Raw genomic sequence first — 230686 nt, forward strand, 5'->3', positions numbered from 1 at the left:
GAAGGCCAAGGAAATGCTGGACCTCGGGCTGATTACACAGAGTGATTACGACGCCGCCAAGGCCAAGGCGCTGGGCTTGTAAGTCGCAGGCCCGCCCATGTCCAGCTCCAGCATTCCGCCGCCGCTGCCACCGTTGCAGCCACCGCCGCTACCGCCTGCAGCGCACGGCCCAGGGTCGCCGCAGGGCGTGCCGCCGTTACCGGGACAGATGGCCATCGACCCGGCCACCCTGCCCGCGCCGATCCGCGCCGAACTGCAGATGCCCGACCCGCTCGCCATCGACACCGCCGCGGCCGAATTAAAAGATGGCCTCAACCGGTGTCCCAAATGTGGCGCCACCGATATCCGCCCCAAGCTCGGCACTGACCTGCTGGTGTGCCAGTACTGCCGCCACACCTGGGATGGCGCGCGGGTCGAGGAAGCGTATGGATTCGGCGCCGGCCTGGCCGAGTTGCGCGGGACGGTCATCGCCTCGGGTGCGCGCAACATCCAGGCCGATGCCAATAGCCTGATGAGCTTCAAATGCAGCGGCTGCGGCGCGGAAGTCACCATCAATACCGATAGCGCGATGACCGCGCGATGCCACTGGTGCCGACACGTGTTCGGCGTCAACGAACAGGTGGCCAATGGCGCGGTGCCCGATGCCGTGCTGCCCTTTCATATCGACAAGCAGGACGCGGTGGCGCGTATCCGCCAGTTCGTCGGCAAGCGCCGCCTGTTTGCGCTGAAGGCTTTCAAGCAGCAGTTCACCCCGGAGAACGTGGTGGGCGTCTATCTGCCTTACATGATCGTCGATGGCAACGTGAGCGCCAGCGTGACCGGCGTGGGCGAAATCACCACGCGCACGTACACCCAGGGCACCGAGAAGAACAAGAAGACCTATTACGACGCCGACATCTATGCGGTGAAACGGCAGGTGCAATTCACCGTGGACGATCTGCCACTGGAATCGTCTTCCGAGCGTGGCAATCTCGATAGCCGGGTCACGACCAACAACATCATCAACACCATCCTGCCGTTCGACACCAAGAATGCGGTGCAGTGGAACGCGTCGTATCTGTCAGGCTTCAGTTCGGAGCGGCGCGACAGCAATATCGAGCAGCTACGGCCACGGCTGGAAGACCAGTTGCTGTCGATCGCGCGCGCACAGGTGGAACGCTCGGTCAGCCGCTACGACCGCGGTGTGCGCTGGGAGCGGGAACAGCTCGAAGTGCACGGTACACGCTGGGTGTCGATGTATCTGCCGGTCTGGCTGTATTCCTATCATCAGCCTGGCCGCAACGGCGGTCTGCTGCACTACATCGCAGTGAATGGCCGCACCGGTGAAACCATGGGCAGCGTGCCGGTGCAGCAATGGAAATTGCTGCTTGCCGCGCTGGTCACCGGTACCGTGATCGAAGCGGCCGCACTGTGGTTTTTGGCGGTGATCGCATGAGCGACAATGTAGGGCTGCTGGTGTTGCTGGCCGGGCCGATCGGTGCAAGCACGCTGTACTGGGTCTTGTATCAGTACTACCGCAACACCGGGCAATCACATGCCTTCGAGCGCGAGACGCTGGTTGATGCCGAACCGGTGACGTGTTCGGACACCAGGATCGACACCATCACCGGAACACAGCGCAAGCAGATCGATGGCGACAATGTGGCGGCGTATCGCACGCGTGTGCGGCGCGATACGTCGCAATAACGCCTTGACTTGGAATGCCGAATGCATCGGCCTGCGCCCGAGCTTGAATGCGTTATGGCGCCGTGCGGTCGGCCGGGACTGGGCGCGGCACGCACACGGCGCTTAGAGCGGCTAACAAAACGTAGCGAGCAGTCGTCAGGCGGGTGCGGACGGCGCGGAGGAACCGGAGTGTACGTGGGTACATGCCGATTCCGAGCACCGGCCGCGCCCGCCTGGCGGCTGCGCAGTCGTTTTGATAGCTGCGCTTAGTCCTGCTCCGGGTCGGAGCCTTTGCTCAGCGGGCAACCGCCGGCGATCTCGCGCAGAGTAAGCGCAACACCGGCCTGCGGTGGTTCTACCAGAGTCTCGGGCGGTGGCAGCGATTCGCCCCAGACGCGCATGGCGTCGAACACCGCACGCAGCTCCTCGCCCCGCGGCGTCAGTGCGTAGACCACGCGCGGTGGCGTCTCCGCGTAAGCGGTGCGGACCACCAGGCCGGCCGTTTCGAATTGCCGTAAGCGATGGGTCAGCGTGTGTGCGCTGATGCCGAGCAGGGCACTCCTGAGTTCAGTGAACCTGCGCGGCCCGGCGAGCAGTTCGCGCACGATCAACGACGCCCACGGCCCCTCCAGCAACAGCAGGAACCGCGCAACCCCGCAGCAGGGTTCTTTCGCAGTGCTCATGTGCGCCGTCCATCGGTGCAGTTGACTGGACCAAGGGCGCTCGCCCATCGTGCAGCGGCAGCAGGTGTGCCCTGCCCGCTCGCAGCACCTGCGTTGCGCGCAGGCTGCAGCAGGTGCACGGTGTAGATGTTGCTGCACCGCGTGCCTGCACGGCTGGCGGTGTGGTGTTGTTCCGGACATCCACGCGCAGCGCGCCGGCCGCACTGACAGCCTGCAGCACGCGCCCACGCACGAGGCCTTGCATGATTCGCGCAACCCAGGACCATCCCGCAGGATCGAAGCACGCACTGGTGGTGATCATCCTGGCGCAATTGCTGGGCACCTCGCTGTGGTTTTCGGTCAATAGCGCGGCCGAGGATCTGATGCGGCAATGGGCCAGTGGCCAGGCCAGCATCGGTGTGCTCACCATCGCCACGCAGCTCGGTCTCATTATCGGCACCTTGAGCTTTGCGTTGAGCGGGCTGGCCGACCGCTTTGCGGCCCACCGGATCTTTGCCAGCTGCGCGATCGCCGGCGCGGCCTGCAACCTGGGCTTTGCCGTGTTCGCCGATGGGGTGGCGAGTGGCCTGGTGTGGCGCTTCCTGGTGGGGCTCAGCCTTGCAGGCATCTACCCCATCGGCATGAAGCTGGTGGTGCGCTGGGCGCCCCAGCACGCTGGCAAGGCACTGGCATGGCTGGTCGGCATGCTGACCCTGGGCACCGCGCTGCCGCAAGGCATCAAGGCACTGGGCGCCGCGCTGCCCTGGCAGATGCCGATCCTGGTGGCCTCCGGCCTGGCTTGCATTGCCGCATGCATGATCCTGCGGCTGGGGCCCGGCGCGCAACGCCCAGGCGGTGCGCCAACCAGGCTGGCGGTGGGTGCGGTCTGGCAGGCGTTTGCGGTCAAGGATTTCCGCGCGGCCACGCTGGGGTACTTCGGCCACATGTGGGAGCTGTATGCGATGTGGACGCTGACGCCGTTGCTGATCGCACAGGCGGGGCTGGCGCAGGCGCTCGGGATGCACCCGGCGGCACTGGCGTTCTGCGTCATTGCCGCCGGTGCAGTCGGCTGCGTGGCGGGCGGGCAGCTCAGCAGCCGGCTCGGCAGTGCGCGTGTTGCCGCGGTTGCGTTGCTGCTCTCGGCGCTGTGCTGTGCGGCATTTCCGTTGGTTGGCGCATGGTCCGCTCCAGCCACTGTCGCATTGATGCTGCTCTGGGGCGCCAGCGTTGTGGCCGATTCGCCGCAGTTCTCCGCACTGGCCGCGCGCGCCTGCCCGCCGGGGCTGGTGGGCAGCGCCCTCTCCATGCAGAACGCGATCGGCTTTGCGATCACCGTGGTCGCCATCGGGCTTACCACTCAGCTGGTGGAGACGCTTGGCCTGCGGATTGCCTGGGTGCTGCTGCCAGGCCCATTGCTGGGCCTGGTCGGGCTGTGGCCGCTGTGGCGCACAGCCCGCGCGGGCTCCGGCTAGCACTGCCGGCCGGTGCTGCCGATCGCGCCGCGGCACACGCAGCAGCCCGGCATCACTGCATGTGTCCGGCATGGTGGTGATCGTCGTCCGGCGCCGCAGCGCCCATTGCACGCACATCGAACTGCAGTTCCACCCGTGGCGCATGTTCAAAGACGAGGGTCGCCATGACCGGCTTGCCGACTTCGAACGGCGCATGCGGCCCGATGAACATCAGGTGGGTGCCACCTGGCCCGAGCACGACCGTTTCGCCCGGTGGCAGCGCCAGCCCGTCATCGAGGCGCCGCATCTTCATGACGCCACCGTCCATGCGCATGTCATGCAACTCCACTTGCGCGCTGGCCGGCGACTCCACCGCGACCAGCCGGTCCGGCGTGCTGGATTGATTGCGCAAGGTGACGTAGCCGCCAGCCACCGGCGCGCCAGGCGGCGTTGCGCGCGACCAGGCGTTTTCTGCCACCACCGATGCAGCGGCGGAGGTGGGGGCCGTTGCCGGGGCTGACGCAGGTGCCGGCGCATCGGCGGTGGCAGCTGGGGTTGCCGGCGACTGTGCAGCATCCGGTGCTTGCGTGCCCTTGCAGGCGGCCAGCGTCAATGCACTGATCGCAACCAGCAGTAATAAACGTGTGCTCATCGGTGTTCTCCGTCTACGTCGTGTGGCGATGCGTGGCGGCGTGTGTGCCGGCACGGGATGGGATGGAGCGGTGTCGCACGATGGCGCCACTTACTGCAGTGCCAGCACCTGGCGAATATCGGCAGCAACGGTTTCAACCGTCTGCTCATGGGTGAGGCCAACGCGTAATTTGCCTTCGCGATCGAACACAAAACTGCGGGTGGAATGGTCGATGGTATAGGTCTTGCCCATCGGCACCTTGGCATACACCACTTTCAGATTATCTGCCGCCACCCGAATCTCCCCTTCGCTGCCGGTGAGGCCGATGAAGTCAGGATCGAAGGCTTTGACGTAGGTGCGCAGCACGTTGGGAACATCGCGTTGCGGATCCAGCGTGGCGAAGGCGAATTGCACCTGCGCCGCATCTGCGCCCAACGCGCGTTTCACTTGCGCGGCACGCGCCAGGGTAGTCGGGCAGACATCCGGGCAATTAGTGAAGCCGAAGAACAGCACCAACGCCTTGCCGCGAAAGCTGCGCAATGGCCGTGGAGTGCCTTCGGTATCTTTCAGATAGAAGTCCACGCCCCGCCCCATGCTGCTGAGGTCCGTGCCGGTGGGTGAGAACGAGCTCGCCCATTGTCCGCACCCAGCGATGGCACACGCCATGCCCAGCACGATGCCCCGTATTCCCAGCCGTTTCAGCTGGCTTACAACACCCCGCATGTGTAACTCCTTTCGTTGTCTGCAGACGGCATCGCCGCCCTGCGTACGCTGACCCTGAGGGTGAGCGCGTGGATAGGTTGCCGAATGCGACGCCCTAGGCGGCATCCGGTTCGATCGCGTTGTCGGATTCGCACGCTTGGCCTGGGCACCGCGGTTGGTTGGCGCGCGCGCTCGGAGATTGGCGCGGGTTGACGCTGCGCTGGGACACACGCCTGATATCTGCCTCGGTGACCAGCGCCAAGGTTGGGAGCAAGGTCACCAAGACAACGCAGGGCGTTGCCGCCGCAGGTGGCGGCAGAGAAAAATACGACATACGAAACGCTCCAAAGTACGTAAAACGCAGCCAGCCGTGGGCAACGCCCAGCGCTGACACACTCACTCAGCGTATTCAGGCCTGCAGCGGTGGCCCACGTGGCGTATGCGCGCGCCATCGCGCCTTCAAGGACCCAGGCGCTACGGTTCCTTCGCCGGGAACGGCCGCGCGCAGTAACGGGAACACCAGCAAGACGACCAACAACCACGGCAATAGCCTTGCCGAGAGCACGCAGTAGTCGCAGGCCAATGCTCCATGCGCTGCTCCATGATCTTCGTGGTGCATGCTGCCCGGCCAGGCATCCGGTGCTGCACTGTTGATGCTCGCCGGACTTTCACCGCCAGCGATCTTGGCAAGCAACAGCACCGAGCGCGTGGCATTGCCAGCCTGATCGGGTTGGCTCTGGCACAGCGGCGCATCCAGAAAACGCTGTGCGCCATTGAGTGTTCGGCTCACCAACGGCGCGCACACCAACAACACCACGGCCAGGCAGGCCAGGTGCTGCATCAATCGGCGCAAAGGGGGAAGTGGCGTGGACACCGGCGAAGTGTAATGAAAAAACAGCGGCCGGGCTGCGACGCATTGTCGCAGCGCCAGCCCAGCTCAGTGTCGGCGCGTTGCAGGGTAATGAGGGGGCGTCGTGGACCAGTGCTGCGTTGACAGATGGCAGCACAGCCGCCTGCATCGCTTCGACATGCAGCGCCTCTGCACGATGCGCGAAGCATTCAGCCAGTTTCCATTAGTGCAGTTGAAGTAACCGATGGACGCCTCCCATGCTCCGGCGCCATCCCTCCAACCGCTCACACAGGAGCATGCAATGACCTACATCATCCACGGTGCCACCGGCGCTCAGGGCGCCCCGGTCCTCACACAGCTGCTGGCTGCCGGAAAGCATGCCGTTGCAGCAGTGCGCGACCCCGATGCGCATGCAGGCACGGCCGCCATCCGGGTCGACAACACCTCCGTGAAGTCGCTCACCGAGGCGTATCGCGGTGCTGCGGGTGTATTTATCCATTTGCCGGTCGCCCCGGAAGAGGCGCGCCTTGCACAGGCGAATGCCATCGTCGCAGCGGTCGCTGCGGCCAGGCCGGCACGGGTGGTGATCTCCACCAGCGGCAGCATCGTTGATGCCCCCGGCAACGCGCTGCAGGCGCCGGCAAGTGCGGCAATCACCGTGCTGATCGAAGGTGTGCAGGCCACTGGCGTCTCCACCGCGATAGTGGCGCCGCGGCTGTTCCTGGAGAACCTGCTGCTGCCCATGGTGATTGGCGGCGCGCGTGCCGAGGGCGTTCTCGGCTACCCGATTCGTGAGGATTTCGCGGTCTCCTGGAGTTCGCATCTGGATGTTGCCGAGGTAGTTGTGCGGTTGTTCGAGATGCCGGATTTACGCGGTGTGGTTGGCGTGGGTCACCTCCCCGGCCTGCTCGGGAGCGATCTCGCGGCCGGCATGGCGAAGCAGCTGCAGCGCAGCGTGGCTTTCCGCGCTGTATTACCGGCTGACTTCGGCAAACTTCTCGAGCCGATGCTGGGGCCGGCTGCCGCGGGGATCGCCGGTTTCTATCAGGCGCTCTGGCAGGCTTCGGCAAACACCATCGATCCGGCCAGCAGTGCCCAGCACTTGCTTGGGCTGAGCCCGCGCTCGGTGGCGCAGTGGTTGCGTGACGTTTCGGCATCGGCTGCAACACCCAGCTGACAACGGCCTGCATGCGGACGCAGCGCCCGTACGTGGCTGCGTTACCGCAGTTGGCAGCATGCCGCGTAGCCCATCACGGGCTCGTAGTGACCCAGCGGATGTGAATCCAAAACGTACGCAATGCTCAACATTCTTCACTCAAGCCCCCGGGGTGCAAGGCAAGCGTGTACGTTGCGGCTCCCTCCTCCCCTGCGATGGCGCCATGACTCTTTCCAGGAACACATTGCTCGCCGTTGCCACCGTGATGGCGCTGAGCGCCTGCAAGCGCGATCCGGCCACAGCGCCAGGCCCAACCGCAACACCGGCAGCCGCACCGCAACACGCTCCACAGCGCGCAGCGTTTGACCCGCAGGAACTGCAGCCCACCATCAGCGCCTGCCAGGACCTCAACGGCTTCGTCAATTCCAAGTGGCTTGCCAAGACAACCATTCCTCCCGACGAAACGGAAGTCGGCAGCTACCCAACGCTGCAGGACGAAAGCGATGCTGCCCAGCGCGAGATCGTGGAGGCGCTGGGCCGATCGAAACCTGTGGAGGGTTCCGTTGAGCAACTGGTGGGCACGTTCTACGCGTCCGGTATGGACGAAGCCACGATCCAGCGCCTGGGCGATGCACCCATTCGCCCGCGGCTCGCGCAGATTGAAGCGCTGAAAACGCCGCAGGACGTTGCCAATTTCATTGCTGCACGCAATACCCAAGGTGCCGGGCTGGTCTTCAAGTTCGGCGCCTACCCGGATTTCCAGGATGCGTCGAAGGTGATCGCTTATGCCGAAGAGAACGGCATGACGCTGCCATCGAAGGCGTATTACACCGACTCGCGCTATGCCGACATTCGCAAAGCGTATCTGGATTACATCACCCAGTCCTTCGTCCTGGCCGGCGCGACGCCCGAGGCTGCAACAGTGCAGGCCAAGCAGGTCTTGCAGGTTGAAACGGCGCTCGCAGCGGCATCGCTGAGTCCGGTCGAAGCGCGCGACCCAAAGACCCAATACCATCTGGTCAGCGTTGCACAGGCCGACGCAGTGACGCCGCATTTCTCGTGGAAGGCGTATCTGGCCGCGCAGGGGTTGAGCACGGATCAGCGTTTCTCGCTCTCGCAGCCGCGCTTCTTTGCAGGCTTCGATCACTTGTTGAAGACCTTGCCCGTCTCGCAATGGCAGGCCTATTTACGCTTTCGTGCGATTGACGATGCGGCGTTCGCCCTGAGCAAGCCGTTTGTCGATAACCGCTTCGCGTTCCGCTACAAGACCATGGACGGGCAGCAGGCGCAGCGGCCGCGCTGGAAGCGCGTGCTGTTTGCGACCAATGAAGCCATCGGCGAGGGTCTTGGCCAGCTGTATGTGGCAAAGATGTTCACCCCCGAAGCCAAGCAGCGCGCAACAGAGCTGATCGAAAACATCCGCCAGGCACTCAAGCTGCGGATCCAGCAGGCAGACTGGATGACAGCGGAGACCAAGTCCGCTGCATTGAAAAAATGGGCAGGATTCGTCGTCAAGGTTGGCTACCCGGATCACTGGCGCAGCTGGTCGGGCCTGCACTTCGAGCGCGACGCCTATTTACGCAATGTGGAAACAGCCGCGGCGTTCAACTATCGCTATGAGCTTGCCAAGGTCGGCAAGCCAGCGGACCGGACCGCGTGGTTCACCACGCCGCAAACCGTCAACGCGTTCTATTTTTCGCTGGACAACAGCATCAATTTCCCGGCGGCGGTCTTGCGTCCTCCCTTCTTTGATGTGACCGCGGACGACGCGCTGAATTACGGCGCCATTGGTGCCGTGATGGGACACGAGGCGACCCACGGCTTCGACGATCAAGGCAGCAAGTTCAATGCGGTTGGCACCAACGTCAACTGGTGGGCACCGGCCGATCGGGCCGCCTTCACTGCGCGCGCCAGCAAGCTGGTCACCCAGTTCAACGCCTACACCCCGCTGCCGAACAAGCCGGACGTGCACGTCAACGGCGAACTGACGCTGGGAGAGAACATTGCCGACCTCGGTGGCATCAATATTGCGTTCGATGCGTTGCAGGCCAATCTACAGCGGCATCCAAAGCGTGGTGCGGATATCGATGGATTTACGCCGCAACAGCGGTTCTTCCTCGGCTGGGCAAGACTGTGGCGCGGCACCATGCGCGAGGAGAAGCAGCTCAGCTTGCTCAGCTCGGATGGTCATGCGCCCTACGCGGTCCGCACGAATGCATCGCCGTCGAATATGCCGCAGTTCGCCACCGCGTTTGGATGCAAGCCGGGCGACGCGATGGTCCGATCGGAACAGGACCGCGTCGTGATCTGGTAAGACCATACCTGCGCCTGCGGGAGGACGCAGACACGGGTTCGCTGCATTGGCGGGCCCGTGCAGCGCTATACGCGCCTACGGGTTTTGATCGGCGAATGCGCTGCAGATCAACGCTGCGCCGGGCGCCAGCCCGCATCCAGTGCTTCCCTGACGCTGCAGAACATCCGCTCGCCATGGGCCGGGGCGATGCGTGTCTTTGCGTAGTCGCGCTGTCCGGGCAAATGGAAGATCTTGGCGCCCTTCGCCGAGACATTGCCCTTGATGGTGCAGCGGGCATTGCTCGGTGCGGACGTGCCTGCCGCAGGCTTGGCAGACGCACTGCGTTTGGCGCGCCGGTACTCCGATGGGGTCTGGAAGCTGCCGCTCCACAGCTGGCTCGCCTGCTGGCGGGCAATGGCTTCGTCAGCGACAAATGCCGTGGCATATTGCCGATACGCCACGGCCCAGCCCGAACGCACCATCCACGCGTTGATCGACTGGCCTTGCACGAAGCACTCGGCCACGATGCGCCCGTAGCGATCTGTATCCTTGGGCTGGCAGCGCACCGTCTTGTCCTGCACGTATGCGTCCAGTGCAGCCGCGGCGCGCCGGCCGCACGGCCATGCCTGGCCATTGCGGGCGGTGCATTGCTGCGCGCTCTCCGGCGCGTCGATCCCCCACAGACGAATGCGCTGCTGCGCCACGGTGAGGGTATCGCCATCGGTGACGGTGGCGCGACCGATCAGGTCTGCCGCCAAGGCGGGTGAAACGGTGAGCACACCAATAACGCACAACCAAGCTCTGAACCACATCAACAACAACATCCTTCTACATCAGGCAGCGCAGGACATCCGTGCGCGCTGGCCTTGGTGCAACGTTGCGGTTGCGTGTGACGTCGAGCAATCCATCGGGCTCGACACCAGGGCAGACACCACCGTCTGCCCTGCCTTGGGGCAGGCACTTTAGCGGTTACCGGCAGGGATTGGCAGTGCGGTGTTAAGAGCAGCTATCAAAACGACTGCGCAGCCGCCAGGCGGGCGCGGCCGGTGCTCGGAATCGGCATGTACCCACGTACATTCCGGTTCCTCCGCGCCATCCGCACCCACCTGACGACTGCTCGCTACGTTTTGTTAGCCGCTCTAAATGGTGCGCCCAACCCGGCGGCGATATGGGCACTGTGCACGCACGTCGCTGCTGCGCCCCTAACTGCGCATGCCCAGCTGCGCGCGTGCGGTGTCCAGTGTGGTCATGATCTGCACCACTTCGTCGAGTGGATGCAGCGGCGATTCGGTGCGACCTTCGCCGATGAAACGCGCGGCAGCGGTCGCTTGCCAGCAGAGCCCGTCATAGCCGCGGATGCCGGTCGGGTCCTGCCACAGCGCTGCGGCAGTGGCATCGCTGTTGCCTGCCAGCTGCAGCGTGGTGGGATTGTGGAACGAGGCGCCCAGGTCGACGCGCGCCTCGGTGCCGCTCACGTAAGCCGTGGACGTACTGCGGCCAACGATCGAGCTGATCAAGGTGGACTGCGCGTGTTGGCGGTGCGAGAGCACCAATGTGGAAAATGCATCCACGCCGGTGTCAGTGAGTGCGCCGGTTGCGGTGATGGCCGTCGGTGTGCCGAGCAGCATCGACGACAGCTGCACGGTGTACACACCCAGGTCGAGCAAGGCGCCGCCACCCAGCGCCGGATTGCGCTGCCGATGCGCAGGATCGCTGGGCCCCAACTGACTCAGGTCCGCAAAGACGTGGCGCACGCTGCCAAGCGCGCCGCTCTCGGACAGGGCCCTGAGCACCAGCGCATGCGGCAGGTAACGGCTCCACATCGCCTCCATCAGAAACAACCCACGTGCGCGGGCTTCCTGCACCAGCACACGTGCGTCCGCCGCGCAGGTGGTGATGGGTTTTTCGATCAGCACATGCTTGCCAGCGCGCAATGCGAGCAAGCCCTGCGCCAGATGTTCGCTGTGCGGCGTGGCGATGTAGACGATGTCGACCTGGGGGGCGTCCACCAGTGCCTGGTAACTGTCGTACGCTCGCGGGATGGACCATGCCTGTGCAAACGCCTCCGCACGTGCCCGCGAGCGCGAGGCCACCGCGAACGGCTGTTGCCGGGTATGGCCGCGCATGGCCTTGACGAAAGCTGTGGCGATGACGCCGGGGCCCAGAATGCCCCAGCGCAGCGATGGCTCGCCCTGGTTGGCAACAAATAGCGCGGGTTCGGGAAATGTCAGCGATGGCATGCATGGCCCTTTCTATGACTGGCGCGATGGTAACAAAGCGCCGTTCCATCATCGTGCGTGTGCCTCGTTCGAACGTTGGCCACGACACCTCATGCCATGCCAGCGCGTTTTTCGAACAGCACGCCTACTCCACACACCGACCATGCCAACGCGCATCGGCCGTGTGCCCGCCTCCTTCGAAGCGGGCACACCGATTCAACGCCGTTGAATGCCGATCAGGGAGCGGCCGGCTTCGCAGCCGGAGTCACACGCCAGATGGTGTTGGCCAGATCGTCGGCCACGATCAGCGCGCCACGCGGATCCACGGTGACGCCGACCGGGCGGCCACGGGTCAGCCCGTCGTCGCCGTAGAAACCGGAGAGGAAGTCGATCGGGTCGCCTGCCGGGCGGCCGTCGCGGAACGGCACGAACACCACCTTGTAGCCCGCCGGCGGATCGCGGTTCCAGCTGCCGTGCTCGCCAACGAAGACACCGTCTGCGAATTTTTCGCCCATGGCCGCCGACGAGAACGCAACGCCGAGTGCAGCCACATGCGAGCCCAATGCGTAATCCGGTGCAATGGCGGAGGCCACTTTTTGCGGATCCTGCGGCATCACGCGCGTATCCACATTCTTGCCCCAATAGCTGTAAGGCCAGCCATAGAAGCCACCTTCGCGCACGGAGGTCAGATAATCGGGCACCAGATTCGGACCGATCTCGTCGCGCTCGTTGACCACGGCCCACAGCGCGCCGCTCCCCGGCTGGATCGCCAGCGCGGTGGGGTTGCGCAGGCCGGTGGCATAGGCCTTATGTGCGCCGGTGGCGGCATCCACCCGCCAGATGCGTGCGCGATCGACTTCGGCGGGCATGCCGCGTTCGGTGATGTTGCTGTTGGAGCCGATGGCGACATACAGATAGCGCCCGTCGGCGCTGGCGGTGAGCGCCTTGGTCCAGTGATGGTTGATGGCAGACGGCAGCTCGGTCACCACCGTTGGCGCGCCGCTGGCCTTGGTCTGGCCTTCGCTGTAATCGAAGCGCACCAGCGCGTCCTGGTTGGCTACGTACAAGGCGTTGCCGATCAGCGCCAACCCGTAGGGCGCATTGAGCTTGTCGGCAAACACGGTCTTGAGTTCGTAGGTGCCGTCGCCGTCGGCGTCGCGCAACAACGTCAGCCGGTTGCCGCTCTTTACCGAACTGGTGCCTTTGGCCTTGATCTTGCCGGCGATCACGTCCTTGGGCTTGAGATTGGGCGCACCGCCGCCGCGTCCTTCGGCCACCAGGATGTCGCCATTGGGCAGCACCAGGGTCTGGCGCGGAATGCCCAGGCCGGTCGCAATTGCAGACACGCTGTAGCCAGCCGGCACGGTGGGACGGCGGTCGTTCCATGCGGCGGGTTTGGCAATCAACATGTCGGGCATCAAGCCACGGTACGGTGACGGCAACTCCGGCGCAGCGCCGTGCTGCTTGGCATCCGGTGCCTGGCCGCAGGCGGCCAGTGCAGTGGCCAATGCGGACACCGCCAACACAGCGAATGGACGGCGGCTCATCGTGCACCTCCGGTGCGCAGACTGGCGAAGCCCGCCCAGGTGGCCAGCAGCGCCAACAGCGTGACGATGACCGACAACACCAGTGCCATCGGCATGATCGCCCAGGCGTCGCGCGCATGATGCAACGCGTTCCAGAAACCGATCACCCAGGTGGCCACCAACGCAACGACATACAGCACATGCCGGCTACCGCGCACGAGCCCGACGATGCCGCAGAGCAAGGCGATGCTGGTGAATACCATCGCGCCGACCAGCAGCCAGGAGGCGAAGTTGCTCCACTGAATCTGGTAGCTGCTCCAGTACGCGTAGTCGCTCAGCAACGCGCCCAGGAACAGCGGCAACACGCCCCCCAGCACGGCTGCATGAAACGGGTGGATGGCCCATGTTCGTGGCGGGACAGCAATCGACTGCATGGCGGGCTCCTCTATAACGGTGTTTGGAATGCGCCGATGCTGCCACTGCGGTGTGCTAAGGCTTGTGATGTTTGCGGATGCAGCGGCGCGCGTCGTCGCGTGATCGCACGCGTCAGGCGGTTGGTCATGTGTGTACGCGCGTTGCCGGTGCGCGCACGCGACGCGCCAGGCAATAGTCCTTGGTGCATGCCCACAGGAACAACGACGCCACCGATGCACAAGACGGCGCTCGACATGTTCGTCATCGGCATCGGCATCATCTGAAAGCACCAAGCGCACGCAACCACCATGCGTTGTTGAACAGACTGGGCTGCCGAACCGACTTGCTGATCGAAGTCGCCTGCTGTGCTCCTGCCCCTACCCATTCCCCACTCTCGATTCCCGATTCCCCATCTCAGCGACGAATGCGGTCCGCCGATGCCGGGCATCGTGATCCAGCACCCACTGTCTGGATCGCTCTGTCCTCTTGATGCAAGCAATGCAGTCCAGGCCATCACAACGCCCCGGCCGCAGGCCCCACCGCCTGCTCCGTCCATCTGGCAGCTCTGTTCGTTTGCCTGCCACTGCTCAGCTTGCAGGCAATTGGCACTAGACTGGCGCCACTTTGCGCCGCGCGGACTGATCAGCCCGCTTCTGCGCCCTTCCGGCCCGCGAGACGCACCATGCGCCCTTCCTCCGCTCCATCCGCGCTGAATGCCATCGCCGAGATCGAAAGAATCTCCGCCGTGCCGCAGATCCTGGAAACCGTTGCCCACATCACCGGCTCGCGGTTCACCGCCGTGGCCCGCGTCACTGACACCAGCTGGGTGGCCTGCGCCACCTACGACACGCTGGGGTTTGGCCTGAAGCCCGGCGGCCAGCTGGAAGTGGAATCGACCATCTGCCACGAGATCCGGCTGTCGCCCAAGCCGGTCATCTTCAGCCATGCCAGCCAGCATCCTGTCTACGCGCACCACCACACGCCCAAGTTGTACGGGCTGGAGAGCTATGTGTCGGTGCCGATCTTCCGGCGCGATGGCGGCTTTTTCGGCACGCTGTGCGCGATCGATTCCGCACCGGCCAACTTCGACGAAGCACATATCCTGAAGTCGCTGGAGTTGTTCGCCCTGCTCATCGGCAACTCGCTGGAAACCGAAGAAAAGCTGCAGCAGGCGGCAACGGCGCTGTCTGCGGCCAACGATGCAGGCGAGCTACGCGACCAGTTCATCGCCGTGCTGGGCCACGATCTGCGCAGCCCGCTGCAGTCGATCAGCATGGCCACCGAAATGCTGCAGCTGGAGCCGCAATCGCCACGTGGTGCGTCGCTGCTTGGGCATATCCGCACCAGCCTCACCCGCATCGGCGGGCTGGTGGATGACGTGCTCGACTTCGCGCGCGGCCGCCTGGGTGGCGGCATTCCGGTCACCTTGCGGGTGGAAGATGCGCTGGAGCGTCGACTGCTGGAGGTGGTGCAGGAAGTCTGCTCCGCCACCGGCCGCACCGACCTGCATGCCGACATCCACATTGGCGGCGAGATCGTCTGCGACGCGCCGCGGTTGTCACAGCTGTTCGCCAACCTGCTCAGCAATGCGGCCGTGCACGGCACGCCCAGCATTCCGGTCACCCTGCGCGCCTGGCAGGCTGCCGGCATACTGCACCTGAGCGTGCACAACGGCGGCGTGATTGCGCCGGAAAAGCGCGCCAAGTTGTTCAGCCCGTTCTCGCGCGACGACGACGACGCGCCGCAACCAGGTCTGGGGCTCGGGCTGTATATCGCGGCGGAAATCGCCAAGGCGCACGAGGGCCGCTTGTCGGTGAGCTCGGACCTGTTGGCCGGCACCACCTTTACCTTCGAGATGCCGGTCGCACCGGCGCAGCCACAGCACAGCGTGCATGCCGGCGACGAAGACGCGCTGGCCCGCGACGACGCACGCCCGCGCGCGATGCAGGGCTAACACCTGCGTTGTACTGACACGCGCAACGTCATCGCCCACGCCGATCGGCACGGTGACTTCCGGGCGGCGCGTCGCGCAGGCGCGATGGCCTAGCCTCGCTGATCGATGCACCCGCATCAGGAGTGACGCATGCCGCTGAGATCGGTCCGGACCACGCTCGCGGCCTTCGTGCTGGTCGCCCTGGCACCTGTCGCCACCGCCGCCACGCAGGATGAAGAAGCGGCCGTACGCGCCGCCGATGCCGCTTTCTGGAAGGCCTATAACGCGTGCGACCTGCCTGCCGCCGGCAAGCTGTTGAGCGCAGATGTGGAGTTCTATCACGACAGAACCGGGCTGACCCGGACACGCGACGGGTTGATCGAATCGTTGCGCAAAGGCCCCTGCGCCGATCCCAACATGCGGTTGCGCCGCGAAGCGATCGACACCAGCCTGGCGTTCCACCCGCTCAGCGGCGGCTTTGCACTGTTATCCGGCCAGCATCGCTTTTACGTGCAGCGGGCCGGCGCGCCAGAGTCGCTGGATGGCCAGGCATCCTTCACTACCGTGTGGATCGCCGATGGCGGGCAATGGCGCATGCATCGCGTGCTCAGCTACGCACATGGCCCGGCACCGTACATGCCGCCAGCGCGCACCCTCACCCTCCCCGCTGCGACGCTGGCGCGCTACGCCGGCCAGTATCGGTCCGCACGCATCGGCAGCATCGTGGTCGTGGCCGATGGGGACCATCTGCGGCTCACCGCCGGCAGCTTTGTCGCCACCTTGTATCCAGAATCGACCACCCGCTTCTTCGCGATGGAACGCGACCTGCGCTTTGACTTCGAAGCCGATGCCGCCGGCGCAATCGTCGCGCTGGCTGCCTACGAGCACGGCGAGGTCAGCGACCGTGCAGTGCGCGAGCCCTAGCCCTAGCCGCGGCGGTGCAGCCACCCCGCGCAGTGGCAACCCCACCCATTCCGCTCATCCTCACCACGACCATTCGGCCGCCCCGGCGACTGCAGGTCATGGATCGCTTCGAGCCCCGTCCCTGCACGTCTAGCCCCTCATCTACTGAGGTAGCAGGCATCTGATGATGGTTCGGGTAGCACTGTTGATCACCACCTTGAGCGCGACCGTGATCGGCCTTGCACAGGCCGCGCCCGCCGCTGAGGCGCAACGCCAGGCTGCCAAGCAGCCCGCAGATGCTCATCGCGACCACGCCGGCCAACTGCAGCAACTCCGGCACGCTGTCTTCGCTGGGCCGGGCCACATATGCGATCGCCAGGAACAGCGCCCACCCCAGGGCCTGCAGCAAGACAAACATCGGTTTTACGCGAACCATCGTGGCTCTTCCCTGGCAAGCATCGTGCCGCGCCCATCCCGTCATGGGGACCTGCACCGGCACACGGCGCCGGGCGGGAGCGAAGCATAGGACCGCATTCGGTCAACTGCATCGTTTAATGCCGGCCAGCGCACCAAGCGTTGCGGTGGCCGGCCGGGCGCGCCGGCAGGGCTGCGCAGCGTCGCGCGCGCCGGTCGTGCGTGGTTGCCGCCCCACTAAAGCCATGCCTCGACTTGCCCTGCATTGGTAGATACCATCCAAGATAAATCAAATACCAATTTGGCATGGAGATCTTTGATGCGACACCGCCGATCGTTTCGTATTGAAGCCGTGCTGACCGCCGCAGCGCTGGCCGCTGCCGTGCTCCCGGGCGCCGCTGCTGCCGAGTCCGCCACGCCGGCGACTGCGCCGGCGGTGTTTCCGGCGCCAACATCGCTGCGCTTGCTCGGGCCGGAGCTGAGCTTGGGCACGTCGGTCGTGCTGGTGCGCCCCAAAGGCACCGACGCGGCCTCCGAAGCCTTGGTACGCAAGGTGCTTACCACCGCCGGTGTGCGCAAGATCCGTGTCGCCACCACACCCGCCAGCGCGCCAGGCATCGTGCAGGTGGTGCTGGGCCTGAGCGAGACCGCCAGCGTGCGCAGCGCACTGGAACAGACCGGCGCTGCGCTGCCCGAGCGTGACGAAGCCTATGCACTGGGCAGCCGCGCCAGCGGCAGCGGCGTCACCATCGTGCTGGCCGGCAAGGACAGCGATGGCCTGTACCACGCGGCGCAGACCTTTCGGCAATTGGTGACCGCCGGGCAGATGCCGTCGGTGGCCATCACCGATGCGCCGGCCATGCCGGTGCGCGGCTCGATCGAAGGCTTCTACGGCAAGCCCTGGAGCATGGCCGAGCGTGAGGATCACCTCGCCTTCCTCGCCCGCTTCAAGGCCAACACCTATATCTACAGCCCCAAGGACGACGTGTTCGCCCGGGAGCGCTGGCGCGAGCCCTACCCCGCAGCCACGCTCAAGGCACTGGGCAGGGTGGTGGAGGTTGCCAATCGCGAGCACATCAACTTCGTCTACGCGCTCTCGCCGGGCCCGTCGGTCTGCTACAGCGATCCGGCCGAGCTGGACGCCATCCGCCGCAAGTTCAGCGCATTGCGCAAGCGCGGCGTGCGCAGTTTCTATGTCGCCTTCGACGATATCGAATACACCAAATGGAACTGCAAGGCCGACGAAGCCGCCTTCGGCCCGTCTGGCGAACAGGCCGCGGCCACCGCGCAAGCCACGTTGCTCAACGCCGTGCAGGCAGATATCGCCGCGGCCGGCCACGGCTCGCTGATCATGGTGCCCACCGAATACTTCAACGCCACCGTGTCGCCGTACAAGACCACGCTGCACAAGGCGCTGGATCCGCGCGTGGTGATTCAATGGACCGGCACCGACGTGGTGCCCGCCTCCATCTCGGTAACCGACGCGCGCAACGCGACCAAGGCCTTCGGCCGCAAGACGCTGCTCTGGGACAACTACCCGGTCAACGATTTCGCCGAAACCACCGGGCGTCTGCTACTCGCCCCGTACGACCGCCGCCAGGCAGGGCTGTCGGCGGAGCTGAGCGGTATCGTCTCCAACCCGATGAATCAGGAAGTGGCCAGCCGGCCGGCGGTAGCAGGCTTGCTCGCCTTCGCCTGGAACGATGTTGGTTATGACGCGCAACGCACCTGGCGTTACGCGGCGCGCGATCTGGCCGGAAACGATCCGGTGGTGACTCAAGCCCTACTGACCTTTTTCGACACCCAGCACGTCGCGCCGACCTTTGGCCACCTGCCCTGGCAACCGCAGGCGCCGCGGCTCAAGGCACTGGTCGATGATGCACGTGATGCGCTGGCTAGCGGCGATCAGGCGGCCATCACCCCGGCACTGCACGCACTCGGCAACGCTGCCGATGCATTGGCGGCCGCACCGGCGCAGATCCGCGCCGGCAGCACCACTCAGGCCTTCGTGCGCGAGGCCGACCCGTGGCTCACCGCAGCGCAGTTGCGGGGCCAGTCATTGCGCCGCAGTGTCGACGGCGTCTCAGCTGCGCTCGCTGCCAACCCGCAAGCAGCCACCCAGCAGTTCGATGCGGCCAAACAACTCGCCGAACAGGCGGCCGCCATCCAGTCCATCCCCGGCGCCACCCGTTTCGCCGGCCCGGTAAAGGTGGCAGACGGCGTGCTGGACAGCTTCGTCAAGGACGCCCCTGGCTTGGTGTACGTGCCAGCTGCGCAGGAGTAATCGCACGGTGGCGCGCTGCAGGCGCTGCGGTGATGGCAGCGCCTGTCGTGCTTGCATCCGCGTTTGCGCGTGATGGGCGATCGCCGTCGCGCTGCTTGATCGGTGCCTGCACGCCTGAGGCCTTCCGTTCGGCTTTACCTGTCGTGGCGCGCAATCAACGCGTGCGCGGTTGCAGTGGCGGCCGCGCCGAGACACCGCAGCGCGCCCTTCACTGATCCAAAAACGCCAGCACGCTCGCGACGAACGCGGCGTGGTACTGGAATGCCGCGCCGTGGCCGGCGTCCTGGTAGACGATCAGCTGCGCGTGGGGAATGCGCCTGGCCAGCGCTTCGCTGTGCACGGGCGGCACCAGGCGGTCGTGATCGCCGGCGGTGATGAGCACCGGCATGGTGAAGCGGGTGAGGTCTTGCGCGGGTTGCCGCGCCCATGCCTTGATCGCCTGCAGTTGCCGCCAGAACGCGCGGGGGCTGAGCGGTTTGTCGCGGTGCTGGGTGCGCTCGGCGAGGCGATCCAGGAACGCGGTTGCGGCGTGCCGCCCGCGCTGGCTGGCGGTGAAAAACAGGAAGTACTTCGGGTCGCGGCGCGTCAACGCACCTTTGAGAATCTGCGGCAGGCTGATTGCGCCCACCTTGTCGATCCCCGCGCCGCCGGCCGGGCCGCTGCTGGCCAGGATGAGCTTGCGCACGCATTGCGGCGCCTGCCGCACGATGTCCTGCGCCACGAAACCGCCGAACGAGGTGCCGAGCAGATCCACTTGTGCGATGCCCAGGCTGCCCATCAGCGCGATCATGTCGTGCGCCATGGCGGCGATCGTCAGCGGCGCGGTGCCGCCCGAGCCGCCGATGCCGCGGGCACATATCGTCGAGACCGCGGCTGCGCTGTTTCGCGAGCGCGGCTACGACGGCGTGGGCGTGGCCGAACTGATGGCCGCGGCCGGCTTCACCCATGGCGGCTTCTACAAGCACTTCCGCTCCAAGGCGGACCTGATGGCCGAGACCGCCGCACTGGGTTTTTCCAAGACCGCTGCCGCCTCCGATGCGGTGGATGTGGCCGAATTCCTCAGCGATTACGTCTCGCGCAAGCATCGCGATGGCCGTGCACGCGGCTGCACCATGGCCGCGCTCTGTGGCGACGCCGCGCGGCAACCTGAAGCCATCAAGGCCGAATTCGCCAGCGGCATCAGCACGTTGCTGGACACGCTGGCCAACGCCGATGACGCGCGCAACGCTGCGCAACGGCAGCAGGTGCGCGCCGACACCATCGACCGGTTGGCCCACGCGATCGGCGCGGTGGTGCTCTCGCGCGCCTGCCCCGACGATTCACCACTGGCAGACGAGATCCTGGAGGTCTGCCGCGGGAAGATCCTGGCTGCCCTGCCCGGGCAGCCAGCCAGGTAACGGGCGCGCTTAGCGACAGTGACACGGTCGGGCCCGGCTGAGACGCCGCGATCCGCTGCGACGGCCGTGCTGATGACCGAGATCGCCATGCATGTGGCCTGCCTGCGTCAGCGGCGCCCCTCGCCCGCTGCCTTTGGTGAACCGACGTCACCCCGCCACTTGGCTGCCGCAGCACTGAGATGCAGACAGCGTGGACCTTGCACCTGGCTGGATAGCTGGCTTGCGTCCGTCTGCACGTGGTGCGCGCCGCTCAGGCAGCGGGAATCAGCTGAACGGCGCTGAACGGACCTGTGTTCGGACGGAAGCTCCGCCGAGAGCCCCGCTGAGCGGGAATCCGAGGCCTGCCGGCGCTGCTGCCCGTCACTGCCTGGGCGAATGGAGCTGCTGGTTCGGCGTAACGCAGACGCCACCAGGCAGACGCCGCTCCGGACTCCAGTAAAGGCCGCTATGCATCGCGGGAACCAAACTGAAGTAGCCCGGGTCCTGGCATCTACATCGCGCGATGCGTGCCGCAGAAGGACACGTCGGTGGACGCTTTATTCAAATGGCGTACTCAGCCAGAGAATGGTGACGGTCGAGGGCGTCTGCAATCGTCGTCATTCGAACGCTCATTTGCTAGGCTGCGGCGCGTTGGCATGCGTACGGCATCCAAGCTCGAAATCCGCAGAAATCCGCAGAAATCCTGCTGAAAAACCGGATCGTCCTGTGCGTGGAGCACATTTCCCGAATTGTCAGCGCCAGGCATTTTCACTAGATCGCGATGGATAACGGCGCTGATTAAATTGGTGAGTCAGCGTCTTCGGCCAAGCGCACCTCGGGCAGCTCGATATAACCGTCTTCCAAATGCTTTAAACCAACCCATATAACAAGGCACCTTATCGACCTCTAATTTCGATAGATCGATGCGCATGAGTGCGGCCAGTTTATTCCTGAAAATAAACTGCGAGCAGCCCTGCATGTGCGAACGCGCAGAGCCACACTCGATTCGGATAGTGCGCAAGCTAGAGTCCGCTAACTACAGTAGTGTCCGTCTTTACTGGTTGAGTTCGTTATCTACCGCTACGTGGTAGGTGAATTGCCTACATCTACGATCGTCTTCCCTGATGCCATGCGACTTTGATCGCATTTAGGATGCTCGCCGTTTCACCGCAAAGAATAAACGGACGCAAGCGTACAGCTTGTAAGGAATAGCCTTAAACCATTTCGGCTATTGCTCGAATCAATAAATCCTATTGAAGAGTTTCTTCTGAATACTGGCTGTCCAATCCTGTTTTAGAAGTTCCACCCATCGCCGTTAAACCATCAGGCAATTGAGGCGGCGCTACAAAACAGCCCTCTCGGCTGCGGTTCGCGACGACATCCATGGGGATGGATTCGCCAGCAACTTAAATGTCAATAACACGTGAATAAACTCTTGCGCCGGTCTGGGTCGGCGCAGGTCCACTGCGCCAGACGTTGATGTGAAGCGGCTAAGCGGCGCGCCATGACAGGAATCAGACCACCAATGAAACGCTCGCTCCTCGCAACGACGATCTCCTCCTGCCTTGTCCTGACTGCCTGTGGCGGCGGCGGTGGTGGCGGCAATGTCCGCAACGACCCGCCACCGACCACCACGGTGGTGCCGGCGCCGATCACCGATCCGACCCCCGCACCGGCCCCGACGCCTGCGCCAACGCCTGCTCCAACGCCTTCTCCGGCTCCCGCTCCCGCCCCCACCCCGACTGCCGATCCGCTGCCGAAAACTGCACAGGTGCCGGTCGCCCCCCCGCGCTACCAGGGCCTGGCCAGCAATCTGCTGGTGCCCACCAATGCGGATCTGGCCCAGCAGGCCGGCGCCAGAGGCCAAGGCGTCAAGATCGGCGTGATGGACGACAACCTGGTGCAGACCTACGCGCCGGTCGCTGGCAAGGTCGACGCGTTTACCGATTACACCGCCGTCCCCGGCGCAGCGGAATCCACGTCCAATCGGTTGCGGGGCCACGGCAGCGTGGTGTCTGCACTGGTGCTGGGTTCGGCGCAGGACGGCTTCGCTGGCGGTGTCGCGCCAGATGCCGACCTGATCTACGGCCGCATCTGCGCCGAGAATTCCTGTGGCACCCAGCAGGCGCGTCGCGCCGCAGTGGACATGGCTGCGGCCGGTGTCCGGATCGCCAACCTGTCGATCGGCGCCTCGTACGCCGATGCGGCCAGCAGCGCCAATGCGGCACTGGCTTGGCGCTTCGCGCTGACCCCGCTAGTGCAGGCAGATGCCTTGATCGTGGCCTCCACCGGCAACGATGGCGCCGCTGAAGCCTCCTACCCGGCCGCAGCGCCGGTGCAGGAAGCCAGCCTGCGCAACAACTGGCTGGCCGTGGGCGCGGTGGAGATCGACAGCGCCGGCAACCCGGCCGGGCTGAGCAGCTATTCCAATCATTGCGGGTCCGCTGCGCAGTGGTGCCTGGTGGCACCGGGCATGTACGCCGCCCCGGCCCTGGCCGGCACCGAGTTGCAGGGCCAGATCGCCGGCACCTCGTTCTCCACTGCCGCTGTCAGCGGCGTGGCCGCGCAGGTACTCGGCGTGTATCCCTGGATGAGCGCTTCCAACCTGCAGCAGACCCTGCTGACCACCGCCACCGACCTGGGCGATCCCGGCGTCGACGCGTTGTACGGTTGGGGCATGGTCAATGCCGCCAAGGCGATCAAGGGCCCGGGCCAGTTCGCCAGCAACTGGGCGGCAAACGTGACCTCCGGCTACGACAGCACCTTCAGCAACGACATCTCCGGCAGCGGCAACCTGACCAAGAACGGCGCCGGCAGACTCACCCTGAGCGGCAACAACAGCTACGCCGGCGGCACCAGCATCAGCGACGGCGTGCTGGCCTTGTCGGGCAGCGTGCGCTCCGACGTGCTGGTGCTCAATTCGGCCACGTTTGAATCGCGCGGCGGCACCATCAACGGCAACTACAGCCTGGTCAACAGCACCGGCACCACCGCGATCGAACTGGGCAAGGGCCTGACCGTGACCGGCCAGGCCAGCCTGAAAGGCAACCTGTTGTTGCTGCCGGAAGCGGCGGGCTACACGGTTGCCGGCAGCGAGCGCATCGTTCGTGCCGGCGCCCTGCAGGGCACCTTCGACCGCGTGCAGTACGCCAACAACTTCTTCTGGACCGCCGCGCTGGCCTATGACCCCACCAGCGTCACCGCCACGCTCACCCGCAATGCCGCTGCCGCCAGCGCACAGGCTGCCGGTGCGTCGCAGTCGGTGGTGGCCGGCGCCCGTCAGGCCGACAGCCTGGTCAAAGCCCTGGATACCCGCGTGGCGTCCGGCGACACCGCAAACCTGGGCGGCGTCATCACCGCGACCGGCGCGCTGCTACTGGCCACCGATGCGCAGGTCGCCAGCTCGCTGCCGACGCTGGTGGGCCAGGTCCACGGCATCGAACGCACGCTCGGGTTCCAGTCCGCGCTCAACGATGCACGTGTGGCGGCAGATCGCCTGCCGCTGCTGGCCAGCACCACCACGCTGACCACCTGGATGCAGGGCAGCTACCTCGACGGTGACCTGAGCCGCGCCGGCTACGCGTCGGCCGATTACACCCAGCGCGCAACCACCGTGGGCTTCGACATGCCGCTGGGCGGCGCCGGCACCATCGCGGGTGCAGCGCTCACCTCGGGCGAAGACCGCGGCACCATCAGCGCCTCGGCCAGCCGCCTGCGCGCCGACCGCTACGCGATGACCGCCTACCTGTACCAGCCGGTCGGCATGGCATATCTCTCGGCGATTGGCTCATACGGCATGGGCAGCGTGGAAACCGAACGCAGCGTGCAGGCCGGCAGCATCGGCGAGCGCCTGCAGGATCGTCGCCACGACACCAACTGGTCGCTGCGCACCGAACTGGGCTTGTTGCCGCGCGCCGGGCTGTCACCGTTCGTGGCCGCCGGTGTGGTCAGCCAGACCCAGGACGCCTTCAGCGAAGCATCGGTCACCGGCCTGGGCCTGAGCGCAGCCAGCGACACGCTGCGCGCCGGTTACGGCGAAGTGGGCGTGCGCGGTCACCTGGCGCATGGCAAGTGGGGCTTCGACGGCCTGGTTGCCTATCGCTCGCTGTTTGGCGACAACCGCGCCGACTTCACCGCCTGGTTCACCGGCCTGCCCGAGGCGCGGTTCACCGTTGCCGGTGAGCCGCTGTCCAAGGAAGCGCTGCGTGCGTCGGTCGGCGTGCGCTACAGCGTCAGCGACACGTTCTCGCTGTACGGCAATGTGGGTGCCGAGCGTGGCAGTTCCGATGCCAGCAGCGTCAACGCCAATGTCGGCCTGCGCTGGCAGTTCTGAGGCACGCCGGATCACTGGTGACAAACAAAAGGCCCCGGCATTGCCTGGGCCTTTGCTGTTTCAACACTGCAACCGCGGCAGGATCAGAAGCTCCAGCCCCAGGTCACCTGCCCGCCATACGCGGTCTGGCCATCGCCATTGAGGCCTTGCAGCGACAACGCCATGCGGCTGCTCGGCGAGGTGATCAGACTCACGCCCACTTCGCCCACCACCGCATTCTTGGCCAGGGTCACGCTGTGCACCGAGAAGCTGGTGCCTGCGCCGATGAAGCCCGCCGAGCGCTGCACCTGGCGGTCGCCATAGGCATGCCGCCAACCCACCGATGCGTAAAGGCCGGCCTGTTGGCCCAGCTCCCAACGGCCGCGCACACCCACCGTGCTGGTGGTGTACTCGTCCCTGGCGCTGTCCACCGACAGCCCGGCAATGCCGCCACGCTCGCTGAAACCGTCGGTCTTCAGATGCGTGTAGGCCGCCGCGACGAACGGGCTGTACACCGCGGTGCCCGCCTGCAGGTTCCAGGCCGCTTCCAGCGAGACCGTGGTGGCCGTGGCGTCGTAATCGCTGCTCAGACGTTCTTCCATCACGCCGGGCAGAATCACGCGGCGGGTACTGTCGACACGATAGTCCACATAGTCCACCCCACCCTGCAGGGTGAAAGCGGACCAGTCGGCCTGCGCGTACACGCCGACATGCGTGGCATCGATATCGGCACGATCATCGTTGGCACGCGACCAGCTTTCCAGGTCCTGGGCACCCACCGCGACGCCGATCAGACTGCGCTCGCCGATGCGACGTTCGGCACCGGCCATCACGCCATCGTCTTCGCGCCGCACCGAGTTGGCATTGCTGTCGCCGTCGATCCGGTTCGGACGGCTGCGGCCGGCGATCCAGACCGTGGTGTCGCCCACGCGGGTGTCCTGGCTGTCGCCACGCAGATGGCTGCCGATGCCGCTCATCAGGAAACGGCTATCGAGCATTGCCGTCGCGGTAGTGGCGTGGCTTTCGCCGGACAGCGAGGCGAACGCGGTGCGCACGGCCTGCGGGTCGTCCGGCAAACGCAGCACTGCCTGCAAGATAGGGCTGGTGGTGGGCAGGCCATCTACACCTGCGGCACTGGCCTGCTCGTTCGGCGTCACCGCAATGTCGACCATCGACACCGTGTTGCGCCCAAACGACACCGACAGCCCGCCGGCACTCACGCTGACATTCGGGTCAATGAACGCGTAGTCGGAGGTGATGTTGGTGAACTGGCCGCTCAGGCCACCACCGGCATTGATCAGCGGGATGTCCACGAACAGGGGCATGTCCGGCGTGCGTATCAATTGCAGGGTGCTGCCCGGCGCGACCACCGCCGTGCCGCCCACCGTGACCGGTGTGACCGTGCCGGTACTTCCCGGGGTTACTTGCCAGGTGGAACCTGGATTGATGGTGGCATTGCCGCCAACCGTGATCGAGCCGCTGTCGCCGCCACTGAGCAGGGTGCCCGACAGGTTCAGCCCGCCGATGGTGCCGCTGCCGATGAGCGTGCCGCCCGGGCCCACCGTCACCGGCCCGCCCAGGGCCGCGCCCGGATTGGCCGGGTTGCCCACGCTCAAGGTGCCGCCACTCACCGTGGTCGGCCCGGTGAAGCCACCGCTGTTGGCGGTCACCAGCAAGGTGCCGGTGCCGTCCTTGACCAGGGTGCCGGTGCCCGACAGGGTGCCTGCATAGGTGCCGTTGGCGTCCTGCAGGAACACCAGCGCTGCGTTGTTGAGGATGTTGCCTTGCAGGCTGTCGGTGTCGCCGATCAGGGTGCCGGCATTGATGGTGGTACCGCCGAGATAGCTGTTGACGCCAGCCAGCGTGACCGCACCGGTGCCGTTCTTGATCAGCGTGCCGCTGCCGGTGATGTTGCCGGCAAAGGTGCCGTCACCGGCCTGGTCGAACACCAGCACGGCGTTGTCCAGGATGTTGCCCTGCAGGCTGCTGGTGGTGCCCTGCAAGGTGCCATCGGCAATTGTGGTGCCGCCGCTATAGCTGTTGGTGCCACTCAGCGTGAGCACGCCATCGCCTTGCTTGACCACATTGCCGGTGCCGCTGATGGCGCCGGCGAAGGTGCCGTCGGTTGCCTGGTCGAACACCAACGTGGCGTTGTCGACCACGTTGCCCTGCAGGCTGGTGGTGTTGCCGATCAGGCTGCCGGCGCTGACCAGGGTGCCGCCGGTGTAGCTGTTGGCGCCGGTCAACACCAATGCACCGGCGCCGGTCTTTTCGACACTGCCGGTGCCGCTGATCACACCGGCATACACGCCGCCACCGGCCTGGTCGAAGACCAGCGCCGCGTTGTCGAGGATGTTGCCTTGCAGGCTGGTGGTATCGCCGATCAAGGTGCCCGCGGTGATGGTGGTGCCGCCGGTGTAGGCATTGGCGCCATTCAAACGAAGATCGCCCGCGCCGTCCTTGGTCACCGAGCCGGTGCCAGTGATCGAACCGGTGAACACGCCATCGGTGGTCTGGTTGAACACCAGCACCGCGTTGTCGACGATCGCACCTTGCAGGCTGGCGCTGTCGCCCACCGTGGTACCGGCATTGAGCGTGGTGCCGCCGGTGTAGCTGTTGGTGCCATCCAGCGTCAGCGTGCCGGTACCGGACTTGACCAGCGCACCATTGCCGCTGATGTCGCCGGCCAGGGTCAGATCTGCCGCATTGGCGACATCGAGCGTGGCGCCGAGGGTGACCGCGTTGCCCAGCGCCACCGCCACAGCATTGCTCAACGTCGCATTGCCCAGCACCGAGAGGCTGCCGGTGCCCAGCGCCGTGTTGCTGCCCACTCCGAGCGTGCCGGTATTCAAGACGGTGCCGCCGGTGTAGCTGTTGGCACCATCCAGGGTAAGCGTCGCGGTGCCGTTCTTGATCAGCCCACCGGCCCCGCTGACCGGTCCACTCAGGGTCAGGTCGTTGCTACCGCCCACTGTCAGCGCGCCGGTGAGGTCCACGGCATTGGCGATGGCAAGCGCCTGATCGGTATCCAGTGTGGTGCCGCCAGCAGCAGTGAGCGTGCCGGTGCCCAGTGCCTGGGCATCGCCCAGCACCAGGGTGCCGCCTCCCAGCGCGGTGCCGCCGGTGTAGGTGTTGGCTGCGCCCAGAATCAACGTGCCGGTGTCGAGCTTTTGCAAAGTGCCCGTGCCGCCAATGGTGACGTCGATGGTGCCGGTGACGCCCGGATCCACGCGCACGATGGTGGTGGCGGCATTGGCGCTGAGCGCGCCAGCGCCGGCATCGGTGAGCACATAGCCATCGGCGGCGAACTGCATGCCGGTGATGCCTTGCGTGCCCTGCACGCCGACGTTGCCGGCAGTGCCGGCGAATACGGCAAAGCTGTTCTGCCAATCGGTATTCGTGAGGCCATCGATGCCGGTCCAGTTGGTGGCGCCCGCCGTCCAGGTGCCGGTGCCGCCTTCGATCTGCGCGTTGCCCACCGTCTGTGCGCCATCCCAGAACTGCACGTTGCTGCCCGGCGCGGACACCACCACGTTGACCTGCTGCGCCAACGCGGTCTGCAAGGCCAATTGTGTGGGATCAACAGAACCAGGAATGGTGCCGAAGGCCAGGCCGTTGTCGGTCAGCCCGCCGGTGTAATCGATCAGGCGATACACACCATTACCGAAGCCACCGATGTCGGTGATGTTGAGCGTGCCGTCCAGGGTGAGGTCGCCGTTGACCGCGAGCACGCGTGTATCGCTGGGCACTCCAAGCAATGCGTCGAGGCTGGCGCCAGATGCCAGCGTCAATGAACCGGTGGAGAGTGTGGAACCACTGGTCACCCCCAGGCGGCCGCCATCGGCGACGCCGACCGCGCCAACCACATTGCCACTGCCGGTAAGCGTCGCACCCGTCGCGACGGTAAGACCACCGGCGCTACCAAACGTGCCATCCACATCCAGCGTGCCGCCGCTGATCTGCGTCGTTCCGCCAAGTGCGCTGGTACCGGTGAGCTGCAGCGTGCCGGTGCCTACTTTCTGCAGGTTGCCGGCGTCGTTCAACGTACCGCCAAAGCTGCCGCTGGCGTCATTGGCACCCAACTGCAAGGTGTTGCCGCCGGTAATGGCGACAGTACCGGCCCCGGTCAAGGTGGCCAGCGCGGCATTGCCGCCCAGCGACAAACTGGCCCCTGCGGCGACATCGGCAGTGCTCGTCGTGCCTAACGTGCCGGCGGCTGTCGTGGCGAGCACACCGGCCTGCACCGCCAGTGGCCCGCTGAAGCTGTTGGCGCCGGACAAGGTCAGCGTTCCGGTGCCGCTCTTGGTCAGCCCACCTGCCCCGCTGATCGCGCCGCTAAGCGACAGATCGGCCGCATTGGCAACAGCGAGATTGGCGTTGAGCGTGACCGCGTTGCCCAGTGCCACCGCTACGGCATTGCTCAAGGTGGAGGTGCCGATCACGTCCAGGCTGCCGCCACCCAGTGCCGTGTTGTTGCCCACCGCCAAGGTGCCGGCGTTCAACACGGTGCCGCCCGCGTACGTGTTGGCGCCGTCGAGCGTCAGCGTGGTCGTGCCGTTCTTGACCAGGCTGCCGGCGCCGGTGATAGCACCGCTTGACGCCAGATCATTGCTGCCGGCCACTGTCAGCGCGCCGGTGAGGTCCACGGCATTGGCGATGGCAAGCGCCTGATCGGTATCCAATGTGGTGCCGGTGGCAGCAGTGAGCGTGCCGGTGCCCAGTGCCTGGGCATCGCCCAGCACCAGGGTGCCGCCACCCAGCGCGGTGCCGCCGGTGTAGGTGTTGGCTGCGCCCAGAATCAGCGTGCCGGTGTCGAGCTTTTGCAAGGTGCCCGTGCCGCCAATGGTGACGTCGATGGTGCCGGTAACGCCCGGATCCACGCGCACGATGGTGGTGGCGGCATTGGCGCTCAGGGCGCCAGCGCCGGCATCGGTGAGCACGTAGCCATCGGTGGCGAACTGCATGCCGGTGATGCCTTGCGTGCCCTGCACGCCGACGTTGCCGGCAGTGCCGGCGAATACGGCAAAGCTGTTCTGCCAATCGGTATTCGTGAGGCCGTCGATGCCGGTCCAGTTGGTGGCACCCGCCGTCCAGGTGCCGGTGCCGCCTTCGATCTGCGCGTTGCCCACCGTCTGTGCGCCATCCCAGAACTGCACGTTGCTGCCCGGCGCGGACACCACCACGTTGACCTGCTGCGCCAACGCGGTCTGCAAGGCCAATTGTGTGGGATCAACAGAGCCAGGAATGGTGCCGAAGGCCAGGCCGTTGTCGGTCAGCCCGCCGGTGTAATCGATCAGGCGATACACACCATTACCGAAGCCACCGATGTCGGTGATGTTGAGCGTGCCGTCCAGGGTGAGGTCGCCGTTGACCGCGAGCACGCCGGTCTGGCTGGGAATGCCGAGAAACGCATCGATGGTTGCATTCGGTGCCAGGCCCAGCGTGCCGGTGGTCAGCAGCGCGCCGCTGCTCACCACCAGGCGGCCACCGTCGGCTACCGTGACCGCCGCATCCACCACGCCGCTGCCGCTCAAGGCGCCGCCGTTGGCGACCGTGAGCCCACCTGCGCTGGCCAGCGTGCCGTCCACATCCAACGTGCCCGCACTCACCAGGGTGGTGCCACCAATGCTGCTGGTCCCTGTGAGCTGGAACGCGCCGGTGCCGACCTTTTCCAGATTGCCCGCATCGCTCAGGCTGCCACCGAAGGTTCCGGTGACATTGGTGTTGCCCACCTGCAACGTGCTGCCGCCCAGGATGGCGACATTGCCCAGCCCGGTCAGTGCACCTAGTGCGGTGTTGCTGCCCAGCTGCAAGCCCGCGCCTGCGGCCACGTCCACTGCGCCCACGCCCGTGAGTGCACCCGGCGCGGTGGTCGCCACCACGCCGGTCTGCACCGACAAGGGACCGCTGAGGCTGTTGCTGCCCGCCAGCGTCAGCGCGCCCAGGCCGGTCTTGGTCAACCCGCCTGCGCCGGTGAGCACGCCGCTGAGCGAAAGATCGGCCGCCGTGTCTACGGTGAGCCCTGCACCGAGCGTGAGGTTGTTGGTCAATGCCAACGCGATCGCGTTGCTCAAGGTGGAGTTACCAATCACCGACAGGCTGCCGGTGCCCAACGCCGTATTGCTGCCCAGCGCCAGCGTGCCGGCATTCAACACCGTGCCACCGGCGTAGCTGTTGGCGCCGTCGAGCGTCAGCGTGGTGGTGCCGTTCTTGACCAGGCTGCCCGCGCCGGTGATGGCGCCGTTCAAGGCCAGATCGTTGCTGCCGGCAAGATTCAGCGCGCCGTTGAGCACGACCGCATTGCCAACGGCAAGGGCCTGGTTGGTATCCAGCGTGGTGCCGTTGGCGGTGGTGAGTGCACCACTGCCGAGCGCCTGCGCATCGCCAAGCACCAGCGTGCCGCCGCTGAGCGTGGTGCCGCCGGTGTAGCTATTGGCCGCATCCAGCACCAGCGTGCCGGTGTCCACTTTCTCCAGGCCACCTGCACCGCTGATGCCGACATCGAGCGTGGCGGTGGCATTGGGGTCCACGCGGACCGCCGTCAATGGCGTTGTGATGCTCAAGCTGCCCGCGCCGGCATCGGTCAACTGATACCCGTCGGCGACAAATTGCAGCCCGCCCACCGCTTGGGCGCCCTGCACACCCACGGTGCCGGCCGTGCCAGAGAACACCGCAAAATCGCCCTGCCAGGTGCTGTTGGCGGTGCCGTCCTGACCGGTCCAGTTGCTGGCGGCGCCCCATATTCCACTGCCGCCGTCCACGCTGCCGTTGGCAACCGTCTGCGCACCATCCCAGAACTGCACGATGCTGCCGGGTGCCGTGACCACCAGGTTGATCTGCTGGCCGATCGCGGTCTGCAGTGCCAACTGGCTGATGTCCACGCTGCCGGGAATGGTGCCGAGCAACAGGGCATTGTTGGTGAGCAGGCCGGTGTAGTCCATCAGCCGGTAAACGCCGGTGCCGAAGCCACCGATGTCGGTGATGTTGAGCGTGCCATCGAGTGTGAGGTTGCCGTTGACCGCAAGCAGCCGGGTGGCACTTGGCGCTGCCAGCGAGGCATCGATGAAGGCACCGGATGCAAGGGACAACCCGCCCACGCTGAGCGTGGAACCACTGGTGATCGCCAGACGCCCGCCGTCGGCGATGGTCACCGGGCCGGTCACCGCGCCGGCGCCGCGCAAGGTGCCGCCGAGCGCCACATTCAGCGTGCTGCTGGTCAGGCTGCCCGCCACATCCAGGGTGCCGCCACTGACCGAGGTGCTGCCGGCCACTCCATTGTCGCCGAGCAGGCTCAAGGTACCGGTGCCGATCTTGTCCAGGTTGCCATTGCCGATCAGGCTGCCGGCGAAGCTGCCCGCGCCCACCTGCAAGGTACTGCCCGCACCCACATCCACATTGCCGGCGCCGCCCAGGCTGTTGATCAGGCCACCGCCGGTCAGGCTCAGCAAGGCACCGGCGCCGACATCCACCGTACTCGCGTTGCCAAGTGCCGCAGCGGTGTTGGCCACCAGTGCACCGGCCTGCACTGCCAGCGGGCCGGTGTAGCTGTTACTGCCGTCGAGGGTAAGAATGCCCGCGCCGGTCTTGGTCAGCCCGCCGGTGCCGCTGATGTTGCCGGTGGCCAGCAGGTCGCCCACCGTATCGACGGTCAACGCCGCGTCCAGGGTGATGTCGTTGCCCAGTGCCACGGCAATCGCATTGCTCAGCACTGCATCGCCCACCACCGACAGGCTGCCGGTGCCGAGTGCGCCATCCGCACCCACGGCCAGTGTGCCGCCGGTCAGCGTGGTGCCGCCGCTATAGCTGTTGGTGGTGGTGAGTGACAACGTACCGGTGCCATTCTTGAGCAGGCCGCCGGTGCCAGTAATGGCACCGTTCAAGCTCAGGTCGTTGCTGCCGGCCAAGGTGAGCTGTGCATTCAACTGCACGGCATTGGCGAGGTTTGTCGCTGCAGCGGTATCCAGTTCGGCGACGCCGGCGATGGTCAGTTGCCCCGTGCCCAATGCGGCTTCGTTGCCAAGCACCAGGCGGCCAGCGCCCAGCGTCGTCCCACCGGTAAACGTGTTCGCAGTACCCAGCGTCAACGTGGCAGTGCCCTGCTTGTCCAGACTGCCGGCGCCACTGACCACCCCATTCAAGGTGAGATCCTGCGTGCCACCGATGGTGAGCGCGCCATCCACTGCGACTGCATTGCCCAAGGTTGCCGCGGTGGTGGCATCCAGCGTGGTGCCGGCGGCAGCGGTGAGGGTGCCCAGGCCAAGCGCGGTATCGCTGCCCACCAGTACCGAGCCGGCCTGCAGTTGCAACCCGCCGGCCCAGGTGTTGTTGCCGTTGAGCGTGAGCGCATTGGTGCCGTTCTTGATCAAACTGCCCGCGCCACTGACCACGCCATTGAGCGTGAGCGGTTGCCCATCGATGCTGAGCGCACCGCCCAGCGCGATGCCGTTCTGCAGCGTGACTGCAGTGCTTGCGCTGAGCGCGGTGCCATCGGCGGTGGTCAACGCGCCGGTGCCAAGCGCAGCATCCGCGCCAACCACCAGGCTGCCTGCGGTGAGTTGCGTCCCACCGCTGTAAACGTTGTTGCTGGTGAGCGTGAGTGCGCCGACACCCTCCTTGATCAGGCTGCCGGTGCCGCTGACGGTGCCGGTCAGATCCAGCGCGTTGCTGCCGCCTACCGTGAGTGCGCCAAGCAGGGCCACGTTATTGCCGACGCTGGCAGCGGCGGTTGTGTCCAGACGCGTGGCATCGGCTGCGGTGAGTACACCGGTTCCCAGTGCTGCGCCGCTGTTGATCAGCAACGTGCCTGCGTTGAGAGTGACACCACCGGTGAAGTTATTGGTGCCAGTCAAACTCAGCGCCGCATTGCCGTTCTTGATCAGTGCACCCGTCCCGCTGACGCTGCCGCCGAGTGCAAGATCCTGATTGCCACTCAGCGCCAGATTCTGCTCCAGCACCACTGCATTGCTCAGCGACACGGGCGCGGTGTTGTCCAACACACCGCCGGCGGCAGTCAGTGCACCGGTGCCCAGCGCCGTATCGCTGCCCACCAGCAAGCTGCCCGCGCTCAGGCGCGTGCCGCCGGTATAGGTGTTGTTGCCGGTCAGGCTCAGACTCGCCGTGCCAACCTTGTTCAAACTGCTCACGCCACTGATGTCGCCGCTCAGCGTGAGCGCGTTGGCACCGCCCACATTGACAGCGCCCACGCCGGTCAGCGCGATCGCGTTGGCGAGTGTGCTCACCACTGCAGAATCGAGCGTACTACCGGCTGCTGCCGTCAACGTGCCGCTGCCCAATGCGGTATTGCTGCCCACCGTCAACCGACCAGCGCTGAGCGTGGTGCCGCCGGTGAACACATTGTTGCCACTCAAGCTGAGATCACCGGTGCCGGATTTGACCAGGCTGCCGGTGCCGCTGACCGTGCCGGTCAGGCTGAGCGCTTGCGTCCCATCGAACGTCAGCGCGCCAGCAGACAGGTTCACGGCGTTGCCCAGCGTGGTGGCCGCCGTGCTTTGCAGCGCGGCATTGCCGGTGACGTTCAACGCCCCGCCGCCCAATGCCGTGGCACTGCCCACCTGCAAGGTGCCGCTTCCCAGCGTGGTGCCGCCGGTATATGTATTCAAACCACCCAGTGTCAGCGTGCCGGTGCCCAGCTTGTTGACACTGCCGGTGCCGCTGACGGTACCGGACAGCGTCAGCGCCGTGCCATTGCCGCCCACACCGAGCGCACCCGTGAGCGCGACCGCATTGGTCAGCGTGGTGGGTGCCGTGGCAGCAAGTTCGCCACCACTGGCGGTGAGCGTGCCGGTGCCCAACGCACTGCCCGTCCCCACCAGCAGACGGCCACTGCTCAACGTGGTGCCACCGGTGTAGCTGTTGGTGCCAGTCAGGGTGAGGTCGCCGGTACCGCTTTTAAGCAGGCTGCCGGTGCCACCGATGGCGCCGCCCAACGTCAGCGCCTGGGCACCGCTCACCGTCAATGGACCTGCAAGCGAAACCGCATTGCCCAGTGCCAGCGCAATGCTGCTCGACAAGGTGGACGCAGCCGTGACATTGAGCGTGCTGCCACCCAATGCCGCCGCATTGCCTACCTGCAAGGTGCCGCCGGCCAGCGTGGTCGCGCCGGTATAGGTATTGGCATTGGTGAGCGCCAACGTGCCGGTGCCGGTCTTGGTAATGCCGCCGGTGCCCGACAGCACGCCGGTCAGGCTCAGCGCGTTCCCGCTGGCACCCACGCCTAGTGTGCTGTTGAGAAGCACACTGTTCGCAAGCGACAACGGTGCGATGGTGTCCAGCGCTCCGCCGCCTGCGGTCACCACGCCGGTGCCCAGAGCGGCGGCATTTTCCAGCACCACTGTGCCGGCATTGAGCGTGGTGCCGCCGGTATAGGTATTGGTCCCGCCCAGGGTCAAGGTGTTGGTACCCGTCTTGACGAAACCACCGCCGCCGCTGACGGCGCCACCGAGCCGCACCGCATTGGTGCCGCCGATGGTCAGGCTATCGGTCAACGTAAAGGCGTTTGCGAGGTTGAGTGCGGTGGTGCCCGACAGGGTGCCACCTGCCGCAGTCACCGTGCCGGTTCCCAGCGCGGTGTTATTGCCCAGCGTCAGGCTGCCGGCTGCCAGCGTGGTGCCGCCGCTATAGGTATTGGCGCCGGTCAGGGTGACGGCACCTATACCGGTTTTGGTGAGCGCGCCGGTCCCGGTCAGCGCACTGCCGATGGTCAATGCATTGGCGCCCTGTACCGTCAGGCCGGTGCCGGTGAGTGCAATGCCACCGGTGGGGCTCAAGGTCAGATTGGCGGCGGTGGCCTCGATCGCGCCACCGTTGGCGGTGATGTTGGTGCCGAACAGGGCCGGGTTGGCGAATTGCGCCACGCCGCCATTGAGCGCGGTGTTACTGAAATTGGTCGCGCCGCCCAGCGTCCAGGTACCGCTGTTGACGCGCAGGCTACCGAAGTTGATGTATTGCGAGGTGCTCAGCGCCGCCGTGCCGGCGGTGCCGCTGCCAGTGCCCGTGGCGGAATTCTGCAGGATCAAGGTGTTGGTGCCGCCCGCCCCGCCATCCACGGTGCCGGTTGCCGCAAAGCTCAACAACCCGCCTGGCCCAAGCAGCGCGACCCCAATGCCACCTGCGCTGTTGACGCTACTACCGGTGACCGCCGTGAAGCTGTTGATGCTGTTGGCGCCCATCGACACGCTGCCGTTGATGGCGCCGGAATTGATGAAGGTGTTACCGGTGGCCGAGCTCTGGAAACCCACCCGCCCTTCGATGGTGCCGGAGTTCACTGCGTTGACCGTGGCGCCACCGCTGACCGCGATGACCGGCGTATCCGAGCCAAGCACCGAGAGATTCAACAGGGGGCGACTACTGATGGTGCCGGCGTTGTTGATCTGCACCACGCCGGCAGGTGCGGCTGTGATGCCCAGCGCCATGCCATCGAGGTTGAGCAGGTTGGCACCGAGCAGGCCGCCGCTTCCGTAGATCGTGCCGGTCGCGAGGTTATTGACGGTGACCTGCGTCGAGCTGGCGTTGCCCATCGTCACGCCAGTGCTGAGCACTGACAGCAGGCCAAGCACGGAAGGATCGATGGTGCCGCTGTTATTGAGCGTGGAATTGGTACCGCCGAGTGCAATGGCGGTGCCGCCAAGCAGCCCCGCCGTCATCTGCGTTCCGGAGGCGACGTTGACGGTCAGATTGTTCGCGTTGCTGGAGAACGCATTACTGGTGATCGGCAATCCAGTGCAGGTCACCGTTTGCCCAGCGGCAGGTAGCGCCGGCGTGCACGCTCCCCAGGCCAGCGTGGGTGCAGCCGCTCCCAGGGCGAGGATCACCATGCTCGGCAGATTGCGCCGGGTCGCTCCCGATTTACGCCGCCGCCGCACCAACTCGTGCGTGACGACCCAATTACCGACAGCCGCGTTCCAGACCAGCGCAAACGCACGATTCATATGTTTCTCCTGAGTTACAAGCAAAGATCGGCGCGCACGCAAGTGCGCGCCTGGATGACGTTTCAAAAAAATGTTTGGATCAAACGCCGGTCCTATGGCAGCGCTCGATTAATCCCTGGATGAGTACGATGAATACCAATCCAACTGGATGTGCTGAGCGATTAATAAACGAATCGTTATGCGCAAAGTGTGCGAAGTATCACTAACCATAAATACTTGCATGACAGAACTGGAAAATGTCGATTGGTATGCTCGCGGTCGTTTTCATCATTAAATTCAACGTGCGATGCAGCTGCGGCAAGCACTGCGGATGCGCCTGGCTACTGCGAACGACACAGTGCCCGATTTAAAAGTAACTCCAGCGGATGGGTTTGGCTGATGCTGCAAGCCACACAATGGTCCGTGTCAAATTTCCTGCACTGCACACACGCATCAGCTTTGCGGCACCGCATCAAGTTAATGCGCCAATTCCGAGATGAGCGAATGAAATGAAATCAGATGAGATTTCATATACAAAATCCGGTGCACCAATTAAACGAACTCTGCCGCCAAGACCACTGATTGGATAAGCAGCCTTTTTTCGTCGCGCGGAAAAAATGCCTCATCGTGTCTCGAGACAATGGAATGCACGCCTCGCTACAGAACCCCAAAGGCTGAATCAGCACTTCCCTTTGATGTCGATCACGCGATAGTGTGATCTTCACCACGGAGCTCAATAGCATGACGCGTTCGTCAGACGAACAGGGACAGCAGCGGCATCTGGAGTGGCGCGATACACCGACCGATCTGGCCGGCATGGAGCCTCTCGATCAAATTGCACGTTTGGTGTGCCATTCGCTGGGTGCTGCCGCTGCCGCGCTGACGATTACCGAATCCGGGCGGCGGCGTGTGTTGGCGGCGCATGGCATTGCACCGGACCAGGCCATGCAGACCGTGGCGGCCTTTGAAGACAACGGCGCGCACGACGCTGAGCATGAGGGACTTGCCGTGGCGGTGCTGCCTGCAGTCCGGCTCGGTGAGACAGCGACCGCCGAGCCCGCACGCTTTGCTGCCTGTGTTCCCATTGGTGCACCGCAGACAGGCGTCTACGGCACCTTGTGCGTTCTGGATGCCTACGAACGGCGCCTGGACGTGCAGGAGCGCCAGCAACTGCGCATGTTCGCCAATGTGGCGGCCGCACAACTGGAGCTGCAGTTCGGTGCCGGCCGCCGCGAGCCGCATAGCGGCCTGCATAACGCCCGCCAATTGCAGGCCGACCTGGACACGCTCGCCTACGGCAACCACGCCATGCCAGTGCTGGCGGCCTTCATCGAGATCTACGACACGCATGCGGCCAACGAGGCGCGGCAGGCGCTGGGCATGCAGCCCATTGAAGAGCTCGTTCGCCATGCCAGTTATGTGCTGACGCGCGCACTGCGCGGCAAGGCCACCGTGTATCACGTGGCACCGATGCGGTTTGCCTTCTTCCTGCTGAATTCTGCCGCCGATGAAATGGAAGACCTGCTGCTGGATCTGCGCGACATGCTGCACGCGCCAGTGGATGCGGCTGGCATCCCTATGTCGCTGACCTTCCATGCCGGCGTGGTGAAGTTCCTGCCGCGTCAGCCCGACACCGGCGATGTGATGCGCAAAGGGCTCGTTGCTTTGGGCGATGCGGTGAGCCATCACGCGATCCTGTGCTGGTATAGCGCGGCGCACGACGACGCCATCCAGCGCTCGTATCGTCTGGCACTGGATGCAGAAGCGGCATTGGAGGCGGGCGATTTTCGCCTGGTGTTCCAGCCACGTATCAACCTGCTGGACCTGTCGGTGACCGGCTTCGAGGCCCTGCTGCGCTGGAAGCACGCAACGTTGGGCGCGATCGGGCCCGATGAATTCATTCCCTTGTTCGAAAAAACCGCGCTGATGTGCACGGTCACCGAATGGGTGATCGACCATGCACTCCGGCAACTGTCCGCGTGGCGCGCTGGCGGCCTGGATTTCTCGCTATCGATCAATCTGTCTTCGCGCGACTTCGGCAACGTCAATCTGGCCTCGGACGTGATCGACCGCTGCCAGGCCCTGGGCATTCCTACCGAACGGATCGAGCTGGAAATCACCGAAGGCCGCTGGTTGCGCAGCAATGTGCAGGCCTTGCCACGCTTGCGTGCCCTGCGCGACGCCGGCGTCAGCGTCGCGATCGATGATTTTGGCACCGGCTACAGCAACTTCGGCTACCTGACCGAGCTCCCCGTCAATGTGCTCAAGCTCGATCGCTCGCTGGTGACCGGCATCGCCGATCAATCCGGCATGCAGCTGCGTGCAGAAGCCGTCGTGCGGCTGGCCAGCGCACTCGGCTATCGCACCGTGGCCGAAGGCATCGAGCACGCCGACGAAATTGCGCTGCTACGGAGTTGGGGCTGCGACGAGGCGCAAGGCTTTCTGTTGGCCAGGCCGATGGAAGCCGGGTTGGTGCCAGCCTACGTGGCGCAGGCGAGCACCGCGGCAGGCCTGCCGTAACCGCTGTGCATCAGCGCCGCGCGCATATTCCGTTGGCCGCGCAATGTGCACGGCCTGGTGATGCCGCATCAGGTGTTGGCCAACGCACAATCCAGCGCGGCGCAGATCGCCACCACCTGGGCCAGGTTGCACTGCGCCGGCGTCGTACGCGGGCTGTCCGGGTACACCTCGGTGGTGGTGCGATAGCGCGCCTCGGTGACACCGGCGCACAAGCCGAGCCGGCGCACCGGGTAGTTGATCACGCCCTCGCCCACCACCGGCGCGCCGATGATCTCGCCCTGTGCATCGGCTGGCGCGATATGGGTCACCTGTGCCACCGCTGCAATCACCGCCTGCTGAAATGCCGGCTGCGGGTCGTCGCTGTCACCCACCAGATAGAAGCCGTCCGGGATGCTGCCGGGCACGAACGGCACGCCATCGCGCGCGGCCAACGCCGGGCGGAACTCGGTCTCGTCACTGTCGGTGGTTTCGTGCAGATCGATGTGCAGCAACGTCGTACCGGTGACGGTGGTCACCAGCTGCATGAGCGCTGCCGATTCCGCCGCAGGGCTGTTGGGCCGGAAGGCGCGATTGGGATCGATCGCCTCGGCATTCCAGCGCTGGATGCGCTCATAGCCCCACGGGTTGACGCAGGGAGCGACCAGCAGATTGATGCGCCCTGCATACGCTGCTGCGCGCTCCTGCAGGAATTGCAGTGCGCCCAGTACGCCACTGGTTTCATAGCCATGCACGCCACCGGTGACCAGCGCCCATGGCAAGGTGGCATCCCAGTGCGGGGTACGCAGTGCCATCAGTGGATACGTGTCCGCGCCCTGCCCGATAACGCCGTACTGCGTGCACTCGAATGCACCGGCGAGTGCGGCGACCGGCTGCAGCACGTCATCTGCATAGACCCGGCGGCGGACTTGCCGCGCACGCCACTGCGCACGTTCTGTCTCGCCCCAGGCCTGGCCGGGGCTGCCGATGGGATACCGCGTTTGCTCTGTCATTGCCGGGTCCAGTGCAGGAAGACCGACAAGCGTAAGCGCTCGCATGTCTCTGCGGAACCCACCGGCGCGGGTGGACCAATAGTGAGGCGAAGGCCAAGGTGACGGCTGGCCGCGCCTGTTGGCATGACTCGCGTTGCTTAATGCTGATCTTCCTGCGTCAGCAACGCGCCGTCTTCGACAAGCGCGCCGTGTTCGACCGGGCGCTGCAGTGAGGTCAATAAGGCGCTGCGCAACACATCCGCATAGCCGCGGTATTCCTTAGCACGCGCGGCATACAGCGAGGCAACCGATGGCTGGTGAACGCGGTCGTCCCCGGCCATCCGGCTCACCAATTCGGCGCGTTCTTCGATCACGCGCAAGGCCACGCGCAGCGCCTCATCCACCGAGCCTCCCTTTGCGGACATCAGTGCGGGCGCGGTGTAGCCATGACCGACCTGGCAACGAAAACGCAGCGTCCCCGGTGTATGCAGCTTGGTCAGCACCCCGCCACACGCCGGGCAGCTGAGCGCCACCGGCTCCCCCAGCTGCGTCATCACCTCGGTGGTGGACGGCTGCCCGCGCGCGATCGCGACCTCCAGCTTGAGCGCATCCGACGGCGCAATCGGCCAGGCCGCCGGTTCGCGCACCAGATCGGTGATGACCGCACCCAGGGCCGCGCTGGGTGCCACCACGTCCGGGGTGAGCGCACGCAGCGCATTGCGCGGCATGTCGTCGGCGATCGCATCGTCTGGGTCCTGCACCGCCACCGCGCCACCGCAGGCCTGGATGGCTTCCAACCCGGCGCAGCCATCGTTGAGCATGCCCGACAGCAGCACCCCCAACGCGCGTGCGCCGTGTGAGACCGCAACGGAGCGGAACAAGGCATCGATCGACGGCCGCGACATGTTCTCGCGTGGCCCGCGCCCCAGCACGACGTGCATGCCATCGACCATCAGGTGGGAGTCCGGCACGGCCACATACACCGCACCCGGCACCAAGGGCACGCCATCACTGGCCACGTACACCGGCAAGCCGCGCACTGCGCTGCGCACCATCTCCACGATGCCCGTGCCTTGCGGCGACAGATGCAGCACCACCAGCACCGCGGCGGGAAGATCGCGCGGCAGGTCTGCCAGTAGCGTGCGCAGCGCCTGGCTGGCGCCCGCCGACCCGCCGATCGCCACGATGTTACGGTTATTTTCAATCGTCACTGGTCACTCCCATGCTGTCGCACATCACTATTGCCGAGCTTTCTTCTAGAGGGTGTGGAAGCAGACACGAGTTAGGTGTGTATCGATTCGGGTCTGCGGTGCGGCGAGGATGGCGAGCTGCTGCTGACCACAGACCATGCCGATTGCGACGCACATGTACGGCGTCATGCGTGTGGTGCGCTGCGCTGTCTCCGCAACAAGATGGAATTCCATAACAGCAGCAATCGAAGATTTTGGAACGCGTATTGCCCGCGTATTGCGTCTACCGCTTGGCCGCGTGATCCCGTATGCGTACATTGTTAGCCAAAACGCACAGGGCCCCGCAATGCAGGGCCCTGTCTGCCATCCGGCACCAACACGTTGGTGCACCCATGCGATGCGGTTACTTCTTCGCGGTAACTCCGGGCGTTGCATCACGCACCAGGAATTCTTCGGTCAGCTCCGGCAGGTGTTCCAGCAGCCACTTTGCCATGGCTTCTTCCTGCGGAAGGATCTGCTCGCACATTCGCTGGGTTTCGACGTCTCCCACCGTTTTTGCAGCACCCAACAGCGCGGTGTACGTGGCAATTTCCAGATTCTCGAACACGTAGCTGGCCATCGCGCCCTTGACGATTTCGTCCGAGGTGGTCATGCCGCCCATGGCTTGTCCAAAGGCAGCCATCTTGCCCATCGCGTCCTTCACCACCGACGGCGAGCCGCCCAGGCGCTCGATGCTTGCCTCGACCAACCGCTGCTGCCCCAGCGTTTCTTCCAGGTGCTGCTCGATGCGCGCTTTGAGCTTGGGGTAATGCTCGATCCGCGCGGCCTGAGCCTTGAGCATCTGCTCGGCCTGCTGCTCCATTGCATGCGCGTCGCGCAACCAGTCCATCAGGTTTTCACGGGGTTCGGCCATGCGGGGTCTCCTGTTGTCTACGATGGATCCAGGCTGCCCGCGCTGCGATGAAAGGCGCGGCTGCATCGAGTGAACGGCGTGTGCGTCGTCGACAATGGCTTTACATGTGCAGGCTTCGTTGCGCGCACGCGGCAAGTACCGCGCGAGGTCGTGCGTCGTGTCTACATGCTCGTTTGATGGCGCGCTTCACTGGCTTGTCGCTGCCTACAGGGCGCACATGGCGTCCCGGCGCAATACTTCCCACGCAAGCGATCGTCTCCAAGCGCCTTGCGCTGCATTCGCAGGAGCACCCCCGGGCCTATTCCGCCCTTACGGGCAATGGCGTCACAGCGATCCGCCCCAGCGCAACTGCCTTCGCGGGCACTGCGTCGCACTGGGCTCGTCGCGCGCCACAAGCGCGGCCACGCGAGGCATTCGGTGGTGTGTGCATGCTTTGCACAGTTGGTTGCGGAGGCCAGAGTGATCGCGACAAGTTCGCCTGCAATCGATCTCTCAGCACGAGACGGTGTGCAAAATTTGCCGACCTGACATGGATGCCTTGCGCATCAACAGGTTGGCAAGCGCAAGCGTACTGCATCACGGATCATGGCGCTGCCTGCATCCATAAGCTGCAATCGATTGCGGCTGCCAGCAATGCGAAAGTGCCGGCAAAACGCGTCTTTTCAAACACTGACGGCCCCGTGTCCGAAGCGCACCGGGGCCGGTTTCCATTGCTGACACAAGACCCGGCACGCATTGCCGCGTGCCGGGTGACTTATGCGGATTCTTCCTGGGGCTTGGCCTGCTTGGAACGACCGCCCTTGCTGCCGATACGCGACATATGGTCACGATCACGACTCACGGCCTGGCCACCCTTTCGGCCTGCTTCGCGCGCTTCGTCGCTAGTAAATTCGTGCGCATTGCCACTGGCATGCGCCGCCTTGCCACCACTGCTCGCCAACAAACGGCGCTTCTCCGGATCCAATGCGGCAAAACCGCGCCGGCTGCGAGTTGCGTTCTGTCCGTCCTCCACTGTGCCTCCTCTCGATGCGTCGATGACTACGTCACTGGGTATAGGAGGTACCGCAACTATCGTGCCAACCCTCAAACCCACGCATTTCGGTGTGGCGACGACCAATGCAGGCAAAAACGGCTGCGCTCGCTGTGCAAAAGTTGCACACCTGCCTCTACGCGGCCCGACCCCAAAGGGATAGCGCTACCACGCACGCGCTGATCCGCACCGCTTAGAGCAGGGTGATCTCCTGCGCGCGCACGATCAGCTGTTCCTGGTGGAAGCGCTGCTCCAACTCCGCGCGGTAGCTGCGCCACCAGCCGCGATCCAGGTCATCGGCCATCACTTCGTAGATCACCAGGTCGTCGTGCACCAGCTGCGCGCCCTGCTCCTGCCACGCGCCATGCACCGGTGCCCGGGTGTAGGCAGTGATGCCACCAAACTGCATGGCCAGGTGGTGATGGACCTCGTCGAACATTGCCTGCTCAAAACGCACGCCATTGTTGTCGGCGAGCGGCAGCAGCACCTGGATCAGGAACATGCGGCGCCTCCCTGCGCAGAACCAGCTTGACTGGAAGCACCTGCATGGTCGGCGGCCCGCGCCTCATCACCCAGTAGCGCTGCCACATGCTCGGCAAGGCTCAGGCAGGCAGTCAGTCAGGCCAGGCGACTCGATGCCGAACAGGTTCACCAGCCCCGCCATGCCGTGCAGCGCCGGCCCATCGATCCGGAAGTCGGCGGCCGGCTCGCCGGGGCCGCTGATCTTCGGGCGCACACCGCAGTAGCCAGGTTGCAGCGCGTCATCGGGCAGCGCTGGCCAGTAACGGCGGATTGCCGCATAGAAATGCTCGGCGCGCGCCGGCTCGCAGTGATAGTCGGGCTGCGCCACCCACTCCACATCGGGGCCGAAGCGTGCACGCCCCTGCAGATCGAGCGTCAGGTGCACGCCCAAGCCACCTGGCTCGGGCAACGGATACACCAATTGATGAAACGGCGACCGCCCGGCCAAGGTGAAGTAACTGCCCTTCGCATAGTGCGCGCGCACGCGCGCAGTGGCTGGCAGGCCTTCGGTGCGTGCGGCCAACGGCGGCGCACCGTGACCGGCAGCATTGATCAACCAGCGGCACGTCAACCCCATCGCGTCGCCGCCCGCCGTGCAGATGCGGAAGCCGGCAACCAGCGGTTCGATCGACTGCACCGGCGCGCGTAACGCCAGCGTGGCGCCATGTCGCTCGGCATCGCCCTGCAAGGCCAGCATCAATGCATGGCTGTCGATGATGCCGGTGGTGGTGGATTCCAGCGCAGCCACGCAGCGCAGCGCAGGTGCGCGCGCCTGCATCTGTGCACTGCTCAATGGCACCACACCGGGTGCGGCGCTGTCGGTTGCATTGCGCTGCAACGCCTCCAGCTGCGCGGTCTGCGCCTGATCGCAGGCAATGATCAACTTGCCGCAGCGTTGATGAGGCACATTGCGTTGGCGGCAATATGCATACAGCAATGCGTTGCCGCGAACACACAGCTGCGCCTTCAACGATCCGGGCGGGTAATACACCCCGGCGTGTATGACTTCGCTGTTGCGCGCACTGGTGCCGGTGCCAATGGCCGATGCGGCTTCGAGTATCAACACCTCGTTTCCCTGCATCGCAAGCTGTCGTGCAATGGCCAGGCCTACAACGCCGGCGCCCACCACGATGCAATCCACGTCGTGCATGCGTTCGTCCAGTTCGAGACCGCGCAAGTGTAAACGCACACCAGATCGTCACGCATTGTCGCGACTGGTATCACTGTTCGCTTACGGAGATTTTCTATATTTAGGCTCCGTTAGCCAATGATTCACGGTTGTCTAGGGCCAACAAACTTTTATCTAACTTTTGTCGACGTGCGTTGCTCCACCCCACCCGGCCGTAGCGTTCGCTGCGGATCGGTCCGGAGAAGCGTTGGCGTCAAGGAGTTGCAATGCCTGCGGCCCGGTCAGTGCTGCTGTCCTCGAACTATGAGGCATGGCCCGAAGCGTTTAATGGGCAAGCCTATGCGTTTCTCAATGTGGTGCGCAGCCTGGAGCATGCCGATGTGGTGTGTCCGCCTGCGGCCGCGTATGCCAGCGGGCGCGGCGTCAACCCGAGTGTGTCCTATCTGCTCAACGAGCTCAGCTACCGCGGCGTATCCGCGCTGCGCCGCTTGCGCGGCCAACCGGCCGCATCCAATGCGCAACGGTGCGAGGTTGAGCGCGATTACGATCTGTTTTTCTACGTATGCCAGTTTCCTCGAGAGTTGAGCACGCTCAGCCGCATTGGGCACTGGCAAGAACGCTGCCGCACGCGCGTGGCCTATTTGCTGGAAACCTGGCCCGAGCAACTGGAATCGCAAAGGTCCGAGTTGCGCCTGCTGGATGGGTTCGATCACGTGTTTGTACTCAATGCCAGTTGCGTGGAGCCGTTGCGCGCGTACACGCGCACGCCGGTGTCGTTTTTGCCCAGCGCCTGCGATGTGTTGCTGGCCACGCCGATGCCGCATCCGCAACAGCGCTGCATCGATGTGGTGAGCATCGGCCGCCGCAAGCCAGACGTGCACGACAAGTTGTTGGCGCATGCGCAGGCGCACCCGGAATTCTTCTACCTGCACGATGTGGTGCGTGGCGGTGCCGTAACGCACTGGCCTGCCCACCGCCTGCAGTCGGCGGCGATGATCAAGCGTGCCAAGTTCTTCATGGCCCACGACTTCGTGGTGGACAACAAAGGCTTCTTCAAAGGCGTAAAGAAGCAGGCCCTGGCCACACGCTATTTCGAAGGCGCCGCCGGTGGTGCCGTCATTGTTGGCTCCGCGCAGCGTTGCCCCGAGTTCGCACAGTGCTTTGACTGGGACGATGCGGTGATCGAACTGCCGGCAGACCTGGACGATATCGGCGGGTTCCTGCGCGCGCTCGAACAGCAGCCGGAGCGGCTGGCACGCGCGCGCCTGCACAACACCGTGCACAGCCTGCGCCGGCACGATTGGGCGCACCGCTGGGCGCAGATCCTGCAGACCCTGGACCTGCCGCGGCCCACATTGATGGCAGAGCGCATGGCGATGCTCGACACGCTGGCCACCATGGCCGAGCAGACCGCCGTGTCTCCGTACATCGCCCACAGCGTCAGCGCCTGACAGTCACCCATACAGCGCCAGCACCACCGGCGCGAAAGCCCAAAGGAAAGGCAGATGAAGGCAGTGATTCTGGCTGGCGGCCTGGGGACGCGCATCTCCGAGGAGACCGCCATTCGCCCCAAGCCCATGGTGGAGATCGGCGGCAAGCCGATCCTCTGGCACATCATGAAAATCTATGCGCATCACGGCATCAACGAGTTCGTGGTGTGCCTGGGGTATCGCGGTGAGGTGATCAAGGATTTCTTCATGAATTACCACATGCGCGAATCGGATGTGACCTGCGATCTGGGCAGCAACACCACCACCTTGCACAACACCCGCGCCGAACCGTGGCGGGTGACGCTGGTGGACACCGGTGCGCAGACCATGACCGGCGGCCGCCTGCGCCGCGTGCGCGAGCACCTGCACGGCGATGAAGCCTTTTGCATGACCTACGGCGATGGCGTGGCCGACATCGATATTGGCGCCGCCATTGCGCTGCATCGGCGCGAAGGCCGTTTGGCGACGGTGAGCGCGGTGCAACCGCCGGGCCGGTTCGGGGCGCTGCGCGTGGAAGGCGAACAGGTCACCGGCTTCCGCGAAAAGCCGCTCGATGGCGACGGCCTGATCAACGGCGGTTTCTTCGTGCTCGACCCGCGCGTCATCGACGTGATCGAAGGTGATGCCACGGTGTGGGAGAACAGCCCGCTGGAAACCCTGGTCGACCGCGGCGAACTGAGCGTATACCGGCACGAGGGCTTCTGGCAGCCGATGGACACCCTGCGCGACCGCAATTATCTCGAAACCCTCTGGTCATCCAATCGGGCGCCCTGGCGCGTCTGGGAGTAAACACATGCGCATCTTGATCACCGGCAACATGGGCTATATCGGCCCGGTGGTAGCACGACACCTGCGGCAGCACTACCCGGACGCGTGGCTGGTGGGCCTGGATCGCGGCTGGTTTGCGCATTGCCTGTCCGACCCGCGCCAGCTGCCCGAGGTGGTGCTCGATCAACAATGGTTTGGCGACGTGCGTGATCTAACCGCGCAGCAGTTGAGTGGCTTCGATGGCGTGGTGCATCTGGCGGCGATCTCCAACGACGCCATGGGCAAGCGCTTCGAGCAGGTCACCGATGCCATCAATTGCCGCGCCAGTGTCGCGGTAGCGCAGGCCGCTGCGCAGGCCGGCGTCAAACACTTCGTGTTCGCCTCCAGTTGCAGCGTGTATGGCGCCGCCGCAGACGGCACACCGCGTTCGGAAAGCAGCGCAGTGGCACCGCTTACCGCCTACGCACATTCCAAGATCGATACCGAGCGCGCCCTGGCCCAGCTGGAGACCGACATGGTGATCACCTGCCTGCGGTTTGCCACCGCCTGTGGTGCATCGCCACGCTTGCGGCTGGATCTGGTGCTCAACGATTTTGTTGCCAGCGCAGTGGCCAATGGCACGGTGGAGGTGTTGTCGGATGGTTCGCCCTGGCGGCCGTTGATCCATGTGCGCGACATGGCGCGTGCGATCGACTGGGCGCTGGGCCGTACCCCATTGGCGGGCGGGCGCTTTCTGGCCGTCAACGCCGGCGCCGAGCAGTGGAATGTGCAGATCCGCGATCTGGCGCAGGCAGTGGGCGCGGCGATGCCATCGGCCACGGTGTCCATCTCTACCACCGCACCGGCTGACAACCGCTCGTATTGCGTGGATTTTTCGCTGTTCCAGCGCCTGGCGCCACAGCACCAGCCGCAGCAGACATTGCAGTCCACCATTACCGAATTGCGCGATGACCTGCTGCGCGCCGGCTTTGCCGATGGCGACTTCCGCCAAAGTTCGGATTTCATCCGCCTGCGCATCCTGCAGCAGCTGGTGGACAGCGGCGCACTCGCTGCCGATCTGAGGGCGGCGGCATGATTTTTCGCCCCACGCCGTTGTCTGGCGCCTTCATCATCGAGCCCGAACCGCGAGGCGATGCGCGTGGATGGTTTGCGCGGGTGTTCTGTACCCAAGAGATGGCCCAGGCCGGGCTGGTTGACCAGTTCGTGCAGGTCAACAACTCCTTCAACGCAGAGGCTGGCACCTTGCGCGGCATGCACTATCAGCTGCCGCCCGCGCCGGAGGTCAAGATCGTGCGCTGCATCCGCGGCGTGCTGTGGGATGCCATCGTCGACCTGCGCCCGGATTCGCCCACCTACCTGCAGTGGTACGGGGTCGAACTCACTGCCGACAACCGCCTGGCACTGTATGTGCCGCGCGGGTTTGCGCATGGCTTCATCACGCTGCAGGCGCAGACCGAAGCGCTGTATTTCGCCAGTGCGATGTATACGCCGGCTGTCGAGCGCGGCTTGCGCTGGAACGATGCGCGCATTGGCATCCGCTGGCCGTCCACGCCCGCACTGGTGTCCGACAAGGACGCCGCCTGGCCGGAGTTCAATGAGCAGGTGCATGGCGTGACCCAACTGACCGGGCTGACTCAACAGGAGCGCGCATGAGCGTCGATCGGTTGTTGCAGGCGCGTGCCGCCGAAGGCCGCCCGCTGCGCGTAGGGCTTTACGGGGCGGGATTCATGGCGCGCGGCATCGTCAACCAGATCGCCCACGCCGTGCCCGGCATGCGCCTGGCGGTGATCTGCAACCGCAGTGTCGATAAGGCGATCGAGGCCTACCGCCAGGCCGGCCAGCAAGCCATCCGCGTGGACGATGCGGCCGCCCTGTCGCGGCAGATCACCGCCGGCACACCGGCCGTCACCGACGACCCCGCGCTGCTGTATGGCTGCGATGCGCTGGATTGCCTGATCGATGCCACCGGCGCCATCGACTATGGCGCGCGGATCAGCCTGGGCGCCATCGCCAACGGCCGCCACATGGTCACCATGAATGCCGAGCTCGATGGCACCGTGGGCCCGCTGCTCAAGCGCAAGGCCGACGCGGCGGGCGTGATCTTCAGCGCCTGCGATGGCGATCAGCCCGGCGTGCAGATGAATCTGTACCGCTTCGTGCGCTCGATCGGGCTCACGCCGCTGCTGTGCGGCAACATCAAGGGCCTGCAGGACCCGTATCGCACGCCCACCACCCAGGCGGGATTTGCGGCCAAGTGGGGCCAGGACCCGCACATGGTCACCAGCTTTGCCGATGGCACCAAGATCAGCTTCGAGCAGGCGATCGTGGCCAATGGCACCGGCATGTCGATCCTGCAGCGTGGCATGAGCGGTTACGAACACCACGGCCACGTCGATCAGCTGACCCAGCGCTACGACGTCGATGCACTGCGTGCGGTGGGCGGTGCGGTGGATTACGTGGTGGGCGCCCTGCCCTCGCCCGGCGTGTTTGTGCTGGCCACGCACGACGACCCCAAGCAGCGGCATTACCTTAACCTCTACAAACTCGGCGAAGGCCCGCTGTACAGCTTCTACACGCCGTATCACCTGTGCCATTTCGAAGTGCCGCTGTCGGTGGCACGTGTGGTGCTGCTGGGCGATGCCGTGCTGCAACCGCTGGGCGCACCGCTGGTGGAGGTGATCGCCACTGCCAAGCGCGATCTGGCAGCGGGCGAAACCATCGATGGCCTGGGTGGCTACATGAGCTACGGCCAATGCGAGCGCGCCGATGTCACCGCGCGCGAGCGCTTGCTGCCGATGGGCGTGGCCGAAGGCTGCGTGCTGCGGCATGCGGTGACCAAGGACCAGGTACTCACCTACGACGACGTCCAGCTGCCGCAACACCGCCTGATCGATCAACTGCGCGCCGAGCAGGCCGCAGTGTTCGCACCGGCGGGGCTGGCCGCATGAGCGCGGCTGGCTGAGCCGCAGCACCGCCACGCAGAGCGCGTGGCAGTGCCACCCGCATGGTCTCGGTACCCGCCCGTTCCACCATCCGCGTGCTGCAGGCCGGGCGCGCGCTCGCCGCGTTGATGGTGGTGGGCAGCCACATGCTGTTGCCCACTACGCACTTGGTGGAACCCGTGCCGGCGTGGCTGGCCGCAGCCATGGCGCACGGCTATCTGGGCGTGGATTTCTTCTTTGTGCTGTCCGGTTTCATCATCTACTACGTCAACCATGCCAGCGCGGCGCTGCCCGGCTGGAGCCATGACTACGCCACCAGCCGGCTCAGCCGCATCTATCTGCCGTACTGGCCGTTGGGTATTGCTTTGGCGCTGATCTACACACTGCTGCCGGCGCTGGACGATGGTGGTCTGGACTGGTCATGGGTCACCACGCTGACGCTGCTGCCGGTAGGCGGGCAGTCAGCACTCGGCGTGGCCTGGACGCTCAGTTACGAGTTGCTGTTCTACGCGCTGGCGTGGGTGTTCTTTCGCAGCGGCTACCCATTGCGCTGCGCACTGGCCTGGGCTGCGCTCACCCTGCTCTACAACGCATTCCTGCACGCCGCCGCACTGCAGCCCGTCGACGCGCGCGGCGCTGGCGCATGGGCCGCCCCGTTCGAACAACCCGTCGATCTCTCCTGGCGTGCGCTGCTGCTCCACCCGATCACGCTGGAATTCGTGTTCGGCATGCTGGCCGCACGCGCAGTGTTGAGCACAGCGCGCTGGCCGCTGCTGGTGTGTGCGCTGCTGGCGCCACTGGCCTTGCTGTGCTTCGTGCTGGGCGGCCTGCAGCGTGCACATTCGCCGCTGCTCGGGCTGGCGATTGCCGCAGCGCTGGTGGGGCTGGTGCGTGCCGAATGGCGCGGCTGGATCCAGATTGGGCCGGCGCTGGTGCTGCTCGGCAATGCGTCCTATGCGATCTATCTGGTGCACATGCCGCTGATGTCGTTGGTGGCACGTGCCACGCGGCGGCTTGGGCCCGCCGCGACCTGGCAAGTGAACCTGCTGCTCAGTGCAGCTGCAGCGATTGCGCTCGGCGTCGCGTATCACCTGTACTACGAACGCCCCGCGTTGCGCCACGCACGGCGGTTGCTGTCACGCCGCTAACAGCAGTGCAGCAGCCCAACACGGCGCACTGCCTCAACCCACCGCCTGCTGCTGCAGCAGGCCAAGCGAGTCATCGCACGCAGCATTGGCTTCGGCCATCGCACCACCTACCAGCAATAGGGTGGGCAGGTCCGGCGGCAGCGTGGCAGCAGTGCGGCCCAGCTCGCCCAGCGTGGTGAGCCGGCGCTGCTGCTCGGCGCGCGTGGCCGCCTGCACGATGGCCGCCGGTGTACTGGCCGGCAGATGCGCCAGCAAGGCACTGGCCACTGCGTCGGCCCGGCGCAACCCCATGTAGATGCCCAGCGTGGTGCCGCTGGCCGCCAGCGCGCCCCAGTTCGGCCCGCCGTGGTCGTGCGTATGCGCGGTGATGAAGGTGATGCCGTGGCAATGCGCGCGATGGGTCAGCGAGACCTCCAGCGCCGCCGCCGCCGCGAACGCCGCGCTGACCCCGTTGATCACCTGCACGCCCACCCCGGCGGCGCGCAGAAAGGCGATCTCTTCGCCGGCACGCCCGAACAACAAGGCATCGCCACCCTTGACGCGCACCACCTGCACGCCTTGCAGTGCGTAACGGCGCATCAGCCGGCAGATGAAGTCCTGCGGCGTGGAGCGGCAGCCACCGCGCTTGCCCACCCGGATCACGCGCGCCTGCGGTGCCAGCTCCACGATCTGCGGGTTGGCCAGATCGTCGAGCAGCAATACCTGCGCAGTGGCCAATGCCTTCACCGCCTTGATGGTGAGCAGTTCCAGGTCGCCGGGGCCAGCGGAGAGCAACACCACATCACGACAGCGGGAGGACGAGTTGATCATGGCAGCGGTCTCGCAAGGCAGGAGGGGAACGCGCGCTCAGGCACGCTGGGACGGCCGGCACAGCCGGGTGAGTTGTGGAACGCAGGAGCCACACACCGTGCCGCAGCCCAGCCGTTGCTTGAGCTGCGCCAGGTCGGCGCCGTCGTCGATGACGGCATGAATCGCGGCGCTGGAGACGTGCATGCAGGTACACACAATCGGGTCGGCCGGCGCACCCTGGGTCTGCGCAAACACGGCCAGGCGCGCGCCGCACCACGGCTGCCCGCGCAAGGCGGTATCCAGCAGCGACTGATTGGCCGCGCTGGATTGCGCCGCAGTGAGCAGCACGCCATCGATATGGCTGTGCCCGTCCTGCAGCCGCCAGCCCACACGGCGCATCAGCCCGCGGCGCAGGTCGCGGTATTCGAGCACGTCGGCACCGGCCGGTAACTGCAACGCGGCCACCAAACGATCGATCCACTCCGCTGACGGAGCACGCTCGCAGGCCGCATGCAACACTGCCCACTGCCCGCCGGCATCGCCGCCCGGCTCGGCATGCAGGCGCAGGCCGGCATAGCCGCAATCGCGCAGCAACGGCTGCAAGGCTTGCTGCAGGGCCAGCGCATCGCCGCGACGTGCCGCCAGCAGATGCCAACCGAACGCGGCCTTTTCCACGCGCACTGCAGCGTGCTTGAGCTCGGGCTGCTGCGAGCGTGTGTCCACGACCGGCGTGCTGACTTCGTTGATGCCGCCGCTGGCCAGCGTCTGCGCGCTCCAGTGCATGGCTGCAAACACCGTGCCCGAACGCAGCTCGTCGGACAGTTCCAACGGCAGCACCAGCGCGCCGCGCTTGCTGGCCACACGCACCAGTTCGCCCGCTTGCAGGCCACGGCGCACGGCATCGTCCGGATGCATGCGCAATGCCGGTTCGGGGCTATGCGCAAACGCACCGGGCACGCGACCACTGCGTGACATGCCATGCCACTGATCGCGCAAGCGGCCGGTCAGCAAGCGCATCGGAAAGCGTGCCGAGGTGGGCTCGGCAACCTTGCGGTACGGCGTGGCATGGAAGCGTGCACGTCCGTTGGGGGTTGCAAACACGCCATCGGTGTAGCGTCGCGCTTGGCCTTGCGTGGCACCCGCCGGGAATGGCCACTGCTGCGGCCCGCGTGCATCCAGCACGGCATGATCCAGGCCGCCGATATCCAGGTCGCGCCCTACCGTCAACGCGCGGTGCTCATCGAAGATCTGCGCCGGCGTGTCGAACGCGAACAGGCCGGCGCCCTTCTGCGGGGCCAGGCGCGCTTCCAGCCGGCGTGCCACTTCGCGCGCGATCCACCAGTCCGCGCGCGCCTGGCCGGGCGGTTCCACTGCCTTGCGCACGCGGGTGATGCAGCGCTCGGAGTTGGTCACGGTGCCGTCCTTCTCGCCCCAGCTGGCGGCCGGCAGCAGCACGTCGGCGTAAGGCACGGTGTCGGTGCCGGAGAACGCGTCCTGCACGATCACCAGGTCGGCCTGCTCCAGCGCCGCGCGCACGCCATCGATGTCAGGCATCGAATGCACGGGGTTGGTGCACACGATCCACACCGCCTTGAGCGTGCCTGCGCGCAGGCGCTCGAACAATTGCACCGCCGGTGCGCCCGGCGTGGCGCTGATGCGCCCGGCCGGCACGCCCCACGCGCGCTCCACTTCCGCGCGCTCCTGCGCATTGCCGATCTCGCGGTGCGCGGCCAGCATCGTTGCCATGCCGCCCACTTCGCGCCCGCCCATCGCATTGGGCTGACCGGTCAACGAAAACGGCCCCGCGCCCGGCTTGCCGATCTGGCCGGTGGCCAGGTGCAGGTTGATCAGCGCCAGGTTCTTGTCGGTGCCATGCGCCGACTGGTTCAAGCCCATGCAATACAGCGACAACGCGGCCGGGCTGCGCCCGAACCACTCGGCCGCCTGCACCAGGTCCTCGTGCGAGATTCCGCAGATCTCGGCGCTCATGCGCGGTGTGTATTCGCGCAGCATGTGCTTGAGGGCATCGAAGTCTTCGGTCTGCGCCGCAACGAAACGCGCATCTACCAGACCCTCCCAGATCAGGTGATGCAGCATGCCGTTGAACAATGCGACGTCAGTGCCGGGTTCGATGGCCAGGTGGAGGTCGGCCATGGCCGCGGTGTCGGTACGACGGGGATCGATCACAATCCAGCGAATCTCGGGGTTGCGCGCGCGCGCGTCTTCCAGCCTGCGGAACAGCACCGGATGCGCGTAGGCCATGTTGCTGCCGGCAAACAGCACCGTCTGCGCCAGCTCCAGATCCTCATAGCAGGTGGGCGGGCCATCGGCACCGAGGGCGAGCTTGTAGCCGGTGACCGCGCTGGACATGCACAGCCGCGAGTTGGTGTCGATGTTGTTGGTGCCCAACAGCCCCTTGGCGAGCTTGTTGAAGACGTAATAGTCCTCGGTGAGCAACTGCCCGGAGACATAGAACGCCACTGCATCCGGGCCGTGCTGGTCGATGATTGCAGCCAGTTTACCGGTGACGTGACTCAAGGCCTGGTCCCAGCTCACCGCCGTGCGCGGTGCGTCGCGGTGGCGTCGCAACTCCGGCGCCAGCAGGCGGCCCTGCTGGCTGGCCGCGGTCTGCGGCAATGCCAGGCCCTTGCTGCACAGGCGCCCGTGATTGGCCGGATGCAGCGGGTCACCTTCGATGCCGACGATGCGCTCGCCGGCGTCATCGTGCGTGCTGTGGATCAACACGCCGCAGCCAACCCCGCAGTAGCAGCAGGTGGAGCGCGTGGTGCGATGCATCGGCGAGGACGCGAGCGGCTGCGCCTCACCACCGAGCGCCGTCAGCAGGCCATCGCTCATGCGGCCGGCTCGGCAACGGCGTCGGCCTGCAGTACCGGCTGCAGCACGATCCACACCGCACCGGCCTCCACCTTCACCGGATAGCGCGGTGCGCAACCCACATCCGGTGCGCAGGCCTGGCCGCTCTGCAAGGCAATCGCCCAACCATGCAGCGGGCACGTCACCGTCTCTCCGGCAACGATGCCTTGCGACAACGGCCCGCCCTTGTGCGGGCAGCGGTCGCGCAAGGCAAATACCTGATCGCTGGCGGTGCGGAAGATCGCAATCGGCGGCAGGCCCTCCACGTCGAGCACGCGCGCACCCAGTTCGGGCAGGTCCTGCAGCGCACATACACGCACCCAGGCGTTCTCGGCCATGCTCATTCCTCCACCGTGGCGGCTGGCGCGGCAATGCGCAGCGGTTGGTATTCCTGGCGGCGTTCGCCGGCGATGCGGGCCTTCCACGGGTCGACCAGGCCTTCGAGCGAATACAGCAGGCGCTCGTAGAGCGCGCGCCGGTTGGCGGCGTCGTCCACCACCTGCGCGCGGATGTAGTCCAGCCCCACGCGCGCGATGTAGTGCACGGTGCGATCCAGGTAATAGGCCTGTTCGCGGTAGAGCTGCAGGAACGCGCCGGTGTATTCGCGCACTTCTTCGGCGGTAGTCACCTTGACCAGAAAACGCGCCACCTCGGTCTTGATGCCGCCGTTACCGCCAACATGCAGTTCCCAGCCCGAATCCACCGCGATGATGCCCACGTCCTTGATGCCGGATTCGGCGCAATTGCGCGGGCAACCAGACACCGCCAGCTTCACCTTGTGCGGGCTCCACATGTTGGCGAGCATGGTTTCCAGATCGATGCCCATCTGCGTGCTGTTCTGCGTGCCGAAGCGGCAGAACTCGCTGCCCACGCAGGTCTTCACGGTGCGGATCGACTTGCCGTACGCATGCCCGGACTGCATGCCAAGGTCGCGCCATACATCCACCAGGTCTTCCTTCTTGACTCCGAGCAGATCGATGCGCTGGCCGCCGGTCACCTTGACCATCGGCACCGCGTATTTGTCGGCGACATCGGCGATCCTGCGCAGTTCGCTGGCATTGGTCACCCCGCCCTTCATCTGCGGAATCACCGAGAACGTGCCGTCTTTCTGGATGTTGGCGTGCGCACGTTCGTTGATGAAACGCGACTGCGGGTCGTCGATGGCTTCATGCGGCCAGGTCGACAACATGTAGTAGTTGAACGCCGGCCGGCAGGTGGCACAGCCGTTGGGCGTGCGCCATTCCATGAAGGCATAGGCCTGCGCGTGGGTCAGCAATTTGTGTTCGCGAATGGCGCGCCGCACCTCGCCATGGCTCAGGTCGGTGCAGGCGCAAACGGCCTTGGTTTTCGGGGTTTCCTGAAAGTTGGAGCCCAGGCAGTTCATCAGGATCTGCTCCACCAGCCCGGTGCACGAGCCACACGAACTCGCCGCCTTGGTGTGCTTCTTCACCTCGTCCACGGTGAACAGGCCCTGCTCGCTGATCGCCTTGACGATGGTGCCCTTGCACACGCCATTGCAACCGCAGACTTCGTCGCTGTCGGACATGGCGCTGGCGCGGTCCTGGCCGCCGGTGCCCGAATCGCCCAGTGCGCTTTCACCGAAGATCAACTGGTCGCGCTGCGCCTGGATCGGCGTGCCGTCCTTGAGCAACTTGAAGTACCAGCCACCATCGCTGGTGTCGCCATACAGGCATGCCCCCACCAGCACGTCGTCGCGGATCACCAGTTTCTTGTAGACGCCGCCGGCCGGATCCGACAGCACGATCTCCTCGCAGCCATCGCCGCCCATGAAATCGCCCGCAGAAAACAGGTCGATGCCGGTGACCTTGAGCTTGGTCGACGCCACCGAGCCGCGATAGATGCCGATGCCGAACTGCGCCAGATGGTTCGCGCACACCTTGGCCTGCTCGAACAACGGCGCCACCAGTCCGTACGCAATGCCGCGATGGTTGGCGCACTCGCCCACCGCATACACGCGCGGGTCGAAGCTTTGCAGGCTGTCGTTGACCACGATGCCACGCGAACAATGGATGCCGGCTTCTTCGGCCAGCCGCGTGTTCGGGCGGATGCCGGCGGCCATCACCACCAGGTCGGCCGGGATCTCGCTGCCATCGGCAAACCGCACCCCGATCACCTCGCCCTGCGCGTTGCCGAGCAGCGCGCTGGTGGCGGTGTTCAAGCGGAACTCCAGACCGCGCGCGCGCAAGGCCTGTTGCAGCAGGTTGCCGGCCACCGGGTCGAGCTGGCGTTCCAGCAACCAACCGGCCAGATGCACCACGGTGACCTCCATGCCGCGCACTTTCAGCCCATTGGCCGCTTCCAGGCCCAGCAGGCCGCCACCGATCACCACCGCGTGTTGGCGGGTGCGCGCGGTGTCGATCATGGTGCGCGTGTCCTGGATATCGCGGTAGCCGATGACCCCTTTCAGGTCGTTGCCGGGAATCGGCAGCACGAACGGCACCGAGCCGGTGGCGATCAGCAGGCGGTCGTATTCCGCCTCGGTGCCATCGGCGGCGATCACGCGGCGACGCACGCGGTCGATGCGGGTGACTTCCTTGTTCAAGTGCAAATGGATGCCGTTGTCGCGGTACCACTGCAGCGGGTTGAGCACGATGTCGTCGAACTCCTGTTCGCCGGCCAGCACCGGCGAGAGCAGGATGCGGTTGTAGTTGGGATGCGGCTCGGCCCCGAACACGGTGATGTGGTACATGCCCGGCATCAGCTTGAGCAGTTCCTCCACGGTGCGGATGCCGGCCATGCCGTTGCCGATGACGACGAGTCTGGGTTGCTTCATTGCCTGGATTCCTGTCGACATGTCAGACGCGCGCCGCGCCGGCGGTGGACCATTCGCTGCGCCATTGGGTCTTGACGCCGGCCAGCAGCGCCCAGCCACCCAGGGCGAACGCCGCGAACAACCACATGCCGATGGCATAGCTGCCGGTGTGCTGCTTGAGCACGCCCAGCCCCGCGGCCAATGCAAAACCGCCGATGCCGCCAGCCATGCCGATCAGGCCGGTCATCACCCCGATGTCCTGGCCGAAGCGCTGCGGCACCAGCTGGAACACCGCTCCATTGCCAGCGCCCAGACACAGCAGCGTGAGCACGAACAGCCCCAAGGTGATCGTGGCCCCACCTGCGCCGAAGCCGGCGATGCCCACCAATGTGGCGACCAGCAAGTACACCGCCAGCAAGGCGCGCGTGCCGCCAACGCGGTCGGCGATGACACCGCCGAGCGGGCGCATCACCGAGCCGGCCAGCACGCAGGCGGCCGTGGCCCAGCCCGCGGTGCGCGCATCGAAACCGAACTGGTCGTGGAAGTAACCCGGCAACGCGCTAGCAAATCCGGAGAAGCCGCCAAAGGTCACTGAGTAAAAAAACATGAAGCGCCATGCGTCGCGATTGCCAACCAGCACGCGGCCGTAATCGGCCCAGCGCTTGCGCGCAACCGGTATGGGCGCTTCGCGGGCAATCAACACAAACACGAGCAGCGTCAGCACCAGTGGAATGCACGCCAGCCCGAACACGTTCTGGTAGCCGAATGCCAGCGCCAGCATCGGCGCGAACAAGGCCGCCAGCACCGTGCCGGAGTTGCCGGCACCGGCAATGCCCATCGCCGTGCCCTGGTGTTCCGGCGGGTACCAGCGCGATGCCAGCGGCAGCGCCACTGCAAACGAGGCGCCGGCAATGCCGAGCAGCACGCCCAGCAGCAGCACCTGGCCCATGCTGTGCACGCCGAGTTGCCAGGCACCAAACAACGAGGCGATCACCGCCAACTGCGCCACCACGCCGGCGCGCTTGGCGCCGATACGGTCGGCCAGCATGCCCAACACCAGGCGCAACACCGCGCCGCACAGGATGGGCACCGCCACCATCAAGGCGCGCTGCTGCGTGTCCAATCCCAGCGCTTGCGCGATCGGCACCTGCAGCGGACCGAGCAGATACCACACCATGAAACTCAGGTCGAAATACAGGAAGGATGCGAACAAGGTGGGCGTGTGCCCAGATCGCCAGAACGAACGCTGCATAGAGGCATCTCCGAATGCGATGGCCAAAAAAAAACGGCGCCCCTCCGGTAAACCGGAAGGACGCCGTTGTCCTGGATGCGCGCGGATCGCCGTTGACCCGCTGCATCGTGTTCGTGTTGTGGCGAGTGCGCCGTTGCACCCACACGTGGTGCTACGCAATCACCGTGCCAACTTTTTCACTTCGCAATCACCGCGTGCAAGTACTTGAAAAGTAGGTATTTCAGCGGCCTCGCAGTACACGCCATGCCAGCGGGACCACGAGCCACTGCGGAGCCAATGCCCGGCTTTCGTGCGGCGATGCACCAACTGTGTGCGTCGCGGCCCCGCTGCGCGCTCAGGCGGCCGGCGTATCGAACAGGCGGTTGATGCGCCTGTCCGCGTCGGGCGCGGTGACGCCGGCACGCTGTGCCGCGCGGCGGTAGTTGTCCAAACGATGGATGTCGTGCAGGCGCGCGAGGTCGGCCGCTTGCAGCGTGTGCCAGCCCCAACGCTGGAATTGTTCCAGGAACCACTCGCCATCCGACAGCCACGGCATGTTCACCGCGCCACCGCGATGGAAGGCCAGCGCACTGGGGTCCACCGACACCGTGGCCGCGTCGGCATCCAGGCATGCGGCCAGATGTGCGGCCGGCACGCCGATGTAGTCAGGATCGGCCAGCCACTGTGCGCACTGCGCACGATTGGCGGGCGCCGCATCCAGCCAGCGGCACGCTTCCAGCACGCAGGCGGTCAGGCGTTCGCTCAGTTCCGGCTGCAGCGCGGCGAACTCGCGCCGGCACGCCAGCACTTTTTCTGGATGCTCGGGCCAGAGCTCGCCGCTGCGGATCACCCGCTGCCCGCTGCCCTGCGCTTCGGCCACGGCGGCCCACGGCTCGCCGGAGCAGTAGCCGTCCACCAACCCGCTGGCCAGCGCCTCGGGCATCTGCGGTGGCGGGATGCTCACTATATCCACATCGCGCATCGGGTCCACGCCGCAGGCAGCCAACCAGTAGTACAGCCACAGCGCGTGCGTGCCGGTGGGAAAGGTCTGCGCGAACACCACCCGGCGGCCCGCTTCAGCCAACACCTGCGGCAACGGTTGCCCCGCCGCCACGCCCTGTGCCAGCGCCGGCGCCAGGGTGATCGCCTGGCCGTTGTGGTTGAGCGTCATCAACAATGCCATCGGGCATTGCGGGCCACCAACGCCCAGGTCGATCGCATACACCAGGCTGGCCAGCGTGTGGGCAGCGTCCACTTCGCCGGCCAGCAGGCGGTCGCGCACGCCGGCCCACGACGCCTGCCGGTGCAACTGCAGCTGCAGGCCGTACGCGTGGTCCAACCCCAGCCGGCTGGCCGCCACCAGCGGCGCGCAGTCGATCAGCGGCATATAGGCCACGCGCAGCACGGGAAGTTCGGCTTGGCTCATGTAGTCATCCCAACAGATCGGCCATGGCGACGATGCGGCGCGCCACCTCCGCCAGCTTGACGCCCTGCTTCATCGCCTGCTGGCGCAGCGCGGCGTACGCATCGGCTTCGCTCAGTCCGCGTTTTTCCATCAGCAAGCCCTTGGCGCGGTCGATCTGCTTGCGGTCCTGCAAGGCCTGCTGCACTTCGTCCAGACGTTTGCGCATGCTGTTTTCGTGCGCGAACCGGGCCAGCGCCACCTGCACGATCGGCGCCAGCCGCGCCGGCGCCAGCCCATCCACCACGTAGGCGGTAACACCCGCGCCGACGGCGGCATGGATCAACGCATCGTCACCATCGCCGGAAAACATCACCACCGGCCGCGGTGCATGCGCATGCAGCATCGACAACTGTTCCAGCGTGTCGCGCGAGGGCGAATCCACATCGATCACCACCACATCCGGCTGCTGGCTCTGCACTGCGTGCAGCAAGGCGCTGACCGATGCCACATCGTCGAGCACCGTATACCCGGCGCGCGACAAGGCCTGGCGCAGTTCGCCAATGGGCTTTTCGGTATCGTTGACCAGCAAAACACGCATTGGCGGCGGCGAGGCGTGGACGTGGCCCGATGGTGCCATGCAACATGCTGCCGGTGCGAGCCATCTTTTCCCGGAGCCAGCCTGATGCCGTTGTTCCCGTTGTTCGCAAACCTGCAGGCACGCGCAGTGCTGGTGATCGGCGGTGGCGAGGTCGCCACCCGCAAGGTACTGGCCCTGCTCAAGGCCGGCGCCCATATCCGGCTGTACGCGCACGCGCTGTCGCCGGAACTGGAGGTGTTGATGCAGGCCGGGCGTTTTGAACAGCTGCGCGGCAGTTTCGACGCCGCGTGGATCGATGACGTGTGGCTGGTGGTGGCCGCCACCGACGACACTGCGTTGAACCAGCAAGTGGCCGCCGCCGCGGGTGCACGCCAGCGGCTGGTCAACGTGGTCGACGATGCGGAGCTGTCCACGTATCAAGTGCCGGCCATCGTCGACCGCGACCCGTTGGTGATTGCGATCTCCTCCGCAGGCGCTGCACCGATGCTGGCACGACGGCTGCGTGAGCGGCTGGAACGTGAGCTCGATGCCTCCGTCGGCACCTTCGCCGGCTTGTTCGCGCACTACCGCGAGCGCATTCGCAGCCAGTTCCCTGACATGAATCGCCGCCGCCGCTGGTTCGATCGCGTGATCGACGGGCCGGTGCCGCTGCTCCTGCAAGGCGGCGACACCGCCGCCGCCGATGCGGCCTTTCGCCAGGCGCTGGAGGATGCCGACGCGGTTCCCGCGCGTGGCAGCGTGCAATTGGTCGGCACCGGCCCGGGCGATCCCGGCCTGCTCACGCTCAAGGCACTGCGCGCGATGAACCTGGCCGATGTATTGCTGGTGGCGCACGACGTGCCGGAGGCGGTGGTGGAACTGGCACGGCGCGATGCATCACGCCGCGTATTGCCAGCCGACGTAGCCGAGCAGCAAGCCCTGTTGCTCCAGCTGGCCGGCGACGGCCTGCATGTGGTCGCGCTGCGCGGCGGTGCGGGGTTCGAGGCGGCACACGCGCAGCGCATCGCCGATGCGCTGCGCGTGCAGGGGCTGGCCTGCGATCAGGTGCCGGGCGTGGCTGCGGAGCCGCCAAGCGGCGACTGAGTCCGCGGCAGCGGTGTTACCGCGTCAGCTCTTGGGCAAGCGCTTGCGCGCACTGTCGCGCACGTCCACATCGAAGGTCACCTGCAAGGTCATGTGTTCGGCATGCCCGGCGCCCGCATCGAAGGTGAAGGTCAGCCCATCGCGGCTGGGCAAGCGCCGCGCATGCTCTTCCAGCGCATCGCGCGGGAGCGACAGCTGCCAGTGGTCGGTGGCGCAATTGCAGCTGGCGTGCCCGCCGGTGAGGCTGACGCTATGGCGCACCAATCGCGCGCCCTGCCCGCTTGGCAGCCGGCTCAGGTTGTCGATGCTGCGCCCATCCAGCAACGCGGCCAGTTCGGCCTCGTCGATACGGAACCGCAGGTGCTGACCTTCAATCTGGATTTTCATGGATGAGCTGAGTCCACTGCGCGGGCGTATTGCAATTGACGAACGCGGCACGTTCTGTGGCGGTGACGGCCACGCGATGGCACTGCAGTGATTGCTGCAAGGCGCGCAGCGAACGTGACGCTGCCGGCGCCTCCAGCAACTGCGCCAGGACAGCGCGGAGCTGTGCGTCCACCTGCACGCGCATCGGCAGCATCTCGTCTTCGAAGGTGGCGCAGCGTGCATCCGGCGGTGCCAACAGGCGTGCCAGCAGTGCACTAGACAGCAACGGCATGTCGACCGGCACCACCAGCAAGGTGGTGCCATCGGCAACGCGGTCGATCACGCTGGCCAGGCCGCCCAGCGGCCCGAGGTCGGCCCGGGCATCGGCAATGCCGGCAAACTGCGGGTAGTTGCCGCTGACCAGCACCTGCTGCCCGCCGGCTTGCAGCAGCAACGCCTGCATCTGCGCAAGCAAGGGGCGGCCATGCCACGGCAACAGCGCCTTGTCCTGGCCCATGCGCGAGGAACGCCCGCCCGCCAGCACCACACCGGTCCATGCGAGGACTGCGGGTGTCGTTGTCATGCAGGCGTGCCTGTTGCAGGCCATTGCGCAGATTGCTCAAAGACCTTCATGGCACGAATACCGGCGCAGCCGGTTGCAGATGGCCCAGGCCGTACACCTGCGCCACCGTGCTGGGTGCAGCACCGTCCGGCTGCGGCTCCACCACTGCCCAGACATTGGCCTGCAGCAACGGCGCCACGCGAAAGGATTCCTGCTGCGGCAACACGTGCACGCTGAGCACGCCCGCGGTCGAGCAAGTCAGCTGCGCACGCAGATGCTGGCGCCATACCGGCCGCGCCGGCAGCGGTGCGTGCAAGGCAACTGGCAGGCCGTGTTCGTGCGGCATGCCAAGCAAGCCTCGCAACGCAGGCTCGACAAAAAAGCGTAGCCCTGCCGCGCTCGCCATTGGGTTACCCGGCAAGCCCACATACAGCACCCCATCCGGCAGGCGTGCCAGCAGCACCGGCTTGCCCGGCCGCACCGCGACCTTGTGGAACAGACATTGTGCGTTGTGGCGGGCCAGCGCATCGGGAACAAAGTCGTAGCGCCCACGCGACACCGCGCCGGTGCTCAGGATCACATCCGCGCCCGCCTGGCGCGCCTGTGCCAGCGCCGCATCGAAGGCCACTGCGTCGTCGCCCACCTGGGCCTGCCACACCACCCGCGCACCGGCCGCACGCAACTGGCTGAGCAGATAGTGGCTGGTGCCATCGCGAATCTGCCCGGGCAACAAGCGCTGCTCCGGGTCGGCCACCAGCTCGCGTCCGGTGGCGATCAGCGCCACGCACGGCTGGCGCATCACTGGCACGCGCGCGCAGCCCAGCGCGGCCAGCACCATCGCATGCGCGCCACGCAACAGCGTGCCGGCTTCGATCACGCGGTCGTGGACCGCCACGTCCTCGCCGCGGCGCCGGATGTGCTGCCCCGCACGCACGTCGGCACGCAGGCGGATCAGGCTGGGGCGATCGGCATGTTGTGCCAGGATCTCGAGTTGCTCGATCGGCACCACGGCATCGGCGCCCGCCGGCAACGCGGCACCGGTCATGATTTCCCACGCAGCACCGTCAGCGGTCGCAGGCACTTCGCCGGCAGCGACTGTCCCGGCAATCACATAGTCGCTGCCGGCGCGCGCACCGTTGCCGGCAGTGGCCAGCGCCACGCCGTCCATCGCGCTGTTGTCGAATGGCGGCAACGCATCCGGGCTCGACACGTGCTGCGCCAGGATGCGGCCTTCGGCCTCTGTACTGCTCACCCATTCGCCCGCAAGCGGTGCCACCTGCTGCTGCACAATCGCAAGGGCCTCGGCGTAGCTGATCATGAGCAGGAAAGGCCGATCGATGGATGACCTGGCTAGGATACCCGGCCGCTCGCATGCCGGGTACCGCGTGGCCATGGGGCGCCGCGCAACGCCACGTGTGCTTGACCCTGCTCGAACGCCCCGCCCACATCCACGCCGGCACAGTTGCCGCGTCCCCTCACTCGCTTCGCGCATGCAATTTGTCGATCTCGTCGGCTGGCTCGCCAGCGCTGTCCTCATTGCCACCCTCATCCGCCAGATCTACAAACAATGGCGATCGGACCAGAACCAGGGCGTATCGCGCTGGCTCTTCATCGGGCAGATCACCGCCTCGCTGCTGTTTATTCTCTACAGCGCGCTGGTGGGCAATGCGGTGTTCATCGTGAGCAATGCACTGATCCTGGCGACCGGCATCACCGGCTATGTGTTGCAGCGGATCAAGTTGAAGCGACTAGGTGATCGCGCTTAAGCCTTGGGACGTTTGCTAGCCTTGCGTGTCGTGGCGGGCGTTGCCTTCTTGGCTGCAGCTGCGGCTGATGCGGTGTTTGCCGATGCCTTTTTGGCTACTGGTTTCTTGGTGGCAGACTTCCTTGCAGCTGTCTTGGCGACCGCAGTGGTCTTCGCTGCGTTCTTTACGGCCTTCTTCGTCGCAGACGGCTTCTTCTCGCCCGCATTTGCCGCAGCCTCCTTCACCTTGGTGCGCTTGCGTGCAGGCCCGGCCGCAGCTGCTGGCACTGCATCGGTATCTGGCACATCCACCGTGATCCAGGTCGGCGCATGATCGCTGGCCTTCTCCAGCGCACGCACCCACTTGTCCACCCCCGCATCGCGTAGCCCCGCCGCCAACGTGCGGTTGAGCAAGAGATGATCGATGCGCAGCCCGCGGTCACGCGCGAAGTGCTGACGAAAGTAATCCCAGAACGTGTAGACCGGTGCATCGCCGTGGATGGCCTGCAGGCTGTCGGTCCAGCCCTGCGCCAGCAACTGCGCGTACGCGGCGCGGCTCTCCGGCTGCAGCAATGCGTCCTTGCGCCAGCCCTTGGGGTCATAGATGTGCGCATCGGTGGGCACCACATTGAAGTCGCCGATCAACGCAACCGGATGTGGCAGCGCCACCAGCGTGGCCGCATGCCGGAGCAGGCGCTGGAACCACTTCAATTTGTAGTCGAACTTCGGCCCGGGTTGCGGGTTGCCATTCGGTAGGTACAGGCAACCCACGATCACCCCGTGGATGGCGGCCTCCAGATAGCGGCTCTGCGTGTCCGCCGGATCCCACGGCAGGCCGCGCCGGATCTCTACCGGCTCCGCGCCACGTGCCAGCAGTGCCACGCCGTTCCAGGACCGCTGGCCCTGCCAGATCACCCCGTAGCCCGCATCGCGGATCGCCTGTTCCGGAAATGCCTCCTGCGTGGATTTCAATTCCTGCAGCCCCACGATATCCGGCTGCTCGCGTTGCAGCCATTGCAGCAGGTGCGGCAGGCGGCTGGCGATGCCATTGACGTTGTAGGTCGCAATCGTACGTTGAGTGGTGGGCATGGGCGAGCGGCCGCTGGCGTGGATCAAGAGCATCGCGTCTAACGCATTAACTCGATGCTCAAGCGAGGTGAAGCTGCGCGTGTGCACCGGTGCGCACTCACGCGCAGCGAACCCCTCGCATCCTTAGCCTTGGCAACCCCTGTATCGAAGGAGACCGCATGCGACCGTCCCTCTTGTTGCTGCCGCTGGCGTTTTGCGCCGCGTGCTCGCGCATTCCACCACCGGTTACACCGCCGGGCGCGGAAGAAACCACCAAGACCAATGTCCTCGAAGCCGGCGCCAAGGTCCTGCAATCCAATGGACCGGTGGGCAAACTCGATATCTACCTGGTTGGCTTTCATCCAATGAAGGATGCGCCGGAGCAACAGATGGAAGCGCATCACTACTGCCAGCAGGTCAACCAGGATCTGGCGCAGTGCGCGCTCTACGATGGCAATACGGCCGAGGCCAATCTCACCGGCATCGAGTACATCATCTCCGAAAGCCTGTTTGCGCAACTGCCCGCGCAGGAACGCGCGTTCTGGCATCCGCACAACGGCGAGATCCTGTCCGGCCAGCTCTCCGCACCCAATCTGCCGCTGGTTGCCGAAAAGGAACTGATGCGCAGCAAGATGAACAGCTACGGCAAGACCTGGCACACCTGGCATTCGCGCAAGGGCACCGCGCCAGGCGACACGCTGCCGCTGGGCGAACCGATGCTGGCGTGGTCATTCAGTCGCGATGGCGAGATCCAGCAGCCCTTGATCGAGCAGCGCGACAAGGCGGTGACCATTTCCACAGCCGAGCGCCGCGCCGATCGCAAGGACCTCACCGAGCTGGCGAAACCGCAGCATGGCGTGGATGCCCTGCACCGCCACTTCCCGGAAGCGACGCCGATCCCGGGCGTGGTGGATGCCGAGGCAACTGCGCAGTAAACACGAGTGCCCCGCCTGCAGTTGCAGCGGGGCAACGGAATGCCATCAATCACTGACCAACTTACGGAACAAACGCCGCGCGCACGCAGCCTTCGTGCTTGTGCTTGAACATCTCATAGCCGCGTGCGGCCTCTTCCAGCGGCATCTTGTGGGTCATCAGGAAGCTCGATTTGAGCCGGCCTGCGCGGGCCAGGTCCAGCAATCTGGGCACATACAACTGCCCATGCTGTTGCGCGGTGCGCATGGTCAGCCCCTTGTTCATGACCGCGCCGAGCGGGAATTTATCCATCAGCCCATACACGCCCAGCACGGACAGGATGCCGCCCTTGCGGCAGGCCAGGATCGCCTCGCGCAACGCCTGGCCGCGGTCGGTATGCAGATGCAGCGCCTGCTTCACGCGGTCATAGGCATGCCCCATGCCGGTGCCATGGGCCTCCATGCCCACTGCATCGATGCAGGCGTCTGGCCCGCGCCCGCCGGTCATTTCGCGCAGCACATCCACCACGCTGTCGACAGTCGAATAGTCGATGACCTCCACACCCAGCACATCGCGCGCCATGGCCAGGCGCTCGGGCAGGCGATCGATCGCAATCACCCGCTCTGCCCCGAGAATGCGTGCACTCTGCTGCGCCATCAGGCCGACGCCGCCACAGCCCCAGACCGCCACCGTATCGCCCGGCTGGATGTTGCAGAAGTCCGCACCCATGAAGCCGGTCGGCCCGGCATCGGACAAAAATAAGGCGTCCTCATCGGACACCTCGTCCGGCACTTCGAAGCAGCCAACGTCGGCATGCGGCACCCGGATATAGGTGGCATGCGAACCGGCGTAGCCGCCGAAGGCGTGCGTATAGCCGTAAATACCGGCGGTGGGGTGACCCAGCAGCGACTCCTGCATTTCCCAGTGCGGGTTGGTGTTGTCGCACAGGGAATATTCCTTGCGCTCGCAATGCCAGCAGCCGCCGCACGAAATAAACGAGGGCACTACCACGCGTTGCCCCACCCGCACGTTCTTCACTGCCGGCCCCACTTCCACCACCGTGCCCATGAACTCATGGCCGATGACATCGCCCTCGCGCATGGTGGGCAGATAGCCGTCGATGAAATGCAGATCCGAACCGCAGGTGGTGCTCAAGCCCACTTTCAGGATGACATCGCGTGGATTGACCAGCACCGGGTCGGGCACCGTTTCCACACGCAGGTCGTTGACGCCGTTCCAGCACAGTGCTCTCACAGCTGTTCTCCTGTTGGCTGGGAATGTTTGTCGCCACGTGCCGCGGGCGTGTGCGCCAGGGTCGGAATCTCCCCTGCCTCCAGCCATGCGCGCAGCCGCCGCAATGTCTTGCCCAGCAGCACGTAGGGCGCTGGGTTCACCAGCTTGGTAAACAGCTGCGCGATCACGCCCTCCACCGCGTAATGCAGCGTGGCGGTGACCTCGCTGGCATCACGCCCACGTGCGGGCCGCACCTGCAGCAGGACGTCGACTTGCAGGCCATGCTCGCCCTCGGCGATGTAGCGCACCGATTCCCCCAACCGCGCCTCGGCGCGACGTAGCTGCACGCGTAGTTGCTGCTGCAGCGGCGCGCGCAATTCCCATTCGGACGCGTGGCCGTCCCCATCGACCAACACGGCGGCGCCCTCGAGCAAGCGCTGCTGCACCGTGGCATCGCACCACGCGTCCAGGATCTGATGCGGCTCGGCGCGGATGGTCATGCTCCGCACGATGTGTGTGCCCTGCGCATCGGCGGCCACCGGGTTGGTCGGGGTCAGGCTCATGGCTTACTGCACCCCGGCATTCTTGGTGGTGGTTTGCAGGGCCTTGGCGGCGGCGAGATGGTCGGCCACGTGATGGCGCGTGGTCTTCAGGTGCTCGGCCACCTGCGGGTTTTGCGCTGCCGGGATCAGTTTCTTATCCAGTGCTTCCAGTGCGTCGGTGTGGTCCTTGACCATCGCCTTGATGTAGGCGACCTGGAATTGGTCGCCCTCGAGCTTTTGCAGTTTGCTCAGCTCTGCCTTGCCCTTGGTCATCTGCAGCTTGGCACCCATCGCAGAGGTATCCGGCGACCACTTGGCGATCTTCTGATTGTTCTCGGTGTGCTCCTTGATCATGCGCGTGGCGTAATCACGCACCCCGCCGGTGGCCTGCTTCTGCAGCGCCAGATTGGCCGCGTTGATCTCACTGGTATTGATCGCGCTGAGCATCCCTAGTGCTTCCTGCTCGTCTTCGCTGGGCGCGGCGGTGGCTGCACTTTTAGGTGCCGTGTTACTGCCGGGCTGGGTAGCGGTCTGTGCCTGCGCGCTCATCGCAAGTCCAAGCGACAATGCCAGGCCGGCCAGGAGTGGGGATGCAGTTTTCATGGGCAGTTCTCCAAAGGGATGTGGTGCAAGGATGCTGGCCCGCGCGGCGTGACTCGCTCGTCGAGCGCATGTCGAGACATGGCGAAGAAAGGCTGTTGCGGCGCAACACCCCCTCACGCACTCTGGACAACGCCGCCTACCGACACCGGCGGAATAAAATCGCGTAGCACCACGCCGCTGCGCGGCAGCGTTGGAAAACGATTCAATGGGTAGCGCAGATCCTGCGGCGGTAACGTGTAATCGCTGGATGCCAGCAGGCTGAGCGCAGACATCAGCAGTGCGATGCTCGGGTTTTCCCCGGGGCAGCGATGGTCGCGTTCGACACTGCCGCCGCCCTGCGCCACGAAGTCGTAGCGGCTGCCTTTCCAGTGCTCGAAGCGCGAGGGATCGAAACGCTCGGGATCGCGCCAGACCGCAGGATGATGATTGGTGCCATACAGATCCACCATCATCCAGTCCCCCTGCTTGAAATGCCGGTCTCGCCAGACAAACGGCATGCGCACCCGCCCTCCAATCAGCGGGAAAAAAGGATAGAAGCGGCGCACTTCCTGCACAGTGTTCTGCAACAGACCGGGCTCACCGGCGCGCAGGCGCGAGCGCAGCGGCGGATGCTCATGCAGGGCAAGCGCGCAGAAGCTGATCCAGCGCGCCACGGCCACGATCGGGCGCAACAGGTTGATCAGCTCGGTTACCGCAGTGTGCACGCTCAACAGCACGCCGTCCGCATCGCGGTGCCAGGCGACTGTGGCTGCGATGCTGGCCTCGGGCGCTGTCCCGGCACGCCGCACATTGCGAACCGCACGTGCCACCCAACGCTCCACACGGCGACGGCCGCGCCATCCGCGCACCCAACGTGGCCCGAACGCCCCCGCGCCATCGATCATCGCACCCAGGTCGCGTGCAAGTGGCCTGCTCTGTTGCGCGCGCAGAGGCAGCCCCGCCCATCGGCACGCGGCGCGGCAGAGCACGTGTTCGGCTTCCTGCTGCAGGATGATGTGTGCGCTACGCGCCCAGGTGTCTGCCTGCCGGCTCCACTCCTCCTCGAAGCACGCCACCAGCCGCGAGGTTTCGGCAGGTGTCAGCACCGACAGGAACAGGCGCTTACGCTGCAGGTGCGCATCGCCATCGAGCTGCTGCACGCTGCCGCGTCCCTGCAACAAGCGCAGCGTGGTCGGCGGCATCGCGCCAACGCGGGTGAAGCGGCCTGGGTGATAGAAGGTGGCGAGCGCATCCGGCCCGCGCGCGAACACCACTTGTTGCAGCGCCAGACGTGCCTGAAACGCATCGCTGCCCAGCGCGTCGCAGTGTCTGGACACAAAGGCATAGCCGTCTCGCAGCAAGGCCGGGAGCACATCGCGCTGCGGTGCCTGTGCAATCCGTCCTTGGGTCTCCGCTGTCGCGTCCGCAGCGTCATCGCGCAGACGCTGCGCTGCGTGCCCAACATGGTCGGTGGTAGACGCGTGCATCGTCATTGCCTGTCTGCTCTTGTTGCGGTGATGCCTGGCACGCTGAGCTCGGTGCACGCAGCAGCACGTGAATCGCACTCCACATGCGCCCCCGGCGCATGCGCAGACTTCACACCTGCCGCTGCGCGCGACGCACGTGAAGATGCTCGAGACTGGCTTCACTGCGTAATGAGCAACGCGTGCCTAGCGTCTAGGACTTTCCACGGAGCTACGCCATGGCCAAGCATCGCCCTCTCCACCAGCAGGTCATTGTCATCACCGGTGCCTCCAGCGGCATCGGCCTGTGCACCGCGCTGGCCGCCGCCGAAGCAGGCGCCAGTGTCGTCCTGGTCGCGCGCAGTGCCGGTGTGCTGCAGGAAGTGGCCGACCTGCTCACCACACAGGGCCACCAGGCCATCGCCGTGGTCGCCGACGTCACCGAACCGGCGCAGCTGCAACACGCCGCAGACACGGCAATCGCACGCTTCGGCCGCATCGACACCTGGGTCAACAATGCCGGCGTGGCGATCTTCGGCCTGTTACAGGACGTAGACGATCACGACAGCCGGCGCATGTTCGATATCAATTTCTGGGGCGTGGTCTATGGCTCGCGCATCGCGCTCCCGCACCTGGCCGCAAGCGGCGGCGCATTGATCAACATCGGCAGCGAAGCCTCGGAGGCCGTGGTCCCCTGGCAAGGCATGTATTCGGCATCCAAGCATGCGGTGAAAGGCTTCACCGACAGCCTGCGCATCGAGATCGAAGGCCTGGCCAAACAGCCGGTGTCGGTGGTGCTGATTCAACCCACCGCGGTGGACACGCCTTATCCGCAGCATGCGCGCAACTACATGCAAGCAGAACCGCAACTGCCGCCGCCGCTGATCGAACCGATGCGCGTTGCCAACGCCATCCTGCATGCGGCCGAACACGGCGGCCGCGACGTCAAGGTGGGCGCGATGGCCAATGCAAATATCACCGTGACCCGGCTGATGCCGCGCGTGGCGGATGCACTCTCCGCCATGCGGTCCAAGACCCAACAACAGGATCGCGCTGCCGTCGATCCCGCAGGCACGTTGTACCGCGCGGGCGAAAGTGGACGCATCAACGGCGAATAAGCCTGGCGCCGGTCATGCGAGCACCGTCGCTTGACCGATTTCTGCCACATCTCTCGCTGCAAATACAGATCGCCGCAAGAGCGGCGATCTGTATCCATCACGCATCTGCGTCAAGAATGCGCGTTACACCATCGGTGCTAAGCACCAGGATCCGCCGGCCCAAGTTGGTTGGCCGCAAGCATGTCGTCGATGCGCTTGGTCACCTGCGCGGCATCCTCCTTGCTCTGCACCGCAGCGGTAATGGCCTCTGCGCGTGCATGGAACACATCCCAGAAGTCATCGGGATGCTGCCGCCGCAGCTCGGGGAGTTCGTCGGCCAGTGTTTTCAGTTGTGCGTCGATATCAGGGGTCATGGGGTCTCCTTTACGCGTCCACGCTACCCAGCAGCGGGTGAGCTTGGCGCCAACGTACCGGCCACGCGGTCGAGCGCGCGTCACAGGCGGAAGCGCAGGCCTAGCGAATACGTGCGCTCGGGCGATGCGACTTCGCGCGGAAACGCACCACGTTGGCCAAAGTAATTGTCGGTGGTGGTACCCAGCAGGTTGGTCGCCTCGGCAAACACCGTCAGGCGCTCGCTGAGCTCATAGTTGAACGCTACATCCAGCCACTTTTCGCGCCCCTGGTTGATCTGCTCGGGTTGGTCACCGGAACTGTTGAAGCTCACCGCATAATCGCCACGCCAGTTGTAGGCCACGCGCGCGGAGAAGCGCGCATATTCGTACATCAGGATCGCGTTGTAGGCGTTCTTGGAGACATTGGTCAGCGGCTGGCTGATGCCCTCGGGTGAGTCGGCTTCGGCCGAAATATAGGTGTAATTGAGCTGGGTTCCGAAGCCCGACAACCAGCCCGGCAAGAAGTCATAGAACTGCGTATAGCCCACCTCCACGCCCTTCAAACTGCCCTGCCCGGTGTTACGCGGGCGGCTGATCGAATAGGTGATGCCGTCGATCACCTCATCGGCGGCGTAGTTCTGGATATAGCCCTCGATGTCCCGATGGAAGCCCGCCAACGACAGCAGCGATCCCGGGCGGAAGTACCATTCCAGCGACAGGTCGGCATTGCGCGACTCCACCGGGCGCAGCTGCGGGTTGCCGCCATTGCCACGCGCGGGCAGCGATTCGGTCGACTGATACAACGCCAGCTGCGGGTTGAGGTCGGCAAACTCCGGGCGCGTAATGGTGGTGCTGCCGGCAAGGCGCAAGATCAGGTTCTCGTGCAAGGTGAAATTGGCGCTGTAGTTGGGCAACACCTTGTCGATGCGGCGATCGATGCTCACCAGGCTCAGCACACCGTCCAACGACTGACTGCCCTCCAGGCTGGAATCCAGCCGCGTCGCGCGTGCACCGATCCGCCCATCCACCGGCACCGGCCCCAGCGAGAAACCATAGTTCAGCTGCGCGTAGACCGCGTAGTTGTCTTCGCGGTCATCAAAGAACAACGCCGGATTTTCCAGCGGCGCCTCCGGCGATTGCCCCATCAGTGTCCGCAGGCGTGCGCTTTGCTGCAGCAGCACGTCCTGGTTGGCCGAGGCCCAGCGGTCGCTGGTGAACGCGCGTGCGCCGTCGAGCATATTGCCCGGGGTCACCGATGCCAGCCCGGGCACGTCGCTCAGCAGGATCGGCGCGCCGGTGATGTTGTCGCGCGCACCGGTGTCGCCGGAATGATTGGTCGCGGTGCGCCGGCTGGCGCGCGCGCCCACCTCCAGCGAGGTCAACGGCCCGGCATCCAGCTCGAAGGTGGCATCACCGCGCCAGGCCCATTCTTCGCCGCGCTGCCGGTTCCAGCTGTCGTAGTACTGGCGCAAGACCCAGTTGCCCGGTGCAGTGATGTCATACGGGCTGCCATCGCGTTGGGTGATCCAGGTATCGGCCGCGCCACCGCCCGATCGCATGTGCAGCAGCGGCGCACGCGTGTCCATGTCCAGCGTGAATGCACGATTCTTCGCATTGCTATAGGTGTACGCAAGCTCGGTGCTCAGCTTCACGCGCTCCCCGCTCCAGCGCCCACCCAGCGCGGCCTGGTAGGTGTCCGACGCGTTCTTGTGTGCCTGCGTGCTGGACAGCGTCTGCAGATCGCGCGCCACCAGGCCATCGAGCACAGTGCTGCCGGGGCGCACGCTCACCGATTCGGTATTTTCCGCGTTCGCCAGCCCCGGGAATGGCAGCCAGTAATTTACCTGTGGCCGGTTGTCGTAACCGATGTACAAGGTGTCGACGTAGATTTCGCTGTTGTCGCTCGGCGCCCACTGAAACGAGAGATTGGCCGACTTGCGCTTGCGGTCGCCACGCGCCATCAACCCACCGGCGCTGTATGGCACGTAGAGCTGCTGCGCTGGCTCCAGCGGATTCGGCTTGAGGTCATAGGTACCGTAGAGCGTGTTGGACTCCTGATACGGGCGACGCTGGTAGGCCACACTGCCCATCACGCCCATGCGCCCCACCCCGGTCTCCCAGCGCTGGCTCATGGTGAGGCTGCCATTGGGCACGGTCTTTTCCGCCTGGTCGCCGCGCAATGCGCTGACGCTGCCGGCAATCGTGCTGTCGTCGTCGAAATCGAAAGGCCGCCGCAGATGTACATCCACCACACCGGCGATGCCGCCTTCCTGGAATTGCGCACCGGTGGTCTTGTACACATCCACGCTGCGCAACAACTCCGCCGGCACATCCGCCAACTCCATGTCGCGCCCCACCGTGGTGAAGACATTGCGCCCGTCCAGCGTGGTGATGACGTTCGGCAGGCCACGCACCAGCACCTGGCCCACTTCGCCGCCGGCACGCGCCACCTGCACACCGGTCACCCGCTGCAGAGCCGCCGCAACACTATTGTCGGGCAGCTTGCCGATGTCCTCGGCCACGATCGAATTGCTGATCTCCTTGTGCGCCTGCTTGGTGGAAATGGCGCTTTCCACGCTGCTGCGCACGCCGCGCACCTGCACCGCATCCAGCGTGGAGGTTGGCTGCGCGGTGGCTGGCTGCGCAGCGGCAGTGCCGGGAGGTGCGGCCTCCTGCGCGTGCACGCCTGCGCTGAGCAGCAGCGCGATCGACAACGCCAACGGGTGGCGTATTGCGCGTCTGCAATGCACAGGCAATCCGCAGATAAGTGGGGGCATGACATTCTACTGAAGCCGGCTGCAGGTATGGCGCACTGCACGTGCTGCGTTCGGCGATGGGTGGACGAACCAGGCGCGAGCGCGCAACTGGCGCCACACCGGTAAGCGCTGGATTACAGCCACGTACCGGCCTAAGCCATGTGATCGGCACATGCACATCCAGCGTGATCCGCACGCGCTCTTCATGCCGGCCACTCGCATGCTGCGCAACACACAGGTGCGTCATCGGACGGAGGCTTTGCGCGACAATGGCCGCATGAGCCACGACCTCTCTCCTGCCCGAGCCCGTGCCCGCGCCTTGCGCGGCGCCTTGCTGATCGATATCCGCCAGCCGCACGAACGCGTCAGCGGCCAGGCCGAAGGCGCGCTTGCCATCGCACAGGCCGATCTGGAGCAGGCACCGGCGCAGCATCTGCCCGACCGCGATCGCGACATCCTGCTGATCTGCCAGAGCGGCAAACGCTCCGCACAGACCGCCGCGCAGCTGCGCGAGCAAGGCTATCCGCACGCGCTGTCGGTCCTCGGCGGCACCACTGCCTGGTCGCGCGACGGGCTGCCGCTGGTACGGCCGACGCTGCCGTCAGACGAAACGGATTTCCTGGAACGCTACTCACGGCATCTGCGCCTGCCGCAGGTGGGCATCGACGGGCAGCAGCGCCTGGCGCGCGCGCGTGTTCTGCTGATCGGTGCCGGTGGGCTCGGTTCGCCGGCCGCGTTTTATCTTGCCGCCGCTGGCGTCGGGCACCTGCGCATGGCCGATGACGATGTGGTGGATCGCAGCAATCTGCAGCGCCAGATCCTGCATACCGAAGACAGCGTCGGGATGGCCAAGGTGGTGTCGGCCGCGCAGCGCATCGCCGCGTTGAATCCGCGGGTGCAGGTCGACGCCATCCAGACGCGCGTGACCGCCAGCAACATCGAGGCCCTGCTGCAGGACGTCGATGTGGTGGTGGATGGCGCCGACAATTTCGCGGCGCGCTATTTGCTCAACGACGCCTGCGTGAAGCTCGGCAAGCCGTTGGTGTATGGCGCGGTGCAACAGTTCGAAGGGCAGTTGAGCGTGTTCGATGCCGGACGCCACCGCGGGCAGCTGCCGTGCTACCGCTGCCTGTTTCCCGAACCGCCGCCGCCGGAGTTCGCACCCAGTTGCGCCGAGGCCGGTGTGCTCGGTGTGCTGCCCGGCGTGATCGGCCTGTTGCAGGCGACCGAGGCGATCAAGCTCTTGCTCGGGCTCGGCGACAGCCTGGCCGGGCGCCTGCTCAGCTTCGACGCATTGGCCATGCGCTTTCGCGAGATCCGCCTGCCGCCCGATCCGCAGTGCCCGGTGTGCGCACCAGGCACGGCATTTCCCGGCTATGCCGACTACGCCACCTTCTGCGGCACGCCAGCCTGACGCACGGCGGTTAAAGCGCGTAAGGAATCACCCGCACCACCTCGCCCGCTTCGTAGTGACGCGCCGGCTCCGGCAGCACGATCAATACGTTGCTGTCGGCCGCGCCGCGCAGCAGATGCGAGGCGTCGCCACGGTGGGGCGTTGCGACCAGGCGGCCATCGGCGCCACAGTCCAGCCGGCCGCGCAGAAACTCCAGGCGTTCGTGGCGCTTGTCCCAGGGCGCCGACAAGGCCGCATGCCACACCGGCCGCGGCTCGCTGCGGCTCTGCAGGGCATCCAGCAGCGGCACGCCGTAGGCGATCAACGTCGCCAGCACCGACACCGGGTTGCCCGGCAGGCCCAACACCAGGCAGCGGCCGATCTGCCCCAACACCGCCGGCATCCCCGGGCGCATACGCACGCGCCAGAAATGGATCTGCCCCAATTCCTGGATCAGGCGAGGCAGATAGTCCTTTTCGCCAGCCGACACGCCGCCACAGGTGATCACCACATCGAAGGCCGCCGCCGCATCTTCCAGCATGGTGCGGATGCGCTGCGGATCGTCCGGCAAGGTTGGCCACGCGGTCGGCGCATAGCCCAGTGCCCGCAGCTGCGCCATCAACATGTCGCGGTTGCTGTTGTAGATCTGCCCCGGCCCCAGCGGCATGCCCGGCTCCACCAGCTCGTCACCGGTCGCCAGCACCGCAATGGTCGGGCGCGGCGCCACCGCAAGCCGCGACACGCCCAGCGCAGCGGCAAGGCCAATCCGCGCCGGGGTAAGGACCTGGCCGGGCTGGATCACCAGATCGCCCGCGCGCACGTCGCTGCCCGCCAGCCGCACCGCCGCCCCCAGTGTCGGGTGCGTGCGCAGGTGCACCAGACCTGCCTGCTCGTCGGCGTCTTCCTTCGGCACCACGGTGTCGGCACCGGCCGGCAACGGCGCGCCGGTGGTGATGCGCAGGCAGTGTCCGGCAGTCAGCGTGCCGCTCCAGGAGTCGCCGGCAAACTGCTCGCCCACCAGCTGCAGGCGCACGTCCTCGCCCAGCGTATCGGCGTGACGCACGGCAAAGCCGTCCATTGAGCTATTGGCGAACGGCGGCAGCGACAGTGGCGCGATCAGGTCGGCGGCGGAGATCCTGCCGTCGGCACGCGAGGTGGCGATGTTTTCGTCGGGCAGGCGGTTGTTGGCCGCCACGGCGCGGAGAATCTCCAGTGCCCGTGCGTAAGGAATGCGGGAGGGATAGTCGGTCATGGCGCGCAGGATACCAGCGCGCCGTGCCGGCTTACTTGCCCTTGACGTGCCGCATCAGGCGACGCTTGCGCGCAATCTGCCGATCGGAGAGCGGATTCTTCTTGCCCTCGTACGGGTTGGCACCCTCGCGGAAAATGAAACGCACCGGCGTGCCGACCAGCTTGAAGCGCTTACGGAAGAAGTTTTCCAGATAACGCTTGTACGACTCCGGCAGCACCTTCAGGCGCGTGCCATGCACGATGAAGGTGGGCGGATTGGCGCCACCGGGATGCACGTAACGCAGCTTGGAGACATGCCCGCGAATGCTCGGCGGCGGATTGGTCTCGTAGGCAATTTCCAGCGCCTGGTTCACTTCGCTGGTGCTGAACTCATGCGTGGCCGATGCATGCGCACGATGGATCGCCTGAAATAGCTCACGCATGCCCGAGCCGTGCAACGCGGAGATCCGCACTGCCTCGGCCCAGTTCACAAAGCCCAGCTTGCGCGACAACAGGTCTTCGGCTTGGGCACGCTGATAGTCGCTCTGCCCATCCCACTTGTTGATCGCCACCACCAGTGCGCGGCCCGCATCGAGAATCGCACCGAGAATGGTCGCGTCCTGATCGGTTACGCCTTCGGTGGCATCCAGCATCAGCACCGCGACCTGGCATTGCTCGATCGCCTGCAGCGTCTTGAACGCGCTGAACTTCTCGACCGCCTCTTCCACCTTGCCGCGGCGACGCAGGCCGGCCGTGTCGATCAGGCGGTACTGGCGCCCGTCACGCTCCAGGTCCACGGCGATCGAATCGCGCGTGGTGCCCGGAACTTCCGACGCGATCATCCGCTCCTCACCCAGCAGGCGATTGACCAGCGTCGACTTACCCACGTTCGGACGGCCCACGAATGCAATACGCACGCGCGCGGGGTCGTTATCGAGCAGTTCGCCCGCGCCTTCTTCCGGCAAACGCGCGCCGACTTCTTCCAGCAGGTCGTCGATGCCCTGCCGATGCGCGGCCGACAGCGCCACCACATCGGAGAAGCCATAGCGCGAAAACTCCGAACGCACCGATTCTTCATCGGTACCGTCGATCTTGTTGATCACCAGCACGGTCGGCCGGGCCAGCTTGCGCAGCCAGGCCAGGATTTCGTCGTCCAGCGACGAGGCGCCCTCGCGGCCATCGACCACGAACAACACCAGATCGGCTTCGCCAGCCGCAGCACGTGCCTGGCGCGCGGTGGCTCCAGCCAAGCCCTCTTCGTCGCCGGCGATACCGCCGGTATCGACCACGATGAAGGGTTGTTGCTCATCGAGCCGGCAGACGCCGTAGTTACGGTCGCGGGTGACGCCAGGCTGGTCATGGACCAGCGCGTCGCGGGTGCGCGTCAGCGCATTGAAGATGGTGGACTTGCCGACATTGGGCCGTCCAACCAGGGCGACCAGGGGCAGCATCGCAAGGTCCTTATTGTGCCAACCGGAAGGCGGTGATATCGCCGTCGGTATTTTGTACCAGCAGAATGCCATCGACGACCAGCGGCTGTGCCAGCAGCGTGTCGCGTCCAGCGCGAGCGCGCGCGGCCAGAGCACCGTCGCTGAGTTTCAACCAGTGCAGGTAGCCCTTGTAATCCCCCACCACGGCGTAATCACCCTGAATGGCCACACCGGTCAACGAGCGGCGTGCAAGCGCAGCCTGCGACCACATCGCCGCACCGCTGGACTTGTCCAGGCCCCACACCGAACCGGCGTTGTCGGCCACCACCACCACGCTGGACGACACGCCCGGACCACCGGCACCGCCGTGATCGCGTGTCCACAGCGGACGGCCACTGGGGCCTTCCAGGGCGAGGGTTTCGTTCTTGAAGCTGGTCGCATACAGGGTGGTGCCATCCAGCACCGGGGCGCCGTCCACGTCGGACATGCGCTCCAGCTCGGTACGGCCTTCCGGCACGCCGATGGCCTGTTCCCACAACGGGCGGCCATCCTGCAGCGCCAGGGCGCTCAGGGTGCCGACATCGTTGCCGACAAACACCACGCCCGGGCCGGTCACGATCGGCGCATTACCGCGCACCGACAGGGTCGGACCTTCCTCGGCATGGAACCAGCGGCGCTCGCCGGTGGCTGCATCGAACGCGCTCACGCGGCCGTCGTTGCTGCGCACCAGCACCAGGCTCTGCGCGATGGCAGGCGCGGCGATGACTTCGTTCGGTACCTTGGCCCGCCACTTCTCGGTGCCATCTGCCTGATTCAGTGCGATCACGTCACCGGACAGCGTGCCGATTACCACCAGGCCCTCGCCCACACCCGGACCACCGGACAGGCGCTGCTTGAACTTGCGATCGTTGCGCTCTTCTTTCTTGGGCTTGTATTCCCACACGCGCTTGCCGGTCTGCAGATCCAGCGCCTGCACGCCACCGGTGATGGCGGCGGCATACACCTTGCCATCGGCCACGGCCGGACGCTGACGCACACCGATGTGCCCCTCGCCCTTGCCCACGCCGGTGGACCACAGCTTGTCGACCTTGACCGAAGGCTCGAACTTGACCAGTTCGGCCGGTTCCTGCGCCTTCTTGGCAGCCGCGTCCTTGCCTGCGAACCAACCCTTGACGGTGCTGCACCCCGCCAGCGACATGCCCATCAGGGCGATCAATGCAACGCGCTTGTACATATCAACCTGCTTCATCAAATCGGCTCCGCCGGATCGGGCACGGTGCCGCCCACATCCATCAGCTTGGTTTCCAGCAGGCGGCGCTGCGGCGATGCCACATCCACCGTTGCCAGTGCCTTGGTATAGAGCGCGCGTGCTTCGTCGCGCTTGCCCTGCTTCACCAGCGCATCGGCGCGGATTTCCAGGCTGGTGTGATCTTGCGCATCGGCCAGCAGCTTGATCGCCTCATCCGGCTTGCCGCTGTCGGTCAGCACGCGCGCCAGGCGCTGCTGCACGATCTGCTTGAGCTCGCCTTCGGCGGGCACATCACGCAATGTCTTGATCGCTTCGGCGGTCTTGCCGGCATCCATCTGGGCCTTGGCCAGGCGCAGCGCAGCGAGCTCGGCATAAACGCCACCCTTGCCGTCGTCCAGCGCCACGATGTCCTTGGCGGCCTTGTCCAGGTCCTTGCCCTGGATGGACTTGACCACGGCCTCGTAGCGGGCATTGGCTTCCACCGACGCGGTCGTGTTGCGCTTCTGCCACCACTGCCACCCCAGGATCAGGGCCAGTCCCAGCAGGACTCCGCCAATCAGACCCGCACCATTCTTTCTCAACCAGGAACGAACCCGTTCACCTTGTTCGTGTTCGTCGAGCAGATCGTCGATCGCCATGCGTACTCTCGCTCCGCCACCTGCAGGCGCGGAACATCAAAAGGGGAAAATGAAAAACCGCAGTCCGCTTCTATTCGGAAGCAGGCACCACGGAGCCGTCGGAGGATACCGCAAAACGTGCCACGTTAGCGCGCTGGAACGGCTTCACGTCGACGATACTGCCGCCCTGCTGAACCTCTACCGCCGACGCATTGCCCAGCACCACACGGCCGATCTGGCCCGGTGAATAGGTGCGCTGCTCGCCGGCACGGATCAACGCTTTTTCCACCGCGCTGCCATCCGGTGCCAGGATCTGCACCCAGCTGTCACCGCTGAAACGCAACGACAACGTGCCAGCACTGCTGGCGGCCGGGGCCTCGGCAGCAGGGGCGGCCCGCGGCACCGGCGTCATCGAAGCGATATACGGCGCCGGTTGTTCACGCGGCACGGAGGACGGCGGCTCGGCAGTCCGCGCGGGCGTGCCGGTCTTGGCAGCATCCGGCATGCTGTCCAGCGACACGGTGCTTGGCCCCTGGCCATCCAGGTGCGAGCGCGTGGCGTACCACACCGGCACTGCGAACACGCCGGTGATCACGACGTACATCGCCTTGCGAGCGGTGCTTTCCAGAATCCGCCGGGCACGCGGGGTATGCGTGTGACTGACCAGCTTGACCGGTTCAACCGGCGCAATCGTGGTTTGCTGCAGCAGCGGATCGAGATCGACACGCAGCAGGCGCGCGTAGCTGCGCAACTGGCCGCGCACGAAGACCGGCGCGCCGAGGCGCTGCCATTCTTCTTGTTCGAGCGAACGCACCACGTGGGCCGGCATGTGCAGCTTGCCTGCCACATCGTCCACGCTCAGACCTGCCGCTTCGCGCGCGTCGCGCAACTGCTGCCCGCATCCCTTTTCCTGCTCGAAAGGATTCGGATTGGAATCACTGATCACAATGCATTGGCCCCAGGAGTAGCGGTCGCTGCGTCAGGAAATTCCTTGACCAACCGCTGTTGATAACGGCCGGCAGCTACCATGTCGCCGAGCCCTTGCTCAATCTGAATGGCGAGTTGTAACACGGAAGCAGTTGCCGGTGCAGCCGCGAGCCGTCGTTCGACGAATGCGCGGGCTTCGAAAAAGCCTTTACGCTGAACTTCATAACGCGCCATGGATTCAAGCGCATAGGCGTTGGTGGGTTCCAGATCGAGCGCTTTGCGCAAATCGCGCACGGCACGCTCCGGCTGACCCGCCTGCAAGGCGCAGCCACCTGCATTGGCCAAGGCAGGCGCCGGCGCGTAGGTCTGGTCACCGAGTGCACGATCAAACCATGCAAGCGACTCAGCCGCCTTGCCATTGCCGCACAACCAGGCGCCATAGTTGTTGAGCACATCACCGCGCTGCGGTGCCAGTTCGGCGGTACGGCGATAGGTGTCGCCTGCAGCGAGATTGCCCTGCCCCTGTTGAATCACGCCCAGGAACATCAGCGCATCGATCGAGTTGGGCGTCTTCTTCAACACGTCGCGCACTAGCTGCTCTGCAGCGGCGTAATCGCCGCTCTGCATGCGGTTGTTGGCGAGCCCCAGCTTCTGCTCCAGTGCCAGGCGATCGCGCGTGGCCGAGCTGTCACGGAAATCGTAATTGGGCGCAACCTGCTCAACACTCCTGATCTTGCCAGGCTTCGCATTGCGCCCGCCGCAGCCAACCGCGCTGAGCGCGATCACTGCGGCCGCCATTAACGCGATATCACGCTGCCGCATCTCGATCGGCCTGCCCTTCCAATGTGCGGCGGAATTCCGCCTGGCGACGGGTCCGGTCCATGACCTGGCCCTTGAGCTGACCACAGGCTGCATCGATATCGTCGCCACGCGTGCGGCGTACCATCGTCAGCACCTGCGCATCGAGCAGGATCTTCTGGAATGCGCGGATCTCGGTTTCGCCAGAGCGCTCGTAGCGGGTGCCGGGAAACGGGTTGAACGGAATCAGGTTGACCTTGCCGGCATCCTTGGACTGCACGGCGTTGTCGAACTGCCGCATCAGCCGGGCAAGCTGACGCGCATGCTCGGGCTGGTCATTGATGCCCTTCATCAAGGTGTATTCAAACGTCACCGAGTCGCGCTTCTTGTTGCCGCGCAGGTAGCGCGCGCACGACTCCATCAACTCGGCGATCGGGTACTTCTTGTTCAACGGCACCAGTGACTCGCGCAGTGCATCGTTGGCGGCATGCAGCGAAACGGCCAGCGACACGTCGCTTTCGGTGGCCAGCCGGTCGATCATCGGCACCAGGCCCGAGGTGGACAGCGTCACCCGCTTGCTGGCCAGGCCGTAGCCCAGATCGTCGCGCATCACGCTCATCGCGCGCACGACGTTGTCGAAATTCATCAGTGGCTCGCCCATGCCCATCATCACCACGTTGGTGAGGCGACGCTGCTGGTGCGGCACGTTGCCCAGATGGCGCGCGGCAACCCAGACCTGCCCGATGATCTCGGCGGTGGTGAGGTTGCGGTTGAAGCCCTGGGTGGCGGTCGAACAGAAGGTGCAGTTCAAGCCGCAGCCGACCTGGGAGGACACGCACAGCGTGCCGCGGCCCTTGTCCGGGATGTAGACCGTCTCGATCGCATTCTTGCCGTCGGTCCCCATGGCCAGCAGCCACTTGTGGGTGCCGTCGGTCGACGGTTTGTCGAACACGACATTCGGGACGAGGACCTCGGCGTGCTGGTGCAATTTCGCGCGCAGCGCCTTGCCGAGGTCCGTCATCTGGTCGAAATCAGTGACGTAGCGATGGTGAATCCACTTCATCACCTGATGGGCACGGTAGCGCGCCTCGCCGAGCGTGTCGGCGAAGAAGTGCTCCAGTCCCTCGCGGTCGAGGTCGAGCAGGTTCTGCTTGTGCACCGTTGCAGCCGGGACGGGAACGTCCAGCAACACGGAGGGGATCGCGACCTCATTCACGACTCGACTCTCTCGGCCTCAGCGCGAGACCACTTCAGTTGCAGCAAAGAAATACGCGACTTCGTTGGCAGCATTCTCGACCGAGTCCGAGCCGTGGGCGGCGTTGGCATCGATCGAATCAGCGAAGTCGGCACGGATGGTGCCCGGTGCGGCGTCCTTCGGGTTGGTGGCGCCCAGCAGGTCGCGGTGTGCGGCGACGGCGTTCTCGCCTTCCAGCGCCTGGATCATCACCGGGCCGGAGATCATGAACTCGACCAGCGCGTTGAAGAACGGACGCTCGCGGTGCACGGCGTAGAAGCCTTCGGCTTCGCGGCGCGACAGCTGCTTGTACTTGGCGGCCACGACCTTCAGGCCAGCCTTCTCGAAGCGGCTGTAGATTTCACCGATGACGTTCTTGGCGACGGCGTCGGGCTTGATGATGGACAGGGTGCGCTCCAGCGCCATGGGAGAATCTCCGTTGGACGGGCCACTGAAGGCCCGAGGTTATCATGAAAAAAACCCGCGCCAAAACGCGGGCTTAGCCTTCTTTGCGATGGTCAATTCTATCCCGTCGTCCTTACCTTTGCATACCAGGCCCTGAATCGTGCTGCAGTGCGGCATGACCATGGCGTCGGCGAGCCCGTAGACTCAAACAATCGTTTGATTGAGCGCCACGCCTGTCCATGCCCAAGCCCGCCCACTTCTCGACCAAGGACCGCATCCTCAGCGCGGCCGAGGAGCTGTTCGCCCAGCACGGATTCGCCGGCACCTCGCTGCGCCAGCTCACCACCCAGGCCGACGTCAACATCGCGGCGGTCAATTACCACTTCGGCTCCAAGGAAAACTTGGTCAACGAGGTGTTTCGCCGGCGCATGGACGAGATGACCACGGCGCGGTTGCAGCAGCTGGAAGCGGCGAAGAAGTCGCAGCCCGGCGAGCTCACGGCTGTGCTCGCAGCTTTCGTCGAGCCGGCGCTGGCAATGGCGCAGGACCGCCAGAACGGCGGCGCCTTCGTCCGCGTGATCGCACGCGCCTATGCCGAAAAGAACGACAACTTGCGCAAGTTCCTATCCGACCACTACGGCCATGTCTTGCGCGAATTCGGCAAGGCCATCGCCGGCTGCGTACCGGGCCTGAGCAAGGAAGAGCTGTACTGGCGCCTGGACTTCCTCGCCGGTGCGCTGACCTATGCCATGGCCGATTTCGGTCTCATCAAGCGTCCGCCGGGCGTCAGCGAGGCCGACCACCGTGCGCGTGCCGCGCGCGAACTCATTCGTTTCGCCGAACCCGGTTTCCGTGCTCATTCCACACCGTAAACGTTCCACAAGAGGCTTATCGCTATGTCCAATCCGTTGCTAGTCCGTCGTGCCGCCGTGCTCGGTGCCGGCGTCATGGGCGCGCAGATCGCCGCGCACCTCACCAATGCCGGTGTCGATACCGTGCTGTTCGACCTGCCTGCCAAGGAAGGTCCCGTCGACGGCATCGTGCTCAAGGCGATTGCCAATCTCGGCAAGCTCAGCCCCGCCCCGCTCGCCAGCAAGGCGCTGGCCGAGGCGATCACACCGGCCAACTACGAGAGCGGCCTGGAACAGCTGCGCGACTGCGACCTGATCATCGAGGCGATCGCCGAGCGGATGGACTGGAAGCAGGACCTGTACAAGAAGATCGCGCCGTTCGTGTCCGAGCATGCGGTGCTGGCGTCCAACACGTCCGGCCTTGGCATCAACAAGCTCTCCGACGTACTGCCGGAGCAATTGCGCCATCGCTTCTGCGGCGTGCATTTCTTCAACCCCCCGCGCTACATGCACCTGGCCGAGCTGATCCCGGCCAAGGGCACCGACAAGGCCGTGCTCGAAGGTCTCGAAGCCTTCCTGGTGACCACGCTCGGCAAGGGCGTGGTGTACGCCAAGGACACGCCCAACTTCATCGGCAACCGCATCGGCGTGTTCTCGATCCTGTCCACCATCCATCACACTCAGGAATTCGGACTGGGGTTCGATGAAGTGGACGGCCTGACCGGCCCACTGGTCGGGCGCCCGAAGTCGGCGACCTACCGTACCTCCGACGTGGTGGGCCTGGACACCATGGCGCACGTGATCAAGACCATGGGCGACACCCTGCCGGACGACCCGTGGCACCAGTATTTCAAGTCGCCCAAGTGGCTGGATGCGCTGATCGGCAAGGGTGCGCTGGGCCAGAAGGTCGGCGCCGGCATCTTCCGCAAGGTCGGCAAGGACATCGTGGTGCTGGATCTGGAAAAGCAGGATTACCGCGCCGCCGATCGCACTGCCGCATCCGAGGTGGTGGAGATCCTCAAGATCAAGAACCCGGCGGAAAAGTTCGCCAAGCTACGCGAAAGCCAGCACCCGCAGGCGCAATTTTTGTGGTCCACGTTCCGCGACCTGTTCCACTACAGCGCCTACCATCTGGCCGATATCGCCGAGACCGCGCGCGATGTGGATCTGGCGATCCGCTGGGGCTACGGCTGGTCGCTCGGCCCGTTCGAGACCTGGCAGGCCGCCGGCTGGAAGCAGGTGGCGCAGTGGATTGCCGAAGACATCTCCAACGGCAAGAGCATGAGCAGTGCACCGCTGCCGAACTGGGTGTTCGACGGCCGCGATGGCGTGCATGCGGCCGAAGGCTCCTACAGCCCGGCGCGCGATGCCAAGCTGCCGCGTTCGGCGCTGCCGGTGTACAAGCGCCAGCGCTTCCCCGATCCGCTGCTGGGCGAGCAGTTCTCGCCGGGCGAGACGGTGTTCGAAAACGACGGCGTGCGCATGTGGCACGACGGCGATGACATCGCCGTGGTCAGCTTCAAGACCAAGATGAACACCGTGTCCGACCACGTGCTCAACGGTCTGCAGGAAGTCGTCGGCCGCGCCGAGAAGGACTTCGCCGGCCTGGTGATCTGGCAGCAGAAGGAGCCCTTCTCCGCCGGTGCCGATCTGGCCGGCGCACTGGGTCTGCTGCAGGCCGGCAAGGTGGACGCGTTCGAAGCGCTGGTCGCCAACTTCCAGGCCACCAGCCAGCGCATCAAATATGCGCAGGTGCCGGTGATTTCGGCCGTGCGCGGCCTGGCGCTGGGCGGCGGTTGCGAGTTCCAGATGCATAGCGCCAAGACCGTGGCCTCGCTGGAAAGCTATATCGGCCTAGTCGAAGCCGGCGTCGGTCTGCTGCCGGCCGGTGGCGGCCTGAAGGAGATCGCGGCGCGGGCCTCGGTGGCTGCAGGTCCGGGCGGCGATGTGTTCGCCGAACTGAAGAAGACCTTCGAAACCGTCGCGATGGCCAAGGTCTCCAACTCGGCAGTCAACGCCCAGGAGCTGGGTCTGCTGCGCACCACCGACAAGATCGTCTTCAACAGCTACGAGGCACTGCACATCGCCAAGTCCGAAGCGCGTGCGCTGGCCGAAGGAGGCTACCGCGCCCCGCTGCCGGCACGCCGCATCCAGGTCGCCGGCGACGTCGGCATCGCCACCTTCAAGATGCTGCTGGTCAACATGCTGGAAGGCCGCTTCATCAGCGAATACGACTACGAAATCGCCACCCGCATCGCCACGGTCGTTTGCGGCGGCGAAGTCGATCGCGGCGCGCTGGTGGACGAAGAATGGCTGCTCAAGCTGGAGCGCAAGCACTTCGTCGAACTGGCCCAGCAGGAAAAGACCCAGGCGCGGATCGGGCACATGCTCAAGACGGGTAAGCCGTTGAGGAACTGAGAATCGGAAGTGGGGAATCGGGAATGGGTAAAAGCCCAACCGACTCCCCGCTTCTCCCATTTATTCTGCCGGGCGATGAAGATGGCGAACCCAGGCGAATCCGCAGTTGCGATTCCCGATTCCCCATTCTCGATTCCCGGCTATCGGAGATAGCCATGAGCAAGCAGATTCAAGAAGCCTACATCGTCGCCGCCACCCGTACGCCGGTCGGCAAGGCGCCGAAGGGCGTGTTCCGCAATACCCGTCCCGACGACATGCTGGCGCACGTGCTGCGCGCGGTGGTCGCGCAGGCGCCGGGCATCGACTTGTCGCGCATCGACGACGCCATCATCGGCTGCGCCATGCCCGAGGGCGAGCAAGGCATGAACGTGGCGCGCATCGGCGTGCTGCTGGCTGGCCTGCCCAATACCGTCGCCGGCCAGACCATCAACCGCTTCTGTTCGTCCGGCATCCAGGCCGTGGCGATGGCCGCCGACCAGATCCGTCTGGGTAATGCCGACCTGATGCTGGCCGGCGGTACCGAGTCGATGTCGATGGTGCCGATGATGGGCAACAAGGTCGCCATGTCGCCGAGCGTGTTCGCCGACGACCATGTGGCCATTGCCTATGGCATGGGCATCACCGCCGAGAAGGTGGCCGAGGAGTGGAAGGTGTCGCGCGAGGATCAGGATGCGTTTGCGCTGGCCTCGCATCAGAAGGCGATCGCGGCGATCGCGGCGGGCGAGTTCCGCGACGAGATCACCCCGTACGAGATCCACTCGCATCAACCCGACCTGGCTGGCAACGTGATCGCGCTGCGCAAGCGCCTGTTCGACACCGACGAAGGCCCGCGCCCGGACAGCTCGCTCGAAGGCCTGGCCAAGCTGCGCCCGGTGTTCCGCAACGGCCAGTTCGGTGGCAGCGTCACCGCCGGCAACTCCTCGCAGATGAGCGATGGCGCCGGTGCGGTGCTGCTGGCCTCCGAGCAGGCGATCAAGGATTACGGCCTGACCCCGCTTGCCCGTTTCGTCAGCTTCTCGGTCGCCGGCGTGCGCCCGGAAGTGATGGGCATCGGCCCGATCGCGGCCATTCCCAAGGCGCTCAAGCAGGCCGGCCTGACCAAGGACCAACTCGACTGGATCGAACTCAACGAAGCCTTCGCCGCGCAGGCCTTGGCGGTCATCCGCGATAGCGAACTGGACCCGTCCAAGGTCAACCCGCTGGGTGGCGCGATCGCCCTCGGCCATCCGCTGGGCGCGACCGGCGCGATCCGTGCCGCAACGCTGGTGCACGGCCTGCGCCGCCGCCAGCAGAAGTACGGCATGGTCACCATGTGCATCGGCACCGGCATGGGCGCGGCGGGCATCATCGAAGCGCTGTAGGCACGGGTTTGACGAGATCGGCCACAGTGTCGATCTCGCGAACGCGATCAGCAGTGACCGAAGGCGTGCGCAAGCACGCCTTCTTTATGCCCAACTGCGACCCATCGTCGGCGGGAGGTGCGCTGCGAGCGGAATCGCTTGCACCAGTCCACATCTGCGGTGGGTGCGCCGCTTGCACCTTGCTGCGCTCTTTTTAGCGACCGCAGCGCTCGGCTGCATCAATGCCGCACAGTCCGAGATAACCGCCGCACGCAATGCGCAGCCCGGAAGCCTTCGCCGGCAACCTTCAGCACCTAAACAAAGGCGCAATGCCTAGCGCGCCACCAGCCACTGGCCTGTCCGCGCACCCACAAACACCAGCACCAGCCCGGCCACCAGCGTCACTGCCAGATACACGCCGATCATCGTGGACCGATCGGTGCGCGAAAACACCAGGCATTCCATCATCAGCGACGAGAACGTGGTCAGTCCGCCGATCACGCCGACGATCAACAAGGCCCGCAGCGGCCAGCTCGATGGTCCGCGCGCATCCAGCCAGACCAACAACACCCCCGCGACGAATGAACCGACCAGGTTGACCGTCAGCGTTCCCCACGGAAAACCGGTACCGAAGCGCTGGATCAACGATGTACCAATCGCGAAACGCAGACCGGAACCCAGCGCGCCGCCCGTCATCGCCAGCAGCAGCTGTTGCCACCACACCGGTGCGTTCATGCGTGTACCCCGCTATCGGGGAAAGTCTTCGAAGAAATAGCGTGCGACATCGGCGTCATCCATCCTGAGTCAAGAAGCGATGCCGGGGCACGGACCCGCCGCCTCGGCGGGGGTGGCAGGCATCATCAGCGCGCAGAGTGCGTGCGGTTCAAGGAGGAATGCCATCTCCTGTGCGGGCGATTATGCCGTGGGTTTGCCGGCCTTGTCAGCCCGTGCCTGCGCGCGTGCCTCGCGCAACCGATCCAGCTTTTCTTTCAGCTTGATCTCCATCCCGCGCGGCACCGGGTTGTAGTACACGCGCTCGCCCATCGCATCCGGGAAGCCGGTCTGATCCAGCGCGATGCCGCCCTCGGCATCATGGTCGTACTGATAGTCCTGGCCGTAACCCAGCGTCTTCATCAGCTTGGTCGGCGCATTGCGTAGATGCAGCGGCACCTCTTGCGTACCGCTGGCACGCACTTCGGCCTTGGCCTGATTGAAGGCCGCATAGCCGGCGTTGGATTTGGCGGTGCTGGCCAGGTACAGCACCAGCTGCGCGAAGGCCAGCTCGCCTTCCGGACTGCCGAGACGCTCGTAGATGTCCCAGGCCTCCAGCGCCATGCTCTGCGCGCGCGGATCGGCCAAGCCAATATCCTCGATCGCCATGCGGGTCAGCCGCCGCGCCAGATACGCCGGGTCGCAGCCACCATCGAGCATGCGCGTCAACCAGTAAAGCGCTGCATCCGGGTTGGAACTGCGTACGGATTTATGCAACGCCGAAATCTGGTCGTAGAACTGCTCGCCGTTCTTGTCGAAGCGGCGCGTGCGGTCGGCCAGCACCTGCAGCAGCGTTCGCGGTGTGATCTCACCGCCCTCGCCCGTCGCCAGTTCCGCAGCAATTTCCAATAGCGTCAGTGCCCGGCGTACATCGCCGTCTGCGGCGCTGGCGATTTCAAGCAGCGATGCTTCACTGACCTGGATCGTCTCCTGGCCCAAGCCGCGCTCGGCATCGTGCAAGGCCCGTTGCAAGGCTTCGACGATGTCCTGCGGCGACACGCCTTCCAGCACATGCACGCGACAGCGCGACAGCAACGCAGAGTTCAACTCGAAGGATGGATTCTCGGTCGTCGCACCGACGAACAGGATGGTGCCGCGCTCGATGTGCGGCAAGAACGCATCCTGCTGCGCCTTGTTGAAGCGATGCACCTCGTCGACGAACAGCACGGTGCGTCGGCCGCTGGCGAACCGCTGCGCGGCCTCGGCCAGCACCTGGCGCACATCGGGCAATCCGGACAACACCGCAGAAATCGCCTTGAATTCGGCATCGGCATAGTGCGCCAGCAACAAGGCCAGCGTGGTCTTGCCGCAGCCCGGCGGGCCCCACAGGATCATCGAATGCACGCGCCCGGATTCGACCGCGCGCCGCAAGGCGCTATCGGCCGCAAGCAAGCGTTTCTGCCCGACCATCTCGTCGAGGGTACGTGGGCGCATCCGCTCTGCTAACGGCCCCATGGCGCTGCGATCAACATGCAGCAGATCGGGCGTGATCGAGTCGGGACGTTTGGCTTTGCTCACCCCTTCATTCTACCGCCTCTGTCGGCGGGACGTTCCACAATGCGGTGTTCGGCCATCGCTGGCAGAAATGCTGGCGTTCTCTTTCCAAGCGACCACTTCGCGCAGGTGCAATACCTAAAACGCGCAGCACAATAATGTTACCAAGTAACGAGTGACCGCATACAATCGCTTGCCGGCACCCCGCACCGGCCGCCAGCTGCGCCAGCGCGAGCGGCACGTTCAGCGTACGGATCCCACCATGCCTCGCATTCCGCTTCGTCCCTCTGTCATCGCCGCTTGCCTTCCAGGGATGGCCGAGACCATCTCGCATCCATCCAAACCTTCAGCGAAGCGGCAGACGCATAACAAATTGGCGACGCCCGACCCACGCGCGTTCGAGGCGGAACTGATCCAGGCACAGGAAGATCCGCTGGGTTGGTCAGAGACGCTGCGTGAGCAAGTCAGACAGGCAAGCGTCGTCGAGCCCGGATTGAAAGCCGCTCCCAAACGCAAACACGCTCTCCTGCGGCCCTGCAGGAAGGCCGCAGAGCGATTGGGCCTCAGCAGTGGTGCGCCAGAACCGCACGCGCGCCTGCTGCGCTATTCCTCGTTGCAGTGCGAGCGTGACAGACTAGCCGATCCATCGGATCGCAGCGCCAATGTCGCCCTTGCTCCGCACGCAGCCCCGCTGCTGTCGAATGCCACCCAGGATCTCAATGGAGCGCTGATAGCACGCCTTGAGCAATCCAACCACGACCTGGCCGCAGGGATCTCCCGGCGTCGCCAAGCCGAATTGAAGTACGCGCATGCACAAACGCTACACGCTGCACGCGAGCAGTTGGCGTTGAGAGCCCGGCGCGCCGCCAATCTCAGCGACAGCATCAATGTGCTGACGCGTGAACGCGCCGAACTGCTGCAGCAACTGCATGGATGCAATGTGCGAACTGATGCAGTGTCGGCGGCGATACACGATCTCGAGTCGAACATCGTCTCCGCGCGCGCTGCATTGAACGCGTTACCAGGCGTTCGGCAATCGCGCGCTGTCGTAGCGCGCACGGCGCCATCCGCGGCCAACGCGCATCAGGGCGAGGATCCCTCACACCTGCAGCGCGTCTGCACTCGGCTCGAACACGCAGTGCAGGATGCGCGCGCGCGCGGCGATGTGCTGGCCAAGACGGTCTTTTTCGGCCGCGGCTCGGCACAGGCAGCACAGGCAGAGCAAGCACTTGCGGATACTAATGCGGAGATCGATCAATTACGGAGCGCGTATGCACAAGCGCGCGATGCGTTGCGGTCAGATCCAGCAAGCAGCTCTGCCAACAGGCCGGCATCTCGCACGCTTGCGTCGGAACTTGTTGCAGAGCAAGACCGAGAAATCGAGGCACTGCGCACACGACTTGGGTACGACGAGAAGATGCTGACCCTGCAAGGTACGCATGCCGAGCGCTGCCGGCGGAATACGCGGCGCCTACAGGCACGCCTAGCCCAGGTCGACGCAAAACTGGAGCAGGCGCGGCATTCGTCGCGGATCAACACCGAGGAGTTGTGGCAGCAGGAACAGACCGTCAGCGTGCTGGAAGCAGCGGACGGCGACATGCAGCGCGGAGTGGAACATGCAGCCGCGCAGCTGCCGGCAGATGAGGCCCGGCCCGTAGCTTCCGATATCGTCGCCGACACCATGCAGACACTGCTCGACGTGCTTCCCGGCTTTCGCGAGGAAACGCTCGACCCCGTGAGTCGACAGGTTCTGCGCGTCTGGGCTGATGGCCTGCATGCTCGCAGCGCTGCGTTCGGGACCGAGGCCCTGCAGCCGGTCGACGCGTTGCGCATCGCCCTGCAGGCCTTATCGATCGCCAGCGGGGGCGATGCCACGGCGGCGGCCAACGCACTGCAACGCCTGAGCGTCGTGCAGATGCGTGAGCTGATTCCGCCGCCGCAGGTCTCCATCGCTGCCGAGGCGGTCCCGCCGATGGAGACCGTCACCGCCTGCGTCGGCCTGCTGGCCAGCGTGCCGCGCGGCATGCAGGTGCTTTCGCACATGCTGCGCGAAGAACCCACGCCTGCCTCCCGGGAATGGTTGGAGGCGGCGCAGGTCCATCTGCGTGCCAGCCACCGGCTTGCACTGACGCCGGACGCAGAACAGGCTGAACGCACCTGGCTGGGCGATGCGCAAATGGGAGCGCGCCATGCCGTGCACGGCGCTTCGCCGCTGCAGGGCCTGCAGTCTGCAACCGATGCCCAGCGCGGCGCATTTCATGCGTTCCGCAACGGCTACGAAACCACCCGGACAGGTTCACCCTATGCACGCGTCAACGCATGCCTGCAGATGTTTGCGCAATGGGCGGTAGCAGGCAGCAGAAGGCGGGGAAATAGCGACCTCAACCCCTTCAACGCGCTCGCACTGGGAATGAAGGTCGGCGCCTCCGAAGCGCTTCCCACCGCTGTGCGGCGTGCCAACGATGCTTTTCGCGAGGCGGCCGGCCACTTGACCAGCTGGCTCGTCGCGCGCCGCCAGATCCAACTGGCGGGCGGGCGAATGCCGTCACAGGACGAGCTGGCGATGCAGGCACTGTCGGAATACGCGCACTGGCTACCACACGAGCAGAACGCGACCGACCTGACCTTCACTGCCAAGGTACTGGGCACGATCGAGCGGCGCGCCCAGGAGCTTCAGCGCTCGGTGGCTGCCTCCGCGAGCGAGAGCGACGATCTGCAGCCGGCGGCGTGCCATCCGGCGATCGCATCCGCCTGGGTCGCATTACGCGCGGGCCGCATGCGTCTGCCGGAAACGCTGCGCCTGATCCAACGCGGCCTGCTCGACCACGCCGGACAGCCGACCGACATGCCGATCGGTGCAGCGCCCTTGGATGAAGAACTGGCGTCGGTCGCACGCAACCACTTCCATCAGGCCGTTGGTCATGCCAGCCGCTTTCTGCATGAGGGCGACACGTCCCGCGTCAGGTCGCCCCGCGCGCTATTCGAATGCCTGCGCAACCTGATGGAACGGCTGGAATGGCGCGACAAGCTGCGTATTACCGAACAACGTGTGATCGGACTCAATACGACGCCGCTATCGGCCGCGCTTGCGATCATCCCCAGCGGCCTGGGACTGAAACTCTCCGCGGGCGGTCAGACCAGTTCCGATCGCTCGGTGGAGATTTACATGGGACGCACCGGGCTGTCGCTGCAGATCGGGCGGCAGAAGGCGCGGCAGTTCAACGCCAGTACGGGCATTAGCGCGGGCGTGCTGCTGCCGGGCACCGAACGCGCGCCGGTGGGTATCACGGGCGCAGCCGAGTGGCGCATGAAAAAGGAATCGGGCATCGAGCATGGCGTGCAGATCCGCGTACCACGGCGGGGAAAGGGCCAGGAGCTGGAGCAGCGCGCGCAATTCCTGGCCATGTTTGAACACCTGCTGCAGCTCGCCGAGCAATCCGGCGGCGATGCAGGCCAGCTGACCGAGCGCGACTTTCTGGGGGAGCTACTGGCGCATCACCCCAGCATCACCGTTGGCTTGATCGGCCATGCCGAGCGCAACGCTTCGGCCACCGAGTCCAGCCTCAGCGTCGCTGCGGGCGTACGCGTGGGAAACATGGATGGCAAACCGCGTCGGGCCACCCTGGGCGCTTCGCTCGGCTTAAAAGCGCGCCGGGAAACCTCCCGTTCGCAGACGCCGATCGAAGGCTACATGACGATGGTACTGAAGGATTCGAGCGCGCAATCCAGGGTAGAGCTCGCAGGCCGCGCATCGGCCAGTGTCGTCGCTCAGCAGTGGACGCACCCAAGCATCGGCAACGCGCCGCCCACGCCAGTGGCACGGCTGTCCATGGCCACGCTCGATCTCGGCTATAGCAGAGAACTGCATTCGGCCGGCAGCAATACGTTCTCCACCTTGTGGATGTTCAACAACGAAATCGACCCTGTGCGCACGGATCGTGGCTTCGAATTCTTCGACTTCGCCTCATTCGAACGCGAAGTGAAACGCAACTGGCAGTTATGGACGCACTATGGAATCTCCAAACTGCAAGGCAAGGTCGACGACCAGCGGGTCTACATGGTGGCCGAGCGCCAATTGCAGGACTTCGTCGACCGGGTCCGCCTCCATATGCAAGACAACAAGTTCGCCTCGATGATCGTGGACTGGGTGTTACAGGCAGAGGCTGCACCGCGCCTGGACGCATTGCGCGCACAGGCCCAGCTATTACGGGTCGCCGGATGCGAAGCGCAAGCAGTGGAAGCAGATCGCGCCTTCGATGACCTGATCAGCCACCCAGGCATCTGGGAACCGACCATCCTGATCCTGCGCGAAAAAGGCAAGCGCCAGCGCGAGCGTGGCATCGACTTCTTCGTCAAACGCCAGACCAACCAAGCGGCGGAGGCGATGCGGACGGTCGGTCAATGGATCCCGTACGAGCCAGTCCCCTAGCTCTGCAGGCGTGGCCCCGAGGGGTGGGGTCTCCGCCAGGTCACGGTGACGGCTGCGCCCCTCGCAGGCACAACCGATCGTTGCACCTTGCCTTCATCACGTGCGTCCGCAGACGCATCTACTGCGCGTCGCCCACCACATCCACGCCCTTGCCCGGGGTGTAACGGAAAGTGTCGGCCGCGAATGCGGGGTTGCGCTTCCACCCGCTGAAGCTGATCGCGGTGCGCTGGCCGACTGCATCCACGACTTCCATCTTGGCCAGGCCGTCCTTGCCGAACCCCAGCGAGGCCATCTGGAAGCTGGCGTCGGTGTCGACCTTGGGCGTCAACGACAACCACTGCAGCCCATCGCGCGGCGCGGCTTCTTCGCTGACGTCGTACTGCTTGTCCAGACGCGTCGGATCGATCAATGCCACCAGCGGGCTGTTCTGTTCTTCGCTGCCTTGTGCGCGCACGGTGACCTGCTCCAGATCGGGGTCGAACACCCAGACCTTCTTGCCATCGGCCACGATCAACTGATTGTAGGGCTTGGCATATTCCCAACGGAACTGGCGCGGTGTTGCCAACGCAACCCGCCCGCTTGAATTTTCCTTGACCCGACCATTCGCGTCGGTCACGCGCTGGCTGAACTGTCCATCCAGCCCCTTCAAGCCACGCGTGAAGGTGTCCAGCTCCTGGCGCGCACCGGCAAAGGCGGTACTGGCGAACAGAGCAGTGGCAAGGACGGCATAACGGAGCTGGCGATGCATCGCGGTCTTCCAAAAGGACATGCGTCGATTCTGATGCTTCATAGATGAATGGGCGAGCGCTATTGCACGACATGTTCAGATGGCGGCGCTTGCGCGGCGATCCGGCTCAGTGCGCGGTCTGCACCTTGGACAAATCGCCGTACACGATCTGCCCGCGAAAGCCGCGCCGCACCTGCTGGTACAACTGGCGAAACGCACGGTAATCCTGTGGCTGGCACAACGCCTGCGGGCCACGCACGGCCGCACGCTGCAGGCGATGCACGGCGGTCACCGTCTGCCCATCGCGTGTCCAGTCGACCACGTATTCGCCAGCGGCATTGCGAAAGGTGCTGCTACGCGGGATCGCAATGATCGGCACCGTGCTGGGGAAAGTCACCACATAGGTCTCTTCGCGTACGCTGTCGTTGCAGTAGAACGGGGTCAGATTGTCTTCGGCCGAGGTGGTGGTGTAGATCGCGCGGATCGATTCGGCACCGGGCATGTCCGGCAAGGTCATTCCGCCGACCACCGAAAAATCCACCGCATCCTTCACCAGGAAGCTGTAGCGATAATTGAAGGGCGCATCCAGATCCAGCGGGTCGCCCTGGATCAGCAGATCGCCGGTGCCGTCGAAACCGGACTGGGCAAGGATCGACTCTTCGATCCGGTTGCGATTCTGCGCATTGAGCTGCACGAACATCGCGCGCAAGCCCACTTCGCCGGTCTGCCCGCTGTCGAGCGTGGTCATGCCCTGCAGGCCGCCCTGGGGCGTGAAGCGGTAGTCGGTGCGCGCGACGTAGCGATTGACCTTGCGGTCGTTCGGCGGCGTCTGCGTGACCTTGCCGTCGCGCGTATGCACCACCGGCGCGCCGAGATCGCCGGCCGGCAACTGGCCGAAGCGCGCGTACGGGTTGGTCGAATCGACATACAGATCGAATGCAGGGATGTAGGTGATGGCGTGATTGAAGCGGCCCAGCACCGGAATTTCAGGCAGTGTCGGGCCGCCCTCGGCGCCGATCAGCACCGGCGTGCTGGCGATGCCCTTGGCTGCAAGCAGAGCTTCCAGGATCACGGTGTGGTCTTTGCAATCGCCATAGTGGTTAGCCAGGATGCTATCGGCGCTGTTGGGTTCCAGCCCGCCATTGCCCAGATACACCGCCACATAGCGAATATTCCGCGCGACCCAGGCGTACAGCGCAGCTGCCTGCGCACGCGGAGCGTCGATACCGCGGGTCACTTCATCGGCCAGCGCCTGGATCGCCGGCGTCACCGCGGCAGCGCGCCCGCCCTTGACGTGATACGCCAGGCCCATCTGCGACCAGCTATCGAAGGTGCTGGCCATCAAGGTGGGGCTGAACTCCCAGGTCGCCGCGCTCCAGTTCTGGTTTTTCATCGGCGCGGTACGCTGGTAGCGCCACTCCCAGCGCGCTTGGTCGCCACGCACTACCGGCTTGTTACTGCCCTGCAGCCCGCGTGTGGAAAGATGCATCGGCAGCGACTTCGGTGCCACTAGCGTGACGACCGCATCGTCGTACTGCGCGAACACGCTGAAGGTCTCCCACAAACTAAAATAGCCTGGGAAATACGGTGTGTTCTGCGCCCGCCGCACCCGGTAGACGATGCGCGCGCCCGGCGCCAGATTCGGGAATACCACGACCTTGACCTTGCGGTCGGCATACATCGCCGCCGAGGCGCTGGAATAGCTTTCCTGGGTGTAGATCTTGTCGGCCGCCACATCCTGGCGCAGCCCTTCGGCCGTGACGGTATACGCCTGCAGCACGTCCAGCGTTTCCATCTTCTCGCTGTAGCTCAGTCGGACCTGACTGAACTGCTCCACCGCCGACTTTGTCTTGAGCAGGATCTCGTACTCGTCGGTCTCCACGCTGCTGGCGTCGGCGCGCACTTCGTAATCAGCGCGATAGCGCACGAAGCTGTAGTTGGTGTCGGCCTGCGTGCGTGCCGCAGCAGTGGGCGCTGGCCGTTGCTGGGCCTGCGCCTGGGCGAGCAACGGTACGCAGAGAAACAGCACGAACAACAACAAGGGACGATCCAACATGGGTCTCGGTCGCGGCAGGCCGGAGCGGCCCTCACTCACAGGGTAGCCGTTGTGCCCGGCAATGACAGGCACGGACTTCCAACAATGCCGCATTGCTGCACGCGGCGAGGTTCCTGAATCGAAAACGCACCAGTGGCAGCGTGCACCGATACCGCAGGCACTCACTTGGGCGGCGGCGGCGCCAGCACGGTGCGATCGCCGTTGTGCTCGGGCGGGCTGACCACTCCTGCCGCTTCCATCGCTTCGATCAGACGCGCGGCACGGTTGTAACCGATCTTCAAACGCCGCTGCACACCTGAAATCGAGGCACGCCGGGTCTCGGTGACGATGCGCAAGGCTTCGTCGTACAAGGGGTCGGATTCGTCGCCGCCACCGCCACTGCTTTCCGGCAAGCCGGTCGCACCCACCACGGTGCCATCGCCCATGGTCTGCACTTCGTCCAGCACGCCTTCGACGTAGGACACCGGCCCGCTGGCCTTGAGGTGTTCGACCACGCGGTGCACTTCTTCGTCGCTGACGAAGGCGCCATGCACGCGGTCCGGCAATGCGGTGCCCGGCGGCAGATACAGCATGTCGCCGTTACCCAGCAGCGCTTCGGCGCCGGACTGGTCCAGGATGGTGCGCGAGTCGATCTTGGAACTGACCTGGAACGCCACGCGGGTCGGGATATTGGCCTTGATCAGGCCGGTAATCACGTCCACCGACGGCCGCTGCGTCGCCAGGATCAGATGGATACCGGCCGCACGCGCCTTCTGCGCCAGACGGGCGATCAGCTCTTCGACCTTCTTGCCGACGATCATCATCATGTCGGCGAATTCGTCGATGAAGATGACGATGAACGGCAGCGTTTCCAGCGGACGCGGCGCCTCGCCCAGTTCCGGGTTCGGCTTGAACAGCGGGTCCATCATCGGCTGACCGGCGTCGATGGCGTCCTTGACCTTCTTGTTGAAGCCGGCCAGGTTGCGCACGCCCACCGCGCTCATCAGCTTGTAGCGGCGCTCCATTTCGGCCACGCACCAGCGCAGGCCGTTGGCGGCTTCCTTCATGTCGGTGACCACCGGCGCGAGCAGATGCGGGATGCCCTGGTAGACGCTCAGTTCGAGCATCTTCGGGTCGATCATCAGCATCCGCAGTTCCTTGTGCGAGGCCTTGAACAGCAGGCTCAGCACCATCGCATTGACCGCCACCGACTTGCCCGAGCCGGTGGTACCGGCGACCAGCAAGTGCGGCATGCGCGCCAGGTCTGCCACAGTCGGCCGGCCGGCGATGTCCTTGCCCAGGGCCAGCGTCAGCGGGCTGGCCGACTTGTCGTACTCCTTGGAGCGCAGCAATTCGCTCAGGAAGATCATCTCGCGGCTGACATTGGGAATTTCCAGGCCAATCACCGACTTGCCCGGGATCACATCCACCACGCGCACCGACTTCACCGACAGCCCGCGCGCGATGTCCTTGTCCAGCGAGCTGATCTGGCTGACCTTGATGCCCGGCGCCGGCTCGATCTCGAAGCGGGTGATCACCGGACCCGGATAGGCCCCGACCACCTGCGCCTCGATGCGGAAGTCCTTGAGCTTGAACTCGATCTGCCGCGACAGCGTTTCCAGGGTTTCTTCCGAATAGCCCTTGGCCTGCGGCTTGGGGTCGTCCAACAACGCCAACGGCGGCAGGTCCGAGCCGTCGGTGCTGACGCCCTGGAACATCGGAATCTGGGTATCGCGCTTGGCGCGCTCGCTCTTTTCCACCACCGGTGCCGGCGGCGGCTCGATCTTGACCGGCTCGCGCTTGGCCTGCTTGACCGCATCGACCTTGCGCACTTCCTCGCGTTCTTCGCGCATCACGCGGGTCTGCTGCCACTCGGTGGCCTGATGCGACTTGCGCTGCAGCAATGGTCCCAGCGCCAGCACCCACTTGCCGATGCGCTCCATCACCACGAACCACGACAACCCGGTCGCCAGCGTGATCGACACCAGCAGCAGCACCACCACGAACAGGTTCGCCCCCAGCGCACCGAACCCGGCGCTGAGCGAATTGCTCACCAGCCGGCCCAGGATGCCGCCCGCGCCAGCCACGTCGCCATTGAACAGGCGCAGGTGCAGGAAGCCGGTCGAGGCAATCAGGAAGCCGACCATGCCGACCAGGCGCAAGGCCGGGCCCAGGTCGGCCTCGGCCTGCCCTTCCTTGTCCATGCCGAACAAGGCGATCCAAGCCACTGCGCCCAGCACCACCGGCAACAGGAAGGCCACGTAGCCAAACAGCTGCAGCAGCACATCGGCAATCCAGGCACCTACCCGGCCGCCCATGTTGTGCACCGGTGCGACCACGCTGCCGGTCTGCGACCAGCCCGGGTCCGCCGCCGAATAGGTGAACAGGCTCGCCAACAGGTACAGCAACAGCGGCGCAACCGCGATCAGCGCCAGATCGCGCCAGAGCTTCTGGCGACGGGGAGTGTCCGCGGCCGCCGGCTTGCGCGACGACGACTTGCCCTCTGCGGGCTTGCTGCGTTCGGGAACCTGCTTTGCCACCTGTAGCCAGACCTTAGAAAAATGCTGTTAGTGGTTGATAATAAACGACTGAGTGCACAGTTTCAGCAGCCACGCATCGGATCGCCAGCAACCTACGCCGCAGCCAACGAAAAACGCCGCACAGGGCGGCGTCGAAAGCGCGAATGGGGATGACCATGCCATCGGCGGTCCAAGCAGTTCCATCGCGCCGCCTTGATTCACCGGGTGGGGACCGCCACTCTATGCCGCCACAGGGGCGCTGATTGCACCGCGCCAACCCTGCCTTTTCCTAGATCGCGAGTATACATGAGCGCCTCCTCTGCCAGTCCCGCCAAGCATTCCCGCCTGCTGATCCTCGGCTCCGGCCCGGCCGGCTGGACCGCCGCGGTCTACGCCGCCCGCGCCAACCTCAAGCCGGTAGTGATCACCGGGCTGCAGCAAGGCGGCCAGCTGATGACCACCACCGAGGTGGACAACTGGCCGGGCGACCCCCACGGCTTGATGGGCCCGGACCTGATGAGCCGCATGCAGGCGCATGCCGAGCGTTTCGATACTGAGGTCATCTTCGACCACATCCATACCGCCGACCTGTCGCAGCGCCCGTTCCGGCTGATCGGCGACAGTGCCGAGTACACCTGCGACGCATTGATCATCGCCACCGGCGCGACCGCCAAGTACCTGGGCATCCCCACCGAAGAAGCGTTCAAGGGCCGCGGAGTGTCCGCCTGCGCCACCTGCGACGGCTTCTTCTACAAGGACCAGGACGTGGTGGTGGTCGGCGGCGGCAACACCGCGGTCGAAGAAGCGCTGTACCTGTCCAACATTGCCCGCAAGGTCTACCTGGTGCACCGCCGCGACACGCTGCGCGCCGAAAAGATCATGCAGGACAAGCTGTTCGCCAAGGTGGCGGCCGGCAAGATCGAAACCGTCTGGCACCACGCCATCGAAGAAGTGCTGGGCAACGATGCCGGCGTGACCGGCGTGCGGGTCAAGTCCACCCTCGACGGCAGCACCCGCGACATCGACGCGCACGGCTTCTTTGTCGCCATCGGTCACCACCCCAACACGCAGCTATTCGACGGCCAGCTGGCCATGAACAACGGCTACCTGGAGATCCGCTCCGGCCTGAACGGCGCGGCGACCGAGACCTCGGTGGCCGGCGTGTTCGCAGCCGGCGACGTCGCCGACCAGCATTATCGCCAGGCCATCACGTCGGCTGGTTTCGGCTGCATGGCCGCGCTGGATGCCGAACGGTATCTGGACAAGAGCGCCTGAGGTGATGGCTGGGCGACGGCCCCACCCGCAGGCCCCTTGCGCTAGAGGGGCAGCGGCGTGAGCGTGACTGCGCGCTGGTGCCGCCAGCTTGCGGAGATACCTGCCGGCGCCTGGGACAGCCTGCATGACGGCGCGCACCCCTTCGTTTCCTACGCCTTCCTCGAAGGCATGGAGCGCGAAGGCTGCCTTCGCCCGGACTGGGGCTGGCAGGCACTGCACCTGACGTTATGGGACGGCGACGCCCTGGTCGCCGCTGCCCCGGGCTACCTCAAGAACAACTCCCATGGCGAGTTCGTGTTCGACCACGCCTGGGCACATGCCTATGCCCGCTACGGCCAAAACTACTTCCCCAAGTGGCTGTGCGGGGTGCCGTACTCGCCGGTGACCGGCCCCCGCCTGCTGGGCGACCCGCGCTGGCATACGCACCTGCTCGACGGCATGCGCACGCTGGTGGAAAGCGCCAGCCTGTCGTCTGCGCACGTCAATTTCTATCCCGCCAACGAGGACGCGGCATTCACCGCAGAGTGGCTGGAGCGCAACGACCTGCAATACCACTGGCACAACGCAACCGGCTGGGCCGACTTCGAGGCCTACTTGGGCGCGATGAACCACAAGCACCGCAAGAACATCCGCCAGGAGCGCGCCAAGGTGCAGCGCGCCGGGGTGCGTTTTCGTGTGCTGCATGGTGACGAGGCTAGTGCGGACGAGCTGCAGGCCATGTACGGCTTCTACCTCAAGACCTTCGAGGAATACGGCAACTCCCCCGCGCTAACGCCCGAATTCCTGCAGCACCTGGCGCAGCACCTGCCGCGGCAGCTGGTGATGTTCCTGGCCGAGCTGGACGGGCAACCCATCGCCGGGGCGCTATGCCTACGCGGCGGCGACACCCTGTACGGCCGCTACTGGGGCGGCGAAGCACTGCCTGGCCTGCATTTTGAAACCTGCTACTACCAGGGCATCGAGTATTGCCTGCGCGAAGGCCTGACCCGCTTCGAACCCGGCGCCCAGGGGCAACACAAGATTGCGCGCGGCTTCCTGCCCACCCTGGTGCGCAGCCGCCACTGGATTGCCGACCCCGGCTTCCGTGAGCCGCTGGCGCAGTGGTGCGCCGATGAGCGCGCCGCCGTGGCCCAGCATGCCGTCGAGCTGGCCGACCACAGCCCGTTCCGCGACTGACGACGTCGCCGCAGCGCAGACCGCGCCGCTAGACTCTGCGCATGTCGCGCACCCTGCCCCATCTGTTGTCATCGGATCCTGCAAGCCCGTTCCCACCCGCCGAGCACGCCTTGCGCGAGCCCGATGGGCTGCTCGCCATCGGCGGCGACCTGCACCCGCAGCGGCTACTCAACGCCTACGCGCACGGAATCTTTCCCTGGTTCTCCGACGGCCAACCGCTGCTGTGGTGGAGCCCGAACCCGCGCACCGTGTTTCGCACCGACGCCATCCACTTGTCGTCCCGCTTCAGGCGGCAGCTGCGCACGTGCACCTGGACCCTGCGCGCCGACACCGCATTTGCGCAGGTCATCGCCGCCTGCGCGTCGAGCCCGCGCCCTGGCCAGGACGGCACCTGGATTACCGACCAGATGCAGGAGGCCTACCTGGACCTGCACAGACGCGGCTACGCGCATTCAGTCGAAGTGTTTGACGGCGCGCGTCTGGTGGGCGGCATCTATGGGGTTGCGATCGGCCAGATGTTCTTCGGCGAAAGCATGTTCAGCGGCGCCAGTGGCGGCTCCAAGATTGCACTGGCAGCGCTCGCCGCCGAACTGCATGGCCTCGGCTGGCCACTGATCGATGCACAGGTGGAAAACCCGCACCTGATGCGTCTGGGCGCACAACGCCTGCAACGCGAGCAGTTCCTGCAGCACGTAGCCACCCAGGTCGCATTGCCCGAGGCACCTGGCAGCTGGACGCAACGCTATGGCGAACGGCACGCAAGCGGGCTTGCAGGAGTCCGCTTAACATAAAATTTGCGCCTCGGCGAGATGGAGCGTAAAATGCTGTCCCTTACGGCCCTGCCGGGCCAACCGTGATTGCACAGGATTACATGTCGAAAGACGACTCCATTGAATTCGAAGGCAGCGTCAGCGAGACGCTCCCCAACACCACGTTCCGGATCAAGCTGGAAAACGGGCATGAAATCATCGCCCACATCTCCGGCCGTATGCGCAAGAACTACATCCGCATCCTCACCGGCGACCGCGTCAAAGTTGAGATGACGCCGTACGACCTCACCAAGGGTCGTATTACCTACCGCATGAAGTAAGCGGTTCTGGTATCAAGACGCGAAGCGGCCAAGTGCCGCTTGTTGTCGTGCCTGGAGTTTTATTTTCTGCCCGTGCGGTCGCGTTACATGGGCAGGCTTTCGCCTGCGCGCTGATCTGTGCGTTGACGTTTTCGGCGGCCGATAGCGCAGCTGCGTGACGCAGCCGCAGAGGAGCGGGCGCCGGCGTCGGCGCATCATGGCGTCCAAGTGCGGGAAGATCGCCGTAAACCACCTAGGCGCCATGCGCTGCGTACAACCCTGAGCCGCGCTGCAGCGGTCGAACAGTCACATGGTCTGCTCCAGCAGTACGCCAGAACAGTGCCGCTCCAGCTCCAGCGCCTTCAACACAAAAAAGCCGCTCTTTCGAGCGGCTTTTCTCTAGCAGCGACCAATCGCAACGATCAATCAACCGTAGCCGGCAACAGGCGCTCCGGTTCCGGATGCGCTTCGACCACCAACTCGCCATCCTTGACGTCGATATTGACGCGGCCACCTTCCACCAGCTTGCCGAACAGCAACTCGTCGGCCAGCGGGCGCTTGATCTTCTCCTGGATCACGCGCGACATCGGGCGCGCACCCATCAGCGGATCGAAGCCATGCTGGGCCAGCCAGTCGCGCGCGGTCGGCGTGGCCGACAGCGACACGTGCTTTTCCTGCAACAGCATTTCCAGCTCGATGATGAACTTGTCCACCACCCGCAGGATGTGGTCAAAGCCCAGCGGCTGGAACTGCACGATCGCATCCAGACGGTTGCGGAACTCTGGCGTAAAACCGCGGCGAATCGATTCCATCGCATCGGTGGAATGATCCTGCTTGGTAAAGCCGATCGAACGACGCGAGGCCTGCGTGGCACCGGCGTTGGTCGTCATCACCAGGATCACGTTCTTGAAGTTCGCTTCGCGCCCGTTGGTATCGGTGAGGATGCCGCGGTCCATGACCTGCAACAGGATGTTGAAGATGTCCGGGTGCGCCTTCTCCACCTCGTCCAACAGCAGCACGCAGTGCGGCGTCTTGACGATCTTCTCGGTCAGCAGACCGCCCTGATCGAAGCCGACATAGCCCGGAGGCGCACCGATGAGACGACTGATCGAATGCGCTTCCATGTACTCGGACATGTCGAACCGCACCAGCTCAATACCCAATTGCAGCGCGAGCTGCTTGGTGACCTCGGTCTTGCCCACACCGGTCGGGCCGGCGAACAGGAAGTTGCCGATCGGCTTCTCCGGATTGGCCAGGCCCGAGCGCGCCAGCTTGATCGAGCCAGCCAGCGTTTCGATCGCCGGGTTCTGCCCGAAGATCACCATCTTGAGATTGCGTTCCAGATGCTGCAGCACGTCCTTGTCGGTCGCGCTGACCTGCTTGGCTGGAATACGCGCCATCTTGGCCACGATGGTCTCGATCTCTTGGATGTCGATGAGCTCCTTGCGCTGCCCTTCGGGCAACAGACGCTGGCGCGCACCGGCTTCGTCGATCACGTCGATGGCCTTGTCCGGCAGCAGACGGTCGCCAATGTGCTTGACTGAGAGATCCACCGCCGCCTGCAACGCATCATCGGCATAGGTCACGCCGTGGTGCGCTTCGTACTTGGGCTTGAGGCCCTGCAGGATTTCGAAGGTTTCACCGACGGTCGGCTCGACGATGTCTATCTTCTGGAAGCGGCGTGCCAGGGCACGGTCCTTCTCGAAGATGCCGCGGTATTCCTGGAACGTGGTCGAGCCGATGCAGCGCAGCTCGCCCGACGCCAGTGCCGGCTTGATCAGGTTGGAGGCGTCCATGGTGCCGCCCGACGCCGAGCCCGCACCAATAATGGTGTGGATCTCGTCGATGAACAGCACCGCGTTCGGCACCTTTTTCAGCGCCGTCAACACGCCCTTGAGGCGCTTTTCGAAGTCGCCGCGGTACTTGGTGCCTGCGACCAGTGCGCCAAGGTCAAGCGAGAAGATCACCGCGTCGGCCAGCACTTCCGGCACGTCGGCATCGACGATGCGCTTGGCCAGGCCTTCGGCGATCGCGGTCTTGCCCACGCCGGCCTCGCCCACGTACAGCGGATTGTTCTTGCGGCGGCGGCACAGGACCTGGATGGTGCGTTCGATCTCGTCCGCACGCCCGACGAGCGGGTCGATCTTGCCGTTACGGGCATGATCGTTCAGGTTGGTGGCGTACTCGGCCAGGGCGTCGCCCTTGCCTTCGCCCTCGCCCGCATCGCTCTTGGGCTCACCATCGGAGGCGGACGGCTGCTCGCCGTCTTCACCCAGCTTGGCGATGCCGTGCGAGAGGTAATTGACGATATCCAGGCGGGTGATGTCCTGCTGATTCAGGAAGTACACCGCATGTGAGTCTTTTTCGCCGAAGATCGCCACCAACACATTGGCACCGGTGACCTCCTTCTTGCCGGAAGACTGCACGTGGTAGACGGCGCGTTGCAGCACGCGCTGGAAGCCCAGGGTGGGCTGCGTGTCGCGGCCATCGTCCTCGGCCAGGCGCGAGACCGAGGCCTCGATCGCCTGTTCCAGGTCAGTGTGCAGACGCACCTGGTCCGCACCGCAGGCCTTCAAGACGGCTTGCGCGGAGGGGTTGTCCAGCAGCGAGAGCAGCAGGTGTTCGACGGTCATGAATTCATGCCGCGCCTCACGGGCTCGCTTGTAGCACTGGCCGATGGTTTGCTCTAGGTCTTTGCTGAACATTGGTAACTCCGAACGGCTGTTGCCAACAATATGCGGCTTTTGTTGGGATTTTCCACAACCCTATCGGATAGGCATGTTCAGACGGCGTTAGCACGCCATTGCAGCAACACCGTTGCACTGCTGGAATGATCCAGCCAGACCGCTCAGGCCTGCTCCATCGTGCACAGCAGCGGGTGCTGGTTCATGCGCGAGAATTCGTTGACCTGGGCCACTTTGGATTCGGCAACCTCGCGGCTGTAGACGCCGCAGACGCCGCGCCCCCGCGTATGGACATGCAGCATCACCTGGGTGGCACGCTCCAGCTCCAGGTTGAAGAACTGCTGCAGCACGGTCACCACGAAGTCCATCGGGGTGTAGTCATCATTCAGCAGGAGCACCTGGTAGCGCGGCGGTGGCGCCACCTCGGGCTTGCTGGTCTCAACCACTAGGCCGTGGTCGTGTTCGTGGGAGGTCTTACGAGGCATCCGGCCATTATACGGTCCCGCGCCCTCCGCATTGGACGATTTGGCCCCGCGCCCGCACAATTTACGCCTGTTCTCCGGCCGGCCACTGATGACGTCTTCCACCACTGCGTTGCAATGGCACGCTCCGTGGCGCACTGCGCTACTGCCGGCATCCGCATTGGCGGCATGCAGTGTTGCACTGCGCCGCACTGCGGATGCCGCACCTAGCGCCCGCTGCGATCGGTGGACGGCGCTTGTTTCCTGTGCGGCGCGGATCAATCTCCAGCCTGCCACTTCCTGGACCCAGTGACTGATGACGCTTCAAGAAACCCGCTGGCACCCCGATGTCACCGTGGCCACCGTGGTGGTCCGTGACGGCCGCTTTTTGCAGGTGGAAGAATCCATCGGGGGGCGCCTGCTGTTGAACCAGCCCGCCGGGCATCTGGAGCCGGACGAAAGCCTGCTGCAGGCGGCCGTGCGCGAGACCCTGGAGGAAACCGGCTGGGACGTGCGCCTGACACAGTTCATCGGAACCTATCAATGGGTGGCGCCCACCGGGCAGTGCTTCCTGCGCTTTGCCTTCGTCGCCGATGCCCTCGCCCATCATCCCGAACGCAGCCTGGACACGGGTGTGGTGCGCGCGCTGTGGATGACGCCCGAGGAACTGCGCGCTGCCAGCGATCGGCTGCGCAGCCCGCTGGTGTGGGAGGTGGTGGCCGACTACCTGGCCGGGCAACGCCATCCGCTTGCGCTGGTACGGCACGTCGCATGAGCACGCCGCGGACCATCGTAGGGGTGTCGGGCGGCGTGGATTCGTCGGTGGCGGCATGGAAGCTGGCCCAGGACGGCGAGCCGATCGCCGGCCTGTTCATGCAGAACTGGGCCGACGATGGCAGCGGCGACTGCCGTGCCGAGGACGACCGGCGCGATGCGGTGGCTGTCTGCGGCGTGCTGGGTATTCCCTTCCATTTCCGGGATTTCTCCGGCGAGTACTGGAGCGGCGTGTTCGAGCATTTTCTGGCCGAATACGCAGCCGGACGCACGCCGAACCCGGACGTGCTGTGCAACCGCGAGGTCAAGTTCAAGCACTTCCTGGAGGCTGCCCAGGCGCTGGGCGCCGAGCGGATCGCCACCGGCCACTACGCGCGCGTGGCGCATCTGGGCGGGCGCTGGCGGCTGCTGCGCGGCGCCGACCGCAACAAGGATCAGAGCTACTTTTTGCACCAGTTGGGCCAGAGCCAGCTGGCGGCCACGCTGTTCCCGATCGGCGAGCTGGAAAAGAGCGCGCTGCGCCGCATCGCCCAGGACGCCGGCCTGCCGACGCATGCCAAGAAGGATTCGACCGGCATTTGTTTCATTGGCGAACGCGACTTCCGCGAATTCCTGGGCCGTTATCTGCCCGCCCGCACCGGCGAGATCCGTGACCCGCAGGGGCAGCGAATTGCCGAGCATCCGGGGGTGTTCTATTTCACCCTGGGCCAGCGCGAAGGCCTGAATATCGGCGGCGTGCGTGGGCGTGCCGCAGCGCCCTGGTATGTGGTGGGCAAGGATGTGGGCAGCAACGTGCTGTATGTGGACCAGGACCGCGACAGCCCGCTACTGCAGTCCCGTTGGCTGCAGTCCGAGCAGGCGCACTGGGTCACCGGCGCGCCGCCGGCGCGCAGTTTCAGCTGCACCGCGCAAACCCGCTACCGGCAGCCGGATGAGCCCTGCACCGTCACCGTCCAGGACGACGGCACGCTGCAGGTGAACTTTGAGCGGCCGCAACGCGCAGTGACGCCGGGGCAGTCGCTGGTGCTGTACGACGGCGAGGAATGCCTGGGCGGTGCGGTCATTGCCGCCACCGATGCGCCGCTGGAACGCCAGCTGGCGGGATCTTCTTTTTCTTCCGAGGTAGTGGCTTGATGAGTTCTTCCATGGATCACCGTGTGCTGGCGCTGGCCGGCGTCGCTCAGGCCTTGCAGCAGGTGCGGCGGATCGCCGAGACCGGGCATTCGGAAGCGGCAACGGTTCGCACTGCCGTGGACAGCGTATTCCGGGTGGACGCCGCAACGCCCGAGGGCGTGTATGGCTCCTCGGCCGATGTGGCGCCAGGCCTGCGCCTGCTGCACAACTATTTCACCAACCAGGGCAAGGACGACATGCTGCCGCGGCTGGCCCTGGCGGTGCTGCAACTGGAGCGGCGCTTCGTGCGCGACCATTCCACGGTCGAGACCGTCTCCAAGGGCATCGAGGCGGCCGCCCGCCAGGCCCAGACCTTGGGCGACAGCGCGCACCCGGATGTGCTGAGCGCGCTTGGCGCCCTGTATGCGCAGACCATCAGCCACTTGCGCCCCAAGGTCATGGTGCAGGGCAACCCGCACTACCTGGGCCAGGCCGGCGTGGTCGCCGAGATCCGCGCGCTGCTGCTGGCCGCGGTGCGCTCGGCGGTGCTGTGGCGGCAGATGGGCGGCAGCCTGTGGGATTTCCTGTTCGCCAAGCGTGCCATGATCGAGGCGGTGGCGCGCGCGCTGCGTTGATTGCGCAGGTCGCCTGCGTGGCGTGAGACACGCGCAGGCAGTGGGCACACAGGTGTGATGCAGTTGAATGGCGTGCAGCGACGTGGTGATCGTCGCTAAAGACAAAGGGGGTACGGCCGATACAGCAACCGTGACTCTGCCGAGAACGCCCATGTATTCACGTCCACTTATCCGTCTGGCCGCCCCTTTGGCCCTGACCTTGCTGTTTCCCTTCGCCGTTGGATTCGACTGGCCCGCTTCGGTGCGCTGGGCGATCCTGGTGACCATGACCCTCAGTTGGTTGGGTTTCGCTGCCTGGGTGACGTATTCCCAGTTCCGGCGTAATCCGGACCAGATCCGCATCCTGCGCGAGCAGGACCAGTTGCTCAACGAACTGCGTACGTTCGTCAGCAACGAAGTCGACGGTTCGCGCTCCGAAGTGGAACGCGCCCGTGAACTGATCCGCCAGGCCGTGTCCGGTCTGGGTGGCAGCTTCGAATCGATGAACCGCAAGTCGCGCCAGCAGAGCCAGGCATTGGCCCGCATCGTCGACCGTGCCGGTGACGACGGCAGTGCCGGCGTCGACGTGGCCCGCTTCGCCCAGCACGCCAGCTCCCGCATGGAGCAGTTGGTGGAAGCGCTGGAACAGGTCAGCGGCCAGAGCACCAACACGGTGCACCACATCGACGAGATGGCCCAGCACCTGGATGGCATCTTTGCGCTGCTGGAAGACGTCAAGTCGATCGCCGACCAGACCAACCTGCTGGCCTTGAACGCCGCCATCGAAGCAGCGCGTGCCGGTGAAGCCGGTCGTGGCTTCGCGGTGGTCGCCGACGAGGTGCGCAACCTGTCCGAGCGCTCCACTACCTTCAACGAACAGATCCGCAAGCTGGCACACAGCTCCAAGGAATCGATCGCCAAGGTACGTGAAACGGTCTCGCAGCTGGCCTCTCGTCACATGGACCGCTCCCGCGAGGCGCGCCATGAATCGGCCGCGATGCTGGAGAACGTTGCGCAGATCAACGCCTCGTTGGGCGATGGCATGCGCGAGATCTCCGAGTGCGCACGCTCCATCGATGGCAGCGTGGCCGAAGCGGTGCGTGCCCTGCAGTTCGAGGACATCGCCACGCAGACGCTGAGCGGTATCCACACCCACCTGGATCGCCTCACCGCGATCAACCGCGAAGCCACGGCGCTGCAGGAACTGCTGCATCGTAATGGCGGCGTGTACGACAGCGACCTGGTTGCGTCGCTGGCCAAGGTGTCCAGCCGTCTGCGCGACATGCGTGTGGAGTGGGAACGCCCGCCGCACAAGCCGGTCGCACAGCAGGGTATGGGCGCTGGCACGGTCGAGTTGTTCTGAGACCGATGCCACGTACTGCCTGATCCCGACATTTCCCCGGTCTTTCCGGGGATTTGTCGTTCCGCACGACCCTTCGATACGCCACGACCATGACCCTTTCCGTCTCGCTCCCAGAACCACGCGCCGATGCCGCACTTGCGGCGGCCGCTGCCACCGCAGCGGCGCAGGCCGAGCGCATCGCCCACAGCGAGGCTGCCCGCCCCGCGCTGCGCAGCGTGCGCCTGCCGGCCGCGCTGGAACAGTTGGAGCGTGCTGCCCGTGCGGAAGTACGGGCAATGCAGAACCCACGCCGCAGCTGCAGCGAAGAAGAACTGCTGTTCGCGACCGTGGCTTGGGATATGGGCCTGGATGGCGCCGCTGTCGGCGTGTCTGCACGCTGACGGTTACACGACGGCGGGGCGTTCCTCGGCAGGCGCCCCGCCGGTTGTTTTCAATGCCCGACATTGAGTGCTTCTGCATCAGACCGTGCCGCCAGACTTGAGTCTGAGCACACAGCACCATTCGATGCAGCACAGGGTGAGTTCCCCCGTGCCCGTCTGCACGATGTCTTCTTATGACGTCTACGGCTTCGACCAATGCTTCGATCAGCTGATCTGCGGCTTGGCTGCTAAATGGTTGCTCGCCCAGCATCGCCAGGTATGCCGTGAATCCTCGGATGGAGGATCAATGCGGCATTGTTCTTCGTGCTGCTGGGTTGCTCTGCAGCGATCGCGCGCCTTCAGATCGCGCGACTAATAGCGAGCAAGGAACGATCGAGTTTGCTGCGGGGCCCTTGCCGGCCCACCATTGCAGGACACGCCGTGAATCCGTCCATGGAGGCTCTTATGCGGCATCCATGCCGCATAAGGTCCCGCAACGGTGGGCCGGCAAGGACCATTCAAGATTGTCGGTTTGCAAGGTCAAGAGCACTGCGTGACGCGCTATTCCGGTACTTAGGCGCTAGCTCAAGGTCCGACGTCATCTCGAAGAACAAACAGCTTTTTCATGGGCCACCAACCAACTTTCTGGTGCGGTGTCCTCGCCGCTTGCGGGACCATGTGGCGGCATGGATGCCGCCACTGAGCCTCCATGGACGGATTCACGGCGTGTCCCGCAAGCGGTGAGGGCGCCGCGCGCTCCACTCACTGAGCTTTTGACGTGGGGACGACCGCACCTAAATGACGCTGCTGTTCGGCTAGCGACGCATGCATTTTGGAAGTGCGGCGAGCAGATAGATCAGTCGTAGCGCTTGATCCGCAGCTTGGCTGCAGGGCGCGCGACCGCATATCGCGGAAAACGCCGGGAGTCGTAAAGGCACGTGCATTCAACGCACTGAGCTTTTGACCTGGGCATTGGATTACAGACGACGCCTAGACCATGCCATGCCGCAGAGTGCGTCAGCTGGCGATGACCAGGCGTGCGCCCAGGCGCATGCCGGCTTCGGCTTCGCGCAGCCACTGCGCCATGTCGCGCGGCGAGAGCGGGCGCGAATAGAAGTAACCCTGGATTTCGTCGCACCCCTGCTGACGCAGCAAGGCATCTTCCTGCACGGTTTCCACGCCCTCGGCGACCACCTGCATGCCGAGCGCATGGCCCAGATGCACGATCGCCTGGGTGACTTCGGCCGTGTTGGCATCGTCGAGCATGCCCTGCACGAAGCTGCGGTCGATCTTCAGCCGCTGCACGGGGAAGCGGTTGAGGTAATGCAGGTTGGAGAAGCCGGTACCGAAGTCGTCAACGGCGAGCAACACGCCGTTCTGTTCGAACAACTCGAAGCAACGGCGCAATGAGTCCGAATCGCGGATCAAGGCTGATTCGGTCAATTCCAGCTCCAGCCGTGCCGGCGACCAGCCGTTGTCGCGGCAGATCTCCAGCACGCGCTCGGCAAAACCGCGCTCGCGCAGTTGCACGGCAGACACATTCACCGCGATGCGGCTGAAATGGAGGCCGGCGCGGTCCCACACCACGGCCTGGCGGCAGGCTTCGCCAATCACCCACTCGCCCAGGCGCACGATCTCGCCGCACTCTTCGGCAATCGGGATGAATTCTGCCGGGCTGCAGGGGCCATGGCCGGGGCGATTCCAGCGCATCAGCGCTTCGATCGCAGGCGAGGTATCGCCCACCGTGTTGACCAGCGGCTGGTAGACCAAGGTGAATTCTTCGCGCTCCAGCGCACCATGCAGCGCGTGCTCGAGCTCCAGGCGGCGCTGCGCGCGCAGCAGCACATCCTGGCTGTAGTAATGGAAGGTGTTGCGCCCGGAATCCTTGGCCGCATACATCGCCGCATCGGCGGCGCGCAGCAGGCTGTCGAAATCCGACAGGCCTTCACCCTGCAACGCGATGCCGATGCTGGCACCGAGCTTTAGGGTGACGTGGTCCTTGCGCAGCGGCTCGCCCAGCGCGCTGATCAGCTTACGTGCCACATGGCCGGCGTCTTCTGGCTCGGAAAGATCGCGCAGCAGCACGATGAACTCGTCGTCGCTGAAGCGGCCAAACAGATCGCTGTTGCGCAGGTGCTGATGCAGGCGCGAGGACGCGAGCTTGAGCAGATTGTCGCCGGTGGCATGGCCGAACGAATCGTTGATGCTCTTGAAGCCATCCAGGTCGATCAGCAGCATGGCCATCACCTGGCCACGCTCGTGTGCTTCGCGGATGGCGTTCTCGGCCTGTTCGCGCAGCAGGAAGCGGTTCGGCAAGCCGGTCAGGCGGTCGTAATGCGCAAGCAATTCGATCCGCTCATTGGCTTCGCGTTCGCGGCTGACATCGCGGAACAGCGCCACATACCGCGGCGGCAGGCCTTCGCGACGGTCCAGCTCGATCAGCACCTGCACCCACACTCGTTGCCCGGAGTTGCGGTAGAAGCACAGCTCCAGCTGTTCCGGCAGCCCACCATCGACGATGCGCAGCAAAGCCGCTTCGAAGGCGTCGCGCGAATCCTGGGTGTACAGCGACAGCGCCTGCTCCAGAGTGATGTTTTCCTTGCGCAAGCCATGGATGCGGTAGCACTCCTCGGTCCACTGCATGCGCCGGGTATCCACCTCGATCTCGCAGCCGCCAATCTTGCCCAGCGCAGACACGCGGTTGAGCAACTCGGTACGCCAACGGATCAGGGCATCGGTCTGCCGCTGCTCGGTTACGTTTTGCAGCTGGCCGAGCACGCGCACCAGTGCGCCGTCGCCGTCGAACACCGGCTGTGCCCAGACGCGTAGATGATGTGGATTGACCCCGAGCCGGCCGTTGATCTCCAGCTCGAAATGCACCGGCATCCCTTCGTGCTTGATCTTGCGCCAGGCGCTGCGCAGGTGTGCCACGGACGGGCCGGCCAGCAGACGCAGGATGTCGCGCACGCTGTGCAGGCGCAGGTCCGCCAGGCCAAGCTGCTGCAGGAAATCCTGCGACACCCACAATTGGTCCTTCAAGGTGTCCCAGCCCCAGCTGCCCATGCTGGCAATACGCTGGGCTTCTTCGAGCTGGGCCTGCTGCTCGCGCAGCTGCTGCTCGAGCAATTTATGATGATGCACGTCGGTATGCGTGCCGACCATGCGCAACGGGCGACCGTCGGAGGTGCGCGATACCACGCGGCCGCGGTCCAGGATCCAGCGCCACTGGCCATCGTGCTGACGCAGCCGGAACTCGGCTACATAGGTATCGGTGCGCCCGTCCAGATGCGCCTGCACGGCCGCGCTGACCTGCGCATGGTCGTCAGGATGGATCAGCCCGGACAGGGCGGTGAGATTGTTCGGCAGCGGCTGTTCGGAGTAACCCAGCATGCGGGTCCAGCGTTCGGAGCGGTACACCACGTCGGCGGCGATGTCCCAGTCCCAGAGCCCGTGGTCGGCGCTGTCCAGGCCGATTTCCCAGCGGCTGGTGCCATCGGCGCCCAGCGGCTCGGGAATACTCAGGGTGAAGGCCATGACCTGGCCCTGCTCGTCGCAGACCGCGCGCAGCCACCCTTCCAGGCGCCCACCACCGCTGCCCGGCAGCACGCACGCTGCCATGCCGCCGCTTTCGGCGATCTGGGCACGGCTGCTTTCCAGCACTTCGGCGTATGCGCCAAGGGTTGCCGGCAATCCGAGGGATTGCGCGACGCGGTTGGCCGCCAGGGGCTGGCCATGCGCATCCAACAACACCACCGCTGAGGTCAGCGGGTGCTGAAGCATGCTTGCGATGACGCCTGAGTCCACTCTGGAGCACTCCGAAGGTCGACCCCTGCCTCGGAGTCGCAATGGATAGCGGCCGTCTGGCGGATTAGTTGAGGCAGCCTTTCGCTGGCCGGCCGTGCCGGGCCGAGTTACGGCTAAGATGGCCGCATTGCCCGCTCCATGAGGTCGTCCGCGGACCATGCACCAACACGTTGCCGCGCCGGTGTTTTCTTCTGCTCCCGTGTCCCGACTTCGCCTCGCCGAGCGCCTGCAGCGCGGCCTGTGGACGCTCACCGGCCTGTATCTGCTGGCGGGCGTGGTCTGGCTGCTGCTGGGCAACCGCATGCTCGACCTGGCCGGCGCGCCCCAGCCCGAGCGCTGGTCCGATGCCGGCTTCCTGCTGATCTCAAGCGTGGTGATTCATCTGGTGCTGCGCCGCTTTGCCCAGCAGATCGTGGAAGAACACGGCGAGCTGGCGCAATCCCTAGCACTTTTACAAGCCAAGTTCCACGCCCTGCCCAGCCCGGCCTGGATCTATGACCTGGCCACCTTACGCATTCTCGATGCCAATCCGGCCGCGCTGGAATTCTTCGGCTGGGAGCGCGACGCCCTGCTGGAGCAGACCATCCACGCGATCTGGCCGGATGCCGATGCCGGCCGGCTGGAAGAGATCGTTGCGCAGATCCGCACCAAGGGCGATGACACCTGTGCGCTCACCGAAGACCTGCTGACCCGCAGCGGCCTGCGCCATGTGGAGATCCGCAGCAACCAGCTGCACCTGGCCAGCGGCCCGGCGCGGCTGGTGGTCACCGTGGACCGCAGCGAGGAGCGTCAGGCGCAACAGCTGCGCGACGAGGCGCTCAACCGTCTGGAAGAAGCCCAGGCCATCGCCCGGGTGGGCTCGTGGGAACTGGACCGCGCCACCGGCGTGGGCCGTTATTCGCCCGCGGTGTACCGCCTGCTGGGGCGCAGCGTGCCGATGCATCGGCGCGACCATCGGCTCGAAGAGCTGCTCACCGCCTCCGACACCGCGACCCAGGCACGCATCGTGCGCATGATCGAAGACATGTGCACCGGCGGTGAGGTGCAGATCGACGTCCTGCTGCCGCTGGTCGGCGGCGACTCGCAACCGCGCACCGTGCACCTGCGTGCGGAGAGCGTGACCACCCCGACCGGCGCACGGCACATCCACGGCACGCTGCAGGACGTGACCGAACGTGAGCAGTCACGCCGCCTGCTGCGCGAGCGCGAGGAGCAGTTCCGCGAGCTGGTGCGGGTGTTGCCGGATGGCGTGCTGATCCTGGCCGACGAACACGTGATGTACGCCAACGCCGCCGGTTCGGCGCAGTTTGGCTTCCAGGGCGAAACCATCCTGGGCGAACCGCTGCAGACCCTGGTTGGCGATGCCGATCTGCCGGTGGTGCGCGAGTACCTGCGTGCCGGCAGCGATCGCAATGAGCCGGTGTCCAGCGCACGGGCGATGCGCCGGCGCGACGGCAGCACCTTTTACGCGGGGCTGTCGGCCGGTGACATCCGTTATGGCGGGCGTGACTGCAAGTTGCTGGTGGTGCGCGACCTGAGCGAGCCCGAGCGCATGCGCGATGCATTGGCCGAAAGCAATGCCGAACTGCAAGCAATGGCCAAGCGGCTGTTCTCGTTGCAGGAAGACGAACGCCGCGCCATCTCGCGCGACCTGCACGACGACATCGGCCAGGCGATCACCGCGATGAAGTTATCCGCGCACGCAGCACTCGATGAAGCCGACCCGGTGGCGCGCCGCGAGGACCTGCAGGAGATCGTCTCGTTGGCAGACAGCACCGTCACCAAGCTACGCAATCTCTCGATGCTGCTGCGGCCGCCGCAGCTCGATGCATTGGGGCTGGAAGCGGCATTGCGTTGGCAGGCATCAATGCTGTTCCGCGCCTCGCAGGTGCGGCTGGAGCTGGATATCCAGGCCCTGGACGAGCGGCCGGGCAACGAGATCGAACAGGCCTGCTTCCGTATTGCGCAGGAAAGCCTGACCAATGCGTTGCGGCACGCGTGTGCGGGCGAAGTGCGGATGAGCCTGCAGTCGATCGACGGCAACGGCTTTCGCCTGGAAGTCAGCGACGATGGCGACGGGTTCGAACCGGAAGGTCCGCGTGGTTTGGGGCTGATCGTGATGCGTGAGCGTGCGCAAACCGTCGGCGGTGCGCTCGCGATAGAATCGGCTCCCGGAGCAGGCACGCGCGTGACGTTGCGCCTGCCCTATCACCCGGTCGGCGAGTCCGTCCCTGAAGATGGTGGACGTTGATTCATGTGGAGCCCTGTGATCCCGCCCGGACTGGAAATCGTCAAGCCGACCCGTCTGGGCGCGGGAAACCCTGAATTACTGCATCTGGTGGATGCCGCCGCCTCCGGCGGCCCGCCGCTGATGATCTTCCATATCGACATCGACCACTTCGCCTCGATCAACGAGAACATGAGTGGCGAGGTCGGCGACCAGGCGCTGACCCTGACCGCACGCCGGCTGCAGGAATTCCTGGGCACGCGCGGCAAATTGTGGCGGCACGGTAGCGACGAAATGATCGTGGTGGCGGTGCGGCGCGAAGACACGCCCCTGCCGGAAGACTTTGCCGAAGAGATCCGCCAGCAGCTGGAATTGCCGCTGTCGGTGTTGCCGTACACGTTGTTCATGACCGGCAAGGTCGGCATCAGCCTGTGCCCGGAACATTCCACCTCGCTCTCCACGCTGCTCGACTACGCCGAAGAAGCCAGCTACCAGGCCGCGCGCGAAGGCGGCAATACGGTGCGCCTGTACACCCGCAACTCGGCCACCAATGCGCATAGCGAAAGCATCATTGCGCGGCAGATCGTCGATGCGATCCCGCATGGCGAACTGCGGCTGCGTTACCAGCCACTGGTGAGCGCGCGCGATGGCCGCATCGTCGGCATGGAGGCGTTGCTGCGCTGGCAATCGCCCACGCTGGGCATGCTGGTGCCGGAGCGCTTCATGCGCACCGCCGAGCGGCTGGGCGTGATCGTGCAGATCGGCGAATGGGTGCTGCAGAACGCGGTACGCCAGGCACGGCTGTGGCGCGACCAGGGCTTTGACGATTTCAGCATTGCGGTGAACGTCTCCACGTTGCAGCTGCTGCGCCCGGGCTTCTTCAACGAAGTCATGGCCATGCTGCAGACCGCCGGCGTGCCGGCGCAGTTCGTGACGCTGGAGATCAACGAAAGCGCGTTGACCAACAACGTCAACTTCGTCCACGAGACGATGGCCAACCTGCGCAACGAAGGCATCAGTCTCAGCCTGGACAACTTCGGCACCGGCGACTCCAGCCTCAGCGCGTTGGTGCGCTACCCGGTAGACCGGTTGAAGATCGACCGCAGCTTCATCAAGAGCGCACCGGCCGGCAGCCGTGAGGCCGCGATTGCGCGCGCGATTATTGCGATGGGCCATCAGTTGGGCATGACGGTGATCGCCAACGGCGTGGAATCACAGGCGCAGCTGGGGTTTTTGCGGCGCAACGACTGCGACATCTTCCAGGGCTATCTGTTCGGTGAGCCGATGTCGGCCGAGTCTGCCGGCATGGCGCTACGTCGCCGCTACCTGCGACCGGAATCGTTCGCCGAAAGCCGCCCCGACCGTACCTTGCTGTTGCTGGACGACGAAGAGAACGTGCTGCGCTCGCTGGTGCGACTATTCCGCCGCGACGGCTACCGCATCCTAGCCGCCGGCAACGTACGCGACGCCTTCGACCTGCTGGCCACCAACGACGTGCAGGTGATCCTGTCCGACCAGCGCATGAGCGATATGAGCGGCACCGAGTTCCTGGGCCGGGTCAAGATGCTCTACCCCGACACCGTGCGCCTGGTGCTCTCCGGCTACACCGACCTGGCCACGGTCACCGAAGCGATCAACCGCGGCGCGATCTACCGCTTCCTCACCAAGCCCTGGAACGACGACGAGTTGCGCGAGCACATTCGCCAGGCATTCCGCACGCATGATGAGTTGCGGAACGGCAGGGAATAGGGAATCGGGAGTGGGGAATCGGTACAAGCGGTGCGCGTGCTCCGTTTGTTTGCGTGTGGAATGAGCACCTCCGGGCAACGAAGCATCAGCGACGCCGCTCTATCGATTCCCTAATCCCGATTCCCCATTCCCAGCGCGAAGCGCTACCGCGGCTGCCGCACCGGCAACACGATCCGGAAGCTTGCGCCCTGCCCCGGGACGCTTTCGACGTCGATGCGGCCGTGGTGCTTGTTGATGATACCGTAGGAAATCGACAGGCCCAGGCCGGTGCCGCTGCCGACCGGCTTGGTCGTGAAGAACGGGTCGAAGATGCGCTGCAGCAGATCCGGGGCGATGCCGGCGCCGCTGTCCTGGAATTGGATCCAGACGTTTTCCGCCTCGTCGCGACCGGTGGTCACAGTGATCGTGCCGCGCTCGACAATGGCCTGCCCGGCATTGAGCAGCAGGTTCATGTAGACCTGGTTGAGCTCGGATGGAAGGCATTCCACCAATGGCAGCTCGGCGTAATTGCGCTCCAGGGTGACCTTGTACTTGAGCTCGTTCCAGATGATGTTGATCGTGGATTCGAGGCCGGCATGCAGGTCCACCATCTTCCAGGACTCGGATCGGTCCGAGTACGAGAAGTCCTTGAGGTCGCGCACGATGCGGGTCACCCGCTCGATACCTTCGCGCGATTCGGCCATCAATTGCGGCAGATCGCGGCTGATGAAGTCGATGTCGGCGCGGTTGCGGATCTCGTCGATTTCCGGGATCAGCGCTTTCGGATCCGGCGCCTGCAAAGCGCGTTCGTAGGCTTCGATCAGGGTGAACAGGCTGCGCAGATATTCCTGCAGGCTGCCCAGGTTCGAGTGCACATAGCCGATCGGGTTATTGATCTCATGCGCGACGCCGGCCGCGAGCTGGCCGATCGAGGCCATTTTTTCGGACTGCAGCAGTTTGTCCTGGGCGCCGTTCAAGCGCAGATAGGCCTGGCGCAACTCGGCATGCCGCTGTTGCAGCTCGCGCTCGTAGTCCTGCTGGCCTTCGATATTGTGGAACAGCGCCAGGAAATGCCCGACGCCCTGCTCCTCGTTGTAATACAGATGCGCAATCACCACGCGGTCGCTCACCGGCAGGCTGCCGGTCCAGCTGCCCTTGCTGCGCGCCTGGTTGAGCGCATCGGCCGGCAAGACCTGCGAGATCCGCTCACCGAGATTGCGGTCGTCGGTGGGATCTTCCTTGCACAGGCTCTGGCGCGCGATTGCGTTGGCCATGATCAATTGGCCATCGGCGCGGAACAGCAACACACCCTCAAGCATCTGATCGCCGAAGGCGCGCAGCATGGCCGAGGAAGGCAACAACGTCTGATTGAGAAAGAACTTGGCAGTCACGGGACGAGGCAGCGTAGAGGACGCCTCAATATACGCCGAACCCGTGACCGGCCGTGTTGCCGAATGCGGCGTGGCGCTCAGGCCACCGCGAGAGAGCGGCCGGCGCGCAACACGCTCGATTGGCCATTGGCGTCGTAGGACGGCGCGCTTTCGGTCCGCCCCAGATGCCGCAGTGCCCAGTTCACCTCACGGCGCCGGCGTGCCAGCAGCGCACCATTGGCGCGGTTGGCTTCGGCCAGTTCGCGCAGACGCTCTTCCTGGCCTTCGGGCATCTGCACTTCGAGCGCGCGCAGTGCCGCCAGCTTGTCCTGGGTGTGCCGCATCAAGCTTTCGATGTCGTGCTCGATCAATGCCTGCCGTTCGCCGGCCAGCGCATCGCTGAGACGTTGCAGGGAATCGTTCACGTTCATCCTTTGGCCGGCAATTAGCCCGCCAGTTGCTGGTTCAGATCCATCATGCGGCTGGCGATGGCATCCGGGTTGATGGAATAGCTGCCGTTCTGCAACGCTTCCTTCACCGCCTGGACGCGACCGGTGTCGATCGCCGAGGACTGCGAAAGCTCGCGCTGCAGCGCTTGCAGGTTGGTCGCCTCGCCGGTCAGCTTGACGCTGTCGGTGGGCGGTGTTGCGGCAACGGGAGACGCGCGGTCTTCTCCAGCGGAGGCAATCTTGCTGCCCACGGTGGCGGTACGAAGAGTCGCTGCGGTCGGTAGATTGCCTTCGATTTTCTGGCTCATGTCAGGAACTCCTCTACAGGTCGTAGGGGATAACGGCGGCCAGAAAAAAAACTTTATAGAGAATTTCTATCTGGACACCACCACGGTACCGCTCGCTTCAACAATGCCCTGAACGACCCGGCGCGAGGATGAATTCTCCACCGAGACACGCTCGTTCTCACCAGCGTCGGACAGCGCGCGACCGCTCATGCGCACCTCCAGCCCACCATTGCGCGACACCAGTGGCACCGTGTCGCCACGCCGTACCAGCCGCGGGGTGACCAGGTCATTGGCCGACAACAACGTGCCTGCCGGCAGGATGCGGCGGGCGGTCTTGCCCACCGCCGTAGCCGGGTCGGCCAGGACCGCACCGACGATCCGCGCGGCATCGCGCTTCTCGATGCTGATATCGGCCAGCGAGATGGTTTCTCCAGAGGTGATGCCGCGACGCAGGACCAGCACATCCTGGTTGCGACGCACCTTCAACGGCACGAACAGGCGCCAGCCGGCCGGCTGCGGGCACGCCACTTCCACCGTATTGGTGCCGGTGGGCTGGGCCTGCAGTGCGATTGGGCATGCTGGCATGCGCAGGCCAGGATCGAGCGTGGCCTCGGCTTCGGCATCGGGGCCCACGGTGGCGAGCGCGGCGGCACGGATCGAATCGACGGACTGGTAGCCATCGGCCCAGGCCGGGGCAGACACCAACAGGATGACAAGCAGGAGCAGGCGCATGGGACCAGATCCGGAAGAAGACGCGGAAGCTCTTGCAAGCTGTGTGCCGTTTTCTGGGGAATCGGGAGTGGGGAATCGGGAATCGCAAAAGCCGGGCGGCGCATCGGATACCTCAAGTATGTGGACCGCCCGTCGCTTGGTAATGGGGACGGACCGATGGCCTGTCAGACGATTCCCGATTCTCCATTCCTGCTCAAGTTATTGCGCACCCCTGTCGATATCTGCCCCATGACCCACGATCTGCTCAACCGCATCGACCAGCGCACGCGTCTGGCTGGCCACAATCGACTGGCCCTGCTGCTGTTTCGGCTGGGCGGCCGCCAGCTTTTTGGCGTGAACGTCTTCAAGGTGCAGGAAGTGCTGCGCCGGCCGGAACTGTTCCAGGTGCCCGGCCTGCCGACCGAGTTCGCCGGCGTTGCCGACGTGCGCGGGCGCTCGGTGCCGGTGCTGGACTTAGGCCTGGCCATTGGCCACCCGGAGCGCGACCCGCATGGCGACAACGGGCCCGGCTACCTGGTGGTAGCCGAGTTCAACCGCTCGGTGCAGGGCTTTCTGGTCAGCGGGGTGGAACGCATCGTTAATATCGCGGTGGAAGATATTCACCCGCCGCCGGAACTGGGCGCTGAAGCCACTTATTTGACGGCGGTGACGCGGTTCCAGGGTGAGCTGATCCAGGTCATCGACGTGGAAAGCGTGCTGGCCGACATCGCCAAGGTCAGCAAGGACGTGCAGCTGGATCCCGGGCTGCAGCTGGTCACCTCCGACCGGCAGTTCCAGGTGCTGGTGGTGGACGACTCACGCGTGGCACGCCAGCAGATCCGCAGCGTGCTCGATCAGCTGGGCGTGGCGGCGACGCTGCTCTCCGACGGCCGCCAGGCGCTGGATCACCTGCTGCAGGTGGCGGCATCGGGCGAAAACCCGGCCGAGCGCTACGCCATGGTGATCTCCGATATCGAAATGCCGGCAATGGACGGCTACACGCTGACGACGGAAATCCGGCGCACGCCGGGCCTGCAGGGCCTGTATGTGCTGCTGCATACCTCATTGTCGGGCGTGTTCAACAACGCCATGGTCGAGCAGGTGGGCGCCAACGCCTTCGTGGCCAAGTACAGCGCCCACGAGCTGGCCGATTACGTGCTGGCCCGCCTGCGCGTGGTGGCCGAAGCGGCTTGATCCTGTTGGATCTGGCCGCCCTGCCCGCCTAAGCGTGCAGGCCTGGCGGGGATTTCCCCCGTCTGAGATTCCCTCCGAATATGCTGCTGCCCAAACGGGCGGCCATACGCCTGCGCAAGCGCCGTAAGGGTTTGGCCGCGCCTGGCCCGCGCACACGCACTTACTTCTATTAGCGATCAGCCACTTCCGTAGATGGCTTCGCCTGCTTGCGGGCAATGGGCTCGGCACATTAGCCGCACCGCGCTTTGGCAAGCCTTAAACAAGAACGTGGCAAAGCCCGCTGCCTCGTTGCCGCGCCTGGCCCTGCCGACGATGGCACGGCCCGGGCGACGCGGCCCACCGCTTGCAATGCCAAGCGACCCAGCAGCGACGCGCCAAAGCCACCTTGCCCGGCCCGACCAGCGGCGCCTCTGGATCTGGCACAAACATTGCTTCTTCCCTGGCAACCTTCCACGGGAGAACACCGTGTCCAGTCCCTTCACCTCCTTCCTAGGCATCCACGGCGACGCGCTCACCTTGCGCGAGCAGCGGATGAAGCTCATTGCCAGCAATCTGAGCAATGTGGACACCCCTGGCTACAAGGCCAAGGATCTGAACTTCGAAGCGGCATTGAAGGCGGCAGAAGGCGTCCGCGACGGCGGCCTGATGCAGGCCACCGATGCCAAGCACTACGAGATCGGCAGCGCCGCCGGCCTCAACCCGTTTCAGATCACCCGCGAAGCAGACCAGCCCAGCCTGGACGGCAACACCGTCGATCCCGATGCAGAACGCGCCGCCTACGGCCGCGCCGCGCTGGAATACCGCGCGTCGCTGAGCTTCCTCGAATCCAAGGTGCGCTCGATGCTCACCGCGATCACGGGCCAATAAGTCATGAGCAATCTTCCGATTTTCGATGTCGCCGGTTCTGCGCTGCACGCGCAGTCCGTGCGCCTGAGCACCATCGCCTCCAACCTGGCCAATGCCGACTCGGTCGCGGGCTCGGCGGAAGCAACCTACAAGCCGATCGAGCCGATCTTCCAGGCGCAGCAAAACCGCCAGGACCCCAGCCTGACCTCGGTGAACGTCAAAGAGATCACCACCACCAATGCGCCGCCGATCCGCCGCTATGAGCCTGGGCACCCGCTGGCCGACGCCGACGGTTACGTGTTCTCGCCCGACGTGGACCCGGTCTCGCAGATGGTCAACATGATTTCCGCCTCGCGTAACTACCAGGCTGGCGTGGAAATGCTCAACACCGCCAAGGAACTGGCGCTCGCCACCTTGACCATGGGTCGCTGACCCTTCCTTACGGACCATTCCAGATGAGCACGATCGGCAGTGACCTTTACAACAGCCTTGGGCTGACCACCAGCAGCAAGGTCGCCAAGAAAGAGGACGCGCTCGGCCAGGCCGACTTCCTCAAATTGATGACCGAGCAGCTCCAGCACCAGGACCCGCTCAAGCCCATGGAAAACAGCGCGTTTCTGGGCCAGCTGGCGCAGTTCTCCACTGTGCAGGGCATTGGCGACCTCAATACCAAGGTCGGCAATTTCTCCGATTCGATGAACAGCGACCAGGTGCTCAAGGGTGCCGCGCTGGTGGGCCACAACGTGTTGGTGCCCTCGGCGCAGGTGGCGATCGATGCGACCGGCTCGGCCAAGGGCGTGGTCGCCGCGACCTCGGCCGGTTTCGTCAATTTCGAGATCACCGATGCCAACGGCACCTTTGTCAAACAGCTCAGCGTGCCGGCCAGCGCCGCCGGTGAGGTGTCGTTTGCCTGGGATGGCACCGACGCCAACGGCAACCGCATGGCCGCCGGCAAATACGGCATTACCGCCACCCAAACCGACACCGCCGGTGCCAAGAGCAAGTTGTCCACCTACGTCGATGCACCGGTGGACAGCGTCACGATCGGCTCGGACGGCCTGTATCTCAACCTGACGGGGCTCGGCACCTCCCCGCTCGCCAACGTGCTCCGCGTCAGCTGAGCCGGCAACCGCCACTTAAAGGAACTCATCCATGGCTTTCAATACCTCGTTGTCCGGCATCAACGCAGCCAATGCCGATCTGAACGTCACCTCCAACAACATCGCCAACGTCAACACGACTGGTTTCAAGGAGTCGCGCGCCGAGTTTGCCGACATGTTCCAGAGCACCAGCTACGGCCTGTCGCGCAATGCGGTGGGTTCGGGCGTGCGGGTCAGCAACGTGGCGCAGCAGTTCTCGCAGGGCAATATCGACCCGACCGGCCGCAGCCTGGACCTGGCCGTCTCCGGCGAGGGCTTTTTCACCGTGTCCTCCAACGGCGCCAAGATGTACACCCGCGCCGGCAACTTCCAGACCGATGCCAACGGCTATGTGATCAACCCGCAGGGCGCCCGTTTGCAGGTGTTCGCGCCGAACCCCAGCGGCAATGGCTTCGACGTGGGCCGTTTGTCGGACCTGCAACTGCTGACCACCGACAGCCCGCCCAAGTCGACCTCCACTGTCAACCTGGCCTTCACCCTGCCCGGCAACGCCACCGCACCGACGGTGACCCCGTTCAACCCGGCCGACGACAAGACCTACAGCCACTCCACCGGCGGTATCAATGTCTATGACTCGCTGGGCGTCAGCCACGTGCAGACTTCCTACTTCGTCAAGACCGCCAACCCGAACGAGTGGCAGGTGCACAACTATGTGGATGGCTCGGCTGTTGGCGCGCCGACCACGTTGCAGTTCTCCGACACCGGCTCGCTGACCACGCCGGCCAACGGCATCGTGGCGATGGACCCGTTCACCCCGAGCACCGGTGCCGGCGTGCTGAGCATGCAGCTCAATGTCAGCGGCTCCACCCAGTACGGCGAAGCCTTCGCGCTGCGCGATACGCGCCAGGATGGCTACGCCAGCGGCAAGCTCAACGAAATCAGCATCGACACCAGTGGCGTGGTGTTTGCGCGGTACTCCAACGGCGCCGACAAGGCGTTGGGCCAGGTCGCACTGAGCAGCTTCGTCAACCCGCAGGGCCTGCAGTCGCAAGGCAATAACATGTGGGCCGAAAGCTACACCTCCGGCGCCGCCCGCACCGGCGCACCGGACACCTCGGACCTGGGCCAGATCGAATCCGGCTCGCTGGAAGCCTCCACGGTGGACCTGACCGAGCAGCTGGTGAACATGATCGTGGCCCAGCGCAACTTCCAGGCCAACTCGCAGATGATCTCGACCCAGGATCAGGTCACCCAGACGATCATCAATATTCGTTAAGAGCTGGGAATGGGGAATCGGGAGTAGGGAATCGTAAGAGCAGGCATCTCGTGCATCGGATGCCGGCCTTGCCCCCCTTCTCCCAGTCTCCAGCAATCCCGCTTTTGCAATTCCCGATTCCCCATTCCCGATTCCCGGTGCCAAATGGACAAAGCCCTCTACGTTGCAATGACCGGTGCCCGCGCTTCGCTGCAGGCGCAGAGCACCGTGTCGCACAATCTCGCCAACGTCGATACGGTGGGTTTCAAGGCCGCGTTGGCCAACACCGAGGCATTCCAGATCCGGGGCAAGGGGTATCCGTCGCGGATCGATGCGCTGCATGTGGATCAGGGCTTCGATCGCAGCCAGGGCCACCAGAAGGTCACCGGCAACCCGCTGGATGTGTCGTTGCAGCAGGACCGCTGGCTGGCCGTGCAGTCGCCGGATGGCAGCGAGGCCTACACCCGTAATGGCGAATTGGCGCTCACCGCCAATGGCCAATTGGTCACTGCCAACGGGCACGCGGTGCTGGATGAAGGCGGCAACCCGATGACCATCCCGCCGCACCAGGCGATGGAAATCGGCAGCGACGGCAGCATTTCCATCATTCCGCAGGGCGAAGGCCCGCAGACCATGGCTATCGTCGGCAAGATGAAGGTGGTCGATGCGCCCGCCGACCGTTTGACGCGGCGCCCGGACGGGTTGATGCGCAATACCAGCACCGACCCGGCGCAGGCGTTTGCCGTGGCCACCGGCAAGACCGTCAACAGCGGCATGCTGGAAGGCAGCAACGTGGATGCCGCCGGCGCGCTGGTGGAGATGATCCAGCTACAGCGCCAGTTCGAGATGCAGGTGAAGATCATCAAGAACGGCGACGACAACGCGCAGTCGGCCAATTCGTTGCTACGTGTCAGCGGCTAAACATCACACCAAGGCGACTGTGTCGTCGCGGGTCGGCCGGCCAGGGTTTTTGCCAACCAATTCGAGAGCAGGCGCGAGGCGGCATGGCAGGCTGACGCAATTGGCATGTCGTTTGGCCACTCTCGTCATGCACACGCAGGTCTACTGCTGAGCGAATGATCTGGTCTCTCGCTGCGGCTGATCTGCAGCGTGGCTGCAGGACCCTGGCTCACCCAGCTTGGCTGCAGGGCCCTTGCCCGGCCACCATCGCGGGACACCCTTTAGAGCGGCTGATCTGCGACTTGGTGGCAAGGCCCTTGCCCGCCCACCATCGCGGGACACGCTGCAAGTACGTCCTTGTAAGCGCTTACGCGGCATCCATGCCGCGTAAGGTCCCGCGACGGTGATCGGGCAAGGACCAGTGGAGATGGTCGGTGTGCATGGCTATCAACAAAGCCGCCAGTAAACTTTGTTGTGCGGTGTCCTCGCCGCTCGCGGGACCGTGTGGCGGCATGGATGCCGCCACCGAGCCCCAAGGGACGGGTTCACGGCGTGTCCCGCGAGCGGTGAGGGCACCGCGCCTTCGACAGACCAGGCTTTTGAAGACACCGCACGCTCGACTTACCAGGCTTTTGACGGCACCACGCGCTCAACCACCCAAGCTCTTGATTGTGTCGCAATGCCAGCCGGCAAGTCCCAAGCACCCTTCCGCACGCAGCGCCAAGGGTTCACACGTCTTCGACCACATCGCTGACCGGCAACCGATCTACCGCGCCTGATCTGCCGCGCAGGTCTCCGCCGCCTCCGGTTAGTCGCTGGCTAGCTGCCGCCCGCCCTGCCCTGCGCAGGCCGCCGCGCCCCCTCTGCGTGACCCACCGCACAGCCGGCAGAAAACCGGCGCGGCTTTGGCACAACACGTGCATATACCCAGCCGTGCCCGGAACACATCCCCGGGTCTAACGAGGAATCGGGTCATGAATCAGGCTTTGTGGGTCGCCAAAACCGGACTGGATGCGCAGCAGACGCGCATGTCGGTCATTTCCAACAACCTGGCCAATACCAATACCACCGGCTTCAAGCGCGACCGTGCCGCGTTTGAAGACCTGCTGTATCAACAGGTGCGCGCGCCGGGTGGTTCCACCTCCGCGCAGACGCAGCTGCCCACCGGCCTGCAACTGGGTACCGGTGTGCGCGTGGTCTCCACCTTCAAGGGCTTCGACCAGGGCAGCCAGCAGCAGACCGGCCGCGCGCTCGACGTGATGGTCAACGGCCGCGGCTTCTTCGAAGTGCAGATGCCCGACGGTACCTCGGCCTACACCCGCGACGGCACCTTCCAGATCAACGCGCAGGGCGAAGTCGTCACCAACAGCGGCTACCCGCTGCAGCCGGGCATCCAGGTGCCGGAAGGCGCGCAGTCGCTGACCATCGGCAACGACGGCACCATCAGCGTGACCCTGGCCGGCCAGGCCGCCGCGCAGGAAATCGGCGCGTTGACGCTGACCGACTTCATCAACCCCTCGGGCCTGCAGGCCAAGGGCGAAAACCTGTTTGTCGAAACCACCGCTTCCGGGCCCGCGCAGAACGGCACCCCCGGCCTCAACGGCCTGGGTACCACCGTGCAGGGCGCGCTGGAAGGCAGCAACGTCAATACGGTGGAAGAGCTGGTGAGCATGATCGAGACGCAGCGCGCCTACGAAATGAACGCCAAGGCCATCTCCACCACCGACTCGATGCTCGGTTACTTGAACAACAACGTCTGATCGGCTCGCCGCTCGTCGCCCTCTCAGGAACTCACGCCATGTCCCGCCTGCCCTCTCTTTCCTCCCTGTGCCTCGCCATCGCCTGCAGCGCGCTGCTGGGTGGCTGCGTGGCAGCCGGCGACGTGCGGCCGTTTGCCGAACTGGCGCCGATCGTGCCGGTGGTTGCGCCGGTCGCGCAGCCCACCGCCGGTGCGATCTACGCTGCCGGCCCGAGCCTGAATCTCTACGGCGACCGCCGCGCACGCGATGTCGGCGACCTGCTGACGGTGAACCTGGTGGAAAACACCACCGCCTCGTCCACCGCCAACACCAGCATCAGCAAGGCCGACACCGTGGACATGAGCACGCCCACGCTGTTGGGTGTGCCGCTCACCGTCAACGGCATCGACGTGCTGCGTAACTCCACCAGCGGCGACCGCAGCTTCGATGGCAAGGGCAATACCGCGCAGAGCAACCGCATGCAGGGCAGCGTGACCGTCACCGTGATGCAGCGCCTGCCCAACGGCAATCTGGTGATCCAGGGCCAGAAGAATCTGCGCCTGACCCAGGGCGATGAACTTGTGCAGGTGCAAGGCATCGTGCGCGCCGCCGACATCGCCCCGGACAACAGCGTGCCGTCGAGCAAGGTGGCCGATGCCCGCATCGCCTACGGCGGGCGAGGCGCAATCGCGCAGTCCAACGCGATGGGCTGGCTGAGCCGCTTCTTCAATTCCCGTCTGTCGCCCTACTGAGCCTGCGACCATGAATCTGTCTTCCCTGCCCCACCGTCTGCTCGCTGCCGCTGTCGCGCTGTGCGCGATCGCCGCGCCGGCCTCGGCCGAACGCATCAAGGATCTCGCCCAGGTCGGCGGCGTGCGCGGCAACGCGCTGGTCGGTTACGGCCTGGTGGTTGGCCTGGATGGCAGCGGCGACCGCACCAGCCAGGCGCCCTTCACCGTGCAGAGCCTGAAAAACCTGCTCGGCGAGCTGGGCGTCAATGTTCCGGCGAACGTCAACCCGCAGCTGAAAAACGTCGCGGCCGTGGCCATCCACGCCGAGCTGCCGCCGTTCGCCAAGCCCGGCCAGCCGATCGACATCACCGTCTCCTCGATCGCCAATGCGGTGTCGCTGCGTGGCGGCTCGCTGCTGATGGCGCCACTGAAGGGCGCCGACGGCCAGGTCTATGCCATGGCCCAGGGCAACCTGGTGGTTGGCGGCTTCGGCGCCCAGGGCAAGGACGGCTCGCGGGTGTCGGTCAATATTCCCAGCGTCGGCCGCATTCCCAACGGCGCCACGGTGGAACGCGCGCTGCCGGACGTGTTCGCCGGCAGTGGCGAGATCACCTTGAACCTGCACCAGAACGACTTCACCACCGTTTCGCGCATGGTGGCGGCGATCGACAACAGCTTCGGCGCCGGTACCGCGCGTGCGGTGGATGGCGTCACCGTCTCGGTGCGCTCGCCGACCGACCCCAGCGCCCGTATCGGCTTGCTCGCGCGCCTGGAAAACGTTGAACTCTCGCCCGGCGATGCGCCGGCCAAGGTGGTGGTCAATGCACGCACCGGCACGGTGGTGATCGGCCAGCTGGTGCGGGTGATGCCGGCGGCGATCGCGCATGGCTCGCTCACCGTGACCATCAGCGAAAACACCAATGTCAGCCAGCCGGGCGCCTTCAGTGGCGGCCGCACCGCGGTCACCCCGCAGTCCACCATCACGGCCACCTCCGAAGGTAGCCGCATGTTCAAGTTCGAAGGCGGCACCACGCTCGATCAGATCGTTCGCGCGGTCAACGAGGTGGGTGCGGCTCCCGGCGACCTGGTCGCCATTCTCGAAGCTCTGAAGCAGGCTGGCGCGCTGACGGCGGAGCTAGAGGTGATCTGATATGCGTATCTCTGCATCGCCCATTGATCTCAACCCGAGCACCAAGGCCGATCCTGCAAAGATCGACAAGGTCTCACGTCAGCTCGAAGGCCAGTTCGCGCAGATGCTGGTCAAGAGCATGCGCGATGCGAGCTCCGGCGACCCGATGTTTCCGGGTGAAAACCAGATGTTTCGCGAGATGTACGACCAGCAGATGGCCAAGGCGTTGACCGACGGCAAAGGGCTTGGTCTGTCGGCAATGATCTCCAAGCAGCTGAGCGGCGACACCGGCGGCCCGGCCTTGAACACTTCGCTGAGCACCGCCGATGCCGCCAAGGCCTATGCCCTGGTCGCTGGCAAGCGCGACGCCTCGTTGCCGCTGCCTGCCCGCGACGGCGCGGCAACCAACATCGGTGCGAGCCTCGGCGCAGCGGTCGGCACCGCTGCAGGTATCGGCGCAGGCGGCCTCACCGGCATCGGCATGAGCCAGGTGCTGGATCTGATTGCCGGGCGTACCGGTGGCGAAGCAGGCGGCGATGACGCGGCCGCGCTGAGCTGGCCCTCGGCCAACGACCGCTGGAGCGATGTCACCGCCACCGATGCGGCCGACGCCAACGCCGCAGTGAATGCCACCGCCGCTTCCAGCGCCGCCGCCAGCCTGGGCGAGCGCACACCGGAAGGCTTCGTCGCCAAGATCTGGACGCATGCGCAAAAGGCCGCCCGCGAACTTGGCGTGGATCCGCGCGCGCTGGTGGCGCAGGCCGCGCTGGAAACCGGCTGGGGCCGTCGCGGCATCGGCAATGGCGGCGATTCCAACAACCTGTTTGGCATCAAGGCCACCGGCTGGAACGGCGCCAAGGTCACCACCGGCACCCACGAATACGTCAACGGCGTCAAGACCACCGAAACCGCGGATTTCCGCGCCTACGGCTCGGCCGAAGAGAGCTTTGCCGACTACGTGCGCCTGCTGAAAAACAACAGCCGTTACCAGACGGCGCTGCAGGCCGGCACCGATATCAAGGGTTTTGCACGCGGCTTGCAACAGGCCGGGTACGCCACCGATCCGGGCTACGCAGCCAAGATCGCGGCGATTGCCAACGGTCCGACCATCGACCGTGCGGTGGCCGCGATTGGCAACGCGGCGGCCGACCTGTCCAACCGCTATGCCAGTACCGCCGAGCCCGTTGGGCTAGGCACCATTCGTCGCTGAGGTAATCGCCCATGTCCATCATGTCCACCGGGACCAGCGCGCTGATCGCCTTCCAACGGGCGTTGTCGACCGTCAGCCATAACGTCGCCAACATCAATACGGAAGGCTACAGCCGCCAACGTGTGGAATTTGCAACGCGCACGCCCACCGATATGGGCTACGCGTTCGTGGGCAATGGCGCCAAGATCAGCGATGTGGGCCGCGTGGCCGACCAGCTGGCCATCTCGCGGCTGCTGGACAGTGGCGGCGAACTTTCGCGCCTGCAGCAGCTGTCGTCGTTGTCCAACCGCGTGGACAGCCTGTACTCCAATACCGCTACCAACGTGGCCGGGCTGTGGTCCAACTTCTTCGACTCGGCCAGCGCACTGTCGTCCAACGCCTCCTCCACCGCCGAGCGGCAGAGCATGCTCGACAGCGGCAACAGCCTGGCCACGCGCTTCAAGCAGCTCAACGGGCAGATGGACAGCCTGAGCAATGAAGTCAACAGCGGCCTGACCTCCTCGGTAGATGAAGTCAATCGGCTGACGCAGCAGATCGCCAAGATCAACGGCACCATCGGCAACAGCATCGACAACGCCTCGGCCGACCTGCTGGACCAGCGCGATGCGCTGGTGTCCAAGCTGGTTGGCTACACCGGCGGTACCGCGGTGATCCAGGACGGCGGTTTCATGAATGTTTTCACCGCTGGCGGACAGGCGTTGGTGGTGGGGACCACCGCGGCCAAGCTGACCACGGTGGCCGACCCGTATCAGCCGACCAAGCTGCAGGTGGCGATGCAGACCCAGGGGCAGAACGTCAGCCTCAGCCCCAGCTCGCTGGGCGGGCAGATCGGCGGCCTGCTGGAATTCCGCAGCAACGTGCTCGAGCCCACCCAGGCCGAACTTGGCCGGTTGGCCGTGGGTATGGCCAGCAGCTTCAACACCGCTCACAGCCAGGGCATGGACCTGTACGGCGCGCTGGGCGGCAATTTCTTCAACATCGGCTCGCCCACCACCGCCGCCAACCCGAAGAACACCGGCACCGCAGCCCTCACCGCCAGCTTCAGCAATCTGGGCGCGGTGGACGGGCAGAACGTCACCCTGAGCTTCGATGCCGGCAGCTGGAAGGCCACGCGCACCGATACCGGCTCCACCGTGCCGCTGACCGGCACCGGCACCGCTGCCGATCCGTTGGTGGTCAACGGCGTGAGCATGGTGGTCGGCGGCACACCGGCCAACGGCGACAAATTCCTGCTGCAACCCACCGCCGGCCTGGCGGGCAGCCTGTCGGTGGCGATCACCGACCCCTCGCGCATTGCCGCGGCCACACCGGTGGAAGCCACTGCGACCATCGCCAACCTGGGCACCGGCAAGATCAGCGACGTCAAGGTCACCAATGCGCAGAACCCCGCGCTGCTGACACCGTCATCGGTGGAGTTCATCGATGCCAATCAGTACACCATCGATGGCACCGGCCCGTTCGCCTACACGCCCGGCCAGACCATCAGCGCCAACGGCTGGAGCTTCGCGCTGGATGGCGCGCCCAAGGCCGGCGACACCTTCGGCGTCGGCCCAATGGGCGCCGGCTCCAGCGACAACGGCAACGCCAAACTGCTGGCCAAGGTGGAAGACGCCAAGGCGCTCAACGGCGGCACCGTCACGCTCAATGGCGCGCTGTCCGGCCTGACCACCTCGGTGGGCTCGGCCGCACGCGCAGCCAACTACGCGGCCGACGCGCAGGAGGTCATCAACGACCAGGCACAGGCCAGCCGCGATTCCATTTCCGGCGTCAACCTCGACGAGGAAGCCGCCGACATGCTGAAACTGCAGCAGGCCTACCAGGCCGCCGCACAGATGATCTCCACCGCCGACACCATCTTCCAAGCGATCCTGGGCGCCGTACGCTGATGACCAACCGTATCTCTACCAGCATGATGTACAGCCAGTCGGTGTCGGCGATGACGGCCAAGCAGTCGCGACTGAACCAATTGGAAGCCCAACTCTCCAGTGGGCAGCGCCTGGTCACTGCCAAGGACGATCCGGTTGCCACAGGTACCGCGGTGGGCCTGGACCGCGCATTGGCGGCGATCACCCGCTTCGGCGAAAACGCCAACAACGTGCAGAACCGGCTCGGCCTGCAGGAAAACGCCCTGGCGCAGGCCGGCGACAAAATGGCGCGCGTCACTGAATTGGCGGTGCAGTCCAATAACTCCTCGCTCAGCCCGGACGACCGTAAAGCGATCGCCTCGGAATTGACCGCCCTGCGCGACAGCATGGTGAGCCTGGCCAACAGCACCGACGGCACCGGCCGCTACCTGTTCGCCGGCACCTCCGATGGCAATGCGCCTTTCATCAAGAGCAACGGCAACGTGCTCTACAACGGCGACCAGACCCAGAAGCAGGTGGAAGTGGCGCCGGACACCTTCGTCAGCGACACCCTGCCCGGCAGCGAAATCTTCATGCGCATCCGCACCGGCGACGGCAGCGTGGATGCGCACGCCAATGCCACCAATACCGGGACGGGGCTGCTGCTGGATTTCAGCCGCGATGCCAGCTCCGGTAGCTGGAACGGTGGCAGCTACAGCGTGCAGTTCACCGCCGCCGACACCTACGAGGTGCGCGACAGCACCAACGCGTTGGTGAGCACCGGTACCTATAAGGATGGCGAAGACATCAACGCCGCCGGGGTGCGCATGCGCATCAGTGGCGCGCCGGCGGTGGGCGACAGTTTCCAGATCGGCGCCTCGGGCACCAAGGACGTGTTCTCCACCATCGACGACATGGTGGCAGCACTGAATTCCGATACGCAGACGCCGACCCAGAAGGCGGCCATGATCAACACGCTGCAGTCGTCCATGCGCGACATCGCGCAGGCTTCTTCCAAGATGATCGATGCGCGCGCCTCTGGCGGCGCGCAGTTGTCGGCGATCGACAACGCCAATTCCTTGCTCGAATCCAACGAAGTCACGCTCAAGACCACCTTGTCGTCGATCCGCGATCTGGACTACGCCTCGGCCATTGGGCAGTACGAACTTGAGCGCGCCTCCTTGCAGGCAGCGCAAACGATCTTTCAGCAGATGCAGTCGTCTTCGCTGTTCAATCTGATCCGCTGATTGCGCGCAAAAACCCGTGGTTTCCTGCCCCTTCGCACCAAGCAATGTGCGAAGGCAACGGAGTTTATCGCGGGTGCATTTATACCAACGCTAAAGATCTGGCAGTTGCTGCCGAATAAACCGAACCCCTTGATACACAACGCTACGCGCGTTGCGCCTTCAAGCAAGAAATAGAAAAAAAATACTGAAATGCGCTAAAGGTTCCCAGAGCATCGCCGTTATTCATCTCAGCAGCGGCAACGGCCAACTTGATGGCCCCCCTGCGGAGGCTCCAGGCAAGCCCCCTTGCCGGAAAAATCGCTTAGAGGAGATATCAAAATGGCACAGGTAATCAACACCAACGTAATGTCGCTGAACGCTCAGCGTAACCTCAACACCAACAGTTCGAGCATGGCGCTGAGCATTCAGCAGCTGTCCTCGGGCAAGCGCATCACCAGCGCCTCGGTCGATGCCGCGGGCCTGGCGATTTCAGAGCGCTTCACCACGCAGATCCGCGGCCTGGACGTTGCCTCGCGCAACGCCAACGACGGTATCTCACTGGCCCAGACCGCCGAAGGCGCGATGGTCGAAATCGGCAACAACCTGCAGCGTATCCGTGAGCTGTCGGTGCAGTCAGCCAACGCCACCAACTCGGCCACCGACCGTGAAGCACTGAACTCCGAAGTCAAGCAGCTCACCTCGGAAATCGATCGCGTCGCCAACCAGACCAGCTTCAACGGCACCAAGCTGTTGAACGGCGACTTCTCCGGCGCGCTGTTCCAGGTGGGTGCCGACGCTGGCCAGACCATCGGCATCAACAGCATCGTCGACGCCAATGTCGATTCGTTAGGCAAGGCCAACTTCGCAGCATCGGTGTCCGGCGCTGGCGTCACCGGCGCGGCCACCGCGTCGGGTTCGCTCAGCGGTATCACTCTGGCCTTCAAGGATGCCTCCGGCGCTGCAAAAAGCGTTGCCGTCGCCGATATCAAGATCGCTTCCGGCGATACTGCGGCAGACATCAACAAGAAAGTTGCCTCGGCGATCAACGATAAGCTGGATCAGACCGGCATGTATGCCTCGATCGACACCAGCGGCAACGTGAAGCTCGAGTCGCTGAAGGCTGGCCAGGACTTCACCTCGCTGTCCGGCGGCACCTCCGGCGCCGCGGGCATCACCGCCGGTGCAGGCATCCAGACCGCCTCGGCCGCTTCCGGCTCCACCGCTTCCACCCTCAGCAGCCTGGATATCTCCACATTCTCGGGCGCCCAGAAAGCCTTGGAAATCGTCGACAAGGCATTGACATCGGTCAACTCCTCGCGCGCCGACATGGGTGCGGTGCAGAACCGCTTCACCTCCACCATCGCCAATCTGGCCGCCACTTCGGAGAACCTGACGGCCTCGCGCAGCCGGATCGCCGATACCGACTACGCAAAGACCACCGCCGAACTGACCCGCACGCAGATCCTGCAGCAGGCCGGTACCGCGATGCTGGCCCAGGCCAAGTCGGTTCCGCAGAACGTGCTGAGCCTGCTGCAGTAACCGGCAGCGTCACAGCAACGCTAGAGCCCCTCTCCGGAGGGGCTTTTTTGTGGGCGCGGGTTTCTTGACGCCAAACGACCAGCGCGCCAGGCATGGAAGTTGCATGTCTCTTCGGGTCAATCAGACCCGTCGACGCCGCTCAAGTCCTCCCGGATGCGGCCGATACCCGTCTCGTAATCCCATGCATCCGCCTTCCGGATGCCCAGACGAGGAATGCAACATGGCATCGGTGATCAGTACGTCCAGCTCCGGGCTGGATATCCCCACCGTGGTGTCCACCCTGGTGTCCCGTCAGAAGGATCCGGAACAGGCACGCATCAACAAGGCCGGCACCGCCGCCACCACGCAGCTGTCGGCGATCAGCCAGATCAAGAGCAGCATGACCACGCTCAAGTCTGCGCTGGACAAGGTGGTCAGCAGTGCCGACACCAATGCCTACAAGGCCAGCGTCCCGACCGATGCCGGCTTTACCGCCACCACCACCAGCTCGGCGGCGCCGGGTAACTACTCGGTGGAAGTGGTGTCGCTGGCCAGCGCGCAGAAACTGGCCTCTGGCGCATTCACCGCCGATGCCACCGTTGGCAGCGGCACGCTGACCATTGGCTACGGCGACAAAAGCATCACCGTGGACATCAGCGGCACCGACAAGCTCACCGACATCGCCGCAGCCATCAACAAGGCGGCCGGCGGCAAGGGCGTCACTGCCAGCGTGGTCACCGCCAACGATGGCCAGCACCTGGTGTTCAATGCCGCCGACACCGGCACCAAGGGCGCATTGACCGTCAGTGCCAGCGACCCCAGCCTGAGCGCGCTTACCTTTGGCGCCGGCGTCACCGGCGGGCTGACCCAGCAGGTGGCCGCTGCCGACGCGCTGGTGCGCGTGGACGGCTTCGAGCGCACCTCCAGTTCCAATACCGTCACCGACATCGTGCCGGGCGTGGTGCTCAACCTGACCAAGGCCGCCGAAGGCACCAAGGTCACCCTGGGCGTCACTGCCGACACCAGCGGCCTGAAGGGCAACCTCACCGCATTTGCGGCGGCCTACAACACCGCCAACACCTTGCTCAAGAACAGCAGCAGCTACAACGCCGAAACCCGTACCGCCTCGGCGCTGACCGGCGACTCGCTGGTGCGTGGACTTCAGCAGCAGTTGCGCGGCCAGGTCAGCGGCAGCATCAGCGAGCTCAAGGCGCTGGGCCTGACCATCGACAAGGATGGCGTGATGAGCTTCGATGGCGGAAAGTTCGACACCGCCATCGCCGCCGATGGTGGCGCGGCCGCCGAGGCGCTGGGCAAGGACAGCAAGTTCGGCAGCGGGCTGACCAAGCTGCTGGACGCCAACGTCAACGTCAACAACGGCACCCTGACCCTGCGTTCGGACAGCTTGAACAAGCAGATCAAGGGCTTCGAGGCGGACCTGGACAACCTCGATGCGCGCATGGAAAAGCTCACCGACCGCTACACCGCGCAGTTCACCGCGATGGAAACCATGATCAGCAGGATGCAGGGCGCCACCGGTTCGCTCAGCAGCCTGCTCGCGATCAAATGATGTGATGCACGTCCTCAAGTCACGCCTTGGTCTTGCCGATAAAAGAAGTACCTATCGTGATATCGGCCTTGCCTTCTGGCAGGAGCGTTGTCGCAGGAGCTCCCAGCTCCGGGACCAGCGAAGGCCAGCCAATTGAGGGAGTCATCCATGTACGGTTCCAATCGTCAGTACGCCGAGCAATACCGCAAGGTCGGCGTGTCCACCAGCGTGACCGAAGCCGATCCGCACAAGTTGGTGTCGCTGCTGTTTGCCGGTGCCTGCCAACGCATTCGTCTGGCCCAGGCATGCCTGGCGCAGGGCGACCAGGCGCGCAAGGGCAAGGCCATTGGCGAAGCCTGCGCAATCGTCGGCCATCTCAACGGCTCGCTCGACCACGAAGCCGGCGGTGAGATCGCTGGTAACCTGTCGGCCCTGTACGACTACGTGATCCAGCGCCTGACCGCGGCCAATCTGCACAACGACGAGACCGCGTTGACCGAAGCGCTGGATCTGCTCAGCGAAATCGACTCGGCGTGGAACTCCATCCCCCTCGATCAACGCGGCATCGCTGCCGCCTCGTGAGTCCTCCCATGCATAGTGTGCAAAGCCTTCAAGACGAAGTGTCCGAGATCCGTATCGCGATGTCGCGCGAGGAGTTCGAGGTGATGCCGCACATGCTCGATGTCCACGACCTGCACGTGCAGGAATACTGCAAGCACGCCGATGTGGCGCAGGACCGCGATGCGGTGCAAGCGTTGCAGGCCATGCAGCAGGAGCTGGTGCGGATGATGCGCGAGCGCCAGCGCAAGTTGCTGGAGCTGATCCGCGCGCAGCGCACCTCGGCCACAGCCAGCCGCGCCTACGCACGCGTCGGACGCATCTGATGTCCACGCTCGGCACGCTCGCACCGGCGGCCGATACCGAGCTGTTCGCCGACACGCTCAGCTGCGAGCTGCGCCTGCCGGCCGGCTTCCACGTCACGGCCGACCCCGGCTCGCACGCCACTGCCGAAACCCTGTTGCGCAGCCTCGGCCAGGTCGAAGACCTGCGCAGCGAAGACAGCAGCGAGGAGCGCGGCGAGCTGCCGCTGCTGGTGCAGCGCATGGACGCCAAACTCGACCTCATCCTGGCCCTGATCGGCCGCCTGGTCCGCCAAAGCGACACGCGCCTGGCGCTGGGCACGGTGCATTGGTCGGTGCGCGGCATTCGGCTGGCCAGCCCGCACGCGCACCCGCCCGGCACGACTGGCAGCGTTCTGCTGCAGCCGTCGGACTGGCTTCCTGAATTGTTACAACTGCCTGCCGAGGTCCTGGCGAGCGCAAGCGATGGTCAACAGCACTGGCTGTGGTTACGCTTTGCCCCACTGGGGACCGGTCTGCAGGACGCCCTGGAACGTCATCTGTTTCGTTTGCATCGCCGTCAGATCGCCGACGCCCGTCGCCAGCGCTGAACCGATGGTTGGCGCTCAGGCGCCGCGTCGGCTAAGGTGCCCTTTACAAAAAAGGTCTCTTCTCCGCCGTGCGAGTCATCATCGTCGACGATCACACCCTTGTTCGCGCTGGCCTGTCGAGGCTGCTGCAGACCTTTTCCGGCATCGATGTGGTCGGCGAAGCGAGCAATGCGCAACAAGCCCTGGACATGACCTCCCTGCACCGGCCAGACCTGGTGCTGATGGACCTGTCCCTGCCCGGCCGCAGCGGCCTGGATGCCATGACCGATGTGCTGCGCGCCGCGCCGCGCACCCATGTGGTGATGATGTCCATGCACGACGACCCGGTGCACGTGCGCGATGCGCTCGATCGCGGCGCAGTCGGTTTCGTGGTAAAGGACGCCGCCCCACTGGAACTGGAGCTGGCCTTGCGCGCCGCCGCCGCCGGGCAGGTGTTCCTGAGCCCGCAGATCTCTTCGAAGATGATCGCCCCGATGCTGGGCCGCGAAAAACCGGTCGGCATCGCTGCGCTGTCACCGCGCCAGCGCGAGATCCTGCGCGAAATCGGCCGCGGCCAGAGCAACAAGGAAATCGCCGCCGACCTCGGCATCAGCGTCAAGACCGTGGAAACCCACCGCGCCCGCATGATGGAATCGCTGGGGTGCCGCCGCGCCAATGATCTGGTGCTGCTGGCCGCCAAGCATCACAACGAGCTGGTCTAGCCGGTCCAGCCAGGCAGGTCCGCGCAACGCGGCCATTGCCACAAAACAGTGACGGAATTCCGGCGGGCACGCTTGAGCTCGCACTAGCTGTAGGGGAATTCCCCACCAAGTGTCAGGAAAATCATGAGCCACCTCACCTGACTCCCTGATTCGAAACCCGTCGCTGTGTCCTGCAAGATGCATTCCATCGCCGCACGCTTGCGGCGCCTTCCGGAAAGCGCCTCCATGAAGACGACCATCTCTGCCCAGCTGGGCCAACAACTGCACCTCACCCCGCAGCTGTTGCAGTCGATCCGTCTGTTGCAACTGGACGGCATGCAGCTGGAACTGGAGATCCGTCGCGCCCTGGAAACCAATCCACTACTGGAATTGGAAGAGCTGGCCGACAGTAGCGACGAGGCTCCCAGCGCCGAGGATGGCGCCACCGACATGGCCGCCTTTGACGAGTTGCCCGAAAGCACCATGTGGGAGGTGCAGAGCAGCAGCTGGAATGGCGAAGACGACGACCGCATGCAGCGCGTGGCCGCCGGCGAATCCACCGACCCGCATGTGCGCATCCTGCGCGAGTTGGCGCTGGACCTGGACGAAACCGACCTCGGCACCGCCGCGTTCTGGCTGGAACAGACCGACGACGCCGGCTACCTGACCGAAGCCCTGCCCACCCTGCAACAACTGGCCGCTACCCGCTTGGGCATCAGCGTGGATGCCGCCGAGGCAATCCGCCAGCGGCTGTTGCACGGCGACCCGGCCGGGCTGGCGGCCTGCGATCTGCGCGAATGCCTGCAGGCGCAGCTGGCCGCCCTGCCCGGCCGCGTGCCTGCGCGCCACCTGGCTGGCCGCATCCTGGCCGGCGACCTGGACCTGCTGGCCGGCCACGACTACGCCCTGCTGGCACGCGCCCACGATGCCGATGTGGACGATGTGCGCGAAGCCGTGCGGCTGATCCTGTCGCTGCAGCCGCGGCCTGGCGATGACCTGTTGCAGGAAACCAATGCCAGCGTGATCCCGGACGTGCTGGCCTGGCACGCCGATGGCAGCTGGCGGGTGGCGCTGAATCCGGCCACCACCCACCGGGTGAGCATCAATCCGGTGCACGAACGCGCCCTGGCCGAAGCCGGCGACGCCGCCCAGCCGCTGCGCGACATGCTGCAGGAAGCCCGCTGGCTGACCCGCGGCCTGTCGATGCGCTACGAGACCCTGCTGCGCGCCACCCGTGCCATCGTCGAGCGCCAGGCTGCCTTCCTGGCCCGCGGCGAAGAAGCCATGGCGCCGCTGACGCTCAAGGAGATCGCCGACGAGATCGGCATGCACGAGTCGACGATCTCCCGTATTACCACGGGCAAATACATCCAGACCCCGCGCGGCACCTTCGAACTGAAGCATTTCTTCGCCGTGCGGCTGGAAGGCGCCAGCGTCTCCGGCCAGGCCGTCAAGGCCATGGTGCGCCGCCTGATTGAAAGCGAACCGGCCGGACGCCCGCTGGCCGACGAAGCCATCGCCGGGCTGTTGTCGCGCCAGGGCGTTAATATTGCGCGACGGACCGTGGCCAAGTACCGCGAACAACTCGATATCGCCCCGGCTCGCGAGCGCCGCCGCACCACCAAACCGCTGCTTGCCCGGGCGGGATAAGGACTACTATGAGCAAACTCACCGTGCTGCTGGTCGACGACCACGAGGGCTTCATCAACGCTGCGATGCGTCATTTTCGCAAAGTGGAGTGGCTCAATATCGTGGGCAGTGCCGCCAATGGACTGGAAGCGATCGAGCGCTCTGAGTCGCTGCGCCCCAATGTCGTGCTGATGGACCTGGCCATGCCCGAGATGGGAGGCCTGCAGGCCACCCGTCTGATCAAGACGCAGGACGATCCGCCGTATATTGTCATCGCGAGCCACTTCGACGATGCAGAGCATCGTGAACACGCTCTTCGCGCGGGTGCTGACAATTTTGTCAGCAAGCTGTCCTATATCCAGGAAGTCATGCCAATCCTGGAGGGCCTGACGGAAGGAGCCAGGAATGAGTGAGTCCCGCATTCTGTTAATCGACAGCGATGCCGTGCGCGCCGAGCGCACGGTGTCGTTGCTCGAGTTCATGGACTTCAACCCACGCTGGGTCACCGACGGCGCCGACATCAATCCTGGCCGCCACCGCCACGATGAGTGGATGGCGGTGATGGTGGGCTCGGCGCAGGACGCTGCGCAGGCCGACAAGTTCTTCGACTGGCTGGCCGATGCCAAGCTGCCGCCGCCGGTGCTGCTGATGGAAGGCAGCCCGTCGGCGTTTGCACAGGCGCACGGCCTGCATGAGGCCAACGTGTGGGCGCTGGATACCCCCCTGCGGCATGCGCAGCTGGAGGCGCTGCTGCGCCGTGCCAGCCTCAAACGCCTGGACGCCGAACACCAGGCCGGCGTGCAGCAAGACACCGGCCCGACCGGCAACAGCGAGGCGGTCACCCGCCTGCGCCGCCTGATCGACCAGGTGGCCGCGTTCGACACCACCGTTTTGGTGCTGGGCGAATCCGGCACCGGCAAGGAAGTGGTGGCGCGCGCCATCCACCAGCATTCGCCGCGCCGTGATGGGCCGTTCGTGGCCATCAACTGCGGCGCGATTCCGCCGGACCTGCTGGAAAGCGAATTGTTCGGTCACGAAAAAGGCGCCTTCACCGGCGCGCTGACCACCCGCAAGGGTCGCTTCGAAATGGCCGAAGGCGGCACGCTGCTGCTGGACGAAATCGGCGACATGAGCCTGCCGATGCAGGTCAAGCTGCTGCGTGTGCTGCAGGAGCGCAGCTTCGAGCGCGTGGGCGGCGGGCAGACCATCCGCTGCAACGTGCGCGTGATCGCCGCGACCCACCGTAATCTGGAAACCCGCATCAGCGACGGCCAGTTCCGCGAGGACCTGTTCTATCGCCTTAACGTGTTCCCGATCGAGATGCCGGCCTTGCGCGAACGCGTGGACGACCTGGCGATCCTGGTGCAGACCATTGCCGGGCAGCTGGCCCGCACCGGCCGCGGCGAAGTGCGCTTTGCCGACGAGGCCTTGCAGGCGCTGCGCAGCTACGACTGGCCGGGCAATGTGCGCGAACTGACCAACCTGGTGGAGCGCCTGGCGGTGCTGCATCCCGGTGGGCTGGTGCGGGTGCAGGACCTGCCGGCGCGTTATCGCGGTGATTTCGCTTCGTCGATCCCGGTGGAACTGCCGCCGGAGCCGGCGCTGGTCGCGCCACATGGCGAGGTTGCCGCCTTGCCGAGCAACGTGGTCACCCTGCAGCCGGCCACCGCGCACGCCGATGCCGAACCGTTGACAGCCTCCAGCCTGCCCGACGATGGCATCGACCTGCGCGGCCATATGGCCAACATCGAGCTGGCCTTGATCAACGAGGCACTGGAACGCACCCAAGGCGTGGTCGCCCACGCCGCGCAACTGCTCGGCCTGCGCCGCACCACCTTGGTGGAGAAGCTGCGCAAGTACGGCATCGACCGCGAGCAGACCGAGCTGGCAAACTAGGGCCAGGCAGCCGCTTGGCAGCTCTCTGCGTCAACACCACGGCTTTAACGAAGTTTAGGCACGCCACTTGCAGGATTGCACAGCCGGCTCCTGCCGGCTCAGCCGGAGACAGCCGTGTATCGAGCGCTCGACCATCGCCCCGTATCGCACGAGCCTGCGGCCGCCGGCTCGCACTACACGGAGGCGTCGTCTCCGGTAGCCGGGACCAACGGGGAAGGGCCAGCCACGCTGTCACCGCCGGCCTGCGACCCGCAGGCCGGCCGGGATCCGATCTTCGTCACCCAGCCCTATCTTCCGCCGCTGCATGAGTTCCTGCCTTATCTGGAAGGCATCTGGGAGCGCAAGGTGCTCACCAACAACGGTCCCTGTCATCAGGAACTGGAACGTTGCCTGGGCGATTACCTGGGGCTGAAGCACGTCTCCCTGTTTGCGAACGGTACCCTAGCGCTGATGACCGGGCTGCAGGCGCTAGACCTTGCCGGCGAGGTCATCACGACGCCCTACAGCTTCGTCGCGACATCGCACTCCCTGCTGTGGAACCGGCTACAGCCGGTATTTGTAGATATCGATCCTGAGACGCTGAATCTGCACCCGGACCGGATCGAGGCAGCGATCACCTCGCGCACCACCGCGATCCTGCCGATGCACTGCTATGGCAATCCCTGCGACGTGGCGGCGATCAAGGCCATTGCCGATTGTCATGGGCTGAAGGTGATCTACGACGCGGCGCATGCCTTCGGAGTGACCGACTCCGGCGGCAGCATCCTGCGTCACGGCGACCTATCGGTGCTGAGCTTTCATGCCACCAAGGTCTTCAACACGTTCGAGGGTGGCGCCATAGTCAGCCCGGACGCAGAGACCAAGCAGCGCATCGACCATCTCAAGAACTTCGGCTTCGTCGACGAGACCACGGTGGTGGAACCAGGCATCAACGGCAAGATGTCGGAGATCAACGCCGCCTTCGGCCTGCTCCAGCTCAAGCACATCGACGAGGTACTGGCCGAGCGTCGCCGCATCGCGGCTTTTTACAGGCAGCACCTGACGCAGGTGTGCGGCATTACCTGCCTGACCAGCAGTGCCAAACGCCACAATGCATCCTATTTCCCCATCTTTGTCGAGGCCGGCTACCCGCTCGATCGCGATGCGCTGTACGCACTGTTCAAGCGCAAGAATATCCATACACGTCGCTACTTTTACCCGCCGATCACCAGCTTTCCAATGTATAGCGCGTTGCAATCGGCCTGCCCGGCCGGGCTCCCAAATACCTACAGCGCCGCAGACCGGGTGATCTGCCTGCCGATCTATCCTGGCCTTCCTGACGAGGTGGTCCAGACGGTGGTGGACACGATCGCCAATGCGTCCTGAGTCCATCAGACGCGGCATTTTGGTGACGTCAATCGGCTCGATGTCGGGTGTCAGCGTGCTGAGCGCGCTTCGTGCCTGCAGTGACGCCCGGATCGTCGGTAGCGACATCCATCCGCGCAACTGGGTGGCGGCCTCGACCATGGTTGACGATTTCGTTGCCCTGCCGCCCGGCCAGGCCGCCGATGACTACGCCGATGCGCTACTGGGGGTCTGCTTGCGCGAGCAGATCGGCCTGGTCATGCCGCTAACCGACCCGGAGGTGGATGTGCTGGCCGCGCACAAAGCGCGCTTTGCCAATCACGGCGTGACCATCTGCACCTCCGACGCGGATGCGATCGCGCTGGCGCGCGACAAACTTGCGCTGCACGCGCGTTTTTCCGGCGATCCCCGGGTGGCGGCGATTCCTTCCTTTCCGCTCTGTCAGGTGGCCGACCTGCCCGCGTTCCCACTGCTGGTCAAACCGCGTCGCGGGCGCAGCAGCCAGGGCCAGCGCATCCTGCACGACGCCGAGGATCTTGCGTCCGCGCACCGGCACCTGGACCCAGACGACTACTTGCTGCAGCCCTACCGCCCGGGCGCAGTGTTCGTCGCCGACGTGGTACGCGAGCGTGTCAGCGGTGCAGGGCAGTGTCTGTGCCGTGAGGAACTACTGCGTACTGCCAACGGTGCTGGTACCACCGTGCGCGTTGCCGTCGCCCCGGACCTGGAAGCACAGGCCCTGCATGTCGCCGCCACGCTCGATCTGCATGGCTGCACAAACATCGAGTTCCTGCGCCTTGATGACCGCTACCTGCTGATGGATGTAAACCCACGCTTCTCCGCAGGCGTGGGCTTCTCGGTGCTTGCCGGTTACGACATGCCCGCCGCCCACCTGGCCTGCTTCACCGGCAGCCCGCTGCCACCGATGCCACAGATGACGCAGGCGCGCGTGTTCACCCGGAGCGCGCACATCGTCGAACTATCCGCCGAGCGCATGCCGGTCTCATCCTCTGTCCATGCCCTTTCCCGAGCGTCATCGCATGCCACTGATTAACTTGAATCCGACCTCCAGTGCCGACGAATGGGACCGCAAGTGGACCCAGATCTTCGACCGCTATCAGCACGATCGTCGCCATGCTCACTATATCCACGCCCTGCTGGAACGCGATGAGCACAGCGTGCTGGAGCTTGCTGCCGGCAGCTTCCGCGATATGGCTTCACTGCGGTCGATGGGCGTGAACTGCTCCGGCATGGATTTCTCCATGGAGTCCGTGCAACGGGCAAAGCAAGCGTTTCCGCAATTCGCCACGCACATCGCCCGCATGAGCGCCTTCGAGATGGCCTTACCCGACCGCGCGGTCGATGTCACCTACCACAACGGCTTCTGGGTGCTGTTTTCCGATGACCAGATCCAGACCCTGGCCAGGGAACAGGCCCGGGTCACCGCCCATCGCATGATCGCCACCGTGCATAACCGGCACAACGCCCGGTTCCTCGCCTACTTCGACACCATGAAGCGTACCGATCCTCTCTACGACATCCGGTTCTTCAGCGTTGCGGAGATCACCGCGCACATGCGTGAGGTCTGCGACGAGGTGGTCGTGATCCCGGTCGGCAAGTACAAGCGCCGCCACGAGGATGCCCTGATCCGTTGGGGACTGACCCAGCCTTGGCTGTTACGTGCCTATCTCAAGGCCTCCGGCCACCGCTTGCTGGACACCAGCGAGCGGCTGCTGTGCATCGGCTGCGTCCGATGAACGCCCCGGTGGCGCGCACGCCGGCCCCAGGCGTACCGACCGTGTTGGTTTTTCCGGTCAACCTGGACGCATCGGCAGCCTGGATCGCGGTCGCCCGCTCGCTGGGCCAGCGTGTGCTCGGTGCCAGTTCCGAGCCCACCGAGGATCGCCTGTTCGGCGTGGAAGCGGTTCTGCCCCTGCCCTACATCACAGACCCGGCGTTCGTACCTGCCCTGCGGTGTCTTGTCGCCGCGCATGGTGTTACTGACGTGTTCAGCGCGCACCAGGGCGTCTGGGCCTATCTGGACCATTTACTGGCGAAGGACTGGGGCACGGGGCAGCCTTTAAGGCTGTGCACGCCCAGTCCGCATGAGACAGAGCGCGCTGCATTTGCCCGCAGCCGGCAGTGGGCCGAAGCGGCGATCGAAGATCCGTCTCCCTGGCAGCTACCCGATGCCCCGGCGCCGGCGGCCGCGCTGACGGTGCACGAGGCGGCTGGCCTGCACCGCCAATTTTTGCGCACACCCGGACAGTGCGACGAGACGAAGCTGCTTGCGCTTTGCGCGCTGGCGCGGATTGCGCCCCCCGGTGACGTCGTGGAGATCGGCTGTCTGTATGGAAGATCAGCGCTGGCGCTTGGTAGCCTGGCACACCGCTACGCGCTTGGCTCTACCATCTGCGTGGATGCCTGGGGCTTTGCGCAGGCACGCGACCAGGGCGACGCCGCCGCGATCCTGAACGGAAACGATGTGGTGGTGGATTTTGCGCAGATCTTCGACAATTTCCTGGCGGCTGCTTCGCAAATCCCTGGCATGGGCTGCATCCGCCTGCCCTCGCAGGCAGCCATCTCGGTCTACCGCCAAGCCGCAGCCAGCGGCTCGCTGGACAGCGGGCCGCTGCGACCGGTCGCAGTGCGGGGAACCATCGCAGTGCTGCATATCGACGGCAACCACGCCCATGCCGAGGTCGTCGCCGACATCGCCACCTGGCTGCCGTGGGTGCGCCCCGGCGGTTGGCTACTGCTGGACGACTACGTCTGGGCATTCGGCGACGGCCCATGCCGCGCTGGCGATGCCCTGCTCGTCGGTGGCGGATTCGACTGCGCCTTCGTCACCGCCGGCACCCTCTTTCTCCGCAAGTGCGTTGCCTGAGCGCCCGACCTTTGACGATCCCGATGCCCACTTCATTTGCTGCCACCGCCACTGCGCCGCGGGTCACCGTGGCGGTTCCCGCATACAGAGCGACCTTCCTGAAAACCGCCCTGGACAGCGTGCTCGCGCAGGACATGCACGACCTGGAACTGCTGATCTGCGATGACTGTCCGACCGATGCCGTCGCCGAGGTCGTGAAAAATTTCCTGGACTCGGAACACGGTGCGCAGATTCGCTATCTGCGCAACCCGCAGCCGCTGCTGGAAGTGGGCAACTTCGGCCGATGCATCGCACAGGCACGTGGCACCTACCTCAAATTCCTCTGCGATGACGACGTGCTGCTGCCCGGTTGCCTAACCGCAATGGCCGACGTGCTCGACCGGCACCCGGAAGTAGCACTGGTCTCATCGCGCCGCCAACTGATTGATGAGCGCGGCGCTCTGCTGCCGGAATCGGGCGCAAACGCAATTCCGTTCGAGGGCGATGTCTGTGTGCACGGCCAGGAGCTGGTCTCCTTTCTGGCAGAGCGCACCTTGAACTTTATCGGCGAACCCAGCACGGTGATGTTCCGCACCGCGCAGATGCGCCCCCATGCCGATGCGCCGTTCTCGCTGCAGGGGCGGCGTATCCAGTGGCTGGGCGACCTCACCATGTACGTCAATTTGCTGCGCAAGGGCCACCTGGCCATGTTGCAAAGTCCATTGTCGTGCTTCCGCATTTCCGCCGGACAGGTCAGCAATGCCGCGCGTCTGAAGCCCGACATCGGCCGTGCCGGTTTCACCGCGTTCCGCACAGCTATTGGCGAACTGGGCTGGCAGCGCGCCGTGGACAACCACCAGGTCGGGGTCAGGACGCTGGAGGGCGCGCAGCCCTTCGTTGCGCTGGATCTGGGCGTGCGCGTGGATCGCATGCTTCGCGGTCTGCCGCCGGTTCTGCCGAGCAGTGGCGAGATCCTGCGCAATTGGCTGGATCAGCGCGTGCCCGACAACGCCCAGCACCGGCTGATCGAGGCGCGCTTTCAGGCCGCCGGCGGCGGCCCCCTGATCTGCATCGTGTTGCTGGATCGTCATGGCGACGCAGAGGCGATCGACGCCACCGTCCAGAGCCTGATCGCGCAGGCCTGCCAGTATTCTCGGATACAGCTGCGTATCCTAAGCCCACTGGCCGTGGTCACGCCGCAAACAGCGCCGTTCTCGATCCAGCTGCACCGCCACGAGGGCTCACTGGCGCAACTCGAGGCAATCAATGCGCTGTCCGCCACCGAGTCAGCCGACTGGCTACTGCCGGTCAAGGCTGGCGCCACCTTCACCGCCTCGGGCCTGCTCACCGTCGCGCTGGATCTGCTCGGCGACGACAGCCTGCGCGCGGTCTATGCCGATGAAATGATCCGTGCCGAAGACGGCGAACTGTCGGCGCTGCTGCGTCCGGACTTCAACCTGGATCTTCTGCTGTCGATGCCGGCCAGCATGGTCCGTAACTGGCTCTACAGGCGCGAGATCTTCGTTGCAGCCGGCGGACTGGACCCGGCGTTTACCGACGCGGCGGAACTGGATCTGCTGCTGCGCCTGATCGACGCCGGTGGCCTTGACGGTCTGGGCCACGTCCACGAACCGCTGCTGGTGAGTCCCACTTCGCGCGTCTGGTCGCACCCGTCCGAGCAGCAGGCCTTGCTGCGTCACCTGCACCACCGCAGCTACGCACAGGCAAAGATCCACAGCCACCTGCCCGGCTGCTATCGCATCGAGTACGGGCATGCGCACACGCCGGGGGTGTCGATCATCGTCCCCACCAAGAACCAGCTCGGCATGCTGCAGCGCTGCGTGGAGACGCTGCTCGAAAAGACCGCCTATTCCAACTACGAGCTACTGATCGTCGACAACGGCAGCACCGACGCCGACGCATGTCAGTGGCTGGATGGCATCGAAGCAATGGACAGCCCGCAATTGCGCGTGCTGCGCTACCCGCATCCGTTCAACTATGCAGCCATGAACAACCTGGCGGCGCAGCATGCCAGGGGCGAGTATCTGGTCCTGCTGAACAACGACACCGCGATCCTGCAGGAGAACTGGCTGGATGCGCTGCTCAACCACGCGCAACGGCCGGAGGTGGGCGTGGTTGGCGCAAAGCTGCTGTATCCCAACGGCACCGTCCAGCACGCCGGCGTGGTGCTGGGCTTGCGTGGACCCGCCGAGCATCCCTTCAACGGCCAGGCGCTGGATGCACCCGGTTACATGTACCGGCTGCAGGTGGATCAGAACTACAGTGCGGTCACAGGTGCATGCATGATGGTACGCGCCAGCCTCTACGCCGAAGTCGGTGGCCTGGACGAGGATGTTTTCAAGGTTTCCTACAACGATGTGGATCTGTGCCTGAAGATCCGTCAGGCCGGTTATCTGGTGGTCTGGACACCACATGCTGTGCTGCTGCATGAGGGCAGCGTCAGCCAGACACAGGTGGATACCGCCCCGCAGCTGGCCAAGGTGCAGCGCTTCGAGGCCGAACAAGAGGCCATGTACCGCAAATGGCTCCCCTGGATCGCAAACGACCCGGCATACAACCGCAATCTGAACCTGAATGGCGACGCCTTCCAGGTGGAAGATAACAACAGTCTGACCTGGCGCCCGTTGCGTTGGCGTCCGCTACCCACCGTGCTGGCGATGACTGCAGACCAGACTGGCTGCGGCAACTACCGCATCATCCAGCCCGTGCACGCCATGCAGGCGGCCGGACTGGCCGACGCGATCTGGTCGCTGCGCTACCTGTCGCCCGTGGAGATGCAGCGCCTCCAGCCCGAGACATTGGTGCTGCAACGGCAGATGTTTGATTACAACCTGGAGCCGCAGCAACGTGGCACCCGCTTCAGCAACTGCTTCAAGGTGGCGGAACTGGACGACTACCTGCCCAACGTGCCGCGCAAGAGCCTGCATCGTGATGCCATTCCCAACGACATCATGCGCAGCATGCGCAGATCGTTGGCGATGGTGGACCGCTTCGTCGTCTCGACACCGGCGCTGGCGGAGGCATTGCACGGCCTGCACCGCGACACCCGGGTCGTGGAGAACCGCCTGCCGCTACCGTGGTGGCGGGACCGGCAAGGCCAGCGCCGCCAGGGCAAGCGCCCGCGCGTTGGCTGGGGCGGCGGCGGCGGCCACCAGGGTGACCTGGAAATGATCGAGGAAGTGATCAAGGCGCTGGCCACAGAGGTGGAGTGGGTGTTCTTCGGCATGTGCCCGGAAAGCCTGCAGCCTTACGTCCACGAGTTCCACCCCGGCGTGCCTATCGATCTCTACCCCGCAAAGCTGGCCGGACTGAACCTTGACCTGGCGCTGGCGCCGCTGGAAGACAACCTGTTCAATCAGTGCAAGAGCAACCTGCGCCTGCTGGAGTACGGTGCCTGCGGCTTCCCGGTGGTATGCAGCGACGTGCGCCCCTACCAGGGTTCGCTCCCTGTGACCCGCGTGCGCCCGCGTTACCGGGACTGGGTTGAGGCAATCCGCATGCATACCCACGATCTGGACGCTGCCGCTGCCGCCGGCGATGCACTGCGTGCGGCAGTACACCGCGACTGGATGCTGGACCAGGACCACGCTGCGCATTGGCTGACGCAGTGGTTGCCCGACTGAATCGGCATGAAGCTGGCGGCCGGGCGCCGGCCGCATCTGCATGGCCGGCCGGCGCATCGCCTGCCGGTCTTGAGGTCTGAATCGGACGTGCGCGGTGGCCACGGCCATCCGAGCTGTCTCTCCGGCGCTACTGATTGCCACCGCTTGCAACCGCTTGAGCGGATCACGCAAGCCCCCTCATCGCCGCCCCTGCGCCAGAAACCCGCCGCGGTTTCGGCACGCCGCTTGCATTGGTGTGGATGCCTCCCTGGCTGACCGCACCCATGAGCGACTCCGTTACCTCGATTCTTTCGCAGATCCGCAGCTACCAGACACAGATGGGCCAAGGCCCGATGGGTCAGGTGGCCGACGCTGCGCGCGGAAATCAGATCCAGGGACTGGCTGGCGCGCACGGCACGCCGGCCACACAGGCACCGAGCTTCAGCGAGACCTTGCGCGGCGCCATCGGCGGCGTGAACGAGGCCCAGCAGAAGTCCGGCGCGCTGGCCAAGGCGTTCGAAATGGGTGACCCCAGTGCCGATCTGGCACGGGTGATGGTCGCCTCCCAGCAGTCCCAGGTGGCCTTCCGCGCCACCGTGGAAGTCCGCAACCGTCTCGTCCAGGCTTATCAGGACGTCATGAACATGCCGCTGTAAAGGTTGACGACACATGGCCCTCGCGATCACCAAAGATTCCATGAACCAGAACGCCGAAAAGGCGGGACAGTGGTTCGACCGCATCCGCAGCATGCAGATCACCCGCAAGCTGACCATGATGGCGATGATCGCCCTGGCGGTGGCTGCAGGGCTGGCGGTGTTCTTCTGGTCGCAGAAGCCCGGCTACCAGGCGCTGTATACCGGCCTGGACGATAAAGGCAACGCCGAAGCGGCCGACCTGCTGCGCACCGCGCAGATCCCGTTCAAGATCGACCAGTCCACCGGCGCCATCTCGGTGCCGCAGGATCGCCTGTACGACGCCCGCCTGAAATTGGCCGGCTCCGGCCTGACCGGTCAGCAGACCGGCGGTGGCTTTGAGCTGATGGAAAAGGATCCGGGCTTTGGCGTCAGCCAGTTCGTGGAAAACGCCCGCTATCAGCACGCGCTGGAAACCGAACTCTCGCGCACCATCGGTACCTTGCGCCCGGTGCGCGAGGCCCGCGTGCATCTGGCCATTCCCAAGCCCAGCGCGTTCACCCGCCAGCGCGACGTGGCCAGCGCCTCGGTGGTGCTGGAGCTGCGCGGCGGCCAGGGCCTGGAGCGTAACCAGGTTGATGCCATCGTCAATCTGGTGGCGTCCAGCATCCCGGACATGACGCCCGAGCGCGTCACCGTGGTCGACCAGAGCGGCCGCATGCTCTCCATTGCCGACCCCAACAGCGACGCCGCCCAGCACGCCGCCCAGTTCGAGCAGGTGCGCCGCCAGGAAAGCTCCTACAACCAGCGCATCCGCGAGCTGCTGGAGCCGATGACCGGCGCCGGCCGGGTCAACCCGGAAGTCAGCGTGGACATGGATTTTTCGGTGGTCGAAGAAGCCCGCGAGCTTTACAACGGCGAGCCGGCCAAGCTGCGCAGCGAGCAGGTCAGCGACAGCAGCACCAGCGCCACCGGCCCGCAGGGTCCTCCGGGCGCCACCAGCAACAGCCCCGGCCAGCCGCCTGCCCCGGCCGCCACTGCCGGTGCACCGGGCGCTCCGGCCGCTGGCCAGGCGGCCACCCCGGCCGCGCCGACCGAAAGTTCCAAGAGCGCCACCCGTAACTACGAATTGGACCGAACCTTGCAACACACCCGTCAGCCGGCGGGCCGCATCAAGCGGGTGTCGGTGGCGGTGCTGCTGGACAACGTCCCGCGCCCGGGTGCCAAGGGCAAGATCGTCGAGCAACCGCTGACCGCCGCCGAGCTCACCCGTATCGAAGGCCTGGTCAAGCAGGCGGTGGGGTTCGACGCGGCACGTGGCGACACGGTGTCGGTGATGAATGCCCCGTTCGTGCGTGAAGCGGTGGCGGGCGAGGAAGGTCCGAAGTGGTGGGAAGACCCGCGTGTGCAGAACGGTCTGCGCCTGCTGGTCGGTGCGGTGGTGGTGCTGGCGCTGCTGTTCGGCGTGGTGCGCCCCACCCTGCGTCAATTGACCGGCACCGCTGCGGTCAAGGAAAAGAACAAGAAAGGCGGTAACGACGGCACCCCGCAAAGCGCCGACGTGCGGATGGTCGATGAAGACGACGACCTGATGCCCCGCCTGGAAGAAGACACCGCGCAGATCGGCCAGGACAAGAAGCTCCCGATCGCCCTGCCGGATGCCTACGAAGAACGGGTGCGCCTGGCCCGTGAAGCCGTCAAAGCCGATTCAAAACGTGTTGCTCAAGTCGTGAAGGGATGGGTCGCCAGTGAAGCCTGATACACAATCGATGTCCGGTGTGCAGCGTGCCGCGGTGCTGTTGCTGTCGCTTGGGGAAACCGACGCGGCCGAGGTGCTCAAGCACATGGACCCCAAGGAAGTGCAGAAGATCGGCATCGCCATGGCCACCATGAGCGGAATCTCGCGCGACCAGGTCGAAAAGGTGATGGACGACTTCAACGGCGAACTGGCCGGCAAGACCTCACTGGGCGTGGGCGCCGACGACTACATCCGCAACGTGCTGATCCAGGCGCTTGGCGCCGACAAGGCCGGCGGCCTGATTGACCGCATCCTGCTGGGCCGCAACACCACCGGCCTGGACACCCTGAAGTGGATGGACCCGCGCGCGGTCGCCGACCTGGTGCGTAACGAACACCCGCAGATCATCGCCATCGTCATGGCGCACCTGGATAGCGACCAGGCCGCCGAAGCATTGAAGCTGCTGCCCGAGCGCACCCGCGCCGACGTGCTGCTGCGCATCGCCACCCTGGACGGCATCCCGCCCAATGCGCTGAGCGAGCTCAACGACATCATGGAGCGCCAATTTGCCGGCAACCAGAACCTGAAGTCGTCCAACGTGGGCGGCATCAAGGTGGCTGCCAACATCCTCAACTTCCTGGACACCGGCCCCGAACAGGGCGTGCTGGGCGAGATCGGCAAGATCGACGCCGACCTGGCCAGCAAGATCCAGGACCTGATGTTCGTGTTCGACAACCTCGTGGACCTGGACGACCGCGGCCTGCAGACGCTGCTGCGCGAAGTCTCCGGCGAGCGCCTGGGCCTGGCCCTGCGCGGCGCCGACGTCAAGGTGCGCGAAAAGATCACCCGCAACATGTCCCAGCGCGCCGCCGAGATACTGCTCGAAGACATGGAAGCGCGCGGTCCGGTACGCCTGGCCGACGTGGAAGCGGCGCAGAAGGAAATCCTCACCATCGTCCGCCGCCTGGCTGACGAAGGTGCCATCAGCCTCGGCGGCGCCGGTGCGGAGGCGATGGTATGAACGACGTGGTCACCCGCTGGCTCGCCCCCGACCTGCACATGGCGCCGGCACTGCCGGAAGCCGAGTTCGACGAACCGGCCGTGTACGAGCCGGTGCTGCGCCCGCCGACCCTGGAAGAGATCCAGGCCATCGAGGACGCTGCCCAGCAGGAAGGCTTCGCCCGCGGCCATGCCGAGGGTTTTGCCCAGGGCCAGTCGGAAGTGCGCCGCCTGACCGCGCAGATCGACGGCATCCTGGACAACTTCACCCGCCCGCTGGCACGTCTGGAAAACGAAGTGGTCGGCGCGCTCGGCGAGTTGGCCGTGCGCATTGCCGGCTCGCTGGTCGGGCGCGCCTACCAGGCCGAGCCGCAGCTGCTGGCCGACCTGGTGCAGGAAGCCATCGATGCGGTTGGCAGCGCCGGCCGTGAGGTCGAGGTGCGCCTGCATCCGGACGACATCACCGCCCTGCTGCCGCACCTGGCCACCAGCAGCACCACCCGGGTGGCCCCGGACCTGACCCTGAGCCGCGGCGACCTGCGCGTGCATGCCGAAAGCGTCCGCGTGGACGGCACCCTGGACGCGCGCCTGCGGGCCGCATTGGAAACCGTCATGCGTAAATCCGGAGCAGGCCTGTGAGCGCCTTGTTGGGAGCCACCCCGGCCGATTGGCTGGATGCACGCAATCTGCGCCTGGCCACCCGTCTGGGCGGGCTGGGCCTGGACCCGGCCGCCGGCCGCACCCTGATCCGCGAAGGCATCCTGCGCCGCGCGGTGGGCCTGACCCTGGAAGCCACCGGCTGCGAGGCGCCGATGGGCGCCACCTGCAAGGTGGAAGTCGATGGCGGCTGGGTCGACGCCGAAGTGGTCGGTTTTTCCGGCGAACGCACCTATCTGATGCCCAGCGCCGAACTGCACGGCCTGCTGCCCAACGCCCGCGTGGTGCCCTCGCGGCGCCGCGGCGGCGTGGAAGTGGGCGAAGGCCTGCTCGGCCGCGTCATCGACAGCGACGGCACCCCGCTGGACGGCAAGGGCCCGATCCGCGCCGAAGGCAGCGTGGGCATGGCCGGCGTGTCGATCAACCCGCTGGCGCGCGAACCCATCACCACCTCGCTGGACGTGGGCGTGCGCGCCATCAACGCGATGCTGCCGATCGGCCGCGGCCAGCGCGTGGGTCTGTTCGCCGGCTCCGGCGTCGGCAAATCGACGCTGCTCGGCATGATGACCCGCTTCACCTCCGCCGACGTCATCGTGGTGGGGCTGATCGGCGAACGTGGCCGCGAAGTGCGCGACTTCGTCGAAACCACCCTGGGCGAGGAAGGCCTGCGCCGCGCCGTGGTCGTGGCCGCCCCGGCCGACCGCCCGCCGCTGGCCCGCCTGCACGGCGCCTACCGCGCCACCGCGATTGCCGAATGGTTCCGCGACCAGGGCCTGAATGTGCTGCTGCTGATGGATTCGCTGACCCGTTTTGCGCAGGCGCAGCGCGAGATCGGCCTGTCGGTCGGCGAGCCGCCCACCACCCGCGGCTACCCACCGTCGGTGTTCGCCAAATTGCCGGCGCTGGTGGAACGTGCCGGCAACGGCGCCAAGGGCCGGGGCTCGATCACCGCCTTCTACACCGTGCTGACCGAAGGCGACGACCCGCAGGACCCGATCGCCGACGCCGCCCGCGCCATTCTCGACGGCCACATCCTGCTCTCGCGCCGGGTTGCCGACAGCGGCCTGTACCCGGCCATCGACCTGGAATCCTCGGTCAGCCGCGTGGTGCAGGACATCGCCGACGACACCTGGCGCCTGCGCATCCGCAAGCTCAAGCGCCTGCTGTCGGCCTACACCGCCAACCGCGACCTGATCGCCATCGGCGCCTACCAGCGCGGCAGCGACCCGGCCACCGACGAAGCGTTGGCGCGTTGGCCGGAAATTGTCGACTTCCTTGGCCAGGACGTGCACAAGGCGTCCGATCTGACCGACAGCCTGTCCGCGCTGCAGCGGCTGGTGGAACCAGAGAACTAACCGATGATGCAGTCCAAACGAATCGACCCGCTGCTGCGGCGCGCGCAGGAACAGGAAGACAAGGTGGCCCGCGACCTGGCCGAGCGTCAGCGCGCCCTGGACACGCATCAGTCGCGTCTGGAAGAACTGCGCCGCTACGCCGAGGAATACGCCAGCAGCCAGATGTCGGGCACCAGCGCGGTGGCGCTGAGCAACCGCCGCGCCTTCCTGGACCGGCTCGACAGCGCCGTGCTGCAGCAGGCACAGACCGTGGAAAGCAACCGCGCCAAGGTGGAAGCCGAGCGCACCCGCCTGCTGCTGGCCAGCCGCGAAAAACAGGTACTGGAGCAATTGGCTGCCAGCTACCGCGCACAGGAGAACAAGGTGATCGAACGCCGCGACCAACGTGAGATGGACGACCTGGGCGCACGCCGCGTACGCCTGGCCCGCAGCGAAGACGCCACCGGAGAATCCGCATGAACCCCTTGTCCGCCTTTGCGGCCGGCCTTGGCACACTCGCCAGCACCGGCAAGAAATCCAGCTACAGCGATCCCTCCTCCGAGCAGGACCCGGGGCAGGACCAGTTCGCGCGCATGCTCAACCCGGCCAACACGCCCAACCAGGCCCCGCCGCAGGCGCCCGAGCGCGTGCCGGCCAAGCAGGCCGTGCCCAAGCCGCCCGCCGACAAGCAGCGCAGCGACGACGACAACAACGAGGACGCGCCGGGCGATGCCACCGCGCGCTCGCGTGCGCAGGACGGCGATGGTAAATCTGCCCAATCCGCCAAGCAGTCCACCAAGGAGCCGGCGGCCAAGGACACCAGCGCAGCCACTGACACTGCCAAGGCCAAGCCGGCCGGCGCCGACGGCAAAGAAGAACCCACGGACGCGACTGCCACCCCCGACGCCGCGTGGCCGCCGGCGGGCCTGGGCGGGTTCGGCATGAGCCTGCTGGCGGCAGCGGTACCGGGCGGCGATGCCCTGGCCGCGGCGGCCGCAGCACTGACGGCCAGCATGAGCGCTGCCACCACGGCGACCACCGCCACGCCCATCCTGCCCACCGATGCAGCCGCACCGACCACCACCGCCACGGCCGCCAGCGCCCTGCCCTCGTTGGGCGCGCTGGCACCGGCGGCGGCCACCGCCAAACCCGCCGCAGCCACGGCGCTCAGCGGCGAGCCGCAGGCCGCCGCACTGATGAGCCTGGCCACCGCCGCACTGGATAGCTCGGCCGACGACCTCAAGACCGATGCGCCGGACGCGCCGGCCTTCGTGCTGCCGACCACCACCGCCTCTGCCCTGAACCGCCTGCAGGACGCCCCGGCCGTGTTCAGTGCCTCGCCCACCCCGACCCCGGAAATGGGCAGCGATACCTTCGACGATGCCATCGGCGCCCGGCTCAGCTGGCTGGCCGACCAGAAGATCGGCCACGCCCACATCAAGGTCACCCCGAACGAGATGGGCCCGGTCGAGGTGCGCCTGCATCTGGAAGGCGACAAGGTCAATGCCAGCTTCACCGCCGCCAACGCCGATGTACGCCAGGCGCTGGAGCAGAGCCTGCCGCGCCTGCGCGACATGCTCGGCCAGCAGGGCTTCCAGCTGGGCCAGGCCGATGTGAGCCAGCAACAGCAGAACCCATCCGGCAATCGCAACGGTGCCGGCACCGATGGCAACGGCCTGAGCCTGGAAGACAGCCCGCCCGTCGGAATTCCGTCGGTGGTGCTGCGCCAGCGTGGATTGCTGGACGCCTACGCCTGATTCCCACGGGCCCATGGGCCCGATCGCGTCGTGCACCGCGGGCACGCCCCCGCCCGCGGTGCCCTCCAAACCCCCGCAGCGTAAGGGCTGCGGGGGTTTTGGTACGCCCGGAAGCCGGGCGCCGGGAAACCGGCGCGGGTTTGGCACGCCGATTGCATCCACTGGGTGAGCATTCCCCTGGAGCACACCGTGGCAGCCGCGAAAAAACCCGAAAAGACCGAAGAGAAAGACGAGAAGAAGAAGGGCGGCAAGAAGCCCATCCTGCTGATCGCCATCGGTGTCGTTGTGCTGGCGGCTGCCGGCGGCGGCGCCTGGTTCTTCCTCGGCCACAAGGGCGAAGAGAAAGACGGCAAGCACGCCGCGCCCAAGGTTGCCGAAGTGCCCAAGCCGGCGCAGTACTTCCCGATGGACCCGGCGATCGTGGTCAACCTGGCCGACCCCGGCGACGGCCCGCAGTACCTGCAGGTCGAAGTGCAGCTGGTCACCCGCGACCCGGAAGAACTCAAGCTCATCACCGAAAACGCCCCGGCCATCCGCGCGCATCTGCTGATGCTGCTGTCGCAGGTCAAGGCCGCCGATGTGGCCGACCTGCCCGGCAAGCAGAAGCTGCAGAAATCCGCGCTGGCCGAAGCGCAGAAGGTCATGACCAGCGAGACCGGCAAGAAGTGCGTCGAAGAACTGCTGTTCACCAGTTTCGTTACCCAGTAAGGCACCGTCCCCATGAGCGTCAGTGATCTGCTTTCCCAGGACGAAATCGATGCCCTGCTGCATGGCGTCGACTCGGGCGCGGTCAACACCGAGCCGGAGCCCTTACCCGGCGAAGCGCGCCAGTACGACCTGTCCAGCCAGGACCGCATCATCCGTGGGCGCATGCCGACCCTGGAGATGGTCAACGAGCGCTTCGCGCGGCTGTGGCGCATCGGCCTGTTCAACCTGATCCGGCGCTCGGCGGACCTGTCGGTGCGCGGCATCGACCTGGTCAAGTTCAACGAGTACATGCACTCGCTGTACGTGCCCACCAACCTCAACCTGATCCGCTTCAAGCCGTTGCGCGGCACCGGGCTGATCGTGTTCGAACCCACCCTGGTGTTCACCGTGGTGGACAACTTCTTCGGTGGCGACGGCCGCTTCCACACCCGCATCGAAGGCCGCGAATTCACCGCCACCGAGATGCGCGTGATCCAGCTGATGCTCAAGCAGACCTTTGCCGACCTGAAGGAAGCCTGGGCACCGGTGATGGATGTGGACTTCGAGTACATCAACTCGGAGATCAACCCGCACTTCGCCAACATCGTCACCCCGCGCGAGTACGTGGTGGTGTGCCGCTTCCACGTGGAGCTGGAAGGCGGCGGCGGCGAGATCCACATCACCCTGCCGTACTCGATGCTGGAGCCGATCCGCGAACTGCTCGACGCCGGCATCCAGAGCGACCGCAACGACCGCGACGATTCCTGGAACGTGATGCTGCGCGAGCAGCTGGACACCGCCGAGGTCACCCTCTCCAGCGTGCTGGCCAGCAAGCGCATGAGCCTGCGCCAGCTCACCGGCCTGAAGATCGGCGACATCCTGCCGATCGACCTGCCCGCCCAGGTGCCGCTGTGCGTGGAAGAAATCCCCTTGTTTACCGGTGAATTCGGCGTTTCCAACGGCAACAACGCCGTCAAGATCACCGCCGTGCGCCCGCCCGGCGTGCAAGCCCCACGCGCCGTTCCCTCCCAGGACTCCAGCAAATGATCAACTCCGACATCCTCGACGCCGCGCCCGCCACCTTCGAAAGCCTGCACGCCGAGCACGACCAGAACGCCACCGACCTCAACCTGGACGTCATCCTGGACGTGCCGGTCACCCTGTCGCTGGAAGTCGGCCGCGCGCGCATTCCGATCCGCAATCTGCTGCAGCTCAACCAGGGCTCGGTGGTGGAACTGGAACGTGGCGCCGGCGAGCCGCTGGACGTGTACGTCAACGGCACCTTGATCGCGCATGGCGAAGTGGTGGTGATCAACGACCGCTTCGGCATCCGCCTGACCGACGTTGTCAGCCCCAGCGAACGGATCCGGAGGCTGCGGTGATCGGCCTGCTGGCCATTGCCGCGCCCGCCGCGGCCAAGGCCACCCAGGTCGGCGCGCAGGCGCCCTCTTCACCCGGCCTGTTTGGCGCGGTCTTTGCATTGCTGTTGGTGCTCGCGCTGATCGTCGGCCTGGGCTGGTTGCTCAAGCGCATGCCCGGCAGCGGATTCCGCAGCAGCGAGGGCTTGCGGGTGGTCACCAGCCTGGCGGTGGGTGCCAAGGAACGCGTGGTGGTGGTGGAGGTCAACGGCCAGCAATTGCTGCTGGGCGTGACCGCCGGCGGCATCAGCACCTTGCACACCCTGGCCGAACCACTGCCGCCCACGCCTGCACCCACCCTGCCCAATTTCAAGCAACTTCCCAATTTCGCCCAGCTGCTCGCACAGAAGCTGCGCAAGGACCCGTGACATGTTCAGTCGTTGGAATCGCTGGGGGCGCAGTGTGCGCCTGGTGTTGATCCTGCTGGTGATGAGCTGCCCGCTGCTGGCCAGCGCCACGCCCGCGGCCCTGCCGGCCATGGCCCAGGCCGCCGCACCGGCGGCGCCGGCCACCGGCAATCAGATCCCCACCCTGCCCAACGTCAGCGTTGGCCGCATCGGCGACCAGCCGGTGAGCCTGCCGCTGCAGACACTGCTGCTGATGACGGCGATCACCCTGCTGCCGTCGATGCTGCTGGTGCTCACTGCCTTCACCCGCATCACCATCGTGCTGGGCCTGCTGCGCCAGGCGCTGGGCACCGGCCAGACCCCCTCCAACCAGGTCCTGCTGGGGCTGGCGATGTTCCTGACCGCGCTGGTGATGATGCCGGTGTGGCAAAAGATGTGGGGTGCCGGCCTGCAGCCGTACCTCAACAACCAGATCGATTTCTCCACCGCCTGGACGCTGACCACCCAGCCGCTGCGCGCCTTCATGCTGGCGCAGATCCGCGAGACCGACCTGATGACCTTCGCGGGCATGGCCGGCGACGGCAAGTACGCCGGCCCGGACGCGGTGCCGTTCCCGGTGCTGGTGGCGTCGTTTGTGACCAGCGAGCTGAAGACGGCATTCGAGATCGGTTTTCTGATCTTCATTCCGTTCGTGATCATCGATCTGGTGGTCGCCAGCGTGTTGATGTCGATGGGCATGATGATGCTGTCGCCGATGTTGATCTCGGCACCGTTCAAGATCTTGTTGTTCATCCTGGTGGATGGGTGGGTGTTGGTGGTGGGCACGCTGGCGGCGAGCTTTAACGCGTCGTAGGGGTGGGCGCGCGTTGCGCGCGGTAGCATTGCCCTAGTTGACTGAGTTTCCACACGGCAACGCTGCACTGCTCAACCATCAGCTCCGCTTGCCGCTTGCCGCTTGCCGCTTGCCGCTTGTTGCTTGTGCTTGTGCTTGTTGCTTCGCCTTCGCTTTGCTTTCAGCTTCTCCGGGGCCCCATACCGCAGCGGCAGGCCATTCGGGGCAAACCCCGCAGGGGCGGCGCGCATGGATGCGCGACGTTTTTCAAAGGGACAGGGACGTCCCTTTGAAAAATTCCCGGATGGCCTGCGGACCTGGAGCGCGTAGCGCGGAAGGCGCGAGGACGGGGTGTGCTTTCTTTTGGTTACTTTTCTTTGCACAAGCAAAGAAAAGTGACTCGCGCCCGGAGGGCGTGAAAGCATTTGATTGATTGCTCCAACACACAGCAAAAGCTCAAGCGAAAGCAGAGCTTTCGGCCCCCTTCGGGGGTCGAGTTACTTTCTTTGCTTGTGCAAAGAAAGTAACCAAAGAAACACACCCCCGTCCTCGCGCCCCTCCGCGCCAAGGCGCTCCGGGTACGCAGTCCACGTGGGAATTTTTCAAAGGGACGTCCCTGTCCCTTTGAAAAACGTCGCGCATCCATGCGCGCCGCCCCGCTGGGGTTTGACCCACGTGGCCTGCCGCTGCGGTATGGGGGACCCCGAAGCAGAACAGCAAAAGCCAGGCAACAGCAAAGCTGAGCAACGGCCGAGAACAGCTAGTAACAGCGAAGGGACAGCGACAGCGACGAGGTAAGGGGCACGGCCACCTTCAAGACCGTGGAGGGCGCACTGCGTATCACCGGCCAACTGAGCGGGCTCAAGCCCAACAGCGAGTATGGCTTCCACAGCGGCAGCGGCAGATTCGCCGCATCGCTGCTCGGTGCGCCACCGCAATCAGTCCCAACCGGGCGCTTCGGCACCGTGACCAGAACGATCCCCACTCCCGTGTCGACAGACTCAACAATCCTTGCTCGGTGCACCACCGCAATGCGTGCCCGCATCGGGCACTTCAGCCCCTGCTCCAAACGAATCACCAATCCCACCTCCCCAATCCCCTCCTTTGGCACCGCACTTGCATCAGCACTCCCCATGAGCCCTGAAATCGCCCTGACCGAATTGCGTGGTGGCCTGGTCACCGTCTTGTGGATTGCCGGACCGATGCTGCTGGCGGTGCTGATCGTTGGTGTCGTGATTGGTGTGGTGCAGGCCGCCACCCAGTTGAACGAGCCCACCATCGGCTTTGTCGCCAAGGCCGTTGCCTTGACCGCAACCTTGTTTGCGACTGGCAGCATGCTGCTGGGACATCTGGTGGAGTTCACCATCGAGTTGTTCCACCGCATTCCGCATCTGATCGGGTAGCGGGACGCGCTGATGGATGCCGCCACCCAGATGGTGATCGATGGCCAGCGCGCGTTTGCGATGGTCGGGGCGATCATGTGGACGATGCTGCGCACCGGTGCGCTGCTGACCGCGATGCCGTTGATCGGGACGCGGGCGGTGCCGGGGCGGGTGCGGGTCATGCTGACCGGGACCCTGGCGATGGCGCTGGCGCCGATCCTGCCGCCGGTGCCGGAGTGGGACGGGTTCAATGCCACCGCAGTGCTGAGCATTGCGCGCGAGTTGGCGGTGGGGGCCAGCATGGGTTTCATGCTGCGGCTGATCTTCGAGGCCGGTGCGCTGGCCGGCGAGCTGGTGTCGCAGGCCACCGGTCTGTCGTTCGCACAGATGTCCGACCCGCTGCGCGGGGTGACCTCCGGTGTGATCGCGCAGTGGTTCTACATCGGCTTCGGGCTGCTGTTCTTCGCGGCCAATGGGCACCTGGCGGTGATCGCGTTGCTGGTGGACAGCTACAAGGCCTTGCCGATCGGGACCGCGGTGCCGGATGCGGCCGCGTTTGCCGAAGTGGCCCCCACCTTGCTGCTGCAGGTGCTGCGCGGTGGGCTGACCCTGGCCTTGCCGATGATGGTGGCGATGCTGGCGGTGAACCTGGCATTTGGTGCGCTCGCCAAGGCCGCGCCCGCGTTGAATCCGATGCAGCTGGGCTTGCCGCTGACGGTGTTGCTGGGGCTGTTCCTGCTGTCCAGTTTCGCCAGCGAATTCGCACCGCCAGTGCAACGGCTGTTCGACAGCGCGTTCGATGCGGCGCGCGCACTGACAGGATAGCGTGACCGGCCTCAAGCTTTAAGCGCCATGGCCGACAATGCTGGTGGACGATTGATGGCGGCAATCGCCAGTGATCACTGCCCTTCCTCCGTCGACGGGAAACGATGCCCACGCTGCCTGCCCTGCTCGCCCTGCTCGCCCTGCTGCTCCCGTGCCGCGGTTCGCTGCGGGCTCGGCCGTGGCTGCGGGCGCTCTGCATGCTGGTGCTTGCCCTGCTGGGCACCGCAGGTGCAGCGCATGCGCAGACCTTCAGCTTTCGCGAATACGACCAGGCCGATGGCCTGCAGGGGATGTCGATCAACGGCATCCTCGAAGACCGCAACGGCGCGGTCTGGGTGGCCACCGAAACCGCGCTGCACCGCTTCGAGCGCGATCGCTTCGTCCCGGTCGGTGCCGAGCAAGGCCTCGATGCCCGCTACACCCGTGCACTGACCCTGGACCGCGCCGGGCGGTTGTGGGTGGCCACCGCCAACGGCGTGTTCGTCCGCATCGGCGAGCGCTTCGAGCAGGTGCACTACAACGGCAAGCGGATCCGCGCCGATGCCGGCAACGTGATCGCCGCCTACCGCAACGGTGTGGCGGTGGTGAGCGACAACACGCTGCTGGCGCTGACCCCTGCCGCAGTCACCGGCTGGCAGGTGCAGCCGCTGCCGCTGCGTGCCGCCGATGGCACGGTGCTGCCGCCGCGCCGCGCCTTGCTGGCCGATGGCAACGATTTGTGGGTGGCCTGCGCGGCAACTGTCTGCAGGCTGGATGCGCACGGCACGCTGGTGGAGGTGCTCTCGGACGAGGAAGGCGTGCCGGCCAAGCGCTGGCGGGTGATCTTTCGCGACCGTGCTGGCCGGCTGTGGTTGCGTGGCGGTGGCCTGATCATCTCGCGCGGGCCAGGCGAGGGGCGTTTCCGTTCGCATCCGTCCAGCGCGCAAGCCACCTTCAACACACTGTCGGGCGCCACCACCATGGTGGAAGACCCGCAAGGCCGGCTGCTGACGCGTGCCGACCATGGCCTGGTGCGTTGGCAGGACGGCCACTGGACGGCGATCGGTGCCGACCAGGGCCTGCACCTGGATGCGATGGTGGGCCCGCTGCTGCAGCAATCCACCGGCACCTTGTGGATCGGCACGCGCGGCATGGGGATCCAGCGCTGGCTCGGCTACGGCAGCATCGAACACCTGACCGAAGCACAGGGCATGGCCGCCGCGCCCACCTGGGCCATCCAACGGCTACCCGACGGCACCCTGGCGGTGGGTGCGGACGGCGGCGGCAGCCTGCTGCCGGCACAGGCGCAGCGCGCGCAGCCCTGGCTGCAACACGACGGCCAGCCGCTGCCGCAGGCGCTGACCATTGCGGTGGCGCCCGATGGCGCGGGCTGGGTGTCGTTTTTTTCCGGGGCCATTGCGCGCCGCGACCCGATCACCGGGCAGACGCGCCGGGTGATGGACCTGCCGAGCCCGGTCTACAAACTGGTCTTCGACCGCAGCGGCACGCTGTGGATGGCCACCCCGCGCGGCATCTACCACGGCAGCAGCCAGGCACCCTACCCGCTGGCACCCGATGTCGCGTTGGCCGGTACCTTTATCGGCGATCTCGATCTCGACGCGCAGGGCCGGCTGTGGGCGGCCACCGCCGATGGCCTGTATCGCCGCGATGGCAACCGCTGGGTGCAGGTGCCGGTGCATGGCGATCTGCCCAGCCAGGACCTGTTCCAGCTCGACTTCGCCGCCGATGGCGAGCTCTGGGTGTCGCTGCGCGAGGTGGGCCTGTGGCACGGGCGTGTGCAGCCCGACGGCAGCGTGGCGCTGCAGGCAGTGACCGACCCGCTGGTCTCAAAGGTCATGCCCTTCATCCTGCGTCACGACCGCAAGGGCCGGCTGTGGGTGGGCAGCAGCCAGGGGCTGGATCTGTATCAGCACGGCCACTGGTCGCGGATCACCCGCGCCGAGGGGCTGCTGTGGGACGACATGTCGGCCAATGCGTTTTTCGAAGACACCGACGGCAGCATCTGGATCGGCAGCAGCCGCGGCCTGAGCCATCTGCGCCAGCCCGACCGCCTGTTTGCCGCACCGCCATTGCGGGTGGAGATCGCCCAGGTGCAGCGCGGCGAGCGCAGCCTGCGCGCGGATACATCGGTGGGCTGGTCGGAGACGCCGCTGGAGATCGACCTGCGCACCCCCGGTGTGGAGGGCGGGCCGGAGCGCATCAGCTTCCGCTACCGGGTGGAAGGCCGCCAGGCACGCTGGACCACCACCTCGCTCAGCCACATCACCTACCCCTTGCTGCCACCGGGCAACTACACGCTGGAAGTGCAGGCGCTGGACGCCTACCAACGCAGCGCCAGCCCCATTGCACAGTTCGCCTTCGCACTGCGACCGCCGTGGTGGCGCAGTGCGCTGGCCATCGTGGCGTACGTGCTGGCCGGCATCGGCGGCGTGGTGGCGCTGCTGCGTTGGCGCACGCGCAAGTTGCTGGCGCGCAAGCAGGAGCTGGAACATCTCATCGCCGAACGCACCGCCGAGCTCGAGCAGGACAAGCGCGATCTGGAAGCCGCGCGCGCGGCATTGACGCACAAGGCCACGCATGACGAATTGACCGGCCTGCTCAACCGCGCCGGCATTCTGGAAGCGCTCCGCGGCATGCTCGACAGCGCGCCGCTGCGCGAGCAACCGCTGGCGGTGGTGCTGATCGACCTGGACTACTTCAAGCAGGTCAACGACCAGCACGGCCATCTGGCCGGCGATGCGGTGCTGGCGGGCGTCGGCATGCGTTTGAATGCGCTGGTGCGTGGCAACGACCGGATCGGCCGCTATGGCGGCGAAGAATTGCTGGCGCTGCTGCCTGGTCTTGGTGCTGATGCAACCCATCGCCTGGACGCGTTGCACGCCGGCATCTGCGGCGATTACCCCACCGGCGAGGTCGTGCTGCCGATCACCTGTTCGATCGGCGTGGCCTGGCGGTACCCCGGCGACAGCGTCGAACACCTGCTCGCACGCGCCGACGCAGCGCTGTATCTGGCCAAGCGCAACGGACGCAACCGCATCGCATACGACGCTGCGCCGCAGCTGCACGCCAGTGATGCAGCACGCAACGCCGACAACGCCGGTTAAAGAAAGCCGTCACTGCAGCCGTTAGCGTGGTAACGCGGCTTGCACGACCGGCCGTCCATGGCACCCGTGAGGCACGGCGCATGACGCACCGGCCTTGACGCCTGCCGCTGCGTGGGAGAGCGCAACGCCCGTGGGGTTCGAGAACCGCCAGTGCACTTCGCCAACCCGGCGTCCGTCGAAAGGCGTGGCGCTGCTGTTGGTACTGCTGTGGCTGGCGTTTGCCGAACTGGCCGGTGCGCAGACCGCCACCATCCGTCGCTACGCACACGATCAAGGCCTGCTCGGGCTGGCTGGCACCTGCTTGCTGCAGACCCGCAACACACTGCTGTGGGTGTGCACAGAAACCGGGCTGTATCGCTTCAATGGCCGCAATTTTCAGCAGTCGCCACTGGATGGCCTGCGCAACGAACCCATTTCGTCGATGAGCGAAGCGCCCGACGGGCGCTTGTGGGTGGCCGGTTTCCAGAGCCTGTTCGTCGGCGACGAGCGCGGCTTTCGCAAGCTCGACCCCACTGAAGTCAACCACCTGCAAGACGGCGTGCTGCTGGCCAGCCTGCCGTGGGGCACCGTGCTGGCCAATAACGGCACCCTGCTGCGCCTGTTGCCACGTGCGCGCGAACGCTGGCATAGCGAACCGCTGCTGGACACCGCCACCCGGGTGCGCGTGCCGGACCTGTCCAAGGTGCTGAGCCTGTCGGTGGATGGCGACACCTTGTGGGCCGGCTGCGGGCGCCAGCTGTGTGCGATCGATGCGCAGCGCAAGGTGCAGGTCTACGGCCCGCAGCAAGGCGTGCCGGACGATCGCTGGTACAGCGTGTTGCGTGACCGCGCAGGTGGGCTGTGGGCCCGCGGCGTGGGCACGATCGTGTACCGCGCACCGGGCGCGCACAACTTCACGGTTCGGCCACTGCCGGTGCTCGATGGCCGCGCCGTCGGCCAGCCAGCGCCACTGGTGCTGGACCGCAGCGGCCGCGTACTGGTGCGCAGTCACGCCGGGCTGGTGCGCTGGGAGTCTGACCACTGGCGCAGTTTCGATGCCGGCAACGGGCTACCACAGGGCAGCAGCCACGCGGTGGTGGTCGACGCCGAAGGCGACGTGTGGATGAGCGTCGATGGCGAAGGCCTGGTGCGCTGGGCCGGCTACGAATGGATCGAAAACTGGGACGCCTCGCAGGGCATGCCACTGACACCCACCTGGTCGATCACCCGCGACGCGCACGGCGCATTGCTGGTCGGCAACGAACACGGCGTTGGCCGCCAGGCCGTGCCGCATGGCCGCTTTGCGCCGGCGCTGCCGGGTTCGGGCATCCAGGTGGTGAGCATGGTGCGCTCTGCCGACGGCAGTGTGTGGACCCTCAATTCCGCCGGCGCGGTGCGGCGCGACTGGCCGGATGGGCGCAGCGCCCAGGTCGGCAAGCTGCCGCGCACCGGGCGCCGCCTGCTGCTCGACCGCCAGGGGCGGCTCTGGGCGTTGAGCGTGGCCGGGCTGTTCGTCATCGACGCGGCCTTGGAGGGCGCCCCCCTGCACCGGGTGACCGACCTGCCGGCGATCGCCTATACCGATGTCCAGCAAAGCGGCGACGGCAGTGTGTGGGTGTCCAGCGCCAATGGCCTGTTCCGCCTGCAGGGAGCGCACTGGAGCAAGATTCCGATCCGCGTCAACGGCGGGCCGGGCGAGCCCTGGGTGAGCAAATTCCACGTCACCGACAGCGGCGAAGTCTGGCTGGCGTTCTATCGCCCTGGCGTGTGGCATGGCGTGTTGCAGCCCTCCGGGCTGGACCTGCAGGCGGTCAGCGACGAGGCCCTGGGCGAAGCGGGCGTGTACCTGCTGCGCGAGGACAGCGCCGGGCGGATCTGGGTGGGCCACGCCGGTGGCGTGGAGGTCTACGACGGCCAGCGCTGGTCGCATCTGTCGCAGTCGCAAGGCCTGCTCTGGGACGACGTCTCCGAAGCCGCGTTCCTGGAAGAGCCGGATGGGTCGGTGTGGATCGGCACCGCGCGTGGTGTCAGCCATGTGCGCACGCCGGCGCGGCTGTTCGACCAGCAGCAGCCCAGCGTGCGTATCGACAGCGTCACCCGTGGCGGTGTGCCGGTGCAGCGCGGCCAGCTGCTGGCCTGGAACGACAAGCCACTGCATCTGGCGTTGTCCAGCCTGCAGGTCTACGACGACCCCAGCCGTCTGAGCGTGCGTTATCGCCTGCTCGGCCTGCACGACGAATGGATCCAGACCAACGACCTGGCCATCGACCAGCCGCCGCTGCCTTCGGGCCATTTCCGCCTGCAGGTGCAGGTGCTCGACCGCTACCGGCGCACCGCCTCGCCCATCGTCGACTGGCCGTTTGCGGTGGCACCGCTGTGGTGGCGCAGCCCGCCGGCTATCGCGCTGTATGTGCTGATGGGCGCTGGCGTGCTGGCCGGCCTGTGGCGCTGGCGTCACCGCCATCTGGTGGCGCGCGAACGCATGCTGGCCGAGCTGGTGGCCGAACGGACCTACCAACTCGAGCGCGAGAAGCGCGAGCTGGAAACCGCACGCGCCGCGCTGGCCTTGAAGGCCAGCCATGACGCGCTGACCGGCCTGCTCAACCGCTCCGGCGTGCTGGAGGCACTGGCCGAAGAACTGCAGCAGTGCGCCAGCGCCGGTCACCCGTTGGCGGTGGTGCTGATCGATCTGGACCACTTCAAGCTGGTCAACGACGAACAAGGGCACCTGGTGGGCGACGCCGTGCTGGCGCAGGTCGGCGCGCGGCTCACCAACTGCCTGTGCGACTCCGACAAGGTGGGCCGCTATGGCGGCGAAGAACTGCTGCTGTTGCTGCCGGGCATGACCCAACAGAGCCAGCACCGCCTGCGCGCCATCCATGAGGTGATCGGCGCCACGCCCTACGAGGTCGGTATTGCGCGGCCGTTGCGGGTCACCTGCTCGGTCGGCGTGGCCTGGTTCCGCAGCGGCGACAGCACCCCGACCCTGCTGGCCCGCGCCGACGAGGCGCTGTATCGCGCCAAGGGCCAGGGGCGCAACCGGATCGAACCGGAAACCCCGGCCTGCTCGGTTGCATGAAACCCGCCGCCGCATCCACTCAAGAAGCGGCGCGGCGGGTCGTTAGCTCACAGGGCAAGCGCTGGTGTCGGCGCGGGATGTGGACGGGTGCTCGGTACTTACAATCTTTCGCTGGTGCTGCTGTCGCTGGCGGTGGCCGTGCTGGCCTCGTATATCGCGCTGCACCTGGCCGCGCGCATGACCGCCAGCCGTGGCGGCATTGCGGCCGCGTGGCTGGTGGGCGGCGCCATTGCAATGGGGTTCGGCATCTGGTCGATGCATTTCGTCGGCATGCTGGCATTCCAGCTGCCGATTCCGCTGGGCTACGACCTGGCGTTGACCGCGTACTCGATGTTGGTGGCGACTCTGGCCTCGGCGTTGGCGCTGTGGCTGACCTCGCGCGCCGACCTGCCCTGGCGCCGCTTGAGCCTGGGCGCGCTGCTGATGGGCCTGGGCATCGCGCTGATGCACTACATGGGCATGGCGGCGATGCGCATGGATCCGGAGATCACCTATGACCCGCTGCTGTTCGCGGTCTCGGTGGCGATCGCCATCGGTGCCTCGGCTGCAGCGTTGTGGATCGCCTTCCAGCTGCGCCACGACGGCCGCCGCTACAGCCTGCGCGTGGTCGCCGCCATGATCATGGGCGTGGCCATCGTGGGCATGCACTACACCGGCATGGCTGCCGCGCAATTTGCGCCCGGCAGCATCTGCGGCGCGGCCGGGATCGGCGCGCAGCTGCCGCTGTCGTGGCTGGCCCCGGTGGTGGCGGCGGTCACCTTGGGCCTGCTGGGGCTGGCGCTGGTGATCTCGGTGCTGTCGCGCCGCTTCCAGCAACGCACCGACGTGCTGGCGCAATCGCTGGCGCAGGCCAACCAGGAACTGGTGCTGGCTGCCCTGCACGACCCGCTGACCCGCCTGCCCAACCGCGTGCTGCTGCATGAGCACGTGCTGCAAAGCATCGAGCGCGGCCAGCGCGACGGGCAGCGCTTTGCAGTGATGCTGATCGACCTGGACGGCTTCAAGGCGGTCAACGACGGCTACGGGCATCAGCTCGGAGACCAACTGCTGATCGCCGTGGCACAGCGGCTGGGCGCGCATCGGCGCGCACACGGCAGCCTGGCACGGCTGGGCGCGGACGAATTCGTGCTGGTGGCCGACATCGCCGACCCGGAAGATGCCGCCGCCATCGCCGGGCATCTGGTGCAGGCGCTGGCGCTGCCGTTTTTGGTGGGCGACCACGAGCTGCGCCTCAGCAGCAGCGTGGGCATTGCGCTGTATCCGGAAGATGCCGGCAGCGAGCACCAGCTGATGACCCACGCCGATGCCGCCATGGGCCATGCCAAGCAGGCCGGTCGCAACCGCTACAGCTTCTTTGATCGCTCGATGACCGGCACCACCCGCGAGCGCCTGCAGTTGCTGCAGGATCTGCCGCGCGCGCTGGAGCTGGGCCAGTTCGCGCTGCACTACCAGCCCAAGTACTGCGCTGAAGACGGCCGCCCCCTGGGTGCGGAGGCATTGATCCGCTGGCTGCACCCCGAACGCGGCATGGTGCCGCCGGACAGCTTCATCCCCTTGGCCGAGCGCAGCGGCATGATCGGCCCGCTCGGCAAGTGGGTGCTCGAAGAAGCCTGCCGGCAGATGCGCGCCTGGCGCGATGCCGGGCACGGCGACTGGCGCGTGGCGGTGAATCTCTCCGCCACCCAGCTGGCCTCGCCCAGCCTGCCGGCGGAAGTGGCCGCCACCCTGGCCGCGCACGCCATCGCGCCCGGCCAGCTGACCCTGGAGATCACCGAAACCATGGCCATGCGCGACGCCGACGCCTGCCTGCGCACGCTGGGCCAGCTCACCGACCTGGGCGTACGGATCGCCATCGACGACTTCGGCACCGGCTATTCCAACCTGCTCTACCTGCGCAAGTTGCCCGCCCACGAGCTCAAGATCGACCGCAGCTTCGTGCAGGCCATGGACAGCGGCCCGGAAGACATCGCCATCGTCGCCGCGGTGGTGGCCCTGGCTCACACCATGCGCCTGCAGGTGGTGGCCGAAGGCGTGGAGACCGCCGCCCAGCGCAACACGCTAGAACGCCTGGGCTGCGACCAACTGCAGGGCTACCTGCTGGGCCGACCGATGGAACCGGACCGCTTCATCGCCCTGGTCGTCGCCCAGCGCGATGGCGAACGCCGCCGCGCCAGCTGAGCCCCAAGGCTGCAGGTGAAAGTGCCGCAGGCGCAAGCCCGCACCTTGCGCGTACGTAGCCCAACGCCGGCAACCTGACGCCCCCTGCTTCAGCCCCACGCAGGCCAATCGATCCCGTGGCCCAGCCCACGTTCGCGCTCCCAGCATCCGGCTGCCAACACACCGAACTACCCAACAACGCACCCCCATGGTTGGCATCGCCAGGCGCCCCGATCTAGACCATGCACGCTCCCAGCCATCCGGCGTAAAACGCACCACAGCCGCTTGCCCGGTCAACGCAACCTGCAGGGCATGTGCTACCTGGCTTTGCCTATTCCCGCGCCCCGGCAATCGCCCAGCGCGCAGCCCCCGCCCTTGCGATTCCCGAATCCCCATTCCCCATTCCCCATTCCCGTTTTAAGGAACACCACTTGCATGACGCAAGGCCAATCCAGTCAACGGCCCCCCAATGTCCGAGTCCGAAGACGGCGGCGAACGCACCGAACTACCGACCGAAAAACGCCTGCGCGAAGCCCGCGAGCAGGGCAACATCCCGCAATCGCGCGAGTTGTCCACCGCCGCGGTGTTCGGTACCGGGGTGTTCGCGCTGATGCTGATGGCGCGCGGCATCGGCGACGGCGCCAGTGTCTGGATGAAGACCGCGCTGAGCCCCGACCCGAAGATGCGCGAGAACCCGATGGCCTTGTTCGGCCACTTCGGCGATCTGCTGCTGCAACTGCTGTGGGTGATGGTGCCGCTGATCGGCATCTGCCTGGCAGCCGGGCTGGTCGGCCCGCTGCTGATGAGCGGCCTGCACTTTTCCGGCAAGGCGATCATGCCCGACCTCAACAAGCTCAGCCCCATGGCTGGGCTCAAGCGCATGTGGGGCAGTCATGCACTTGCCGAGCTGGTCAAGTCGATCCTGCGCCTGCTGTTCGTGGGCCTGGCGGCCAGCCTCTGTATCTCCAAGGGCCTGCACGGGCTGCGCTCGCTGGTGAACCAGCCGCTGGAACAGGCCGTGGGCAACGGGCTGGACTTCACCAAGAGCCTGCTGTTCTACACCGCCGGCGCACTGGTGCTGCTGGCCGCCTTCGACGCGCCGTACCAGAAGTGGAACTGGCTGCGGAAGCTGAAGATGACGCGCGAGGAGATCAAGCGCGAGATGAAGGAAAGCGAAGGCAGCCCGGAAGTGAAGGGCCGCATCCGCCAGATGCAGATGCAGATGTCGCAGCGCCGGATGATGGAAGCGCTGCCCACCGCCGACGTGGTGCTGATGAATCCCACCCACTACGCGGTGGCGCTCAAGTACGAACGCGGCAAGATGCGCGCCCCGGTCGTGGTGGCCAAGGGCGTGGACGAAATGGCCTTCCGCATCCGCGAAGCCTGCGAGCAGCACCGGGTGGCGATCGTCACCGCGCCGCCTTTGGCACGCGCCTTGTATAGGGAAGCCCAACTCGGCAAGGAAATTCCCGTGAGACTCTATTCGGTGGTGGCACAGGTGTTGTCCTACGTCTACCAGCTACGCGGCTGGAACGGCGGCCCGATGCCGGATTTGCCGCCGCTCGAGGTGGATGAGTTCGGCAAGGGGGCCAGCGCATGAGCGCCCAACCCGCCCCGATGAATGCCCGCCGCGTGATGGAGCTGCTGCGCAACGGCCTGGGCGCCCCGCTCGCGCTGATGGCCATGCTGGCCATGCTGATGGTGCCGCTGGCCGCGCCGGTGCTGGATGCGCTGTTCACCTTCAACATCGCCATCTCGCTGATGGTGCTGCTGGCGGTGGTCTACGTGCAGCGCCCGCTGGAATTCACCATTTTCCCGATCGTGCTGCTGATGACCACGATGCTGCGCCTGGCGCTGAACGTCGCCTCCAGCCGCGTGATCCTGATCAACGGCCAGGACGGCCACGCCGCAGCCGGCAAGGTGATCGAGGCCTTCGGCCAGTTCGTGATCGGCGGCAACTACGCCGTGGGCATCGTGGTGTTTGCGATCCTGACCATCATCAACTTCGTGGTCATCACCAAGGGTGCCGGGCGCGTGTCGGAAGTGACCGCCCGCTTCATCCTGGACGCCATGCCCGGCAAGCAGATGGCCATCGACGCCGACCTCAACGCCGGTTTGCTGACGCGTGAGGAAGCCAAGGCCCGCCGCGAAGAGGTCCGCGAGGAAGCCGACTTCTACGGCGCAATGGACGGTGCCAACAAGTTCATCCGCGGCGACGCCATCGCCGCCATCCTGATCCTGTTCATCAACCTCATCGGCGGCATGGCGGTGGGCATGCTCCAGCACAACATGTCCTTCATCGATGCGGCGTCCACCTACACGCTGCTGTCCATCGGTGACGGTCTGGTGGCGCAGCTGCCGGCCCTGCTGGTCTCGTCCTCGGTCGCCTTGCTGGTGACCCGCGCCTCGCGGGCGCAGGACATGCGCGGCGCCATGATCAGCCAGGTCTTCGGCCAGCACCGCGCACTGGCGGTGGCCGCGGCCATCCTGGGCCTGGTCGGCCTGGTGCCGGGCATGCCGAACGTCGCGTTTTTGACGCTCGGCCTGATCCTGGGCGTGATCGCCTGGAAAATGTACAAGCGCAGCCTGGTGGTCGCCCCCACCGGCGAAGCCGCCACCGACCCCAAAGCCGCTGCCGCAGCGACGGCCGCCGCCGCCAGCGCCGAGCTGAGCTGGGACGAATTGCGCCCGATCGACCCGCTGGGCCTGGAAGTGGGCTACCGCCTGATTCCGCTGGTGGACAAGAACCAGGGCGGCGAATTGATGGCGCGCATCAAGGGCGTGCGCCGCAAGCTCACCCAGGACATCGGCTTCCTGGTGCCGCCGGTGCACATCCGCGACAACCTGGAGCTGTCGGCCAACGCCTACCGGCTGCTGGTGCACGGCGTGCCGGTGGCCACCGCCGAGATCTACCCCGACCGCGAACTGGCCCTGGACCCGGGCGGTGCGCTCGGCCAGCTGGACGGCATTCCCGGCAAGGACCCGGCGTTCGGCCTGGATGCCACCTGGATCCAGCCGCACCAGCGCGCCTATGCCGAATCGATGGGCTACACCGTGGTCGACCCGGCCACCGTGGTGGCCACCCACCTGTCGCACCTGATCCGCGAACACGCCCCGGAGCTGCTCGGCCACGAAGAAGTGCAGCAATTGCTGGCCACCCTGGGCAAGACCGCGCCGAAGATGGTCGAAGACCTCACCCCGAAGGCGCTGCCGCTGTCGGTGGTGGTGCGCGTGCTGCAGAACCTGCTGATCGAACGCATCCCGGTGCGCCAGCTGCGCAAGATCGTCGAAGCCCTGGTCGAGCACGCCCCGCACAGCCAGGACCCGGCCGCCCTCACCGCCGCGGTGCGCACCTCGCTGGGCCGGTTCATCGTGCAGGAAATCGCCGGCATGTCGGCCGAGCTGCCGGTGTTCACCCTGGCCCCGCAACTGGAGCGCGTGCTGCAGGAATCCACCCATGGCAACGGCGTGGCGCTGGAACCGGGCCTGGCCGAACGCCTGCACCAGAGCCTGGCCGAGTGCGTCGGCAAGCAGGAAGCCCGCAACGAACCGGCGGTGGTGCTGGTGCCCGGCCAGGTGCGCGCCGCCCTGGCCCGCCTGGTCCGCCACAGCGTGCCGAGCCTGTCGGTGCTGGCGTATAGCGAAGTGCCGGAAGACAAGCGGTTGAAGCTGGTCGGCACCATTAGCTGAGCCGGGCGCTTGGAATCACTCGGTTGAAGCTCGCGGGCACCATTAGCTGACCCAGGCCCGTCGATTGATGAGACGGGTTTGTGGTCAGCCAAGCCTTCGCTGTGGTGATTGATGAGGCGGGTTGGTCATGGGCCACCGCGTAGGAGCGCACCCGGGCGCGACGGGCGTTATCGGGAATGCCCTCGCGCACAAGTGCGCTCCTACGACATACCGGCGACCCGACCACGCGTAGTGGCCCAGACAATCTCGCTGACACCGCTTGGTAGGAGCGACCTCGGTCGCGAGGGCCTTACCGGGAACGCCCATAGGGCTTCACCGGGAACGCCCATCGCGCCCAAGGGCGCTCCTACGGAATACCGGCGACCCGACCACGCGCGATCGGCCAACAATCTCGCTGACACCGCTTGGTAGGAGCGACCTCGGTCGCGAGGGCTTTACCGGGAACGCCCATAGGGCTTCATCGGGAACGCCCATCGCGCCCAAGGGCGCTCCTACGCATTGACCGGCGTTCCGCGCCTCGGCGTCGGCACTGCCTGCCGACCGGCGAGCGAATGCTGAAGCCCGGTAATCGACTGCCAAAACCCGGCGTCGGAAACCCGCCACCGGTCCGAACCTCCAATCGATTGCAGGACGCTGGCCGTTTTCAGCCGCTCCAATCGCTCAACGTTCGACGTACAGCCCACCAGCGGCTCTGCCAGCAAGGCGTCGCCACCGCATCGCCGCTCCGGAAAAATGTCAATCAATCCAGCGACTTGACCGCTTCCGCCCAGGCCGAACGCCCAGCCCCGCCTCCGTCCCAATCCCATAAACCTACGCGCCGGAACCCCGGCGCCGCGTTTTGGCACACCGCATGCATTAGCTCTGGCGAGACCGCAGACAGCCACATCGCTGCGGGGCGGGACGCAGCACTTGGACGAACGAACGGGACAGGCACCTCATGACGCTGGCAACACACCCACATTTCACCCGCACCCGTACGGCGTCCGTCGGGTCCTGTTCCTGGAGGCACTTCGCATGAAGATCAAACGCTTTGTTGCCCCGGACATGCGCACCGCATTCCGCATGGTGCGCGAAGAGCACGGCCCGGACGCGGTGATCCTGTCCAACCGCCGCACCGCCGAAGGCGTCGAGATCGTCGCCGCCAGCAACTACGACGAAGAACTGGTGCAGCGCGCCCTGGAAACCGCCCGCTCCGAAGTGCCGGTCACCGCCGCGGCGCCGGCACCGGTCCAGCAGGCGCCGGCCATCCAGCCTGCCCCGGTGCACGTGCCGCGTCGCGACACCGCCGAAGCCGGCATGACCCAGCGCCAGCGCGTGGCCAGTGCCGCCGAAGAAATGATCGCCGCCATGGCCCTGCGCCAGCCGGTCAGCGTGCCGCGCCCCGCCGCGGCGGCCGCACCGGTCCGCGCTGCGGCGCCGATGCCGGTCGCCGTGCAGAGCGCACCGGCTGCCGCCATGCGCCAGCAGCCCGAGCATGCCCTGTCGGAACTGCCCGAGCAGCTGTTTGCCGAATTCCTGACCACCCCGCCGGTGCCGCGTGCACCGCTGCAGGCCCCGGTCGTCGCCACCGCGCCGGTCCCAGCGATGCCGGCCGCTGTTGCCGCACCGGTTGCGATCGCACACCACCACGATGACGAACTGGCCGACGACGGCTTCGACCTGGACGACGCGCTGCCGCAGATCCTGCCGCCGGCCGCGCTGCCGCCGCTGGTCGTCGCCCCGGTGGCGCCGGTCGCCCTGGCCGCCGTGCAGGCCGCCGCCCCGGCGCCGCAGAACGACGAAGAACTCAAGCAGCTGCGCGGTGAGCTGGCGCTGATGCGCCAGATGATCGAGCGCGAAATGAACCGCCTCACCGACGAACGCCTGCGCGGCTCGCCGGTGCGTGCCCAGGCGCTGGAGCTGATGGACGACTACGGCTTCGACGCCGGCCTGATCCGCGATGTCGCCCTGCAGATCCCGGCCGACACCGAATTGCACCGCGGCCGCGGCCTGATGCTGGGCCTGCTGTCCAAGCGCCTGCCGGTGGCCCCGGTCGACCCGCTGGAACTGGGCGGCGTCATCGCCCTGGTCGGCCCGACCGGCGCCGGCAAGACCACCACCATCGCCAAGCTGGCCCAGCGCTTCGCCGCCCAGCACGCCCCGCGCGACGTGGCCCTGGTCACCACCGACACCCAGCGTGTCGGCGGCCGCGAACAGCTGCACAGCTACGGCCGCCAGCTCGGCATCGCCGTGCACGAGGCCGACAGCGCCGAAAGCCTGCTGGAGCTGCTCGAGCGCCTGCGCGACTACAAGCTGGTACTGATCGACACCGCCGGCATGGGCCAGCGCGACCGCGCCCTGGCCGCCCAGCTCAACTGGCTGCGCGCCGCCCGCCAGGTCACCTCGCTGCTGGTGCTGCCCGCCAACGCCCATTTTTCCGACCTCGACGAGGTCGTGCGCCGCTTCGCCCATGCCAAGCCCCAGGGCGTGGTGCTGACCAAACTCGACGAGACCGGACGCTTCGGCAGCGCCCTGTCGGTGGTCGTCGATCACCAGATGCCGATCACCTGGGTCACCGACGGACAACGCGTCCCCGATGACCTGCACCGTGCCAATGCCGCCAGTCTCGTTCTTCGCCTTGAAGATTTGCGGCGCGCTGCCGATAAGCCCTGTACTCCGGAGCACAACCATGCAGTCGCGTGAATACGCAAAGCTGACCAACGCCTTCCCCCTGTCGGCGACCCGTCCCGAGCCTTTGGGCCCGGTGCGCACCATTGCCGTGACCGGTGGCAAGGGTGGCGTGGGTAAAACCAACATCTCCGCCAACCTGGCGGTGGCCCTGGCCGACATGGGCAAGCGCACCCTGCTGCTCGACGCCGACCTGGGTCTGGCCAATCTGGACGTGGTGCTGGGCCTGTCGCCCAAGTACACCCTGGCCGACCTGATCGCCGGCCGCTGCACGCTGGACGAAGTGATCATCGAAGGCCCCGGCGGCGTGCTCGTGGTGCCGGCCGCCTCCGGTCGCCGCCACATGGCCGAACTGGCTCCGGCCCAGCACATCGGTCTGGTCAACGTGTTCTCCGAACTGGAGCGCGACCTGGACGTGATGGTCATCGACACCGCCGCCGGCATCACCGACAGCGTGCTGACCTTCTGCCAGGCCGCCCAGGACACCGTGGTGGTGGTCTGCGACGAACCGGCCTCGATCACCGACGCCTACGCGCTGATCAAGGTGCTCTCGCGCGAACGCGGCGTGGACCGCCTGCAGATCATCGCCAACATGGTGCGCGACCCCAACGAAGGCCGCCTGCTGTACGACAAGCTCTCGCGGGTGTGCGAAAAGTTCCTCGGCGATGTCTCGCTGAACTACCTCGGCCACGTGCCGCAGGACGATTGGCTGCGCCTGTCGGTGCAGCGCCAGCAACCGGTCATCAAGGCCTACCCGGCCAGTCCCTCGGCACAGGCCATTGCCGAAATCGCACGCCGTACCTCGCGCTGGCAGGCCCCCACCGTGCCGCGCGGCAACGTCGAGTTCTTCGTCGAACGCATCATCCAACGGGGAGTGGCCGCATGAGTACCGCCACCGCAACGACCGCCACGGCCCAGTACCGTGCCGTGCAACGCAATAACGCCAACGATGTGGTCACCCAGCACGCCGACCTGGTGCGCCGGATCGCCCACCATCTGGCCGCGCGCCTGCCGGCGAGCGTGGAAGTGGACGATTTGATCCAGGCCGGCATGATCGGCCTGATCGAAGCCTCGCGCAGCTACGACTCCGACCAGGGCGCCTCGTTCGAAACCTATGCCTCGATCCGTATCCGTGGCTCGATGATCGACGAGATTCGTCGTGGCGACTGGGTGCCGCGCTCTGTGCATCGCCGGGCCCGCGACGCCGCCGCCGCCGTGCGCAAGATCGAACAGAACACCGGCCGCGCCGCCGCCGCCACCGAAGTGGCCGCCGCGATGGAGATGCCGCTGCCCGACTACCTGCGCCTGATGGAAGACGCCGCACGCGGCCAGGTGCTGAGCCTGGAATCGCGCATCGAAGACCACGGCGAACTGGACACCACCGCCAAGGGTGGCCCCAATCCGCAGCAGATGATGGAGCGCGGCGAGTTTGGTCGCGAGCTGGGCAAGGCCATTGGCCAGTTGCCCGAGCGCGAGCAGCTGGTGCTGTCGCTGTACTACGAACAGGAATTGAACCTGAAGGAAATCGGCGCCGTGCTCGGTGTCAGCGAGTCGCGCGTCTGCCAGATCCATGGCCAGGCCGTGGTGCGTTTGCGCGGCCGCCTCAAAGTCTTCGAGCTGGCCGATGCCGGTGTCGAAATTGACGACTAATTTTTTCGCGCATTTTTTCGTGTTAGGAGCTTGATGTGAATAAGAACATGCGGATCCTGATCGTGGACGACTTCTCGACGATGCGCCGTATCGTCAAGAATCTGTTGGCGGATCTCGGCTTCACCAATACCGCAGAGGCCGAAGACGGCAACAGCGCACTGGCTGCGTTGCGCGCGGGCCCGTTCGATTTCGTGGTCACCGACTGGAACATGCCCGGCATGACCGGCATCGACCTGCTGCGCAACATCCGCGCCGACGCCAAGCTCAAGCACCTGCCGGTGATGATGGTGACCGCCGAGGCCAAGCGCGAACAGATCATCGAAGCCGCCCAGTGCGGCGTGAACGGCTACATCATCAAGCCGTTTACCGCCCAGACCCTAGAAGAAAAGCTGGGCAAGGTGTTCGAACGTCTGGCGGCGACCGCCTGATGAACGCCACCGTGGACACCAATGCCGAACGCGCCGCGCTGATCGACCGCCTGCAGGGCGCGCTCGATGCGTTGGAAAGCGGTGACGAAGCCGCCTGGAAGCGCGAGGTCGACCACCTCGCCGCCTTGCGCACCCGTCCGATGATGCAGGGCCTGAGCCGGCTTGCACGCGAACTGGGCCAGGCCCTGGGCGAACTGCCCAACCTGCCCGAAGAAGCCGGCGAGCTCGACGACGCCTGCTCGCGGTTGGACCACGTGGTGGAAATGACCGAAAAGGCCAGCCATCGCACGCTGGATCTGGTCGAAGAATGCCGTTTGCTGGCGAACCAGCTGCGCGATGGTGGTCTTAACCAGGACCAGGGCGCGCTGATGGACAAGATGCGCCACAACCTGACCGAGCTGTCGCTGGCGCAGAGCTACCAGGACCTGAGCGGCCAGATCATCCGGCGCGTGGCCGGCATCGTGCGGCGCGTGCATGAAGGCTTTGGTGCCCTCGGCCTGCCGCCGAAAAGCACCGAGCCGAAGAAAGACGACGGCGGTCTTGCCGGTCCTGCAGTCAAGGGCCTGGACCGTCACGCGGTGTCGCAAGACGACGCCGACGACCTGCTGTCCGGATTGGGGTTGTAACCATGAGTGCTGTTCCAGACGATATTGCTGCCGATTTCATCGTCGAGGCCCAGGAAATCCTGGATCGCCTCGGCGAACAGCTGGTGTCGCTGGAACAGGCGCCAGACGAAGCCGACCAGCTCAACGCGGTGTTCCGCGGCTTCCACACGCTCAAGGGCGGCGCCGGCTTTCTGGCGATCAAGCCCATGGTGGAGCTGTGCCACGCCGCCGAAGAAACCCTCGGCATGGCGCGCTCCGGCCAGGCGGTGCTGCAGGCGCATCACTTCGATGCCGCGCAGCAGTCGCTGGATTATCTGCAGGCCATGCTCGATGCGATGGGCTCGGGTGACCCGGTGCCGCATGCACCGGCGTCGCTGATCGCGCAGTTCGATGCCAAGAGCGGCCCGCCGGCGGTGAAATCCGCGCCCAATGCCGCTGCGCTCGCCGCGGTACCCGCCAGCCAGGCGCCGGCCGCCGCCGGTGCCAAGGCCGCGCCGAAAGCCGCAGCCAAGAGCGGTGGCGCCGAAGCCGAACAGACCGTGCGCGTGGATACCAAGCGCCTGGACGCCATCGTCAACCTGATCGGCGAACTGGTGCTCTCGCGCAACCGGCTCAAGACCTTGCGCACCCGCCTGCGCGACGAAGAACTCGACCGCGCGGTGAGCACGCTCGACATCGCCACCGCCCGCCTGCAGACCGCGGTCATGCGCACCCGCATGCAACCGGTGAGCAAAGTGTTCTCGCGCTTTCCCAAGGTGGCCCGCGATGTGGCGCGCACGCTGTCCAAGGAAGTGGAACTGGAGCTGATTGGCGCCGAAACCGAGCTGGATCGCAACCTGGTCGAAGCCCTGGCCGACCCGCTGGTGCACCTGGTGCGCAACGCGATCGACCACGGCATCGAATCCCCCGCATTGCGCGAAGCCACCGGCAAGCCGCGTAGCGGCCACGTGCGCCTGTCCGCACAGCAGGAAGGCGACTACGTCAGTATCGAAATCCAGGACGACGGTGCCGGCATCGACCCCGAGCGCCTGCGCGAAATCGCCCGCAACAAGGGCCTGATCGATGCAGAAGCCGCCGCGCGCCTGAGCACCGACGAGTGCCTGCACCTGATCTTCATGCCCGGCTTCTCGACCAAGGCCGAGGTGACCGACATCTCCGGCCGCGGCGTCGGCATGGACGTGGTGCAATCGCGCATCCGCGAGCTCAGCGGGCAGATCCAGATCCAGTCCGAACTGGGCCGCGGCAGCCGCTTCATGATCCGCGTGCCGCTGACCCTGGCGATCCTGCCCACCTTGCTGGTGCAGGCCGGCGAAGCGGTCTACGCCCTGCCACTGGCCCGCGTGGTCGAGGTGCTGCACGCCCCGCAGTCCTCGCTGGGCTGGTTCGACGGCCGCGCCGTGCTCGATCGCCGCTCGCACACCTTGCCGCTGATCGACCTGCGCCGCTGGCTGGGCGTGCCCGCCGAACAACCGCCGCTGCTGACCGTGGTGCTGCTGCAGGCCGGCGAGACCCGCTTCGGCCTGGTGGTGGACCAGGTCCGCGGCCGCGAGGAAGTGGTGATCAAGCCCCTACCCCGCGCCCTACGCGGCCTGCCCGGCTACGCCGGCGCCACCCTGATCGGCGATGGCCGCATGGCGCTGATCCTGGACGTGGATGGACTGCGTTCCAGCGATCATTGATTTTCGGGAATCGGGAATCGGGAATCGGGAATCGTCAAGACGATCCTGGCTGCCTGATCTGACGACAACGGCCGCGTACTGCGGCCGTTGTCGTTTCACTACCAGCATCGCTGCCGATCTATGTCGCTACGCGCGCAGACATGGGCGCGATGGTTTGGCGACGGCCAGGCTGCCGTGGAAGTGAACCTGGAAACGTTATTTCAGAACCGTTACTTCACTAGCCCTCACACCATCCGGTGTTGAGGCGCAATCGACTGCTCTCGCTGTTGCTCCTGCTGCTGGGATTGCTGTTGGCGCTGAGTTTCGCCCAAGGCCTGTAATTGCGCCAAGGATTGCTCGACGGGCTGCGCAATCGCATCACTCGTCATCATATGCGCCATCTTGTGAGCGGGATCGTTCAACGCACCTTCCACAACGAAGACGTTCTCGCCCTGCCGCACGGACTTGGTGTACTCGCTCAGCACGACATGATCGATTCGCGACAGCCCGTTCTCTTTGGCTAAATACGCGCTGCTTGCTGCCAGCCGTGCACTGTTGTCGTCGTACTCGCGGCCGAGACCTTGCTCAAGGCGGCGAACGGCCTCTTCTGCTTGGTGATGCAGCGGATCTGTTGGCAGCACTCTCGCGAGCTGTGTTGCTTCCTGTAGTGGAGATACCTGCTCACCGGGCGGCTGCGCCTCACCAATCACCTTCTGCCAAAGCTCCTGCTTGGGCTTCGGATTGATGTGCTCCTTATTCAACTCACTTTTAGGCAAAGGAGCAGAAATGCTCTTGATATCATCTACGTTTTCTACGGGCCTGATATCCCCCTCGAAGCCTTTATCGATTCCGTCTTTTGTCTTCCGGTGCAGTCCAGCGTGGTTGAGCGCATCCCACGTGAAGTCGATACAACTATTCTTAGTACCGTGATATTCCATATTGAACCCATGCTTTGCAGGGGCTACGCCGAAGGCTTCCAGCTTGTCATACTGCGCCTTATCGATCTCCATCGTGCGTGAGTAATACGGCTTTTGATAGGTATCGACGTCATTGAAAGAAACTTTTCCTGGCCCGCTAGCCTCGCCATGTTTGATAGGCGAAAACCCATAACTTTTGACGGTCGCTCCGTCGTCAATCGAGTAATACATATGGCCACCGAAGGATGTGCCTCCGGCCATCAACGGCGTACCCGCAGCGGCGACGTAGACAGTGACTGCATAGCGCCTTCCATGATCATCCATGCTCATTTCCCTCACTTTCCTTTGTAGGTGTAAGCGACAAGAAGTTGCGCATTAGCCGCAACCAGCGCCTCGGCGTTCTGATCAAAGCGCAGTTTGAGCCGATAACGGCCTGGCTGGACAGCATTGCTATAGCCGAACGCCAACTCCCTGGACGCGGTCTGCTCAGTAGACAAACCGGCGTCTTGCAGCGTCGTACCGTCCGCATCAAAAGCGAACAGACCAGGAGCCATACCATCAGCTGACAAGGGAATGGACGCCTGCTGACCTACCCCCACACGCTGACTACGCTGCAATTCCACGGAGACCGGACCGGATGGTTCAATACGCTCCAAGTGGAGCTCGGCCGAAACACCAGCGCTAATCAGCCTGTCAGCACTTTGGGAGACGGCAGTTGGATCGACACCGGTGATCCGCACACCGATGAAAACGGGAGGAGTCGCGTCGTCGGGCAGTGCGGGCACATCGAATTCCAGCTCTGTAGGCCCACGATCATGTGGGGTCAAACTCCGTACCAACGGGACGACCGTTCTCATCTCTATCTGCTCCTTTGCGATAGGCACGTTTTCAGGCGGCGGTTGCAGGCTGCAGCCAGCGATCAGGCAGGTAATCAATGCCGTGAGTGCAAAGCGCATTGGATCGTTTGCAAGGGGCACGGCCTTTCTCCAATAAGTGTTGGTGCTGCAGGGGGAATTTTGACAGTTTTTCAATGTCATCGTGTCATGCACGCCTCTCAACCACCCCCAATGCCCTATGCACGCATTGCTTTATGAGGCCTGACAACTCCAGGGCTGAGTGATATGTCCGCTACCTCAGCTTATCGGATGTAGACCCATTCGACGCATTTGTGCGCCACCAACTCTTGCGGTTCCGCAGCTTCACCTCTTGGGAAAACCTCTACACGCATCCCTGGGCGCGTGTAGAGATCACTCATCCAGCGGCCGTCTTCCACCATGTTTCGTTGACGTACAAACCCGATGTTTTCCAGCTTCTTGGTAAACGTATCGAAATCGATCCCGCAGATCTCCGTCATCGACGGGGAAGCACCTGCTTGCGCTGGAATAAAAGTGAACTCGAACCAACGCCCCGCAGTAGGCGTCTGGTCCATGCCAAAGCTGTAACCCCACTCACTGGTAAGCGGAGCACTGGCGCCGTAACGCTTGGGATCAGCTGCCGCACGCGTTACCGGAACCCCCATTTTGGACTGTAGGTAGTCGGGTGTCAGATCGTCCAGTCCGTGAATTTCTTGAATCAACGCAAGCATGCGGGTGAGCGCATCCTCTGCCGTTCGTATCGGCCCACTGGGTTCACTGCCAGCGGGAGTGACTTTGGATTCGGCTGAGGAACGCATGGCAGATGTCTCCGTGACGGTTGCCGGGGCTGGTGTGGCCGCTGTGTGGGCGCAAGCGCCCAGAGCGAGGCTGGCGAGCAAGGCGTAGAGGGGGCGCGCGATCATGAAGCGTCCGTTGTGCGCTGGTGTGGCTGCGACGCTAGTGACATCCGGCACCGAGGTCAATCGCAAGGTCCCTGGCAGCGGTAGCATCACCGCCGCACGCCGCGCGCTTTGGACGGCACATCCACCTGTGCCAACACCCGCCTGATAAGTGCACCTGACCCCATCACGCTCCGTGATCAAACTACTACCCCACGCCCTGCGCGGCCTACCCGGCTACGCCGGCGCCACCTTAATCGGCGACGGCCGGATGGCGCTGATTCTGGATGCGGACGGATTGCGCTCCAGCGATCATTGATTTTCTGGAATCGGGAATCGGGAATCGGGAATCGGGAATCGGGAATCGTCAAGACGATCTTGTCTGCCTGATTTGACGACAACGGCCGCGTACTGCGGCCGTTGTCGTTTCAGTACTAGCATCGCTGTCGATCTATGTCGCCAAGCGCGCAGGCACGGGCGCGATAGTTTGGCGACGGTCAGGCTGCCGTGGAACTGAACCTGGAACCGTTATTTGGACCCCTTATCTCGTTGCGAAACACTCAGCGCGTCACCGACGGACCAGCCTGGCTGACGGCTTGCTGGGACTGCTCCAGCGCCTGCTGCTGTTCGCGCGCTTGGGCCTGGGTTTGGTTGATTGCCTGCAGACGATCGAACGACTGGGTCTCTGGTGTCTGCACGGCGTCCATGGTCGACATATGGGCACGCTGGTGAGCCGGGTCGTTGAGGGCGCCCTGAACGACGAAGACCTTCTCGCCGCCCGCCAGCTGAGCCGTTGGGTTGTTGAGCACCACATGATCCACCCGCGACAACCCTTCCTCTTTTGCCAGAGCAAGCAGGCTGGCAGTCATGCGCTGGCTTGATGCATCCCACTCCCTGCCATGCTGGGCATCGAGCTTTTGCACCCCATTCCTGATCTGTTGGTAGAGCGAGTGATCCGCATGACCGGGGTCTGACGGAAAAAGCTGTGCCGACGGCCCCGGCGATTGCGGATCGCGCCCTCGCAGCTCCTGCTCCAGCGCCTGGGCAGAAATCGGCGAGACGTGCAGGTGAGTGTCCTTGCTGTGCTGGAAGAGCCCAGGGGTTAGCGGCTGCGTACTACTGTCCAGGTATGGCATGGGACGGGTGTCGCTGCCCAGGTCAACGCCGTTGTGCTCCAAAATTTCTTCTTTGAATCCCAGGCGCTGCATGTCCAGGATCATTGGCTGCTCCGGCTCGCCGGGCTTTGACTTGTTGTAGTGTCGCTCGTAGATGGCGGCTGTGCCAACCACCCACGGACCGTAATGGTTGACGTAGTCGGACTGGCCCGCATGACCGATACGGGTGTCCTTGACCGATTTGTCGAAGTAATTCACTCCCATTGCCTCGACATTAGCCGCCGTGGGCGACAACGTCAGGTCGCTATTGAACGTCAGGTTTGCCTTGGGCGTATAGACGCTTGGATAACCGCTGCGCGTGACGAAATCTCTGGCCCGACCATCCGCAAACAGGTACACATCTTCAAGCGTAGGATTAGGATTACGACTCTTGGCCGCGCTGACGATAGCGTTCCATCCGGCTATTTCGGCCGTTGCTTCGTCCGCACGGTTACTGGCCAGCACCTTCTCGCCAGCAGCAGTGTAATCGTGCGTGCTACGGGCAATTTTTATTGCCTCCGTTTTGAACTGTTCCCGCGCAAGCGCAGCAGTGGGACTGTAAAGGCTATGCTGAATTTCATGTCCCAAGACGAAAGTCAGATCGCCTGCTGCTGCATGCTTGCCGTTGGCATCATTCACAAGCGCTGCAAGCGGCAAGTGAATTTCCTGATCGCGTGGATCATAGGTGCCTCCCGCATGCGGATCGTTTAACGGCGCGAATCCTTTCAGCACCTTTTTCTGCACCGCCTCGTTGATCTGGCGGGTCAACTCGGGCGAATCGTTCAGGACCCGGTTGAAGTTGTCCAGATGCTCACGTGTGACACCTGGTTGCTGACCAAATGACGCCACCACGGCACTTGCTTCTTGGCTCAACATGTCCGCTCCTTGGACTACCGAATTTGAACCCACTCGACGCACTGATGAGTGGTGCGCGCTAAAGGTTTGTCAGCCTCGCCACGCGGGAAGAGCTCTACGCGCATCCCTGGGCGTTGAAAAATATCGCTCATCCATCGTCCATCCTCGACAAGGTTGCGCTGTCGCGAAAAACCCATTTTCTCGAGGTGCGCCGCAAATGCCTCGAAGTCGATCTGGCAGATATCCGACATAGAGGGAGACGCTTCTGGCGGGTTAGGCAGGAACAGGAACTCGAACCATGCACCCTTTACTTCGGTTTTGTTGACACCAAACCCGTAGTTCCAGTTTCGGGTCAGCACTCCGCTGGCACCGAACCGCCCGGAACCATCATCGCGATGCTGTACCGACTGGCCCATTGCTCGAGACACGTGGTCGGGAGTGAACGATTCAATACTGGCGCTTGTGCGAATCAGCTCCAGTACCCGCTCCAGTGCTTCCTGCGCGGTACGTGGTCCACCTTTGGAAGGATCTGCAGGTACGTGATCGGCTGGGGAACTCATGGCAGATGTCTCCGTGACGGTTGCCGGGGCTGGGGTGGCCGCCGTGTGGGCGCATGCGCCCAGAGCGAGGCTGGCGAGCAAGGCGTAGAGGGGGCGCGCGATCATGAAGCGTCCGTTGTGCGCTGGTGTGGCTGCGACGCTAGTGGCATCCGGCACCGAGGTCAATCGCAAGGGGTCTGGCAGCCGCAGCATCATCGCCGCACGCTACGCGCCTTGGCCGGCACCTCAACCGGCGGCAACACCTCCATCAACAACTGCCCCGCACTGGCGGTGATGCGCAGCTTGGTGCCGATGGCAAAGCCCAGTTGTTCCAGCCATAGGCCGCTGAGGCGGACATGGGGTACGTGCTGGTCGCCACCGTGGTTGTGGGCGCCGGGGTAATGCGTGTAGCTGACGGTGCATTGGCGCGGGCGGCGGGCGCGGCGGGGTGCGCCCAGCGTGCCGGGGCCTTGCGAGGAGGCGTCCGGGTCGGGTGGTAGCATCGGTGGCAGCTTGGTGCGGTCGGGTTCCACAACGACCCACTGCACCCGCTTGGGCGGCGCGGGGCGCGTACGCGTGCGGGTGGGCCGTGCGTTGGCAGATGCCTTGGGTGGGCGGCGGCGTGTCATGGCGCCTCCGGGTGATGGCGGATGATGGATGCGGCGAAATGCTGCTGCAACGCCACGGCCTTGCGTGCGAACCGGCGGCGCGAGGTGTGCGGCAATACACCGAGCTGGCGACTCAGCGAATGCGCGGCATCGTCGCTCGCCTGCTCACTCAACAGCTGCGCGTGCGACGAGCCGGCGCAGCACCTCGCCAACATCCCACCGCAGGCGGTGAGCGGAAGCTGGCAACAGATCAACCGGCACAGATGCCGGCATGGATGGTGCGGTAGACATGGCAACGCCCTCCTGGAACAACCCAAGAACCGCCGCCAACGGCGACGGGATGTCGGGAGGTTCGAAACCGCTAGTAGCCGGCGGGCATATTCCCCTTGCGGGTGTTGTATTAGCCGCCCTCCCGACACAGGCATTGCGTCGGCTTGTACCTGCGGGATGCAGGCACAAAAAACCCACCGGTTTGACGGAGGTGGGTACCGCTACTAGAGGAGTTTCGACGCTCCTTGGGACTAGATTGCAAGTACACGGTCTGGCGTGTCAATACACGCTGGCGGGTCTCGCGCGGCTGTGTGCGCCGCTGGCGCAGTTACATAAGGGCCACGCAAGCCGAACGCCGTCGCCTGATAAGTGCACCTGACCCCATCACGGTTCTGCGGCCGTTGTCGTTTCACTACCAACATCGCTGCCGATCTATGCCGCTACGCGCGCAGGCACGGTCGCGATAGTTTGGCGACGGTCAGGCTGCCGTGGAACTGAACCTGGAACCGTTATTTCCCCCAGCTCTTATGTTATATCAAGCCAGCCTGGGCGACGGTAGAAAGGCCCATGTTCAACAAGCTTATCGAGCCGAGTAATTCTATCGTGGCCGTTGTGCCGGGGCGCACGACGCTTGAACTCGGCCAACGCCTCCCGTGCTCCATCCAGGTCGTCCTGTCCAATGTGCCACTCAACAATGAACGTAATGAACGACGTATTGATAGGCTGGTATGCGTCCATATCCCGCAAGACCTCCCCAAACCGGCCTGTTTCGGTCCGGTAGGGGTTGAGGGCGTACTGCATATTCTGGGCCGTCAGTGCGGCTTGGAAGATCATTGCAGCTGGCTTTTTGCTGCGTACGATTGGGTAATACGGTCGGATGGCGTCTTTTTTATCGTTCTCTTCCTTGAGCGCCGCGTAGTCCATGCCTCGGTTGAAGCTTGATTGATTGAGCAGCCGTTTGTTGTAGGTCTCCAACATCTGTTCAAAAATGCTTTGGGCGTGAGCCTCCGACATGCCAACGGCCAACACCACCACGCGGTACTCTCCGCCCAGCCGCTCACGAACAAACCATTCCCAGGCTACGCCACCGTTCTTCTGCCACGCAAACGCCCCGCGACCATACCCGGCGTAAAACGGCACGCCCTCTGCGTCCACGTGCAGCCACGCGTAGTTCTTGTTGAAGTGAGGGCCGGCCATCCACTGCGTTTGCGAAATACACGCCTCTTGGGAGTAGGACGCAAGCAATGGGACATCCACGCTGATCTTGCTCACGCCAGACATCTTGGCCTGTGCGATCAACTCTTCCACGTCCACGAGCTTGAACGTCACTGATCGTTGCCCAGTTCGTACACCTTAAGGACGGTGCCCGTCTTGACATCAACCACCGCAATTTTTATCAAGCGCCCTTCAATGAAGTGCTGCTCGTTCTCGTAATGCGTCGGCAGATCAAAGGTCGGGTATTCCCGCTCGGTGTCCTGCGAAATGAGGGGCGGAACAACTTCGTACTGGTAGATTTCCGTAAGGCGCCCTTTATGCGCGCGCGCATCGTCAGGCTCCATAGGAAGAATGGCCGCAATCGTCTCTTTGCCCACATTCAAGCCAGGAACGTCAGACGCCGCATCGGTGAGCGCGTTGCGAGGCAGTGCAACCTGGTATGTGGTTCGCTCAACCTTGGGTACGCGCGCGGTCACACCATAGGCGTTGGTTCCCATGTACGAGCTTTCGCGGCGCTTCGTCTCTTTGCCGTAGATCGGTGCGTAGTAGCCACTGACACGATGCATCTGGATGTACAGATCCGTCCCCTCGTACTGGCGTTTCTCTGCGTTGTACTTCCACGAGTCAAACAATGGGTTGATCACCATGCTTCCCGCGCACAGTTGTCCCGTGGCGATGGCCGTTGGGAGTGCAGCGACAGCGCTTTTGACACGTGAGGCGTGATCCGCCGCAGTCTCAAACTCGTCCTTGGCCGGTATCGACTTCAAGGCGCTGTAGACCGCCACCGTGTCGTGACCTGCAAAATTGATCGGGAGGGTTGATCCCTCTTCCAATGTGCACGGAGTGGTGAGCGGCAACGGCGCTGCCGACAGACTGCCGCACCCCACAAGCGCGGCCATCGCGAACATCCTTTTCATGTTTTCCCCTGTATGTACTGTTCGACCTTGAAACGTGGATGATAAGCCGACCCTAGCCGGATCGCGCACCTATCGCCCGGTCGTGACCCCGCGCCCCGTTGCGGATACACACCAGGCGGCCAGGGAAGTATCCATTAGGGTGTAGAAATAACGATTCCAGGTTCACTTCCACTGCAACCCGGCCGTCGCCAAACCATCGCGCCCATACCGCCATGTGGCAGGCATGGGCGCGACCCACCAGGGCCTAGAACTTGTAGGTCAGCCCCAGGTACGCCAGCCGGCCTGCGTATCCGCCGGTATAGAAGCGGGCGCGGGTGTCGTCGCCAAGGTCCGAGCGGGACTCCTGCTTGGTCAGGTTCAGCACCGAGGCGGTGAGGCTGAGCGCCGGGGTGATGTTGTATGCCGCGTTCAGATCGACCTGGTAGTACGGCTCCTCGAAGACGTTCAACCCGTTGACCAGGCCTTGCACCAGCTCACCGCGACGGTTGTACGAGGCGCGCAGCAGCAGGCTGTCGGTCTCGTAGAACACGGTGAGGTTGGTCTGGTTTCTGGCGCTGCCCGGCATGGAGGTCTTGCCGGCCTCGGTGCCGTCCTCCAGCCGCACCGCCGCCTTGCTGGCATCGTTGTAGGTGTAGTTGAACTGCACACCGAGACCGAACGGCAGCGTGTGCTGGGCGTAGAGCTCCACACCCTGCGAGACCGCGTCCTGGCCGCCAGCCTGGGTGCTGTAGTTCTGCACCGTGACCGGTTGCCCGTCGACCATCATGTTGACGTCGCTGATCACGTCGACCGCAAAGTTCTCCACGTTCTTGCGGAACAGTCCCACACCCGCTACCGAACCCGGGTGGAAATACCATTCCAGCCCCAGGTCGAACTGGTTGGCCTTGTATGGCTCCAGGTTCTTGTTGCTGCCCGAGCCGTACCAGCCCTGCTCGCTGGCACCGCCGGTCAGGCGCCGGTCGGCCACGTACTCGGGACTGTAGAACTCCAGGCTGCCAGGCGCGGCGATGTCGTTGTAGCTGGGACGTGCGATCACCTTCGCGGCTGCCGCGCGCAGCAGCAGGTTCTCGGTCAGGTCGTAGGCCAGGTTGAAACTCGGCAGCACGTCGGTGTAGTTGCGGTCCAGCCCGCTGACCACGAACGACTCTGTGCGTTGCACGCTGTCGGACAAACGCCAGTAGCCTTCGGTCCCGCAATAGGTGTCGGCCGGGGCGCCGCCGGGCATGGCGGCGCCCTGCTGGCAGGCCAGCGGATTGCCGTCGGCGGCATCGAAGAAGTAGTCGTTGTAGGCGGTCACCTTGTCGGTGGAATCGGCACGCTGGCCGGTGCGCGCCACCCGCACGCCGACGTTGCCACGCAGCCGCTCGGTGTGGAAGTTGAGTTGCAGGTAGGTGGAATAGATCTCCTCGTCGACGTTGTAGACGAAGTTGTCTTCGCTGCGGGTCTGCATCGCGCCGTAGGTTTGATTCAAGTAGCCGATGTAGCACGGGAAGTTGATCGCCGGGAACGCGCTGGCGTTGACGCCACCGGCCAGGTTGTCCTGCGCGAACAGCAGGCCCGGCGAGAACTGGGTGGCGATGGCATTGCAGCGCCCGTTCCAGTAGCGGTTGTCGTAGTCGCTCGGGTCAGTGCCCGGGCACACCCAGTAGTTGTTGCCGGTACTGCGGTGGATGCCGCCGTCGCGACGTTTAATGCCGAACTGCAGCGAGTCGAAGACCTCGCCGTCGAAATGCCAGGTGGTATCGATCTGCGCGTACTGCTGCTGATTGGTGTTGCGGGTCCAGGATGAGCCGGTCGAGCCCAGGTCGACCTGCAGGATGCAGTCGCGCAGGTTCTGCATCAGCTGCGGCGAGAACGTCATGGATGGCGTGCCGGTCAGGTCCCAGGCGCTGGCGAAGTTGCCGTTGGTCCAGCTGCCATCGGCGTTCTGCAGGCGCGGCTTGATCGGCAAGGAGAACTGCAGCTCCGGCCCGCCCTTGGCCCAGGTGCGGCCCGCCTTGAACGCCACGTCTACCTGCTCGCCACGCCATTCGCCGCCCAGGTCCACCGTCTGCGACTGCGATTTCTCGATGTTGTAGCTGCCGGTGATCTGTGGCGTCGGCACCGTGCAGTCATCCGAGCCCCAGCCGCCCGGCGGCAGTCCGGCTGCGGCGGCCTGGGCCTCGCTGCAATAGTAGGTCTTGCCCGGACGCAGGCTGTAGGCGGCGCCAGTGACAATCGTGCCGCTGGGATCGAACTGCAGCCCGTCGAGCAGACGGCCGCCGCGCCAGTTGCCGTCGCCGTTATAGCGGGCAATGTTCCACTCGGGAATCTTGATGGTATTGGTCTGCGAGTCCTGCGACAGGTCGAAGCGGAAGTAGTTCGCGGTCAGCGTCAGGTCGTCGGTCGGCTTGAACTGCAAGGTCAGCTGCCCGCCCTTGCGCTCGCGCTCCTCGCGTTTGGCGTCCAGGCTGACCGCCGTCGGCATCATGAAACCGGTGGAGTACTTGCCGTCCTGGTTCCAGAAACCGGTACCGCCCCACCAATTGGCGTTGAAGTCCGACGGATTTCCGTTCACGTCCACCGCCGGGCCGACTTCGTCGCGGCCGTACCACTGCCAGCTTTCGGTACTGGCATTGAGCGTGCGTGCGGTGCGCTTCTGCTGCGTGTAGCCAACGAAGACACCGAAGCGGTTGTCCTTGTCGTGCCACGCGTACGAACCGGAGAACTGGCCGTCGGTCTTCTTGCTGGTATCGGACCAGGTGCCCTCAGCGGAGACGAAGCCGGAATTGGGCTCCAGTTCCAGCGGGCGCCGCGTCTGCAGGATCACCGTGCCGCCGATGCCGCCTTCGTCGATGCGCGCTTCCGGGGTCTTGTACAGCTCCGCGCTGCCGAGCAGGTTCGACGGCAGCAGCGTGTAGTTGAACGAGCGCGTCGGGTCGCCGTTGGACTCGGCGGTGGCGATGTAGTTGCCGTTCAATTCGGTCAGCACCAGCTCCGAGGACAGGCCGCGCACACTGACGTTCTTGCCTTCGCCGCCGTCGCGGCTGATGACCACGCCGGGCACGCGCTGCAGCGCATCGGCCACGTTCTTGTCGGGGAATTTGCCCACGTCCTCGGCAGTGATCACATCGACCACGGCGTTGGCGTTGCGCTTTTGCTCCAGACTTTTTTCGATCGCGTAGCGGTAGCCGGTCACCGTCACCGCGTCCAGGTCCGTGGCCTGCAACGTGGCCTGGCCCGTCGGCGCCGGCGTGCCGTCAGCCTGCTGGGCGGAGACGCTGGTGGAGGCGGCGCTCGCGAACAAGGCGATGGCGATACCGGCGTATAGCGTGCTGTGGTTGCGTGCGAATGGCATGCAGTTCATTTCGATCGTGCTCTCCCAAAGATTGATCGGCCTCCGCGGCTTTGTATCGATCCAACGACCGGACAAGAACACCGCGCGAAGTCATGCAAAAATATCCGGCACCATTGCGGCGTCCGGTTTCCCTGCTCTTCTCTCCCCTCTGCGCGGATGCGATTAGATCGTTCTAATGCAGTGGACGCCTAAGGAACCTCTGAACAACGCACCACAGATACGCGACACTACCCGCCTGATGTTGAGGAGTGATCCATGCAACTGACGTTCGGTGACGCTGAGGGCCTGGGCAAGCGCAAGCAGACCCGCCGGGAGATCTTCCTGGCCGAGATGGAGCAGGTCGTCCCGTGGCAGCAATTGCTCGGGCTGGTCGCGCCGCACTATCCCGTGTCGGGCCGGCCAGGTCGGCAGCCGTACGCACTGGCGACGATGTTGCGGATTCATCTGCTGCAGCAGTGGTATGCGTTGAGCGATCCGGCGATGGAAGAAGCACTGCACGAGATCCCGACCTTGCGGCGCTTTGCTCAGCTCGGTGGCTTGGACAACGTTCCGGACGAGACCACGATTCTCAACTTTCGCCGCCTGTTGGAGACCCATGGCCTTGCCGCGCGGATGCTGGAAGCGGTCAACGCGCATCTGGCGCGCAAGGGCCAGAGCCTGCGGTCGGGCACGATCGTCGATGCGACGCTGATCGCGGCGCCCAGTTCGACCAAGAACACCGACCATGCGCGCGACCCTGAGATGCGTCAGACCAAGAAGGGCAATCAGTGGTATTTCGGGATGAAGGCGCACATCGGCGTGGATGAATTTTCCGGGTTGGTGCACCACGTCCATTGCACAGCCGCCAACGTCGCCGATGTCACGGTGACGCACGCATTGCTGCATGGCAAAGAAGACAGCGTGTTTGGCGACAGCGGCTACACCGGTGCGGATAAGCGCGAAGAACTGCAGGACTGCGAGGCTGCATTTTTCATTGCTGCCAAGCGTTCGGTGCTTCAAGCCATCGGCAACAAGCGGGAGCGTGCTCGGGAACAGCGTTGGGAACACTTTAAGGCCAGCGTGCGTGCGAAGGTGGAGCATCCGTTCCGGGTGATCAAGCGCCAGTTCGGTTACACCAAGGTCCGCTATCGCGGCCTGGCGAAGAACACCGCGCAGGTGCTAACGCTGTTTGCGCTGTCAAACCTGTGGATGAAGCGAAAGCAGTTATTGCCTGCTATGGGGAGCGTGCGCCTGTAACGCAGGCAACACCCTGTAAACGCGCCGGAAACGGCAAAAAAATCGAGGATCTGAGCGCCGTCAGCCTGGCCGATGTAGTTGGGCTCATCCTCCGACGCCGTTGATCAGACCATCCCTAAGGAGCACAGCTCATGCGCCAGCGCATTCTGCCGCGCAGCAGGCCCGCGGCGTTGCAAGCGCCACGATGGCGGCCGGGCTCGCCACGCGTGCACGCGGCACGGTACAGCCTGCCTGCTGCTGCAACTTGATCGCGGCCCGCCCAACGCCCTCGCCCGCAACCAGGCGCAAGCGGCTCACCGAAACGCTCTTCATCATGTGCAACCGAGCTCAGCCAGAAGCAGGATCGACATGCGTGTTGGCACACTCCAGCACATGGCAACCGCACGCCGCTTGGCTGCTATCGCCATCACAGGGATGTGCCGTGATGACGCGTCATAAGCAATGTCTGCAGCGCCGAAGATTCGATTCCCGGCCGCATGGCGCCCCTCACCGAAACCTACAATCGACAGTCCGCGCCTGGACGTACCCTCACCCCAACCCCTCTCCCCGCGGGAGAGGGGCTTGAGTGCCGCGTCGGTCGTGTCTTCCATGTCCGCCTCGGTAACGCAAGGGCTGACCTGAGGCACCGCCGAGTTCATCGAGACCTGTTACGACCGAGGGACCGGTCCCCCGCCGCGCTACCGCTCTCAGCGCAGTCGGCAATTGAAGACCCATACCCAGAACGACAACTTTCTGGCGCACTGGACCGCGCGCATCTATCAAGTCCGCCCGGCCTGGGCCGATACCGCTTCCATGGACAGACTCAGCCTCATTGGACTGGTGCTTGCGATCGTGGCGATCGTGGGCGGCAGCGTGTTGAAAGGTGCCGGCATTTCGTCGCTATGGTCGCCGGCCGCCTTCGTGATCGTCATCGTCGGCACCGTGGCCGCGATCCTGCTGCACACCTCGCCGGCGGTTTTCCGGCGCGCCTTCAAGATTGTGCGCTGGGTGATCCAGCCGCCGGCCAGCGACCGCGAGCGGCTGCTGGCGCGCATCGTGGAGTGGAGCAATATTGCCCGCCGCCAGGGCCTGCTGGGCCTGGAAGATCAGCTCGGCCGCCAGGACGACGCCTTCCTGCGCAAAGGGCTGCAGATGCTGGTGGATGGCGTGGAGCCCGAATCCATGCGCCACATGCTGGAGATCGAGGTCGACAACCAGGAGCGCCAGGATCTTGCCGCCGCCAAGGTGTTCGAGGGCATGGGCATCTATGCGCCCACGCTGGGCATCATCGGTGCGGTCCTCGGGTTGATGGCGGTGATGAAGAACCTGGCCGACCCGTCCATGCTCGGCCACGGCATCGCTGCCGCGTTCACCGCCACCATCTATGGCATCGCCTCGGCCAATCTGCTGTTCCTGCCGGTGGCCGCCAAGCTCAAGAGCGTCATCCACTGCAGCACCAACGAGCGCGAAATGGCTATCGAAGGGCTGATCGCCATCGCCCAGGGCGAGAACCCGCGCAACATCGAGTCGAAATTGGCAGGCTACTTGCATTAGCCCTGTCATGGCCCGCCGTCGCAAACATCACGAAGACCATGGCAACCACGAAGCGTGGGCGATTCCGTATGCCGATCTGATGACGCTGCTGCTGGCGTTCTTCGTGGTCATGTACGCCATCTCCTCGCTCAACGAAGGCAAGTACAAGGTGATGGCGCAGGCGCTGACCACCGCCTTCGGTGGCTCCTCCAAGGCCGCAAGCCCCGTGCAGCTGGGCAACACCCAGAGCCTGGGCGCGGACTACGACCGCCCTTCGGTGATCAAGGCCGGCGCGCCGATGGCCGCCTCCAACGGGCCTACCGACCCCACCATCCTGCCGTCGATGGCCGCGCAGATGCGCATGCCGGTGTCGCTGCGCAATCAGGCGCAGCTGGCACGCGCGCAGCGGCAGATGGATGCGGTGGCGCAGCAGTTGAACAAGACCCTGTCGCCGCTGATCGACAAGCAACTCATCACCATCCGCCGCCGCGATCTGTGGATCGAGGTGGAGATCAACAGCGACATCCTGTTCGTCACCGGCTCTGCGCTGCTGGCCGGGAGCGCGCGCGGCACCCTGTCCACCCTGGCGGCAGTGTTGCGCGATGCCCCCAACGGCGTGCGCGTGGAGGGCTATACCGACAACCAGCCCATCGCCACCGCGCAGTTCCCCTCCAACTGGGAATTGTCGGCGGCGCGTGCCGCCAGCGTGGTGCACCTGTTCGCCGATGAAGGCGTCGCCCCGCAACGATTGGCGATGGTTGGCTATGGAGAATTCCGCGCACGTGCCGATAACAGCACCGAGGCGGGACGGAATGCGAACCGGCGTGTGGTGTTGATCATCCTCGCTGACTCGGCTGGCTCACTCGCACCCGATCCGCCATCGCAGATCCATGCGACCGCCGCCGGGGCGCCGAAGCTTCCCAAGTCTGACGGCGGCCAAACGGCCGTCACCACCGAAAGCGGCACAAGTTCCGTCCCCGCCGTAATTGAAGGAGTGCACTGAGATGCGTATCTGGGCAATCGCCAACCAAAAGGGCGGCGTGGGCAAGACCACCACGACGCTGGCACTGGGTCGCGGCCTGGCCGCGCTCGGGCACCGGGTGCTGTTGATCGACCTCGATCCGCACTCGTCACTCACCCGCGCGTTCGGCGTGGCCGTGGACCCGCCGCCGCGCGGCGTGCTGGACCTGTTCGGCACCCCGCCGAGTGACCTGGCCAGCCTGGCGCACGAAAGCGCCATCCCCGGCCTGTCCTACGTGTGCGCACAGGCCGCCCTGGCCACGCTGGAGCGCCGCAGCGCCAACCAGCCTGGCCTGGGCCTGGCCCTGCAGAACGCCATGGCCCGGCATGCCGGCCAGCACGACTACATCCTGCTCGACTGCCCGCCTACGCTGGGCCTGTTGATGATCAACGCGCTGGCCGCCTGCGACCGCGTGGTGGTGCCGACCCAGGCCGAACCGCTCGCCTTGCACGGCTTGGCCAGCATGGTGCGCACCGCCGACATGGTGCAGCGCTCGCGCCGGCGCGATTTGCCGGTATCGATCCTGCCCACCCTGTTCGACCGCCGCACCCGCGCCGGCAACGAAACGCTGAAAGAAATGCAGACCACCTACGGCCCGGTGGTGTGGGAAGACGCGGTGCCGATGGATACACGCATCTGCAACGCCGCCGCCCTCACCGTGCCGGCCACCACCACCGATTACCAGGGCCGCGGCTTGTCCGCGTATCGCCGCGCGCTGGAATGGGTGCTGGCCGATGACGCGATGCGGATGGAGCAAGCGGCATGAGCAACCACACCGCCAATGGTGAGCTGGACGATTATCTGGAAGGCCTGCTGCACGATGCCGGCGTCGAGATCGACGTGGCCACGGTCACCGTCGTCACCAGCGCAGCGCCAGTGGCTGCCGAGGCAGACCTCGCGCAGGCCGATGACATGGCACTGGCGGAACCGCCGGTGCAGGCCACTGCAGCACCGCAGGTGAGCGCCCCGGTGCTCAGCGCCGAAGCGATCGCCGCCGATTTTCTCGCCGAAATGGACGCCGACCCGGCGTTCGGCCCGCCGGTAGTTGCCGCGCCGAGCGCCGACGACATCGCGGCGGATTTCCTGGCCGAGATGGATGCCGATCCGGCATTCGCGCCGCGCGTGGTAGCCCCCAGTGCCGCCGACATCGCCGCCGATTTCCTGGCCGAAATGGATGCAGACCCCGCCTTCGGCCCGCCGGTGGCAGCTGCACCGAGTGCTGCAGATATCGCGGCAGATTTCCTCGCCGAGATGGATGCGGACCCCGCCTTCGCCACGGCCGCGCCCAGCCCATTCATGAGCACTGCAGATCTGATGGCCGAGATGGATGCCGACCCGGCATTCGCCAGCGCAGAACCCAGCGCCGACATGATCGCCGCCGACCTGCTGGCAGAACTGGATTCGGACCCGGCCTTCGGGCTGGACACCGCACCGGTGGCCATCCCCGCACCTGCACGTCCGGCACCGGCACCCGCGCGTGCTGCGCCTGCGCCGGTCTACCCGCAGGGCCTGCAGGCACTGCTGGCACCGGGCCAGGCCGAACACATCCACGCCGAGCGCCGTGCCAGCGAGCGCAGTACGCGCTGGCTGCGTCTGCGCTGCGGCGAACAAACCTATGCGCTGGAACTGCTCAAGGTGCAGGAAGTGGTATTGCCGGTGCCGCTGCTGCCGCTGCGCGGTACGCCCAGCGCCATGCTCGGCATCATGAACCTGCGTGGCCAGGTGGTGCCGGTGATCGACCTGGGCATCCACCTGGGCTCATCGCCGGTGGACATGGACCTGCACACCCGCGTGGTGGTGCTGGAAGAGAACGGCGAAACCATGGGCCTGCGCGTGTCGGCGGTAGAAGACGTCACCAGCCTCACCGATCACCAGATCGAGCCGCCGGACAACGCCCGCCTGTGCCGCATTTCCAACAACCTGTTCCGTGGCGTGGCGCGCCTGGGCCATCACCCGATGATCCTGCTCGACGCCACCCACCTGCTGCATTAATGCGCGCATGGTGCCGCGCACCAATGCGCCGATTCAACGTTAAAGCTTTCCCGCCCGCCGCCGTTAGTACGCATAGAACCATCCGTTCGGAGCAACAATGAGCACAGTGATATTGGGTGAGGATCTCGGCATCGAGACCAGCGCCGACCTCAAGCAAAAACTGGCTGCAGTCCTGACGCAGGACGGCGAGCTGGTGCTTGACGCCGGCGAAGTCCGGCGCATCCACACCGCAAGCGTGCAGCTGCTCTGCGCTTTCGTGCAGGCCCGCCGCAGTGCGGGGCTGCAGACCGAATTCGATGGCTGCAACGACACTTTTAGAGATGCGGCCCGTCTGCTCGGCGTCACTGACGCGCTCGGACTTTCCGCATCCAATGACAACCTGAAATCTGTGGAGAACGCCGCATGAGCGCACGTATCTTGGTGGTGGACGATTCGGCGTCGATGCGCCAGATGGTCTCTTTCGCCCTCACCTCTGCCGGCTTTGCCGTCGAAGAAGCCGAAGACGGCGCCGTGGCGCTGGGCCGCGCGAAGGGCCAGCGCTTCAATGCGGTGGTGACCGACGTGAACATGCCCAACATGGATGGCATCTCGCTGATCCGCGAACTGCGCCAGCTGCCGGACTACAAGTTCACTCCCATGCTGATGCTGACCACCGAGTCGGCAGCCGACAAGAAATCCGAAGGCAAGGCGGCCGGTGCGACCGGTTGGCTGGTCAAGCCGTTCAATCCCGAACAGCTGATTGCCACCGTCCAGAAAGTCCTGGGTTAACCCTTCCTCGTTTCACGATCGGATTTCACGCCCATGAGCATGGACCTGCAACGTTTCCACGCCACCTTTTTCGAGGAAAGCCGTGAAGGGCTCGACGCGATGGAGGCCGGGCTGCTGTCCCTGGAAGAGGGAAACCGCGACCCGGAAATCATCAACTCGGTGTTCCGCGCCGCGCACTCCATCAAGGGCGGTGCGGCCACCTTCGGCTTTGAAGCCGTCGCCGGCCTGACCCACGTGCTGGAAACGCTGCTGGACGAGCTGCGCTCCAACAAGCGCCAGCTCGAACCCAATGCGGTCGATGCCATGCTCGGCTCGGTCGACGTGCTGCGCGCCCTGTTGCGCGAAGCCGAACACGGCACCCCGGCCGACCCGGCTGCGGTCAAGGCCGTGCACACCCGCTTGAACGCGGTGCTCGCCGGCGAAGCGCCGGCCGCCGTGGTCGTCGCCAAGCCGAAGGAAGAAGAACCCGAAGCCTGGCACATCGGCTTTACCCCGGCGCCGTCGCTGTTCATGAGCGGCAACGACCCGCTGCGCATCATCCGCGAGCTGGAGCATCTTGGTCCGCTGCAGATCGCCGCGCGTCTGGAGCGCATGCCGGGCTTTGAGAACATCGACCCGCTGGAAGCCTACCTGGCCTGGGATCTGGGCCTGATCGGCAAGATTCCGCGCAGCAAGATCGAAGACACCTTTGCCTGGGTCGTGGACGACTGCGAGCTGGACATCCGCCCGATGGCGGTGCCCGGCCCGCCGCCGAGCCTGGCGGTGGAAGCGGCTGGCACTGCTGCCGTCGCGGTTGCGACAACCGCCGCTGCAGAACCTGCTGCCGCCGCTGCCGCCACGCCTGCCAAGGCCGCCGCTGCCGAAGCCGAAAGCTCCATCCGCGTCAGCGTCGACAAGGTCGATGCGCTGATCAACCTGGTCGGCGAACTGGTGATTACGCAGGCCATGCTCAAGCAGGTCTCCACCGGCCTGGACCCGGCGCATGCCGAACAGTTGTTTGCCGGCCTGGATCTGCTCGAACGCAATACCCGCGATCTGCAGGAAGCAGTCATCGGCGTGCGCATGCTCCCCGTGGACGCGGTGTTCCGCCGCTTCCCGCGTCTGGTGCGCGACCTCTCCAGCCGCCTCGGCAAGCAGGTGCGTCTGCGCACGATTGGCGAAAGCACGGAACTGGACAAGGGCTTGATCGAAAAGATTGCCGATCCGTTGGTGCACCTGGTGCGCAACTCGATCGACCATGGTCTGGAAATGCCCGATGCGCGCCGCGCCTCCGGCAAGGATGAAACCGGCACCATCACCCTGGCTGCATCGCACCAGGGCGGTCACATCGTGATCGAAGTCAGCGACGACGGCCGTGGCCTCAATCGCGCCAAGATCCTGGAAAAAGCGGCCGAACGCGGCATTGCCGTGCCGGACAACCCGACTGATTCGCAGGTGTGGGATTTGATCTTCGCACCGGGCTTCTCCACCGCCGATGCCGTCACCGACCTGTCCGGTCGTGGCGTGGGCATGGACGTGGTCCGTCGCAACATCCAGGGCCTGGGTGGCGAAGTGCAGCTGGAAAGCAACGCCGGCAGCGGGACTCGCGTGCTGATCCGTCTGCCGCTGACCCTGGCCATCCTGGACGGCATGACCGTGTCGGTTGCCGGTGAAACCCTGATCCTGCCGCTGTCCTACGTGCTCGAAGCGCTGCAGCCGGCGCCGGAAGATGTCCGCTCGATGGCCGGCGACGGCCGGGTGCTGCGGGTGCGGGGCGAGTATCTGCCGATCCTGTCGCTCACCAATTACTACGGTTTCGGCGGACAACAGTCCTCCAAGGAATCGCTGGTGGTGGTTGTCGAAGGCGACGGCCAGAAGATCGCGCTGGAAGTGGACGAACTGCTCGGTCAGCAGCAGGTCGTGGTCAAGAACATCGAGAACAACTACCGCCGGATTCCGGGCGTCTCCGGCGCCACCATCCTCGGCGATGGTCGCGTCTCGCTGATCGTGGACATCGGTGGCCTGGTGCGCTCGCTGAAGGTGCCGCAGGCCGCGTAATGCAGTCGCCGCGGCGTGGATGCCGCGGCAGTAAGGCTCCACCACGCCATCGCTGCACGATGTGCGCCGGAGCGATCGCCGGCAGTCTGGGGACTGCCGGCATCCGTAACACCCGTTCGGCCCACGACGACCGACGGTAGATCCTGGCCCTTTGTCCGGATCGTCTGTGTAGCGCCGCTTCCAAAGCGGCCAATACGCTCAAGCCCCGGCAGCGATGTCGGGGCTTTTGTTTGCGCGTGTGCGCTCTTATCGACACCCACGCGTAAGCATCGCGGTCTCCATCAGGGCAGGTCACGCATCGCAGCCAGCATGCGTGCGCTCGGCAACGCTTGCCTTGCCGAAGTGAAACCATGAACGCAAGCATGCTGCACTGCAGCAAGACGCTTCAGAATTTCAGCTGGCGAACGCTACCGGTGTATCTCTTTTCACCCTTCCCTTAGAGAAACACCATGAAATTTCTGCATTCCATGACCGTCGGGCGACGCCTGGCGTCGGCATTCGCGTTGCTGATCGTCTTACTTGCCGGCTCCACCACCCTGGCGCTGTACGAGTTCAAGACTGTCAAACACCAGGTCGCGATCATCGTCGAAGTCAATAACCGCAAGGCGGCGCTGCTCAACCAAATGCGCGAGAGCAACATGCTCGGCGAGCGTTATCTGCGCGACTTTATGCTGGCAAGCCCGCAACAGCTGCCGGCCGTCGATGCGCAGCTCAAGGCCAATCGCGCACATTACGCGCAGCTGTGGGCGGCGTTGAAACAACTACCAACCAACAGCGACGGCATGCGCGCACGGCAGGCCATCGAAGACAGCCTCACCGCTGCACGCGCCACCAACGGCCGCCTGCTCGACCTGGTGCGCGCTGGCGACCTGGAGGGTGCAAAGCGGCTGCTCAGCGGCCAGGCGCAGCCATTGCTTGAGCGTCGCTCCAAGGCGATTGCCTCCGCGGTGGAATTGCAGAACCAGCAGAATGCCGCCGGTGCCGACACCATTTTGAGCAGCGTTGCGCTGGCAAACCGTGCATTGATCGCCTTCGGCCTGCTCGCGGCCGGCCTGGCCGCCGCGTTGGCGTGGCTGATTTCGCGCAGCCTGGTGCGTCCGCTCAAGCAGGCCACGCAGGTGGCCGAGGCCATCGCGCACGGCAAGCTGGATAACCCGATCGGCCTGCAACCGGGCGACGAACCTGGCCAATTGTTGACCAGCATGCGCGGCATGCAGGATCAGCTCAAGGCGGTAGCAGCCGCGCAGCAGGACATGGCGCGCCGGCACGACGCCGGCCAGATCAGCTTCCGCATGGATCAGGCGGCGTTTCCCGGCGAGTACGGCAGCATGGTGCGCGATACCAATGCACTGGTCGCTTCGCATATCGAAGTCAAGATGAAACTGGCGCAGATCATGTCGCGCTATGCCATCGGCGACATGAGCCAGGACATGGACCGCCTGCCCGGCGAGAAGGCCGTGCTCAGCGACACCATGGATGCGGTCAAGCGCAACCTCTCGGCGATGAACAGCCAGATCCAGCTACTCGCGCAGGCGGCCGCCAATGGCGACTTCAGCGTACGCGGCGACACGCAGCGGTTTCAGCATGATTTTCTGGCGATGGTGGAAAGCCTTAACCAGTTGATGGCCACTGCCGATGGCAACCTCGGTGCGTTGTCCAAGGTGCTGCAAGCCATTGCCGCCGGCGATCTGACAGAGCGCATGCACGGCCAGTTCCACGGCGTGTTCGCGCAGATGCGCGACAACGCCAATGCCACCACCGAACAGTTGTCCGCCATCGTCGGGCGTATCCAGCTGGCTACCAGCGCGATCGACACCGCTGCCGGCGAAATCGCTGCCGGCAATAACGACCTGTCGCAGCGCACCGAGCAGCAAGCCGCCAATCTGGAAGAAACCGCCGCCTCGATGGAAGAACTCACTTCCACGGTGAAGCAGAACGCCGAGCACGCCAGCCAGGCCAATCAGCTCGCCATCGGCGCCGCGGCCGTGGCCTCGCAAGGTGGCGAAGTCGTCGCCAAGGTGGTCACCACCATGGCCGACATCCAGGGCTCTTCGAAGAAGATTGCCGAGATCATCAGCGTCATCGACGGCATTGCGTTCCAGACCAATATCCTGGCCTTGAATGCGGCCGTGGAAGCGGCGCGTGCCGGCGATCAGGGCCGCGGCTTTGCGGTGGTGGCCAGCGAGGTGCGCACCCTGGCCCAGCGCTCGGCCGGCGCGGCGAAGGAGATCAAGGAGTTGATCGACGATTCGGTGAGCAAGGTGGCCGAAGGCTCGGTGCTGGTGGACCAGGCCGGTACCACCATGGCCGAGATCGTCGCCAGCGTGCAGCGTGTGACCGACATCATGGGCGAGATCTCCGCCGCCTCGCAGGAGCAGTCGTCCGGCATCGAGCAGGTCAACCTCACCGTCACCCAGATGGACGAAGCCACCCAGCAAAACGCCGCTTTGGTCGAAGAAGCCACTGCGGCTGCGCGTTCGATGGAAGAACAGGCCGGCCAGTTGTCCGATGCGGTGTCGATCTTCAAGCTGCAGCAGCAGAGTGCACCGGTGGCGGTTGCCAGCCTGCCCACGGCCACGCGTGTTGCCGGCAAGGCGCCGGCCAGCAAGCAGGCTGCGAGCACAAAGCCCGCATCTGCCAAGCCGCGAGCTGCCGCACGTCCGGTGGCCGCCGTAACGGCTTCGGCTGGCGACTCGAGCTGGCACGAGTTCTAAGCGGTAACCGCGCAACTGCCTGGCCGTCGCCAGGACGGGAGTGTCAGCGCAGCTCAAAACGCCCCGATCCTGTCGGGGCGTTTTGCTATGTGGCGGCCACCGGACGATGGTCCGCGCCCCGGCAGCCGGTAGTCCTTGACCCTGCCGTTGGTCGAAAGGTGATCAAGCACACCCTCCTGCGGCCGATACAGACAGCAATGAGGGCTGTCTGGCCCACACCACGTCGAGGAAGCCTGCATGCACACCACCAAGTCCATTCGTTCTGCGCACCACCTGTTGGGCTGTGCGCTCGGCGTGGCCATGCTGGCGGCCTGCGTGTCGTTGCCGCCGTCACTGGCAACGCCGGCGGCGCCTGCCTCGGTGTTGCTGGACAACGTCCCGGTGGGCGCGCTGCAGTCGCTGGCGATCGACCTGGTGCAACTGCGCAACACGCAGCGTGCACAGCTTGCCGCCGCGCACGACCCAGCCCGCATCGACGCCTACGACGAACGCCTGGGCAATCTGCGTCAGCGCATCGCGCGCCACGCAGGCTACGTCCAGGCCACCGTGCCGCACGGCGAACAGGCGCAGCAGTTCGCGCGTGTGCAGCAGCAACTGGGGCAGTACCTGGCGCAACACCGGCAAGCCAATCGCGCCCTGCATGATGGCGATCTGCATGCTGCCCAGGCGTTGTCGCTGGGCTATGCCGGCGACACGCGGCACCTGCTGTGGACCGAACTGCAGACCCTGCAGCAATCGGTCGCCAGCGTGAGCAGCATTCCGCGCCGTTGAGGTCGCGGCAAGGCCGCAGCGCATCGCGCGCGGCCCTGCCATCGCAATGCATGCAGCGCTCATTGCCGATCCACGCCAGCGCTTACTCGAAGCACGTGTGCAGTTGCGGTTGCGCAGCGTAACCAGCGATGGACTCACAGTGCTGCCGACCACACGGCAGGACTTGCGATCAACAAAAGCGCAGGCGGCGCCACCTTTAGCCCTGCCGATCGCCCTCGCCTCGTAGATCAGACGCGGAGGTCAGAGATGTCGCGCGCCACTGGCAGCTACTGCTTGCCAAGTGGGTAACGCGTGGCTTCGCTGAAAATCCAGCAGCCGTGCAGCAGCCGCACGAAGACGTCAGTGCGTCACGAGACGGCTGCTCCGAGATTAGTGTCTGCAGTAGCCAGCCCTGGCATGCGTGCACCGGTCGTCCAGCGCCTGATGACGCGAACGCGCGCCGGGTTCAGTGCGTTGCGTTGCCCACTCATCACATTCCCCGCGGCAGCACGCAGGTCACCCAGCGATGCCAACGCGACGCCCAGTGTGTTGCACACCTCCCAGGGCCGAGGCCGCCACGGCGCCGACGTTCAGTGCGCTGCGTGCAATCGATTGGTGCACCGCCGGCCGTTTGGCACCCCGCAGCCGCTGAATGCGTAATGCGCTAGCACATTGAGTGTCAAGTCGCGCTCAACATTTCTGCGATCTGGTCGCTATTCGACTTAAGCCTGTCACACATTCCCTAGTTGGATACCCGTCATGACGTTCAAGACCACGATTGCAAAAACGCTGGCCAACGTACCGCTCAAGCGCAAGTTCCTCGCCCAGACGGCGCTGGTGGCGCTGGGCATCATTGCGTTGGCGGTGATCGCCGCGCGCATGCAATACGTGGATCTCACCGACACCCGTCGCGATGGCCTCAAGAGCCAGATCGAGATGGCCATGGCGGTGGTCAACGGCTACCAGGAACGCGCCGAAAAGGGCGAGATGGACGTGGACACCGCCAAGAGCCGCGCACTGGCGACGCTCTCCACCATGCGCGCGCGCGGCGGCGTGGATTACATCTACGTCACCGACCAGGCGCCGGTGATGCTGATGCACCCCACCCGCCCCGACCTCAACGGCAAGCCGCTGAACGATGTGCTGAGCCCGGACGGCAAGCGCATCTTCCCGGCCTTCGTCACTGCCGCGCAGGCCGGCGGCGGGTATGTCGACTACACCTGGGCCAAGCCCGGTGAAAAGGACCCGGTGCAGAAGACCTCTTACGCGTCGCTCTACAAGCCGTGGGGCTGGGTGATCGGCACCGGCGTGTACCTGGACGACACCCAGTCGCAGGCGCTGGTATTCACCGGCATCGTGGCTTTCGCCGGCGGTGTGCTGGTCCTGGTCAACCTGCTGGTGGGCTGGCTGATCGGCAACTCGATCCTGGAGCCGGTGGCGCGCGCATTGGCCGCGATCAAGGGCGTGGCACGCGGCGATTTGAGCGTGCGCACCGCCGAGCACGGCAACGACGAAATCGGCCAGATGCTCAAGGCCACCGACGACATGGTGCACACGCTGGAGCGCTTCTCCGCGCAGACCAAGGTGATGATGCACAAGCATGCCGGCGAAGACATCAGCCACCGCATGCCGACCGATTTTCCGGGCGTATACGGCGAACTGGCCGGTGGCATCAACACCATGATCTTCGAACACCTGGATGCCATCGTCGCTGCGGTTGGCATCCTCAACGAATACGCACAGGGCGATTTGTCGCGCGATGCCACGCGCCTGCCCGGCACCCGCGCGGTGCTGCACGAAGCCATGGACGCGGCCAAGGCCAGCCTGTTGGCGATCAACACCGAGATCAAGCGCCTGGCGCAGGCCGCGGCCAATGGCGACTTCAGCCAGCGTGGCGATGCAACCCGCTTCAAGCACGACTCCGCGCGCATGATCAACGACCTCAACGCGATGATGGACGTCAGCGACCGCAACCTGGGCAAGCTGTCCGAGCTGCTGGCCGCACTGGCCGAAGGCGACCTCACCGCGCGCATGGAAGGCGATTTCCACGGCGTGTTCGCACGCATGCGTGACGATGCCAATACCACCGCATTGCAGTTGTCAGGCATCGTGGGGCGTATCCAGCAGGCTGCACAGTCGATCACCGGCTCGGCCAGCGAGATCGCCGCCGGCAACAACGATCTGTCGCAGCGCACCGAACAGCAGGCCGCCAACCTGGAAGAAACCGCTGCCTCGATGGAGGAACTCACCTCCACCGTCAAGCAGAACGCCGAAAGCGCCCGCCAGGCCAACCAGCTGGCCATCGGCGCGGCCGGTGTCGCCTCGCAGGGCGGCCATGTCGTGAGCCAGGTGGTGGACACCATGTCCGGCATCCAGACCTCGTCGAAGAAGATCGCCGAGATCATCAGCGTCATCGACGGTATCGCGTTCCAGACCAACATCCTGGCCTTGAACGCGGCGGTGGAAGCGGCGCGCGCCGGCGAACAGGGCCGTGGGTTTGCGGTCGTCGCCTCGGAAGTGCGCACGCTTGCCCAGCGCTCGGCTGGTGCAGCGAAAGAGATCAAGCACCTCATCGACGATTCGGTGGGCAAGGTCACCCAGGGCGCGGCACTGGTCGACCAAGCCGGCAAGACCATGGCCGACATCGTGTCTTCGGTGCAGCGCGTGACCGACATCATGGGCGAGATCTCCGCCGCCTCGCAGGAACAGTCCGCCGGCATCGAGCAGGTCAACCTCACCATCACCCAGATGGATGAGAGCACCCAGCAGAACGCGGCGCTGGTGGAAGAAGCCACCGCTGCGGCCAATGCGATGCAGCAGCAGGCGCAGCAGCTGGACGATGCGGTGTCTTCGTTCCGCGTCACCGCCACCGTGCCGTCGCTGCGCGCACGCGCCGCACAGCACACCGACGCCCTGCTGGCCAGTTATTGAGTGACGTGTCACGCCCGCCGGCACGGCGGGCTTTTCTCCCCACCATGCAGATCGGCCCAATGACCTCTACGCTCTCTTCCCCACGTCGCGGCGCCAGCCTGGCCTATCGTCTGATGCTGGGGACGGCGGTGGTGGCACTGCTGTGTTTCGGCCTGACTGCCGCCATCACCTACTGGCAAAGCAGCAGCGCGTTGACGGCCTCGGCGCAGGCCACCATGCAGAACGCGGCACGCTATCAGGCCGAGCAGATCGGCAGCGAGCTGGGGCAGGCCCTGACCACCGGCAAGTCCGTGGCCACCACGTTGCTGGTGCAGCGCGCCAACAACAGCATCGACCGCGACACCGCTGCGGCGGTGGTGCACGACCAGCTGCAGGACCATCCCGAGTGGGTCGGCATGGGCACCTTGTGGGAAGCGCAGGCCTTCGACGCGAAAGACAGCGCCTTCGTCAGCGCCAAGGGCCACGACGCCAGCGGCCGCTTCATGACCTACTGGGGACGCGACGGCCAGTCACTGGTGCGCGAACCGCTCACCGATTACGACACCCCGGGCCTGGGCGACTGGAACCTCAAGCCGCGCGAACTTGGCCGCCAGACCGTGGCCGAACCGTACAACTACCAGATCGGCGGCAAGACCGTGCTGATGACCACCTTGTCCACGCCGATCCAGCAAGACGGCACGTTCCTGGGCGTGGTCACCGTGGACATCGCGCTGGCCGCGTTGCAGCAGCGGCTGGGTGCGCTGCGCCCGATGGACAGCGGCTATGTCGAGCTGCTGTCGCCGGGCGGCATTGTGCTGGCCTCGCGCGACACTGCGCGGATCGGCAAGACCTTTACCGATGCGCGTCATCGCGCCGTGCTCGATGCCATCAAGGCCGGCAAGGACGCGGTCGATTTCGTGCCTGATGAGAACGGCGCGGTGAGCGCCTATGTGCCGCTGCAGATCGGCCAGGCGCAGGAACGCTTCGCACTGGGCGTGGTGGTGCCGTACGCCACGATCATGCAGCAGGCGCATCGCCTGCTGTGGACGATTCTGCTGGTGGGCCTGGGCTCGGCACTGGTGCTCAGCATCGCGTTGTTTGCGCTGCTGCGCCGCCAGGTGGTGCGCCCGCTCGATGGCGCCGCACGCGTGGCCGATGCCATTGCCTCGGGCAAGCTGGACAACCAGATCACCGTGCAGCGCCAGGACGAAGTGGGCCGCCTGTTGAGCGCCATGCAGCGCATGCAGAGCGATCTGCGCCAGCGCATCGAACGCGACACCCAGATCGCCAACGAGAACCTGCGCATCCGCACGGCGCTGGAGCACTCGGAGATGGAAGTGCTGCTGGCCGACGAACACCACACTGCGGTGTTCATCACCGAGGCGCTGCACACCTCCTTCAAGCACGGCGAAGCCGCCTTCCACGCCAAGGGCCAGACCGGCTTCAGCGCCGATGCGGTGGTCGGCCAGCCGTTGGAGTACGTGTTTGGCGGCGATGCCGACGGCAAGGCGCGCACGCAGCGCCTGCAGCAACTCACCGCCACCGTCTCCGAGCGCTACATCTTCGGCCCGGTGACGCTGGACCTCACCATGACCCCGCTGTATGCCGGCGATGGCCGGCGTAGCGGCAGCATGCTGCTGTGGCGCAATGTCAGCGCCGAGGTAAGGGTGCAAAACGAAGTGGCCGCCCTGGTGCAGTCGGCGTTGCTGGGCGACTTCACTCAGCGGTTGGCGCTGCAGGACAAGCACGGCTTCTATCTGGAATTCGGCCGCCAGCTCAACGACCTGGTGGACACCACTGCGCAAGGGCTGGAACGCATCTCGCGCCTGCTCAGCGCGCTGGCCGAGGGCGACCTCACCGTGCGCATGGATGGCGACTTCCAGGGCGTGTTTGCGCGCATGCGCGACGACGCCAATGCCACCGTGGCCCAGCTCACCGGCATCGTTTCCGGTATCCAGACTTCGGCAACGCAGATCAATGCGGCTGCCAGCGAAATCGCGGCTGGCAATAACGACCTGTCGCAGCGCACCGAACAACAGGCGGCCAACCTGGAAGAAACCGCCGCCTCGATGGAGGAACTCACTTCCACCGTCAAGCAGAACGCAGAAAGCGCGCGCCAGGCCAACCAGCTCGCAATCGGCGCGGCCAGCGTGGCCTCGCATGGCGGCGAGGTGGTGGCGCAAGTGGTCACCACCATGTCCGGCATCGAAGTGTCATCGAAGAAGATCGCCGAGATCATCAGCGTCATCGACGGCATTGCGTTTCAGACCAATATCCTGGCGCTCAACGCGGCGGTGGAAGCCGCGCGTGCCGGTGAACAGGGCCGCGGGTTTGCCGTGGTCGCCTCGGAAGTGCGCACGCTTGCCCAGCGTTCGGCCGGTGCAGCCAAGGAGATCAAGCACCTGATCGACGATTCGGTGAGCAAGGTGGCGCAGGGCTCCTCGCTGGTGCACCAGGCCGGCACCACCATGGCCGAGATCGTGGCCAGCGTGCAGCGCGTCACCGACATCATGGGTGAGATTTCCGCCGCCTCGCAAGAACAGTCTGCGGGGATCGAGCAGGTCAACCTCACCGTCACCCAGATGGACGAGGCTACCCAGCAAAACGCCGCCCTGGTGGAAGAAGCCACTGCCGCCGCCCGTGCGATGGAAGAACAGGCCGGCCAGCTCAGCGATGCGGTGGCCGTGTTCAAACTGGGCACTACCGCGACGACGACTGCGCCTGTTTCTTTGCCGCGTCGCGCAGCGGTCTCTCCGGCAACGGCGGCGCGCGCATCGGCATCCGTCAAGCACGCACGCACACCCGCAGCAGAGCCGGCCAAAGCGTCAGCCGCATGCCAAAGCAACAAGGAACAGTGGCAGAACTTCTGACTGGCTGGCCGTTCGCTTCGGCCAGCAGCAGCGGACATCTCGATTGCCGGCAAGGCCAAGCCTCCCCTGCTCCTCCAAGCGGCGAACGACAACATCGCAACGACTCACCGTCCCTGGCCCTGGAAAGACCATCTGCTGCGATGCAGCGTTCAGGCACCGCGCGTAAAGAATCCAGGGCACGGGCCGTTAGCAACCAGGACATTGTCTCTGCGCAACACCCTGGAGTAAGGAATGAACAAGTTCAACGATTGGCCGATCCGCCGCAAGCTGATGATCGCCTTCTGCCTGAGTGCCGTGCTGACCGCCCTGCTGGGTGGACTCGGCTTTTCACGCATGAAGCAGATGCAGCAGGAAACCACCCTGATCAACCAGGACGTGGTGCCCGTGCTCAGCCGGCTCTCCGAACTGCGTGGCTTCGCGGGCGAATTCCGCGTCTACGAAGTGGGCCAGTTCGTCAACCTGGACGATCCCGAGCGCTATGCGTATTTCTTCAAGCGCATGGACGAGATCCAGGCCAAGTACGCCGAAACCCAGAAGGCGCTGGACGCCAAGATCGGCGCCGCCTCGCCGTTGAAGGCCGAATACGCCAAGCTCGCCGATGCCAGCACGCGCTACTTCGCCGCCAACCTGAAGCTGCGTGAGCTGTATCCGCAGCCGGACCGTGCAGCCGCAATGGAATTCTCGCGCAAGCAGTCCGGCGAGATCCGCAAGGAACTGTTTGCCTCGGTCGACAAGATGTACGCGCAGCAGTCCAAGGCACTCGGCGACATGGTCACCGCCAGCGCCGCATCGTTCAAGTTCACCAGTGCGGTGCTGCTGCTCGGCACGCTGCTGATGGCCGCGCTGTCGGTCACCTTCGGTTGGCTGATCGCCCGCAGCATCACCACCCCGCTGTCCAAGGCGCTGGGCGCCATCCAGGCGGTTTCGCGTGGCGATTTGAGCGTGCAGGTCGGCAAGACCAGCAACGATGAAATCGGCCAGATGCTCGAGGCCACCGGCCGCATGACCCAGATGCTGCGCCGCTTCTCCGACGAAACCGCGCGCATGTCGCACCTGCATGCTGCCGAAGACATCACCCACCGCATGCCGGAAGATTTCCCCGGCGTGTACGGCACGCTGGCCGGCGGCATCAATACGATGATCTTCGAGCACCTCGACGCCATCATCGATTCGGTGCGCATCCTCAACCAGTACGCCCAGGGCGACCTCACCGAAGACGCGCGCCGCCTGCCCGGCAGCCGCGCCGTGCTGCACGAAGCCATGGACGCGGCCAAGGCCAGCCTGCTGTCGATCAACACCGAAATCAAACAGCTGGCACAGGCCGCCGCGGCCGGCGACTTCAGCGCACGTGGCGATGTCGCACGCTTCAAGTACGACTTCGCGGTGATGGTGGCCGATCTGAATTCGATGATGGAAGTCAGCGACCGCAACCTGGGCAAGCTCTCGCAGCTGCTCGGCGCCGTGGCCGATGGCGACCTCACTGCGCGCATGGATGGCGAATTCCACGGCGTGTTCGCACGTCTGCGCGACGACGCCAACGCCACCGTGCAGCGCCTGACCGACATCGTCGGCCGCATCAAGCATTCCACGCTGACCATCAACACTGCCGCCAGCGAGATCGCCGCCGGTAACCAGGACCTGTCGCAGCGCACCGAGCAGCAGGCCGCCAACCTGGAAGAAACCGCCGCCTCGATGGAAGAGCTCACCTCCACCGTCAAGCAGAACGCCGAACACGCCCGCCAGGCCAATCAGCTGGCGATCGGTGCGGCCGATGTGGCGTCGCATGGCGGCAGCGTGGTCGGCCAGGTGGTCACCACCATGTCCGGCATCGAAACCTCGTCCAAGAAGATCGCCGAGATCATCAGCGTGATCGACGGCATCGCGTTCCAGACCAACATCCTGGCCTTGAATGCCGCGGTGGAAGCCGCGCGTGCCGGCGAACAGGGCCGCGGCTTTGCCGTGGTGGCGAGTGAAGTACGCACGCTGGCGCAGCGCTCGGCTGGCGCAGCCAAGGAGATCAAGGGCCTGATCGACGACTCGGTCAGCAAGGTGGCCGAAGGCTCGGCGCTGGTCCACCAGGCCGGCACCACCATGAGCGACATCGTCTCTTCGGTGCAGCGCGTGACCGACATCATGAGCGAGATCTCCGCCGCCTCGCAGGAACAGTCGGCCGGCATCGAGCAGGTCAACCAGACCGTGACGCAGATGGACGAAGCCACGCAGCAAAACGCAGCGTTGGTGGAAGAAGCCACCGCTGCGGCACGTTCGATGGAAGACCAGGCGCAGCAGCTCACCGAAGCGGTGGCGCTGTTCCGCCTGTCCAGCGAACTTGAATCGGTGACGCGTGCGACGCCGGTGGTACGTGCGCAAGCCGCAGTGGCCCGGCCTGCTGCCAAGGCCGCTGCCCTCGCCAAGCCGAGCAAGCCGGTGGTGCGTGCCGCGCCGCGGGCGGTGACGACCTCGAACGAATCGGATTGGGCGGAGTTTTAAGCGCCCCAGCCGCAACGTCAGTGCTGACAAGACCAAGCCGCGTTTCTGATGGAAGCGCGGCTTTTCTTTTGCTCGGTTTGCCGCATTCCTGCAGTGCGCAGCGTCATGGGACACGCGTGTTGAGCACTCTCCATCAAGCACGCGCCTCAGGCGCCTGGCGTTGGCAACGGTGGATTGTTCGTGCCGGCGGCAACGCGGCGCAATGAGCTCCATGCGCTTGTCGAGCTCGCCAGAATCTACATCGCAGCGCTTCGGTCGCGATCGCTTGGTAACGCTTCCGGCGTAAGTTGCCATTCCTAAAGCAGTTTTAGGCTTCATTTGCATAACCGTAGTTATGCGGTTTTTGGCACACAGGTATTCAGTTCTGGCAGGCGGAGGCCGCTACTGCACATAGCAGAGCGTGTCACGACCCCATCGTCCGCGCATGCAACGCACCCTTCGCTTCGTCTTACGGAACCCTCGTCATGAATGCACTCCTGCAGCGTTACAACGTTGGCCCACGACTGGCCAGCGCATTTGCCATTTTGATCGTGCTCTCCGGCGCCATCGCCTTTATCGGTTACCGCGGCCTGAGTTCGGCGCGCGTGCTTGTCGACGATATCGTCAACTCGAACATGGCCAAGATTCGGCTCTCCAACGACATGGTGAATGCCAACTACGTTATTGCGATGCAGATGCGCAATATCGTGCTGCCTACCAGCGACGAAGAGAACGTCAAGTTCTTGGCCGCGTTCAAGCAGGCGCGCGCCGATTACGCCAAAGCACGTGACACGCTCTACGCGATGCCGGCTAACCCGCAGGGCCAGGCGATCCGCGACGAGATCGACCGCCGCCGCGCAGAGACCAAGGTGCTCAACGACAAGGTGGTCGAACTGAGCCTGGGCGGACATGCCGATGAAGCACTTGCCCTGCTGCTGACCAAGGCCGCACCGTCCCTGCAAAGCTGGCAAGACAAGATCAACGAGAACATCGCCCTGCAAGACAAGCTGGCGGCCGACGCGTCCGCCGGTGCGCTGCAGTCGATGGATGACTCGCGCAAGATGCTCGTCGCCGGTACCGTCCTGGTGGTACTGCTCAGTGGTGCGCTGGGCCTGTTGATCACCCGCAGCCTGACCCAGCCGCTGAGCCGAGCCACCCGCGCAGCCGAATCGATTGCCGGCGGCAAGCTCGATAACGATGTCGATACGCAAGCCACCGACGAAAGCGGGCGTCTACTCAAAGCAATGAGCAAGATGCAGGACCAGTTGCGCAGCCTGATCACCGCACAGACCGACATGGCCAAGCGCCATGACGATGGTCAGATCAGCTTCCGCATCGATGCCTCCGCATTCCCCGGCGACTACGGCCGCATGGCGCACGACACCAACAATCTGGTGGGCTCGCATATCGCGGTGAAGATGCGCCTGGCGCAGATCATGGGTCGCTATGCGATTGGTGATCTCAGCGAAGACATGGACAAGCTGCCCGGCGAAAAGGCTGTGCTCACCGAGACGATGGCGCAGGTCAAGGTCAACCTGTCTGCGATGAACCACGAAATCAAGCACCTGGCGCAGTCCGCCGCCAACGGCGACTTCAGCGCACGTGGCGACGCCGAGCGCTTCCAGTACGACTTCCGCGTGATGGTGGACAGCCTCAACACCTTGATGTCCACCGCCGATGGCAACCTGCAGTCGCTCTCCAGCCTGTTGCAGTCGATCGCTGCCGGCGACCTCACCGCACGCATGAGTGGCGAGTTCCGCGGCGTGTTCGCGCAGATGCGCGATGACGCCAACGCCACCGCCACGCAGCTGGCCGAGATTGTCGGCAGCATCAAGACCTCGGCGGTGTCGATCAAGGGCGCGGCCAGCGAAATTGCCGCCGGCAACCAGGACCTGTCGCAGCGCACCGAACAGCAGGCCGCCAATCTGGAAGAAACCGCAGCTTCGATGGAAGAGCTCACCTCCACCGTCAAGCAAAACGCCGAAGGTGCGCGCCAGGCCAATCAGCTGGCCATTGGTGCGGCCAGCGTGGCTGTGCAGGGCGGCGAAGTGGTCGGCAGGGTCGTCGAGACCATGTCCGGTATCGAAGCCTCGTCGAAGAAGATCGCCGACATCATCTCCGTCATCGACGGCATTGCCTTCCAGACCAACATCCTGGCGTTGAACGCTGCGGTGGAAGCGGCACGTGCCGGTGAACAAGGCCGCGGTTTTGCAGTGGTCGCCTCGGAAGTGCGCACCCTCGCGCAGCGCTCCTCCGGTGCCGCCAAAGAGATCAAGGACCTCATCGACGACTCGGTGCAGCGCGTGGCCGAAGGCTCCGCACTGGTGCACACCGCCGGCAAGACCATGGGCGAAGTGGTGGCCAGCGTGCAGCGCGTCACCGACATCATGGGCGAGATCTCCGCCGCTTCGCAGGAGCAGTCGGCCGGCATTGAGCAGGTCAACCAGACCATCACCCAGATGGACGAGACCACCCAGCAGAACGCCGCGCTGGTGGAAGAAGCCACTGCCGCCGCGCGCTCGCTGGAAGAACAGGCCGTGCAGCTCACCGAAGCAGTGGCCGTGTTCAAGACCGACGCCGGCTATGTGGCCGCACCGCTGCAGCAGGCGTCACGCCCGGCGGTCACCTCGGCGATCAAGGCGAAAGTGGTCGCTGCCGGCCGCACGCCGGCGTCCAAGCCGCGCGCCGTCGTCACCACTGCCAGCAACGAGGCCAGCTGGCAGGAATTCTGACTGAATGAAGCCAGCCGGCCCCCTGGCCGGCTGGCTCAAGGGCAACCGGGCGCCGCCGATACGCTGCGTACGCCTACGAGAATTCTTCATGACCACGTCGCCCGCGCTGTCGTCCAAGCCCGCTCTCTCCATCCCACGTCGCTGGACCCATCGTTGGGATGACCTGGGTATCAGCCGCAAACTCGGCTTGATCGGGGTGCTGGCCTTGGTCGGTCTGGTCATCCCGGTGGTGCTGTATAGCGGCAAGCTCAATGAGAGCGTCGCCATCAGCAGCAACGAACTGCGCAGCTATGGCCCATTGGCCAGGATGCTGGGGCTGATCACCGACCTGCACGCCGAACATGTGGACAGCGGCGACGCCGCCACCGCGGCCGCAACACGCGCAGACGGCGATCTGCAGGCTCTGCTGACCACCACCGCCACGCTGGAAGGGTTCGAGCGCAGCCAGAAGGCACTCACCGCCTTGCAGCAGCAGCGCAGCGCCGGCAACGACGCCGCGGCCTACACCGGCCTGAGCGAACACGCCTTCGCCGCACTGGATGCAATGCGCGATGACAGCCAATTGGTCTACACCCCCTATATCGAGAGCTACCACCTGGTGGTGGCCACCCTGATCTACAGCCCGGACGCGACCGAGTCGCTGACCCGCCTGGATGCCGCCAGCGACCCGTCGCAGGCCGGCGAAAGCACCACCATGCTGCGCGAGCAGCTGGGCCAGCTGCAACGCAACCATGCCCGCTTCCGCCATGAGCTGGAAAAGGCGATGGGCTTGCTGGAACAACCCGACCCCACGCTGGCAGCTGCGGCGCAGGCCGAGGCAAGCCAGGCCAAGACTGCACTCGCCGCATTGAGCGCTGCCCTGGACGGCAATGATGCCCAGGCCGATGTGCAATGGAATGCGGCACTGGATGCGGTGGGCCAAGCGATGCAGCAACTCAGCAGCGTTTCGCTGCAGGCCCTGCAGCGGCAATCCGAGCGCCACCTGGAGGACGCCCGCAATGCGATGTGGCAAGCCATTGCCGGCTTGTCGGTGCTGGCCTTGCTGATCGCCGGCCTGTGCTGGTACACGCTCTCCGCCCTCACCCGCAATGTGCGGCGCGCCGCCAGCGTGGCTGCGCAGATTGCGCGCGGCCAGCTGGACGAGCACATCGTGCCGCCCAGCCAGGATGAAACCGGCCAGCTGCTGGACAACATGCGCAAGATGCAAGAGCAGCTGCAGCGCGTGCTGGCAGCGCAGTCGGACATGGCGCAGCGCCACGACGCCGGCCAGATCAGCTACCGCATGGACGCCGACAGCTTCCCCGGCGACTACGGCACCATGGTGCGCGACACCAACGCCTTGGTCGGCTCGCATATCGCAGTGAAGATGCAGCTGGCGCAGATCATGTCGCGCTATGCCATCGGCGATTTGAGCCAGGATATGCAGCGCCTGCCCGGCGAAAAGGCCGTGCTCACCGACACCATGGACACGGTAAAAGCCAACCTCTCGGCGATGAATACCGAAATCAACTTGCTGGCGCAGGCCGCGGCCAACGGCGACTTCAGCGTGCGTGGCGATGCACAACGCTTCCAGTACGACTTCCGCGCCATGGTGGAGAGCCTCAACACCTTGATGGCCACTGCCGATGGCAACCTGGAAGCCTTGTCTGCCGTGTTGCGGGCCATCGCCGCCGGCGACCTCACCACGCGCATGCAGGGCGAGTTCCATGGCGTGTTTGCACGCATGCGCGACGACGCCAACGCCACGGTGAGCCAGCTGGCCGATATCGTGGGCCGCATCCAGCGCTCCACCGACACCATCAACGATGCCGCCAGCGAAATTGCCTCTGGCAATCAGGACCTGTCGCAGCGCACCGAGCAGCAGGCCGCCAACCTGGAAGAAACCGCCGCGTCCATGGAGGAACTCACCTCCACCGTACGCAACAATGCCGACCACGCGCGTCACGCCAATCAGCTGGTGCTGGGCGCGGCGCAGGTGGCGTCGCAAGGTGGCGAGGTGGTGAGCCAGGTGGTCGGCACCATGGCCGGCATCCAGGCAGCGTCGAAGAAGATCGCCGACATCATCTCGGTGATCGACGGCATCGCCTTCCAGACCAATATCCTGGCCTTGAACGCCGCGGTGGAAGCTGCGCGTGCCGGCGAACAGGGCCGCGGTTTTGCCGTGGTCGCCAGTGAAGTGCGCACGCTGGCGCAGCGCTCGGCCGGTGCGGCGAAGGAGATCAAGCAGCTGATCGACGATTCGGTGCAGCGGGTCGAACACGGCAACCAGCTCGTGGGCCAGGCCGGCCAGACCATGCAGGAGATCGTCAGCTCGGTGCAGCGCGTGACCGACATCATGGGCGAGATCTCCGCTGCTTCGCAGCAGCAGTCGCAGGGCATCGAGCAGGTAGGCCAGACCATCACCCAGATGGACCAGGCCACCCAGCAGAACGCCGCGCTGGTGGAAGAAGCCACCGCCGCCGCCCGCGCGATGGAAGAACAGGCCCAGCAGTTGCGCGATGCGGTCTCGGTGTTCCGGCTGCAGGCCGCAACGGCACGGCCGGCGCTGGGGCGCGCGGCCTGAGCCACGCTGCCGGCGCTTGCAAAGCGAGTGCTGGCAGTTGCTTCCTCCCGATGACCGGCGATCCAGCCGAATCACCCTCAGAATCGGCCCGGCCTGCAGCAAAGCCGGGCCGCTTGCGTTAAAGCACAACGCGCAGCACCGCGCTGGCGCGATCGCATCAAGCCGGCTGCGCAGGGTAAGCCTTGCTTGGTCTGACGCGCACTTCGGATCGTTTGCACAGACGCCAAGCACGCCAACACGCATGCCACCCCTGCCCTTCGTGACACGGGCACTGCGGTTCCTACCGGCGTGTGCCGTGACAGCTGCAATTGCTGCAGCACCATTGCAGGTGCGGTTACGCCATCGCGTGCGCATCGGCAGTGCACCCGCCCCAGCCTCATGACGCCGCCCCTTGCCCAGGCAGCCGCAACCAAACCGTGATGCGCGTCGTGAGCACTGCGTGCACGGCCATTGCAGCGCTCACCCCTGAAAACGCCTGAAAGCACGGCGTTTCGGCACGCATCTACACGCGCAGCTCACCTCCGTGACGCTGAACCATATGGAAACGGGCGCGGCTGTTCAGTGCTCAATCGCAGCGCCGTTACCGGACACAAGCAAACGCGCACCGGCGCGGCATGACGTGCACACCGCACGCTCCTGCCCCAGCCGCCACGTCTGCCCAGCTCCGGACAGCCGCGCCCTCTCCTGCGCGTGCCTGGCCAGGGCGCTACCGCCCTCCCATGCCACCTGCTTGAGACCCGAAATGATCGCTTTCCTTCAACGCTACAACGTGGGCACGCGCCTGAGCTTTGCCTTCGGCACACTGATCCTGTTGTCCTGCGCCCTGGTGGCTGCGGGCCTATACACGCTGGCGCAGGCACGCGAACGGTTGGACACCGTGGTCAACCGCAACATCACGATCATGCAGCACCTGCAGGACATGACCGACGACACCTCGGTGATTGCCGTGCAGCTGCGCAACCTGGTACTGCCCACTTCGCAGGAAGACAATCTGCGCTTTGCGGCCCTGATCAAGGACCGTGCAAAGGCCTACGAACAGACCCGCCAGACCTTGTACGTGTTCTCGGCATCGCCGGAAGCCCAGGCCATCCGCGACAAGATCGATACCGCCAGCGCCGCTGCCGCTAAAGCCAATGCGCAAATCGCCGAACTGGGGCTGGCCTCCAAGGCCGACGAAGCGCTGGCCATGCTGATGCAGCAAGCCGCCCCCGCCACCGAAGCGTGGCAGAGCGCCCTGGCCGAGTATTCGGCACTGCAGCGCAAGCGCGCCAAGACCGCCTATGAAGACGCCACCGCCGCAATGGCACGTGGCCGCGCCATGTTGATCGGCGGCGGCATTGCCGTGCTGTTGTTCAGTGGCTTGCTCGGCTGGATGATCACCCGCAGCCTGGTGCGCCCGCTCAGCCAGGCCACGCTGGCTGCCGAGGCGATCGCCAACGGGTCTCTCGACAACGATGTGCGCAGCACCGCCAACGATGAAACCGGCCGTCTGCTGCACGCCATGGACCGCATGCAGAGCCAGGTGCGCAACCTGATCACCGCACAGCTCAACATGGCCAAGCGCCACGAAGAAGGCCAGATCAGCTTCCGCATGGATGCCGCCGCATTCCCCGGTGACTTCGGCCGCATGGCCAGCGACACCAACGAATTGGTGGCCAGCCACATCAAGGTGAAGATGCAGACCATCCACTTGGTAGAGCGCTACGCCATCGGCGACCTGAGCGAAGACATGCCGCGCCTGCCCGGCGAAAAGGCCGCCATCACCGCGGCGATGGACCAGGTCAAGACCAACCTGTCCACCATGAACCAGCAGATCAAGCACCTGGCGCAGGCCGCGGCCAGCGGCGACTTCACCGCACGCGGCGATGCCGACAAGTTCCAGTTCGACTTCCGCCTGATGGTGCAGAGCCTCAACACCTTGATGTCCACTGCCGACGGCAACCTGCAATCGCTGTCCAGCCTGTTGCAGTCGATCGCCGCCGGCGACCTCACCGCACGCATGACCGGCCAGTACCAGGGCGTGTTCGCACAGATGCGCGACGACGCCAATGCCACCGCCGAACAGCTGGCCAGCATCGTCGGCCGTATCCAGCATGCCGCTGATGCAATCGGCCTGGCTTCCAGCGAAATCGCCTCGGGCAACCAGGACCTGTCGCAGCGCACCGAGCAGCAGGCCGCCAATCTGGAAGAAACCGCCGCCTCGATGGAAGAACTCACTTCCACGGTGAAGCAGAACGCCGAGCACGCCAGCCAGGCCAATCAGCTCGCCATCGGCGCCGCGGCCGTGGCCTCGCAAGGTGGCGAAGTCGTCGCCAAGGTGGTCACCACCATGGCCGACATCCAGGGCTCTTCGAAGAAGATTGCCGAGATCATCAGCGTCATCGACGGCATTGCGTTCCAGACCAATATCCTGGCCTTGAATGCCGCGGTGGAAGCGGCGCGCGCCGGCGAACAAGGCCGTGGCTTTGCAGTGGTGGCATCGGAAGTGCGCACCCTCGCCCAGCGTTCGGCCGGTGCGGCCAAGGAGATCAAGCACCTCATCGACGATTCGGTCGGCAAGGTCACCCAGGGCGCGGCGCTGGTCGATCAGGCCGGCACCACCATGGCCGATATCGTGGCCAGCGTGCAGCGCGTGACCAACATCATGGGCGAGATTTCCTCTGCCTCGCAGGAGCAGTATTCGGGCATCGAGCAGGTCAACCAGACCGTGACCCAGATGGACGAAACCACCCAGCAGAACGCCGCCCTGGTGGAAGAAGCCACCGCCGCGGCCCGCGCGATGGAAGAACAGGCCCAGCAGCTCACCGAAACGGTGGCCGTGTTCAAGCTCGCCGCGCAGGCACCGGTGGCACGCCAGCTCTCGGCCATTGCCAGCGCACCGGGCAATGCGCGTTCCGCCGCACGCCCGGCCGCGCGTACCAACGTGGCAGCTGCGCCGCGCCCGATACGCACCGCACCTGCCGCCACTGCCGATCAGTCCGACTGGCAGGAGTTCTAAGAGCAGCCATCAGAAAGACTGCGCAGCCGCCAGGCGGGTGCGGCCCGTGCTCGGAATCGGCATGTACTGCGGTGCTCCGGTTCGTCCGCGCCGGCTGCACCCACCTGACGGCTGCTCGCTACGTCTTGTTAACCGCTTTAAGCCCAACGCGTCATCCGTGTTTTACCGGTCTGCTCCAGCGGACCGGCCAGGCCGCTTCCTGCGAGGGAGGCGGCCTTTTTTTGTGGCCAAAATGACGGATGCAGGCACACGCCACGGACATGTCTTTAAGCGACATCAGGCCTGCCAACACGCTAGGTCATCCATGCGCGGCGTCACAGACCAGCCAGACCGAGGCGCGACACTGTGACCGAGCACAACAATTGTGCTGAATTCTTCATAGTTCATATCAATTTCCTCCAAAGGCAGCCGCTATCAGTTTCACACATTCGTAACACCCCCTCCCCCGGGCAAGGTCGAGACCTATGCATTCCTTCCACCGGCTTTCCGTCGGCACCCGCCTGTCCGCGTTACTGACGCTGGTCATTGCCCTCTCGCTTGGCGCCCTGGCGCTGATGATCTACCGGCAATCCGCCAACGACATCGAATCGCAGGTCAAGGCCGAGCTGCTGTCCAGTACGCGGCTGATGAACCAGTCGGTCGGCATGTACGACGTGACCCTGACCGAAGGCACCCAGCGCCTGGGCAGCGTGTTCGACGACATGCTCGGCAGCGGCGCGCGCCAGCTCGACACCACCACCACGGTGAAGATCGGCGACCAGGACACCCCGACCCTGCGCACCGGCACGCAGGCACAGAACCTCAATTTCACCGCGGTGGACCGCTTTGCGCAGGCCACCGGCGGCGTCGCTACCATCTTCGCGCGCACCGGCGACGACTTCGTGCGCATCACCACCTCGCTGCGCAACAAGCAGAACGAGCGCGTGATCGGCACCCTGCTCGACCGCAAGGGCAAGGCTTACGCCGCGCTAGCCGAAGGCAAGGCCTTCACCGGCCAGGCGCAGTTGTTTGGCGACCAGTACATGACCCACTACCAGCCGCTGCGCAATGCCGCCGGCGAAGTGATCGGCGCGCTGTTTGTCGGCCGCAACTACACCCAGGGCCTGGCCGCACTGAAGGCCCAGGTCAGCACCACCAAACTGGGCCAGGACGGCTATTTCGTCATCGTCGACATGGCTCCGGGCGAGCACCAGGGCCAGGTCATCGCCGCGCCGGCCGGCACACCGGCCACGCTGGCGGCACTGGTACCGGCCGAACAACAGGCCCAGCTGCACTCGGTGCTGGACGGCAAACTGACCAGCACCACGCTGCAACTGCGCGACGCCAAGGGCGCCAGCCAGGCCTACGAAGTCACCGCGCAGCGCTACACGCCGTGGCAGTGGGCGGTGATCGGCACCCAGCCGCGCAGCGCCATCGACGGCCCGCTCGACGCACTGATGAGCAGCATGCTGCTGCTCTCGCTGGTGGTGCTGGTGCTGTGCATTGCGGTCGTGTTCGTGGCCGCACGCAAGATGGTCACCCGCCCGCTGCTCGCCGTGGAGCGCGTGCTGGGCGACGTGGCCGCCGGCCGCCTGGACAGCACCATCGAGGTCGATCGCCAGGACGAACTGGGCCGCCTGCTGCTCAGCGCCCGCACCATGCGCGACGACCTGCGTGCACGCCTGGAGCGCGACCATTTGATCGCCAGTGAAGCGCTGCGCGTGCGGACCGCGTTGGACGATGTCAGCACCAACGTGATGATCGCCGACATCCATCAACGCATCATCTACGTCAACCGTCCGTTGCAGCGCCTGCTCAAGGACGTGCAGGAGCAGTTGCGCGCCCACCTGCCCAGCTTCGATGCCGACAAACTCATCGACACCAGTATCAATCAGTTCCACGCCGTCCCGAAAGACCACGAGCGCATGCTCGAACAGCTCAGCGGCACCAACGTGGCGCAGATCGCGGTCGGCGACCGCATCGTGCGTCAGGTCGTCAGCCCGGTGTTGAATGCGGCCGGCGAACGCATGGGTTTCGTCGTCGAGTGGGCCGACCGCACCCAGGAAGTGCAGGTGGAAGAAGAAGTCGCACGGATCGTGCAGGCCGCCGCCGCCGGTGATCTGAGTGGCCGGGTCGGCACCGCCGGCAAGCAGGGCTTTTTGCTGCAGCTCGCGCAGCAGCTCAACATGTTGCTGGACAACAACGCCGATGGCCTGTCGCGGGTGTCCGCGCTGCTGTCGTCGCTGTCGCAGGGTGACCTCACCGCACGCATGGACGGCGATCTGCAAGGCGTGTTCGCCACCATCCGCGACGATGCCAACGCCACCGCCGACCAGCTGGCCGGCATCGTGCGCCGTATCAAGGACTCCTCGCTGGCAATCAACTCGGCCGCCACCGAGATCGCCACCGGCAATAGCGACCTCTCGCGCCGCACCGAACAGCAGGCCGCCGCGCTGGAAGAAACCGCCGCCTCCATGGAAGAGCTCACCGCCACCGTCAAGCAGAACGCCGACAACGCCGACCAGGCCAATCGCCTGGTGTTGAACGCCGCCGGCGTGGCCGCGCAAGGCGGCGATGTGGTCGGCCGCGTGGTCACCACCATGGCCGACATCGACGCCTCGTCCAAGAAGATCGCCGAGATCATCAGCGTCATCGACGGTATTGCGTTCCAGACCAACATCCTGGCCTTGAACGCCGCGGTGGAAGCCGCGCGTGCTGGCGAACAGGGCCGCGGCTTTGCGGTAGTCGCCTCCGAAGTGCGCACCCTCGCCCAGCGTTCGGCCGGTGCCGCCAAGGAGATCAAACACCTCATCGAGGATTCGGTAGCGCGCATCGGCAACGGCGCCGCGCTGGCCTCGGAAGCCGGCAGCACCATGCAGCAGGTGGTCAGCAGCGTGCAGCGCGTGACCGACATCATGGGCGAGATCACCAGCGCCTCGCGCGAGCAGGCCGCCGGCATCACCCAGGTCAACCAGACCGTCACCCAGATGGACGAAACCACCCAGCAGAACGCCGCACTGGTGGAAGAAGCCACCGCCGCTGCCCGCTCGATGGAAGAGCAGGCCGCGCAATTGGTGGACGCGGTGACCGTGTTCCGGCTCGAGCAGGAAGACCGCCTGAGCACGCTGCTGGCCAACGCCCGCCACGCCTATCACTGAGACGTACTTACAGCGTGTCCCGCGAGGGTTGACTGGCAAGAGCCCCGCCGCACACTTGCAGCGACGAGTGCGCGGTGCCCTCGCCGCTCGCGGGACACGCCGTGAACCCGTCCATGGGGGCTCGATGGCGGCATCCATGCCGCCAACGGTCCCGCAATCGGCGAGGACACCGCACCAGATAGTTCGCTGGTGGTGTGTTGAAGAGCGAACAAACACGGGTCGGACAGTTGCCAACTGCTCTGTTGAGACTCTGCGCACCGACCATCTCGACTGGTCCTTGTCCGCTCACCGTCGCAGGACCCTTGGCGGCATGGATGCCGCCACGGAGCTTACAGGGACGTACTTGCAGCGTGTCCTGCGATGGTGGGCGGGCAAGGGCCCTGCAGCAAAACGCGAGGAGTCGAGGGCGCGGTGCCCTCACCGCTCGCAGGACACGCCGTGAACCCGTCCATGGGGGCTCGATGGCGGCATCCATGCCGCCAACGGTCCCGCAATCGGCGAGGACACCGCACCAGATAGTTCGCTGGTGGTTTTTGAAGAGCGAGCAAACCAGGCCGGATAGTTGCCAACTGCTCTGTTGCGACACTGCGCACCGACCATCTCGACTGGTCCTTGCCCGCTCACCGTCGCAGGACCCTTGGCGGCATGGATGCCGCCACGGAGCGTACAGGGACGTACTTGCAGCGTGTCCTGCGATGGTGGGCGGGCAAGGGCCTTGCAGCACACATGCAGCGTCGAGTGCGCCGCGCCATCGCCGCGCGGAACACGCCGTGAACTCGTCCCTGCGGGACCGATGGCAGCATCCATGCCGCCAACGGTCCCGCAATCGGCAAGGACACCGTACCAGGCAAGTGGCTACTTGCCTTGCCGAAGAACCAACACATCACGCCAGAACCGTGCTGGTTGCTGCGTTGAAAGCTCCGCGCATCCACCATCGCGACTGATCCTTACCAGCGACAGGCAGACGCGTTTGGCGGCGGCGCTTAAAGATTTCGCTTTGCCGCCGATATCAAGGCGACGCCGGGACAACCCTCCGGGCGTCTTCCCGCTACCACTGTGCTTGTGCCCATGTCCGAAGGCGATACCTCAGAGCTCGACCACGACGCCGATCACCTCGCCGAAGGTGACGAGCGCTATCTGCTGCGCAACAAGCGGCAGATCCGTGGCCTGCTGCAACAACTGATCGACCAGCGTGCCGTGGTGACCATGCATGTGGCCGGCCGCGACATGGCCGTGCCCACCGCCGTGCTGGAAGTGGACGAAGACGACGACTGCGTGATCCTGGACGGCAGCCATAACGACGCCTCCAACCGAGCCATCGAACAGGCCAAGTACCTGCTCTGTTACGCGCAGCTGGAACGGGTCAACATCCGCTTTCGTCTGGAAACGCCGGAGCGGCTGGAACGCGACATCCACGTTGCTTTCCGCGCCACCCTGCCCGATTCGCTCTATCACCTGCAGCGCCGCGAATCGTACCGGCTGGAAACACCCATCACCGATTCACCCACCTGCACCATCCGCCAGGATGCCGCCAGCGGCGGCAATCTCAACCTGCAGCTGCGGGTGATCGACATCAGCAGCGGCGGCCTTGCGGTGTCACTGGCCACCGGCATGCCGCTGCTTGAGCCGCAACACACCTACCGCGACTGCACCCTGCAGCTGCCCGATTCCGCGCCCATCGCGCTGCCGCTCACCGTGTGCAGCCAGTACAAGATGACCTTGCCCAACGGCAGCGAAGGCTTCCGGGTGGGCATGCAATTCAGCGACCTGCCGCGTGGCGCGGACGAAACCATCCAGCGCTACATCTTCCGGGTCGACCGCCAGCGCAATGCGCGCAAGAGCGGCGTGTTCTGAACCCTCCTACACCACCGCCCCCCTGCACCTAAAGTTGCCGCCTCAGGCGCCGATGTTGCAAGGGTAAGCCTCTGCCGCAATCCGACATTAGCCGCAACGCCCGGAGTTTCCATGAACGACAAAAGCACTGCCACCGGCACCGGTGGTGAATTCCTCAGCTTCGCCCTGGGCGAAGAGCACTACGGCGTGGACATCCTGAAAGTGCAGGAAATCCGCGGCTATGACTCGGTGACCCGTCTGCCGGACGCGCCCGACTACATCAAGGGTGTGATCAACCTGCGCGGCACCATCGTGCCGGTGATCGACCTGCGCCTGAAGCTGCGCCTGAAAGAAGCGCGCTACGACGCCTTCACCGTGATGATCGTGCTCAACGTTGAAGACCGCGTGGTCGGCATCGTTGTCGACAGCGTCTCGGACGTGATCCCGCTCAACGACGACCAGATCCGCCCCACCCCGGAATTCGGCGCTGCCGTCGATACCCGCTTCATCTCCGGCATCGGCACCCAGGACGATCGCATGCTGATCCTGCTGGATATCGAAACCCTGCTCGACAGCACCGAGCTCGGTCAGCAGCAATTGGCCGAAGAAGCCGCCTGAGTTTCACAGGCCAGCTGGCCGGCGCAAGCGGTCGTCGGTGGGTGTGCAGTGCAAGATCGCGACGGCTTCGGCTCAGGCGATCCTGGCGCTGCCCACGCCCATCGGCGGCCGCTTCGCCGTTGTGGCGAGCCCAAGCGCTGGGCGTAATGCCATCTGGTGTCGGGAAGCTCCTGACACGAGACGTACAACGATAATGAAGTGAGATGTAAATCACGTTTTTCGGATTCAAGTTGAACGGCAGCTAGCCGATAGCTGAATAGAAGCCCGCGCACGTAAACGGGTCACCGTTCGACTTTTGATTCTGGAGAATCTCTATGAAGTTCCTGCTCTCGCTCCTCCCCGTTGCTGCTCTCGTGATCGTTGCTCCTACGCTGTCGGCTCAATCGCAGGAAATGATTCCGCCGGAAATGGCGACCCGCTTCGTCGGCAAGGACGGCATGGTGTGCGGCAAGGTCGAAAAGGCCAAGTACGCGCAGAGCTCGGAGGGTGAGCCGACCTTCCTTTACATGGGCGGCATGTTCCCGCGCCACACCTTCTCGGCCCGCATCGACGGCGCCAACCGCGGCAAGTTCAGCTTCGCCCCGGAAACGCTGGAAGGAAAGGACGTCTGCGTCCTCGGCAAGATTCAGCGCGACAGCTCGCGTGCCGAAATCGAAGTCAGCTCGCCGGCCAGCCTGAAGCTTGCGACCATCAAGTAATTGCAGAGCACAACGCCACGTCCCAGGACGTGGCGTTGTGCTGTAAGCGGTTACGCGGACTGACTTCTACGGGGGAATCGTGTCAATGCAATGGATCAACAATCTGAAACTGATGCCGCGCCTGATGCTGGCGTTCGGCATCGTGCTGCTGATCATGCTTATTCAGGGGATCATCGCCTACTCGGGCCTGGCCTCGCTCAACGACGTCACCAGCGGGCTGGCAGGCAACACCATGTCCAGCGTGCGCGAAGCCGGCGATCTGCGCGGCATGCTCGGCGAGTTCCGCAACTCGTCCTATCAGAGCCTGGTGCGCGCCAGCGATTCGGTCAAGCAGGAAGCCAAGGCCAACGTTGGCAAGCTGCGCAAAGACATCGACGGTGTGATCAAGGACTACCCACGCCTGATCGAGAGCCCCGAACAGAAGAAGCTGTTCGACACCTTCGTGGCGGACTGGAAGAAGGCCTCGGCCTCCTATGCCAGCGTCGATGAAATGCTCGAACTCAATCTCCCCGACGATGCCGTGGACACCTTCGTGGGTGAAACGCGCACGTTGCACAACAAGGCCAAGGATTCACTGGCCGCGTTGATCGCCGAAGACAACCGCCTGGCGCAGGCTGCCAAGGCCAAGGCCGAATCGGTGCATGCCACCTCGGTCACCCTGACCGTGCTGGTGGTGCTGATCGGCGTTGCCGGCGGCCTGGGTTTGGCGTTCCTGTTTGCCCGCGCCATCGTGCGCAGCATGCGCGGCGCCGTGGCCACTGCCTCCGAAATTGCCGGCGGCAAGCTCGATGGCCAGATCAATGTGCAGG

General features: G+C 65.2%; 172 protein-coding genes, 3 other RNA genes, 2 pseudogenes and 1 riboswitch (2 of these 178 cut by a window edge). Of the genes and pseudogenes, 113 read left to right on the forward strand and 64 right to left on the reverse strand.

All coding sequences use genetic code 11. The features are described from left to right. The 3 genes in view from ACCQ09_RS10900 to ACCQ09_RS10910 are tightly spaced (at most 15 nt apart) and all read left to right on the forward strand, a layout consistent with a single transcriptional unit that may run on beyond the window. Positions 1–82, forward strand: the 3' end of a protein-coding gene (locus ACCQ09_RS10900) for an SPFH domain-containing protein (RefSeq protein ID WP_076038963.1). 1061 nt of this gene lie to the left of the window's left edge; 82 of the gene's 1143 nt are visible here — the last part of the coding sequence; its start codon lies off the left edge, out of view; its stop codon occupies positions 80–82. A 15-nt stretch (positions 83–97) separates the two neighbouring features. Continuing rightward, the gene (locus ACCQ09_RS10905; protein WP_012438421.1) at positions 98–1435 is read left to right on the forward strand and encodes a hypothetical protein; all 1338 of its coding nucleotides are present in this window, start codon (positions 98–100) and stop codon (positions 1433–1435) included. Continuing rightward, positions 1432–1686, forward strand: a complete 255-nt coding sequence (locus tag ACCQ09_RS10910; protein ID WP_012438420.1) for a hypothetical protein — start codon at positions 1432–1434, stop codon at positions 1684–1686. The genes ACCQ09_RS10905 and ACCQ09_RS10910 overlap by 4 nt, the downstream gene beginning before the upstream one ends. A 109-nt stretch (positions 1687–1795) precedes the next feature. Here the strand turns inward: ACCQ09_RS10910 and ACCQ09_RS10915 are convergent. Both ACCQ09_RS10915 and ACCQ09_RS10920 read right to left on the reverse strand, forming a co-directional pair. After that, positions 1796–1870, reverse strand: a non-coding RNA gene (locus ACCQ09_RS10915) — sX9 sRNA. Positions 1871–1931: 61 nt separating this feature from the next. Continuing rightward, complete coding sequence (locus ACCQ09_RS10920; protein WP_014507789.1) at positions 1932–2348, reverse strand: winged helix-turn-helix transcriptional regulator; 417 nt, start codon at positions 2346–2348, stop codon at positions 1932–1934. A gap of 242 nt (positions 2349–2590) precedes the next feature. Between ACCQ09_RS10920 and ACCQ09_RS10925 the strand changes: the two genes are divergently transcribed. After that, positions 2591–3799 (forward strand): MFS transporter, encoded by a 1209-nt coding sequence (locus tag ACCQ09_RS10925; RefSeq protein ID WP_052844671.1) that lies wholly within the window; start codon positions 2591–2593, stop codon positions 3797–3799. Positions 3800–3851: 52 nt separating this feature from the next. On the opposite strand, the gene ACCQ09_RS10930 is transcribed toward ACCQ09_RS10925, so the two are convergent. The 3 genes from ACCQ09_RS10930 to ACCQ09_RS10940 all read right to left on the reverse strand — a co-directional run bounded on the left by ACCQ09_RS10930 (position 3852) and on the right by ACCQ09_RS10940 (position 5952). Then, on the reverse strand, positions 3852–4430 hold the full coding sequence (locus ACCQ09_RS10930; protein ID WP_012438417.1) for a copper chaperone PCu(A)C: 579 nt from the start codon (positions 4428–4430) through the stop codon (positions 3852–3854). Positions 4431–4520: 90 nt separating this feature from the next. Beyond that, positions 4521–5132, reverse strand: coding sequence for an SCO family protein (locus ACCQ09_RS10935; protein ID WP_228427914.1), 612 nt, complete (start codon positions 5130–5132; stop codon positions 4521–4523). 388 nt (positions 5133–5520) lie between these two features. Continuing rightward, complete coding sequence (locus ACCQ09_RS10940; RefSeq protein ID WP_011037200.1) at positions 5521–5952, reverse strand: DUF2946 family protein; 432 nt, start codon at positions 5950–5952, stop codon at positions 5521–5523. Positions 5953–6262: 310 nt separating this feature from the next. Here ACCQ09_RS10940 and ACCQ09_RS10945 point away from each other — a divergent pair, with 310 nt between their 5' ends. Together ACCQ09_RS10945 and ACCQ09_RS10950 are read left to right on the forward strand one after the other, a co-directional pair. Next, positions 6263–7138 carry an SDR family oxidoreductase gene (locus tag ACCQ09_RS10945; protein WP_012438415.1) on the forward strand — a complete coding sequence of 292 codons (876 nt, stop codon included), beginning with the start codon at positions 6263–6265 and terminating at the stop codon, positions 7136–7138. 202 nt (positions 7139–7340) lie between these two features. Next, positions 7341–9431, forward strand: a complete 2091-nt coding sequence (locus ACCQ09_RS10950; RefSeq protein ID WP_029217228.1) for a M13 family metallopeptidase — start codon at positions 7341–7343, stop codon at positions 9429–9431. A 107-nt stretch (positions 9432–9538) separates the two neighbouring features. On the opposite strand, the gene ACCQ09_RS10955 is transcribed toward ACCQ09_RS10950, so the two are convergent. Continuing rightward, complete coding sequence (locus ACCQ09_RS10955; protein WP_011037197.1) at positions 9539–10234, reverse strand: thermonuclease family protein; 696 nt, start codon at positions 10232–10234, stop codon at positions 9539–9541. A 237-nt stretch (positions 10235–10471) separates the two neighbouring features. Here ACCQ09_RS10955 and ACCQ09_RS10960 point away from each other — a divergent pair. Continuing rightward, positions 10472–10546, forward strand: a non-coding RNA gene (locus tag ACCQ09_RS10960) — sX9 sRNA. 66 nt (positions 10547–10612) lie between these two features. Here the strand turns inward: ACCQ09_RS10960 and ACCQ09_RS10965 are convergent. From ACCQ09_RS10965 to ACCQ09_RS10975, 3 genes are all read right to left on the reverse strand, one after another. Further along, complete coding sequence (locus ACCQ09_RS10965; protein ID WP_011037196.1) at positions 10613–11650, reverse strand: Gfo/Idh/MocA family protein; 1038 nt, start codon at positions 11648–11650, stop codon at positions 10613–10615. A 215-nt stretch (positions 11651–11865) separates the two neighbouring features. Beyond that, on the reverse strand, positions 11866–13176 hold the full coding sequence (locus tag ACCQ09_RS10970; protein ID WP_040941293.1) for a PQQ-dependent sugar dehydrogenase: 1311 nt from the start codon (positions 13174–13176) through the stop codon (positions 11866–11868). After that, entirely contained in the window at positions 13173–13589 is a 417-nt protein-coding gene (locus tag ACCQ09_RS10975; RefSeq protein ID WP_011037194.1) for a DUF2231 domain-containing protein, read from the reverse strand. The genes ACCQ09_RS10970 and ACCQ09_RS10975 overlap by 4 nt, the downstream gene beginning before the upstream one ends. 662 nt (positions 13590–14251) lie before the next feature. On the opposite strand from ACCQ09_RS10975, the gene ACCQ09_RS10980 reads away from it, so the two are divergent. From ACCQ09_RS10980 to ACCQ09_RS10990, 3 genes are all read left to right on the forward strand, one after another. Further along, complete coding sequence (locus ACCQ09_RS10980) at positions 14252–15523, forward strand: GAF domain-containing sensor histidine kinase (protein WP_228427915.1); 1272 nt, start codon at positions 14252–14254, stop codon at positions 15521–15523. A gap of 129 nt (positions 15524–15652) precedes the next feature. Continuing rightward, a complete protein-coding gene (locus ACCQ09_RS10985) occupies positions 15653–16426 on the forward strand; it encodes a nuclear transport factor 2 family protein (RefSeq protein ID WP_011269768.1) in 774 nt (257 codons plus the stop codon). A 712-nt stretch (positions 16427–17138) separates the two neighbouring features. Then, positions 17139–19103, forward strand: coding sequence for a glycoside hydrolase family 84 protein (locus tag ACCQ09_RS10990; RefSeq protein ID WP_040941295.1), 1965 nt, complete (start codon positions 17139–17141; stop codon positions 19101–19103). Positions 19104–19311: 208 nt separating this feature from the next. On the opposite strand, the gene ACCQ09_RS10995 is transcribed toward ACCQ09_RS10990, so the two are convergent. Beyond that, positions 19312–19962, reverse strand: coding sequence for an alpha/beta fold hydrolase (locus tag ACCQ09_RS10995; protein WP_220375507.1), 651 nt, complete (start codon positions 19960–19962; stop codon positions 19312–19314). Here ACCQ09_RS10995 and ACCQ09_RS11000 point away from each other — a divergent pair. Both ACCQ09_RS11000 and ACCQ09_RS11005 read left to right on the forward strand, forming a co-directional pair. Beyond that, positions 19904–20500, forward strand: a complete 597-nt coding sequence (locus tag ACCQ09_RS11000) for a TetR/AcrR family transcriptional regulator (protein WP_175611852.1) — start codon at positions 19904–19906, stop codon at positions 20498–20500. The two genes, ACCQ09_RS10995 and ACCQ09_RS11000, sit on opposite strands and share 59 nt — an antisense overlap. A gap of 1504 nt (positions 20501–22004) precedes the next feature. Beyond that, a complete protein-coding gene (locus ACCQ09_RS11005; RefSeq protein ID WP_228427916.1) occupies positions 22005–24812 on the forward strand; it encodes a S8 family serine peptidase in 2808 nt (935 codons plus the stop codon). Between the two features lie 83 nt (positions 24813–24895). Here ACCQ09_RS11005 and ACCQ09_RS11010 read toward each other — a convergent pair whose 3' ends face one another. Further along, complete coding sequence (locus ACCQ09_RS11010; RefSeq protein WP_228427917.1) at positions 24896–36739, reverse strand: autotransporter-associated beta strand repeat-containing protein; 11844 nt, start codon at positions 36737–36739, stop codon at positions 24896–24898. A gap of 795 nt (positions 36740–37534) precedes the next feature. Between ACCQ09_RS11010 and ACCQ09_RS11015 the strand changes: the two genes are divergently transcribed. Beyond that, a complete protein-coding gene (locus tag ACCQ09_RS11015) occupies positions 37535–39238 on the forward strand; it encodes an EAL domain-containing protein (RefSeq protein ID WP_372386288.1) in 1704 nt (567 codons plus the stop codon). Between the two features lie 68 nt (positions 39239–39306). On the opposite strand, the gene ACCQ09_RS11020 is transcribed toward ACCQ09_RS11015, so the two are convergent. From ACCQ09_RS11020 to ACCQ09_RS11045, 6 genes and pseudogenes are all read right to left on the reverse strand, one after another. Further along, complete coding sequence (locus tag ACCQ09_RS11020) at positions 39307–40227, reverse strand: M14 family metallopeptidase (protein WP_040941302.1); 921 nt, start codon at positions 40225–40227, stop codon at positions 39307–39309. A gap of 137 nt (positions 40228–40364) precedes the next feature. Continuing rightward, on the reverse strand, positions 40365–41417 hold the full coding sequence (locus tag ACCQ09_RS11025) for a chemotaxis protein CheB (RefSeq protein ID WP_040941303.1): 1053 nt from the start codon (positions 41415–41417) through the stop codon (positions 40365–40367). Between the two features lie 382 nt (positions 41418–41799). Next, positions 41800–42309: a ferritin-like domain-containing protein gene (locus ACCQ09_RS11030; RefSeq protein ID WP_011037183.1), complete on the reverse strand. Its 510-nt coding sequence runs from the start codon at positions 42307–42309 to the stop codon at positions 41800–41802. Positions 42310–43063: 754 nt separating this feature from the next. Then, a complete protein-coding gene (locus tag ACCQ09_RS11035) occupies positions 43064–43321 on the reverse strand; it encodes a KGG domain-containing protein (RefSeq protein WP_012438401.1) in 258 nt (85 codons plus the stop codon). Between the two features lie 211 nt (positions 43322–43532). After that, positions 43533–43841 carry a hypothetical protein gene (locus tag ACCQ09_RS11040; protein ID WP_040941304.1) on the reverse strand — a complete coding sequence of 103 codons (309 nt, stop codon included), beginning with the start codon at positions 43839–43841 and terminating at the stop codon, positions 43533–43535. Further along, positions 43832–45011 (reverse strand): annotated as a pseudogene (locus tag ACCQ09_RS11045) (NAD(P)/FAD-dependent oxidoreductase). Before ACCQ09_RS11045 ends, ACCQ09_RS11040 begins: the two are co-directional and overlap by 10 nt. Positions 45012–45256: 245 nt before the next feature. Between ACCQ09_RS11045 and ACCQ09_RS11050 the strand changes: the two are divergent. Genes ACCQ09_RS11050 through ACCQ09_RS11075 form a run of 6 tightly spaced genes read left to right on the forward strand, consistent with a single transcriptional unit; the run spans position 45257 to position 51338 of the window. Then, on the forward strand, positions 45257–46441 hold the full coding sequence (locus tag ACCQ09_RS11050) for a glycosyltransferase family protein (RefSeq protein WP_040941305.1): 1185 nt from the start codon (positions 45257–45259) through the stop codon (positions 46439–46441). Positions 46442–46495: 54 nt separating this feature from the next. Beyond that, positions 46496–47269, forward strand: a complete 774-nt coding sequence (gene rfbF / locus ACCQ09_RS11055) for a glucose-1-phosphate cytidylyltransferase (protein ID WP_040941306.1) — start codon at positions 46496–46498, stop codon at positions 47267–47269. Positions 47270–47273: 4 nt separating this feature from the next. Next, complete coding sequence (locus ACCQ09_RS11060) at positions 47274–48323, forward strand: NAD-dependent epimerase/dehydratase family protein (protein WP_040941307.1); 1050 nt, start codon at positions 47274–47276, stop codon at positions 48321–48323. Continuing rightward, a complete protein-coding gene (rfbC, locus tag ACCQ09_RS11065; RefSeq protein ID WP_040941308.1) occupies positions 48320–48901 on the forward strand; it encodes a dTDP-4-dehydrorhamnose 3,5-epimerase in 582 nt (193 codons plus the stop codon). Before ACCQ09_RS11060 ends, rfbC begins: the two co-directional genes overlap by 4 nt. Further along, positions 48898–50196: an NAD(P)H-dependent oxidoreductase gene (locus ACCQ09_RS11070; RefSeq protein ID WP_040941309.1), complete on the forward strand. Its 1299-nt coding sequence runs from the start codon at positions 48898–48900 to the stop codon at positions 50194–50196. The genes rfbC and ACCQ09_RS11070 overlap by 4 nt, the downstream gene beginning before the upstream one ends. 56 nt (positions 50197–50252) lie before the next feature. Continuing rightward, positions 50253–51338 (forward strand): acyltransferase family protein, encoded by a 1086-nt coding sequence (locus tag ACCQ09_RS11075; protein ID WP_012438394.1) that lies wholly within the window; start codon positions 50253–50255, stop codon positions 51336–51338. A 33-nt stretch (positions 51339–51371) separates the two neighbouring features. Here ACCQ09_RS11075 and cobA read toward each other — a convergent pair whose 3' ends face one another. The 7 genes from cobA to ACCQ09_RS11110 form a co-directional block, all read right to left on the reverse strand. Then, on the reverse strand, positions 51372–52118 hold the full coding sequence (cobA, locus tag ACCQ09_RS11080) for a uroporphyrinogen-III C-methyltransferase (RefSeq protein ID WP_029217225.1): 747 nt from the start codon (positions 52116–52118) through the stop codon (positions 51372–51374). A 66-nt stretch (positions 52119–52184) separates the two neighbouring features. Then, positions 52185–54923 carry a nitrate reductase gene (locus tag ACCQ09_RS11085; RefSeq protein ID WP_012438392.1) on the reverse strand — a complete coding sequence of 913 codons (2739 nt, stop codon included), beginning with the start codon at positions 54921–54923 and terminating at the stop codon, positions 52185–52187. A gap of 56 nt (positions 54924–54979) precedes the next feature. After that, positions 54980–55345, reverse strand: coding sequence for a nitrite reductase small subunit NirD (gene nirD / locus ACCQ09_RS11090; protein ID WP_014507752.1), 366 nt, complete (start codon positions 55343–55345; stop codon positions 54980–54982). After that, entirely contained in the window at positions 55342–57759 is a 2418-nt protein-coding gene (gene nirB, locus ACCQ09_RS11095; RefSeq protein WP_230433788.1) for a nitrite reductase large subunit NirB, read from the reverse strand. Before nirB ends, nirD begins: the two co-directional genes overlap by 4 nt. Before the next feature lie 58 nt (positions 57760–57817). Then, complete coding sequence (locus ACCQ09_RS11100; protein ID WP_029217223.1) at positions 57818–58987, reverse strand: nitrate/nitrite transporter; 1170 nt, start codon at positions 58985–58987, stop codon at positions 57818–57820. Positions 58988–59360: 373 nt separating this feature from the next. Continuing rightward, entirely contained in the window at positions 59361–60431 is a 1071-nt protein-coding gene (locus ACCQ09_RS11105) for a CmpA/NrtA family ABC transporter substrate-binding protein (RefSeq protein ID WP_040941310.1), read from the reverse strand. Positions 60432–60435: 4 nt separating this feature from the next. Then, positions 60436–61008: an ANTAR domain-containing response regulator gene (locus ACCQ09_RS11110; protein ID WP_011037167.1), complete on the reverse strand. Its 573-nt coding sequence runs from the start codon at positions 61006–61008 to the stop codon at positions 60436–60438. 84 nt (positions 61009–61092) lie between these two features. Between ACCQ09_RS11110 and ACCQ09_RS11115 the strand changes: the two genes are divergently transcribed. Continuing rightward, positions 61093–62091, forward strand: a complete 999-nt coding sequence (locus tag ACCQ09_RS11115) for an NAD(P)-dependent oxidoreductase (protein ID WP_011037166.1) — start codon at positions 61093–61095, stop codon at positions 62089–62091. A gap of 24 nt (positions 62092–62115) precedes the next feature. Here the strand turns inward: ACCQ09_RS11115 and ACCQ09_RS11120 are convergent, their stop codons facing one another. The 3 genes from ACCQ09_RS11120 to ACCQ09_RS11130 are packed head-to-tail and all read right to left on the reverse strand — an operon-like array spanning position 62116 to position 64337. Further along, the gene (locus ACCQ09_RS11120) at positions 62116–62478 is read right to left on the reverse strand and encodes a hypothetical protein (RefSeq protein ID WP_011269778.1); all 363 of its coding nucleotides are present in this window, start codon (positions 62476–62478) and stop codon (positions 62116–62118) included. Then, complete coding sequence (locus ACCQ09_RS11125) at positions 62462–63040, reverse strand: molybdenum cofactor guanylyltransferase (protein ID WP_040941311.1); 579 nt, start codon at positions 63038–63040, stop codon at positions 62462–62464. Before ACCQ09_RS11125 ends, ACCQ09_RS11120 begins: the two co-directional genes overlap by 17 nt. 46 nt (positions 63041–63086) lie before the next feature. Continuing rightward, positions 63087–64337: a molybdopterin molybdotransferase MoeA gene (locus ACCQ09_RS11130; protein ID WP_040941312.1), complete on the reverse strand. Its 1251-nt coding sequence runs from the start codon at positions 64335–64337 to the stop codon at positions 63087–63089. 172 nt (positions 64338–64509) lie between these two features. Between ACCQ09_RS11130 and ACCQ09_RS11135 the strand changes: the two genes are divergently transcribed. Then, complete coding sequence (locus ACCQ09_RS11135; protein WP_011037162.1) at positions 64510–64785, forward strand: hypothetical protein; 276 nt, start codon at positions 64510–64512, stop codon at positions 64783–64785. Here ACCQ09_RS11135 and xth read toward each other — a convergent pair. Beyond that, positions 64782–65852, reverse strand: a complete 1071-nt coding sequence (gene xth, locus ACCQ09_RS11140; RefSeq protein ID WP_029217222.1) for an exodeoxyribonuclease III — start codon at positions 65850–65852, stop codon at positions 64782–64784. The genes ACCQ09_RS11135 and xth overlap by 4 nt on opposite strands. Positions 65853–65995: 143 nt before the next feature. Between xth and ACCQ09_RS11145 the strand changes: the two genes are divergently transcribed. Next, the gene (locus ACCQ09_RS11145; protein WP_029628963.1) at positions 65996–66766 is read left to right on the forward strand and encodes an OBAP family protein; all 771 of its coding nucleotides are present in this window, start codon (positions 65996–65998) and stop codon (positions 66764–66766) included. Between the two features lie 61 nt (positions 66767–66827). Here ACCQ09_RS11145 and ACCQ09_RS11150 read toward each other — a convergent pair whose 3' ends face one another. The 4 genes from ACCQ09_RS11150 to ACCQ09_RS11165 form a co-directional block, all read right to left on the reverse strand. After that, positions 66828–67997: a zinc-dependent alcohol dehydrogenase gene (locus tag ACCQ09_RS11150; protein WP_011037159.1), complete on the reverse strand. Its 1170-nt coding sequence runs from the start codon at positions 67995–67997 to the stop codon at positions 66828–66830. Further along, positions 67994–68539, reverse strand: a complete 546-nt coding sequence (locus ACCQ09_RS11155; RefSeq protein ID WP_040941314.1) for an SRPBCC family protein — start codon at positions 68537–68539, stop codon at positions 67994–67996. The genes ACCQ09_RS11150 and ACCQ09_RS11155 overlap by 4 nt, the downstream gene beginning before the upstream one ends. Positions 68540–68542: 3 nt before the next feature. Then, positions 68543–69121, reverse strand: coding sequence for a DUF4142 domain-containing protein (locus tag ACCQ09_RS11160; protein WP_029628964.1), 579 nt, complete (start codon positions 69119–69121; stop codon positions 68543–68545). 113 nt (positions 69122–69234) lie between these two features. Next, positions 69235–70593: a cytochrome P450 gene (locus ACCQ09_RS11165; RefSeq protein WP_016945295.1), complete on the reverse strand. Its 1359-nt coding sequence runs from the start codon at positions 70591–70593 to the stop codon at positions 69235–69237. 209 nt (positions 70594–70802) lie between these two features. Between ACCQ09_RS11165 and ACCQ09_RS11170 the strand changes: the two genes are divergently transcribed. Then, complete coding sequence (locus ACCQ09_RS11170) at positions 70803–71681, forward strand: SDR family oxidoreductase (RefSeq protein WP_011037155.1); 879 nt, start codon at positions 70803–70805, stop codon at positions 71679–71681. 137 nt (positions 71682–71818) lie between these two features. Here ACCQ09_RS11170 and ACCQ09_RS11175 read toward each other — a convergent pair whose 3' ends face one another. Together ACCQ09_RS11175 and ACCQ09_RS11180 are read right to left on the reverse strand one after the other, a co-directional pair. Next, a complete protein-coding gene (locus ACCQ09_RS11175; protein ID WP_076036925.1) occupies positions 71819–72034 on the reverse strand; it encodes a hypothetical protein in 216 nt (71 codons plus the stop codon). Between the two features lie 80 nt (positions 72035–72114). Then, complete coding sequence (locus tag ACCQ09_RS11180; protein ID WP_228427920.1) at positions 72115–74790, reverse strand: TonB-dependent receptor; 2676 nt, start codon at positions 74788–74790, stop codon at positions 72115–72117. A gap of 199 nt (positions 74791–74989) precedes the next feature. Here ACCQ09_RS11180 and moeB point away from each other — a divergent pair, with 199 nt between their 5' ends. Then, entirely contained in the window at positions 74990–76183 is a 1194-nt protein-coding gene (gene moeB, locus ACCQ09_RS11185; protein WP_050911885.1) for a molybdopterin-synthase adenylyltransferase MoeB, read from the forward strand. 10 nt (positions 76184–76193) lie between these two features. Here the strand turns inward: moeB and ACCQ09_RS11190 are convergent, their stop codons facing one another. The 8 genes from ACCQ09_RS11190 to ndk form a co-directional block, all read right to left on the reverse strand. Then, positions 76194–77414 (reverse strand): molybdopterin molybdotransferase MoeA, encoded by a 1221-nt coding sequence (locus ACCQ09_RS11190; RefSeq protein WP_012438376.1) that lies wholly within the window; start codon positions 77412–77414, stop codon positions 76194–76196. Between the two features lie 31 nt (positions 77415–77445). Further along, positions 77446–78843: a ribosome biogenesis GTPase Der gene (der, locus tag ACCQ09_RS11195; protein ID WP_011037150.1), complete on the reverse strand. Its 1398-nt coding sequence runs from the start codon at positions 78841–78843 to the stop codon at positions 77446–77448. Positions 78844–78853: 10 nt separating this feature from the next. Then, positions 78854–80071, reverse strand: a complete 1218-nt coding sequence (gene bamB, locus ACCQ09_RS11200) for an outer membrane protein assembly factor BamB (protein ID WP_014507731.1) — start codon at positions 80069–80071, stop codon at positions 78854–78856. Then, positions 80071–80709, reverse strand: a complete 639-nt coding sequence (locus tag ACCQ09_RS11205) for a YfgM family protein (RefSeq protein ID WP_011037148.1) — start codon at positions 80707–80709, stop codon at positions 80071–80073. Before ACCQ09_RS11205 ends, bamB begins: the two co-directional genes overlap by 1 nt. A gap of 70 nt (positions 80710–80779) precedes the next feature. Further along, on the reverse strand, positions 80780–81634 hold the full coding sequence (locus tag ACCQ09_RS11210; RefSeq protein ID WP_040941315.1) for a helix-turn-helix domain-containing protein: 855 nt from the start codon (positions 81632–81634) through the stop codon (positions 80780–80782). Continuing rightward, positions 81631–82413 carry a tetratricopeptide repeat protein gene (locus tag ACCQ09_RS11215; RefSeq protein WP_012438374.1) on the reverse strand — a complete coding sequence of 261 codons (783 nt, stop codon included), beginning with the start codon at positions 82411–82413 and terminating at the stop codon, positions 81631–81633. The genes ACCQ09_RS11210 and ACCQ09_RS11215 overlap by 4 nt, the downstream gene beginning before the upstream one ends. Before the next feature lie 10 nt (positions 82414–82423). Beyond that, positions 82424–83629, reverse strand: a complete 1206-nt coding sequence (gene rlmN, locus ACCQ09_RS11220) for a dual-specificity RNA methyltransferase RlmN (RefSeq protein ID WP_075285690.1) — start codon at positions 83627–83629, stop codon at positions 82424–82426. An 18-nt stretch (positions 83630–83647) separates the two neighbouring features. Beyond that, positions 83648–84073, reverse strand: coding sequence for a nucleoside-diphosphate kinase (gene ndk / locus ACCQ09_RS11225; RefSeq protein WP_002812972.1), 426 nt, complete (start codon positions 84071–84073; stop codon positions 83648–83650). A 218-nt stretch (positions 84074–84291) separates the two neighbouring features. Here ndk and ACCQ09_RS11230 point away from each other — a divergent pair, with 218 nt between their 5' ends. From ACCQ09_RS11230 to ACCQ09_RS11240, 3 genes are all read left to right on the forward strand, one after another. Beyond that, complete coding sequence (locus ACCQ09_RS11230) at positions 84292–84924, forward strand: TetR/AcrR family transcriptional regulator (protein ID WP_040941318.1); 633 nt, start codon at positions 84292–84294, stop codon at positions 84922–84924. Positions 84925–84948: 24 nt separating this feature from the next. After that, entirely contained in the window at positions 84949–87321 is a 2373-nt protein-coding gene (locus ACCQ09_RS11235; protein ID WP_040941319.1) for a 3-hydroxyacyl-CoA dehydrogenase/enoyl-CoA hydratase family protein, read from the forward strand. 155 nt (positions 87322–87476) lie between these two features. After that, positions 87477–88682 (forward strand): acetyl-CoA C-acyltransferase, encoded by a 1206-nt coding sequence (locus tag ACCQ09_RS11240; RefSeq protein WP_040941320.1) that lies wholly within the window; start codon positions 87477–87479, stop codon positions 88680–88682. Positions 88683–88994: 312 nt separating this feature from the next. Here ACCQ09_RS11240 and crcB read toward each other — a convergent pair whose 3' ends face one another. Beyond that, positions 88995–89396 (reverse strand): fluoride efflux transporter CrcB, encoded by a 402-nt coding sequence (gene crcB, locus ACCQ09_RS11245; RefSeq protein WP_040941321.1) that lies wholly within the window; start codon positions 89394–89396, stop codon positions 88995–88997. A 109-nt stretch (positions 89397–89505) separates the two neighbouring features. Then, a riboswitch (Fluoride riboswitch) is annotated at positions 89506–89574 on the reverse strand. Positions 89575–89576: 2 nt separating this feature from the next. Beyond that, positions 89577–90950: a replication-associated recombination protein A gene (locus tag ACCQ09_RS11250; protein WP_040941322.1), complete on the reverse strand. Its 1374-nt coding sequence runs from the start codon at positions 90948–90950 to the stop codon at positions 89577–89579. 238 nt (positions 90951–91188) lie between these two features. On the opposite strand from ACCQ09_RS11250, the gene xopZ reads away from it, so the two are divergent. Continuing rightward, positions 91189–95355, forward strand: coding sequence for a XopZ family type III secretion system effector (xopZ, locus tag ACCQ09_RS11255; RefSeq protein ID WP_040942318.1), 4167 nt, complete (start codon positions 91189–91191; stop codon positions 95353–95355). 118 nt (positions 95356–95473) lie between these two features. Here xopZ and lolA read toward each other — a convergent pair whose 3' ends face one another. The 3 genes from lolA to ACCQ09_RS11270 form a co-directional block, all read right to left on the reverse strand. After that, positions 95474–96145, reverse strand: a complete 672-nt coding sequence (gene lolA, locus ACCQ09_RS11260) for an outer membrane lipoprotein periplasmic chaperone LolA (protein WP_040941323.1) — start codon at positions 96143–96145, stop codon at positions 95474–95476. A gap of 64 nt (positions 96146–96209) precedes the next feature. Next, positions 96210–98138 carry a DUF3857 domain-containing transglutaminase family protein gene (locus ACCQ09_RS11265; protein WP_228427923.1) on the reverse strand — a complete coding sequence of 643 codons (1929 nt, stop codon included), beginning with the start codon at positions 98136–98138 and terminating at the stop codon, positions 96210–96212. A 161-nt stretch (positions 98139–98299) separates the two neighbouring features. Further along, a complete protein-coding gene (locus ACCQ09_RS11270) occupies positions 98300–100657 on the reverse strand; it encodes a DNA translocase FtsK (RefSeq protein WP_012438368.1) in 2358 nt (785 codons plus the stop codon). 285 nt (positions 100658–100942) lie between these two features. Between ACCQ09_RS11270 and trxB the strand changes: the two genes are divergently transcribed. The 4 genes from trxB to infA all read left to right on the forward strand — a co-directional run bounded on the left by trxB (position 100943) and on the right by infA (position 104177). After that, complete coding sequence (gene trxB / locus ACCQ09_RS11275; RefSeq protein ID WP_011037135.1) at positions 100943–101911, forward strand: thioredoxin-disulfide reductase; 969 nt, start codon at positions 100943–100945, stop codon at positions 101909–101911. 57 nt (positions 101912–101968) lie between these two features. Then, the gene (locus tag ACCQ09_RS11280) at positions 101969–103087 is read left to right on the forward strand and encodes a GNAT family N-acetyltransferase (protein WP_011037134.1); all 1119 of its coding nucleotides are present in this window, start codon (positions 101969–101971) and stop codon (positions 103085–103087) included. Between the two features lie 41 nt (positions 103088–103128). After that, positions 103129–103878 (forward strand): leucyl/phenylalanyl-tRNA--protein transferase, encoded by a 750-nt coding sequence (gene aat / locus ACCQ09_RS11285; protein ID WP_040941324.1) that lies wholly within the window; start codon positions 103129–103131, stop codon positions 103876–103878. Between the two features lie 80 nt (positions 103879–103958). Next, the gene (gene infA, locus ACCQ09_RS11290; protein WP_005929186.1) at positions 103959–104177 is read left to right on the forward strand and encodes a translation initiation factor IF-1; all 219 of its coding nucleotides are present in this window, start codon (positions 103959–103961) and stop codon (positions 104175–104177) included. Between the two features lie 401 nt (positions 104178–104578). Here the strand turns inward: infA and clpA are convergent, their stop codons facing one another. Both clpA and clpS read right to left on the reverse strand, forming a co-directional pair. Then, a complete protein-coding gene (gene clpA / locus ACCQ09_RS11295) occupies positions 104579–106861 on the reverse strand; it encodes an ATP-dependent Clp protease ATP-binding subunit ClpA (RefSeq protein WP_011037131.1) in 2283 nt (760 codons plus the stop codon). Between the two features lie 143 nt (positions 106862–107004). Next, positions 107005–107325: an ATP-dependent Clp protease adapter ClpS gene (clpS, locus tag ACCQ09_RS11300; RefSeq protein WP_011037130.1), complete on the reverse strand. Its 321-nt coding sequence runs from the start codon at positions 107323–107325 to the stop codon at positions 107005–107007. A gap of 292 nt (positions 107326–107617) precedes the next feature. On the opposite strand from clpS, the gene ACCQ09_RS11305 reads away from it, so the two are divergent. The 5 genes from ACCQ09_RS11305 to ACCQ09_RS11325 all read left to right on the forward strand — a co-directional run bounded on the left by ACCQ09_RS11305 (position 107618) and on the right by ACCQ09_RS11325 (position 111545). Further along, a complete protein-coding gene (locus ACCQ09_RS11305; protein ID WP_011037129.1) occupies positions 107618–108076 on the forward strand; it encodes an NUDIX hydrolase in 459 nt (152 codons plus the stop codon). Beyond that, positions 108073–109209, forward strand: coding sequence for a tRNA 2-thiouridine(34) synthase MnmA (gene mnmA, locus ACCQ09_RS11310; RefSeq protein ID WP_011037128.1), 1137 nt, complete (start codon positions 108073–108075; stop codon positions 109207–109209). Before ACCQ09_RS11305 ends, mnmA begins: the two co-directional genes overlap by 4 nt. Further along, positions 109209–109823, forward strand: coding sequence for a high frequency lysogenization protein HflD (gene hflD / locus ACCQ09_RS11315; RefSeq protein ID WP_029217215.1), 615 nt, complete (start codon positions 109209–109211; stop codon positions 109821–109823). Before mnmA ends, hflD begins: the two co-directional genes overlap by 1 nt. A 151-nt stretch (positions 109824–109974) precedes the next feature. Continuing rightward, positions 109975–111165, forward strand: coding sequence for a methyl-accepting chemotaxis protein (locus ACCQ09_RS11320; protein ID WP_011037126.1), 1191 nt, complete (start codon positions 109975–109977; stop codon positions 111163–111165). An 89-nt stretch (positions 111166–111254) separates the two neighbouring features. After that, a complete protein-coding gene (locus tag ACCQ09_RS11325) occupies positions 111255–111545 on the forward strand; it encodes a hypothetical protein (RefSeq protein ID WP_014507712.1) in 291 nt (96 codons plus the stop codon). Positions 111546–112541: 996 nt separating this feature from the next. Here ACCQ09_RS11325 and ACCQ09_RS11330 read toward each other — a convergent pair. Then, positions 112542–115328, reverse strand: a complete 2787-nt coding sequence (locus ACCQ09_RS11330; RefSeq protein WP_016945287.1) for a bifunctional diguanylate cyclase/phosphodiesterase — start codon at positions 115326–115328, stop codon at positions 112542–112544. 157 nt (positions 115329–115485) lie between these two features. Here ACCQ09_RS11330 and ACCQ09_RS11335 point away from each other — a divergent pair, with 157 nt between their 5' ends. Together ACCQ09_RS11335 and ACCQ09_RS11340 are read left to right on the forward strand one after the other, a co-directional pair. Beyond that, entirely contained in the window at positions 115486–117579 is a 2094-nt protein-coding gene (locus tag ACCQ09_RS11335; protein ID WP_011037123.1) for a sensor histidine kinase, read from the forward strand. Between the two features lie 3 nt (positions 117580–117582). Beyond that, on the forward strand, positions 117583–119304 hold the full coding sequence (locus ACCQ09_RS11340) for an EAL domain-containing protein (RefSeq protein WP_011037122.1): 1722 nt from the start codon (positions 117583–117585) through the stop codon (positions 119302–119304). Positions 119305–119447: 143 nt separating this feature from the next. Here ACCQ09_RS11340 and ACCQ09_RS11345 read toward each other — a convergent pair whose 3' ends face one another. The 4 genes from ACCQ09_RS11345 to flgA form a co-directional block, all read right to left on the reverse strand. Further along, positions 119448–120674, reverse strand: coding sequence for an ATP-binding protein (locus ACCQ09_RS11345; RefSeq protein WP_014507708.1), 1227 nt, complete (start codon positions 120672–120674; stop codon positions 119448–119450). Between the two features lie 77 nt (positions 120675–120751). Next, positions 120752–121084, reverse strand: coding sequence for a hypothetical protein (locus ACCQ09_RS11350; protein ID WP_011037120.1), 333 nt, complete (start codon positions 121082–121084; stop codon positions 120752–120754). 14 nt (positions 121085–121098) lie between these two features. Then, positions 121099–121410, reverse strand: a complete 312-nt coding sequence (flgM, locus tag ACCQ09_RS11355) for a flagellar biosynthesis anti-sigma factor FlgM (protein ID WP_011037119.1) — start codon at positions 121408–121410, stop codon at positions 121099–121101. A gap of 66 nt (positions 121411–121476) precedes the next feature. Then, positions 121477–122121, reverse strand: a complete 645-nt coding sequence (gene flgA, locus ACCQ09_RS11360; RefSeq protein ID WP_011037118.1) for a flagellar basal body P-ring formation chaperone FlgA — start codon at positions 122119–122121, stop codon at positions 121477–121479. Between the two features lie 228 nt (positions 122122–122349). Between flgA and ACCQ09_RS11365 the strand changes: the two genes are divergently transcribed. The 52 genes and pseudogenes from ACCQ09_RS11365 (at position 122350) to ACCQ09_RS11620 (ending at position 183475) form a co-directional block, all read left to right on the forward strand. Further along, positions 122350–123294, forward strand: a complete 945-nt coding sequence (locus ACCQ09_RS11365) for a chemotaxis protein (protein WP_011037117.1) — start codon at positions 122350–122352, stop codon at positions 123292–123294. Between the two features lie 465 nt (positions 123295–123759). Continuing rightward, positions 123760–124161 carry a flagellar basal body rod protein FlgB gene (flgB, locus tag ACCQ09_RS11370; protein ID WP_040941326.1) on the forward strand — a complete coding sequence of 134 codons (402 nt, stop codon included), beginning with the start codon at positions 123760–123762 and terminating at the stop codon, positions 124159–124161. A gap of 3 nt (positions 124162–124164) precedes the next feature. Next, positions 124165–124572 carry a flagellar basal body rod protein FlgC gene (flgC, locus tag ACCQ09_RS11375; protein ID WP_002813454.1) on the forward strand — a complete coding sequence of 136 codons (408 nt, stop codon included), beginning with the start codon at positions 124165–124167 and terminating at the stop codon, positions 124570–124572. A 23-nt stretch (positions 124573–124595) separates the two neighbouring features. Next, positions 124596–125261 (forward strand): flagellar hook assembly protein FlgD, encoded by a 666-nt coding sequence (locus ACCQ09_RS11380; RefSeq protein ID WP_040941327.1) that lies wholly within the window; start codon positions 124596–124598, stop codon positions 125259–125261. 31 nt (positions 125262–125292) lie between these two features. Next, a complete protein-coding gene (gene flgE / locus ACCQ09_RS11385) occupies positions 125293–126516 on the forward strand; it encodes a flagellar hook protein FlgE (protein WP_040941328.1) in 1224 nt (407 codons plus the stop codon). A 144-nt stretch (positions 126517–126660) separates the two neighbouring features. Beyond that, positions 126661–127416 carry a flagellar basal-body rod protein FlgF gene (gene flgF / locus ACCQ09_RS11390; RefSeq protein ID WP_040941329.1) on the forward strand — a complete coding sequence of 252 codons (756 nt, stop codon included), beginning with the start codon at positions 126661–126663 and terminating at the stop codon, positions 127414–127416. 953 nt (positions 127417–128369) lie between these two features. Continuing rightward, positions 128370–129155 carry a flagellar basal-body rod protein FlgG gene (gene flgG / locus ACCQ09_RS11395; RefSeq protein WP_005994332.1) on the forward strand — a complete coding sequence of 262 codons (786 nt, stop codon included), beginning with the start codon at positions 128370–128372 and terminating at the stop codon, positions 129153–129155. 38 nt (positions 129156–129193) lie between these two features. Continuing rightward, positions 129194–129886 (forward strand): flagellar basal body L-ring protein FlgH, encoded by a 693-nt coding sequence (gene flgH, locus ACCQ09_RS11400; protein ID WP_011037111.1) that lies wholly within the window; start codon positions 129194–129196, stop codon positions 129884–129886. A 10-nt stretch (positions 129887–129896) separates the two neighbouring features. Beyond that, positions 129897–131015 (forward strand): flagellar basal body P-ring protein FlgI, encoded by a 1119-nt coding sequence (locus tag ACCQ09_RS11405; RefSeq protein ID WP_014507703.1) that lies wholly within the window; start codon positions 129897–129899, stop codon positions 131013–131015. Position 131016: 1 nt separating this feature from the next. Further along, complete coding sequence (flgJ, locus tag ACCQ09_RS11410) at positions 131017–132204, forward strand: flagellar assembly peptidoglycan hydrolase FlgJ (RefSeq protein ID WP_040941330.1); 1188 nt, start codon at positions 131017–131019, stop codon at positions 132202–132204. 11 nt (positions 132205–132215) lie between these two features. After that, positions 132216–134090, forward strand: coding sequence for a flagellar hook-associated protein FlgK (gene flgK / locus ACCQ09_RS11415; RefSeq protein WP_040941331.1), 1875 nt, complete (start codon positions 132216–132218; stop codon positions 134088–134090). Next, the gene (flgL, locus tag ACCQ09_RS11420) at positions 134090–135295 is read left to right on the forward strand and encodes a flagellar hook-associated protein FlgL (protein WP_040941332.1); all 1206 of its coding nucleotides are present in this window, start codon (positions 134090–134092) and stop codon (positions 135293–135295) included. Before flgK ends, flgL begins: the two co-directional genes overlap by 1 nt. A 318-nt stretch (positions 135296–135613) precedes the next feature. Further along, on the forward strand, positions 135614–136813 hold the full coding sequence (locus ACCQ09_RS11425; protein WP_011037106.1) for a flagellin: 1200 nt from the start codon (positions 135614–135616) through the stop codon (positions 136811–136813). 220 nt (positions 136814–137033) lie between these two features. Beyond that, complete coding sequence (gene fliD, locus ACCQ09_RS11430; protein ID WP_040941333.1) at positions 137034–138362, forward strand: flagellar filament capping protein FliD; 1329 nt, start codon at positions 137034–137036, stop codon at positions 138360–138362. A 147-nt stretch (positions 138363–138509) separates the two neighbouring features. Then, complete coding sequence (gene fliS / locus ACCQ09_RS11435) at positions 138510–138923, forward strand: flagellar export chaperone FliS (protein WP_011037104.1); 414 nt, start codon at positions 138510–138512, stop codon at positions 138921–138923. Positions 138924–138931: 8 nt separating this feature from the next. Further along, positions 138932–139225 carry a hypothetical protein gene (locus ACCQ09_RS11440; RefSeq protein ID WP_016945285.1) on the forward strand — a complete coding sequence of 98 codons (294 nt, stop codon included), beginning with the start codon at positions 138932–138934 and terminating at the stop codon, positions 139223–139225. Beyond that, a complete protein-coding gene (locus ACCQ09_RS11445; protein ID WP_040941334.1) occupies positions 139225–139791 on the forward strand; it encodes a PilZ domain-containing protein in 567 nt (188 codons plus the stop codon). The genes ACCQ09_RS11440 and ACCQ09_RS11445 overlap by 1 nt, the downstream gene beginning before the upstream one ends. 68 nt (positions 139792–139859) lie before the next feature. After that, positions 139860–140492, forward strand: coding sequence for a response regulator transcription factor (locus ACCQ09_RS11450; RefSeq protein ID WP_011037101.1), 633 nt, complete (start codon positions 139860–139862; stop codon positions 140490–140492). Between the two features lie 225 nt (positions 140493–140717). After that, positions 140718–142121 carry an RNA polymerase factor sigma-54 gene (gene rpoN / locus ACCQ09_RS11455; RefSeq protein WP_011037100.1) on the forward strand — a complete coding sequence of 468 codons (1404 nt, stop codon included), beginning with the start codon at positions 140718–140720 and terminating at the stop codon, positions 142119–142121. A gap of 8 nt (positions 142122–142129) precedes the next feature. Continuing rightward, positions 142130–142513 carry a response regulator gene (locus tag ACCQ09_RS11460; protein WP_005997154.1) on the forward strand — a complete coding sequence of 128 codons (384 nt, stop codon included), beginning with the start codon at positions 142130–142132 and terminating at the stop codon, positions 142511–142513. After that, positions 142506–143996, forward strand: coding sequence for a sigma-54 dependent transcriptional regulator (locus ACCQ09_RS11465; RefSeq protein ID WP_011037099.1), 1491 nt, complete (start codon positions 142506–142508; stop codon positions 143994–143996). The genes ACCQ09_RS11460 and ACCQ09_RS11465 overlap by 8 nt, the downstream gene beginning before the upstream one ends. A gap of 228 nt (positions 143997–144224) precedes the next feature. Beyond that, positions 144225–145361 (forward strand): DegT/DnrJ/EryC1/StrS family aminotransferase, encoded by a 1137-nt coding sequence (locus ACCQ09_RS11470; protein ID WP_043877902.1) that lies wholly within the window; start codon positions 144225–144227, stop codon positions 145359–145361. 40 nt (positions 145362–145401) lie between these two features. Beyond that, the gene (locus ACCQ09_RS11475) at positions 145402–146394 is read left to right on the forward strand and encodes an ATP-grasp domain-containing protein (protein ID WP_225443804.1); all 993 of its coding nucleotides are present in this window, start codon (positions 145402–145404) and stop codon (positions 146392–146394) included. After that, entirely contained in the window at positions 146381–147097 is a 717-nt protein-coding gene (locus ACCQ09_RS11480) for a class I SAM-dependent methyltransferase (RefSeq protein WP_011037096.1), read from the forward strand. The genes ACCQ09_RS11475 and ACCQ09_RS11480 overlap by 14 nt, the downstream gene beginning before the upstream one ends. Before the next feature lie 8 nt (positions 147098–147105). Continuing rightward, the gene (locus ACCQ09_RS11485; RefSeq protein ID WP_227971122.1) at positions 147106–148227 is read left to right on the forward strand and encodes a class I SAM-dependent methyltransferase; all 1122 of its coding nucleotides are present in this window, start codon (positions 147106–147108) and stop codon (positions 148225–148227) included. A 23-nt stretch (positions 148228–148250) separates the two neighbouring features. Continuing rightward, a complete protein-coding gene (locus ACCQ09_RS11490; RefSeq protein WP_019237677.1) occupies positions 148251–151850 on the forward strand; it encodes a glycosyltransferase in 3600 nt (1199 codons plus the stop codon). Positions 151851–152113: 263 nt separating this feature from the next. Beyond that, positions 152114–152485, forward strand: coding sequence for a flagellar hook-basal body complex protein FliE (gene fliE, locus ACCQ09_RS11495; protein ID WP_016945281.1), 372 nt, complete (start codon positions 152114–152116; stop codon positions 152483–152485). A 13-nt stretch (positions 152486–152498) separates the two neighbouring features. Further along, complete coding sequence (gene fliF, locus ACCQ09_RS11500; RefSeq protein WP_040941336.1) at positions 152499–154220, forward strand: flagellar basal-body MS-ring/collar protein FliF; 1722 nt, start codon at positions 152499–152501, stop codon at positions 154218–154220. Positions 154221–154230: 10 nt separating this feature from the next. Beyond that, positions 154231–155220, forward strand: a complete 990-nt coding sequence (gene fliG / locus ACCQ09_RS11505) for a flagellar motor switch protein FliG (protein WP_011037091.1) — start codon at positions 154231–154233, stop codon at positions 155218–155220. After that, complete coding sequence (locus tag ACCQ09_RS11510; RefSeq protein WP_011037090.1) at positions 155217–155837, forward strand: FliH/SctL family protein; 621 nt, start codon at positions 155217–155219, stop codon at positions 155835–155837. The genes fliG and ACCQ09_RS11510 overlap by 4 nt, the downstream gene beginning before the upstream one ends. Beyond that, complete coding sequence (gene fliI / locus ACCQ09_RS11515; protein ID WP_012438339.1) at positions 155834–157210, forward strand: flagellar protein export ATPase FliI; 1377 nt, start codon at positions 155834–155836, stop codon at positions 157208–157210. Before ACCQ09_RS11510 ends, fliI begins: the two co-directional genes overlap by 4 nt. A 3-nt stretch (positions 157211–157213) precedes the next feature. Beyond that, positions 157214–157669, forward strand: a complete 456-nt coding sequence (fliJ, locus tag ACCQ09_RS11520) for a flagellar export protein FliJ (protein ID WP_011037088.1) — start codon at positions 157214–157216, stop codon at positions 157667–157669. Continuing rightward, complete coding sequence (locus ACCQ09_RS11525) at positions 157666–158946, forward strand: flagellar hook-length control protein FliK (RefSeq protein WP_228427925.1); 1281 nt, start codon at positions 157666–157668, stop codon at positions 158944–158946. The genes fliJ and ACCQ09_RS11525 overlap by 4 nt, the downstream gene beginning before the upstream one ends. A gap of 165 nt (positions 158947–159111) precedes the next feature. Beyond that, entirely contained in the window at positions 159112–159654 is a 543-nt protein-coding gene (locus tag ACCQ09_RS11530; protein WP_016945280.1) for a flagellar basal body-associated FliL family protein, read from the forward strand. A gap of 12 nt (positions 159655–159666) precedes the next feature. Continuing rightward, entirely contained in the window at positions 159667–160680 is a 1014-nt protein-coding gene (gene fliM / locus ACCQ09_RS11535; RefSeq protein ID WP_011037085.1) for a flagellar motor switch protein FliM, read from the forward strand. Beyond that, the gene (gene fliN, locus ACCQ09_RS11540) at positions 160677–161015 is read left to right on the forward strand and encodes a flagellar motor switch protein FliN (protein ID WP_014507674.1); all 339 of its coding nucleotides are present in this window, start codon (positions 160677–160679) and stop codon (positions 161013–161015) included. Before fliM ends, fliN begins: the two co-directional genes overlap by 4 nt. Next, positions 161012–161419 (forward strand): flagellar biosynthetic protein FliO, encoded by a 408-nt coding sequence (fliO, locus tag ACCQ09_RS11545; RefSeq protein ID WP_011037083.1) that lies wholly within the window; start codon positions 161012–161014, stop codon positions 161417–161419. Before fliN ends, fliO begins: the two co-directional genes overlap by 4 nt. A 1-nt stretch (position 161420) precedes the next feature. Then, on the forward strand, positions 161421–162251 hold the full coding sequence (gene fliP / locus ACCQ09_RS11550) for a flagellar type III secretion system pore protein FliP (protein ID WP_116890929.1): 831 nt from the start codon (positions 161421–161423) through the stop codon (positions 162249–162251). Positions 162252–163024: 773 nt separating this feature from the next. Further along, a pseudogene (locus ACCQ09_RS11555) lies at positions 163025–163120 on the forward strand (superoxide dismutase family protein); the annotation flags it as partial. A gap of 243 nt (positions 163121–163363) precedes the next feature. Next, the gene (locus tag ACCQ09_RS11560; protein ID WP_040941337.1) at positions 163364–163633 is read left to right on the forward strand and encodes a flagellar biosynthetic protein FliQ; all 270 of its coding nucleotides are present in this window, start codon (positions 163364–163366) and stop codon (positions 163631–163633) included. 12 nt (positions 163634–163645) lie between these two features. Then, entirely contained in the window at positions 163646–164437 is a 792-nt protein-coding gene (gene fliR / locus ACCQ09_RS11565) for a flagellar biosynthetic protein FliR (RefSeq protein ID WP_011037080.1), read from the forward strand. 104 nt (positions 164438–164541) lie between these two features. Continuing rightward, on the forward strand, positions 164542–167541 hold the full coding sequence (locus ACCQ09_RS11570) for a ligand-binding sensor domain-containing diguanylate cyclase (protein WP_228427927.1): 3000 nt from the start codon (positions 164542–164544) through the stop codon (positions 167539–167541). A gap of 130 nt (positions 167542–167671) precedes the next feature. Beyond that, positions 167672–170599: a ligand-binding sensor domain-containing diguanylate cyclase gene (locus tag ACCQ09_RS11575; RefSeq protein ID WP_228427929.1), complete on the forward strand. Its 2928-nt coding sequence runs from the start codon at positions 167672–167674 to the stop codon at positions 170597–170599. A gap of 87 nt (positions 170600–170686) precedes the next feature. Next, positions 170687–172777: a putative bifunctional diguanylate cyclase/phosphodiesterase gene (locus tag ACCQ09_RS11580; protein WP_040941340.1), complete on the forward strand. Its 2091-nt coding sequence runs from the start codon at positions 170687–170689 to the stop codon at positions 172775–172777. A 448-nt stretch (positions 172778–173225) separates the two neighbouring features. Further along, positions 173226–174356 carry a flagellar biosynthesis protein FlhB gene (flhB, locus tag ACCQ09_RS11585; protein WP_228427931.1) on the forward strand — a complete coding sequence of 377 codons (1131 nt, stop codon included), beginning with the start codon at positions 173226–173228 and terminating at the stop codon, positions 174354–174356. A 17-nt stretch (positions 174357–174373) separates the two neighbouring features. Further along, positions 174374–176446 carry a flagellar biosynthesis protein FlhA gene (gene flhA / locus ACCQ09_RS11590; protein ID WP_016945277.1) on the forward strand — a complete coding sequence of 691 codons (2073 nt, stop codon included), beginning with the start codon at positions 174374–174376 and terminating at the stop codon, positions 176444–176446. Between the two features lie 1014 nt (positions 176447–177460). After that, on the forward strand, positions 177461–179128 hold the full coding sequence (flhF, locus tag ACCQ09_RS11595) for a flagellar biosynthesis GTPase FlhF (protein WP_040941342.1): 1668 nt from the start codon (positions 177461–177463) through the stop codon (positions 179126–179128). Continuing rightward, positions 179115–179999: a MinD/ParA family protein gene (locus ACCQ09_RS11600; RefSeq protein WP_010374294.1), complete on the forward strand. Its 885-nt coding sequence runs from the start codon at positions 179115–179117 to the stop codon at positions 179997–179999. The genes flhF and ACCQ09_RS11600 overlap by 14 nt, the downstream gene beginning before the upstream one ends. Further along, positions 179996–180763 (forward strand): RNA polymerase sigma factor FliA, encoded by a 768-nt coding sequence (locus ACCQ09_RS11605; RefSeq protein WP_011037072.1) that lies wholly within the window; start codon positions 179996–179998, stop codon positions 180761–180763. The genes ACCQ09_RS11600 and ACCQ09_RS11605 overlap by 4 nt, the downstream gene beginning before the upstream one ends. Positions 180764–180798: 35 nt before the next feature. Further along, positions 180799–181191, forward strand: a complete 393-nt coding sequence (cheY, locus tag ACCQ09_RS11610) for a chemotaxis response regulator CheY (RefSeq protein WP_014507662.1) — start codon at positions 180799–180801, stop codon at positions 181189–181191. Continuing rightward, positions 181191–181817 (forward strand): protein phosphatase CheZ, encoded by a 627-nt coding sequence (locus ACCQ09_RS11615; RefSeq protein ID WP_014507661.1) that lies wholly within the window; start codon positions 181191–181193, stop codon positions 181815–181817. Before cheY ends, ACCQ09_RS11615 begins: the two co-directional genes overlap by 1 nt. Positions 181818–181819: 2 nt before the next feature. After that, positions 181820–183475, forward strand: a complete 1656-nt coding sequence (locus ACCQ09_RS11620) for a chemotaxis protein CheA (protein WP_040941343.1) — start codon at positions 181820–181822, stop codon at positions 183473–183475. Positions 183476–183699: 224 nt separating this feature from the next. Here the strand turns inward: ACCQ09_RS11620 and ACCQ09_RS11625 are convergent, their stop codons facing one another. From ACCQ09_RS11625 to ACCQ09_RS11670, 10 genes are all read right to left on the reverse strand, one after another. Next, positions 183700–184602 (reverse strand): XVIPCD domain-containing protein, encoded by a 903-nt coding sequence (locus ACCQ09_RS11625; RefSeq protein ID WP_040942319.1) that lies wholly within the window; start codon positions 184600–184602, stop codon positions 183700–183702. 104 nt (positions 184603–184706) lie between these two features. Continuing rightward, positions 184707–185408 (reverse strand): hypothetical protein, encoded by a 702-nt coding sequence (locus tag ACCQ09_RS11630; RefSeq protein ID WP_228423454.1) that lies wholly within the window; start codon positions 185406–185408, stop codon positions 184707–184709. A 101-nt stretch (positions 185409–185509) separates the two neighbouring features. Further along, positions 185510–186148 (reverse strand): hypothetical protein, encoded by a 639-nt coding sequence (locus ACCQ09_RS11635; protein WP_040941344.1) that lies wholly within the window; start codon positions 186146–186148, stop codon positions 185510–185512. Positions 186149–186684: 536 nt separating this feature from the next. After that, positions 186685–188154 carry an XVIPCD domain-containing protein gene (locus tag ACCQ09_RS11640; protein ID WP_052844675.1) on the reverse strand — a complete coding sequence of 490 codons (1470 nt, stop codon included), beginning with the start codon at positions 188152–188154 and terminating at the stop codon, positions 186685–186687. Positions 188155–188168: 14 nt separating this feature from the next. Continuing rightward, positions 188169–188798 carry a hypothetical protein gene (locus tag ACCQ09_RS11645; RefSeq protein ID WP_080640101.1) on the reverse strand — a complete coding sequence of 210 codons (630 nt, stop codon included), beginning with the start codon at positions 188796–188798 and terminating at the stop codon, positions 188169–188171. 86 nt (positions 188799–188884) lie between these two features. Next, the gene (locus tag ACCQ09_RS11650; RefSeq protein ID WP_040941347.1) at positions 188885–189301 is read right to left on the reverse strand and encodes a SymE family type I addiction module toxin; all 417 of its coding nucleotides are present in this window, start codon (positions 189299–189301) and stop codon (positions 188885–188887) included. Then, positions 189298–189453, reverse strand: coding sequence for a hypothetical protein (locus tag ACCQ09_RS11655; protein WP_228427933.1), 156 nt, complete (start codon positions 189451–189453; stop codon positions 189298–189300). The genes ACCQ09_RS11650 and ACCQ09_RS11655 overlap by 4 nt, the downstream gene beginning before the upstream one ends. 622 nt (positions 189454–190075) lie before the next feature. Beyond that, positions 190076–190879 carry a hypothetical protein gene (locus tag ACCQ09_RS11660; RefSeq protein WP_040941348.1) on the reverse strand — a complete coding sequence of 268 codons (804 nt, stop codon included), beginning with the start codon at positions 190877–190879 and terminating at the stop codon, positions 190076–190078. After that, positions 190876–191664, reverse strand: coding sequence for a hypothetical protein (locus ACCQ09_RS11665; protein WP_162277127.1), 789 nt, complete (start codon positions 191662–191664; stop codon positions 190876–190878). Before ACCQ09_RS11665 ends, ACCQ09_RS11660 begins: the two co-directional genes overlap by 4 nt. 262 nt (positions 191665–191926) lie before the next feature. Continuing rightward, positions 191927–195028: a TonB-dependent receptor gene (locus tag ACCQ09_RS11670; RefSeq protein WP_040941349.1), complete on the reverse strand. Its 3102-nt coding sequence runs from the start codon at positions 195026–195028 to the stop codon at positions 191927–191929. Positions 195029–195274: 246 nt separating this feature from the next. Between ACCQ09_RS11670 and ACCQ09_RS11675 the strand changes: the two genes are divergently transcribed. The 22 genes from ACCQ09_RS11675 to ACCQ09_RS11780 all read left to right on the forward strand — a co-directional run. Then, the gene (locus tag ACCQ09_RS11675) at positions 195275–196255 is read left to right on the forward strand and encodes an IS5-like element IS1646 family transposase (protein WP_011037607.1); all 981 of its coding nucleotides are present in this window, start codon (positions 195275–195277) and stop codon (positions 196253–196255) included. A gap of 792 nt (positions 196256–197047) precedes the next feature. Beyond that, a complete protein-coding gene (locus ACCQ09_RS11680; protein WP_012438311.1) occupies positions 197048–197788 on the forward strand; it encodes a flagellar motor protein in 741 nt (246 codons plus the stop codon). Positions 197789–197795: 7 nt separating this feature from the next. Beyond that, positions 197796–198770, forward strand: a complete 975-nt coding sequence (gene motD / locus ACCQ09_RS11685; RefSeq protein ID WP_012438310.1) for a flagellar motor protein MotD — start codon at positions 197796–197798, stop codon at positions 198768–198770. 1 nt (position 198771) lies between these two features. After that, positions 198772–199554 (forward strand): ParA family protein, encoded by a 783-nt coding sequence (locus ACCQ09_RS11690; RefSeq protein ID WP_011269794.1) that lies wholly within the window; start codon positions 198772–198774, stop codon positions 199552–199554. Further along, positions 199551–200780 (forward strand): chemotaxis protein CheW, encoded by a 1230-nt coding sequence (locus ACCQ09_RS11695; protein WP_040941351.1) that lies wholly within the window; start codon positions 199551–199553, stop codon positions 200778–200780. Before ACCQ09_RS11690 ends, ACCQ09_RS11695 begins: the two co-directional genes overlap by 4 nt. Before the next feature lie 97 nt (positions 200781–200877). Then, positions 200878–201186 carry an STAS domain-containing protein gene (locus ACCQ09_RS11700; protein ID WP_011037055.1) on the forward strand — a complete coding sequence of 103 codons (309 nt, stop codon included), beginning with the start codon at positions 200878–200880 and terminating at the stop codon, positions 201184–201186. Continuing rightward, positions 201183–201548, forward strand: a complete 366-nt coding sequence (locus ACCQ09_RS11705) for a response regulator (RefSeq protein WP_002806565.1) — start codon at positions 201183–201185, stop codon at positions 201546–201548. Before ACCQ09_RS11700 ends, ACCQ09_RS11705 begins: the two co-directional genes overlap by 4 nt. Before the next feature lie 33 nt (positions 201549–201581). Continuing rightward, the gene (locus ACCQ09_RS11710) at positions 201582–203585 is read left to right on the forward strand and encodes a chemotaxis protein CheA (RefSeq protein ID WP_011037054.1); all 2004 of its coding nucleotides are present in this window, start codon (positions 201582–201584) and stop codon (positions 203583–203585) included. 449 nt (positions 203586–204034) lie between these two features. Next, the gene (locus ACCQ09_RS11715) at positions 204035–206299 is read left to right on the forward strand and encodes a methyl-accepting chemotaxis protein (RefSeq protein WP_047677145.1); all 2265 of its coding nucleotides are present in this window, start codon (positions 204035–204037) and stop codon (positions 206297–206299) included. A gap of 237 nt (positions 206300–206536) precedes the next feature. After that, positions 206537–207070: an MCP four helix bundle domain-containing protein gene (locus tag ACCQ09_RS11720; protein ID WP_040941354.1), complete on the forward strand. Its 534-nt coding sequence runs from the start codon at positions 206537–206539 to the stop codon at positions 207068–207070. A 738-nt stretch (positions 207071–207808) separates the two neighbouring features. After that, positions 207809–209980 (forward strand): methyl-accepting chemotaxis protein, encoded by a 2172-nt coding sequence (locus ACCQ09_RS11725; RefSeq protein WP_040941355.1) that lies wholly within the window; start codon positions 207809–207811, stop codon positions 209978–209980. A 59-nt stretch (positions 209981–210039) separates the two neighbouring features. Next, positions 210040–212829, forward strand: coding sequence for a methyl-accepting chemotaxis protein (locus ACCQ09_RS11730; RefSeq protein WP_040941356.1), 2790 nt, complete (start codon positions 210040–210042; stop codon positions 212827–212829). 231 nt (positions 212830–213060) lie between these two features. Continuing rightward, positions 213061–215319 (forward strand): methyl-accepting chemotaxis protein, encoded by a 2259-nt coding sequence (locus ACCQ09_RS11735; RefSeq protein WP_040941357.1) that lies wholly within the window; start codon positions 213061–213063, stop codon positions 215317–215319. 464 nt (positions 215320–215783) lie between these two features. Next, complete coding sequence (locus tag ACCQ09_RS11740; protein WP_040941358.1) at positions 215784–218030, forward strand: methyl-accepting chemotaxis protein; 2247 nt, start codon at positions 215784–215786, stop codon at positions 218028–218030. Positions 218031–218118: 88 nt separating this feature from the next. Continuing rightward, the gene (locus tag ACCQ09_RS11745) at positions 218119–220593 is read left to right on the forward strand and encodes a methyl-accepting chemotaxis protein (protein WP_040941359.1); all 2475 of its coding nucleotides are present in this window, start codon (positions 218119–218121) and stop codon (positions 220591–220593) included. Between the two features lie 742 nt (positions 220594–221335). Further along, positions 221336–223591, forward strand: coding sequence for a methyl-accepting chemotaxis protein (locus tag ACCQ09_RS11750; RefSeq protein ID WP_047677148.1), 2256 nt, complete (start codon positions 221336–221338; stop codon positions 223589–223591). Between the two features lie 61 nt (positions 223592–223652). Beyond that, positions 223653–223725, forward strand: a non-coding RNA gene (locus ACCQ09_RS11755) — sX9 sRNA. Positions 223726–224055: 330 nt separating this feature from the next. After that, a complete protein-coding gene (locus tag ACCQ09_RS11760; RefSeq protein WP_040941362.1) occupies positions 224056–226728 on the forward strand; it encodes a methyl-accepting chemotaxis protein in 2673 nt (890 codons plus the stop codon). A 1068-nt stretch (positions 226729–227796) separates the two neighbouring features. Further along, entirely contained in the window at positions 227797–228582 is a 786-nt protein-coding gene (locus tag ACCQ09_RS11765) for a flagellar brake protein (RefSeq protein ID WP_040941363.1), read from the forward strand. Between the two features lie 111 nt (positions 228583–228693). Beyond that, complete coding sequence (locus tag ACCQ09_RS11770; RefSeq protein ID WP_011037040.1) at positions 228694–229179, forward strand: chemotaxis protein CheW; 486 nt, start codon at positions 228694–228696, stop codon at positions 229177–229179. A gap of 314 nt (positions 229180–229493) precedes the next feature. After that, positions 229494–229877, forward strand: coding sequence for a hypothetical protein (locus tag ACCQ09_RS11775; protein ID WP_003486337.1), 384 nt, complete (start codon positions 229494–229496; stop codon positions 229875–229877). Between the two features lie 85 nt (positions 229878–229962). Then, positions 229963–230686, forward strand: partial view of a methyl-accepting chemotaxis protein gene (locus ACCQ09_RS11780; RefSeq protein ID WP_228427907.1) — the 5' portion only. 1643 nt of this gene lie beyond the right edge of the window; only the first 724 of its 2367 coding nucleotides appear in the window; it begins with the start codon at positions 229963–229965; its stop codon lies beyond the right edge, outside the window.

This window comes from Xanthomonas sp. NCPPB 2586, from assembly GCF_041475775.2.
Lineage (GTDB): Bacteria > Pseudomonadota > Gammaproteobacteria > Xanthomonadales > Xanthomonadaceae > Xanthomonas > Xanthomonas campestris.

Excerpts from the sequence above, each read along its gene's own strand:
- ACCQ09_RS11135 (WP_011037162.1), top strand. The coding sequence starts at position 64,510 with ATGCAATTTGTCGATCTCGTCGGCTGGCTCGCCAGCGCTGTCCTCATT.
- ndk (WP_002812972.1), bottom strand. The coding sequence starts at position 84,073 with ATGGCGCTGGAGCGCACCCTGTCCATCATCAAGCCCGACGCCGTCGCC.
- flgG (WP_005994332.1), top strand. The coding sequence starts at position 128,370 with ATGAATCAGGCTTTGTGGGTCGCCAAAACCGGACTGGATGCGCAGCAG.
- ACCQ09_RS11365 (WP_011037117.1), top strand. The coding sequence starts at position 122,350 with ATGACCCACGATCTGCTCAACCGCATCGACCAGCGCACGCGTCTGGCT.
- ACCQ09_RS11060 (WP_040941307.1), top strand. The coding sequence starts at position 47,274 with ATGCGCATCTTGATCACCGGCAACATGGGCTATATCGGCCCGGTGGTA.
- fliD (WP_040941333.1), top strand. The coding sequence starts at position 137,034 with ATGGCATCGGTGATCAGTACGTCCAGCTCCGGGCTGGATATCCCCACC.
- ACCQ09_RS11475 (WP_225443804.1), top strand. The coding sequence starts at position 145,402 with ATGTCGGGTGTCAGCGTGCTGAGCGCGCTTCGTGCCTGCAGTGACGCC.
- nirD (WP_014507752.1), bottom strand. The coding sequence starts at position 55,345 with ATGAGCATGGCCGAGAACGCCTGGGTGCGTGTATGTGCGCTGCAGGAC.
- ACCQ09_RS11020 (WP_040941302.1), bottom strand. The coding sequence starts at position 40,227 with ATGACAGAGCAAACGCGGTATCCCATCGGCAGCCCCGGCCAGGCCTGG.
- ACCQ09_RS10905 (WP_012438421.1), top strand. The coding sequence starts at position 98 with ATGTCCAGCTCCAGCATTCCGCCGCCGCTGCCACCGTTGCAGCCACCG.
- xth (WP_029217222.1), bottom strand. The coding sequence starts at position 65,852 with ATGCCCACCACTCAACGTACGATTGCGACCTACAACGTCAATGGCATC.
- flhA (WP_016945277.1), top strand. The coding sequence starts at position 174,374 with ATGAATGCCCGCCGCGTGATGGAGCTGCTGCGCAACGGCCTGGGCGCC.
- ACCQ09_RS11205 (WP_011037148.1), bottom strand. The coding sequence starts at position 80,709 with ATGGCGATCGACGATCTGCTCGACGAACACGAACAAGGTGAACGGGTT.
- fliG (WP_011037091.1), top strand. The coding sequence starts at position 154,231 with ATGTCCGGTGTGCAGCGTGCCGCGGTGCTGTTGCTGTCGCTTGGGGAA.
- ACCQ09_RS10965 (WP_011037196.1), bottom strand. The coding sequence starts at position 11,650 with ATGCCATCGCTGACATTTCCCGAACCCGCGCTATTTGTTGCCAACCAG.
- ACCQ09_RS11240 (WP_040941320.1), top strand. The coding sequence starts at position 87,477 with ATGAGCAAGCAGATTCAAGAAGCCTACATCGTCGCCGCCACCCGTACG.
- ACCQ09_RS11480 (WP_011037096.1), top strand. The coding sequence starts at position 146,381 with ATGCCACTGATTAACTTGAATCCGACCTCCAGTGCCGACGAATGGGAC.
- ACCQ09_RS11110 (WP_011037167.1), bottom strand. The coding sequence starts at position 61,008 with ATGCGTGTTTTGCTGGTCAACGATACCGAAAAGCCCATTGGCGAACTG.
- ACCQ09_RS11155 (WP_040941314.1), bottom strand. The coding sequence starts at position 68,539 with ATGAGCCTGACCCCGACCAACCCGGTGGCCGCCGATGCGCAGGGCACA.
- motD (WP_012438310.1), top strand. The coding sequence starts at position 197,796 with ATGGCCCGCCGTCGCAAACATCACGAAGACCATGGCAACCACGAAGCG.
- ACCQ09_RS11760 (WP_040941362.1), top strand. The coding sequence starts at position 224,056 with ATGCATTCCTTCCACCGGCTTTCCGTCGGCACCCGCCTGTCCGCGTTA.
- ACCQ09_RS11690 (WP_011269794.1), top strand. The coding sequence starts at position 198,772 with ATGCGTATCTGGGCAATCGCCAACCAAAAGGGCGGCGTGGGCAAGACC.
- bamB (WP_014507731.1), bottom strand. The coding sequence starts at position 80,071 with ATGAAGCAGGTTGATATGTACAAGCGCGTTGCATTGATCGCCCTGATG.
- ACCQ09_RS11630 (WP_228423454.1), bottom strand. The coding sequence starts at position 185,408 with ATGACATTGAAAAACTGTCAAAATTCCCCCTGCAGCACCAACACTTAT.
- ACCQ09_RS11070 (WP_040941309.1), top strand. The coding sequence starts at position 48,898 with ATGAGCGTCGATCGGTTGTTGCAGGCGCGTGCCGCCGAAGGCCGCCCG.
- ACCQ09_RS11640 (WP_052844675.1), bottom strand. The coding sequence starts at position 188,154 with ATGTTGAGCCAAGAAGCAAGTGCCGTGGTGGCGTCATTTGGTCAGCAA.
- fliJ (WP_011037088.1), top strand. The coding sequence starts at position 157,214 with ATGATGCAGTCCAAACGAATCGACCCGCTGCTGCGGCGCGCGCAGGAA.
- ACCQ09_RS11725 (WP_040941355.1), top strand. The coding sequence starts at position 207,809 with ATGACGTTCAAGACCACGATTGCAAAAACGCTGGCCAACGTACCGCTC.
- fliS (WP_011037104.1), top strand. The coding sequence starts at position 138,510 with ATGTACGGTTCCAATCGTCAGTACGCCGAGCAATACCGCAAGGTCGGC.
- flgH (WP_011037111.1), top strand. The coding sequence starts at position 129,194 with ATGTCCCGCCTGCCCTCTCTTTCCTCCCTGTGCCTCGCCATCGCCTGC.
- crcB (WP_040941321.1), bottom strand. The coding sequence starts at position 89,396 with ATGAACGCACCGGTGTGGTGGCAACAGCTGCTGCTGGCGATGACGGGC.
- ACCQ09_RS10975 (WP_011037194.1), bottom strand. The coding sequence starts at position 13,589 with ATGCAGTCGATTGCTGTCCCGCCACGAACATGGGCCATCCACCCGTTT.
- ACCQ09_RS11465 (WP_011037099.1), top strand. The coding sequence starts at position 142,506 with ATGAGTGAGTCCCGCATTCTGTTAATCGACAGCGATGCCGTGCGCGCC.
- ACCQ09_RS10925 (WP_052844671.1), top strand. The coding sequence starts at position 2,591 with ATGATTCGCGCAACCCAGGACCATCCCGCAGGATCGAAGCACGCACTG.
- ACCQ09_RS11180 (WP_228427920.1), bottom strand. The coding sequence starts at position 74,790 with ATGCCCCCACTTATCTGCGGATTGCCTGTGCATTGCAGACGCGCAATA.
- ACCQ09_RS11010 (WP_228427917.1), bottom strand. The coding sequence starts at position 36,739 with ATGAATCGTGCGTTTGCGCTGGTCTGGAACGCGGCTGTCGGTAATTGG.
- ACCQ09_RS11650 (WP_040941347.1), bottom strand. The coding sequence starts at position 189,301 with ATGACACGCCGCCGCCCACCCAAGGCATCTGCCAACGCACGGCCCACC.
- fliP (WP_116890929.1), top strand. The coding sequence starts at position 161,421 with ATGTTCAGTCGTTGGAATCGCTGGGGGCGCAGTGTGCGCCTGGTGTTG.
- ACCQ09_RS11710 (WP_011037054.1), top strand. The coding sequence starts at position 201,582 with ATGAGCATGGACCTGCAACGTTTCCACGCCACCTTTTTCGAGGAAAGC.
- ACCQ09_RS11645 (WP_080640101.1), bottom strand. The coding sequence starts at position 188,798 with ATGATCGCGCGCCCCCTCTACGCCTTGCTCGCCAGCCTCGCTCTGGGC.
- fliE (WP_016945281.1), top strand. The coding sequence starts at position 152,114 with ATGAGCGACTCCGTTACCTCGATTCTTTCGCAGATCCGCAGCTACCAG.
- flgK (WP_040941331.1), top strand. The coding sequence starts at position 132,216 with ATGTCCATCATGTCCACCGGGACCAGCGCGCTGATCGCCTTCCAACGG.
- ACCQ09_RS11115 (WP_011037166.1), top strand. The coding sequence starts at position 61,093 with ATGCCGTTGTTCCCGTTGTTCGCAAACCTGCAGGCACGCGCAGTGCTG.
- ACCQ09_RS11570 (WP_228427927.1), top strand. The coding sequence starts at position 164,542 with ATGCCCACGCTGCCTGCCCTGCTCGCCCTGCTCGCCCTGCTGCTCCCG.
- ACCQ09_RS11720 (WP_040941354.1), top strand. The coding sequence starts at position 206,537 with ATGCACACCACCAAGTCCATTCGTTCTGCGCACCACCTGTTGGGCTGT.
- ACCQ09_RS11665 (WP_162277127.1), bottom strand. The coding sequence starts at position 191,664 with ATGGCCGCGCTTGTGGGGTGCGGCAGTCTGTCGGCAGCGCCGTTGCCG.
- ACCQ09_RS11325 (WP_014507712.1), top strand. The coding sequence starts at position 111,255 with ATGACCCTTTCCGTCTCGCTCCCAGAACCACGCGCCGATGCCGCACTT.
- ACCQ09_RS11160 (WP_029628964.1), bottom strand. The coding sequence starts at position 69,121 with ATGAAAACTGCATCCCCACTCCTGGCCGGCCTGGCATTGTCGCTTGGA.
- der (WP_011037150.1), bottom strand. The coding sequence starts at position 78,843 with ATGCTGCCCCTGGTCGCCCTGGTTGGACGGCCCAATGTCGGCAAGTCC.
- ACCQ09_RS10920 (WP_014507789.1), bottom strand. The coding sequence starts at position 2,348 with ATGAGCACTGCGAAAGAACCCTGCTGCGGGGTTGCGCGGTTCCTGCTG.
- ACCQ09_RS11670 (WP_040941349.1), bottom strand. The coding sequence starts at position 195,028 with ATGAACTGCATGCCATTCGCACGCAACCACAGCACGCTATACGCCGGT.
- ACCQ09_RS11445 (WP_040941334.1), top strand. The coding sequence starts at position 139,225 with ATGTCCACGCTCGGCACGCTCGCACCGGCGGCCGATACCGAGCTGTTC.
- flhB (WP_228427931.1), top strand. The coding sequence starts at position 173,226 with ATGTCCGAGTCCGAAGACGGCGGCGAACGCACCGAACTACCGACCGAA.
- flgE (WP_040941328.1), top strand. The coding sequence starts at position 125,293 with ATGGCTTTCAATACCTCGTTGTCCGGCATCAACGCAGCCAATGCCGAT.
- ACCQ09_RS11075 (WP_012438394.1), top strand. The coding sequence starts at position 50,253 with ATGGTCTCGGTACCCGCCCGTTCCACCATCCGCGTGCTGCAGGCCGGG.
- clpS (WP_011037130.1), bottom strand. The coding sequence starts at position 107,325 with ATGCCTCGTAAGACCTCCCACGAACACGACCACGGCCTAGTGGTTGAG.
- ACCQ09_RS11235 (WP_040941319.1), top strand. The coding sequence starts at position 84,949 with ATGTCCAATCCGTTGCTAGTCCGTCGTGCCGCCGTGCTCGGTGCCGGC.
- ACCQ09_RS11745 (WP_040941359.1), top strand. The coding sequence starts at position 218,119 with ATGACCACGTCGCCCGCGCTGTCGTCCAAGCCCGCTCTCTCCATCCCA.
- ACCQ09_RS10930 (WP_012438417.1), bottom strand. The coding sequence starts at position 4,430 with ATGAGCACACGTTTATTACTGCTGGTTGCGATCAGTGCATTGACGCTG.
- lolA (WP_040941323.1), bottom strand. The coding sequence starts at position 96,145 with ATGAAGCATCAGAATCGACGCATGTCCTTTTGGAAGACCGCGATGCAT.
- ACCQ09_RS11680 (WP_012438311.1), top strand. The coding sequence starts at position 197,048 with ATGGACAGACTCAGCCTCATTGGACTGGTGCTTGCGATCGTGGCGATC.
- flhF (WP_040941342.1), top strand. The coding sequence starts at position 177,461 with ATGAAGATCAAACGCTTTGTTGCCCCGGACATGCGCACCGCATTCCGC.
- ACCQ09_RS11605 (WP_011037072.1), top strand. The coding sequence starts at position 179,996 with ATGAGTACCGCCACCGCAACGACCGCCACGGCCCAGTACCGTGCCGTG.
- ACCQ09_RS11030 (WP_011037183.1), bottom strand. The coding sequence starts at position 42,309 with ATGGCCGAACCCCGTGAAAACCTGATGGACTGGTTGCGCGACGCGCAT.
- ACCQ09_RS11125 (WP_040941311.1), bottom strand. The coding sequence starts at position 63,040 with ATGACAACGACACCCGCAGTCCTCGCATGGACCGGTGTGGTGCTGGCG.
- ACCQ09_RS11695 (WP_040941351.1), top strand. The coding sequence starts at position 199,551 with ATGAGCAACCACACCGCCAATGGTGAGCTGGACGATTATCTGGAAGGC.
- ACCQ09_RS10990 (WP_040941295.1), top strand. The coding sequence starts at position 17,139 with ATGCGACACCGCCGATCGTTTCGTATTGAAGCCGTGCTGACCGCCGCA.
- ACCQ09_RS11190 (WP_012438376.1), bottom strand. The coding sequence starts at position 77,414 with ATGACCGACTATCCCTCCCGCATTCCTTACGCACGGGCACTGGAGATT.
- ACCQ09_RS11620 (WP_040941343.1), top strand. The coding sequence starts at position 181,820 with ATGAGTGCTGTTCCAGACGATATTGCTGCCGATTTCATCGTCGAGGCC.
- ACCQ09_RS11625 (WP_040942319.1), bottom strand. The coding sequence starts at position 184,602 with ATGTATTACTCGATTGACGACGGAGCGACCGTCAAAAGTTATGGGTTT.
- flgL (WP_040941332.1), top strand. The coding sequence starts at position 134,090 with ATGACCAACCGTATCTCTACCAGCATGATGTACAGCCAGTCGGTGTCG.
- ACCQ09_RS11750 (WP_047677148.1), top strand. The coding sequence starts at position 221,336 with ATGATCGCTTTCCTTCAACGCTACAACGTGGGCACGCGCCTGAGCTTT.
- ACCQ09_RS11105 (WP_040941310.1), bottom strand. The coding sequence starts at position 60,431 with ATGAGCCAAGCCGAACTTCCCGTGCTGCGCGTGGCCTATATGCCGCTG.
- ACCQ09_RS11770 (WP_011037040.1), top strand. The coding sequence starts at position 228,694 with ATGAACGACAAAAGCACTGCCACCGGCACCGGTGGTGAATTCCTCAGC.
- ACCQ09_RS11425 (WP_011037106.1), top strand. The coding sequence starts at position 135,614 with ATGGCACAGGTAATCAACACCAACGTAATGTCGCTGAACGCTCAGCGT.
- ACCQ09_RS11165 (WP_016945295.1), bottom strand. The coding sequence starts at position 70,593 with ATGACGATGCACGCGTCTACCACCGACCATGTTGGGCACGCAGCGCAG.
- ACCQ09_RS11265 (WP_228427923.1), bottom strand. The coding sequence starts at position 98,138 with ATGTTGGATCGTCCCTTGTTGTTGTTCGTGCTGTTTCTCTGCGTACCG.
- ACCQ09_RS11380 (WP_040941327.1), top strand. The coding sequence starts at position 124,596 with ATGAGCACGATCGGCAGTGACCTTTACAACAGCCTTGGGCTGACCACC.
- flgM (WP_011037119.1), bottom strand. The coding sequence starts at position 121,410 with ATGAGCCAGAAAATCGAAGGCAATCTACCGACCGCAGCGACTCTTCGT.
- ACCQ09_RS10950 (WP_029217228.1), top strand. The coding sequence starts at position 7,341 with ATGACTCTTTCCAGGAACACATTGCTCGCCGTTGCCACCGTGATGGCG.
- ACCQ09_RS10935 (WP_228427914.1), bottom strand. The coding sequence starts at position 5,132 with ATGCGGGGTGTTGTAAGCCAGCTGAAACGGCTGGGAATACGGGGCATC.
- ACCQ09_RS11765 (WP_040941363.1), top strand. The coding sequence starts at position 227,797 with ATGTCCGAAGGCGATACCTCAGAGCTCGACCACGACGCCGATCACCTC.
- fliM (WP_011037085.1), top strand. The coding sequence starts at position 159,667 with ATGAGCGTCAGTGATCTGCTTTCCCAGGACGAAATCGATGCCCTGCTG.
- ACCQ09_RS11405 (WP_014507703.1), top strand. The coding sequence starts at position 129,897 with ATGAATCTGTCTTCCCTGCCCCACCGTCTGCTCGCTGCCGCTGTCGCG.
- ACCQ09_RS11775 (WP_003486337.1), top strand. The coding sequence starts at position 229,494 with ATGAAGTTCCTGCTCTCGCTCCTCCCCGTTGCTGCTCTCGTGATCGTT.
- ACCQ09_RS10970 (WP_040941293.1), bottom strand. The coding sequence starts at position 13,176 with ATGAGCCGCCGTCCATTCGCTGTGTTGGCGGTGTCCGCATTGGCCACT.
- ACCQ09_RS11730 (WP_040941356.1), top strand. The coding sequence starts at position 210,040 with ATGACCTCTACGCTCTCTTCCCCACGTCGCGGCGCCAGCCTGGCCTAT.
- ACCQ09_RS10940 (WP_011037200.1), bottom strand. The coding sequence starts at position 5,952 with ATGCAGCACCTGGCCTGCCTGGCCGTGGTGTTGTTGGTGTGCGCGCCG.
- ACCQ09_RS10985 (WP_011269768.1), top strand. The coding sequence starts at position 15,653 with ATGCCGCTGAGATCGGTCCGGACCACGCTCGCGGCCTTCGTGCTGGTC.
- flgA (WP_011037118.1), bottom strand. The coding sequence starts at position 122,121 with ATGCGCCTGCTCCTGCTTGTCATCCTGTTGGTGTCTGCCCCGGCCTGG.
- ACCQ09_RS11440 (WP_016945285.1), top strand. The coding sequence starts at position 138,932 with ATGCATAGTGTGCAAAGCCTTCAAGACGAAGTGTCCGAGATCCGTATC.
- nirB (WP_230433788.1), bottom strand. The coding sequence starts at position 57,759 with ATGGCCGGCATCCGCACCGTGGAGGAACTGCTCAAGCTGATGCCGGGC.
- flgJ (WP_040941330.1), top strand. The coding sequence starts at position 131,017 with ATGCGTATCTCTGCATCGCCCATTGATCTCAACCCGAGCACCAAGGCC.
- ACCQ09_RS11230 (WP_040941318.1), top strand. The coding sequence starts at position 84,292 with ATGCCCAAGCCCGCCCACTTCTCGACCAAGGACCGCATCCTCAGCGCG.
- ACCQ09_RS11740 (WP_040941358.1), top strand. The coding sequence starts at position 215,784 with ATGAATGCACTCCTGCAGCGTTACAACGTTGGCCCACGACTGGCCAGC.
- ACCQ09_RS11175 (WP_076036925.1), bottom strand. The coding sequence starts at position 72,034 with ATGACCCCTGATATCGACGCACAACTGAAAACACTGGCCGACGAACTC.
- flgF (WP_040941329.1), top strand. The coding sequence starts at position 126,661 with ATGGACAAAGCCCTCTACGTTGCAATGACCGGTGCCCGCGCTTCGCTG.
- fliR (WP_011037080.1), top strand. The coding sequence starts at position 163,646 with ATGGATGCCGCCACCCAGATGGTGATCGATGGCCAGCGCGCGTTTGCG.
- ACCQ09_RS11675 (WP_011037607.1), top strand. The coding sequence starts at position 195,275 with ATGCAACTGACGTTCGGTGACGCTGAGGGCCTGGGCAAGCGCAAGCAG.
- ACCQ09_RS10945 (WP_012438415.1), top strand. The coding sequence starts at position 6,263 with ATGACCTACATCATCCACGGTGCCACCGGCGCTCAGGGCGCCCCGGTC.
- ACCQ09_RS11700 (WP_011037055.1), top strand. The coding sequence starts at position 200,878 with ATGAGCACAGTGATATTGGGTGAGGATCTCGGCATCGAGACCAGCGCC.
- ACCQ09_RS11015 (WP_372386288.1), top strand. The coding sequence starts at position 37,535 with ATGGAGCCTCTCGATCAAATTGCACGTTTGGTGTGCCATTCGCTGGGT.
- ACCQ09_RS11120 (WP_011269778.1), bottom strand. The coding sequence starts at position 62,478 with ATGAAAATCCAGATTGAAGGTCAGCACCTGCGGTTCCGTATCGACGAG.
- trxB (WP_011037135.1), top strand. The coding sequence starts at position 100,943 with ATGAGCGCCTCCTCTGCCAGTCCCGCCAAGCATTCCCGCCTGCTGATC.
- ACCQ09_RS11000 (WP_175611852.1), top strand. The coding sequence starts at position 19,904 with ATGGCGGCGATCGTCAGCGGCGCGGTGCCGCCCGAGCCGCCGATGCCG.
- ACCQ09_RS10980 (WP_228427915.1), top strand. The coding sequence starts at position 14,252 with ATGCGCCCTTCCTCCGCTCCATCCGCGCTGAATGCCATCGCCGAGATC.
- infA (WP_005929186.1), top strand. The coding sequence starts at position 103,959 with ATGTCGAAAGACGACTCCATTGAATTCGAAGGCAGCGTCAGCGAGACG.
- ACCQ09_RS11350 (WP_011037120.1), bottom strand. The coding sequence starts at position 121,084 with ATGAACGTGAACGATTCCCTGCAACGTCTCAGCGATGCGCTGGCCGGC.
- rpoN (WP_011037100.1), top strand. The coding sequence starts at position 140,718 with ATGAAGACGACCATCTCTGCCCAGCTGGGCCAACAACTGCACCTCACC.
- ACCQ09_RS11460 (WP_005997154.1), top strand. The coding sequence starts at position 142,130 with ATGAGCAAACTCACCGTGCTGCTGGTCGACGACCACGAGGGCTTCATC.
- rfbC (WP_040941308.1), top strand. The coding sequence starts at position 48,320 with ATGATTTTTCGCCCCACGCCGTTGTCTGGCGCCTTCATCATCGAGCCC.
- clpA (WP_011037131.1), bottom strand. The coding sequence starts at position 106,861 with ATGTTCAGCAAAGACCTAGAGCAAACCATCGGCCAGTGCTACAAGCGA.
- ACCQ09_RS11335 (WP_011037123.1), top strand. The coding sequence starts at position 115,486 with ATGCACCAACACGTTGCCGCGCCGGTGTTTTCTTCTGCTCCCGTGTCC.
- moeB (WP_050911885.1), top strand. The coding sequence starts at position 74,990 with ATGCTGCGCAACACACAGGTGCGTCATCGGACGGAGGCTTTGCGCGAC.
- aat (WP_040941324.1), top strand. The coding sequence starts at position 103,129 with ATGTCGCGCACCCTGCCCCATCTGTTGTCATCGGATCCTGCAAGCCCG.
- ACCQ09_RS11305 (WP_011037129.1), top strand. The coding sequence starts at position 107,618 with ATGACGCTTCAAGAAACCCGCTGGCACCCCGATGTCACCGTGGCCACC.
- ACCQ09_RS11040 (WP_040941304.1), bottom strand. The coding sequence starts at position 43,841 with ATGTTCCTGATCCAGGTGCTGCTGCCGCTCGCCGACAACAATGGCGTG.
- ACCQ09_RS11005 (WP_228427916.1), top strand. The coding sequence starts at position 22,005 with ATGAAACGCTCGCTCCTCGCAACGACGATCTCCTCCTGCCTTGTCCTG.
- ACCQ09_RS11050 (WP_040941305.1), top strand. The coding sequence starts at position 45,257 with ATGCCTGCGGCCCGGTCAGTGCTGCTGTCCTCGAACTATGAGGCATGG.
- xopZ (WP_040942318.1), top strand. The coding sequence starts at position 91,189 with ATGCCTCGCATTCCGCTTCGTCCCTCTGTCATCGCCGCTTGCCTTCCA.
- ACCQ09_RS11085 (WP_012438392.1), bottom strand. The coding sequence starts at position 54,923 with ATGCATCGCACCACGCGCTCCACCTGCTGCTACTGCGGGGTTGGCTGC.
- ACCQ09_RS10955 (WP_011037197.1), bottom strand. The coding sequence starts at position 10,234 with ATGTTGTTGTTGATGTGGTTCAGAGCTTGGTTGTGCGTTATTGGTGTG.
- rfbF (WP_040941306.1), top strand. The coding sequence starts at position 46,496 with ATGAAGGCAGTGATTCTGGCTGGCGGCCTGGGGACGCGCATCTCCGAG.
- ACCQ09_RS11635 (WP_040941344.1), bottom strand. The coding sequence starts at position 186,148 with ATGATCGCGCGCCCCCTCTACGCCTTGCTCGCCAGCCTCGCTCTGGGC.
- ACCQ09_RS11615 (WP_014507661.1), top strand. The coding sequence starts at position 181,191 with ATGAACGCCACCGTGGACACCAATGCCGAACGCGCCGCGCTGATCGAC.
- fliF (WP_040941336.1), top strand. The coding sequence starts at position 152,499 with ATGGCCCTCGCGATCACCAAAGATTCCATGAACCAGAACGCCGAAAAG.
- ACCQ09_RS11735 (WP_040941357.1), top strand. The coding sequence starts at position 213,061 with ATGAACAAGTTCAACGATTGGCCGATCCGCCGCAAGCTGATGATCGCC.
- fliN (WP_014507674.1), top strand. The coding sequence starts at position 160,677 with ATGATCAACTCCGACATCCTCGACGCCGCGCCCGCCACCTTCGAAAGC.
- ACCQ09_RS11215 (WP_012438374.1), bottom strand. The coding sequence starts at position 82,413 with ATGGCGGCCGCAGTGATCGCGCTCAGCGCGGTTGGCTGCGGCGGGCGC.
- ACCQ09_RS11715 (WP_047677145.1), top strand. The coding sequence starts at position 204,035 with ATGAAATTTCTGCATTCCATGACCGTCGGGCGACGCCTGGCGTCGGCA.
- hflD (WP_029217215.1), top strand. The coding sequence starts at position 109,209 with ATGAGTTCTTCCATGGATCACCGTGTGCTGGCGCTGGCCGGCGTCGCT.
- mnmA (WP_011037128.1), top strand. The coding sequence starts at position 108,073 with ATGAGCACGCCGCGGACCATCGTAGGGGTGTCGGGCGGCGTGGATTCG.
- ACCQ09_RS11170 (WP_011037155.1), top strand. The coding sequence starts at position 70,803 with ATGGCCAAGCATCGCCCTCTCCACCAGCAGGTCATTGTCATCACCGGT.
- ACCQ09_RS11510 (WP_011037090.1), top strand. The coding sequence starts at position 155,217 with ATGAACGACGTGGTCACCCGCTGGCTCGCCCCCGACCTGCACATGGCG.
- ACCQ09_RS10910 (WP_012438420.1), top strand. The coding sequence starts at position 1,432 with ATGAGCGACAATGTAGGGCTGCTGGTGTTGCTGGCCGGGCCGATCGGT.
- ACCQ09_RS11600 (WP_010374294.1), top strand. The coding sequence starts at position 179,115 with ATGCAGTCGCGTGAATACGCAAAGCTGACCAACGCCTTCCCCCTGTCG.
- ACCQ09_RS11560 (WP_040941337.1), top strand. The coding sequence starts at position 163,364 with ATGAGCCCTGAAATCGCCCTGACCGAATTGCGTGGTGGCCTGGTCACC.
- flgC (WP_002813454.1), top strand. The coding sequence starts at position 124,165 with ATGAGCAATCTTCCGATTTTCGATGTCGCCGGTTCTGCGCTGCACGCG.
- ACCQ09_RS11705 (WP_002806565.1), top strand. The coding sequence starts at position 201,183 with ATGAGCGCACGTATCTTGGTGGTGGACGATTCGGCGTCGATGCGCCAG.
- ACCQ09_RS11340 (WP_011037122.1), top strand. The coding sequence starts at position 117,583 with ATGTGGAGCCCTGTGATCCCGCCCGGACTGGAAATCGTCAAGCCGACC.
- ACCQ09_RS11525 (WP_228427925.1), top strand. The coding sequence starts at position 157,666 with ATGAACCCCTTGTCCGCCTTTGCGGCCGGCCTTGGCACACTCGCCAGC.
- ACCQ09_RS11490 (WP_019237677.1), top strand. The coding sequence starts at position 148,251 with ATGCCCACTTCATTTGCTGCCACCGCCACTGCGCCGCGGGTCACCGTG.
- ACCQ09_RS11320 (WP_011037126.1), top strand. The coding sequence starts at position 109,975 with ATGTATTCACGTCCACTTATCCGTCTGGCCGCCCCTTTGGCCCTGACC.
- ACCQ09_RS11130 (WP_040941312.1), bottom strand. The coding sequence starts at position 64,337 with ATGATCAGCTACGCCGAGGCCCTTGCGATTGTGCAGCAGCAGGTGGCA.